General features: G+C 58.5%; 220 protein-coding genes, 5 tRNA genes and 4 pseudogenes (1 of these 229 running past the window's edge). 103 read left to right on the forward strand and 126 right to left on the reverse strand.

Annotation, left to right across the window (positions count from 1 at the left end; translation table 11 throughout):
* The 4 genes in view from ACWKWE_RS07670 to ACWKWE_RS07685 are tightly spaced (at most 47 nt apart) and all read left to right on the forward strand, a layout consistent with a single transcriptional unit that may run on beyond the window.
* Positions 1-624: the 3' end of a sugar ABC transporter substrate-binding protein gene (locus tag ACWKWE_RS07670; RefSeq protein WP_483850168.1), read on the forward strand. 627 nt of this gene lie to the left of the window's left edge; only the last 624 of its 1251 coding nucleotides appear in the window; the start codon falls outside the window, past its left edge; it ends in the stop codon at positions 622-624.
* A gap of 47 nt (positions 625-671) precedes the next feature.
* The gene (locus tag ACWKWE_RS07675) at positions 672-1241 is read left to right on the forward strand and encodes a hypothetical protein (RefSeq protein ID WP_166596365.1); all 570 of its coding nucleotides are present in this window, start codon (positions 672-674) and stop codon (positions 1239-1241) included.
* Positions 1242-1257: 16 nt separating this feature from the next.
* A complete protein-coding gene (locus tag ACWKWE_RS07680; RefSeq protein ID WP_483850169.1) occupies positions 1258-2175 on the forward strand; it encodes an N-acyl homoserine lactonase family protein in 918 nt (305 codons plus the stop codon).
* Positions 2165-3130 (forward strand): 3-hydroxyacyl-CoA dehydrogenase, encoded by a 966-nt coding sequence (locus ACWKWE_RS07685; protein WP_483850170.1) that lies wholly within the window; start codon positions 2165-2167, stop codon positions 3128-3130. Before ACWKWE_RS07680 ends, ACWKWE_RS07685 begins: the two co-directional genes overlap by 11 nt.
* 42 nt (positions 3131-3172) lie before the next feature.
* Here the strand turns inward: ACWKWE_RS07685 and ACWKWE_RS07690 are convergent, their stop codons facing one another.
* Positions 3173-3955 (reverse strand): SDR family NAD(P)-dependent oxidoreductase, encoded by a 783-nt coding sequence (locus tag ACWKWE_RS07690; RefSeq protein ID WP_483850171.1) that lies wholly within the window; start codon positions 3953-3955, stop codon positions 3173-3175.
* 304 nt (positions 3956-4259) lie between these two features.
* Here ACWKWE_RS07690 and ACWKWE_RS07695 point away from each other — a divergent pair, with 304 nt between their 5' ends.
* The 3 genes from ACWKWE_RS07695 to ACWKWE_RS07705 all read left to right on the forward strand — a co-directional run bounded on the left by ACWKWE_RS07695 (position 4260) and on the right by ACWKWE_RS07705 (position 7799).
* Complete coding sequence (locus ACWKWE_RS07695; RefSeq protein ID WP_483850172.1) at positions 4260-5357, forward strand: carboxynorspermidine decarboxylase; 1098 nt, start codon at positions 4260-4262, stop codon at positions 5355-5357.
* A 27-nt stretch (positions 5358-5384) separates the two neighbouring features.
* Positions 5385-6623: a saccharopine dehydrogenase family protein gene (locus ACWKWE_RS07700; RefSeq protein ID WP_483850173.1), complete on the forward strand. Its 1239-nt coding sequence runs from the start codon at positions 5385-5387 to the stop codon at positions 6621-6623.
* A gap of 459 nt (positions 6624-7082) precedes the next feature.
* Complete coding sequence (locus ACWKWE_RS07705; protein ID WP_483850174.1) at positions 7083-7799, forward strand: autoinducer binding domain-containing protein; 717 nt, start codon at positions 7083-7085, stop codon at positions 7797-7799.
* Between the two features lie 186 nt (positions 7800-7985).
* Here ACWKWE_RS07705 and ACWKWE_RS07710 read toward each other — a convergent pair whose 3' ends face one another.
* From ACWKWE_RS07710 to ACWKWE_RS07740, 7 genes are read right to left on the reverse strand one after another with little or no spacing between them, the layout of a single operon-like run.
* Positions 7986-9251 (reverse strand): cupin-like domain-containing protein, encoded by a 1266-nt coding sequence (locus ACWKWE_RS07710; RefSeq protein ID WP_483850175.1) that lies wholly within the window; start codon positions 9249-9251, stop codon positions 7986-7988.
* A gap of 6 nt (positions 9252-9257) precedes the next feature.
* On the reverse strand, positions 9258-10583 hold the full coding sequence (locus ACWKWE_RS07715) for an MFS transporter (protein WP_483850176.1): 1326 nt from the start codon (positions 10581-10583) through the stop codon (positions 9258-9260).
* A complete protein-coding gene (locus ACWKWE_RS07720) occupies positions 10576-11742 on the reverse strand; it encodes a ThiF family adenylyltransferase (protein ID WP_483850177.1) in 1167 nt (388 codons plus the stop codon). The genes ACWKWE_RS07715 and ACWKWE_RS07720 overlap by 8 nt, the downstream gene beginning before the upstream one ends.
* A 1-nt stretch (position 11743) precedes the next feature.
* On the reverse strand, positions 11744-12019 hold the full coding sequence (locus ACWKWE_RS07725) for a hypothetical protein (protein ID WP_483850178.1): 276 nt from the start codon (positions 12017-12019) through the stop codon (positions 11744-11746).
* Between the two features lie 17 nt (positions 12020-12036).
* Entirely contained in the window at positions 12037-12786 is a 750-nt protein-coding gene (locus ACWKWE_RS07730) for an aKG-HExxH-type peptide beta-hydroxylase (RefSeq protein ID WP_483850179.1), read from the reverse strand.
* Between the two features lie 7 nt (positions 12787-12793).
* Positions 12794-13459, reverse strand: coding sequence for a TfuA-like protein (locus tag ACWKWE_RS07735; protein ID WP_483850180.1), 666 nt, complete (start codon positions 13457-13459; stop codon positions 12794-12796).
* Between the two features lie 12 nt (positions 13460-13471).
* Complete coding sequence (locus tag ACWKWE_RS07740) at positions 13472-14761, reverse strand: YcaO-like family protein (RefSeq protein ID WP_483850181.1); 1290 nt, start codon at positions 14759-14761, stop codon at positions 13472-13474.
* An 801-nt stretch (positions 14762-15562) separates the two neighbouring features.
* Here ACWKWE_RS07740 and ACWKWE_RS07745 point away from each other — a divergent pair.
* Positions 15563-15861 (forward strand): annotated as a pseudogene (locus ACWKWE_RS07745) (saccharopine dehydrogenase); the annotation flags it as partial.
* Between the two features lie 63 nt (positions 15862-15924).
* On the opposite strand, the gene hepT reads toward ACWKWE_RS07745, so the two are convergent.
* The 6 genes from hepT to dapA form a co-directional block, all read right to left on the reverse strand.
* Positions 15925-16341 (reverse strand): type VII toxin-antitoxin system HepT family RNase toxin, encoded by a 417-nt coding sequence (hepT, locus tag ACWKWE_RS07750; RefSeq protein WP_483850182.1) that lies wholly within the window; start codon positions 16339-16341, stop codon positions 15925-15927.
* A 62-nt stretch (positions 16342-16403) separates the two neighbouring features.
* Positions 16404-16493 (reverse strand) — tRNA-Ser (locus ACWKWE_RS07755).
* A 90-nt stretch (positions 16494-16583) separates the two neighbouring features.
* Positions 16584-17297, reverse strand: a complete 714-nt coding sequence (gene purC, locus ACWKWE_RS07760) for a phosphoribosylaminoimidazolesuccinocarboxamide synthase (protein WP_166596357.1) — start codon at positions 17295-17297, stop codon at positions 16584-16586.
* A gap of 60 nt (positions 17298-17357) precedes the next feature.
* Complete coding sequence (locus tag ACWKWE_RS07765) at positions 17358-18116, reverse strand: MBL fold metallo-hydrolase (RefSeq protein ID WP_483850183.1); 759 nt, start codon at positions 18114-18116, stop codon at positions 17358-17360.
* Positions 18117-19232 (reverse strand): NlpB/DapX family lipoprotein, encoded by a 1116-nt coding sequence (locus ACWKWE_RS07770; protein WP_483850184.1) that lies wholly within the window; start codon positions 19230-19232, stop codon positions 18117-18119.
* A 17-nt stretch (positions 19233-19249) separates the two neighbouring features.
* Positions 19250-20128: a 4-hydroxy-tetrahydrodipicolinate synthase gene (gene dapA, locus ACWKWE_RS07775; protein WP_166596354.1), complete on the reverse strand. Its 879-nt coding sequence runs from the start codon at positions 20126-20128 to the stop codon at positions 19250-19252.
* A gap of 313 nt (positions 20129-20441) precedes the next feature.
* Here dapA and ACWKWE_RS07780 point away from each other — a divergent pair, with 313 nt between their 5' ends.
* Both ACWKWE_RS07780 and ACWKWE_RS07785 read left to right on the forward strand, forming a co-directional pair.
* Complete coding sequence (locus ACWKWE_RS07780) at positions 20442-21005, forward strand: glycine cleavage system transcriptional repressor (protein ID WP_483850185.1); 564 nt, start codon at positions 20442-20444, stop codon at positions 21003-21005.
* A 10-nt stretch (positions 21006-21015) separates the two neighbouring features.
* On the forward strand, positions 21016-21489 hold the full coding sequence (locus ACWKWE_RS07785; RefSeq protein ID WP_401149262.1) for a peroxiredoxin: 474 nt from the start codon (positions 21016-21018) through the stop codon (positions 21487-21489).
* 171 nt (positions 21490-21660) lie between these two features.
* Here the strand turns inward: ACWKWE_RS07785 and ACWKWE_RS07790 are convergent, their stop codons facing one another.
* Entirely contained in the window at positions 21661-22731 is a 1071-nt protein-coding gene (locus ACWKWE_RS07790) for an AI-2E family transporter (protein ID WP_166596351.1), read from the reverse strand.
* A 49-nt stretch (positions 22732-22780) separates the two neighbouring features.
* Positions 22781-23032, reverse strand: coding sequence for a sulfurtransferase TusA family protein (locus ACWKWE_RS07795; RefSeq protein WP_166596350.1), 252 nt, complete (start codon positions 23030-23032; stop codon positions 22781-22783).
* A gap of 146 nt (positions 23033-23178) precedes the next feature.
* Here ACWKWE_RS07795 and ACWKWE_RS07800 point away from each other — a divergent pair, with 146 nt between their 5' ends.
* Entirely contained in the window at positions 23179-24612 is a 1434-nt protein-coding gene (locus ACWKWE_RS07800; RefSeq protein ID WP_483850186.1) for a M48 family metalloprotease, read from the forward strand.
* A 134-nt stretch (positions 24613-24746) separates the two neighbouring features.
* Here the strand turns inward: ACWKWE_RS07800 and nadA are convergent, their stop codons facing one another.
* Positions 24747-25805 carry a quinolinate synthase NadA gene (gene nadA, locus ACWKWE_RS07805; protein ID WP_483850187.1) on the reverse strand — a complete coding sequence of 353 codons (1059 nt, stop codon included), beginning with the start codon at positions 25803-25805 and terminating at the stop codon, positions 24747-24749.
* Positions 25806-26064: 259 nt separating this feature from the next.
* Positions 26065-26730 (reverse strand): O-methyltransferase, encoded by a 666-nt coding sequence (locus tag ACWKWE_RS07810; protein WP_166596347.1) that lies wholly within the window; start codon positions 26728-26730, stop codon positions 26065-26067.
* A 92-nt stretch (positions 26731-26822) separates the two neighbouring features.
* Between ACWKWE_RS07810 and ACWKWE_RS07815 the strand changes: the two genes are divergently transcribed.
* Positions 26823-27449 carry a TetR/AcrR family transcriptional regulator gene (locus ACWKWE_RS07815; RefSeq protein WP_483850188.1) on the forward strand — a complete coding sequence of 209 codons (627 nt, stop codon included), beginning with the start codon at positions 26823-26825 and terminating at the stop codon, positions 27447-27449.
* A gap of 6 nt (positions 27450-27455) precedes the next feature.
* On the opposite strand, the gene ACWKWE_RS07820 is transcribed toward ACWKWE_RS07815, so the two are convergent.
* The 6 genes from ACWKWE_RS07820 to ACWKWE_RS07845 all read right to left on the reverse strand — a co-directional run bounded on the left by ACWKWE_RS07820 (position 27456) and on the right by ACWKWE_RS07845 (position 32592).
* Positions 27456-28745, reverse strand: a complete 1290-nt coding sequence (locus ACWKWE_RS07820) for a two-component system response regulator (RefSeq protein ID WP_483850189.1) — start codon at positions 28743-28745, stop codon at positions 27456-27458.
* A gap of 123 nt (positions 28746-28868) precedes the next feature.
* Positions 28869-29615, reverse strand: a complete 747-nt coding sequence (locus tag ACWKWE_RS07825; protein ID WP_483850190.1) for a GntR family transcriptional regulator — start codon at positions 29613-29615, stop codon at positions 28869-28871.
* A gap of 141 nt (positions 29616-29756) precedes the next feature.
* Positions 29757-30596 carry an SDR family oxidoreductase gene (locus ACWKWE_RS07830; protein ID WP_483850191.1) on the reverse strand — a complete coding sequence of 280 codons (840 nt, stop codon included), beginning with the start codon at positions 30594-30596 and terminating at the stop codon, positions 29757-29759.
* A gap of 274 nt (positions 30597-30870) precedes the next feature.
* Positions 30871-31212 (reverse strand): antibiotic biosynthesis monooxygenase family protein, encoded by a 342-nt coding sequence (locus tag ACWKWE_RS07835; RefSeq protein WP_166596343.1) that lies wholly within the window; start codon positions 31210-31212, stop codon positions 30871-30873.
* A 38-nt stretch (positions 31213-31250) separates the two neighbouring features.
* On the reverse strand, positions 31251-32225 hold the full coding sequence (locus ACWKWE_RS07840; protein WP_483850192.1) for a zinc-dependent alcohol dehydrogenase family protein: 975 nt from the start codon (positions 32223-32225) through the stop codon (positions 31251-31253).
* A gap of 64 nt (positions 32226-32289) precedes the next feature.
* Complete coding sequence (locus ACWKWE_RS07845) at positions 32290-32592, reverse strand: ArsR/SmtB family transcription factor (RefSeq protein WP_166596341.1); 303 nt, start codon at positions 32590-32592, stop codon at positions 32290-32292.
* A 161-nt stretch (positions 32593-32753) separates the two neighbouring features.
* Between ACWKWE_RS07845 and ACWKWE_RS07850 the strand changes: the two genes are divergently transcribed.
* On the forward strand, positions 32754-33605 hold the full coding sequence (locus tag ACWKWE_RS07850; protein WP_483850193.1) for a helix-turn-helix domain-containing protein: 852 nt from the start codon (positions 32754-32756) through the stop codon (positions 33603-33605).
* 89 nt (positions 33606-33694) lie between these two features.
* The gene (locus ACWKWE_RS07855; RefSeq protein ID WP_483850194.1) at positions 33695-34243 is read left to right on the forward strand and encodes a carboxymuconolactone decarboxylase family protein; all 549 of its coding nucleotides are present in this window, start codon (positions 33695-33697) and stop codon (positions 34241-34243) included.
* A 49-nt stretch (positions 34244-34292) separates the two neighbouring features.
* On the opposite strand, the gene ACWKWE_RS07860 is transcribed toward ACWKWE_RS07855, so the two are convergent.
* A complete protein-coding gene (locus ACWKWE_RS07860; RefSeq protein WP_483850195.1) occupies positions 34293-35084 on the reverse strand; it encodes a substrate-binding periplasmic protein in 792 nt (263 codons plus the stop codon).
* A gap of 390 nt (positions 35085-35474) precedes the next feature.
* Between ACWKWE_RS07860 and ACWKWE_RS07865 the strand changes: the two genes are divergently transcribed.
* The gene (locus tag ACWKWE_RS07865) at positions 35475-36689 is read left to right on the forward strand and encodes a rhomboid family intramembrane serine protease (RefSeq protein WP_483850196.1); all 1215 of its coding nucleotides are present in this window, start codon (positions 35475-35477) and stop codon (positions 36687-36689) included.
* Here ACWKWE_RS07865 and gcvA read toward each other — a convergent pair.
* The gene (gcvA, locus tag ACWKWE_RS07870) at positions 36638-37585 is read right to left on the reverse strand and encodes a transcriptional regulator GcvA (RefSeq protein WP_483850197.1); all 948 of its coding nucleotides are present in this window, start codon (positions 37583-37585) and stop codon (positions 36638-36640) included. The two genes, ACWKWE_RS07865 and gcvA, sit on opposite strands and share 52 nt — an antisense overlap.
* 166 nt (positions 37586-37751) lie before the next feature.
* Between gcvA and ACWKWE_RS07875 the strand changes: the two genes are divergently transcribed.
* Positions 37752-38525: an SDR family NAD(P)-dependent oxidoreductase gene (locus ACWKWE_RS07875; RefSeq protein WP_483850198.1), complete on the forward strand. Its 774-nt coding sequence runs from the start codon at positions 37752-37754 to the stop codon at positions 38523-38525.
* Positions 38526-38729: 204 nt separating this feature from the next.
* Here the strand turns inward: ACWKWE_RS07875 and ACWKWE_RS07880 are convergent, their stop codons facing one another.
* Positions 38730-39164, reverse strand: a complete 435-nt coding sequence (locus ACWKWE_RS07880; RefSeq protein WP_483850199.1) for an Rrf2 family transcriptional regulator — start codon at positions 39162-39164, stop codon at positions 38730-38732.
* Positions 39165-39248: 84 nt separating this feature from the next.
* Between ACWKWE_RS07880 and ACWKWE_RS07885 the strand changes: the two genes are divergently transcribed.
* Entirely contained in the window at positions 39249-40028 is a 780-nt protein-coding gene (locus ACWKWE_RS07885; protein WP_483850200.1) for a class I SAM-dependent methyltransferase, read from the forward strand.
* 203 nt (positions 40029-40231) lie between these two features.
* Here ACWKWE_RS07885 and ACWKWE_RS07890 read toward each other — a convergent pair whose 3' ends face one another.
* The gene (locus ACWKWE_RS07890; RefSeq protein ID WP_483850201.1) at positions 40232-41290 is read right to left on the reverse strand and encodes a Gfo/Idh/MocA family protein; all 1059 of its coding nucleotides are present in this window, start codon (positions 41288-41290) and stop codon (positions 40232-40234) included.
* A gap of 100 nt (positions 41291-41390) precedes the next feature.
* Here ACWKWE_RS07890 and ACWKWE_RS07895 point away from each other — a divergent pair, with 100 nt between their 5' ends.
* Both ACWKWE_RS07895 and glsB read left to right on the forward strand, forming a co-directional pair.
* Positions 41391-42287, forward strand: coding sequence for a LysR family transcriptional regulator (locus tag ACWKWE_RS07895; RefSeq protein WP_483850202.1), 897 nt, complete (start codon positions 41391-41393; stop codon positions 42285-42287).
* 279 nt (positions 42288-42566) lie between these two features.
* Positions 42567-43475, forward strand: coding sequence for a glutaminase B (gene glsB, locus ACWKWE_RS07900; RefSeq protein ID WP_483850203.1), 909 nt, complete (start codon positions 42567-42569; stop codon positions 43473-43475).
* Between the two features lie 163 nt (positions 43476-43638).
* On the opposite strand, the gene ACWKWE_RS07905 is transcribed toward glsB, so the two are convergent.
* Positions 43639-44649 carry a zinc-dependent alcohol dehydrogenase family protein gene (locus tag ACWKWE_RS07905; protein WP_483850204.1) on the reverse strand — a complete coding sequence of 337 codons (1011 nt, stop codon included), beginning with the start codon at positions 44647-44649 and terminating at the stop codon, positions 43639-43641.
* Positions 44650-44737: 88 nt separating this feature from the next.
* Between ACWKWE_RS07905 and ACWKWE_RS07910 the strand changes: the two genes are divergently transcribed.
* Positions 44738-45655: a LysR family transcriptional regulator gene (locus tag ACWKWE_RS07910; protein ID WP_483850205.1), complete on the forward strand. Its 918-nt coding sequence runs from the start codon at positions 44738-44740 to the stop codon at positions 45653-45655.
* 101 nt (positions 45656-45756) lie between these two features.
* Here ACWKWE_RS07910 and ACWKWE_RS07915 read toward each other — a convergent pair whose 3' ends face one another.
* Complete coding sequence (locus ACWKWE_RS07915; RefSeq protein WP_483850206.1) at positions 45757-46491, reverse strand: SDR family NAD(P)-dependent oxidoreductase; 735 nt, start codon at positions 46489-46491, stop codon at positions 45757-45759.
* A 115-nt stretch (positions 46492-46606) separates the two neighbouring features.
* On the opposite strand from ACWKWE_RS07915, the gene ACWKWE_RS07920 reads away from it, so the two are divergent.
* Positions 46607-46969 carry a winged helix-turn-helix transcriptional regulator gene (locus ACWKWE_RS07920; protein WP_483850207.1) on the forward strand — a complete coding sequence of 121 codons (363 nt, stop codon included), beginning with the start codon at positions 46607-46609 and terminating at the stop codon, positions 46967-46969.
* A 516-nt stretch (positions 46970-47485) separates the two neighbouring features.
* Here ACWKWE_RS07920 and ACWKWE_RS07925 read toward each other — a convergent pair.
* Positions 47486-47935 (reverse strand): DUF6196 family protein, encoded by a 450-nt coding sequence (locus tag ACWKWE_RS07925; RefSeq protein WP_256665250.1) that lies wholly within the window; start codon positions 47933-47935, stop codon positions 47486-47488.
* Between the two features lie 118 nt (positions 47936-48053).
* Here ACWKWE_RS07925 and ACWKWE_RS07930 point away from each other — a divergent pair, with 118 nt between their 5' ends.
* Entirely contained in the window at positions 48054-48995 is a 942-nt protein-coding gene (locus ACWKWE_RS07930) for a LysR substrate-binding domain-containing protein (RefSeq protein ID WP_483850208.1), read from the forward strand.
* Between the two features lie 16 nt (positions 48996-49011).
* On the opposite strand, the gene ACWKWE_RS07935 is transcribed toward ACWKWE_RS07930, so the two are convergent.
* Positions 49012-49653, reverse strand: coding sequence for a MarR family winged helix-turn-helix transcriptional regulator (locus ACWKWE_RS07935; protein WP_483850209.1), 642 nt, complete (start codon positions 49651-49653; stop codon positions 49012-49014).
* 1 nt (position 49654) lies between these two features.
* Here ACWKWE_RS07935 and ACWKWE_RS07940 point away from each other — a divergent pair, with 1 nt between their 5' ends.
* Positions 49655-50461 carry an SDR family NAD(P)-dependent oxidoreductase gene (locus ACWKWE_RS07940; RefSeq protein ID WP_483850210.1) on the forward strand — a complete coding sequence of 269 codons (807 nt, stop codon included), beginning with the start codon at positions 49655-49657 and terminating at the stop codon, positions 50459-50461.
* 84 nt (positions 50462-50545) lie between these two features.
* Here the strand turns inward: ACWKWE_RS07940 and ACWKWE_RS07945 are convergent, their stop codons facing one another.
* Positions 50546-51424 (reverse strand): LysR family transcriptional regulator, encoded by an 879-nt coding sequence (locus ACWKWE_RS07945; RefSeq protein WP_483850211.1) that lies wholly within the window; start codon positions 51422-51424, stop codon positions 50546-50548.
* Between the two features lie 106 nt (positions 51425-51530).
* Here ACWKWE_RS07945 and ACWKWE_RS07950 point away from each other — a divergent pair, with 106 nt between their 5' ends.
* Entirely contained in the window at positions 51531-51929 is a 399-nt protein-coding gene (locus tag ACWKWE_RS07950; protein WP_166596308.1) for a tautomerase family protein, read from the forward strand.
* A gap of 74 nt (positions 51930-52003) precedes the next feature.
* Here ACWKWE_RS07950 and ACWKWE_RS07955 read toward each other — a convergent pair whose 3' ends face one another.
* On the reverse strand, positions 52004-52564 hold the full coding sequence (locus ACWKWE_RS07955; protein ID WP_483850212.1) for a carboxymuconolactone decarboxylase family protein: 561 nt from the start codon (positions 52562-52564) through the stop codon (positions 52004-52006).
* Positions 52565-52696: 132 nt separating this feature from the next.
* Entirely contained in the window at positions 52697-53611 is a 915-nt protein-coding gene (locus ACWKWE_RS07960; RefSeq protein WP_166596306.1) for a LysR family transcriptional regulator, read from the reverse strand.
* A gap of 116 nt (positions 53612-53727) precedes the next feature.
* Between ACWKWE_RS07960 and ACWKWE_RS07965 the strand changes: the two genes are divergently transcribed.
* The 7 genes from ACWKWE_RS07965 (at position 53728) to ACWKWE_RS07995 (ending at position 61361) form a co-directional block, all read left to right on the forward strand.
* Positions 53728-54324 carry a flavodoxin family protein gene (locus ACWKWE_RS07965; RefSeq protein WP_483850213.1) on the forward strand — a complete coding sequence of 199 codons (597 nt, stop codon included), beginning with the start codon at positions 53728-53730 and terminating at the stop codon, positions 54322-54324.
* 500 nt (positions 54325-54824) lie between these two features.
* Positions 54825-56240 carry an MFS transporter gene (locus ACWKWE_RS07970; protein WP_166596304.1) on the forward strand — a complete coding sequence of 472 codons (1416 nt, stop codon included), beginning with the start codon at positions 54825-54827 and terminating at the stop codon, positions 56238-56240.
* An 85-nt stretch (positions 56241-56325) separates the two neighbouring features.
* Complete coding sequence (locus tag ACWKWE_RS07975; RefSeq protein WP_166596303.1) at positions 56326-56757, forward strand: nuclear transport factor 2 family protein; 432 nt, start codon at positions 56326-56328, stop codon at positions 56755-56757.
* 306 nt (positions 56758-57063) lie between these two features.
* Positions 57064-57879 carry an alpha/beta fold hydrolase gene (locus tag ACWKWE_RS07980; RefSeq protein ID WP_166596302.1) on the forward strand — a complete coding sequence of 272 codons (816 nt, stop codon included), beginning with the start codon at positions 57064-57066 and terminating at the stop codon, positions 57877-57879.
* Positions 57869-59053: a PAS domain-containing sensor histidine kinase gene (locus tag ACWKWE_RS07985; protein ID WP_483850214.1), complete on the forward strand. Its 1185-nt coding sequence runs from the start codon at positions 57869-57871 to the stop codon at positions 59051-59053. The genes ACWKWE_RS07980 and ACWKWE_RS07985 overlap by 11 nt, the downstream gene beginning before the upstream one ends.
* A 247-nt stretch (positions 59054-59300) precedes the next feature.
* Positions 59301-60029 carry a nuclear transport factor 2 family protein gene (locus ACWKWE_RS07990; RefSeq protein WP_483850215.1) on the forward strand — a complete coding sequence of 243 codons (729 nt, stop codon included), beginning with the start codon at positions 59301-59303 and terminating at the stop codon, positions 60027-60029.
* Positions 60030-60158: 129 nt separating this feature from the next.
* Complete coding sequence (locus ACWKWE_RS07995; protein ID WP_483850216.1) at positions 60159-61361, forward strand: amino acid ABC transporter substrate-binding protein; 1203 nt, start codon at positions 60159-60161, stop codon at positions 61359-61361.
* Here ACWKWE_RS07995 and ACWKWE_RS08000 read toward each other — a convergent pair.
* On the reverse strand, positions 61318-62310 hold the full coding sequence (locus ACWKWE_RS08000) for a LysR family transcriptional regulator (RefSeq protein ID WP_483850217.1): 993 nt from the start codon (positions 62308-62310) through the stop codon (positions 61318-61320). The two genes, ACWKWE_RS07995 and ACWKWE_RS08000, sit on opposite strands and share 44 nt — an antisense overlap.
* Positions 62311-62592: 282 nt before the next feature.
* On the opposite strand from ACWKWE_RS08000, the gene ACWKWE_RS08005 reads away from it, so the two are divergent.
* Positions 62593-63489, forward strand: coding sequence for a LysR family transcriptional regulator (locus ACWKWE_RS08005; protein WP_166596376.1), 897 nt, complete (start codon positions 62593-62595; stop codon positions 63487-63489).
* A gap of 118 nt (positions 63490-63607) precedes the next feature.
* Here ACWKWE_RS08005 and ACWKWE_RS08010 read toward each other — a convergent pair whose 3' ends face one another.
* Complete coding sequence (locus tag ACWKWE_RS08010; RefSeq protein ID WP_166596298.1) at positions 63608-64504, reverse strand: LysR family transcriptional regulator; 897 nt, start codon at positions 64502-64504, stop codon at positions 63608-63610.
* 152 nt (positions 64505-64656) lie between these two features.
* On the opposite strand from ACWKWE_RS08010, the gene ACWKWE_RS08015 reads away from it, so the two are divergent.
* Positions 64657-65310, forward strand: coding sequence for a hydrolase (locus tag ACWKWE_RS08015; protein WP_166596297.1), 654 nt, complete (start codon positions 64657-64659; stop codon positions 65308-65310).
* Between the two features lie 128 nt (positions 65311-65438).
* On the opposite strand, the gene ACWKWE_RS08020 is transcribed toward ACWKWE_RS08015, so the two are convergent.
* Positions 65439-65594 carry a hypothetical protein gene (locus tag ACWKWE_RS08020; RefSeq protein WP_166596296.1) on the reverse strand — a complete coding sequence of 52 codons (156 nt, stop codon included), beginning with the start codon at positions 65592-65594 and terminating at the stop codon, positions 65439-65441.
* Positions 65595-65735: 141 nt separating this feature from the next.
* Positions 65736-66563, reverse strand: coding sequence for a pyruvate kinase (locus ACWKWE_RS08025; RefSeq protein ID WP_483850218.1), 828 nt, complete (start codon positions 66561-66563; stop codon positions 65736-65738).
* 359 nt (positions 66564-66922) lie between these two features.
* On the opposite strand from ACWKWE_RS08025, the gene ACWKWE_RS08030 reads away from it, so the two are divergent.
* From ACWKWE_RS08030 to ACWKWE_RS08050, 5 genes are all read left to right on the forward strand, one after another.
* Complete coding sequence (locus ACWKWE_RS08030; RefSeq protein WP_166596294.1) at positions 66923-67558, forward strand: LysE family translocator; 636 nt, start codon at positions 66923-66925, stop codon at positions 67556-67558.
* A gap of 39 nt (positions 67559-67597) precedes the next feature.
* Entirely contained in the window at positions 67598-68521 is a 924-nt protein-coding gene (locus tag ACWKWE_RS08035) for a DNA-3-methyladenine glycosylase family protein (protein ID WP_483850219.1), read from the forward strand.
* A 100-nt stretch (positions 68522-68621) separates the two neighbouring features.
* Positions 68622-71093, forward strand: coding sequence for a PAS domain-containing protein (locus ACWKWE_RS08040; protein WP_483850220.1), 2472 nt, complete (start codon positions 68622-68624; stop codon positions 71091-71093).
* A 126-nt stretch (positions 71094-71219) separates the two neighbouring features.
* Complete coding sequence (locus tag ACWKWE_RS08045) at positions 71220-72452, forward strand: MFS transporter (RefSeq protein WP_483850221.1); 1233 nt, start codon at positions 71220-71222, stop codon at positions 72450-72452.
* 60 nt (positions 72453-72512) lie between these two features.
* On the forward strand, positions 72513-73355 hold the full coding sequence (locus ACWKWE_RS08050; RefSeq protein WP_483850222.1) for a glycosyltransferase family 2 protein: 843 nt from the start codon (positions 72513-72515) through the stop codon (positions 73353-73355).
* Here the strand turns inward: ACWKWE_RS08050 and ACWKWE_RS08055 are convergent.
* From ACWKWE_RS08055 to ACWKWE_RS08085, 7 genes are all read right to left on the reverse strand, one after another.
* Positions 73336-74376, reverse strand: a complete 1041-nt coding sequence (locus ACWKWE_RS08055; protein ID WP_166596289.1) for a hypothetical protein — start codon at positions 74374-74376, stop codon at positions 73336-73338. The genes ACWKWE_RS08050 and ACWKWE_RS08055 overlap by 20 nt on opposite strands.
* A complete protein-coding gene (locus ACWKWE_RS08060; protein ID WP_483850223.1) occupies positions 74369-75466 on the reverse strand; it encodes a glycosyltransferase family 4 protein in 1098 nt (365 codons plus the stop codon). Before ACWKWE_RS08060 ends, ACWKWE_RS08055 begins: the two co-directional genes overlap by 8 nt.
* A gap of 120 nt (positions 75467-75586) precedes the next feature.
* Entirely contained in the window at positions 75587-76117 is a 531-nt protein-coding gene (locus ACWKWE_RS08065; RefSeq protein ID WP_483850224.1) for a cytochrome b, read from the reverse strand.
* A 116-nt stretch (positions 76118-76233) separates the two neighbouring features.
* A complete protein-coding gene (locus ACWKWE_RS08070; RefSeq protein WP_483850225.1) occupies positions 76234-77118 on the reverse strand; it encodes a hypothetical protein in 885 nt (294 codons plus the stop codon).
* 26 nt (positions 77119-77144) lie between these two features.
* A complete protein-coding gene (locus tag ACWKWE_RS08075) occupies positions 77145-78134 on the reverse strand; it encodes a peptidoglycan-binding protein (protein WP_483850226.1) in 990 nt (329 codons plus the stop codon).
* A gap of 133 nt (positions 78135-78267) precedes the next feature.
* Positions 78268-79773, reverse strand: coding sequence for a hypothetical protein (locus ACWKWE_RS08080; RefSeq protein WP_483850227.1), 1506 nt, complete (start codon positions 79771-79773; stop codon positions 78268-78270).
* 303 nt (positions 79774-80076) lie between these two features.
* Positions 80077-80718: an HD domain-containing protein gene (locus ACWKWE_RS08085; RefSeq protein ID WP_483850228.1), complete on the reverse strand. Its 642-nt coding sequence runs from the start codon at positions 80716-80718 to the stop codon at positions 80077-80079.
* A 191-nt stretch (positions 80719-80909) separates the two neighbouring features.
* On the opposite strand from ACWKWE_RS08085, the gene ACWKWE_RS08090 reads away from it, so the two are divergent.
* On the forward strand, positions 80910-81875 hold the full coding sequence (locus tag ACWKWE_RS08090; RefSeq protein ID WP_483850229.1) for a GlxA family transcriptional regulator: 966 nt from the start codon (positions 80910-80912) through the stop codon (positions 81873-81875).
* Positions 81876-82071: 196 nt separating this feature from the next.
* Here ACWKWE_RS08090 and ACWKWE_RS08095 read toward each other — a convergent pair whose 3' ends face one another.
* Positions 82072-82392 carry a DMT family transporter gene (locus tag ACWKWE_RS08095; RefSeq protein ID WP_483850230.1) on the reverse strand — a complete coding sequence of 107 codons (321 nt, stop codon included), beginning with the start codon at positions 82390-82392 and terminating at the stop codon, positions 82072-82074.
* Between the two features lie 76 nt (positions 82393-82468).
* Complete coding sequence (locus ACWKWE_RS08100; RefSeq protein WP_483850231.1) at positions 82469-82915, reverse strand: carboxymuconolactone decarboxylase family protein; 447 nt, start codon at positions 82913-82915, stop codon at positions 82469-82471.
* 215 nt (positions 82916-83130) lie between these two features.
* On the opposite strand from ACWKWE_RS08100, the gene ACWKWE_RS08105 reads away from it, so the two are divergent.
* Genes ACWKWE_RS08105 through ACWKWE_RS08120 form a run of 4 tightly spaced genes read left to right on the forward strand, consistent with a single transcriptional unit; the run spans position 83131 to position 86379 of the window.
* A complete protein-coding gene (locus ACWKWE_RS08105; protein ID WP_483850232.1) occupies positions 83131-83745 on the forward strand; it encodes an FMN-dependent NADH-azoreductase in 615 nt (204 codons plus the stop codon).
* Between the two features lie 10 nt (positions 83746-83755).
* On the forward strand, positions 83756-85174 hold the full coding sequence (gene pdxR / locus ACWKWE_RS08110; RefSeq protein WP_483850233.1) for a MocR-like pyridoxine biosynthesis transcription factor PdxR: 1419 nt from the start codon (positions 83756-83758) through the stop codon (positions 85172-85174).
* A 56-nt stretch (positions 85175-85230) separates the two neighbouring features.
* On the forward strand, positions 85231-85815 hold the full coding sequence (locus ACWKWE_RS08115) for an LOG family protein (protein WP_483850234.1): 585 nt from the start codon (positions 85231-85233) through the stop codon (positions 85813-85815).
* A 39-nt stretch (positions 85816-85854) separates the two neighbouring features.
* Entirely contained in the window at positions 85855-86379 is a 525-nt protein-coding gene (locus ACWKWE_RS08120; protein ID WP_483850235.1) for a hypothetical protein, read from the forward strand.
* A 261-nt stretch (positions 86380-86640) separates the two neighbouring features.
* Here ACWKWE_RS08120 and ACWKWE_RS08125 read toward each other — a convergent pair whose 3' ends face one another.
* A complete protein-coding gene (locus tag ACWKWE_RS08125) occupies positions 86641-87267 on the reverse strand; it encodes a Gfo/Idh/MocA family protein (protein WP_483850468.1) in 627 nt (208 codons plus the stop codon).
* 95 nt (positions 87268-87362) lie between these two features.
* On the opposite strand from ACWKWE_RS08125, the gene ACWKWE_RS08130 reads away from it, so the two are divergent.
* Both ACWKWE_RS08130 and ACWKWE_RS08135 read left to right on the forward strand, forming a co-directional pair.
* A complete protein-coding gene (locus ACWKWE_RS08130; RefSeq protein WP_166596287.1) occupies positions 87363-87503 on the forward strand; it encodes a hypothetical protein in 141 nt (46 codons plus the stop codon).
* A 106-nt stretch (positions 87504-87609) separates the two neighbouring features.
* A complete protein-coding gene (locus tag ACWKWE_RS08135; protein ID WP_483850236.1) occupies positions 87610-87909 on the forward strand; it encodes an RcnB family protein in 300 nt (99 codons plus the stop codon).
* Between the two features lie 141 nt (positions 87910-88050).
* On the opposite strand, the gene ACWKWE_RS08140 is transcribed toward ACWKWE_RS08135, so the two are convergent.
* From ACWKWE_RS08140 to ACWKWE_RS08150, 3 genes are all read right to left on the reverse strand, one after another.
* A complete protein-coding gene (locus ACWKWE_RS08140; protein ID WP_166596285.1) occupies positions 88051-88227 on the reverse strand; it encodes a hypothetical protein in 177 nt (58 codons plus the stop codon).
* 67 nt (positions 88228-88294) lie between these two features.
* Entirely contained in the window at positions 88295-89197 is a 903-nt protein-coding gene (locus ACWKWE_RS08145; protein WP_341964490.1) for a manganese catalase family protein, read from the reverse strand.
* 263 nt (positions 89198-89460) lie between these two features.
* Positions 89461-89622, reverse strand: coding sequence for a DUF892 family protein (locus tag ACWKWE_RS08150; RefSeq protein ID WP_483850237.1), 162 nt, complete (start codon positions 89620-89622; stop codon positions 89461-89463).
* Positions 89623-89954: 332 nt separating this feature from the next.
* Between ACWKWE_RS08150 and ACWKWE_RS08155 the strand changes: the two genes are divergently transcribed.
* Complete coding sequence (locus tag ACWKWE_RS08155; RefSeq protein WP_166596374.1) at positions 89955-90470, forward strand: DUF4142 domain-containing protein; 516 nt, start codon at positions 89955-89957, stop codon at positions 90468-90470.
* 181 nt (positions 90471-90651) lie between these two features.
* On the opposite strand, the gene ACWKWE_RS08160 is transcribed toward ACWKWE_RS08155, so the two are convergent.
* Entirely contained in the window at positions 90652-91392 is a 741-nt protein-coding gene (locus ACWKWE_RS08160) for a DUF72 domain-containing protein (protein WP_218576270.1), read from the reverse strand.
* 330 nt (positions 91393-91722) lie between these two features.
* Here ACWKWE_RS08160 and ACWKWE_RS08165 point away from each other — a divergent pair, with 330 nt between their 5' ends.
* Positions 91723-92955 (forward strand): zinc-dependent alcohol dehydrogenase, encoded by a 1233-nt coding sequence (locus ACWKWE_RS08165; RefSeq protein WP_483850238.1) that lies wholly within the window; start codon positions 91723-91725, stop codon positions 92953-92955.
* A gap of 19 nt (positions 92956-92974) precedes the next feature.
* Positions 92975-93196, forward strand: coding sequence for a PLD nuclease N-terminal domain-containing protein (locus ACWKWE_RS08170; RefSeq protein ID WP_166596282.1), 222 nt, complete (start codon positions 92975-92977; stop codon positions 93194-93196).
* A 112-nt stretch (positions 93197-93308) separates the two neighbouring features.
* On the opposite strand, the gene ACWKWE_RS08175 is transcribed toward ACWKWE_RS08170, so the two are convergent.
* On the reverse strand, positions 93309-93686 hold the full coding sequence (locus tag ACWKWE_RS08175) for a termination factor Rho (RefSeq protein ID WP_483850469.1): 378 nt from the start codon (positions 93684-93686) through the stop codon (positions 93309-93311).
* 227 nt (positions 93687-93913) lie between these two features.
* Between ACWKWE_RS08175 and ACWKWE_RS08180 the strand changes: the two genes are divergently transcribed.
* The 3 genes from ACWKWE_RS08180 (at position 93914) to ACWKWE_RS08190 (ending at position 96341) form a co-directional block, all read left to right on the forward strand.
* Positions 93914-94228 (forward strand): DUF6021 family protein, encoded by a 315-nt coding sequence (locus tag ACWKWE_RS08180; RefSeq protein ID WP_483850239.1) that lies wholly within the window; start codon positions 93914-93916, stop codon positions 94226-94228.
* Between the two features lie 348 nt (positions 94229-94576).
* A complete protein-coding gene (locus ACWKWE_RS08185; protein WP_166596281.1) occupies positions 94577-95125 on the forward strand; it encodes a carboxymuconolactone decarboxylase family protein in 549 nt (182 codons plus the stop codon).
* A 76-nt stretch (positions 95126-95201) separates the two neighbouring features.
* A complete protein-coding gene (locus ACWKWE_RS08190; protein WP_483850240.1) occupies positions 95202-96341 on the forward strand; it encodes a sensor histidine kinase in 1140 nt (379 codons plus the stop codon).
* A 252-nt stretch (positions 96342-96593) separates the two neighbouring features.
* Here ACWKWE_RS08190 and ACWKWE_RS08195 read toward each other — a convergent pair whose 3' ends face one another.
* The 7 genes and pseudogenes from ACWKWE_RS08195 to ACWKWE_RS08225 form a co-directional block, all read right to left on the reverse strand.
* Complete coding sequence (locus ACWKWE_RS08195) at positions 96594-97268, reverse strand: HAD family hydrolase (protein ID WP_483850241.1); 675 nt, start codon at positions 97266-97268, stop codon at positions 96594-96596.
* 399 nt (positions 97269-97667) lie between these two features.
* Positions 97668-97772 (reverse strand): annotated as a pseudogene (locus ACWKWE_RS08200) (transcriptional regulator); the annotation flags it as partial.
* A gap of 134 nt (positions 97773-97906) precedes the next feature.
* Complete coding sequence (locus tag ACWKWE_RS08205; protein ID WP_341962666.1) at positions 97907-98599, reverse strand: type 1 glutamine amidotransferase domain-containing protein; 693 nt, start codon at positions 98597-98599, stop codon at positions 97907-97909.
* 214 nt (positions 98600-98813) lie between these two features.
* Positions 98814-99572, reverse strand: coding sequence for an amino acid ABC transporter ATP-binding protein (locus ACWKWE_RS08210; protein WP_483850242.1), 759 nt, complete (start codon positions 99570-99572; stop codon positions 98814-98816).
* Positions 99569-100219 carry an amino acid ABC transporter permease gene (locus ACWKWE_RS08215; protein ID WP_401149043.1) on the reverse strand — a complete coding sequence of 217 codons (651 nt, stop codon included), beginning with the start codon at positions 100217-100219 and terminating at the stop codon, positions 99569-99571. The genes ACWKWE_RS08210 and ACWKWE_RS08215 overlap by 4 nt, the downstream gene beginning before the upstream one ends.
* Positions 100220-100222: 3 nt before the next feature.
* Positions 100223-101047: a transporter substrate-binding domain-containing protein gene (locus tag ACWKWE_RS08220; protein ID WP_483850243.1), complete on the reverse strand. Its 825-nt coding sequence runs from the start codon at positions 101045-101047 to the stop codon at positions 100223-100225.
* A gap of 103 nt (positions 101048-101150) precedes the next feature.
* Entirely contained in the window at positions 101151-102302 is a 1152-nt protein-coding gene (locus ACWKWE_RS08225; protein ID WP_166596273.1) for a trans-sulfuration enzyme family protein, read from the reverse strand.
* Positions 102303-102413: 111 nt separating this feature from the next.
* Between ACWKWE_RS08225 and ACWKWE_RS08230 the strand changes: the two genes are divergently transcribed.
* Positions 102414-103328 (forward strand): LysR substrate-binding domain-containing protein, encoded by a 915-nt coding sequence (locus ACWKWE_RS08230; RefSeq protein ID WP_483850244.1) that lies wholly within the window; start codon positions 102414-102416, stop codon positions 103326-103328.
* Positions 103329-103566: 238 nt separating this feature from the next.
* On the opposite strand, the gene ACWKWE_RS08235 is transcribed toward ACWKWE_RS08230, so the two are convergent.
* The 3 genes from ACWKWE_RS08235 to ACWKWE_RS08245 form a co-directional block, all read right to left on the reverse strand.
* Positions 103567-103887: a hypothetical protein gene (locus ACWKWE_RS08235; protein WP_166596271.1), complete on the reverse strand. Its 321-nt coding sequence runs from the start codon at positions 103885-103887 to the stop codon at positions 103567-103569.
* A gap of 592 nt (positions 103888-104479) precedes the next feature.
* Complete coding sequence (locus ACWKWE_RS08240; RefSeq protein WP_166596372.1) at positions 104480-104614, reverse strand: DUF2256 domain-containing protein; 135 nt, start codon at positions 104612-104614, stop codon at positions 104480-104482.
* Between the two features lie 475 nt (positions 104615-105089).
* Entirely contained in the window at positions 105090-106028 is a 939-nt protein-coding gene (locus ACWKWE_RS08245; RefSeq protein WP_166596270.1) for an alpha/beta fold hydrolase, read from the reverse strand.
* A gap of 395 nt (positions 106029-106423) precedes the next feature.
* Here ACWKWE_RS08245 and ACWKWE_RS08250 point away from each other — a divergent pair, with 395 nt between their 5' ends.
* Complete coding sequence (locus ACWKWE_RS08250) at positions 106424-106969, forward strand: hypothetical protein (RefSeq protein WP_483850245.1); 546 nt, start codon at positions 106424-106426, stop codon at positions 106967-106969.
* A 626-nt stretch (positions 106970-107595) separates the two neighbouring features.
* Here ACWKWE_RS08250 and ACWKWE_RS08255 read toward each other — a convergent pair.
* The 17 genes from ACWKWE_RS08255 to ACWKWE_RS08335 form a co-directional block, all read right to left on the reverse strand.
* A tRNA-Lys gene (locus tag ACWKWE_RS08255) sits at positions 107596-107671 on the reverse strand.
* A gap of 63 nt (positions 107672-107734) precedes the next feature.
* Positions 107735-108409 (reverse strand): 7-cyano-7-deazaguanine synthase QueC, encoded by a 675-nt coding sequence (queC, locus tag ACWKWE_RS08260; protein WP_166596268.1) that lies wholly within the window; start codon positions 108407-108409, stop codon positions 107735-107737.
* Positions 108410-108425: 16 nt separating this feature from the next.
* Positions 108426-109073 carry a 7-carboxy-7-deazaguanine synthase QueE gene (queE, locus tag ACWKWE_RS08265; RefSeq protein ID WP_108120958.1) on the reverse strand — a complete coding sequence of 216 codons (648 nt, stop codon included), beginning with the start codon at positions 109071-109073 and terminating at the stop codon, positions 108426-108428.
* 177 nt (positions 109074-109250) lie between these two features.
* A complete protein-coding gene (gene ybgF, locus ACWKWE_RS08270) occupies positions 109251-110081 on the reverse strand; it encodes a tol-pal system protein YbgF (RefSeq protein ID WP_341962550.1) in 831 nt (276 codons plus the stop codon).
* Between the two features lie 6 nt (positions 110082-110087).
* Complete coding sequence (gene pal / locus ACWKWE_RS08275) at positions 110088-110588, reverse strand: peptidoglycan-associated lipoprotein Pal (RefSeq protein ID WP_074752666.1); 501 nt, start codon at positions 110586-110588, stop codon at positions 110088-110090.
* Between the two features lie 52 nt (positions 110589-110640).
* On the reverse strand, positions 110641-111942 hold the full coding sequence (tolB, locus tag ACWKWE_RS08280; protein WP_166596266.1) for a Tol-Pal system beta propeller repeat protein TolB: 1302 nt from the start codon (positions 111940-111942) through the stop codon (positions 110641-110643).
* Complete coding sequence (gene tolA, locus ACWKWE_RS08285; protein WP_166596265.1) at positions 111939-113009, reverse strand: cell envelope integrity protein TolA; 1071 nt, start codon at positions 113007-113009, stop codon at positions 111939-111941. Before tolA ends, tolB begins: the two co-directional genes overlap by 4 nt.
* A complete protein-coding gene (gene tolR / locus ACWKWE_RS08290) occupies positions 113009-113473 on the reverse strand; it encodes a protein TolR (RefSeq protein WP_166596264.1) in 465 nt (154 codons plus the stop codon). Before tolR ends, tolA begins: the two co-directional genes overlap by 1 nt.
* Positions 113474-113487: 14 nt before the next feature.
* A complete protein-coding gene (tolQ, locus tag ACWKWE_RS08295) occupies positions 113488-114183 on the reverse strand; it encodes a protein TolQ (RefSeq protein WP_110947339.1) in 696 nt (231 codons plus the stop codon).
* Positions 114173-114643 (reverse strand): tol-pal system-associated acyl-CoA thioesterase, encoded by a 471-nt coding sequence (gene ybgC / locus ACWKWE_RS08300; protein ID WP_341962545.1) that lies wholly within the window; start codon positions 114641-114643, stop codon positions 114173-114175. The genes tolQ and ybgC overlap by 11 nt, the downstream gene beginning before the upstream one ends.
* Positions 114644-114781: 138 nt before the next feature.
* Positions 114782-115837: a Holliday junction branch migration DNA helicase RuvB gene (ruvB, locus tag ACWKWE_RS08305; protein WP_166596262.1), complete on the reverse strand. Its 1056-nt coding sequence runs from the start codon at positions 115835-115837 to the stop codon at positions 114782-114784.
* Complete coding sequence (gene ruvA / locus ACWKWE_RS08310; protein ID WP_166596261.1) at positions 115838-116446, reverse strand: Holliday junction branch migration protein RuvA; 609 nt, start codon at positions 116444-116446, stop codon at positions 115838-115840.
* 114 nt (positions 116447-116560) lie between these two features.
* Positions 116561-117085 carry a crossover junction endodeoxyribonuclease RuvC gene (gene ruvC / locus ACWKWE_RS08315; protein WP_166596260.1) on the reverse strand — a complete coding sequence of 175 codons (525 nt, stop codon included), beginning with the start codon at positions 117083-117085 and terminating at the stop codon, positions 116561-116563.
* Between the two features lie 126 nt (positions 117086-117211).
* Entirely contained in the window at positions 117212-117958 is a 747-nt protein-coding gene (locus ACWKWE_RS08320) for a YebC/PmpR family DNA-binding transcriptional regulator (protein ID WP_166596259.1), read from the reverse strand.
* Positions 117959-118093: 135 nt separating this feature from the next.
* Positions 118094-119869: an aspartate--tRNA ligase gene (aspS, locus tag ACWKWE_RS08325; RefSeq protein WP_341962539.1), complete on the reverse strand. Its 1776-nt coding sequence runs from the start codon at positions 119867-119869 to the stop codon at positions 118094-118096.
* Between the two features lie 280 nt (positions 119870-120149).
* Positions 120150-120491 (reverse strand): ribbon-helix-helix domain-containing protein, encoded by a 342-nt coding sequence (locus tag ACWKWE_RS08330; RefSeq protein WP_483850246.1) that lies wholly within the window; start codon positions 120489-120491, stop codon positions 120150-120152.
* Positions 120492-120900: 409 nt separating this feature from the next.
* Positions 120901-121374 (reverse strand): Dps family protein, encoded by a 474-nt coding sequence (locus ACWKWE_RS08335; protein ID WP_166596256.1) that lies wholly within the window; start codon positions 121372-121374, stop codon positions 120901-120903.
* A gap of 387 nt (positions 121375-121761) precedes the next feature.
* Between ACWKWE_RS08335 and ACWKWE_RS08340 the strand changes: the two are divergent.
* Positions 121762-122037 (forward strand): annotated as a pseudogene (locus tag ACWKWE_RS08340) (cold shock domain-containing protein membrane protein); the annotation flags it as partial.
* A 132-nt stretch (positions 122038-122169) separates the two neighbouring features.
* Positions 122170-122367 (forward strand): cold shock domain-containing protein, encoded by a 198-nt coding sequence (locus tag ACWKWE_RS08345; protein WP_238591726.1) that lies wholly within the window; start codon positions 122170-122172, stop codon positions 122365-122367.
* 46 nt (positions 122368-122413) lie between these two features.
* On the opposite strand, the gene ACWKWE_RS08350 is transcribed toward ACWKWE_RS08345, so the two are convergent.
* Positions 122414-122620 carry a SlyX family protein gene (locus tag ACWKWE_RS08350; RefSeq protein ID WP_166596254.1) on the reverse strand — a complete coding sequence of 69 codons (207 nt, stop codon included), beginning with the start codon at positions 122618-122620 and terminating at the stop codon, positions 122414-122416.
* Positions 122610-123047, reverse strand: coding sequence for an HIT family protein (locus tag ACWKWE_RS08355; RefSeq protein WP_483850247.1), 438 nt, complete (start codon positions 123045-123047; stop codon positions 122610-122612). The genes ACWKWE_RS08350 and ACWKWE_RS08355 overlap by 11 nt, the downstream gene beginning before the upstream one ends.
* 997 nt (positions 123048-124044) lie before the next feature.
* On the opposite strand from ACWKWE_RS08355, the gene ACWKWE_RS08360 reads away from it, so the two are divergent.
* The 3 genes from ACWKWE_RS08360 (at position 124045) to ACWKWE_RS08370 (ending at position 128316) form a co-directional block, all read left to right on the forward strand.
* A complete protein-coding gene (locus tag ACWKWE_RS08360; protein WP_166596252.1) occupies positions 124045-125370 on the forward strand; it encodes an OprD family porin in 1326 nt (441 codons plus the stop codon).
* Positions 125371-125570: 200 nt separating this feature from the next.
* On the forward strand, positions 125571-127286 hold the full coding sequence (locus ACWKWE_RS08365) for a proline--tRNA ligase (protein ID WP_483850248.1): 1716 nt from the start codon (positions 125571-125573) through the stop codon (positions 127284-127286).
* Positions 127287-127359: 73 nt separating this feature from the next.
* Complete coding sequence (locus ACWKWE_RS08370; protein ID WP_483850249.1) at positions 127360-128316, forward strand: hypothetical protein; 957 nt, start codon at positions 127360-127362, stop codon at positions 128314-128316.
* Positions 128317-128324: 8 nt separating this feature from the next.
* On the opposite strand, the gene dinB is transcribed toward ACWKWE_RS08370, so the two are convergent.
* Complete coding sequence (gene dinB / locus ACWKWE_RS08375) at positions 128325-129383, reverse strand: DNA polymerase IV (RefSeq protein ID WP_483850250.1); 1059 nt, start codon at positions 129381-129383, stop codon at positions 128325-128327.
* Positions 129384-129631: 248 nt separating this feature from the next.
* Between dinB and ACWKWE_RS08380 the strand changes: the two genes are divergently transcribed.
* The 4 genes from ACWKWE_RS08380 (at position 129632) to ACWKWE_RS08395 (ending at position 134298) form a co-directional block, all read left to right on the forward strand.
* A tRNA-Met gene (locus ACWKWE_RS08380) sits at positions 129632-129708 on the forward strand.
* 238 nt (positions 129709-129946) lie between these two features.
* Positions 129947-130023: transfer RNA gene (locus tag ACWKWE_RS08385), tRNA-Met, on the forward strand.
* Positions 130024-130354: 331 nt separating this feature from the next.
* Positions 130355-132997, forward strand: a complete 2643-nt coding sequence (mprF, locus tag ACWKWE_RS08390) for a bifunctional lysylphosphatidylglycerol flippase/synthetase MprF (RefSeq protein WP_166596248.1) — start codon at positions 130355-130357, stop codon at positions 132995-132997.
* A complete protein-coding gene (locus tag ACWKWE_RS08395) occupies positions 132997-134298 on the forward strand; it encodes a virulence factor family protein (RefSeq protein WP_483850251.1) in 1302 nt (433 codons plus the stop codon). Before mprF ends, ACWKWE_RS08395 begins: the two co-directional genes overlap by 1 nt.
* 263 nt (positions 134299-134561) lie before the next feature.
* Here the strand turns inward: ACWKWE_RS08395 and ACWKWE_RS08400 are convergent, their stop codons facing one another.
* Positions 134562-136460, reverse strand: a complete 1899-nt coding sequence (locus tag ACWKWE_RS08400; protein ID WP_483850252.1) for a potassium transporter Kup — start codon at positions 136458-136460, stop codon at positions 134562-134564.
* A gap of 272 nt (positions 136461-136732) precedes the next feature.
* Here ACWKWE_RS08400 and rimO point away from each other — a divergent pair, with 272 nt between their 5' ends.
* A complete protein-coding gene (rimO, locus tag ACWKWE_RS08405; protein ID WP_166596245.1) occupies positions 136733-138070 on the forward strand; it encodes a 30S ribosomal protein S12 methylthiotransferase RimO in 1338 nt (445 codons plus the stop codon).
* A gap of 114 nt (positions 138071-138184) precedes the next feature.
* Positions 138185-138718, forward strand: coding sequence for a GNAT family N-acetyltransferase (locus ACWKWE_RS08410; RefSeq protein ID WP_483850253.1), 534 nt, complete (start codon positions 138185-138187; stop codon positions 138716-138718).
* Here ACWKWE_RS08410 and ACWKWE_RS08415 read toward each other — a convergent pair.
* Entirely contained in the window at positions 138693-138959 is a 267-nt protein-coding gene (locus ACWKWE_RS08415; protein WP_166596243.1) for a type B 50S ribosomal protein L31, read from the reverse strand. The genes ACWKWE_RS08410 and ACWKWE_RS08415 overlap by 26 nt on opposite strands.
* Positions 138960-139159: 200 nt before the next feature.
* Here ACWKWE_RS08415 and ACWKWE_RS08420 point away from each other — a divergent pair, with 200 nt between their 5' ends.
* Positions 139160-139525, forward strand: coding sequence for a hypothetical protein (locus ACWKWE_RS08420; protein ID WP_166596242.1), 366 nt, complete (start codon positions 139160-139162; stop codon positions 139523-139525).
* 95 nt (positions 139526-139620) lie between these two features.
* Here ACWKWE_RS08420 and ACWKWE_RS08425 read toward each other — a convergent pair whose 3' ends face one another.
* Positions 139621-140946 carry an APC family permease gene (locus ACWKWE_RS08425; protein ID WP_483850254.1) on the reverse strand — a complete coding sequence of 442 codons (1326 nt, stop codon included), beginning with the start codon at positions 140944-140946 and terminating at the stop codon, positions 139621-139623.
* A 129-nt stretch (positions 140947-141075) separates the two neighbouring features.
* Positions 141076-141891, reverse strand: a complete 816-nt coding sequence (locus ACWKWE_RS08430; RefSeq protein ID WP_483850255.1) for a carbon-nitrogen hydrolase family protein — start codon at positions 141889-141891, stop codon at positions 141076-141078.
* Between the two features lie 134 nt (positions 141892-142025).
* On the opposite strand from ACWKWE_RS08430, the gene ACWKWE_RS08435 reads away from it, so the two are divergent.
* Positions 142026-142838 (forward strand): helix-turn-helix transcriptional regulator, encoded by an 813-nt coding sequence (locus ACWKWE_RS08435; protein WP_166596239.1) that lies wholly within the window; start codon positions 142026-142028, stop codon positions 142836-142838.
* Positions 142839-142916: 78 nt separating this feature from the next.
* The gene (locus ACWKWE_RS08440; protein ID WP_483850256.1) at positions 142917-144527 is read left to right on the forward strand and encodes an FMN-binding glutamate synthase family protein; all 1611 of its coding nucleotides are present in this window, start codon (positions 142917-142919) and stop codon (positions 144525-144527) included.
* A gap of 26 nt (positions 144528-144553) precedes the next feature.
* On the opposite strand, the gene ACWKWE_RS08445 is transcribed toward ACWKWE_RS08440, so the two are convergent.
* From ACWKWE_RS08445 to ACWKWE_RS08455, 3 genes and pseudogenes are all read right to left on the reverse strand, one after another.
* Positions 144554-146008: a glucosyltransferase domain-containing protein gene (locus ACWKWE_RS08445; RefSeq protein WP_483850257.1), complete on the reverse strand. Its 1455-nt coding sequence runs from the start codon at positions 146006-146008 to the stop codon at positions 144554-144556.
* Positions 146009-146133: 125 nt separating this feature from the next.
* Positions 146134-146547: a glycosyltransferase gene (locus ACWKWE_RS08450; protein WP_483850470.1), complete on the reverse strand. Its 414-nt coding sequence runs from the start codon at positions 146545-146547 to the stop codon at positions 146134-146136.
* A gap of 120 nt (positions 146548-146667) precedes the next feature.
* Positions 146668-146889: pseudogene (locus ACWKWE_RS08455) on the reverse strand (GtrA family protein); the annotation flags it as partial.
* Between the two features lie 313 nt (positions 146890-147202).
* On the opposite strand from ACWKWE_RS08455, the gene opgC reads away from it, so the two are divergent.
* The 4 genes from opgC to ACWKWE_RS08475 all read left to right on the forward strand — a co-directional run bounded on the left by opgC (position 147203) and on the right by ACWKWE_RS08475 (position 153228).
* Entirely contained in the window at positions 147203-148345 is a 1143-nt protein-coding gene (gene opgC, locus ACWKWE_RS08460) for an OpgC domain-containing protein (RefSeq protein WP_483850258.1), read from the forward strand.
* A 138-nt stretch (positions 148346-148483) separates the two neighbouring features.
* A complete protein-coding gene (locus ACWKWE_RS08465; RefSeq protein WP_483850259.1) occupies positions 148484-151606 on the forward strand; it encodes a transglycosylase domain-containing protein in 3123 nt (1040 codons plus the stop codon).
* A gap of 258 nt (positions 151607-151864) precedes the next feature.
* Positions 151865-152458 (forward strand): PadR family transcriptional regulator, encoded by a 594-nt coding sequence (locus tag ACWKWE_RS08470; protein WP_166596233.1) that lies wholly within the window; start codon positions 151865-151867, stop codon positions 152456-152458.
* Positions 152455-153228 (forward strand): siderophore-interacting protein, encoded by a 774-nt coding sequence (locus tag ACWKWE_RS08475; RefSeq protein ID WP_166596232.1) that lies wholly within the window; start codon positions 152455-152457, stop codon positions 153226-153228. Before ACWKWE_RS08470 ends, ACWKWE_RS08475 begins: the two co-directional genes overlap by 4 nt.
* 47 nt (positions 153229-153275) lie before the next feature.
* On the opposite strand, the gene ACWKWE_RS08480 is transcribed toward ACWKWE_RS08475, so the two are convergent.
* Together ACWKWE_RS08480 and ACWKWE_RS08485 are read right to left on the reverse strand one after the other, a co-directional pair.
* Complete coding sequence (locus ACWKWE_RS08480; RefSeq protein WP_166596231.1) at positions 153276-153926, reverse strand: Pr6Pr family membrane protein; 651 nt, start codon at positions 153924-153926, stop codon at positions 153276-153278.
* 34 nt (positions 153927-153960) lie between these two features.
* The gene (locus tag ACWKWE_RS08485) at positions 153961-154188 is read right to left on the reverse strand and encodes a VF530 family protein (protein ID WP_166596230.1); all 228 of its coding nucleotides are present in this window, start codon (positions 154186-154188) and stop codon (positions 153961-153963) included.
* 321 nt (positions 154189-154509) lie between these two features.
* Here ACWKWE_RS08485 and ACWKWE_RS08490 point away from each other — a divergent pair, with 321 nt between their 5' ends.
* The 3 genes from ACWKWE_RS08490 (at position 154510) to ACWKWE_RS08500 (ending at position 160949) form a co-directional block, all read left to right on the forward strand.
* A complete protein-coding gene (locus tag ACWKWE_RS08490; RefSeq protein ID WP_483850260.1) occupies positions 154510-156540 on the forward strand; it encodes a TonB-dependent receptor in 2031 nt (676 codons plus the stop codon).
* Between the two features lie 503 nt (positions 156541-157043).
* On the forward strand, positions 157044-158408 hold the full coding sequence (locus ACWKWE_RS08495; protein ID WP_483850261.1) for a carbohydrate porin: 1365 nt from the start codon (positions 157044-157046) through the stop codon (positions 158406-158408).
* A gap of 120 nt (positions 158409-158528) precedes the next feature.
* Positions 158529-160949: a glucose/quinate/shikimate family membrane-bound PQQ-dependent dehydrogenase gene (locus ACWKWE_RS08500; protein ID WP_483850262.1), complete on the forward strand. Its 2421-nt coding sequence runs from the start codon at positions 158529-158531 to the stop codon at positions 160947-160949.
* Between the two features lie 203 nt (positions 160950-161152).
* Here the strand turns inward: ACWKWE_RS08500 and ACWKWE_RS08505 are convergent, their stop codons facing one another.
* The 4 genes from ACWKWE_RS08505 to ACWKWE_RS08520 all read right to left on the reverse strand — a co-directional run bounded on the left by ACWKWE_RS08505 (position 161153) and on the right by ACWKWE_RS08520 (position 165511).
* Complete coding sequence (locus tag ACWKWE_RS08505) at positions 161153-161584, reverse strand: group I truncated hemoglobin (protein ID WP_483850263.1); 432 nt, start codon at positions 161582-161584, stop codon at positions 161153-161155.
* Positions 161584-162405, reverse strand: coding sequence for a DUF3034 family protein (locus tag ACWKWE_RS08510; RefSeq protein WP_483850471.1), 822 nt, complete (start codon positions 162403-162405; stop codon positions 161584-161586). Before ACWKWE_RS08510 ends, ACWKWE_RS08505 begins: the two co-directional genes overlap by 1 nt.
* Before the next feature lie 83 nt (positions 162406-162488).
* Positions 162489-164843: a putative bifunctional diguanylate cyclase/phosphodiesterase gene (locus tag ACWKWE_RS08515; RefSeq protein WP_166596224.1), complete on the reverse strand. Its 2355-nt coding sequence runs from the start codon at positions 164841-164843 to the stop codon at positions 162489-162491.
* Entirely contained in the window at positions 164840-165511 is a 672-nt protein-coding gene (locus ACWKWE_RS08520; RefSeq protein ID WP_483850264.1) for a methylamine utilization protein, read from the reverse strand. Before ACWKWE_RS08520 ends, ACWKWE_RS08515 begins: the two co-directional genes overlap by 4 nt.
* A gap of 266 nt (positions 165512-165777) precedes the next feature.
* On the opposite strand from ACWKWE_RS08520, the gene lon reads away from it, so the two are divergent.
* The 4 genes from lon to cmoB all read left to right on the forward strand — a co-directional run bounded on the left by lon (position 165778) and on the right by cmoB (position 170602).
* On the forward strand, positions 165778-168192 hold the full coding sequence (gene lon, locus ACWKWE_RS08525; protein WP_483850265.1) for an endopeptidase La: 2415 nt from the start codon (positions 165778-165780) through the stop codon (positions 168190-168192).
* 229 nt (positions 168193-168421) lie between these two features.
* On the forward strand, positions 168422-168814 hold the full coding sequence (locus tag ACWKWE_RS08530; protein WP_166596221.1) for a protease inhibitor I42 family protein: 393 nt from the start codon (positions 168422-168424) through the stop codon (positions 168812-168814).
* A gap of 88 nt (positions 168815-168902) precedes the next feature.
* Entirely contained in the window at positions 168903-169646 is a 744-nt protein-coding gene (gene cmoA / locus ACWKWE_RS08535) for a carboxy-S-adenosyl-L-methionine synthase CmoA (protein ID WP_483850266.1), read from the forward strand.
* The gene (cmoB, locus tag ACWKWE_RS08540) at positions 169643-170602 is read left to right on the forward strand and encodes a tRNA 5-methoxyuridine(34)/uridine 5-oxyacetic acid(34) synthase CmoB (RefSeq protein ID WP_166596219.1); all 960 of its coding nucleotides are present in this window, start codon (positions 169643-169645) and stop codon (positions 170600-170602) included. Before cmoA ends, cmoB begins: the two co-directional genes overlap by 4 nt.
* A gap of 132 nt (positions 170603-170734) precedes the next feature.
* On the opposite strand, the gene pdxJ is transcribed toward cmoB, so the two are convergent.
* From pdxJ to rpoE, 11 genes are all read right to left on the reverse strand, one after another.
* The gene (gene pdxJ / locus ACWKWE_RS08545; protein ID WP_166596218.1) at positions 170735-171484 is read right to left on the reverse strand and encodes a pyridoxine 5'-phosphate synthase; all 750 of its coding nucleotides are present in this window, start codon (positions 171482-171484) and stop codon (positions 170735-170737) included.
* A 64-nt stretch (positions 171485-171548) separates the two neighbouring features.
* Entirely contained in the window at positions 171549-172238 is a 690-nt protein-coding gene (recO, locus tag ACWKWE_RS08550) for a DNA repair protein RecO (RefSeq protein ID WP_483850267.1), read from the reverse strand.
* A 183-nt stretch (positions 172239-172421) separates the two neighbouring features.
* Positions 172422-173324 (reverse strand): GTPase Era, encoded by a 903-nt coding sequence (era, locus tag ACWKWE_RS08555; RefSeq protein ID WP_166596216.1) that lies wholly within the window; start codon positions 173322-173324, stop codon positions 172422-172424.
* Positions 173317-174006, reverse strand: a complete 690-nt coding sequence (rnc, locus tag ACWKWE_RS08560) for a ribonuclease III (RefSeq protein WP_166596215.1) — start codon at positions 174004-174006, stop codon at positions 173317-173319. The genes era and rnc overlap by 8 nt, the downstream gene beginning before the upstream one ends.
* A complete protein-coding gene (locus ACWKWE_RS08565) occupies positions 174003-174380 on the reverse strand; it encodes a DUF4845 domain-containing protein (RefSeq protein ID WP_166596214.1) in 378 nt (125 codons plus the stop codon). Before ACWKWE_RS08565 ends, rnc begins: the two co-directional genes overlap by 4 nt.
* A gap of 105 nt (positions 174381-174485) precedes the next feature.
* The gene (gene lepB / locus ACWKWE_RS08570; RefSeq protein WP_166596213.1) at positions 174486-175340 is read right to left on the reverse strand and encodes a signal peptidase I; all 855 of its coding nucleotides are present in this window, start codon (positions 175338-175340) and stop codon (positions 174486-174488) included.
* Positions 175341-175349: 9 nt separating this feature from the next.
* Positions 175350-177146 carry a translation elongation factor 4 gene (lepA, locus tag ACWKWE_RS08575; protein WP_166596212.1) on the reverse strand — a complete coding sequence of 599 codons (1797 nt, stop codon included), beginning with the start codon at positions 177144-177146 and terminating at the stop codon, positions 175350-175352.
* A 169-nt stretch (positions 177147-177315) separates the two neighbouring features.
* Positions 177316-178752 (reverse strand): DegQ family serine endoprotease, encoded by a 1437-nt coding sequence (locus ACWKWE_RS08580; RefSeq protein ID WP_483850472.1) that lies wholly within the window; start codon positions 178750-178752, stop codon positions 177316-177318.
* Between the two features lie 315 nt (positions 178753-179067).
* Complete coding sequence (locus tag ACWKWE_RS08585) at positions 179068-180060, reverse strand: MucB/RseB C-terminal domain-containing protein (RefSeq protein WP_166596210.1); 993 nt, start codon at positions 180058-180060, stop codon at positions 179068-179070.
* Between the two features lie 8 nt (positions 180061-180068).
* Positions 180069-180659 (reverse strand): anti sigma-E factor RseA C-terminal domain-containing protein, encoded by a 591-nt coding sequence (locus ACWKWE_RS08590; RefSeq protein ID WP_166596209.1) that lies wholly within the window; start codon positions 180657-180659, stop codon positions 180069-180071.
* A gap of 33 nt (positions 180660-180692) precedes the next feature.
* Positions 180693-181274, reverse strand: coding sequence for an RNA polymerase sigma factor RpoE/AlgU (rpoE, locus tag ACWKWE_RS08595; RefSeq protein ID WP_037014368.1), 582 nt, complete (start codon positions 181272-181274; stop codon positions 180693-180695).
* A 499-nt stretch (positions 181275-181773) separates the two neighbouring features.
* Here rpoE and nadB point away from each other — a divergent pair, with 499 nt between their 5' ends.
* The gene (gene nadB / locus ACWKWE_RS08600; RefSeq protein ID WP_483850268.1) at positions 181774-183390 is read left to right on the forward strand and encodes an L-aspartate oxidase; all 1617 of its coding nucleotides are present in this window, start codon (positions 181774-181776) and stop codon (positions 183388-183390) included.
* On the opposite strand, the gene ACWKWE_RS08605 is transcribed toward nadB, so the two are convergent.
* Both ACWKWE_RS08605 and ACWKWE_RS08610 read right to left on the reverse strand, forming a co-directional pair.
* Positions 183359-183826 (reverse strand): protein YgfX, encoded by a 468-nt coding sequence (locus ACWKWE_RS08605; protein ID WP_483850269.1) that lies wholly within the window; start codon positions 183824-183826, stop codon positions 183359-183361. The genes nadB and ACWKWE_RS08605 overlap by 32 nt on opposite strands.
* The gene (locus ACWKWE_RS08610; protein ID WP_110950141.1) at positions 183810-184064 is read right to left on the reverse strand and encodes an FAD assembly factor SdhE; all 255 of its coding nucleotides are present in this window, start codon (positions 184062-184064) and stop codon (positions 183810-183812) included. Before ACWKWE_RS08610 ends, ACWKWE_RS08605 begins: the two co-directional genes overlap by 17 nt.
* 143 nt (positions 184065-184207) lie before the next feature.
* Here ACWKWE_RS08610 and ygfZ point away from each other — a divergent pair, with 143 nt between their 5' ends.
* Together ygfZ and ACWKWE_RS08620 are read left to right on the forward strand one after the other, a co-directional pair.
* Complete coding sequence (gene ygfZ / locus ACWKWE_RS08615; protein ID WP_483850270.1) at positions 184208-185149, forward strand: CAF17-like 4Fe-4S cluster assembly/insertion protein YgfZ; 942 nt, start codon at positions 184208-184210, stop codon at positions 185147-185149.
* Positions 185150-185220: 71 nt separating this feature from the next.
* A complete protein-coding gene (locus tag ACWKWE_RS08620; protein ID WP_483850271.1) occupies positions 185221-186042 on the forward strand; it encodes an HDOD domain-containing protein in 822 nt (273 codons plus the stop codon).
* A gap of 77 nt (positions 186043-186119) precedes the next feature.
* Here the strand turns inward: ACWKWE_RS08620 and ACWKWE_RS08625 are convergent, their stop codons facing one another.
* Both ACWKWE_RS08625 and ACWKWE_RS08630 read right to left on the reverse strand, forming a co-directional pair.
* Positions 186120-187535 (reverse strand): sensor histidine kinase, encoded by a 1416-nt coding sequence (locus ACWKWE_RS08625; RefSeq protein WP_483850272.1) that lies wholly within the window; start codon positions 187533-187535, stop codon positions 186120-186122.
* Complete coding sequence (locus ACWKWE_RS08630; RefSeq protein ID WP_166596203.1) at positions 187528-188199, reverse strand: response regulator; 672 nt, start codon at positions 188197-188199, stop codon at positions 187528-187530. The genes ACWKWE_RS08625 and ACWKWE_RS08630 overlap by 8 nt, the downstream gene beginning before the upstream one ends.
* Before the next feature lie 454 nt (positions 188200-188653).
* Between ACWKWE_RS08630 and ACWKWE_RS08635 the strand changes: the two genes are divergently transcribed.
* The 6 genes from ACWKWE_RS08635 (at position 188654) to ACWKWE_RS08660 (ending at position 195004) form a co-directional block, all read left to right on the forward strand.
* On the forward strand, positions 188654-189640 hold the full coding sequence (locus ACWKWE_RS08635) for a Bug family tripartite tricarboxylate transporter substrate binding protein (protein ID WP_483850473.1): 987 nt from the start codon (positions 188654-188656) through the stop codon (positions 189638-189640).
* A gap of 78 nt (positions 189641-189718) precedes the next feature.
* Entirely contained in the window at positions 189719-190177 is a 459-nt protein-coding gene (locus tag ACWKWE_RS08640) for a tripartite tricarboxylate transporter TctB family protein (protein WP_401148893.1), read from the forward strand.
* A 1-nt stretch (position 190178) separates the two neighbouring features.
* Positions 190179-191693 carry a tripartite tricarboxylate transporter permease gene (locus ACWKWE_RS08645; protein WP_483850273.1) on the forward strand — a complete coding sequence of 505 codons (1515 nt, stop codon included), beginning with the start codon at positions 190179-190181 and terminating at the stop codon, positions 191691-191693.
* A complete protein-coding gene (locus ACWKWE_RS08650; RefSeq protein ID WP_483850274.1) occupies positions 191686-192720 on the forward strand; it encodes an AbrB family transcriptional regulator in 1035 nt (344 codons plus the stop codon). The genes ACWKWE_RS08645 and ACWKWE_RS08650 overlap by 8 nt, the downstream gene beginning before the upstream one ends.
* A gap of 59 nt (positions 192721-192779) precedes the next feature.
* The gene (locus tag ACWKWE_RS08655) at positions 192780-194141 is read left to right on the forward strand and encodes an AAA family ATPase (protein ID WP_483850275.1); all 1362 of its coding nucleotides are present in this window, start codon (positions 192780-192782) and stop codon (positions 194139-194141) included.
* A complete protein-coding gene (locus ACWKWE_RS08660; RefSeq protein ID WP_483850276.1) occupies positions 194138-195004 on the forward strand; it encodes a hypothetical protein in 867 nt (288 codons plus the stop codon). Before ACWKWE_RS08655 ends, ACWKWE_RS08660 begins: the two co-directional genes overlap by 4 nt.
* 8 nt (positions 195005-195012) lie before the next feature.
* On the opposite strand, the gene ung is transcribed toward ACWKWE_RS08660, so the two are convergent.
* Positions 195013-195708, reverse strand: a complete 696-nt coding sequence (gene ung, locus ACWKWE_RS08665) for a uracil-DNA glycosylase (RefSeq protein WP_341962450.1) — start codon at positions 195706-195708, stop codon at positions 195013-195015.
* Between the two features lie 169 nt (positions 195709-195877).
* On the opposite strand from ung, the gene ACWKWE_RS08670 reads away from it, so the two are divergent.
* Positions 195878-196990 carry an enoyl-CoA hydratase/isomerase family protein gene (locus ACWKWE_RS08670; protein WP_483850277.1) on the forward strand — a complete coding sequence of 371 codons (1113 nt, stop codon included), beginning with the start codon at positions 195878-195880 and terminating at the stop codon, positions 196988-196990.
* An 89-nt stretch (positions 196991-197079) separates the two neighbouring features.
* Here ACWKWE_RS08670 and ACWKWE_RS08675 read toward each other — a convergent pair whose 3' ends face one another.
* Positions 197080-197610 carry a hypothetical protein gene (locus ACWKWE_RS08675; RefSeq protein WP_483850278.1) on the reverse strand — a complete coding sequence of 177 codons (531 nt, stop codon included), beginning with the start codon at positions 197608-197610 and terminating at the stop codon, positions 197080-197082.
* A 288-nt stretch (positions 197611-197898) separates the two neighbouring features.
* Here ACWKWE_RS08675 and ACWKWE_RS08680 point away from each other — a divergent pair, with 288 nt between their 5' ends.
* From ACWKWE_RS08680 to ACWKWE_RS08710, 7 genes are all read left to right on the forward strand, one after another.
* On the forward strand, positions 197899-199380 hold the full coding sequence (locus tag ACWKWE_RS08680; protein WP_483850279.1) for a sensor domain-containing diguanylate cyclase: 1482 nt from the start codon (positions 197899-197901) through the stop codon (positions 199378-199380).
* The gene (locus tag ACWKWE_RS08685; RefSeq protein ID WP_166596193.1) at positions 199377-199592 is read left to right on the forward strand and encodes a cysteine-rich CWC family protein; all 216 of its coding nucleotides are present in this window, start codon (positions 199377-199379) and stop codon (positions 199590-199592) included. Before ACWKWE_RS08680 ends, ACWKWE_RS08685 begins: the two co-directional genes overlap by 4 nt.
* Positions 199593-199831: 239 nt before the next feature.
* Positions 199832-200524, forward strand: a complete 693-nt coding sequence (locus tag ACWKWE_RS08690) for a pseudouridine synthase (protein WP_483850280.1) — start codon at positions 199832-199834, stop codon at positions 200522-200524.
* Between the two features lie 309 nt (positions 200525-200833).
* The gene (locus ACWKWE_RS08695) at positions 200834-201718 is read left to right on the forward strand and encodes an alpha/beta fold hydrolase (RefSeq protein WP_483850281.1); all 885 of its coding nucleotides are present in this window, start codon (positions 200834-200836) and stop codon (positions 201716-201718) included.
* Between the two features lie 261 nt (positions 201719-201979).
* Positions 201980-202053: transfer RNA gene (locus tag ACWKWE_RS08700), tRNA-Gly, on the forward strand.
* Positions 202054-202252: 199 nt separating this feature from the next.
* Positions 202253-203431: an MFS transporter gene (locus ACWKWE_RS08705; protein ID WP_483850282.1), complete on the forward strand. Its 1179-nt coding sequence runs from the start codon at positions 202253-202255 to the stop codon at positions 203429-203431.
* Positions 203432-203557: 126 nt separating this feature from the next.
* Positions 203558-204775 carry a YbfB/YjiJ family MFS transporter gene (locus ACWKWE_RS08710; RefSeq protein WP_483850283.1) on the forward strand — a complete coding sequence of 406 codons (1218 nt, stop codon included), beginning with the start codon at positions 203558-203560 and terminating at the stop codon, positions 204773-204775.
* 3 nt (positions 204776-204778) lie between these two features.
* On the opposite strand, the gene ACWKWE_RS08715 is transcribed toward ACWKWE_RS08710, so the two are convergent.
* The 5 genes from ACWKWE_RS08715 to ACWKWE_RS08735 all read right to left on the reverse strand — a co-directional run bounded on the left by ACWKWE_RS08715 (position 204779) and on the right by ACWKWE_RS08735 (position 208874).
* Positions 204779-205678, reverse strand: coding sequence for a LysR family transcriptional regulator (locus tag ACWKWE_RS08715; protein ID WP_166596153.1), 900 nt, complete (start codon positions 205676-205678; stop codon positions 204779-204781).
* Between the two features lie 151 nt (positions 205679-205829).
* Complete coding sequence (locus tag ACWKWE_RS08720; RefSeq protein WP_483850284.1) at positions 205830-207587, reverse strand: TonB-dependent receptor; 1758 nt, start codon at positions 207585-207587, stop codon at positions 205830-205832.
* Positions 207554-208123: a TonB-dependent receptor plug domain-containing protein gene (locus ACWKWE_RS08725; RefSeq protein ID WP_483850285.1), complete on the reverse strand. Its 570-nt coding sequence runs from the start codon at positions 208121-208123 to the stop codon at positions 207554-207556. Before ACWKWE_RS08725 ends, ACWKWE_RS08720 begins: the two co-directional genes overlap by 34 nt.
* 236 nt (positions 208124-208359) lie before the next feature.
* On the reverse strand, positions 208360-208596 hold the full coding sequence (locus ACWKWE_RS08730; protein ID WP_483850286.1) for a DUF2188 domain-containing protein: 237 nt from the start codon (positions 208594-208596) through the stop codon (positions 208360-208362).
* 50 nt (positions 208597-208646) lie between these two features.
* Positions 208647-208874, reverse strand: a complete 228-nt coding sequence (locus ACWKWE_RS08735; RefSeq protein WP_483850486.1) for a hypothetical protein — start codon at positions 208872-208874, stop codon at positions 208647-208649.
* 198 nt (positions 208875-209072) lie between these two features.
* On the opposite strand from ACWKWE_RS08735, the gene ACWKWE_RS08740 reads away from it, so the two are divergent.
* On the forward strand, positions 209073-210104 hold the full coding sequence (locus ACWKWE_RS08740) for a DUF4917 family protein (RefSeq protein ID WP_483850287.1): 1032 nt from the start codon (positions 209073-209075) through the stop codon (positions 210102-210104).
* Positions 210105-210123: 19 nt separating this feature from the next.
* On the opposite strand, the gene ACWKWE_RS08745 is transcribed toward ACWKWE_RS08740, so the two are convergent.
* The 3 genes from ACWKWE_RS08745 to ACWKWE_RS08755 all read right to left on the reverse strand — a co-directional run bounded on the left by ACWKWE_RS08745 (position 210124) and on the right by ACWKWE_RS08755 (position 211422).
* Positions 210124-210516, reverse strand: a complete 393-nt coding sequence (locus ACWKWE_RS08745; protein WP_166596587.1) for a type II toxin-antitoxin system PemK/MazF family toxin — start codon at positions 210514-210516, stop codon at positions 210124-210126.
* Positions 210517-210749: 233 nt separating this feature from the next.
* The gene (locus ACWKWE_RS08750; RefSeq protein WP_483850288.1) at positions 210750-211211 is read right to left on the reverse strand and encodes a DUF2442 domain-containing protein; all 462 of its coding nucleotides are present in this window, start codon (positions 211209-211211) and stop codon (positions 210750-210752) included.
* Complete coding sequence (locus ACWKWE_RS08755; protein WP_166596585.1) at positions 211189-211422, reverse strand: DUF4160 domain-containing protein; 234 nt, start codon at positions 211420-211422, stop codon at positions 211189-211191. The genes ACWKWE_RS08750 and ACWKWE_RS08755 overlap by 23 nt, the downstream gene beginning before the upstream one ends.
* Before the next feature lie 615 nt (positions 211423-212037).
* On the opposite strand from ACWKWE_RS08755, the gene ACWKWE_RS08760 reads away from it, so the two are divergent.
* On the forward strand, positions 212038-212937 hold the full coding sequence (locus ACWKWE_RS08760; RefSeq protein WP_166596584.1) for a DMT family transporter: 900 nt from the start codon (positions 212038-212040) through the stop codon (positions 212935-212937).
* Here the strand turns inward: ACWKWE_RS08760 and ACWKWE_RS08765 are convergent.
* From ACWKWE_RS08765 to ACWKWE_RS08780, 4 genes are all read right to left on the reverse strand, one after another.
* Positions 212934-214151 (reverse strand): class I SAM-dependent methyltransferase, encoded by a 1218-nt coding sequence (locus ACWKWE_RS08765; protein ID WP_483850289.1) that lies wholly within the window; start codon positions 214149-214151, stop codon positions 212934-212936. The genes ACWKWE_RS08760 and ACWKWE_RS08765 overlap by 4 nt on opposite strands.
* A 107-nt stretch (positions 214152-214258) precedes the next feature.
* Positions 214259-214876 carry a TPM domain-containing protein gene (locus ACWKWE_RS08770; RefSeq protein ID WP_483850290.1) on the reverse strand — a complete coding sequence of 206 codons (618 nt, stop codon included), beginning with the start codon at positions 214874-214876 and terminating at the stop codon, positions 214259-214261.
* 27 nt (positions 214877-214903) lie between these two features.
* The gene (locus ACWKWE_RS08775; RefSeq protein WP_166596581.1) at positions 214904-215653 is read right to left on the reverse strand and encodes a TPM domain-containing protein; all 750 of its coding nucleotides are present in this window, start codon (positions 215651-215653) and stop codon (positions 214904-214906) included.
* The gene (locus ACWKWE_RS08780; RefSeq protein ID WP_166596580.1) at positions 215653-216276 is read right to left on the reverse strand and encodes a LemA family protein; all 624 of its coding nucleotides are present in this window, start codon (positions 216274-216276) and stop codon (positions 215653-215655) included. Before ACWKWE_RS08780 ends, ACWKWE_RS08775 begins: the two co-directional genes overlap by 1 nt.
* Before the next feature lie 281 nt (positions 216277-216557).
* Between ACWKWE_RS08780 and bglX the strand changes: the two genes are divergently transcribed.
* From bglX to ACWKWE_RS08810, 6 genes are all read left to right on the forward strand, one after another.
* A complete protein-coding gene (gene bglX / locus ACWKWE_RS08785; RefSeq protein WP_166596579.1) occupies positions 216558-218858 on the forward strand; it encodes a beta-glucosidase BglX in 2301 nt (766 codons plus the stop codon).
* Between the two features lie 156 nt (positions 218859-219014).
* Positions 219015-220772 (forward strand): sensor histidine kinase, encoded by a 1758-nt coding sequence (locus ACWKWE_RS08790; protein WP_483850291.1) that lies wholly within the window; start codon positions 219015-219017, stop codon positions 220770-220772.
* Entirely contained in the window at positions 220766-222112 is a 1347-nt protein-coding gene (locus ACWKWE_RS08795) for a sigma-54-dependent transcriptional regulator (protein ID WP_166596577.1), read from the forward strand. Before ACWKWE_RS08790 ends, ACWKWE_RS08795 begins: the two co-directional genes overlap by 7 nt.
* 205 nt (positions 222113-222317) lie before the next feature.
* The gene (locus ACWKWE_RS08800) at positions 222318-223640 is read left to right on the forward strand and encodes an MFS transporter (protein ID WP_341962424.1); all 1323 of its coding nucleotides are present in this window, start codon (positions 222318-222320) and stop codon (positions 223638-223640) included.
* Positions 223641-223878: 238 nt separating this feature from the next.
* Positions 223879-224265 (forward strand): hypothetical protein, encoded by a 387-nt coding sequence (locus ACWKWE_RS08805; RefSeq protein ID WP_166596575.1) that lies wholly within the window; start codon positions 223879-223881, stop codon positions 224263-224265.
* A 422-nt stretch (positions 224266-224687) separates the two neighbouring features.
* Positions 224688-225170: a hypothetical protein gene (locus ACWKWE_RS08810; protein ID WP_166596574.1), complete on the forward strand. Its 483-nt coding sequence runs from the start codon at positions 224688-224690 to the stop codon at positions 225168-225170.
* The last annotated feature ends 124 nt before the right edge of the window (positions 225171-225294 follow it).

Below are 225294 nucleotides of genomic sequence, written 5' to 3' on the forward strand. Positions count from 1 at the left end.
TGGGACGACCGCACGACCCAACAGGAAACCGCCAAGGCCCTCGCCGCGCACCCTGACGTCGAAGGCATCTGGGCGCAGGCGGGCGAGAACGGCGCGCTCAAGGCCCTGCTCGCGGCCAACCACAAGCTGGTGCCGATGACCGGTGAAAACTCCAACGGCTTCCGCCTGGGCCTGGCCAATCCCGACTATCAGGCCAAAGGGCTGCGCGGCGTGTCGTCCGGTTCGCCACCGGCGGCAGCCGGTCTCGCGTTCAAGCTGATGATGGAGCAGCTGCAAGGCAAGCGTGAGATGAAAGTCCACAACATCGAATACGCACTGCCGTGGGTGCCTGCCGACAAAGTGACCGTGTGCAAGGGGGACAAGGTCACCCTCGAATGCAACGCGCTGGCCGAAGGCAAAGTGCCGGATTCGTTCGTGACTGAAGTGTTCGATCAAACGCTGCTGCCGGAAATTTCCTTGCAGTCCGCCACCGACGGCGTCCCCACGCCGGGCGCGACCATTCAGCCGTTGCCTGAGGACGCCGCCCGCGCCGCCGCCAATGAGCCGGGCATCAACTGCGCCAAATGCGACGCGCCTCAAGGGCTGTATCACCTGACCAAAACCAAGGCGTTCGACGCGCAGTGAACGCACGCGTGCCTGAGCCTTCGGGCTCGGGCCATGGGAGGGAACACATGACATTGACGCTCAACTCGACCCGTTTCGGCCTCGCTCGACACGCCTACAAAGACGCCGAGCGCAGCAACTCGGACGCCATCGGCATCGGCGTTCGGCTGGATGAATGGGTGGCCTACTGCGCGCAGATTCGCCCGTACTTCGACCAGCTCAACGGCATCATCGGCCAGTTGGGCGGGCTGCTGATTCTGGGCCAGGCGCGAAGCTGCTTCGAAGCGTATTACAACCTGGCGTCCACGCCGCTGGAGCAGATCGAGGATTGCCGTTGCAGCCTGCTAACGATTCGCCCACCCGCCATGGCCACCGAACACTACCGGCATCTGTCGAAGGCTGCCGCCCACGTAGACGACATCGCCCGCTCCCTGCGCCGAACCGTCAACAGCCCCGATCAATTGCGCGACGAAATCCCGCGCATGGTCAAAGCGCTGGAAGCGGCATGTTCGATGCTTCGGTGCGCCGCCGACCCGGAAACCCGCCTTCAAACCGTGGACTTCGCAGACGGCTGCGCCTGCTGCATTCCGCTGCAAGCGTTGAGTAACGCTGAGCAACCTCTTCCGTTCACCCCATAAAAACAACAGGTGACTTATGCCAGGCAATGCTTATTCCATCTGGGTGCTCGAATACAGCGCCGTGCAGCTTTATCCGGTCAGCGGTATCATCTTCGGCGCGCACAACCAGGGCACGCGCAAACTGCCCTACTGCTACGTGCTGATCAAAGGCCATGGCCGCACGATCATGATCGACGTCGGCTACAACAGTAAGGATTACGGCGCCTACCTTGAAAAGAAATTCGGCGTCGGCAACTGGCACTCGCCTACTGAAGTCCTCGCTCAATGCGGCGTGACGCCGGAGGAAGTGGACACGGTGATCCTCACCCACGCGCACTTCGACCACCTTGGCAACACCGACGCCTTCCCCAATGCGACCTTCTACATTCAGGAAAAAGAGCTGGCGAAGTGGATCTGGGTGATGTCACTCCCGCAAGGCCATCAGCACTGGATGATGATCGCCACCGATCCGTCTGACGTGCTGCGCGCCGTCACCCTCGCCAAGGACGGGCGCTTGCGCTGCGTGGATGGCGACATGGCCGACTTCCTGCCAGGCATCGACTTGCACGTCGCCTACGACAGCCATACGTTCGCCTCGATGTGGGTGCATGTGCGTAACGACCTGGCCCGTGAATCCCAAGACTCCTACGTGCTGGCCGGTGACCTGGTCTACAGCTACGACAACTTCCTCAAAAACGCTGAAATCGGCAACGGCGAAGTACGCGGCGAGCTGGCGATTACGCCGGTGGGCCTGGCGTCAGGGAGCCAGGAAAATCTGGTGATGGCCACCGTCGCGATGCTCAACGTCGTCGATCAGGACCCCAAACGCTTGATCCCGATCCACGAAGAACGCCTCAAGGATGTCTACCCGTCCCGCCTGACGCCTCAGGGCCTGCAGGTCACGGAGATCTGCCTGGGCGACCAACAGCTGTCAAAGGTGAACAATGAAGCATGAACTTGAAACCCTGACCCAAGGCCGTCCCGTCGCCATCGTCGGGGCCGGTCTGGTCGGTTCCGGCTGGGCACTGGTCTTCGCCCGGGCCGGATTGGCGGTACGGATCTACGACGCCAACCCGGCGATTTCCAACGCTGCCGGGCCATTGATCGAACAGCAGATCGGCGACCTCACGGCCCACGGTCTGTTGAGCGAGCCTGCCGACGCGATCCTGGCGCGGCTGACCGTTTGCGACAGCCTGGCCCACGCCGTTGAAGGCGCGATCTACGTGCAGGAATCGATCCTCGAACGCACCGACGTCAAACGCGCCCTGATGCTCGAACTGGAGGCTGTGGCGGCACCAGATCTGATCATCGGCAGCTCGACGTCAGGCATTCCTGCTTCAGCATTTGCCTTGGGTTTGAACATCACGCCGAGGGTGGTCATTGCACACCCGGTCAACCCGCCGTACCTGGTGCCCGTGGTGGAAATCGTGCCCTCCCCGGAAACCGCGCCCGAGGTCGTCGCGTTCACGGCCGCACTGATGGACGCCGTGGGCCAGAGCGTGGTGCACGTGCGCAAGGAGGTCGACGGCTTTGTACTCAATCGCCTTCAAGCGGTGTTGCTGCGAGAAGCCTGGGCGTTGGTGGAGGATGGCGTCGCGAGTTGCGAAGACATCGACAAGACGGTGCGCGACGGCCTCGGCTGGCGGTGGTCGTTCATGGGCCCATTCGAAACGATTGACCTGAACGCCGTCGGCGGCGTGGCGGATTACGCGCAGCGACTGGGACCGCTCTATCGCGGCATCGCCGATTCGCGTACCCATGAACGGGAATGGAGCCCTGAACTGATCGCGAACATCGAAGCCCAGCGCCGCGAGTTCCTGGCACACGATCAGCTCGAAACGCGACGGGCGTGGCGTGATCGCGCGCTCATGGCGTTCAGTGCCCAGCGGCGGACGTTCGAGCGCGACTGAGGTTATCGCCACCCCTCTTTCAAATGAGGGGTGGCTCATCGGTCATTGCGCTGTCCAGCCGCCGTCCACTTTCAAGGACGTGCCGGTGACCATTCGTGCCGAAGGGCCGGCGAGGTACAGCGCCGCGCCGATCACGTCTTCCATCTTCGCCATGTGCCCCATGGGAATTTTCGAGACCAGAAACGCTTCCTTCTCGGGGGTGTCGACGATCTTGCGCACCATCGGCGTGTCCACGAATGTCGGGCACAGGGTGTTGACCCGAATGCCACGGTCCGCCAGCTCGACGGCCATGGCCTTGGTCAGCCCCTCCACCGCATGCTTGGTCATGCAATACACCGTGCGGTTCGGCGAACCGACATGGCCCATTTGCGAAGAGATGTTGATGATCACGCCGGTGTCCGGCCCGGTGTTTTCCAGCATCTTGCGCACGGCGGCCTGGGCAGTGACGAAGCAGGCACGGACGTTGAGATCAATTACCGTGTCCAGGTGCTCGTCGGTGACGTCGAGCATTGGCTCAGGGAAGTTGGTCCCGGCGTTATTCACCAGAATGTCCAGCTTGGGAAGCGCGTTGATCACCGCGCGAATCGCGGCGCGGTCGGTGACGTCGCACACCACCGTCGTGACCTTCCCACCCCGTTCGCGGATGACCTCAGCCACCTGATCAAGATTGCTCTGGGTCCGGGCCACCAAGACCAGCTCTGCACCCGCAGCGCTGAACGCCAGCGCGGTCCCGGCGCCAATGCCGGTACCCGCGCCGGTGATCAAGGCGACTTTGCCGTCCAGTCGAAAGGAGGGCATGCCCAAGGTTTCGTATTCATTTGCCACAGTCTTGTCTCCGGCAGGATTTGTTTTAGGGCCAATTGCATACGTATTCAGCGCAAATCTTAAAAGAGTTTTCTGCGCTTTGACAGAGACCCATGCCTCAATTGTCATGGTTATCCGGCAGTGTGCGGCAAAGCTGACCGAACGCTAATGACGGCTCAACTGAACACAAAATATTTCAAGAGAGCCGGAATTCGGTCACGAACGTCGCATAAAGCGGCAAAAAAACGGTTTCACCCTTTCGATCCCTTTCGAGTGAAGGCACAATCCCCGTCCTTTTTCGGCTGGCATTGCTGGAGGCCACGAAATGATCAAAACGCCGTACTACCTCATCGACAAAGAAAAGCTGCTGCGCAACATGGAAAAGATCGCGTACATGCGCGAGCAATCCGGTGCGAAAGCCCTGCTGGCACTCAAGTGTTTCGCGACCTGGTCGGTGTTCGACCTGATGCAGCAGTACATGGACGGGACCACCTCTTCTTCTCTTTATGAGCTGAAGCTGGGCCGTCAGAAGTTCGAAGGCGAGACACACGCCTACAGCGTCGCCTGGGCAGATGACGAGATCGAAGAGATGCTCGCCAACTGCGACAAGATCATCTTCAACTCCATCAGCCAGCTGGAGCGCCACGCCTCCGCCTGCGCCGAGAAGGTGCGCGGCCTGCGCGTGAACCCGCAAGTCAGCAGCTCCGATTACCTGCTCGCCGACCCGGCGCGACCGTTCAGCCGTCTGGGCGAATGGGACCCGGAGAAAATCGAAAAAGTCATCGAGCAGATCACCGGTTTCATGTTCCACAACAACTGCGAGAACGGCGACTTCGGCCTGTTCGACCAGATGCTGTCGACCATCGAAGAGCGTTTCGGCCATCTGCTGCACAAAGTGGAATGGGTCAGCCTCGGCGGCGGTATTCATTTCACCGGCGAAGGCTATCCGCTGGACGCGTTCTGCGCACGCCTGAAAGCGTTCTCGCAGAAATACGGCGTGCAGGTGTACCTGGAACCGGGCGAAGCGGCGATCACCCAGAGCGCCTCTCTGGAAGTGACCGTGCTCGACACCCTCTACAACGGCAAGAATCTGGCCGTGGTCGACAGCTCCATCGAAGCGCACATGCTCGATCTGCTGATCTACCGCCTCGACGCCAAGCTGGCCCCGAGCGAAGGCGACCACACCTACATGGTGTGCGGTAAATCCTGCCTGGCCGGCGATATCTTTGGCGAATACCAATTCGATCGTCCGCTGACCATCGGCGATCGGCTGTCCTTCGTGGACGCCGCGGGCTACACCATGGTCAAGAAGAACTGGTTCAACGGCCTGAAAATGCCGTCCATCGCAGTGAAACAACTCGACGGTACAGTCGAGGTGGTTCGTGAGTTTGGTTTTGACGACTACCTGTCCAGCCTCTCGTAACGCTGGCAGAAAGGAGAGAGAAATAAATTGAAGAAGAACGTTCTTATCATTGGTGCGGGAGGTGTCGCCAAGGTGGTGGCCCACAAGTGCGCGCAGCACAACGACGAACTCGGTCGTATTGCTATCGCGTCGCGTAACATCTCCAAGTGCCAGGCCATCATCGACAGCGTCAACGCCAAAGGCAGCCTCAAGCAGCCTGCGGAGATCAAGGCCTACGCCCTGAATGCGCTGGACATCGAAGCGACCAAGTCGCTGATTCTGGAAACCGAATCACAGATCGTGATCAACGTTGGTTCCTCGTTCCTCAACATGTCTGTCCTGCGTGCCTGCATCGACACTGGCGTGGCTTATCTGGACACCGCGATCCACGAAGAGCCGGGCAAAGTGTGCGAAACGCCGCCCTGGTACGGCAACTACGAGTGGAAACACCTCGAAGAGTGCCAACAGAAAAACATCACCGCCATCCTCGGCATCGGCTTCGACCCGGGCGTGGTCAACGCCTACGCAGCCCTGGCGCAGCAAGACTATTTCGACCGCATTGATTCGATCGACATCCTCGACGTCAATGCTGGCTCACATGGCAAATACTTTGCCACCAACTTCGACCCGGAAATCAACTTCCGCGAATTCACCGGACAGGTGTGGAGCTGGCAGAACAGCCAGTGGACCAGCAACACCATGTTCGAAGTCAAACGCACGGACGACCTGCCCGTCGTCGGCGCCCAAGACCTTTACCTCACCGGCCACGATGAAGTGCACTCGATTTCGAAAAATCTCGACGTGCCCAACGTGCGCTTCTGGATGAGCTTCGGCGCCCATTACATCAACGTATTCACCGTCCTGAAAAACCTCGGCCTGTTGTCCGAACAGCCGGTCAAAACCGCTGAAGGCGTCGAAATCGTTCCGCTGAAAGTGGTCAAGGCCGTGCTGCCAGACCCTGCCTCGCTGGCACCGGGTTACACCGGCAAGACCTGCATCGGTGACCTGGTCAAAGGCACCAAGGACGGCAAAGCGCGCGAAGTGTTCATCTACAACGTCGCCGACCACGAAGAAGCCTTCGCCGAAACCGACAGCCAAGGCATCTCCTACACCGCAGGTGTCCCACCCGTCGCCGCCGCCCTCCTCGTCGCCCGTGGCGAGTGGGACGTGAAGCGCATGGTCAACGTCGAAGAACTGCCTGCCAGGGCGTTCCTGAAAGCCCTCGATGTGATGGGTCTGGCGACCCGCGTCAAAGATGAGAACGGCGACCGTCCTTGGGACAAATAAGTTCTCAGATCGATCCCGGACATGAGGTGCGCCCCCCCCCCCCGGGGCGCACCTTTCAATAACGTCCTAGAGACGAATAATCAAAACCGCAAGACTCCCAGCCTTCGCTCCCTTCTACGAGCGATAACTCAAAAATATCCGCCCGCAAATAAGCCATCGTCCTTTAAACCAATACCGTGGTCTATCGAATTGCTCACGCCTTGATTACTCTCTAGAAGGGAAGCAACCGTACCTACCTAAAAGTTCGCAAGTCGGCCAAATAGGGCGCTTGCGAGATTTTCCTGTAAGTTTCTGCCTACAAAAAACAACATATAGCCTGACATGATAGAGCAGCTTGATGGGCTTTTCGCTCATTGATCAACGCTGATAGCATTCAAAACAAGATCAGCGCGAGCAGCATCACGCCTCTCAACAAACACATCAAAGTGGAACCCTGCTTAAAAATAGAGGAATACTTACATGGAGCTGTATTTATCATGGAAAAAACAACTCGATCAGAACACCGCACAAATTAAAAGCACAACCGATTTGGTTGGAGTTTCTATAAAACTCTGCAAAGCACTAGGCTTTGATTTCTTTGCGTATTCGGTCTGCGACACAGTCCCATTTACGCGCCCTAAAATTAAAATACTAAGCAACCTCTCTTCACAGTGGTTACACTGCTATGAAAAAAACAACTACGCGACTGTAGACCCAACAATACGTCACTGCAGGTCTTCATTCGAGACTCTCCGCTGGGATGAAAATCTATTTAAAGACTGCCCTCAGTTGCGGAAAGACGCAAACAAACATCACATGAGTATTGGTATAACACAGCCTTCCTTCAACGTAGGAACCTGTGTTGGCCTGCTTTCTTTGTCTAGAACCGAAAGAGCCATTAGCGATACAGAGCTTCAAAACTTAAAGCCGACAATCAAGGCTTTTACTGAAACCTTCTACAGCTGGGCATCCGAACTTAATAAATCACTTATAACTCCCGCAATTATCGACCTCAGGAAAAAAGAAAAAGAAATTCTAAGATGGGTGGCCGATGGAAAGACGTCTGAAGAAATTGGCCGTATCCTAGACGTTACCGCAGACACAGTAAATTTTCACATACGAAATGTTCAAAAAAAACTGGGCACATGCAATCGAGTCCAAGCGGTTACATATGCAGTCGCGCAAGGGTATATTTAAAGTTGAATTATTCAGCAAAATTCAGATCAAGCATCGAAACGATCATACAAGACATCAACAACAGCAGCGCAGCAAAATTTATTAATAAACGATTGAATAATACACATGGCTAGTCGCTTGTTGCTATGCAATATTCAAGTAGCTACCCCATAGGTGCTACCAGCAGACCACGGGGCATCTAAAATCTCAAGCAGTTACGTCAATGACAGCCTGAGCATACAACCACCGAACTACATCCAATACGCTCTCATCGCTGGGTAGGTCGGATAACAGTCGCGCGACCGTTACATATGTGTTGATCTGAAGCAGCATCACTAAGCTCTGCGTCGATTGAAAATTATCTACGCGCATCATCCCGCCTCCTGCGAAGAGTATCCCCTCCGTAGAGCTCAGCGCCAGCAAATATAAAGGACTGTCTGGTCGCCCCCTGACTCGTGTGCTGGGCCAGTGTAAGGTAGCGCGATGAACAAAATTTCGGTTTCGAATAACGCCATTGGCGGACAGCTTGAGTAGCATCTGAATTTTGCTGTTATTTTTGATCGCTTCGATAAGCTCCACCACCTCATGTGGTAATTGCACTTCCGCCAAAGATCCAAATACCGTACCAGGAAAACGGTTTATGGCGCCCAACTGGGCGTCACCCGCCGCCGAGGCCATGGAGGCCTTGATCGGATTTTCACAAAAAGTCTTCGCAGTGCCATGACTAAACATACCGACAGATACCGTCAAAGTAGTTTCAAGCTCTTCAAGTTTGTTGTAATGCCACCACCCTGCCGGAATGAAAAAAATCTCACCCGCAGCTACCTCATAAACAAAGGCATCGGCCGCATAGGAGCTAACATCAACGTGCCCAAAACACACACCATTTAGCGCACTTTTTCTCTCAAGCGCCATGCTTTCAAAATACTCTGGTGGCCAAATCATTATGCGCTTACGGCCATATACCGGAAATAGAAACGTGTCACAGGAGTCGTTATGCAAACCAATCCAGGTTGAGCTGTACCTACCGCCGATAAAGACTGCGTTGGCCCCAGGATAAGGGACGCCGTAACGCTTGGTATACCCGTCAGCAAATGCTCGCAGCTTGGCAGTCACCGTACTGGAGTGTTTCAAACAATAATCGCGGGTGAAGGTAATTCCATGAGCATTATTTTGCGCCGCAAAACATCTGACAAAGGCTTCGAACCCTTCAAAGTCAACAGGAAATTCTGGCACTGCCGGTTGCTTGAGCATTTCCCCGTCAGCATTGACTGTCATGTCTCGTGACTCGACAATATTTCTAGCCAGCTGAAACACTTCATCCAAAGTAAAGAGCGGCCCTATTGACGTGCTTTGTTGCATCACCACCGGCCGTGATTTATTGTATGAAAGCCTAACAAAATCATCCCAAAAAGTAATAGGAACAATAGGCGCGCTATCTTCGATCATACTTGTAGTTACTATTGATTTCATTACTTATCACCTTCCATCCGGGAACGCATCAGGGTAAAAATCTTTATAGACATTTTTTATCTGACTATCGCTCATGGCAAGAACACGTACTAATTCCGCACTGAACATGTATGGAATAGTTGCCAGGATTATAATCACACCAAGGAGCACCATCGCGTAGCTCACACCAAACATCGCGGCAAATGCTCCACCGAACAAAGTACCAAAAGGAATGATCATCCCGGACACAAATGACGTTGCTGATCCGATCCTGTTTCTAAAATTATCCGGGGTCGCCAACATCCGCACAGTAGACGTGTTGACAGTAACCATCACCAAGCCGATGCCACCGATAAATAGCAGGGGAACTGTCACACTCGCGAACCACCATGGATGGAGGTGAAAAACACGTGTAAATACCCCACAGCCAGATATTGTCAAACCCACCAACAGGAAACCCGCGAACACTACGTTTGATCTACCCCAACGACGGTTGGCGCGTACGACCCATGCCAAACTTCCCGTCAGCAACCCCACGGCAAACGCTCCCTCAGTGACCGCAATCAGCCATAAGTCACTGGGAAAGTAGCGATTGATCAAAATAGGAAACAGCACTGCAAACAGTGGATACAGTGAAAAGTTCACGATAAACGCCAGCACGCTAAGACTCCATTCTGGTTTGACCTTATAGAGCGCTGAAAACCCCTCCCGCGTGCGCTGATACCACCGAACTAGATAGGGCGCCTGCTGCAAATCGCGGCTCAAAGCTCTCGCTGGCACCCTGACCCAAAGAACTGAAAACAGTGCTGCAAGCCCCGCCAACACGTTGAGCCAAAGCGTCCCAAGCACACCTAAGGGCCCAAGTAGGATGCCTGCAGCAAGAGGCCCCATCAGAGCCGAAGAAGATCCAACGATACTTCTCAACCGCACTGCGTCGCTGAGTCTTTCAGGTGTCACCAAGGATGAGGTTAAGCTCATCTGCAGCGGATCACGAATACCAATGCTGACGCCCGAAACCGCTAGGCACAGACCAATCAAAAGTGGTTGGTAGACATCCAGGGTACTAAGCATGGCCAATATCAGTGTCATCGCCGCGCTGGTGCCATAACAGCAGGCAAGAAGACGCTGCCGGTGATATTGATCCCCCAGCCAGCCAAACAGTGCGCGCGACAGCACATCGGCCAAAGTCGCGATGGCCACAAAGGTAGAGAACGCAACGGGATCCCCGGTCTTGCCTAACACCCACCAGGCAATGGCAAACTGTCCGCAGCGGGCGCCTATAGCGTTCAAAAAGGCGGCAATCTGGGTACGATAGAAATCCCAACCCAACCCATTAAGAGACACACTATTCATCGTGCGGTCCAGCCATACTCAAGCGTTCTCGGCAACCGGCAGCGATGTATCCGTCCAGCCCCCCGGTCAAACTGCGGCAGTGATCTTCCCCGACAATAGCCATGATCTTATTCAACGCCTTCAAACTTCGCACGCCAGTTTTGCAGTAAATAACCGTATCGATGGCTTCCACCGGATGTGAAAGACGCAGACGCCCATCAATCAACGGTATGTTGATGCCGCCAAGTGATATTGCTGAATGCTCGTGATGGTCCCGTACATCAATCAACTGCACCGGTTCGCCTGAGCGCAAACGCCGCTCTAACTCATGAGCCGAAATTGAATACTCTGAGCCGATAGCCAACTCACATCGAGCAGTTACAGCTCGGGGCGAGGAGATGGATGGTTGCTTTCCACTGAGAGGATTAGCCTCCCGATGACGCATTAAAATATTGCGCATCTGCAAGCTCAGCGCATCAAACAATGTCATCTTGTCTGCTAATGACTCACCCAGTCCGACTAGAATCCTTATCGTCTGCAAGGCCTGCAGCGAACCTATAATACCCGGCAACACTCCAAGCACACCGGCCTCGCCACAGTTCTCGGACAGCCCAGCGGGAGGCGGCTCGGGAAAAATATCCCGCAGATTGGTTGATCGCCGACCATCGGTATTCGTCACATTGAAAACAGCGGTCTGGCCTTCAAACTGACTGATCGACGCATATACCAGAGGCTTCCCCAAGAGGTAACACGCATCATTGAGAAGGTACTTTGTAATAAAATTGTCAGTACCGTCCAGAACAACATCATATTGCTGCACATAGTCCATGACATTATCTTCGTCAAGACGACCATGAAAATGCTCAATATCGATATATGGATTGTTGCCAAGCAGTTTTTTCCGCGCTACTGCGCCTTTGGCCTCCCCGACGTCATCGATCCCGAACAATAACTGGCGATGCAAGTTGCTGACCTCTACCGTGTCGTCCTCAACAATACCAATATGGCCGACCCCTGCTGCCGCGAGATACATCAGGGCGGGACAGCCCAATCCGCCAGCCCCAACTACTAATACCTTGCCGGCCTTGAGACAGGCTTGGCCTTGGACCCCGAAGTCGTTGACCAAAAAATGCCGGGAATACTGAGCCTGCTCACCTCGGCTGAATAATTCATCATGCATATCAACCTCCCGCCACAGCGCTAATAATTAGAACAATGGAATTAGGCGTTAGAGAAATCTCCTGCCACGGGTCTTCATCTGCGTACGGAATGTTGTCGATGACTAGACTGACAAACGGTTTCAGGCGGTAGCTGCCATCTACAATAGAATTGAACAACAACGGTTCATCATTCCGAAGTTCATCCATCAACTGTTGAGCGTTGGTACACGCCGACATCCAGGATTTGCGGCCATCAGTAAAATTAGAAAACTGACTGGCAATAGTGATATGAGTCATTCGATGATTCCTTCTGGTCACATGGTAAAATCCTGATAGAAGTCATTCAAAGCGCGAGCTACTAGACTTCCCATGGGGGTGAAACTTGGCCTCTGCGATGCAATATCGAGGCATCCGGCCAGGTACTGACGCAGGTAAGCCTGCCGACTGGAAGAGGCCGACTGATTGTTCTGGCGACGATAAAACTTCAGAGCCGCTGCGGCAAAATGCGCGGCCGCCATTACCCCTCTCAATGTCTTACCACTCGTCCCCGACGGCAATACATAGTCCCTCGGGGCATCTTCCGTCTGCAGGTCATAAGCCTCCATCACGAAATTTAGCCAGACATGCGCATGTTCATGTACCAATACCTCCTCAAGAGGAATGTTCGACTCAAATGCACGTTTCCCGAGATAAATTGTCTGCGGGATCAAGGCACTGGTCGAACTGCTCATCGGCTGCACCAGCTTTCGATAGCGAATCGGAATCGCAAAAAAACAGCGCCAACCCTCATTCGTTTGGCAGACATTAGCGGTAGCTGCAGTGATTTTTTGTTGTTCCAGACTCGAGCAGGGAGTCGACTCAAATTCATCGACCTGACTTCTGGCTAAGCGTTTGTACAAGGCCCGAGCATTTTCCGGCAGCAGATAATCAGCCAAGACTTCGTGGGCATCCGGCTCAGAGTTTCGCCGGATACACGCAACAGCAGTCAGCAAGATCGTGGCTTGGGCGTCATCGTTAATGAAAGGCAAGCCGCCTATAGCTTCAAAAAATGCTTGAGCGTTCATTGGCTGTTCAACTCAGACAATTGGTGCGCCAGCACCGGGACAACAGAAAATTGTGCAAGTCTTGGCTTTTGATCCGGAAGGCCTCGAAGCCTGACAGCGCGTCTTCGACGTCGTGAACCGACATATTGCCAGTCTCCAGCAGTAGTCTTTTCAACCTAGCCAGAGTTCGCTCCGCATACCATCGCTCTTTCAAATCGCTTACGATTGCCAAAGCATTTTCCGGGGAAAGAAACTGTTTTTCCCGTAACGTACTGACAAAACTACGAATGTGTATTAGCGGTTCTGACATTGCACGATAAGGCGAGTCAATTTCATGAACCAACGTCACTTCGTCATCATCAAACTCGATGTCGTCGCAATATTGTCTGTAGACGCCCCCGTAACCTCGCATCCCCAACAAACGCATCTCGCATGCCCTAATAGCCCCCATTGACGCTAGGCCCCAAACGGCCCATCCCTTCTGAATTGCACGCCGAATTTCGATATGGCCCACCGAGGGAAAGCTGTGAAAAGTACCATCCACAATCGCGATGGAGCCTGGAAGGGGCGATTCGTCTACCAGCGATTTGATATCACCCCGCCTGGCGGGAGGATGCACAATGATTTCGCACTGTTCGGCTAGAACTTGTCTCAGACCTGATGCCGTAGGCCCTACGAATAGATGCAGCGTCATATTTTCCCCGTCTTAACGTGCGATGTAGCGAAACAGACGACGGCCTGCGCGTTTGAGCGCAGGCTGGAATGACTCCATGCCCGGAATGACAATCTTAACTACAGCCAGCGGTGAATCCTTTTTGCTCAGTACTACTCGCATAACTTGGCTGAAGCCATTGTTTCTCAGCCGTTCGAGCAGGCATCCAAGCGCTGAATCTATGCTTTGGGTTTCGTGGCTAGCATCTTCGATAGAAGAGAAGTCGATAGCCCCAACACTGTCGTTAACGTCGTGCCGCAAGCGAGCAACAGCATCGAGTTCGGCCTGACGGCTATCGGCGCTGAAATAGTTAAACCGCTCGATCAAGTCGTCCCGACCGCCGTGAATGTATGACAGACGCGACTGCGCCGCCTCGGCTAGGCCCCTGACCGCTGCAATATCACGACACAAATGCAAACCGGAGCCACAGGAAATTGCGATAGGCGCATCATTGGAAGGTTCCAGGATGAACCCTTGGAAATAAGGAAGCTTGACGACACTCGGAGTGTATCTGAGCACCGCTATTAACCCTGCCTGCTCGACACGTTCGAACAATGGATCCAGCGTTTCGACCGAACAATCACGCCGAACCAGGCTTGAGCTATTTTTCATGAAGTTCAATGCCTGAACATCGCGCTCGATGATTTCGGCGATGCCATGCACACTGGCCTCATCTACGGTATTCCCAGAGCTCAGGCCATTAGTGCTGGTGCCGAAAATACGCTGGCCCGGATTTTCGCTAAACGGAGAAAACACCAATTCGGCAGGAATTGCGAATAGTTTTCCGGTGGCAATGTCCTGTGCATGGACACACGCCAGTGGGCCATCGATATCTATTGACTTACCAAGGATGGGACAAAAGTCGACAAACCTGTAAGCAAAACCCGCTTGCCCCCCGACTTTTCGAGGCGTTGATAAAAAGACATCGATGTTTCTGTTGCGATACTCTGCGATGGCAAATTCAATTGCCTCCATGTACGCCCCCACCTGTGCCTCTTCGGCACGCATACCTTTACCCGCGCTGACCCACAATGAGCCTTCAACTGCATCTGGGCGAATACTTGCGAAAACCGGGATGCCAATTTTATCTAACCATGTCGTATTCGTGACACGAGTAATGCCAAACTGCAAGGCAAGCTGCCTGGCATGGACCAACGTTTCAGACAGTGATGCTTTACGCAAACTTGAAGTCATGCGATACATGTTAAAGCCTGTGCAAACGTTCAAATTCAGATGCACGCCGCTCAAAAGCTTGAACAGCGTGCGCTCATTACTTACTTGCAACCTTCCTCGATATCGGCGGAGATATTATTATTTGATTCGTGAATCACGAATCCTGCGCGCATCTGGCCTCATCGTTCAGAATATCGGCAAACGCCTCGACTGCAGCGGCGTCGAGTACAAAACCTTCTTGAGCTTCAGTGTTCATTTATATCTCCTTAATTTCTTTATGTGCCTTTATTGGCTACCATTCTCTTTAGAGCAAAACTAGAAATGTCGCTCACAATTCAACTTAACTTTAAGAGAGTGATGAGAACCTTACTCCGTCACTAAAAAGCTCTCAACTACAAGATCTAGTAGGTAAGCCAAGGCTGTTGCATACTGATTTTTCTGCTTTTGAAGCACAGATATTAATTAAAGCGCCTACCGTAGTGATCCTGCCAGTTCATATCGAATATGAGGGTGATCAGTGCTCGTACGATAAGCAAGCTCTAGGACAAGAGTCCTGAACGGGCACGCGCTGCTTTGTCTTGTGCTCCGGCATTACTCGTTAGCAAATCATCAACCGTAATATGTCCACTACTTCAAATGTCTCCTTACAAACCGGCTCGGGCCTCATCCAGCGCTGTCTTGTTACTCAGCACGACAACCTAAAACGGCTCGATGGAGTTAACCTCCGCCCATAGACGCTGAACTTTAGGAGTATCTGGTATAGCAACACCGAAGAGGCTGCGCCTATTTCCACCTGATCTACAGCCCCCCCGCCCGCGATATCGGCTAGTGCGCCTGTCAGGTGCCATAGCGCTCCGGGATCACTTCTCCCGTTGAGGAGAATCGCAATATCACGGTCACCTTCAGGCCCAAAAGACCTGCATCGGTGACCTGGTCAAAGGCACCAAGACGGCAACGCGCGCGAAGTGTTCATCTACAACGTCGCCGACCACGAAGAAGCCTTCGCCGAAACCGACAGCCAAGGCATCTCCTACACCGCAGGTGTCCCACCCGTCGCCGCCGCCCTCCTAGTCGCCCGTGGCGAGTGGGACGTGAAGCGCATGGTCAACGTCGAAGAACTGCCTGCCAGGGCGTTCCTGAAAGCGCTGGACGTAATGGGTCTCCCGACCCGCGTCAAAGATGAGAACGGCGACCGTCCTTGGGATGAGTGAGTCGTAAGAAAAAAGTGCGCCCGGTTGGGCGCATTTTTTTGAGTGTTGTCTCTTCTCAGGTCGTCAGACCGCATCTCGCGTCAATACAAACGAGCTGAAACGGACAAAATCGTCTAGGTGCTGCGTGATGATTGCCACAGTGATGGGCAACTGGAGCGTCTGGTACTCGTGAACGGCGATATTCCGGTAGCCGACCATGTTTTTCATGATCGCCAAGAGAGACGGCTCCAGCCACCCGCCTCTGCACAGCAGTTCGAACACATCCCGAGCGCTTTGAGGAACGCCCAGCGTCTCTCTACGGATAAGGTGATGACCCATATCCAAAGCTGCTGCATATGCCCTCAGGATATTCAGAATCGCTGCATCATGGCGGGAGGGGTCGAGAAGAAATGTCGAGGGGTCCTTGTCGTATTCTTCTCGCGCTCTGGCAACGCAGCGAGTGATTATCGCTGCTTTGCTGGTCAGCACGTCGTCTGTCATGAGTCCATTCCAGAAAAACAAAAAAGCCCCTGAAGCATAACTTCAGGAGCTTTCATTTGTAATGGCGGAGAGATAGGGATTTGAACCCTAGGTACTGTCGCCAGTACAACGGATTTCGAATCCGTCCCGTTCGGCCACTCCGGCATCTCTCCAACGGCGCGCATCATAACAGCTTGTTAAAAAAACGCGAACCTTTTTCTCAAAATTTTCGCGTTTTTTCAGTCGCTTGCGGCGTTTCCGCTTTAAAGCGGGACGCCGAGGCGGTGGGCGACTTCTTCGTAGGCTTCGATGACGTCACCGAGGCCTTGGCGGAAGCGGTCCTTGTCCATTTTCTTCTTGGTGTCTTTGTCCCACAGCCGGCAGCCGTCCGGGCTGAATTCGTCGCCCAGGACGATGGAGCCGTCGCTGAACACGCCGAATTCGAGTTTGAAGTCGACCAGCAGCAGGCCGGCGTCGTCGAACAGTTTGCTCAGGACGTCGTTGACCTTGAGGGACAGTTCTTTCATGCGCGCCAGCTGTTCAGCGGTGCCCCAGCCGAACGCGACGACATGGGATTCGTTGATGAACGGGTCGCCCTTGGCGTCGTCCTTCAAGAACAGTTCGAAGGTGTATGGATTGAGCTTGATGCCCTCTTCGACGCCCAGGCGCTTGACCAGGCTGCCAGCGGCGTAGTTACGCACGACGCATTCGACCGGGATCATGTCGAGCTTCTTGACCAACACTTCGTTGTCGGCCAGCAGTTTGTCGAACTGGGTCGGAATGCCGGCCGCTTCGAGTTTCTGCATGATGAAGGCGTTGAACTTGTTGTTCACCATGCCTTTGCGGTCGAGCTGTTCGATGCGCTTGCCGTCGAACGCCGAGGTGTCGTTGCGAAACAGCAGGATCAAGCGGTCAGCGTCGTCGGTCTTGTAAACCGATTTGGCTTTGCCGCGGTAGAGTTCTTCACGTTTTTCCATGATGGGCTCCGCTTGCGAAATACTTGGGCCAGGTGCCCATTGAGAGTGATGTACGGGACGTCAGGCGATTTCACGCCAGTCGAGCCCTGAATCCTGATCGGCCAATTGTAGCCAGTCCGGGTCGCACCCGAGGGTGTCGACGAAACATTGCCGGGCCAGCTGCGGCAGGTTGTTCTTGCTGCTCAGGTGGGCCAGCACGAGGTGTTGCAGGCCTTGCCATCCCAGCTCGTTCACCAGACCCGCGGCCTGATGGTTGTTCAAATGCCCGTATTCCCCGCCGACCCGCTGTTTCAGGAAGTAGGGGTAGTGCCCGCGTGCGAGCAGGTCGCGACAGTGGTTGGACTCGATCATAAGGGCATCCAGTCCGCGATAGCTGTCGAGCACCGACGGACAGTACGACCCCAGGTCAGTCAGCAGGCCAAATCGCTTGCGCCCGTTGTTGAAGACGAACTGTGTCGGCTCCAGCGCATCATGGGCCACAGAGACCACATCGATGCTCAGGTCGCCAATCTGCACGCCCTGCCCGCCCGTCAGCCGGATACCCGCGTCAACCGGCTTGCGCATGCCGCGCAAGGTGCCGTCGCTGAGGTAGACCGGCACGTCGTAGCGCCGAGACAGCAAACCCACGCCATGCACGTGATCGGCATGTTCGTGGGTCACCATAATGGCGCTCAACTGTTGGCCGCTGATGCCCAGCCTGTCCAGCCGACGCTCTGTTTCCCGCAGGGAGAAACCGCAATCGACCAGCACGTACGTGTCGTTGCTCGCAACCAGCGTGCCGTTACCCCGGCTGCCGCTGCCCAGAACCGCGAAACGCACTTAACCGAGGTTGTCTTGAATGACGCTCAACACGCGGCGGGCGACTTCGACCGGCGCGACGGTGTTGATGTTCTTCTCAACGGTCACTTGGACGTTGTCGCCGACCTTGCTCAGGCGAACCTGATAACGGTCGGCGCGGGCTTCTTTCTGTTCCTTGGTCTCTTCACTGCCGAACATGCGGCCGAAGAAGCCTGGCTTGTTCTCAGGCTTGTCGGCCTTTTCTGCCAGGTTGATGTAGTACAGGCCCAGGCTGCGGTTGATGTCTTCAACGCGCCAGTCACCCTGATTCAAGGCACGGCCCACGCTGGACCATGCACGATCGAGGTCGGCGCCCAGGTTCAGGACCGGGTTGCCGCTGCCGTCTTCGCTCAGGGCGACACGGCTTGGGGTGTCGTAGTCACGTGCAGCCAGCAGCGAGACCGAACCGCCCTTCTCGGCGGTGCGGGTCAGGCTGGCGAGCATGTCGTCGGTCAGGACCGAATCCAGGCCCACGTTGGTGCTGCGCGACGGGAACGCAGAGTCTTCACTGCTGCCGACCGGGCGCTGAACGCTGACGATGTAGACTTCACTGGTGTTGCGCTGCACGCCCGGTTCGATGCGAACGCGCACGCGGGTTTCGGTGTTGGCGCTGTCACCCGTGCCGCCCATGCGCTTGGCCACGGCAGCGGACAGTTCGTCCATGCGCTGCCAGGTGGTGTTGAATTCACCGGTTTGCGGACGATCTTCGGCGATGCGGAAACCGTTGTCTTCGAAGTACTGGTGAGCCACAGGCCAGACTTCGGCCGGGGCACGCTGGGCCAGAATCCAGCGGTTGTCGCCGCTCTTTTGCAGGGTGTAATCACCGGAATCCTGAACAGTGGACAGCGGCTGCGGACGCGGTACGTTGAACTCACCCTTCTGCGTGTCGTCGGCCACGTTACGCGGGATCGGCAGCAGAGGGTCCAGGCGTTTGGCTTCCTGGACGCCTTCCGGCAATTGCATCGGGGGTTTCTGGGTCGCTTCCAGGTAATCGCTGCTGCGATCACGGAAGTACCCGTCCTGGCCAAACAGCCAGCTGCAACCGCTGGTGCTGGAGATAATCAGGGCTAGTGCGGAAAGTCCGGCCAGTCGCTTCATTGCGTAGTGCTTCCTCATTAAACCAATACGCCGGACTGGCGCAGGGCCTGACGTACCGGCTCGTGGCAGGACTCGCTGAGCCAGGTGAGCGGCAGACGGATACCGTCCGGCATCAAACCCATTTCGTGCAGAGCCCATTTCACAGGGATAGGGTTCGATTCGATGAACAGGGTCTTGTTCAGCGGCATCAGTTTTTCGTGGAGCGCGCGGGCGGTGGTGGCGTCACCGGCGATAGCGGCCTTGCACAAGTCGGCCATGTCGCGCGGGGCAACGTTGGCGGTCACGGAGATGTTGCCCTTGCCGCCGAGCAGGATCAGCTCGACTGCGGTGGCGTCGTCGCCCGAGTAGACCAGGAAGTCGCTGTCGACACCGGCGAGGATATCCTTGGCGCGCTGCATGTCGCCCGTGGCTTCCTTGATGGCGATGATGTTCTTGACCTTGGACAGACGGATCACGGTCTCGGCCTTCATGTCGCAGGAAGTGCGACCTGGCACGTTGTAGAGGATCTGCGGGATGTCCACGGCTTCGGCGATGTGCTTGAAGTGCTGGTACAGGCCTTCCTGGGTCGGCTTGTTGTAGTACGGCGTCACCAGCAGGCAGGCGTCGGCGCCAGCGTCCTTGGCGTTCTGGGTCAGCTCGACCGCTTCACGGGTGGAATTGGCGCCCGTGCCAGCGATGACCGGGATACGGCCCGCGACCTGTTTGACGACGTGACGGATCACTTCAATATGCTCGTTGACGTCGAGCGTCGCGGATTCACCTGTCGTGCCGACGGCCACAATGGCGTTGGTGCCCTCTTTCAGGTGAAAGTCCACCAGTTTGCTCAGGCTGTCCCAGTCAAGACGCCCCTGTGCATCCATAGGTGTGACCAGTGCCACCATACTGCCCGCAATCATGCAAACCGCTCCTGCCGGAAAAAGAGAGCGGTAATGGTACTGGCGCCATGATCCTTGCACAAGGCGAGCATTCCCCTGAGCGACGGTTTTCGCTACCCTTCTGTCTTTGATCGGTACTGGTCATCTGCGCAGCTCGTTCGACTGATCGCTTTCGTCGTTACAAAACCTGCTCCAGCCCCGCTCTTGCTCGATGTGACTGGCTCACGTCGGCCGCGAACGGCAACGGCCCGGGTCGATGTTACGAGTGTTTCGTCCGCCGGACCCGCCGCACAAGCCAAGAATGTACCGACCGCTCATCGCTTAGGAATGCTGCATGTCGTCCATCCCCACAGTTCGCGAACAATTCCTTGTCATCAGTGCCCTTGGCGCCAACCCAATGGAGCTGACCAACGTCCTGTGCCGCGCCAGTCATGAAAACCGTTGCTCGGTGGTCAGCTCGCGCCTCACTCGCCACGGCGAATGCAGTGCCCTGATCCTGCAGGTCTCCGGCAGCTGGGACGCACTGGCCCGCCTTGAGACCGGGCTGCCCAACCTGTCGAAGAAACACGACTTCATCGTCAATGTGGTGCGCAGCGCGACCCTGGAGAGCCGTCCGGAAGCCCTGCCCTACGTGGCCTACGTCAGCTCGGCGTACCGTCCGGACATCATCAATGAGCTGTGCCAGTTCTTCATCGACCACAACGTCGAGCTGGAAAACCTGATCTGCGACACCTACCAGGCGCCGCAGACCGGGGGCACGATGCTCAACGCGACGTTCACCGTGACGCTGCCGGCCGGCACGCAGATCAGTTGGCTGCGCGATCAGTTTCTGGATTTCGCCGATGCCCTCAACCTCGACGCGCTGATCGAACCATGGCGCCCGCAAGCACCGATGTAAGGAAACCCCAATGGCTGTAGAACTGGACACCCCCGTTGCCGACTTTCAGGTTCAGGCCACCAGCGATCAGGCCGTCAGCCTGTCGGCGCTAAAGGGTCAGCAAGTGGTCATTTATTTCTACCCCAAAGACAGCACCCCCGGTTGCACCACCGAAGGCCAGGGCTTTCGTGATCAGTACGCCGAGTTCAAGGCTGCCAACACGGTGGTGTTCGGTGTGTCCCGCGACAGCCTGAAATCCCACGAGAACTTCAAGGCCAAGCAGGAATTCCCCTTCGAACTGATTTCGGACAAGGATGAATCGCTGTGCCAGCTGTTCGACGTGATCAAGTTGAAGAAGCTGTACGGCAAGGAATACTTGGGCGTTGATCGCAGCACATTCCTCATCGACAAGAACGGCGTGCTGCGCAAGGAATGGCGTGGCGTGAAAGTGCCGGGGCATGTGGATGCGGTGCTGGAAGCGGCGCAGGTGTTGAATAAAGGCTGACCCTTTCGGATTTCATGCCCCAACGCAGCCCTTCACTGTGGGAGCGAATTCATTCGCGAGAGGGCATTTCAGGCCCTGGGTTTCTGTCGCCTGAGACATCCTTCGTCGGAATGCCGCCCAGAATGAATTCGCTCCTACAGACTCAGCGTCCCGGCTAACCTCAGGCGCCTGCTACAACAACGGCGCCACCGTCGGTTCATTGCGTGGCCATGCATCCAGCACGGCCTTGAACAGCGTCGCCAGCGGGATCGCGAAGAAAATCCCCCAGAACCCCCACAGCCCGCCAAACAACAGCACTGCGCAGATGATCGCCACTGGGTGCAGGCTCACGGTTTGCGAGAACAGCAACGGCACCAGCACGTTGCCGTCCAGGGTCTGAATGATCCCGTAAACCGCCATCAGATAGATGAACTGATCGCTCCAGCCCCACTGAAACAGCGCAATGAACGCCACCGGCACCGTCACCACGACCGCGCCGACATAGGGCACCACGACGGAAATACCCACCAGCATCGCCAGCAGCGCCGAGTAATTGAGGCCCATCGTGACGAAGGCGATGTAAGTCACCGCGCCACAGATGAAGATCTCGATGACTTTTCCTCGGATGTAATTGGCGATCTGCCGGTTCATTTCCTCGGCGACGCGGGTAATCAACGTACGCTCGCGAGGCAGGTACCCTCGGAACCAGCGACCAATCATCCGACGGTCCTTGAGGAAGAAGAACACCAGAATCGGCACCAGCACCAGGTAGATCATCATGTTGACCAGCAACGGCAAACTGGACAGCGAGAACGTCAGCGCCCATTGACCAAACTTGCCGATTTCGCCACGGGCCGCTTCGATCGCCTGCAAGACTTGCTCATCTGAGACCAGATGCGGATAACGCTCCGGCAGCAGCAACAGCAGCGACTGCCATTTGGCGAGCATGCCCGGCAACTCGTTGAACAGGGTGATCAACTGATGCCAGAGCAACGGCACCAGCACCAGCAGAAACAGCGCCAGCGCGCCCATGAATAACGCGAAAACCAGTCCCACCGCGCCGCCTTCCGGCATGCGCAGGCGTTCGAGTTGCACCACCATACCTTGCATCAGAAACGCCAGTACCAGCCCTGCCAGTACAGGTGCCAGCATGCCCCCCAAAGTCAGAACAACCGTGAACGCCAGAACCAACAGCACCGCCAGCACAACGGCCTCTTCATCCGAGAAGTAACGCTGCATCCAGTCGCGAAGCACTTTGAACATCGATGAACCTTTGGGGCAAAAAGGGGAGTAAGCGAAGGGGTAAAAACGGTCAGGCCTTGCGTAACCAGTACCGATAAACGCCGTCAGCGGCCTCTTCATGCAATAGCGCATGGCCAGACAGCTTGGCGAAGGTACGGAAGTCACGCTGCGAACCCGCATCGGTGGCGGTCACTTTGAGGACAGCGCCGCTCGCCAGACGGTTGAGTTCCATCTTGGCCTTGAGCAGTGGCAGCGGGCAATTCAGACCACTGGCGTCCAGCTCGGCATCGCTCGTCGCGGGGCGACCTACAGCGTCAGACATCTTTTCTCTCCGGGTAGACACATCAAATCGCACAGAAAATGGCGCTGGCTGAAGAATCTTCTTACAAGTTTGCAAGAATACCCCACTCTGGTCAGCAAGCCATTGAGCCAGCTACAGTAACGCCTTTCTGTCTCAGAGTTTCGTGCATGAATTTTCTGCGCCCCACACTGCTGACGCTCGCATGCCTGCTGGCGACCCCTGCGTTCGCGGACGACCTGCCCTCACTGGGCGACGCCAGCTCATCCATTGTTTCGCCGCAACAGGAGCACGACCTGGGCCGCGCATGGCTGGGGCTGCTTCGCGCGCAAGTGCCTCAACTGTCCGATCCGCAGTTGAAGGATTTCGTCGAGACGTCGGTCTACCGCCTCGCTGAAACCAGTCAGGTGCAGGATCGCCGGCTTGAATTCATCCTGATCAACACTCCCGAAATCAACGCCTTCGCCGCCCCCGGCGGGATCGTCGGCGTCAACGGCGGTCTGTTCCTGCACGCCGAAACCGAGGGCGAATACGCGGCGGTACTCGCGCACGAGCTGGCTCACTTGTCGCAACGCCACTTCGCCCGTGGCGTTCAGGCGCAACAGCGCATGCAGGTGCCGGTAATGGCCGCCATGCTCGCCGGTATCGTCATGGCCGTGGCAGGTGCCGGTGATGCGGGTATCGCTGCCATTGCCGGGACACAGGCTGCGGCGATTCAGGAACAAGCGCGTTTTTCCCGGCAGAACGAGGCCGAGGCGGACCGCATCGGCATCATGAATTTGGAGAAAGCCGGTTACGACCCGCGCAACATGCCGACCATGTTCGAGCGTCTGGCCCGTCAATACCGCTACGATGCCAAGCCGCCGGAGTTCCTGATGAGTCACCCGGTGACCGAATCCCGTATCGCCGACACCCGCAACCGTGCCGAACAGGCCAAACCGGGGGGCAAGGAGGACAGCCTCACTTACCAGCTGATGCGCGCGCGGGTCGTGCTGATTTATGAAGAAACACCGGGCATGGCCGCCAAGCGCTTCCGTGCGCAAATGGCCGAAAACCCGAAAAACGACGCCGCCCGCTACGGCCTCGCGCTGGCGCAAACCAAAGCCGGTCAGTTGAACGAAGCGAGAGACAGCCTCAAGCCACTGATCGAGAAGGCGCCGGACAACATCACCTACAACCTGGCCTTGATCAACCTGGACATCACCAACAACCGGTTCCCCGACGCGCAGCAGCGGGTGAACCGGATGCTGGACCTGTACCCGGACGATTACCCGCTGAATCAGGCCAAGGTCGATGTGCTGCTCAAACAGTCCAAGGCGCCGGAAGCGCTGAAAGCCCTTGAAACGCTGCTCAAAAATCGATCCGACGACCCGGACATCTGGAGTCAGGTGGCCGATGCCCGTGGTCTCTCGGGCAATACCATCGGTTCGCACCAGGCCCGCGCCGAGTATTTCGCGTTGATGGGTGACTTCAAACAAGCCGTTCAGCAACTGGAATTCGCCAAACGTCGGGCGAACAACAACTTCCAGCTGGCCTCAAGGATCGACGCGCGGCAGCAGGAAATCATCGCGCAAGAAAAGGCCGTCAAAGAACTCATGAACTAGGGGGGAGCAGCGGCGAGTTCCAAGCTTCAAGCTGCAAGAAAAAGCAGATTCGCTGCGGTCTTGCTTCCGGCGAGGAACTCGAACGTTGCGCTGCTTTCTCTTGCAACTTGTAGCTTGTAGCTCGTAGCTGCTTCTTACGCGTTGCCCGAGAGTTTGAGCCGCGCCGCCTGGGTGAAATCCAGCATCCGCTGCAACGGCCGGACGGCCTGGGGGATGATCGCCGGGTCGACGAAGATTTCGTTAGTGCCCTCACGCAGGCATTGCAGGGTGCGCGCCAGGGTGTTCATGGCCATCCACGGGCAGTGCGCGCAGCTGCGGCAGGCCGCGCCGTTTCCGGCGGTGGGGGCTTCGATGAAGATTTTGTCCGGGCACAGCTGCTGCATCTTGTAGAAAATGCCGCGGTCAGTGGCCACGATGAAGGTCTTGTTCGGCAGGGTCTGTGCAGCCTTGATCAATTGGCTGGTGGAGCCCACCGCGTCGGCCAGGTCGATCACCGATTCCGGCGATTCCGGGTGCACCAGAATGGCCGCGTCCGGGTACAGCGCCTTCATGTCTTCCAGCTGACGCGATTTGAATTCTTCATGGACGATGCACGCACCGTCCCACAGCAGCATGTCAGCACCGGTTTCACGCTGGATGTAGCGCCCCAAGTGTTTGTCCGGTCCCCAGACGATCGTCTCGCCGTTGTCCATCAGGCTTTCGACGATTTCCAGCGCGCAGCTTGAGGTCACGACCCAGTCTGCACGGGCTTTGACCGCCGCCGAGGTGTTGGCATAGACCACGACCGTGCGCTCGGGGTGCTTGTCGCAGAACGCCGTGAATTCATCGACGCCACAGCCCAGGTCCAGCGAGCAGGTCGCTTCGAGGGTCGGCATCAGAATGCGTTTTTCAGGGGTCAGGATTTTCGCGGTTTCGCCCATGAAGCGCACGCCGGCCACCAGCACAGTCTTGGCTGGATGGTTCTTGCCAAAGCGGGCCATTTCCAGCGAGTCGGACACACAACCGCCCGTCTCTTCGGCCAGCGCCTGAATCACCGGGTCGCAGTAATAGTGGGCGACCAGTACCGCGTCCTGGGCCTTGAGCTCGGCGGCGATCAGGCGTCGATACTCGGCTCCCTCTTCCGGGGTCAGGGGTTTGGGCTGTTTGGCGTCTAGATGCGCCTGCACCAGAAGGCGTTCGGAAATCTGTGTCATGTTCGCAGGACCTGAATGCGCGTAAGCGCGAACGTCGAGTTTACACCTGAACAACAGGCAACAAAGGGAGCGGAAAACCCTCACGGTCATGAAGTTTCCAGCCCTGTGCACGCGTCGTGGCGCATGCATCGGTGAGATCTCGCCGCGCACTTTCTCAGGCTCGACACCCTCGTCTGGAAGGCCCCGGCAGGAGGTGGCGCAAAGCGGCGGCGAATGTATCACGTAACCTGTTGAGCGTTCACTTACCGACGGCCGCGCCTCAGCCCAGGCGCATCGACAGCTCGACCTCATCGGCGAACGGGATCGACAGATAACCCTGCTCCACCGAGCGCACCCGTGCCAGGTAATCCGGGGCGTAATCGGCGTTGTCAGCGATGATCAGCGCGCCGGGACGCAGGCGGCTTTCCACCAGGCTCAGGATTTCCGGGTAGAGCGCCTTGGCGCCGTCGAGCAGCACCAGGTCGATGGAGTCCGGCAGGTCCTGGCCCAACGTTTTCAGGGCGTCGCCTTCGCGGATTTCCACCAGATCGAGCAAACCGCCTGCAACCAGATTGTCCCGCGCCTGGGCGACCTTGGACGATTCAAACTCGCTGGTGATCAACAGACCGCCGCCGTTATCACGCAGGGCCGCCGCCAGGTGCAGGGTCGAAATGCCAAACGAGGTGCCGAATTCGACCACCGTGCGGGCTTTGCAACTGCGCGCCAGCATGTACAGCAAGGCGCCGGTTTCGCGGGACACGGCCAGTGGGAAATCCTTGAGACGGCCATAGAACTCCAGATAATCGGTCTTGCTGCGCATCAGGCGCGAAAGATCTTCCTGGGACAACGTGGACAATTCCGAGCTGTTCATCGGGGATTGCTCGTCAGCCGCCGCGAACAGACGTTCCAAGAGCGGGGCAACAGGGCGAGTGGTCAATGTATTCATGGGATTCTCCGGTGTGAACGATGCGCAAATCACATCGCCGGAATAGAATGCGAGCAATCACTCACATTTGATAATCGCATTCCGGAGCCGCCGTGACCGATTCCCGCAAACCCGCGATTTCCCTGCGCAAACAGCCCAAACAGGCCCGCTCTGAAGCGTCGGTATCAATCATTCTTCAGGCCGCTGTTCAGGTTTTGGCCAAAGAAGGCGCGACCCGCTTCACCACCGCCCGGGTGGCTGAGAAGGCCGGGGTGAGCATCGGATCGCTTTATCAGTACTTTCCGAACAAGGCCGCGATTCTGTTCCGCCTGCAAAGTGACGAGTGGAAGCAAACCACCGACATGCTCAGCCGCCTGCTGGAGGACAGCGCCACGCCGCCTTTGCAGCGATTGCGAAACCTTGTCCACGCATTCCTCCGCTCGGAATGCGAAGAGGCCGACATGCGTGTGGCCCTCGATGACGCCGCCCCGCTCTATCGTCACGCCCCGGAAGCCCGCGAGACCCGGCAAAAAGGTGAGCAGGCGATTGTCCGATTCATGCAAGAGGTGTTGCCAGACGCGGATGACGCCCATCGACAACGCGTCGGGGAACTGATCACCGCCACGATGAGCAAAGTGGGCAAGGCGTTTTCGCAAACGCCGAGAACCGAGGTGGACATCGAGGATTACGCGACGGCCATGTCCGACATGTTTTGCGCGTATCTGGAACGGTCGGGCTGACGCTCTCTACGCGTCGGGGGCGAATCGGAATTGCCCCTTGCCGCGCCGCTTCGCGTCGTACATCGCCGAGTCCGCCGCGCGCATCAGGTCTTCAATGGTGCTTCCGCTTTCCGGCAGGCAGGCGATGCCGATGCTGGCCCCCAGGCGGAAACGGGTCTGGTCGGCAGACACTTGGGTAATGAGTTTTTCGGCCACCGCCGCCGCGTCCTCGGGGCCATTCACACCTTCGATGATGACCGTGAACTCGTCACCGCCGATCCTCGCCAGTCGGTCGTAGGGGCGCAGGCAGCCTTGCAGTTGCTGGCTGACCCAACGCAGCGCGTCATCCCCCCGGCCGTGGCCAAATTGATCGTTGATCTGTTTGAAGCCATCGAGGTCCAGGTACAGCAACGCGCTCATCTTGCCGGTCCGTTGATTGCGGGAAATGGCAGCCTGCAACGCTTGCACGAACCCACGGCGATTGAGCAATCCCGTGAGTGCATCGGTGATGGTCATGACTTCGAGTTGGTGGTGAAGCTCGCGCACTGCCGACATGTCCAGCGCCAGCAGGGTCATTGCGTCCTGCCCTTGAGACAGGGGCGAACAGGACAGCGCGACCGGGATGCTTTGCCCTTCGCGATTGCGCAAATTCGCGTCGTGCAGCCGAAGCCTTTCGCCGCGCTGGAAATGGTCGAGCCACACCGAGGTCTGCCAGTCTTCGTCGTGGGGTGTCTCGATCCAGTCGAGCAAGGGCGTGCCTCGCAGTTCGTCATCCTGACACCCCAGCATGTGGGTGATCGCCGGATTGGCGAACTGGATGAGGCCGTCGCTGCCCACCACCATGATGCCCTCGGCAGTGTTGTCGAGAATCGAGGCATTGAACGCCCGCTCCCGCTCCAGTTGCCGACTGGTTTGCAGCAATCCTCGACGGTAACGGTCGTGCTCCAGCAGCACCCGCGCCTTGTGGATCAGCATCGTCGGCTGCACCGGTTTGGTCATGAAATCGACCGCACCGGCCGAATAGCCCTGATCGAGCACCTCGTCGGTCTGGCGCATCCCGGAGATGAAAATGATGGGGGTGAAGCGGGTGTTGGGGTCTTCACGCATTCGGCGGGCGACTTCGAAGCCACTCATCCCCGGCATTTGCACGTCCATCAGCACCAGGCCGATCTTGCCGGACGCCATGCAAGCCAGCGCCTTGGCCCCGGAATCGACGCACCGAACGGTTCTGTCGAGCTCTTCAAGCAGCTCCTGCATTTCTTCCAGATTTTCCTCCTGGTCGTCGACCACCAGGATTTCCAGCGCCTCGTCCTGCATCTGCTCACCACCTCCCTGTCACCCAACGTGTGCTGGCCAAATCACTGCTTGGCTAGCATAGCTGGGAGAAACGGGGCAGGCGTCTGTTTCGTACGTTATCTGATGATCGTCGACAGGCGACGGTTACCGATCGATCCGCAACCGATACTGGAAAGCGTCACCCCGGTAATAAAGGTATTCGAAATCCAGCGGCTGTCCTTCAGCGGTATGGGTCAGCCGTTCGATGCGCATGATCGGCGCTTTAGTCTTGAGACCCAGCGCAGCGGCCATGTGCGCAGTGGCTTCAATGGCGTCGATGGCCAGGTCCGCATGGCCGAGGGAGATGTCGAGGTCGTTTTCCAGAATGAGGAAGATGTCCCGAGTCGCAAGGTCGGCCGATGCCAGTCGGCGCCCGACCGTCTCTGGCAGGTAAGTGATTTCCAGCGAGACGGGCTCACGATTGACCAATCGCACCCGTTGAATCTCCAGCACCGTGTCGCCTTCGCTCAACTGCAGTCGCTGGGCCACTGTCGCGTCGGCGGGCACGTAGTCGAAGCCGCACAACTGGTTCACGACTTCGTAGCCCGAATCTGCCAGCGCCTCGGCCAGCCCTTTGAGGGACGTGACGTTCTGAAACGCCTTGGGCTTGGAGACGAAGGTGCCCTTGCCGTGGATTTTGAAGATCAACCCTTCCATCTGCAGATCGCCCAACGCCTGCCGCACCGTGATGCGACTGACGCCAAACGTGGCACCCAGTTCGCTTTCCGATCCCATGCGACTGCCCGGCTGAAAAGTGCCGTCCAATATGCGCGAGCGAAGGTATTCCTTCAGCTGCGTGTAGAGCGGTACGGGCGAGTCGTGGGTCAGTTTTGCGGTCGAGTCGAGGGTCATAGAGGTCTGGCTTAGAGGCGATAACGCGCGGCGGCCAGGTTCGTCGGACAGGGTGTCGGACGAACAGGCGTCAATACAAGCTGCGCTAGCCTACCCCAGCCGGGCAGGCTTTTTCATCCTTGACGCATCTGTCAGCCACATTCAGATCGGCATACCCGGCTTGATATCGAACGCCTTTTGAACCAGCTCGGAACGTTGTCCCAGCCCGTCGGTGCTCTTGCGTGTCCATGCAGAATCGAGCTGCTTACGCTGCTGATCAATGATTTCCTTGGGTTCCACGTTCCGGTAGCTGACGATCTCACCGGTGATCACACCGATCGTGGTTGCATACACTGGCTCGGGGTCGTATTGCTCGTGGGGGAACGCGAGCTTGCTGTAATCGAAGAGGCGCTGCGAAGGGTCATCCTGCCAGTTTTTCCAAGTCTCAAACATCCGGTCATTGAAGCCCGTCAGGAACGGACCGGGATTGACCGTCGCGACCTCGATTCCGAACTCTTTCAGCTCTTGGCTCATGGCCTCGGCAATCGCTTCGACCGCGTGTTTGGAAGAGGCATAGGCGCCAGCGAACGGATCGGTGGTCAGTCCTGCGACCGAGGACATGAACACGATCTTGCCGCGCTTCTTGGCCACCATTTTTTTTACGATCATCTGCGTGAGGATCAAGGGGCCGATGACGTTGACTTCATACTGACGGCGCAGGTTTTCCGCCGGGATGTCCACCGTGGCGCCGCCTTCCGAAATACCCGCATTGTTCAGCAGTACATCGACGTCCCACTCGGCGGCGTTGCGGCGATCCCCTTCATGGGTGACGTCCAGTTTTTCAATTCGAAGCTGCACGCCTCTGCGCTTGGCCTCCTGTTCCAGCGCATGCACCTGCGCCACGATTTCCACACCGGCGATGACGGACAGCCCTTCGGCAGCCAGCCTCAGGGCCACTTCATAGCCAAATCCGGTGCCTGCGCCTGTTACGAGAATGGTCATAACGATTTCCTGTCGTGAGCGTGAGAGAACCGGAGCATCGGCGCCGCAATCAGCAGAATGGAAGCGATGTGCAGCCTTCGACTACTCGTGTTCTCAATGGGTTTGGAGCGGGTCCAAAATAACGCTTGCCAGACAGATGACCGTGAAAGGGCTGAATGGATTCACTGAATATGCGCTTGAGGGATGAATGGACGCGGGGAAAAGCTGATCAGAACAGCAGACAGCAAGGGACGTCACTCACTCGCCCCTTGCTGCCTCAGACACCCGGATCGCCCTAGTTGGCTACGCGGACGGCTCCGTTCGAACCAGCCTGTTCGCCTTCAAAAAAAGCGGTGCCCTCGATGTGGTAGACCGTCGGCTCTTCCGAGAAATACGCCTCCAGCCCCTGCATGAACAGCCGGTGATCTTCACTTTCCTCGAAACCCGGTGTGTGGTCCTGAAGTGATCGCCAACGCACGATCAGGTTGAATCGTTCGGGGGTTTCGATGCCTGGCGCGAGCAGGTGACCTTCATAACCCTGTGCGCGGGTGAGCAAGGGCGTGACCTCGGCAAATGCACGTTTGAACAGCTCCGTGCGCTCTTTATGAACAGGTAGCAACGCGATCTCGTAAATCATGATGGGCCTCGACAATGACGTGAACGTTTACAAGCGGGTTACGGGATAAGCGATGGCTCGACGGCGATCGCGATTTTTCCGAGAACGCCGTTGTTGGGCATCTCCAGCCGGGCATGGGCGAGGGAAATGTCGGCGAGCGAATAGACGGCACCGACATGCGGCCGCAATTGCCCCCGCTCGACCAACGCGCTCAGTTCATCGAGCTTGCCGCGATTCTGTCGTGTGAACACGAAGTGATAACTGGCGTTTTTGCCCCAGGCCTGAATGACGTTTTGGGGTTGAGAGATGTCCACAATCGAGACCACGCGGCCGAGCTGCGCCAGCACATCGGGGCTGCGCGACAAAGTGTTGCCGCCGATGGTGTCGAACACGACATCCACGCCGCGACCTTCCGTTTCGCGTAGGATGGCGTCGACGTAATCTTCCCGTTCGTAGTCGATGACCACATCGGCGCCGACACTGCGGGCGAACTCAGCGTTGGTCTCGCGCACGGTCGTGAACACCTTCGCCCCCACGGCTTTGGCCAGTTGGATTGCCACATGACCGACGCCTCCCGCACCGCCATGGATCAGGATGCTTTCTCCCACTCTGAGCGCGGCACGCACGACCAGCGCTTCCCACGCCGTGCCGCCCACCAGGCTCAGACTGGCCGCTTCGAGGTGACTGAGCGAGGCAGGTTTCTTGCCGATGATGCTTTCGGCAGCGACGTGGTATTCGGCGTAGCTCCCCGGCCCGTCGAAGATTTGTGGGGTGTACCAGACCTCGTCTCCTGGCGCGAAGGCGGTCACACCCGGCCCGACAGCTTCGACGACGCCCGAGACATCGTGTCCGGTGATGGCGGGCCGTGGCACTAGGTCGGCGTAGTCGCCACGGCGGACCTGATAATCCAGCGGATTAATGGACGTCGCGTGTACCCGAACCAGGAGCTGTCCCGCGTTCGGCACAGGCGTGGGCACGTCGCAGAGTTGGAATGAATCGGGTCCGCCAAAGGCGTTAAGGACCATCGCTTTCATTGTAATTCCTCATATCTATAAAAAGGGATATCGAGATATCTCGATATATTGGGGTAAAAAAAACCTACAAGTCTTTCCCTATGATCTCGGCCAGCGCGCTGATGGTTGCTTCATTCCGTTTGTAATACGTCCACTGACCGATGCGCCGGACTTCGACCAGGCCCACCCGTTGCAGCGTGGCGAGATAACCGGACACGGTCGATTGCGAGAGCCCGATACCCTCTTGAATGCTGCTGACACAAACGCCCACCGTGTGAACGTCCCCTTCATCCTGCGGAGGGAAGTTCTTCTCGGGGTCCTTCAAACCTTTCAGGATTTGAAGACGCGTCGTGTTCGAGAGGGCTTTGAATATTTCGATCAGTTCCATGCCGCGAGAATATCGAGATTTATCGATATGTCAATACGTTTCGAAGTCAGCGAGCTGAATCGCGGGAGATTGGGCTCGGACAATTACACCTCATGTCATTGTGGCCACCCGCCCCGCTTCGCTACAGTCCTACCCCCATCACCTGCGCCACAGGTCACGCCATGCCCGCCACCCGCCTCGCTCAAAACGTGTCGAAAGAATTGGGCAGTCTGTTGCGCTATTGGCGGGGGGTGCGCGGCGTGAGCCAGTTGGACCTGTCGCTGGACGCCGGTATTTCGCAACGGCAGATCAGCTTCATCGAAAGCGGGCGCAGCGTGCCCGGTCGGCAGACGCTGCTGGACCTGGCGCAATCCCTTGAAGTGCCTTTGCGTGAACGCAATCTGCTGTTGCTGTCGTCAGGTTACGCGCCGATGTATTCGGAAGCGGGCTGGAGTGCTCAGGAGATGGCGCGGGTCAGCGCGGCGGCGAGTCGCGTGCTGCTGCAACACGAACCTTTCCCGGCGCTGATCATGGACCGCTACTGGAACGTGTTGCAGGTCAGCCCTTCGACGCTGCACTTTTTCAACCGCTTCATCGACATGCAGGCGCGCACCGGACCACGCAACATGCTGCACTTGATCTTCGACCCGAAGGGCCTGCGGCCGCACATTGCGGATTGGGACAATGTGGCGCGCAGCCTGATTCAGCGGGTCCGCCGCGAGTCGCTGGGTCAAGTGATCGACCCTCAGACCCGGCAGTTGCTGGACGCTCTGTTCGGCTATCCCGACGTACGTGCCGAGTGGCTATCCCAAGGCTTCTCGGGAAGCGAATCCGGCTTGCCCGTGGTGCCACTGGGGTTCATTCATGGAGGCGCGGTGCTCAACTACTTTTCGATGGTGAGCACGGTTGGAACCCCGTTGACAGTGGCCTCTCAGGAGCTGCGCATCGAGTGCCTGTTTCCGGCCGACGACGCCACTGAAGCCCTGCATCTGCAGCTCATGAAAACCATGACCAATGAAGACGCGATGTCATGACCTGACAGGTAATTGTTGGCCCTGAGCCCCGTCCCTAAGCTGGCCATGTTGTTTTCCAAACCACTGGCTCGACCTCACAGGACACGCTCATGACGCACTTTCCCGTTTACACCCTCGACACAGCACCCGAACTTTCCCGCCCCGCTTTGAACGGCCTGGCTCAGGCCTTTGGCCGGGTGCCCAACATTGCAGGCGCCATGGCCGGCTCCAGCCAATTGATCAATGGATTGGTAGGCGTCTTCGGGCAGGTGCACGGGGGCAGTTTCACCGAAGCGGAAATCCAGGTGCTGCTCCTGACCAATGCCGTGACCAACGCGTCCGCATGGGCGGTGGCGTTTCATTCGTGTCTGGCGCTCAAGGAAGGTTTGTCGGAGACCGATGTGCAAGCCATTCGTCAGCGCCGGTTGCCACAGGACGCCCGACACGCCGCACTCTCGCGCCTCGCGCGGGCGCTGATCGAAAACCGTGGGCATCTCGATGACGCAGCGAAAACGACCTTCATGTCGGCAGGCTTCAATGCATCGCTGTTGCTCGAAGTCATTCTGGTGGTAGCCGCCTCGACGATGACCAACTACACCGCCAGCGTCGCTCAACTGGCGCTGGACGAGTTCCTCGAACCCTTCGCCTGGAGCGCGTGAGACACGCCCGACAACCGATCGCCTCGACCCTCCCGGTCGAGGCCATCGCTCACGGCTTCACGCTTTCACGTTGCTGCGCATTCCACAGTTCCAGATTCGATGTGACGAGGTCTTGCGGGAGGGAACTGGCGACCATTTTCTGCATTTCCTCCTTGATCCTGTTTCGTAAGGGTTGGGGCAGGCACTGGGAGTTGGGTGACAGCGCCAAGTACAGCCCTTCCCGGCTGATCGGCGGCTCAAGGGCCTCTACGGCATCCTTGACCCCCAGTTTTTTTGCCAAGGCCCAGCCGGGAAACTGTTCGAAAATCACGAAGTCGTTGCGTTTGAGGATGAGCTTCTGGAACGCCTGATTCGCCGTCGGCACTGCTTCAAGGGACAGGTGGGCCTTCGCGTAATCGTCGAACGCCTGTCCGTAGCTGTTGTTGACCAGGGTTCCACCGTTGCGCCCGATCAGATCCGCCCATTCGCGGTAGGGGAACCCGTCGTTGCGCCGGACCCAAATCATGCTGGACGTATACAGAAACGGAGGGTCGACGAAATTCAACGTCCGCGCCCGTTCGGTGGTGAGGAAATACCCGGCCAACATGTCAATGCGGCCCGACCTCACCTCTTCCTGCGCCCGTGACCAGGGGCCTCCGTACAGGACGTCGATGCGCATGCCCAGTTGCGTGCCCAAATGCTGGATCAGGTCGGCGTTGGCGCCAATGAGTCGATGAGGGTTCGCTGGATCGCGCCACAGGTAAGGCGGGTATTCGGCATTGCCGGTGGCGGTCAGGTGATCACAGGCGTCCTCGCTGAACGCCACACTGGGAATCAGCAGCAAGGCGGCTGTGACAGACATGAACCCGCAGATACGACGCCCTATCATCCTGAACCTCTAGAGGGAAAACCCGAAGGCACGCGGTGTGCCGCTGCCGTATGACGCTCTCGAAAAATGTGCCCCCATCGCACTTGCAACTCACGTGCCGCCGCTTTCCAGCGACGGACGTTTCGGGAGGACCTTCGCCTGTCATGGCGGGGGTCCGGACAATCCGTCTGGGAGCTTAGCTCACAAGCGAATCCAAAGCATGAAGCCTTCCTTTGTCGAGAGAAAGGCCACCACGGCACCATCAAGAAATTGTGTGGCCGGTCGATCCATTGATACGCCCAGGAAGGAGCCTTAGGCACCCGTAACGACAAACGTCCGTTACCGGAACGCTTCTTCCATCCCGTGAACTCAAGGACACTCTCGATGGAACGAACAGAGCCGATCACGGCCCCTCTCGATCAGGCCGCAAACGCTGCATACAATGGATACAGTTTCTCCACAAGCACCACCAAGGTCCGGTTTGCGGTCCAGCCCAAGCGCGGAAAGCGCGGTGTCACCCGGTTATCGACACAAACCAATGGTCGACTCGACTTCACCTTTGATGCGGTTGAACTGAGCAAATCGAAACGCAGGCTGTTCCGGCGTCCGGTCGAGACGAAATGGACCTTCGCCCGCAGCCAGATCTTTGATGCCAGGATCACAGGCGTTGAAGTGTTCTTCGATGTACACACCCCGGAAGGCATTCAGCAGGTGATCGTCATTCCCGCCAAGCGTGGTTTGGCGCGCACGATCTTCGAGCAATTGCCGACCCGGATGACGCCTGCCCGAGCCGAGGAACAGGCCGCACTGGACCAACACGCCGAGCGAATCAAAACACTGACTCCGATCACTTGGGTCACTTACGCATTGATCGCGATCAACCTGCTGGTGTACCTGGCGATGTGTGCCGGCGGCGTGGGCGTGATGGCGGAAAATGTCGCCCTGACGGTGGGGTGGGGCACCAATTATGGTCCTCAGACGCTGTCCGGCGAATGGTGGCGCCTGCTCTCGTCGGTTTTCGTCCACTTCGGCCTGTTTCACTTCGCGTTCAACATGGTGTCGCTGTACCTGATGGGTCGATTGGCTGAGCGTCTGTACGGCAGCCCACGCTTTCTGGCGCTTTATCTGTTCGCCGGGCTGACGGGAACTCTGGTTAGCGTCTTGTGGCACCCCATCAACAACAGCGCTGGCGCGTCAGGCGCAATCTTTGGGGTGTTCGGCGCGCTATTGGTGTTTCTGCTCAAATATCGCCGCGAACTACCCACCTCGATTGCCGTGCAACAACGTACCTCGATCCTGGTGCTGATCGGCTACAACCTGTTCTCCGGCTTCACTCATCATGGCATCGACAACGGCGCGCACCTCGGTGGATTGGCCGGTGGCATGCTGATCGGGTTCACGCTGGCGAGATCCCTCAACGAACCTGCCCGCTCGAAAACAGCCTTGCGCAGCCTCATTGTTTCAGGCGTTCTGGCGTTGACGGTGTTGGGCGCATCGCTGTACGTGTTGACGGAGATTCGTGAGGCGATCGGCGTGGAGCTTGCGCGTCAGAAGCAGTCAGCGACACCGACACCCGGATTGCCCGCACCTGACGCCTGAGCCAGCAGCCAGTCGCGAAACGCCTTGATTTTTGCCAGTTCCGCCACTTCGGGGCGATGCACGATGTAGTAGGCAAACGCCAACGGGCGACGGGTTTCGCCGAAGGGACGGACCAGGCGTCCAGCCGTCAGGTCATCGCGCAACATCACACTGCGCCCGAGCGCCAACCCTTGGCCGTCGATGGCCGCTTGAAGTACTGCTGCCGAGTTGTTGATGCGCAGGCCGTGCTCGGCATTCACGTTCGGGTAGCCCGCAGCGTCGAGCCAGGTCCGCCACGTTGGATAAGTGGGATCACCTGCCATCGACAGGTCATGGATCAACGTGGCATCGGCCAGCATTTTCGCCGATAACCGACCTCGTTTGAGCAGCGGATACGTGGGCGCACAGACCGGATACATTTCTTCATCCATCAACTTGATCGCTGTCAGCCCCGGCCAATGACCCGTGCCGTAGCGCACGCCGATGTCCGTGCCTTCGGCGATGAAATCCACGGGCCTGAGATTTGTGTCCAGCAGGACATCGGTCTGCGGATGCGCCCGTTGAAAATCCTCGATGCGCGGCAACAGCCATTTGGCCGCGAACGCCGGGCTGACGGTCACCGTCAATCCGGTGTTGAGCGAGCCTTCCTGCAAGCGCGCCAACCCCATCCGCAAACGCTCGAATCCTTCACGAATGTCCGGTAACGCTTCGCGGGCGACATCGGTCGGGACCAGCCGCGCACTGCCGCTGGACGCTCGGTTGAAGAGCGACACACCGAGCCACGACTCCAGAGAACGCACCTGTTGGCCCACGGCCGCCGACGTGACGTGCAGTTCCGCTGCCGCCGCAGAAAAGCTCTGATGCCGGGCAGCGGCTTCCAACGCTCTCAGGGCGTTGAGGTAGATGGGTGTACTCATGAGTTAAAGATTTTCTTTAATGATCGAAAACGAATTCTGATTTGTGAGGCCTGCGGCCGAGGCAAAGAATAGCAGCCAGGACGCCGCGATCCCTAGTGACCGACGGACGATAACCCGTCCGATCACTGACGCGGCCTTCACTCCCTCACCATCAGGAACGCTCATCATGAAAAGATTTACTTCCAAGATTGCCATCGTCACCGGCGGTGGTTCGGGCATCGGTAAAGAAGTCGCACAGCGGCTGGTCGCCGAAGGTGCAAGCGTGGTCATCACCGGGCGTGACGCTGCCAAGCTGGAAAAGGCCGCCACCCAGATCGACCCTACCGGCCAGCGCGTCCGCACGCTCGCCGCCGACATCGCCAACCCTGCCACTGCCAAGGCCCTCGTGGCGCTGGCCACCTCAGAGTTCGGCGGCGTGGACATCCTGATCAACAACGCTGGTGTGTTTAATCCGAAACCGTTTCTGGAGCTGGATGAGCACGAGTATGACGGCTTCGTCGACATCATCCTCAAAGGCAAATTCTTCATGGCTCAGGCGGCCGCAAAGGCCATGCAACAACGCGGCGGTGGCGTCATCGTCCAGACCGGCTCGCTGTGGGCATTGCAAGCCATTGGCGCCACACCGTCAGCGGCCTACTCGGCAGCTAACGCAGGCGTGCACGCCCTGACGCGTAACCTCGCGATCGAGCTGGCGGCCTTCAACATCCGCATAAACACCGTGGCCCCCGCCGTGGTGGAAACGCCGGTCTACAACACGTTCATGGACGACGATCAGGTCAAGGCCGTACTGCCGACCTTCAACGCCTTCCACCCGCTGGGCCGCAATGGTCAACCGGCGGACGTTGCCGAGGCGATCCTGTTCATGGCGTCCGAGCAGGCGTCATGGATCACCGGGACAGTGCTGCCTGTTGATGGTGGTGTGACAGCTGGGCGTATTTGAAGGGAGGCCCAGTGCCGGAGAGGTGTTGACCGCCAAAACTGAAAACGCCCCATGCCCAACGATGAATCTGGCGATGCGTTGGCGCACATCATCGGGGCATGGGGGGACTGGCTGTGAGCTGCCCCCTGCGTCCGTCATTCGAAAGCGAATCAGTCTCGATAGGCGGCAGCGCGTGTCGAACAGATCAGGCGATGACGGAACAGGCTACTCAATCTCAGCAGCACGACGCGCATCGAACAAACGATTGAGTTCACCCAGGCTAACGCTGCGAAACCGTTCCACCAGCACCGACTCCGCTTCCCGCAATGCTTCATCAACCGCAAGGTTGACCACCTGTTCGATCATGCAATCGGGGTTGGAACGCTCATTGCCGATGGCGAACAGCGAGGGCTCTCCCACCGCGTTATAAATGTCCAACAGCGTGACCTGCTCAAGATCACAGGTGATCACCCAGCCCCCACCATGCCCCTTCTCCGAATGAACGTAACCCGCGTCACGCAGGCCAGACATTGTTCTGCGAACCACCACCGGGTTCGTTCCAAGCATCTCGGCAATCCGGTCTGACGTGACGGGCCCGTTGTGCCGCGCCATGTGCACCAGGATATGTAGCATTCGCGAAAAGCGGCTGTCGTTGCGCATCGTGTGCTCCTTCGTTTCCGATACTTGGCAGAAAGCCTCGACTCATGATACTTGTAAAGTTACATGAATTTCGAGGACCGCGCGATGCGTGAATTTGAGAATCCCGATCACTGGGACGTTGCTGCAAAGCATTATCAGAAAACGGCGCACCCCTTCACTGCGCATTTCGCAGAAGCGGCGCTCGCACGGATTTCGCTGACGCCTGAGAGCCGCGTGCTGGATGTCGCCACGGGCACCGGAGCACTCGCCTTGGCAGCCGCACGAACCGGCGCACAGGTACTGGCCACGGACTTTTCCCCCGCCATGGTGGCGTGTGTGAAAAGCGCCGGGCTGGCCAATGTAGAGGGCCGAGTCATGGACGGTCAGTCCCTCGATTTGCCCGATGCCAGCTTCGACGCGACGTTCTCGATCTTTGGTGTAATCATGTTCCCCGACTGGCGCAAAGGCCTGGCCGAAATGCAACGCGTCACCGCCATCGGCGGATATGGCATCGTCGCCACGTGGCAAGAAAGAGGGGCTGCGACGTTTCTGTTGTTGGGAAATGTCAGGCGAACACTTTTCCCGGATCGCCAAGGCATGGCGATGCCCGAGGCCGTAAAAGCGCTGAGCGATCCACTGGATTTCGCCCGCGAATTGATCGCCGCCGGGTTTCGGGACCCTGTCATCGAAAGCGTGACCCATCCCTATCAGCTGGACGTGAAGTCGCTCGACAACCCCGACACACTGTTTGGAATGTCGCCCGACTGGACGAGCCTGACCGATACAGAGAAGGCCGCAGTGATTGCGCACGTCAGGGAAATGGCGGGCGTTGATCCTGTCCTGCTCATTCCCTCCACCGCATTGATCGCGGTGGCGCAGCGCTGACGATCAGAAAGGGTTGAATGATGGGACGAGAATCGTTGCCCACAATAACGCGTCAGGTGCGACCCACGTGGGGCTGTGGGCAACAACGCCGACCATCAATACCGGTCTGTTCGCGAAGACTGTTCATGACAAGGACGTCCTCGCTGCAGGGAACGGCCCTGGGGCTACTTGCCTTTCAACGGTTGGTGCCATCCCAAGGCTCCTCACGGCAAAGCCGGTTTTGCCAGCACATCTTCCACCAACCGGGTGAGTTGCACCGCGTGATCGAAGCCGACAACTTCGGATGTCCCATCCAGAATGTCATCCCGCAACGCGCTGTACAGACCCGCCACGTTGACGGCACTGTCCGAGAGCGCTGCCAACTGTCCCTCTTCCATGGACTCGCGCCTGCCATCGCGCGACAAGCTGATACGCCCAGCTTGCAGACCCCGAGGTGCCCCGCCATCAAGGCGCAGCGTGCCGCACTCCCCGACGATCTCAAGATAGAAAGGCGTGGCCTGTTGGCGCCCTCCCGACACTTCAACAGAAAAAGGCACCCCAGAAGCCAATCGACCTTGCACCAGCAGATGATCGAATGTACGACGCTCAACCCGCTGAGGCGGTTCGCCCAGTTGAATGAACGGATATTGGCGGGAGGTCAGTGCAGACATGGACGCCAGCGACCCACCCAGCGCCAGTACCAGATCAAGGGTATGGGCGCCTTGAATGGTCACCATGTTGGCGAAATTTGAAGGGTCTTCCAGATAGGCAAATTGCGGCGGCACGTCCGGTCCGAAGCCTGCGGTGGATGAGAATGCCCTCAAGCTCAACACGCGTCCAATCGCGCCCTTCGCCAGCCAATGCTGCGCTTTTTGTACTGCCCGGCTGCCGCGCAGTTGCAGGCCAATCGCATGTTTGACACCAGCCATGCGAGCAGCGTCAGCGATCTCGCGGGCTTCACACACGCTGAGGCCCAGAGGCCACTCACTGTAGACATGCTTGCCAGCTGCAATCGCCGCCAGCAAAAGGTCGCGGTGGTCGGGGACGCGTGTGGCAACCGTGACGATGTCGACGTCGGGATCATTGATCAGCGCCAAGCCATTCGCATAGCCCTTGGAAACTGCCAAGGCACGTGCAGCCTCGTCGGCGGTTTGCTGGTGTGTCGTGGCCACGGCGACCAATCGCATGCCGTCAATCGCATTAATGGCTGGAACATGCGCCTCGTGGGCCCATCCCCCTTTCATGTTGACGCCGATGATCCCGATTTTGAGTTGACGTGACATAGATACCTCCGCTGACTGGGTCTGTCGGATACACGCTACGTCACACCGTTGGTTTGATTAAGATGTCAAAAACACTAATACCTGAAACCAGGAGTTTCGAATGAGCGACCGTCTAACCAGCATGGCGGTGTTCGTGAAGGTCTGTGAAGTTGGCACATTCAGCGCCGCCGCCGTCACACTCGGGCTCTCATCGCAAATGGTGGGTAAGCACATACGAGCGCTTGAGACTCGCCTCGGAGCGCCACTGATTCGACGTTCCACGCGTCGCCAGCATCTCACTGATGTTGGTCAGCGCTTCTACGATCGATGCGTGCTCGTGCTGGCGGAGGTCAAGGCTGCGGAGGCAGTCGCTGAAGAATTGAATGCCTCACCGCGAGGGCGATTACGTGTCAGCGCCCCCGTCGGCTTCGGTGCGTGCGAGCTCGCTCCCGCGCTGATGCACTTCATGGAGCGTCACCCGGAAGTCGAGATCGAATTGGCATTGACCGATCGCTTTGTCGATCTCGTGAAGGAAAACTTTGACGCCGTACTTCGGCTCGGCCCCATCGCCGATAGCGCCCTCACCGTTCGGCAAATAACACGGCATGCGCAAGCCCTGTGCGCGGCCCCTTCGTATGTCGCGCGCAAAGGCGCCCCGTTGACACCTGACGATTTGCATCAGCATGACTGTCTGAGCTTCGTGAATGCCTCAGGCTTACCCTATGCGAATTGGGTATTCAGCAAGAATGGCATCGAGCACGCTATCAAAGTGCACGGCCGTTTCCAGGTGAATGACGGGCGCGTCCTGACGGCGGCAGCGATTGCAGGGCGCGGGATCATTCTTCAGCCCAAGGCAGTGTTGCGAGAACATCTGCAGCGCGGAACCCTGGTATCGCTACTTGATGACTACGCGGCGCCTAGCAGAGACATGGCGCTGCTGTTCTCATCCGCAAGGCCGCAACCTCCCAAAATGCGTGCATTCATAGACTTCATCGTGGCCCACTTCCCATACGATTGATTACGGCGATGAAAGGCGCATAACGCTCAGGTTGACTGAGTAGGCTACTCCGTACGCCGACCACAGCATCGGTCTCAGCGGGACGCGTGAACAACCAACCTCCCAGCGCCCTGTTGCCAGTGTTCAGAGCGCAGATTGACCGGACTTTCTCAAGCGTCCGAAGCCCTGAGCCCGAGTCAATGTCCCACCCTTTCACACTCAATGTGTGATCTCTCCCCCTCACCCTTCGTCAAGAATTCGACCCCGTGCTGTCGTCGGGGACTGATAACAGGGCTTTCCATGCAAACGCTGTTGAACGAGATTCTCGACGAAGTGCGTCCCTTGATCGGCAAGGGCAAAGTGGCTGACTACATTCCCGCGCTGGCCGATGTGCCAGCGCAGCAGTTGGGCATTGCCGTGTATGGCAACGATGGCAGCTATCACTGTGCGGGCGACGCGCTGGTGCCGTTTTCGGTGCAGAGCATTTCCAAGGTGTTCAGCCTGGTTCAGGCCATCGGCCACTCGGGTGAAGCCATTTGGGAGCGGCTGGGTCATGAGCCCTCGGGTCAGCCGTTCAATTCGCTGGTCCAGCTGGAGTTCGAGCGCGGGCGCCCGCGCAATCCGTTCATCAATGCGGGAGCGTTGGTGATTTGCGATATCAACCAGTCGCGCTTCGCCGCGCCGACGTTGTCGATGCGCGATTTCGTACGACGGTTGTCGGGCAATCCTCACGTGCTGATGGATGCCCGTGTGGCCGACTCCGAATACCAGTTCCGCGCACGCAACGCAGCGATGGCGTACCTGATGCAGTCATTCGGCAACTTCCACAACGAAGTCGAGGCCGTGCTGCGCAGTTATTTCAGCTACTGCGCGCTGCGAATGAATTGCCTCGATCTGGCCCGAGCGTTCTGCTTCCTGGCCAACGACGGGTTTTGCAAGCACAGCGGCGAGCGGATTTTGACCCGGCGCCAGACTCAACAAGTGAACTCGATCATGGCCACGAGCGGGCTGTATGACGAAGCCGGAAATTTCGCCTACCGCGTGGGACTGCCCGGCAAGAGTGGCGTGGGTGGTGGGATTGTGGCCATCGTGCCGGGGCAATTTACGGTCTGCGTGTGGTCGCCGGAACTCAACGCCGCGGGCAACTCCCTCGCCGGCATGGCGGCGCTGGAGTTGCTGAGTGCGCGGATCGGGTGGTCAGTGTTCTGAGTGACGGCTGGCCTTTCTCCGGAAAGGGATCAGGCCGGTATCTCGTGGCAGTCCTCCCTCATTTTCTCAGGCTGTCGTCCAGCCAAGGATTGCAGGTGTGGGCACGCTGAAAGGTAAGCCGGTCGGTGGGTGTGTATGGCATCCGCCGAATTGTCCACCCCGTCTACCAGCCGGTGCGAACGGCGATTTTGCCAAAGTGTGCACCCGCCCCCATCCGCTCATAGGCCGCCTTCAACTGGTCCAGTTCGAAGATTTGATCGACCACAGGCCTGATGCGGTGGGCAGAGATAGCCCCAATCGCCGACGCCAGGTCGGCGACAGAGCCGCCATTACTGCCCTGCACGCGAATTTCCTTGAAAATCACAGGCATCAGGTTGGCGGGCTGCGCAGCGCCGTCCAGAAAACCAATGGCCGCCACAGTCCCCCCATGGCGAACAGCGGCTAACGACCGCTCGAAGCCTTGGCCTCCCACCGGGTCGATCACCAGATCCACGCCCTGCCCTCCCGTTCGATCCAAGACAAAACGGTCCCAGTCCGGGCTGTCTCGATAATTGAATGTTTCATCAGCCTTGAGCATTCGGGCGCGTTCCAGCTTCTCGTTGGACGACGAAGTGATGATGACCCGGGCGCCACGAGCCTTGGCCAGTTGCAGGGCAAAGATGGACACGCCCCCGGTGCCCAGCAAGGCCACCGTCGAACCCGGACCTATGTGGGCGGTGTCGAGCGCGCGCCAGGCTGTCATGGCGGCAATGGGCAGCGAAGCCGCATCCTCCCAACTCAAGTGATCCGGAATTTTCACCACGGTTGCGGCATCCAGCTCCGCAACCTCCACCAGCGAGCCACGGACGGTGGCGCCCCTCATCGGACCGGCCAGTTCAGCCGAGGCGCGGCCTGCAATCCAGCGAGGCTTGATGTGGATGACCACACGATCCCCGGCCCTGACCTGCCAGACATCCTCGCCTACCGCCACCACCTCACCGGCGCCATCAGCCAAGGGAATATTGGGATACACCGCACCGGGGTACTGACCATGAACGACCGCGATGTCGGCGAAATTCAAGCTCGCAGCTTTGATGCGGACCAGCACCCTTCCGCGCCCCGGTTGAGCAGGGTCAGCCAGTTCGACGGGCAAGAACGCATCAAGTGACGGGGCAGTTAACTGTATGGCTTTCATAAGGCTCTCCAGAAATGACAGGAGGCCATTATGAAATGCTGCGTTTTGAGACAGAATACGAAGATCCTACCGTTCATAGATGTGAAAAATGCAGGAATCCTTTTTCTCCGATTTGAATGAGCTTTCGGCGTTTGTTGCCTTGGCCGACACCGGATCGTTTTCAGCGGCGGGTCGACAAATAGGTCGGGATGCCACTGCGGTGTCCCGCAGGTTGAGTGCGATGGAAGCCCGCCTGGGCGTGCGTCTCGCCGACCGCAGCACCCGCAAAGTGGCGCTCACTGAAGCCGGTCAACGCTATCTTGCGCGGATCAGGCCATTGCTCGACGGGCTCCAGTCTGCGGGCCGGGAAGCGGCAGAGCAGGTCGACGGCCAAGTACGCGGGCATCTGCGGATCTCGTTGCCTGGCAGTTTTGCCAGGCGCTGGATGACGCCGCTGATCGTGGGGTTCCTGCATGCACATCCATTGGTCACGATCGAAGCCGATACGAGCAACCGCTTCGTTGACCTGATCGGCGAGCACTACGACCTGGCCATCCGCCTGGGCGTATTAGCCGACTCTCGACTGGTTGCACGCAAGGTGGCAGAGCGTCGCCGGGTCATTTGCGCATCACCGGCATTTCTGATGAAACATCCCCACCTTCAGGCGCCTCAAGACCTCGCCGGTATTCCCTGCCTGTGCAACACCCGCAACAGCAATCCCTACCGTTGGGCGTTCACTCAGCCAGGACAGCGTCGCGAAGTCGTATCCGTTCGCGGCCTTCTTGCTTCCGAGGAACCTGAACTGCTGATAGAAGCTGCACTGGAGGGACTGGGTGTTCTGCACTCGACACGCTGGTACGTCGATGCCCACCTCAGGGAAGGCAGCCTCGTGGAGGTCATTCCGGACTGGCAACTGGATGACCGGGGGGCCGTCTATGTGATCACGCCAGCCACCTCAGGCACCCCTAACAAAACGCGGGCGTTTTCGGACTGGGTAGCGCAACACCTGGCGAGCGAGCTGGGATGAGGGCAGTTGTGGCTGCCATGGCGTGAACAGCGCGATATCCCAATTCTCCAAGGCCCGACGGCTTCGACGATCGGATGAGAAATCCCGTCGGGCGCAGTGGATCAGAGTTGGGCGAGGCCGCCGTCGACGCCCACTTCGCTGGCAGTCATGAAACTGCTGTCCGACGAGGCAAGAAACGCTGCGGCCGCTCCGATCTCTGCGGGATCAGCCATGCGCTGGAGCGGGGTCATCGACGCGTAGACCTTCAGGCCTTCCTCCCCCAGCGCAGCCTTGGCGAGTTCAGTGGCCGTCGCACCGGGTGACAAGACATTGACCCGGATGCCGGTGCCTTTAAGATCTTCGGCCCAGGACCGCGCAAGGTTGCGCACGGCCGCTTTGCTGGCGCTGTAGGCGCTCATGGCCGGGGCGCCGGTGGTGCCCGCGCTCGACCCGGTCAGGATAATCGAACCGCCTTCGCCCATCAGCGGCAGCGCTTGCTGGACCGTGAAAATCGTCCCTTTCACATTGGTGTCGAAGGTGTCGTCAATGTGCTCGGCGGTGATACTGCCAAGGGGCAGCGGGCTGCCTGCACCCGCATTGGCGAAGACGATGTCGAGGGTGCCGCGCTCGGCTTTAACGGCGGCGTAAAGCCGGTCAAGGTCGGCAGGATCAGACACCGAGCCTTTCACCGCGCGGGCGTTTGGGCGAAGCTCGGCCACCGCCGCGTCGAGCGCGTCTTGCCGACGACCGAAGATGAACACGAAAGCGCCCTCCTCGATAAAGCGTTTTGCAGCGGCGCGGCCAATGCCGGTTGCGCCACCAGTGATCACTGCGGTTTTGCCATTCAATCGGGTCATGTCGTGCATCCTTCAATGAGTTTCTGCTCAAGCCGAGGAACGGCTCGCTTGGAAATCAGGATGCGGCGCTGATAACCTAACGACAAGTATGCACATTTTGGTAAGTACCTAAAAAATGACGACATCACCTGAAATCTGCGACACCGGATGTGGGCTCAACGCCACGCTGCGCGTCATCTCCGGCAAATGGAAACCGTTGGTCCTTTTTTTCCTGAGGGACGGCGCGAAGCGCTATGGCGAGTTGAAACGGCTGATACCGGGCGTGAGCGACAAAGTGCTGATCCAGTCGCTAAAAGACCTGGAAGCCGATCGCGTGCTGGCGCGAACGGACTATCAGGAGGTGCCTCCACGTGTGGATTACACCTTGACGCCGCTCGGCCGGAGTCTGGCGCAGGCGATCATTCCGCTGTGTATATGGGGGACTGAGAATGCGGTAGAGATGGCGCGGATTTTTGCGGAACAGGATGCCGTGTCGTAGCGAAGTGCTGGGTGTGCGCACTTCGGATAACGCGGCACTCACATGCTCATCCGGCATTGCAGCGCGCAAGGAATCGAGATGAGGGGTGAAAAATGTGTCTCGGTCAAAACCCGATTTGGCTCAGGACGCCAGTGATACTCTTCCTCGCTAATTCTCCTAGATCGTATATGGACATACCGTCCCGCTTCATCATTCATGAGTCACCTCGCTGGATTGTGAACCATCGTATGGACAGTGCATTGCCTCACTATCTGATGCTCAGCGCGAGGCAGATGACAAACTTGCTGGCCGCACTTCCGGCTCAAGCGTTGGCAGCATCAGGGCTCTTACTGGGCCTGAAACGGCTCCATATCTGGACCTATTCCGCGTAGCGGGTTTCGTAGCACGTAGACCGCTTCGCGAATTCCGCTAGGTGGCGCAAGCATCCTGCTCTAAAGGCGATTCTTGAAAACCGACGGATATCGGCCAGCAGCCACATGGGCAAGCGAATACGGTTACCGTATTGCTCTCCTGCATCTACTCGGCCATGCAGCCGTCAACCAATGCCTGGATCTCTGTAAAGACATCCGAAGCCAGACTCGCCGGAACGCCCCAATAATCAAAGATTCCCCCCTCATCCTGGTGCTGGCCGCAAGTCACGAAAACGCCAGTCCCAAAGCGCTGTTTCAGTCGACTGGCCAACCAGCCCACGAACCCGCTGTTGTCGATACCGTGAGGAAAATGGAAACGGAAGACGCCAAAAAGCTCCTGCTCGGAGGCTTCGCAGGGGACCAACTGACTCCACACCTTGTCATCTCGAACGAGTGCCAGTGCGTCGGGATGTACGGCTCCCGGGAAAGATGACAAAGGAAACTCCAAAAACGCATACGTGCCGGTAAAGAATCGGACGCGCGCCTGGGTCATGACGCGTAATAGCCGACGCTCCGCATCCTCAGTCGTTTCATGCGATATGTTCACCATTTCCATATCTCCGCTCTGTGAAGCGCAAGGCGCTTGCATTGATTGACCCGAGCGATGTTAAGCAGGAAGATTTTCAAGATAAATGCCCGACATAGAACAACATTGACAACCAAAGGTTGTAGATATGGATAAGCTGAAAAGCATGGCCGCCTTCGTCGCAGCAGCAGAGGCAAGCTCTTTCTCCGCAGCAGCAGCACTGCTAGGCGTCACTCCGCAGCTGATTGCCAAACAGGTAGGAAACCTGGAATCACAACTAGGTCTCAAACTCATCACCCGGACCACTCGCCGTCAAAGCTTGACCGCCTTGGGTGAAGAATATTATTCGCGCTGCAAGGCAATCCTGAAGGACGTTGAAGATGCTGAAGCGCTGGCACTGGCGGCAAACTCCACGCCGCGTGGGAAGATCAGAATCAGCGCACCGTACAATTACGGCTCACATCGGTTGATCCCGTTCCTCACCCAATACCTGACGCGCTATCCCGAAACGGAAATCGAACTTGAACTGACAGACAGGTTCGTGAATATCGTGGAAGAAGGATACGAAGTCGTTTTCCGGCTGGGTAAACCGCAATTAGCCGACAGCGCTGCGTTAGTGCAGCGCTGTTTGAGACCTTTCAGGATGTTCGCCTGCGCATCGCCTGCTTATCTATCGCGCAAAGGGACCCCGCTCCACCCCGAGCAACTCGTGGACCATGACTGTCTGGGCTATCTATTTTCCGATCGAATGACGGACAAAGTCTGGCGCTTCACCAAAAACATGCAGGCGTTCACAATCCCCATTACCAGCCGACTGAAGGTCAATAACACCCTGGCCAAGGTCAATGCAGCATTGTCGGATTTCGGCATCACGCTCTGTGTAGAAGACGTGCTCATGCCCTATGTGCAACGTGGAGAGCTGGTTGTACTTTTCGAGGACTTCGAAGGACCTACCTACCCCGTCAATCTGATCTACCCCGCCGACCGTCGTCCCTCAGCAAAGGTCAGACGCTTCATCGACGAAGTCGTCGATGCTCTCGGCGTGCCGCAGGGCAAGCGCAGCGAGGGCTGTGAAATTCGCTCCTCATGAATGCCTGCCGGAATAGCTACGATTGATCATCTTCGCGGTAGGCAACAAGAAACTCGTCGGATGCCACGAAGTCTGCCGCCGCTCGTAACGCGGCAGCCGAATCGCTGCCCATGACCGCTTCGACGCGTTCGTTGGCCGTGGCCCAATAAACCAGTGCGCGCTGCCACAGTTCAACGCCGTCCGGCGTCAGAAGAGCACGCTTGGTCCGCTTGTCATGTTCGTCAACCTTTAGCACCACCCAACCGTCCCTGATCAGGGGCTTCAAAGCGTGCGTGAGTGCAGAGATCTGAATGGCGAGTTTGACTGCCAGATCCTGCAATGTCGGAGCTTGCCCATCGTTATCTGCCTCCATCCTCACGATCTCGGTCAACAGAGAGACTTGGGTGGATTTCAGGCCTAGAGGCGCTAAAGCCTCGTCATACAAATTTCCCAGACGCCGAGCAGCAAGCCGCAGCGCTGTGTTCGTACAGACAAGCGATTGATAAAGATTTTCTTCGCCCGTCGCGATTCTGGAGGACCGGGAAATCGCAGGTAGCTTGCTAGAAATTTTCGTCATGTCTGAATAATGGTTGAGCACAACACCATTGACAACCCCTGCCTTTCGAGCAGATGCTTGAGCCCTCAACTTGTTGCTTGAGTACTCAACCTTGGAGTTCACTATGGATTCGTCAAAAAAGACCGCCGTCGTCACTGGCGCTTCATCGGGCATTGGAGCCGTCTACGCTGACCGCCTCGCGGCGCGCGGATTCGATCTGGTTCTCGTGGCTCGTCGGGAAGACCGCCTGAATGCACTCGCCAATGACTTGGCAGAGAAGCACGGTATCAACGTGCGCACTCTGGTTGCCGATCTGGAAAAAGAAGCAGATGTAGCCAGAGTGGAAGAGGTGCTCACCCGTGACGACAGCGTGCAGATGCTCGTGAACAACGCGGGCGTCGCCCGGCTAAGCGCGTTGGCGGACACATCCGTCGATGTGTCTCTGTCGCAAATCGCGTTGAATATCGTCTCGTTGACGCGTTTGACCCACGCGGTTTTGCCCGCCTTCGTTGCACGCAACCACGGCACCATCATCAACATCGCGTCGGTGCTGGCGGTGCATTCGTGGGAGATCAGTTCGGTTTATAGCGGGACAAAATCCTACGTGCTGGCGTTCAGCCGAGGGATACAGGACGAGTTGGCAAAAACCCACTCAAACGTGAAACTGCAAGTCGTGCTGCCCGCCTCAACCGCAACCGAGATCTGGTCTGAAAGCGTGTCGGGTATTCCGCTGTCAGCACTGAGTCAAGACACCATCATGAGTACTGAAAACTGCGTGGACGCCGCGCTCGCAGGTCTGGATCACGGCGAAAACATTACCTTCCCCTCTGTCGACGACGAGAACTTATGGCGTGAATACGACAGCGCTCGCGGTGCACTCTTCGCCGCGACACAAACTGGCAAGCCCGCGTCCCGCTACCGCCTTTCTTGATAGCCAGAGCATGGATCTGATGGACGTCGCCATCAGATCCATGCGCGGAATGCGGGCTGGCGCACTCGCGCGACGTCATCCGGGTTACACCGCCAACGTCGCAGCTATAACCTCGGCAATGGATTGCAATCTTAGGCTGGCCTTCGAGTCGCTTTGCTTCGTTTCCAGCAGCACGAATTCAGCATCAGGTAGCGCAGGCAAAAAGCCTTTGGGCACTTCCACCATGCCCGGTTCGATCAAGGCCGATGCATTGAGGCAGCCAATGCCCAGCCCTGCTCCCACAGCAGCCTGCAGGCCCGCGACGCCTGAGGCGATATGGGCGATGACATGCGGCCGACGGTGCGTGTCGAGTTGCTGACGTACCAGCCGATGCAGCGAACAGGTCTCGGGCAGCAAGGCGAGTTCGATGGGCTTTTGCTCGCAGGCCATCTTTTGTCCGTTGGCCATGACCCAAATCAAACGCTCTGTGCGAAGCACCCTTACGTCGCCGGGTGTTCCGGGTGCAGACCCGACAATCCGCATCACGATCGCCAGGTCAAGCGCACCGTTGCGGTGGGCGGCCATGACCTCATCGCTTTTGCCCACCTGCGTGCGAATCCTTAAGCCCGGATGCTGCTGGGCGATCCGGTTCAGCAATCCCATGAGATGACTCGGTCTGAAGTAATCCGAGATGCCGAGGTTAAGTTCGCCTTCCAGCGGAATGCCGTGCATGTCACGCCATGCCGCATCGGCCAACGCCAGGATTTTGCGCGCGTGATCCACCATGCGCTCGCCCACAGCGGTCGTCTGCACGCCCATTTTGCTGCGAACGAGGAGTTGCCCACCGGCGGCCTCTTCAAGCTTTCGTAATTGCTCGCTCAACGAGGACTGCGAGAGAAACCGGGTGGAGACAGCCGCTGAAATACTGCCCGCATCAACGACCGCCACCAGCGTTCTTAACTGCTCGAAATCAAAACCGCGCATATTCATCCACCCGATAAACCGATGACAACCATCGCATCATACGGCTTTTCCAATGGAACGGGTGCACACAGAATGATCGGCATCCACCCACAGAAAGGACACCGTCATGCCTTCTATCACGCTCCAGCTGTCCGGCCCACGCAATCCCGATCTCGGTCAAAAAGCGATGGTGCTGATTAATCAGCTCACTGCCGAAGTATTGGGCAAACAACCCCAACTCATGGCAACGACCGTCCAATACGTTGCCGATGAAGACTGGTTCATCGCAGGACAACCCTTGTCAGTGACGGGGGGAAGTGCGTTTCACCTCCTCATCAGCATCACCGACGAGACTAATACCAAACAGGAGAAAGCGCTGTTTCTCGCGGAGGTTCATGCCGGGCTGAAGCGGTTGATGCCAGACCTGCACGACGTGTCCTACGTGCATCTCGTCGACGCACGCGCGGCCGCGTACGGCTATGGCGGGCGCACCCAGGAATGGCGCCATCAGCAAGCCGGCGTTTGATTGAGTTCGTTCATGGCGCAGATCGACACCTGCGCCATGAACGAGAACGTTAAGAAGAAAGCACCCACCGAAAGCTATTCATCGAACGGCAGCGGCGCCGCTGAATCACGTCGCACATCAAACACATTGAGCGTCATCGCCACCAACGCGTAATACCCATACACCCCGATCAGCTCGACCATTGCAGACTCGCCAAACAGCGCGACGCCCTGGTCGTAGAGCGCTTTATCGACCCTTCGGGTGTGGTAAAGCGAATGGCCGATGTCGTAGACACATTGCTCATCGGCGCGCGTAAACGTTGGGGAGCGTTGCTCCCTGAGCGCGTCGATCACGCTGTCGGAAACACCTGCACTTCTGGCGATGGGCGCGTGAATCTGCCACTCGGCCTGAGAGCGCCACCAGGCGGCCGTCGTCAGAATGGCGAGTTCGGTGAGCCGCAGTTCCAGGGCCGTGCCATATCGGCAGAACGCCCCGAGACGTTGGGCGTGGTCCGCCAGCGCCGGGCTGTGAATCCAGGCCAGAAACGGGCCATCCAGGTTGCCGCGAGGGCCCTTCAGAATGTCAGCGAGCACGCGCTGCTGATCTTCACTCATCTGATCGGGTTGCAAGGGTGTAAGACGCGATTGAATGCTCATGACTGCAGGTTCGCTCCTTTAGGCGACAGCACGCTGTGCAAGCGTGGGAAACAATTTATCAAGGGGTCGCGGCGACGAAAAACATCTCCCACGCTGGCGAGAAGAAACACCCGCCGGATGGCAAGACGCTCGTCAAACCGGCTCATCGAGATAGGGTTTCAATACCCCTTCAATCCAGCTCATGAAGGCTCGCACCCGCTGGGAAAGATTGCGCCGATGGGCGACAACGAGCGAAGCGGCAAGCGGCTCGGGCCTAAGCTCGGGGAGCACTTCCACCAGATCGCCGCGCTGGATGTGCTGCGCCAGCGCCAGGTAACCGCCTTGAATCAGTCCGATGCCCGCCAGCCCCGCTGCATGGTAGGTCTGCACGCTGTTGACCTGCATCACGCCGGGCAGCGCCAGCGATCCATACCCCTCACCCTCCGGATACTCCCACCCCATCAATCGGGCGCCGAAAGTGGGGGTGTAGTGAATCATTTGGTGCCCCTGCCTCAGCAGATCGTCGAGCGTCTGCGGGGTGCCGTACATCGCCAGGTAGTGAGGGCTCGCCGCGTTCATCATGCGCAAACGGCCCAGTGATCGGGCGATCAGCGTGTCGTCGAGGATCGGCCCGAGCCGGATCACGCAGTCGAACCCTTCCTGTACGAGATCAACCCGCCGATCAGTGCTAGACAACTCCAGCTCCAACTCGGGATTCGCCTTGAGGAACTGCGGCAGCGCGGGGATGACCACGGTCCTCGCCAACTCGGTCGGCATGTCGACACGCAATCGCCCCCTCAAAGGAGCGCCGTTGCTGGCGAACATCGATTGCATGTCCTGCGCATCGGCCAGAAGGTCCCGAGCACGCGAATAGAAAGCGCGCCCGTCCTCGGTCAGTTGCACGCTGCGCGTCGTCCGGTGCAAAAGCGTGGCGCCCACCTCACGCTCCAGTTCGCGAATGACGGTCGAGACTCGCCCCTTCTGAATGCCCAGGCTCTCAGCGGCTCGGGTAAAGCTCATCAGCTCCGCGACGCGGGCAAAAATCAGAAGTGTCTGGAGATGGGGCATTGTTCACCGAAATGAGAACAGAGCGTTCACGAAGGCATGATTTATAGCGTATTTCTGACTCAGTAGAGTAGCGCTCACGTTGCCCATCCTTCCACTCAACGTTAGAGAGCGTCCCTATGAATTCCCCTTCCACACCTGTTAGAACCGCTGTCGTCTATCACTCCGGCTATGGTCACACCGCGCGCATGGCCAGCGCGGTAGCCGAAGGCGCAGGCACTGGCGCTGTGTTGTTGGCCATCGACTCCGAGGGCAACCTTTCCGACGATGCATGGCAGACCCTGGCCAGCGCGGATGCCATCGTTTTTGGCTCGCCGACGTACATGGGCGGCCCAAGCTGGCAGTTCAAAAAATTCGCGGATGCTTCCTCCAAACCCTGGTTCGAAGGCGCCTGGCAGAACAAGATTTTTGGCGGCTTCACCAATAGCGCGAGCCTCAACGGCGACAAGCTCAACACCCTTGAATACTTCGTTCTGCTGTCAGGGCAACACGGCGGGATCTGGGTGGGGCTGGACATCAAACCGGCGAACCTCAAGGCCTCGAAGCGCGACGACCCGAATCGCATGGGCTCGTACATCGCGCCCATGGCGCAGACGCCTGCCGATGCGTCCCCTGAAGATATGTCCTCAGGAGACCTTGAAACAGCACGCCTGTACGGCGCCCGGGTTGCGCTGATTGCCGGGCAATTTCAGCTTGGGAAATCCCGTCTCGCCTGAATCAGCTCATCGTGGCTCAGCTCTTCAATTTCTTCCGGACGTGAGACGCGACCCTGTGGATTCGCTTGAATCGGAATGCCATGCCGCGAACCTTCCGCGACACGGCATTTCGGCCTTTGCAGAGGGCCAATGACCCGGAGCGCCGGATATCGCAGTCATCGCCGTTGCTTGAGCGATTGACAGCCTGACGAAACGCTCGCTATAACTACACCGTTGTACGACGACAGACGAATAATCGTCGAGTCACCTCAAAAAATAAAAATGTCGGTCACCACAATGAATTCGACCTGCTTGCTTATCTCAGCCCAAACCCCGTCTGCGGGTTCTCCCCCGGCCGTTTGCTGCCCTGGAAATCGCCACTCGCTCAAAAAAGATTCACGCGCTCGACTGCGAAGTGGTTAGACCTCTGACCTCCCTATTGCGATTCCGAGACGCCGGTCACCGCGCGCTCGCTGAACCGGTCGCGAGATCATCACCCCTCCAAAAATAATAGTGATGCCATGAATCTGAACGAGTCCACCCATCCGCAAAGCGTCACACGGGCGGCCACACGGTCTGTCGGCAAATACCGCTGGACGATCTGCGCGCTGCTGTTTTTCGCCACCACGGTCAACTACCTGGATCGCCAGGTGCTCAGCCTGCTGGCCCCGGACCTGTCGACTGAATTTGGCTGGAGCAACACTGACTACGCCAACATTGCCTCGGTCTTTCAGTTCGTCTACGCCATCGCGATGATCTTCGCCGGTCGTGTCGTCGACAAGATCGGCACCAAAACCGCCTACGTCGTGGCGATTGGCGTCTGGTCCACCGGCGCCGTGATGCACGCGTTTGCGGTGCCGTTGGGGCAAGGCATTGGAGCGATCACCACGGCACTCGGGTTTGCCGCGATTCCCGTGTCCATCGCCGGGTTCATGCTGTCGCGGGCCGTGCTGGCCATCGGCGAAGCGGGTAACTTCCCGATCGCGATCAAAGCCACGGCCGAATATTTTCCGAAGACCGAGCGCTCGTTCGCCACCGGGATTTTCAACTCCGGCGCCAACGTCGGTGCGATCGCCGCGCCGATCTGCGTGCCGCTGATCGCTGCGGCGTGGGGCTGGGAATCGGCGTTCATCGTGATCGGCCTGCTCGGTTTCGTCTGGCTGGGCATGTGGGTGGCCCTGTATGAAAAACCGGATCAGCAAAAACGCCTGACCGCCGAAGAGCTGGCCTACATTCGCGGCGACGAAGCCGAAGCTGTCCAGGCTGCCCCGGTGCCGGGTGCGCCTGCGAAGAAGGTCTCGTGGTTCAAACTTCTGACCTATCGCCAGACGTGGGCCTTCGCCTTCGGCAAATTCATGACTGACGGCGTGTGGTGGTTCTTCCTGTTCTGGCTCCCGACGTACCTGTCCGCGCAATACAACATGAAAGGCGCGGCCATCGTGATGCCGCTGTTCGTGCTGTACAGCATGACCATGGTCGGTAGCATCGGCGGCGGCTGGTTCCCGAGTTACTTCATGGCACGCGGCGACAAACCGTACGACGGCCGCATGAAAGCCATGCTGATCATCGCGCTGTTCCCGTTGCTGGTGTTGCTGGCGCAACCGTTCGGGTACATCAGTTTCTGGGTGCCCGTGCTGTTGATCGGCATCGGCGCGTCGGCGCATCAGGCGTGGTCGTGCAACATCTTCACCACGGTGTCCGACATGTTCCCCCAGAAAACCGTGGCATCGGTCGTGGGCATTGGCGGCATGGCCGGTGGCCTGGGTGGCGTGGTCATGACCAAGATCGGCGGTTGGGTCTTTGACTATTACAAGTCGATCAACGACATCCACACCGGCTACATGATCATGTTTGCCATCTGCGCCCTGGCCTATCTCGTGGCGTGGAGCGTGATGAAAGCGCTGGTGCCGCGCCACAAGGAAATCACCGATCTCTGATCCCTTAGCCAACAAACCTCACGGTTGCCTCCGTGCCTACACAGGGATGCGTTTCGCATCCCACGACAACAACAAGGAAATATCGATGACCAAGTTCAAAGTGCTGGTGGGTTTTGTGTGTCTGTTTTCGGGTTACGTTGCTGCCGCCCCTTCTGCCGACGAGCAGAACGTGGCCAAAGCAGTCGACAAAATGACGCAGGCGATGCTGCACAAGGACACCAAAACCCTGGCGGCCCTGACCTCCGACAAAGTCACCTATGGCCACTCCAGCGGCAAGGTTCAGAACAAGGATGAATTCATCGCCGACATCGAAACCGGCCGCAGTGGCTTCAAGACCCTGCAGATGCTGAACCAGAAAATCACCATGGACGGCGACGTCGCACTGGTCCGCAACCACTTCTCCGCCCAAGCCGTGAACAGCGGCGTGGAAGTCCCGACCGAAATCGAAAACTTCCAGATCTGGCAGAAGCAGAAAGGCCAGTGGCTGTTGATCGGTCGTCAGGCTTACAAGTTCTAATCCGGTCCCGCACGTCGGCGTGGTGATGATTGATCCCTACGCCGATGTGCCCGCCATCACGGGTGCCCTCCTTAGCAGCGTTTTCGTCCGACCAGCGACCTGCACGCGAACTCGGTTTTCCCGCCTCTTTGATGACGAAGCCGATCTGGCCGTGCCGCCTCTGAATCGGGCTCTCGTGAATCGCTGATTCTTCATCAGAGCATAAAACGAGCCTGCATCGCCCGCAGACGCTTGCTCCCGTTCCGTATGACGAGCACTATTCGCGCTACCGTAGCCAATGTGGCTTTGGCTTAACGGAATCTCGAAATGGGTCTTCGCCAACGCAACAACATCAGAGTGGAAGGCAGCGGCCCTGCGACGCTGATTTTTTCCCACGGTTTTGGCTGCGACCAGACCATGTGGCGTTACCTCTACCGCCACTTCACTGATCACTTTCGAGTGGTGATGTATGATCTCGTCGGCGCTGGCCAGTCTGACCTGGGCGACTATGATTCCGAAAAATACGCGTCGCTGATCGGGTATGCCCAGGATCTGAACGAGATCATCGATGAGTACGGTGTCGGTCCTGTCATTCTCGTGAGCCATTCCGTGAGTTCCATGATCAGTGCGCTGGCAGACCGGCTGCACCCGGGCCGCATCGCCGCCCATGTGATGGTGGGTCCCTCCCCGTGCTACATCGACACCGACGATTATGTCGGCGGCTTCACCCTGAATGACATCCACTCCCTGCTCGAAACCCTCGATAGCAACTACCTTGGCTGGTCCAGCACCATGGCCCCTGTCATCATGGGCGCGCCCGGACAACCCGCGCTCAGCGAAGAACTCACCAACAGCTTCTGCCGGACCGAGCCCGAGATCGCCAAGCAATTCGCCAGGGTCACGTTCATGTCGGACAACCGTACCGATATCGCAGGGCTCGCGACCCCCACGCTGATTCTGCAATCGACCGAAGACCTCATTGCACCGGTTGCCGTGGGCGAGTACCTGCACGCGGTCCTGCCCGAGAGTACGTTGTGCATCGTGCCCAACGTCGGGCACTGCCCGCACATGAGCGCGCCGAGTGCCTGCTCTGAGGCCATGGATATATTCCTGGCGCCGTGGATTGGCGCGCATGCCAGCTGATCGGCCAATGCCACCCGACTTCGAGGCCCTGTTCGAAGGTGCCCCCTGTGGCCTGATCCTCACCACGGAAGACGGCTCGATCCTGCGTACGAACAGAATTTTCTGCGAGTGGACAGGCTTTGATTCGGCTGCGCTGCAAGGGCGTCGCTTCCAGAGTTTGCTCACCATGGGCGGGCGGATTTTTCACCAGACCCACTGGGCGCCGCTGATGCAGATGCAAGGCTCCGTGGCGGAGGTGAAACTGGAGGTGCTGCACCGCGACGGGCATGCCGTGACCATGCTGCTCAATGGTGTTCGGCGAGACCACCCCGACGGGGCCTTTTACGAATTGGCGCTGTTTGGCACCACCGATCGCGACCGGTATGAGCGAGAGCTGCTGAACGCTCGCCGACACGCCGAAGAGTTGTTGAAAGAAAAAACAGCCGCAGAATCGGCGCTCCGACAAGCGAAAGTGGACCTGAGCGTCGCCTACGAAAAAGCTCAGCGTCGCGCCTTGTTTGCAGAACAGATGGTCGCGATTGCCAGTCACGATCTGAAAAACCCGTTGACGGCTATTCGCATGGCCACCGACATGCTGATCCGCGGCGAGCGTACCGCCAAGGAAGCAAAGCTGTTGGAGCACATCGAGAAATCGTCTGACCGCGCCCAGCGCATGATCGCGGACCTGCTGGACCTGGCGTTGGTCCGAGCTGGCAACGGCATTGGCATCAATCGCTCTTCGGTCGCGCTGCACAGGGTCGTCAGCCAGTGTCTGAACGAACTCCAACTGGCCTTTCCGGCCGCGACATTGCGGCATCATCCCTCTGGCGACGGAAACGTTGAACTGGATGCCGACCGCCTTCAACAACTTGTTGGCAATCTGGTCGCCAACAGCGTGGCTTACGGCGATCCCCAACAGCCCATCACTGTCGTATCGACTCTGGCAAACGGCATGGCCGCTGTCTCGGTTCAGAATTGGGGCTCTGTCATTTCCGAGGGCGCACTGGCCAGCCTGTTTGAACCCATGACGCGTCACAGCGCCAAGGACGATGACGTCAGAAGCGTGGGTCTGGGCCTGTTCATCGTCCGGGAAATCGCCCAGGCCCACGGCGGTGACGTAACCGTCAGCTCAAACGCTGAGAGCGGTACGACGTTTACTGCGTGCTTCCTTGACGGAATCGCGCACAGCGGGTGATGTGGCGCAATCGCACCCGACGCTGAACCCTATCTGAAGATCGCCAGCTTGCGGATCCGCAGCATCTCAGCCAGCGCACGATGCGGCTTCGCCGTTCCTCTTTCTGCGACACAGATCTTCAACTGATGCGACTACCGCGCCGGGTCCCGCAATCGCACAGTACGGCGGGCGGTGAGCGTGCCATTTCAACAGCAGCCGAACCCGCTCGACTCACCCGCGCCCCCAATAAAAACGAGGACCCGCACACATGTCGATGGACAATTTCCCGATCGGGCTGCAGATGGATGTCTCCTATCCAGATTTCCAAGTCAGCCTGACTTTGCTTTCAAACACCCAGCTGAGCTTCGAAATCAAGGAAGGGCCTTTCGCAAAGATAGAGCTCGTCTCCATTCATGTCGTGCCACTGGGCAACAGTATGTTCGCCGTAAGCTGGCAGGAAAAAGACGGCGCAACTGTCACGAACGTTCAGGACTATGATCGCGGCCAGGTTCACTCTCATGCCACGCTGGCAACCGGCACGTTTCTGCGGATGACCGGCAAAATGACTGTCACGCGCCCCGCCGACCGGTCCCTCGATAACCGGCCCACACGCAATAAAGCGTTGGTGCTCGAAGCCATGACCTCATTGTTCCAGCATCGTGACGCGTCAGCGGTCCGTCGGCTCTACTCGTCCCATTACATCCAGCACAACCCCACCATCCCTCAAGGTCGCGATGCGTTGGAAGCTCTCGTCAGCAACCTGTCGGACGCGGTTTATTACGAGCCGGGGCTGATGGTGGCGGAAGACAATATGGTGGCCATTCACGGGCGTATCCGTGGTTGGGCAGATGTTCCACAAGTGGTGGTCGATCTGTTCAGAATTGAGGACGGAAAGCTGGCCGAACATTGGGACGTCTTGCAAAACGACGCACCGGCAACGGCAAGGCTCAGCGATATCTCGATGTTCGACCCCCACGAAGCCACCCATCTGGTTTGAGCACAGTCGGGCATCGCGCTCGCCCCATAAAAAGTGAGAGGCGGTGTGGCGAGCGGCCGTAGCGCTGTCCGCGCCACACTTACGATCCTCTTCATTTCCCGATGCAGTACCTGAATCAAGGGACAGAACATGCCACTCAACACCTCAGCAGTTATCCCTCCAGCACTAATACGAATCGGCTACAGCCTGTCGCTGACAGGACCACTCGCGGGCAATAGCAAGTCGGCTCGACTCGCTCATGAGATTTGGCAAGAGGACATCAATCAGCGCGGAGGGTTGCTTGGGCGTCTCGTCGAGCTCGTTTGCCATGACGACGAGGGGATTGCGTCGAACGTTCCTGATATCTATCAGCGGCTGGTCCATGAAGATAAGGTTGATCTGCTCCTCGGCGGCTACGGCACCAATACCCTATTAGCGGCCATGCCATTCATCATGGAACAGCAGCGCTTTTTCGTGGGGTTAATGGGCTTGGGCGTCAATGACACGCTTGCCTATCCGAATTACTTCGCGGTGATTCCCACAGGACCCGATCCGGGCGCGGCGCTCACCGAAGGTTTTTTTGAATTGGCCGCGGCCCAGACGCCGCGCCCCTTGAGTGTGGCGCTCGTTTCCGCCGACGCGGAGTTCTCCCGGAACCCTGTCGTCGGCGCCAAAGCGAACGCCGAGAAATACGGGTTTAAGGTCGTCCACGAAGCGACTTATTCGCTGGCGACCAAAGACTTCAAGACTGTTATTGATGCCGCGGCAGAAAGTCGCTGCGACGTGTTGTTCCTCTGCTCCTACCTCGATGACTCGATCGGGTTGGTGCGCGCCATCCACGCACACGCCTTTCGGCCGAAGATGGTCGGAGGCGCCATGATCGGCCCTCAGAATACGTCGGTGAAGACCACGCTAGGCCCCCTGCTCAATGGCTTCATCAATTACGAATATTGGCAGCCTGTCCCCGGGATGATGTACCCGGGTGTCTCGCAATTTCTTGATCGTTACCAGGCACGTGCAGCCAAGGCAGACACCGATCCTTTGGGGCACTACATGGCGCCGCTGGCCTATGCCCAGTTGCAGGTCGTGGCCCAGGCGATCGAGGCGACCGGCGGGCTGGACGATGCACGACTCTCGGAGTACTCACGCAACGCAACGTTCCAGACCGTCATGGGGCCGGTCAGATTTGGGAAAAGTGGGGAGTGGGTGCAGCCTCGGGTGTTGCAAATCCAATTCCAGGGCATAACGGGTCATGGGGTTCATCAATTCCAGAATGGTTCGAGACAAGTGGTTGTGTCCCCCCACCGCCTTACGTCCGGGCCGCTGTGTTTCCCGTATGTAGAGAGTCTTTAGGGTACCGATCGACGGGGTGGGGAGCGGGAGGACGGAACACACTGCTGTCGCCCAAAAACTCACTGAAGCGCGACCGCAGCCAACGCTCCGCTGGATCATTGTCAGCTACGGCGCGCCACACCAGCGACAGATCGTAGGCGTCCAGTTCCAATGGCACAGGCTCTGCCCGCACCCCACAACAGGCAGACATGGCTTTAGCCACATAGTCCGGCACCACTGCGATCAGATCGCTGCCTGCCAACAACACGGCCAGCGCGCTGAACTGCGGTACACAAAGTACAACTGATCGGGCGCGAGATAGTTGTTTCAACGCGTGCTCAACATCGCTGATCAACGTGTCCATGGATGCAACTGTCGCATGGGGTCGATAGCAGAACTCATCGAGTTCCAGACACTTTGTTTTTGAGTCCGCTCTTAATACCATGGGCGTGATCGAACGTAAGAACTTACGTTTAGACGTCGCGGGTAAATCACAGGTATGGCTGATACCGACTGATATTGCACCGCTCACCAGCAAGCTCGAAATCCGAGTGCAGTCCGTATGATGAATGACCAGTTTTACAGTCGGCGCCTCCCTCCTTAATGTTCGCAGGAACGCCGGCAAGAGCCCATATTCGACATCGTCAGACATTCCAATATGAAACGTCCTCGTACTCTCTGCAGGATTGAAATCGGACACTTGACTGAGTGTGAGGGCAATCGTGTCGAGCATCGGCGTGAACCGCTCAAACAGATCCAGCGCCCGCGCAGTGGGCTCCATGTGGCGTCCATTCCGGATAAACAAAGGGTCTGCAAACATCGCGCGCAGACGCCCCAATGCATTACTCACGGCAGGCTGGCCGAGAAATAGTTTCTGCCCGACACGGCTGACGCTACGTTCAAGCATCATGGCTTCAAAGATCACCAGAAGGTTCATATCAGCCCGGCGCAGGTCATTTCGACTCAGCATTACACTCTCTCGAACAGTAAACGGGAAACTGTCTGAAGCGCTTATTTCTGACAGTAAGAACACTTATTGGCGTATCTGGACATTAATGAGGCTAGACCTTAACTGTATTGTCCCTCATGATCCTTGCCATCGGGCCGTTAGTTAAGTTGGCTGAACCCCTTGGTCTTTGCGGCATACTTCATGGGCAGTGAGGATGCGAAAGAACAGCATTCTGCTGTTCTTCATCTTGAAGCGGTAGCACCGTTTCGAGGATTTCTGTGTCGCAAAACCGGGAACGATGAAGTGGACATTGAAGCACTAGTGACATTTGTGGAAGTGGCTGATGCAGGCGGCGTCTCACCCGCAGCACTCCGCCTGGGACTGTCTAAATCAATCGTCAGCCGTCGGTTGATTCGACTGGAAACTGAACTGGGTATCCAACTCCTTTCTCGCTCAACCCGGGGAGCGTCGCTTACGGAAGCGGGAACGACCTTCCGGGACTACGCAGCCAGAGCCTGCGCCGAGATCGAGACGGCCAAAGACATGATCTTGCCCACAGGAGAGCTGCGTGGCCGTCTTCGCATTGCCGCGCCGCTTTCCTTCGGGCCCACACACCTCGCACCGGTGTTCGCCGAACTGGGAAGGCGCCATCCACGCCTGCACATTCAAAGCTGTTACAGCGACCGGTTGGTCGACATTATTTCGGGGGGATATGACTGTGCCATCCGGCTCGGATACCTTCAGGATTCCAGCCTGATTGCAAGGCGGGTAGGCCCGATCCAAGGGAAGTTGGTCGCCAGCCCTGAGTACGTCGAAGCCCATGGAGCGCCTGAAGACCCTGCGGACATCCAGGCGCATGAGGCCCTTTTGCAGGGGACCGAGTCCTGGCAATTCATGGATGCCGAGAGAATCGTGACGGTCCGCCCCCAAGGGAAATTCAAGGCAGACAACGGCATGGCGCTGGTGGCTGCCGCGTTGGCGGGGCTGGGCATCGCGATGGTGCCTGAGGGTTTGATCGAAGAGCATGTCGCCGCAGGAGCGTTGGTGCCCATCATGCAGCGCTACCCCGTCCGCGAAGCAGGCATCTTCGTGGTCCGGCCACCTGGCCAGCCCCCCACGCGAAAGATGCGGGTGCTCACCGAAATGCTGATCGAATGCTTCAGTGAACGGAGGAAAATCGGAAACCCAAGGCCGACCTGAAATGTGGCAAGCCAGGTTGAGTTTTAAAGGCGCCTTGTGTCTGGCATGGCCTCTTGGGGCCATGTCATGACAGAAGGGCCGCACCTGCACCCCGTCGCGTGCGGCTCACGCCAAAACATCAGGGCACCACAGTGCCCGCGAAGTGCGGCGACGTGCCGAAGTATTCGATCAGCAGCTCGGTAAGAATGCGGATTTTCTGCGCAGGGTGCTGACCCGGTGGACGGACCATGTACGCGCCCGCTGGCGGAGGCGGGAAACGGGTCATGATCGGCACCAATGCGCCGGACATCACGCTGTCATAGGTCAGGCAATCGGGCAGGTAGGCGATCCCCACGCCTGCGACCGCCGCCGCCACCAGCGCCACACCGTTGTCCGCCTTGAACCGTCCTTGCGGGCGAACCGTGACGACTTTATCGCCGTCCATGAAGTGCCAGGTTTCAGTGCCGGTCATCAGGGCCTGGTGATTGATGAGTTGGTCTGGCGTTTCGGGAGCGCCGTGGGCCTGGACGTAACCCGGACTCGCCAGCAGCTTGGCGTTGATCGGGCCGATGCCCCGGGCGATCAAGCTGGAATCCGGCAGGTAGCCGACGCGGATCGCGCAGTCGTAGCCCTCGGCGATGAGGTCGACGAACCGGTCGCTGTAGCAGGTCTGGATATGCAGCTGCGGGTGGCGCCGCGCCATTTCCGCCAGCACCGGCGCGAAGTGAGTAGGACCGAACGACAACGGCGCCGCCACGCGCAACCGGCCGCGCAGGCTGCCCGCGGGCAGGATCGCCTCTCGGGCCACATCCATTTCAGCGCACACCCGCGCAGCGTGTTCACGAAAGGTGGCCCCCGCTTCGGTGAGCACGGCGCCTCGGGTGGAGCGCGTCAGCAATTGCACGCCCAGCTCCGTTTCAAGCCGCATCAGCCGACGACTGACGATGGACTTGGAGACGCCCAGACGACTCGCGGCCGGTGAAACGCCTCCGGCATCAGCGATTTCCACAAAGGTTTGAAGCTCTTCGATGTCCACTTCCGCGTTCCTCTTTCTGCGACACAGCTAATCACCAGACGCGACTACCGGTTCAGGTATTGGAACAGCACAGTACAGGCCCCTGAACAGCGTCGCCACAAGCACGCGTTGACGGGGGATTGATCCCGCTTATAAAGATAAAGGATGCTGCAATGACTTTTCGTAACGGTCTCGCTTCACTTCTCCGTCCGGAAGATTCGGTACTGGTGCTGATCGACCATCAGCCGTACCAACTTACCAATCTCAACAGCCACGAGCCGCAAATGGTGGTCAATAACGCGACAGCACTCGCGAAAGCCGCCAAAGCCTTCGATGTGCCGACCATTCTGACCAGCGTCATCGCTGAGCGTGGCGGCTACATCTTCCCGCAAATCACCGACGTGTTCCCCGGCCAGGAAGTCATCGACCGGACCTTCATCAACACGTGGGAAGACCCGAAAGTGGTGGACGCGGTCAAAGCCACCGGCCGCAAGCAACTGATCATCGCGGGGCTGTGGACTGAAATCTGCGTGGCCATGCCGGTGATTCAGGCGCTCGGCGAAGGCTGGGACGTGACGGTGGTCACGGACGCGTCAGGCGCTGTTTCCGTCGAGGCGCATCAGGTTGCCATTCAACGCATGATCGCGGCGGGCGCGAACATGATGACGTGGCTGGCGGTGGCAGCGGAGTGGCAAAGGGATTGGGCCCGGCTTGAAACCGCCGCAGCCCTGACGGGTGTGCTGCAGCAACACGCGGCGGGCAGCGGCATCGCGTACTTGTGGGAGCAGCAATTGCTCAACACCCCCGTCCCGACTTCCGCCGGCTAAATCGATCCGGGATGAAGGACGAGGGGACGAAAGCCTGGCCAACGGGTTTTCGTGACCAAACCTTCATCCCTTCTCTGAGACGTCTGATCGGCAGGCTGTCATCGCGACGAAGCGATCTGATGCCTTGATCAGTAAACCGGTATGACGTGAGGCGCTTCGATTCTGGCTTTGAGCCGGTCAACGAACGATTGCGCCTCCTCCATGCTGCGGAACTTCACGGCGTAATCGTTGAGCATCACCAGCCAGTCCGGACCACACACAGCCTTTTTGATCGCAATAACCATGCACAGATCTCCTCTAGGTCGTTCATCAGCCCTCGAAGAAAACCGGACAACGCAACGAAGGTCAGTAAGGGGGCAGCTGAGTATGGATGCTCTGTTTCGTTGCGCCAGTGAAGGTTGGGTAAATTCGACAGATGACCGGGCTTACCGAGACCGGCGGGTTGTCAGGTCGATGCGCATGTCGCGCTCAAGTCTGGGACTTCCGGGGGCATAAGTGATCCGCACATGAAGGGCGTCGGGCTCGACCGTTTCAATGACACCGCCCAGGATGCCCTCGCCGAACCCGATCGGATCGCCAGCTTTCACCGTCTCGAAAACCGAGGACGACGTGCAACCAATTGTGGCGGGCGTCTTGATGCTCCCTGATCGGTCCACCACCGCAGGCCGTCCGCTGTGAAGGTCCCGGGTCAGCGTTAGCAGGTCGCCTTCCCTCAGTTTGATGCGCTGTCTGGACTTGCGAGTGACATCCGTAACGCGCACCGATTTCTTGCGGCCGTCACGTTTCTTCAGGTTCAGCGTCACGCCGGGCACCACGTAGGCGGTTTTTTCCAGCGCCGCCCAGCAGCCGGTCTCGGTCACTTCGGTAATGCGCATCCGCCGCTTTGACTCCCGCGCATCGCTGAACCCAATGACGTCGCCCGCCACCAGTTTCGACAGCCATTTGCGGGGCAGCTGGATCGCCTTGATCCCGGCAATGACCGCGTGTTCACCGGCGTGCAGCCACACCCGAGCGGGGATGACCACACGGCCAAACACATCCCGCGTCGGCCGAATGCGCAGAACAGCGGGCGGCGGATCAATCGCGCCGGTTCGCAACATCGGGCCTGGCAGGTCCACAACCACGGTTCCATGCTTGATCATCCGAGGGCCGCGCTCAGGGAGCTGTCCCTTGAACAGAGGCTGAACCTGATCATGCGATGAGTGCTCACGCCTGTCGTCGAAAGTGAAGTCGGCAGACTGAATGGCGGTCATGGTTGGGTGGTCATCTGTTGAGGCGCAGAAAACGCGGTGCGAGAAATACGGCAAACGGCAGGAGGGATGGCTGATTTATCCACGTTTTTGTCTCAGCACGATGGGAGCGTCCACCGTAATCGGCGCAGGTGACAATTTTCTTACCAGTGCCCGAATGGGCGGTCGATAGCTCGCCGATTTAGACCAATGGCGGCCTCTCCTTCAAGCACGGCACGCACCGGCCTCGGAATACAGACCGACGCGTGGCCTCCTCACATCTGTATCTGTTCGCACCCACCCGCCTCGGGCACTCTAGAAGCCGTCGCTTTTGTTTGCCCGATACTCACAGCCCGAGCCGCCCCTTACGTGAAGGAGTACGCATGTCACCCGACGTTCATCACTTCCTGCTGGTGTTCACCGCCTACATCGTCGGCGCCGCCAGCCCTGGACCGAGCAACATGCGCATCATGGGTGTCGCCATGCACCAAGGCAGGCGATCAGCACTGGCGCTCGCGGCTGGCGTGATCAGCGGGTCGTTTTTCTGGGGAACGATGGCGGCCACCGGGATTTCCGCCTTGCTGACCCAATACGCTCAAGCGCTCGTGCTCCTCAAGGTGGCAGGTGGGGCTTACCTGCTGTTTCTGGCGATCAAGGCGGCTCGATCCGCGCTGACCTCCGATGAGCGTATCGCCCGGGTAGCAACAGCGACCCCTTCCCTTTCCGCGTCGAAGCTTTACCAGCGCGGACTGCTCATGCACATCACCAACCCGAAAGCGCTGCTGGGCTGGGTGGCGACGATGACACTGGGGTTGGGTCCAGACGCATCGTCGACAACAGTCGCCATTATCCTCGCCGGTTGCGCGGTGCTGAGCGTCACCATTTTCTGCGGCTATGCCATCGCGTTTTCCACCGGCCCCATGGTGCGCGGCTATCGCAAGGCTCGCCGATGGATCGAAGGTACACTCGCCTTTGTGTATGGCGCGGCGGGGATGAAGCTGCTGTGTTCTCGCGTTTGAGGTCGTGCACTCCGACCTGTTCCCCCACAAGAGCATGTGATGAAGATCGTCGTTGGCACCCCTACTGATGAGCTTGAGCTCGCCTTCATACCGCCCTTCGACTGGACGCGGATGCTTCGCTTTTTTTCCGGTCGAGCCACAGGCGGCGTGGAAACCGTTCAGGACGACATTTATTACCGGACCCTCGACATTGCCGGGGATACCGGCCTGCTGAGCGTGCGTCGCGACCCGCGCCGCAACGTGCTGATCGTACGCATCGACGGCGAAGCCAGCCGCCACTTGGGCACGCTGACGCCCCGCCTCACCCGTCTGTTCGACTTGCACGCAGAGCCGGACGCCATCCGCGGGGGCTTGAGCCAGGACCCGTGGCTCGCCACGCTGCTTGACGCTGCGCCGGGCTTGCGAGTGCCGGGCGCCTGGTCCGGATTCGAATTGGTAGTGCGCACCATCGTCGGCCAGCAGGTGAGCGTGAAGGCCGCGACAACCATTGTCGGACGACTGGTCGAGCGAGCCGGAACCACCGCAACCGCGCCCGTTCACCCTCATACGCCTTGGCATTTCCCCACTCCGCGTGCGCTGGCCGAAGTGAATATGGACAAGATCGGCATGCCCACCAAGCGAGTGGCAACGCTGCAGAACTTCGCCCGGGTGGTGGCCGACGGCGAACTCGACATCGACAACGACGAACCTGATGTCGAGACGCTGCGCAAACAACTGCTCGACTTGCCGGGCATTGGGTCCTGGACGGTCGAGTACGTTGCCATGCGCGCCTGGCGGGATGCAGACGCATGGCCAGCGACTGACCTGGTATTGATGCAAGCCATCACTCGCCGACTGCCGGAGTTGATCCGTAAATCCGATCAACTGAAACACTCCCACGGTTGGCGTCCCTGGCGGGCTTACGTGGCCATGCACGTGTGGAATGAAATCGCCGATCAGGCAGGCATGGCCAAGGGTGGCTAAGCAACCCTTAGGAAGGACAGCACGGCAGCCCTCAGTGACGTAGAATCTTCCCGGACATCTGATATCCAAGACGTTAACCCCACGCCGCGAGCGCTAGACCGTGTCTGACCAACCTGACCCAAAGCCCTCAATCGACCTGAGCCTTCAGGGAGGCACTTACTCGCCTTTTGCGCTGATCGAGCGTGAGCGCAAGGTCCTGGGCCAGATCGCGTCAGGTATCCCGCTCGCCGACGTGCTGAGCAACCTCCTGCTCGCGGTTGAATCACAGAGCACCAGCATGATGGCCTCGGTGCTGTTTCTCAGTGAAGATGGCCAGTACATGCTGCACGGCGCGGCGCCAAGCCTGCCGACCACGTACAACGAAGCGATTCACGGCATTGCCATCGGCGAAGGGATCGGTTCCTGCGGGACTGCCGCAGCACGGGGCACGCCGGTGTATGTCGATGACATCGCCACCAGCCCCCTGTGGGAAGGCTACGCCGACATCGCGGTCTCCCACGGTTTGCGGGCCTGCTGGTCAATGCCCATCAAAGCCGCAGACGGCGTCGTGTTGGGTACGTTTGCGGTCTATTACGCCGAGCCGCGCTCACCGACCCCTAGCGACATCGCGGCCATTTCGGTCATCGCCCAAACGGCGGCGCTGGCCATCGAGCGGCATCGCGCGGATCAACGACTGCGGCTCAGCCAGGACGAACTGCGTGACCTTAATTCCCAGTTGGAAACCAAGGTCAACGAGCGCGTTACCGAACGCAGCCGCACCTGGCTGCTCAGCCCTGACCTGCTGTCCGTGATCAACGCACAGGGCATGATCGAGGCGTCGAACCCCGCGTGGACCATTGCGCTGGGGTGGTCGCCTGAAGAACTGAAGACGGCTTTTCTGTCCTTCGTACACCCGGACGATCTCGGCGCCAGCCAAGCGATTTTTACGCAAGCGATCAAAGGCCGTCCTGTCTCACGCTTTCAAAACCGCTACCGGCACCGCGACGGCAGTTACCGTTGGGTGGCGTGGGTCGCCGTGCTGGAAGACGGGAAGATTTATTGCAGCGGTCGCGACATCACGACAGAAAAGGACCAGGCCGCCAACCTCGCGATGCGGACACGGGAACGCGACCGGGCGTGGGGATTGTCACAAGAATTGCTGGTCATCGCGTCGCCCAACGGCACGCTCGACGAAGTCAACGCACGCTGGACCGAACAACTCGGCTGGTCAGAGCGGGAGCTGGTCGGCACCACGTTCTCCGACTACACCCACCCCGAAGATCTCCTGGCGGCGTTTGCGGCGTTCACCGGGATTTTCGACAAGCCGCTGATCACGCCGTACGAATTTCGATTGCGGCACAAGGATGGCACCTACAAGTGGTTCAGTTGGACAGGCACCTTTCAGGACGGTCGCGTCTACGCGGCTGGCCGACATGTGACCACCGAGAAAGAACAGGCAGAAGCGCTGCGCCAGTCGCAGAAAATGGAAGCCGTTGGGCAACTGACAGGCGGCGTGGCCCATGACTTCAATAACCTGCTGACGGTCATCCGCTCGTCCACTGACCTGCTCATGCGACCGTCGCTTACCGATGAACGAAGAGTGCGCTACGTGACGGCCATTTCGGAAACCGTCGACCGTGCAGCGAAACTGACTGGGCAACTCCTCGCGTTCGCACGTCGGCAGGCGCTCCAGCCCGAAGTGTTCAGTGCGTGTGACAACGTCCGGGCGATCTCGGCCATGATGGACACGCTCACGGGCTCTCGCATCGAGACGCTCATCGAACTCACCGATGCGCCTTGTTTCGTGGATGCCGACCCCAGCCAATTCGACACCGCACTGGTCAACATGGTCGCCAACGCACGGGATGCCATGCAGGGTGAAGGCAAGCTCTCCATCGCCGTGCGCGCCGTTGAATCCATGCCTGCCATCCGGCTCCACCCCGCGTCCAACCAGCCTTTCGTCGCCGTGTCCATCACCGACACCGGCTCCGGCATCCCCGCGACTCAGCTGGAACAGATCTTCGAGCCGTTCTACACCACCAAAGGCGTGGGTGAAGGCACGGGGTTGGGACTCAGTCAGGTGTTCGGGTTCGCCAAACAATCTGGCGGCGAAATCGCAGTCGTCAGCGAACTGGGCAAAGGCACGACATTCACCCTCTACCTGCCCCGCGTCGACGCGCAGGATCGAAACGCCGAGCAAGCGCTGCCCCATGCGGCACTCGAAGACGGGCACGGCACTCGCGTTCTCGTGGTGGAGGACAACGTCGATGTCGGCACCTTTGCGGTCCAGGCCTTATCGGAGCTGGGCTACGTTCCGACGCTGGCTCGCAGTGCTCATGAGGCGCTGACGGCATTGCAGGCGGCTCCCGATGCATTCGATGTCGTGTTTTCTGATGTCGTGATGCCGGGGATGACCGGCATGGAACTGGCTCATCAACTGCGGGAGCAATTCCCGGATGTTCCCGTTGTACTGACTTCCGGCTATAGCCACGTCCTGGCGCAGAACGGGTCGGCGGGTTTTGAACTGCTGCACAAACCGTACTCCATCGATCAGCTGTCCCGCGTGCTCTTGAAGGTGTCGGCCAGAAGCTGAGCAGCGCGCAGACTGAAGAACGTTGGGCTCGACGTCGCCAAGCGCGCCAGCAAGGGTGTTTTGTTGGGCGCTTTTCTACCATGATGGGGCACGTTGCTCTCCCCCATTCCCGTGCCAGGCCCATCGATGACCTCCACAACTCCCGTCTTGACCCCGTTCAGCCGTTATCAAAAATTCGTGGTTGGCCTGCTGGCGACTCTGCAGTTCGCCGTCATCATCGACTTCATGCTCATGGCTCCGCTGGGGGCGATGATTTTGCCCGCACTGAGCATGTCCGCTCGCCAGTTCGGCATGGTGGTCAGCGCCTACGCGTTCAGCGCCGGGCTGGCCGGTCTGGTCACCGCAGGCTTCGCTGACCGCTTCGATCGCAAGAAACTCCTGCTGTTCTTCTACGCCGGATTCGTCATCGGCACGCTCTGGTGCGGCTTGGCCGCCAGCTTCGAAACCCTGCTGCTGGCACGCATCGTCACGGGCATCTTCGCCGGGGTGATCGGCTCGACCGTGTTGGCGATTGCTGCCGATCTGTTTCCCCCCGAATCCCGTGGCCGGGTGATGGGAGTGCTGCAAACCGCGTTCGCCGCCAGCCAGGTCCTCGGTCTGCCAGTTGGCCTGTACCTCGCCAACCACTGGGGCTGGCACGCACCCTTCCTGCTGTTGGCCGCGCTGGGCGCGGCCGGTGGCGTGGTGATTCAACTGGCGATGCGCCCCGTGACCGACCACCTCGCGATCCGCCAGGAACACACCGCCTTTCGTCACCTGTTCAACACCTTGGCCGCGCCCAAGCATTGGGCAGCCTTCGCGGCCACCGCCCTGCTGACCACCGGCGGCTACATGTTGATGCCATTCAGCAGCGCCTTCACGGTCAACAATCTGGGCATCGACATCGCCAGCTTACCCTTCGTGTATCTGTTCACGGGCTTGAGCACCATCGTCACCGGTCCCTTGATCGGTCGCGCCGCCGATGCCTTCGGCAAGTTACGCGTGTTCTACGTCGGCAGCGCACTGACCATCATCATGGTGACGATCTACACGCACCTCTCCAACGTGCCATTGCCGGGGGTGATCGTGGTCAACACCGTGCTGTTCGTGGGTATTTTTTCGAGGCTGATTCCCTTCCAGGCCATGGTCGCTGGCGTGCCCGATCCCGCTCATCGCGGCGCGTTCAACGCCGTGAGCGCTGCCATTCAACAACTGTCGGGAGGCTTTGCCTCGATGCTCGCCGGACACATCGTCCTGATTGGCAGCGACGGCAAATTGCAGCATTTCGACTGGGTCGGCTACATCCTTTCAACGACCACGATCGTGGCCGCGTACCTTGTCTGGCGGGTGCAGCGGGATTTGTCGACACGCAACGCGTGAGGATGACTGAACTGCGCGGGTGAGCGGCGATCAGTATCGTGTCGATCCTGAGAGGTGCGCATGAACGTAATCACGCTGGTGCACGGCCGAAGCACCCATCTGGCCAATCTGATCGAGGGTCTGGAATCGTCCAGCCTCGTCCCGGATGGCCTGTGGATCGTGCACATGAACGAGCCGCTCGGTGCATTCAACAGTCACCGGTTTCCGATCCACACGTTGCAGGTGAATGAACCCGGCGGCCTACCATTGGCCAAGGCGCGCAACAGCGTGATGGCCATTGACCCGGCAGCGTCATGGGTCTTTCTCGACGTGGACTGCATTCCCGCACACGACCTGCTGGCTCAGTACCAGGATGGGCTGGAGCGCGCCCCCGACGCGCTGCACATGGGCCAGGTGCGCTACCTGCCCGAGGGCGCCAATCGCTCCGGTTGGGATGAAGCGGCGCTTTACGCGCGAGGCGTCGAACATCCGCTGGCGCAGTTTCGTGAGGGGCCAGGCAGCGCCCTTCCCTATCACTTGTTCTGGTCGCTGAATTTCGCCTGCCACGGCAGCACGTTCGGGCGCATTGGCGGTTTCGACGCGGGCTATACGGGCTATGGCGGCGAAGACACCGACTTCGCGTTCCGGGCGCGTCAGGAAGGTGTGGCCCTGCTCGACAACCCGGCAACGGCGTTCCATCAATACCACCCCACGTACGACCCGCCGTTGAATCACTTCAAGGATATCGTCACCAATGCGCGGCGCTTCTACAGCCGCTGGGGTGTCTGGCCCATGGAAGGCTGGTTGCGCGCATTTCAGGATCGAGGCCTGCTGCGCTGGGACGATGAACGCGTTGAGATTATTCAGATGCCCTCTGCTGAGCAGGTGGCTCAGGCCCTGAACCCTAAACGCCTCGGCTTCTGATCACCCGTTCCAGTGTGCCCTCAATGAAACGGGCGGCACGTGCCGCAGCGTCTGCATCGGCCCAATCGCGCCAGCGTTCTGGATCAAGCTTGAGCGCTTCATTCAACATGTCGGGCCAATCCGTTGCGGGCGGCCATCCCTGTTCCAGCCCAATTGCCACATTCAATTCATTGAGGCGCCGGGCCTGATGCCGTTGCTCGTCAAACGGACGGTCTTCGGCCACTGCGATGTAACGGCAGCCGAGGGACGCCGCTTCGCCCACCAGACTGTCGCTGGCGCTGCCGATCACGATTTCAGCGCTGCGCATTTCCTCCAGCGGATCAGGCACGGGTCCGAGCCAATGCAGGTTCGGGAGCGGCATGCCAGGCTTCAGACCGCCCGCGACCCGAAACGCTCGCTCGGGACATTGCCGCGCCACGGCCTCGATCAGCGGCGCCGACAAACCGGTGCCGCCGTGTCCGGTGATGATCAGCACCTGGCCGCGTTTTATAGCGGTGGGAAGCTCGCCCGCAAATCGCGAAAGCCAGCCGCTGTAGGTGGTTTTCTCGCGCACCCAATGTGGCGTATCGAGCGCTTCCATCTCTGCGGGATAAGGTGCCAACAATGCGCTCGCGCTTTCATAGGCCAAGCGGTGGGCGGCGTCTTCGCGAGCGCCGTGCTGTCGCACATAAACGACCGGAACCGCACACAGTCGTGCGAACACAGCGATTTCCACCGATACATCGACAACCAGCACGCAGGGCCAATGCGCCGCGAACCACTGGGCGAGCATCGCCATGCGCTCACGCACACCGTCCACCACCAGCGGCGCGTAATGCAGGACATCGAAACGCTCGACCGTCATGCCTTCCGCCGTGTCGCCTGGCAGGTCCAATCGCTGAACGCCAGCGGGCAACTCGACAGGCAATTGTGAGCCGATCAGCGTCACCGGCACGTTCAGCGCCTCTGCGATGCGCGCCGCCCGCACGCCATGACCCGCGCCATGATGGTGGACGTAATAGCCGATTTGGGATTCAGGCATGGTGCGCGGCCATTTCCGTGAGTAAGGCTTCGTAGCGGTCCAGCATCAGGTCGTGATTCCACAAGGCCTCAGCCCGTGTCCGGCAGGCTGATCGCGATTTGCCGCGAGCGACCACCATGGCGTCGGCCAGCGCGGCCACGTCATTGGGCGGCACCAGACAGCCCACTTCGTCGCTGATCAAATCAGCCATCGCGCCACGATTGAACGCAGCGACCGGCGTCCCGCAAGCCAGCGCCTCAGCGACTACCAGCCCGAACGGCTCGTCCCAGCACGGTGTCACCAGCGCCACCGCAGCGCTCGCCAGTTCGAGCGCCAGTTCAGTGCGCTGCAAATGTCCCAGGTACTCGACGCCCGGCCCCAACCGAGGCTCGATCTGCTCCTTGAAATAACGCTCGTCCACTCGCTGCCCCGCCAGTCGCAAAGGGATGCCGGCTTTACGCGCCGCATCAATGGCCAAATGCGCGCCTTTGTCAGGCACCAATCGACCCGACCACAGCGCGTGCTCGCCCACCACGCCCGCAGGCCGCCAGTGTTGCAAATCGATGCCGTTGGGGATCAGCGCGCACTGCGAGACCACATCACGCCAGCTGCGCGCATTCGCCGCCGACATCGTGCTGAAACGACCGGTCTGACGATCACCACTCAATGCATTAATCATTTCGAAAAACGGTGGCGTGTGAAGGACCGTCAGCATCGGCGTGCGAATCAACGACGCCATGGTCACCGGCACGTAATGCAGGCTGTTGTTGAAGATCACGTCGAAGCCGTAATCGTCGATCTTTTGCATCACCTTCAGGTAGGCATGATGCTCGGCGACGTAGGCGCTGCTCAGGCTGGGATGGCGGCACTGCTCCTCATCCGTAACGGCCACTGCCTCCAGCTCAGGCGCACTGCCGCCTTTGGCGAACAGGGTTACGGCGTGGCCCCGTGCACGCAAACCGAGGGTCACGTCGTGGGTGAACGCCTCCAGCCCGCCCGCAAAAGGCTGGCGTATGGGAAATTTGATGTGGGTGAGAATGCCGATGCGCAGAGGCCGATGCCCGCCTGCGGAGGGTACAAGGGGAATCTTTGCCTGATCACTGCGCCACATGCCACGCCTCCTGATGATTATTGATTCAGGCGACGCAGAACGGGATTGGTTCCACGGGAATGCTGCCCGGGATCAGTGCAAGAGCCGCAACCGCCGCTGCTCCGGCTTAAACGTTGGGCATCAAGGGCGACGCTGAGGTGGCAGCATCCGGTTCAGAAGACCATCCCGGCGCACCGCGACATGCCAGACCGTCCCTGCCACGTGCAGGATAATCAGCCCATAGACCGCGAACTGACACCACACATGCACCGTGTCGCCGAACTTGCCCAGCGGCTCGTTATGGGCAAAACCGGGCAGCGAAAGGATTCTGAAAAACGGCACATCCTGCCCGTTGCCCGCCATCAGATAACCCGTGACCGGCATGACCAATAACACGACGTACAGCAAACCGTGGGTGAGCCCCGCGAGCATCCGGGTGACGCGTTGGATGTCATCTGGATAAACGGGCGCGCGATGCCGCCAACGCCAGGTCAGGCGAATCAACACCATGAGAAACACGCTGATGCCCATCGACTCATGGGCCATGTACCAGAACACCCGCACCGGCCCCGGCGGAAAATTCTCCGCGACCCAGACAAATGGCAGCAGGAAACATAAGGCCGCAACAGTCAGCCAGTGCAGGGTCTGAGCGACACCGGTGTATCGGTCCATGAAAAATCTCGACATTCGGGGTGGCAGGAGGGCGGAAGGTTAACTCACGGGGGCTTTTCTGACCGGACTCAGACACCATAATTGCTCATATGCATCAGATAAATGGCCTGCCCTTCCTACGAGGCGTACCACACCTCAAAGTGGTTGAAGCGAACCTTCGTGCACAACTCCGGCCTGAGCTTCACTAGCTTGGGCGCCGGTGAGATCGTTGCATTCACCGTATTGACCAATTGTTCAAGCGCGGAAGGATCGACCTTTCCCTCACAATAGCGAAGGTCGTTCACTGGCGGCGGTTTCGCGACTAACTCAATCCCTGGCGCAATCAAACCTGCTTCGCGGATGGCCTTGGCGGCGCTAACGGCTCTGGGTCGGTCGCTGTTTTTGCCGATTTGCAGGTAAACACGAGCTGGCAGCACCTGCGCGTCAATAGCGGCTGCCAGATTACCTTGGGAAGGGGTCGACGCGGCGGAATCACTGCTGGTATCGCCCCCTCGAATCGCCGATGTACGATCGCTGTCGGCAAAGGCAATGATTGCATTTGCCTGCGCCTGTTCAGCGGGACTTGCGCCCTCCTTGAGCCCGTCCGTAAGCGTGTTGTTGACCAATGAAGTCACTTGAACCGCTATTCGACTGTCCATCGCATCGTCCGCCGTCAATCCGTTGAGCAGAACGATCGCCATCTTGATTTGGGTCGTTTTGTCCGAGGTCAACATGGGGCCAAGCTTGAGCAAAGTGTCCATATCGCGCCGGGCTTTCTCGGCTTTCTCAGCCCGGGCGATCGCCTCTCGATTTGAATAGCGCTGAAATTCAGACAGGGCCGTGGCCGTCGATCCGGCCAGAACAGTGGTGAGCAACCAGAAGCCGGCTTTCGTTTCGAAAAAGGCCGAGATGCTCGCCAAAAAACCCTTCCTGGCAGGCGGGCCCGCAAGCTCCTGGCGAACTTGATGGCGAAAAACCTCTTCCTCTCGAATGGCTTGCAACTGTTCGTCAGTCATCACCATGGTGAGTTCCTTCAGCCGGGGGTGAATTACGGCAGTTGCACCAGGCGCCAAAAGCTCGGGGTGTTGGCACCGGGAGCAACGGCAGGGTCGCCGTCGATCACTGCAAAGAAATCGTTGAAGTACTCCAGGTAGGCGTCGACATGAAAGATGTGCTGATTAACGTCACGCATCGTTTGCACCAACCCCCACGGACTTTCTTGTTTTGGCCGCAACGACCCGGCGTTGTAGGCGATGGCGACGAGGGGTGGGTCGACATTGGTCGGCAACCTGGCGGAAACTCCCTGCTGCTTGATGTAACAGGCCCCCGCCCTGATTGAGGTTTCGGGGTCTAGCAGCGCAGCTCGGTCCAGTGATTTGTCCCCCGTGGCCGCGCGGGCCGTGGATATCAGCGTTTGCATCAGCCCAGGAGAAACCTTGTCGGGCGTAGCGGCATCGCTGACATATTTCGGTTCTTCTCGCACGCGGTCAGCGCGTCCGCCACTTTCAGTGCAAGCCGTTGCGACGAGCAGCTCCACCGGTATGCCATAGGCTGCGGCGCACTTCTCGAAAGAGGCGCGATAGTTCGTCCATGTCTTGGCGACCGTCTTGGGCTCCCCAGCTGTACGTGGCAGCTTTCCATCCACCGCCACCCCAGCTTTTGTGAGTTGCCAGCGCGCATCCCCGTCTCCGATCGGCGCCCCATGAAGCTCCGCCAGTCTTGCTCTGTAGGGTTCGAGCCCCGTTTCCCACGAACTTGAAATAATGCTCGGCGCAGGTACGTTGACGTTAGCGGCCAACACAGTGCCGGCGGCTTTATCCGAGAACAACAAGCTCCAGGTATTGCGGCCAACGATGCCATCTTCCTTGAGCCCATGCGCTTGCTGAAACTGGCGTACAGCGAGTGCAGTGGTCGGACCGAACACACCATCCGCCGGACCACTCAGCAACTTGGCGCGGGCGAGTGACAGCTGCACGGCACGCACGTCAAGACCTCGCATCAGTGGAAAGGCGAATGATAGATCGCTGAAAAGATCCATGTCCTCACTCCTTACAGTTATCAATCACATGACACGTCAGGTCGGCATCGTGCGACACACGCCCCAGGGTCAGGTTTTGCTCACCGTTGATACCGGCTGGTCGCGCCTCGGCCCAAGCATCGCCCGCCAGGCGCTACCGCCAGAGACGTGCGATCAAAGACATAGGGTCCTGCTTTATTTTTCGCATGTAACCCACCCACAGGATGAGGGCCTCCATTGCGATACGCGGCTCATCTTTGGGGCTCAATTGCCCTATTTTTTTGAAGACGTCGTTAACGGTGTCCAGGCTAGGCATCTCACCGGGAGCGAGGGCCGTACCCGCCAGCGGCGCCAGTGCTTTCTGGATCTGTTCGGACGTGAGGTCGTTCGACGATTGCTCCCACAAAAGCATGTTGCGAAGCTCCAGCAATCCATTTTCCAGTTCACCGCGGCTGGCAAAACGATCTGCATCCTTGCCATATTTCGCCCATAGATAATCAGCACCCTCATCGCTCAAAACGTGCGTCAAGAGATCACTGACGAAGTCTGGCTGCGATAGTTGCGCGCTAAATGCGCGTTTAAATATCGGACATTGCTCAAGTGCGATGGCAGCAGACGTCGACGACACTTGTCCCTGACTGATGAGCTGGGGATCGTAAGGCGCGTTCAGCACTCGGGCTACCCAGCGACGGTATGGGTCCGAGCCCAATTGCCAAGCCGTACCCAGCGCCAATGCAACCACGGCAGCGGGTGGCAACCCACTCACCAACGGCATCACGGTGGCCGCAGACTTCATGAGCTCCACCACCGGGGACCTTCCAAATAACCCTTCGGCGGCATCAGACACTTGCTTCAATGTTTCGGGCGTGGCTCCGACGTCACCCAGTCCTTGGACAGCCCCCAAAGTCAGCTTCGCCTTTTGCAACGCCTCGGCTGCGCCTTGAGGAATCAATCCTTTGGGCAACACCGGCCCGAGCGTTTCAATCAGCACTTGTGCGCCGGACACATGTTCCTGAAGTCGCTGCACATCATCGACCAACGTGGCACGCGTTTCCGTTGTCAGCAGTGCGCTTTGAGCATCATCCACTTGACCGCCCAATACGCTGACTTGTGTTTCAAGCTTGCGTTTACTCTCTTCAGCATCACCCAGCAACTTGACTGTCTTGCGAGTGGTCTGGGCATCCGCACCGCTGGTACGCGAGCCGAAGTAATAGGAGAAAACACCGATGATGATGCCATTCACATACCCCGCAATGGCACTGCTTAAGTTCAAGACATCGGTGAACATGAGCAATGGCAGGCCAACGACGCCAACGATCAGTGCGATCACTGCGCGCACCGTTCCTTCGGGCAATGCCATCGGCGTGTCTTTCAAATTGTCGAGTACGGTCGCCGCGTCAGAGGACGACATGCTCCGTATCAAAGCGAAGTGCCGTGAGCACAGCCACCACAGGAATGCTGCAAAGCTCAACCCGACCAAAAACACCAGTGTGGCGATACGTGATTTGCTGTCCGGAAAGGAAAAAAAACCCGCGATCTCGGAAAACAGACCGGTGGTTTTAAGTGCAAAAAAGACGAGAAAAATCGATAGCCCGTAACCGAGTAACTTGAGCGGCCCAGTGAAAATCTTCCACAGCCGATCCGCGGTGTTGTCAGTCATTCCGTTGCCCTCAGCGAGCGCCACTCATGAACAATGGCTTCGCGCGTGTTTCAAGGGTTAAACATCCAGGCAACTGCTGAACAAGAACCGGCCACAGAAAAGGCGCATTCAAAGCATGGATTGTGCTTTCAACCGTCCATTGTAGGTAGTCGCAAAAATGGTGCCTGGGTATTAAATTTCTACAACCGGGATTTTTATAACGAATCAGAATTACCGGGTCTCGGCGGGCCTTGCAGGCAGTCGACAACCTGCGACGGCGTTCTATCGGAAGCGTCGCAGGCGGCGATCATTCAATTATGGGATTCAGGATGCCCACGGTGACTTACGAAGTATCTCGACGAAATTAGTCGGTTTGAATCCAGGGTCCTTCTCCACCAACACATCGCTCATGACATTGGCGAAAGCGGTATCCGGACGATGACGCGTGCCGTCGGCAAAAGCGCAGAGCACGCACTCCTTGAAACCCTCTCCGCGAGGATGCGCATGGACCACTGCTTCGCGTTGCACGTCGGGAAACGTCTCGTAGCCTATGCCCAAGGAGTCCATTTCCACGCCAACTGTCACCAGTGCTACCGTCGGGCTCAGGTGATGCGGGATGCCGGGCGTAGCGTGCAGGGCAATAGAGAGCCACACCTGCTCGATGTCGTAAGCATTAAAACCGTAAGGTTTGAGAAACGCAGCGGCGGCATTAGCGCCGTCCACTTCAAAGCGCTCATTGTCAGTGCGATAACCTTCCACGAGACCGAGGTCATGGAACATTGCACCGATGTAGAGTAATTCTGGGTTGTACGCCCGTTGAGTGCGCTCGCCGCTCAGCGCGCCGAACAGAAACACGCGGCGTGAATGGTGGTACAGCAGATCTGATTCGATGTCGCGGATGTACTCGGTGGCGGCTTTCGCCAAAGCGCTATCAGGAATTTTGATGCCAGCAATGCTAGTGCTCATGGGGACTTCCTCGTGGCGAACGCCGAGGGCGGCGTTGAGGATTCAAGTGTGTTCGCCCCTCAAAAGTTGAACAATCTGCCCGTACCTTCGATCCCGGCCAATCAACAGCGATATCACGCCAGTCTCGCTTGTTGGTGCTCGATTCGTTAGGGTGCACGCAATTTTCACCCCGTTAGAGGCGAGTCCCGGCCATGCAAAAAACCGTCGCCATTGTCGCCTTCACGGGCGTTCGGTCTCTGGATGTCACCGGGCCTATGGATGTGTTCGCAGAAGCTAATCGGTTCCTCCCCCTAGAGGACCATTACCAGCTAGATGTCGTTGGCATCGAGCATGGAGTGTTGACCTGTTCCAATGGCCTCAAGCTGAATGCTCATCGGTATTTCACTGAAGCACTGCAGGCTTATGACCTGCTGTTGGTGGCTGGCGGCCCTCAGGTGCCACTCATGGATTTCGGCCCGACCTTCCACGCCTGGCTACGCGATGCCGCTATGCGTGCGCGTCGGTTTGGCTCGATCTGCAGTGGCGCCTTCGTACTTGGGCGTGCGGGGCTGTTGGACGGGCGCACGGTGACGACCCATTGGGACGACGCGGCGACGCTGGCGACACTGTGTCCGTCGACGCAAGTGGAAGCCGACCGGCTCTACGTTCAAGACGGTGAGCTCTATACCTCTGCCGGGGTCACGGCGGGTATTGATCTGTCGTTGTACATGCTCAGCCGCGATCATGGTCCTGACGTGGCGCTGAGCGTGGCCAAACACTTGGTGGTGTTTACCCAGCGCTCCGGTGGCCAGTCACAATTCAGCCCTTTCCTGACGCCTCACGCCGAACCAACCTCGTCAGTGACCATGGTGAAGAACTACGTCCTCGCTAACCTGACGGGTGACTTGACCATTGCCTACTTGGCCAACGCCGCAAAAATGAGTGTGCGTAACTTCTCAAGAGTCTTCACCAAAGAAGCGAAAATTACCCCGGCGGAATTTGTTGAACGTGCGCGGGTGGATGCAGCCCGGGTGATTCTGCAGAGCACCAGCGTGCCGCTCAAGACCGTCGCGTACCAGTGCGGGTTTCGCGACGCCCAGCATATGCGCAACGTCTTCAATCGCAGGTTGGGGGTGACGCCACAGCAGTTCAGGTCGCATTTTGCGGTGATGATCTGAGCCGGGTGCGGGAGGCTTTTACAGGTACTCGGGCGACCAGTCGCTTAGTCGATCCAGTGCACCTTGGTGAAAGCCATAGAGGGGAGTTGAGAGGGAACTGATGTTCTCAAGCGCGGAGACCACGACCCTCGACACGCCGGGGCATTAGAGGCTCAGGGCGTGTCGGAAAATCACAGGCAGTGCGAAGAAATTTGCTTCATCCAGCAGAAACGAGCTTCAGGCCAATGACGCCAGCCAAAATCAGGACGATGCACAGAACGCGTGCCGGAGCCATGCTATCGCCAAGCAACAGGATGCCAAACACGGCAGTACCGGCAGCGCCAATTCCAGTCCAGACTGCATAACCAGTGCCCACCGGTAAACTGCGCAGCGCCAGCGACAGCAAGACCACACTCGTCAATCCACTGACGATTGTAAACACCGTAGGTCCGATTCGGCTGAAACCTTCGGACAGCTTCATGCTCAGCGCGAACACGATTTCCAGCACCCCCGCAAGGCTCAATAGTACCCATGCCATATTCGATCACCGGTTGACGGATACGCCAGGCTGATGAGCCCAACGTATCGTTGAAGAGGGTTAAACCCGGTTTAGGTCAGGCATTGGCCGGTCGACGCCGAAACGACACACCGAAACGGTTGAAGGCGTTCATCAGCCCGATGGCATAGGTCAGATCAGCAATACCTTTTTCGCCAAACTCGGCGAGGGCTGCCTGATAGTCGGCTTCCGGCACACCCGTTTCGGCGACGCGCGTCACACTCTCCGCCCAAGCCAGGGCCACGCGCTCACGCTGATTGAACAGCTTGCCAGACTCAGGCCAGACCGGGACCAGCAGCAGCTTTTCGGCGCTGACACCCAGCTTCTGCAGATCGCGGGAATGCATGTCGATGCAGAACGCGCATCCATTGATCTGCGACACTCGCAGGTAAACAAGGTCAATCAATTCTTCGGACAACCCGCACTTCTGCAATGTGACGTAGACGCCCCCGAATGCCTTGTAACCTTCGGGCGATGCCAGGGAGTAATCGATACGGTCGCTCATCATGAATCCTCGTCGTGAGCCAAATCAGGGAGGCCCATCGTGGACTCGCTTGGCACAGCTCAGAAGAGCCAAGAAACGTCTTTTACATGAGTCCATGATGATCAATGTCTACCTGTCTATGGACCAGTGCGGATGTCGATTCATGGACCTTCAGAGTGGGTCGAGCACTTCGTACAGTGCGTGCTCTTCCCGTCCCCCACGAGTTCGAATCGACGATGAACATCTTGCATATCAGTTGCAGCTCACGTGGCCCAGCATCGGAGAGCTCCAGGTTAGCTCATGCCATTCTCGATCAATTACTGCTAGACCATCCGGCAGCACGGGTCATTACCCGATTGATAGGCGGCAATACCATTCCTCACGTTGACGCCCATTATGCAGCGTCCCAACAAGCCTCCAGTGACGTGGCGGCAGAAGGGTCGACAGCCCTATCCGATGCCCTGATCAAAGAACTTGAGCAGGCTGACATGCTGGTGATCAGCACGCCTATGCATAATTTTTCCCTGCCCTCGGCACTCAAAGCCTGGATTGATCATATTGCCCGCGTCCGTCGTACCTTCAATATCGGGCCCAACGGAAAAAGCGGGTTATTGACTGACCGGCCAGTGTTCATTGCCATCGCGGCGGGCGGACACTTTTCCGGGGAGCGGGCACGCCAGCCGGATTTCCTGAGGCCTTACTTGCGCTCAGTGCTGAACATGATCGGTCTGCACGACCTGCATTTCTTCGCCGCTGAAGGTACTGCCATGGGGCCAGAGGCGCTCAACGACGCCCGAAACGGCGCAGAAAGAGCGCTGCAGCTACATTTCTTTACGTCTACCCCAGCCTGATACCCCGATCATGAGCCAATCAGCCCAGCGCTTCTCACCACTGGATCCTTCGTCGACCGAACCCATTTATCGGCAGATCTACTGGCGTGTGCGCGCAGCGATTGCCGACGGTGTGTTACAGCCGGGCGAGCGGGTGCCAGCGGCCCGGGCGTTGGCAAAGGAATTGGGCTTGGCAAGGGGAACGGTGGACAGCGCCTATGGATTACTCACCGCTGAAGGTTATCTGCAGTCCCGCGGCCAGGCGGGCACAGTGGTTGCCGAAGGCATCTACCCGACAGGACTTGACGGCGTGGTATCTCACAAGGCGACGCTCGGCGAGTTATCGACGATCAGGAATACGCCGACAGTACTGCCATTCCAGATGGCACTGCCAGCACTGGACGCGTTTCCTCGTAAGCTTTGGGCGCAACTGAGCGCGCGTTGCGTACGCGCTACCCGTGTACAGGATATGGCGAATCCGTCGTTGTACGGATTGCCTTCACTGCGCATGGAAATTGCCCGCTATCTGCAAGTGGCGCGTGGAATCCATTGCACGCCCGACCAAGTATTCATCACCTCTGGCTATCGAAATGCGATGACGTTGATTGCCCACGCCCTCCTCGAACCGGGTGACCGAGTCATTATCGAGGACCCAGGCTATGTCCCGACGCGCCAACTGTTGAAGCATCTGGGTATGCAAAGCGTGCCCGTTCAAGTCGATGGCGAAGGTCTGCATGTCGCGCAGATCTCGCAACTTGCGGCGGGTGCACGGGCGGCGGTGGTCACTCCCGCGCATCAAAGTCCACTGTGTATATCGCTCTCGTTGCCAAGGCGCATGGCCCTACTGGAATGGGCCAATCGCACACAGGCGTGGATCATCGAGGATGACTACGACGGTGAATACCGTTATGTCAGCCGGCCGCTGCCGGCACTCAAGAGTCTGGACCGTGCGGGGCGCGTGATCTATGCGGGCACATTCAGCAAGGTTCTGTTTCCGGGCATCCGTATCGGCTATCTGGTCGTGCCAAATACCCAAGTAAAACGATTCGAACACATTGGCGAGGTCTTTCTCGGGAGCTGCCCTGAACTGACTCAAGCCATCGTCGCGACGTTCATGAGCGAAGGACACTTCTCGCGACATATCCAGCGCATGCGCAGTTTGTACAGCGAACGCCGCAGAGCCACGATTGAAGGCTTGCGCAGGGCTCTCGACCCTCATGTGAATATCGATCAGCAGCCGGGCGGCATGCACCTGATTCTGCGTCTGCCCGAACACCGGGACGACTCGGCGCTCGCGAAGCAACTGAATCATGCTGGCATTTACGCGGAAGCCATGAGCGACTGGTATATCGAACATAACGGCAGTCTGGGTCTTCTGCTGGGTTTCGCGAACATCCCGACCGAGCAAGACGCAGAACTTCTAGGGAGGCGAATACTGCAGTTTTTGTGACGTTGACTTCTTTATCTGCGCGGGTAGAGCGCGGGTTGAATTTATCGAGGGTAGATATGAGCTTCCAGAACATTGCAGTTTTTTCTGGCTCGAACTTTGGCTTTCATCCGGCCTATACCAAAGGCGCCCAGGCATTGGGGCGAGAAATAGCCCGCCGAGGGCTGCGCCTGATCTACGGGGGTAGCGACAAAGGATTGATGGGTGTGGTCGCTGACAGTGTACTCGCCGAGGGTGGTGAGGTGATTGGGATCATTACTCACCTGCTCCACGATTTGGGTCATCTGCATACAGGTCTGACGCATCACGAAGTGACACCGGATATGCGCAGTCGAAAAGCACGCATGAGCGAATACGCTGATGCTTTTATCGCGCTACCGGGAGGTCTGGGCACTTTCGAGGAATTGTTCGAGGTGGCGACCCTGACGCAGCTGGGAGAGCACCGCAAAGGCGTCGGTTGCCTCAACATCAATCGGTTTTTCGAGCCCGTCCGACACCTACTGGACCACGCGGTGGATGAAGGCTTCATGAAAATCGAGCATCGCGACATGCTCCTCTTCGATAAGGGGCCCGCGGAACTCCTTGATGCCCTCCTTCACTGGCAACCGCCGGTCACGGGCAAGTGGATTGCTCCCCAACCTTAAAAGAACCGGCAGCTCACTGATCAGTTATGGGATCGCCAGATGAACATGTCAGTAGGACCGCAGCTCAATGCGGTCACTATTCGTAATGAAAAGAATGCGCCCCCGAAACTCAGCGCTTATTTAACCAATCAAGTGCTGCAGGAGATGGGAGAAAACAAAGACGTTCTGGACACGGAAGCACTCGACAAAGCCGGATTGGGAGCCAGTTTTTCAGCTTTCGACATGACCTCAATTACACCGTCAGAAATGGGGCTCGTGAGCAAAAATCTTTATGCCTTGGGGCTGATCGACAAAACGACCGCCAACTTGCTCATCTCTGCAGGCACCGACCTTGACTCAGTAGGCAATCCGAGTGCGCCAGACTTGAAGATGAATGCACTTGATTATTTCGCGGCACGTATCGCCTTTCTCCGAACAGCAAGCGTAAACAACGATCACTACGGCTTTCAGGTGGTCCCGGATTACATCAAGACGGTGTATGTGCTTCAAAACCTTGACGACTATGCAAAGTCACAGCAAGGCCGAGATGGCACTCATGGGGGTGGGATAGACATTAGAGCCTGATGCCACTGAAGGCATTGATAGATGTGGGCATGTTGGAAAAACCTGACGACGCTAAGGTCCTGGCCGACTCTCTCTATATCGGTACACGCGACACCCTCTCAAGGCCCAGTTACATGTATTAAGCTGCGAGCTGAGAGATTGCCAAGGCTCAAAGCACGTCGGGAGACGTGCCTGAGTCGGGACTGAATGCGTTACATCAGGATGGGTATTTGGTAGAGAGATTGTCGGCCAAGCAGCTTAACGTGCACATCGACCTCGCCGTCACTCAGTAGGCGACTCAGTGTTTACAAACGGCGGTACGTTAGCCAAAGCAAGTTTTCTGCACTGCGTGACGGAGGGCGGACGACGGGCAGCCAGAGGCTCCAGACTCTGCCGCTGCCCTGTTTTGAGAGCCCGCTCGATGGCCATCGCGACTCTGACATCCCGCCATCCTTCTTCACCGTCAGGTTCAGGTGCCTGATCATTGAGAATGCAGCTGGAGAAGTACGCAGTCTCCCCTGCGAACTGGTCGACCACAGGATGTACGTGCTCTTGAGTTTTACCGTCTAGGGTAGCTCGATAGGTTATCGCAACCCCCTCCCCGTAGCCGAAGCATGGTGACGCTTCGATCTCGCCATGGGTGCACACCAATTGAAATCGCTCAGTGTCGGGAAGGCTGTAGCTCACCGTGAAATGTGCAAGCCGGTCTTCCGGGAATCGTAGCGAGACCGTCACAGTGTCCCATGAGTCCAACACTGAACCTGGGGTATTCGCTCCCAGGGCCATCACCTCAATGGGTTCTGAATTGAAGAGCTGGCGCACCATATTTAGCGGATACGGCCCCATATCCAAGACCGGCCCGGCGGCAAAGCCGTGTTGCGAGCGGTGATCTTTTGCTCGGAACGATATCGCGCCGAGTCGATCAACTTTATTGACTGACTGAACACCAGGGCTTCCTGACTACGTTCGAGTATTCCTGCATCCGATCAGGTGGAGCACACCTCATGCAAACCATGGATGACTTTAAAAATTCCAGAGCTGCGGCCAGCTTTATTTCCCGCCCAAGGCTGATGTTGGGAATGGTGATTTTCTGCGTCGGCGTGACCCTGTTGATGGTCGAGGCCGCCTCAACTCTGTACCGCTAACCCCTGCTGTGTGCTGTTGCTCACTTTCAATGTGGGAGCACGGACACTCAGCGCTTACCTCTTCAGAATGCACCCATCTAAGATACATCCACCAAAGGAATCACTTATGCCGTCCAAACGACCCATCGCTGCTTTGGCTCTCACCCTGTTTTGCGCAGTTTCGAGCGTTTCTTACGCGGATGATGATCCTAGCGTTACGCTGAATCGTCCTGGAACCGGGGACAGGGAATACAAAGTTGGCGATCCCGTGCCCGATGAGTACCAGCGTGAAAGTATGGAGGTCAAAGACTGGAAAAGCCGGCACCTGAAAGCGCCATCCGAACACGAGCAATGGGTGCAGATCAAAGGCAAATATGCGTTGATCAGTGTCCCTACGGGCACCATCAAGGAGATGGTGGACAGATGAAGAGATGGTACGCAAGCACGCGTTTCTAACGCGTCTTCGTGTGGCGACTGAGCTGGGTGGGCGGACTTGCAGCGCTTTACAACGAGGCTCGCTCAGCAAAAAAAGCCCGTGCATGACACGGGCAAAAACGCTTGGCTCAGGCTACGACCGGCCAAGCAATCCTCGTTTGAAGCGGTGAACAAATAAAGCGGTGTGCAAGCCACGTACACTGGCGTTGGCCTGAGATTCAAAACTGCGGGCGCAGCGACCCAACTCGCTGGATATGAGCGCTTCGACACCTTGAGCTTTGATGGATGAACTTCCAGATTCAATGGCCATGATTTTTTCCTGATCGAAGCAGTCAAGAGGCCGGCAGCAACCACTGCTGCTGCCGTCTTTTCAGCGCTTATAGCGCTGGGTCGATATCTTTCTCAGATCCCTGACCCAAGCCAGAACCCAGATCTGCACCTGTTACAGGGTCAGAGGCGAGATCGGACTTGGTACGCTCCTTGAGCATGGTCAGGGTCACCGAATCATCTTCACTGAGCTCAACCGTCGCCGTGCCATCCCCACCATCGACCGCTGGATGGGGGTTCTCGACATACTCGAATTCCGCATCGCTGTTCCAGGGCCCGCGCACATTCGGCTCGCCGTTGGACATGCTGAAGTAGGTGCGGCTGAATTCAGGCATGCCGGGGAGCTTGCCCTGCGGAAAGTTCGGCTGAATCGAATGCAGCGCTTTTTCAAACGACAGCTGGTGGGCGATTTCCCTCGTCATCAAAAAGCCCAGCGCTTCTTTGATGCCCGGATCGGTGGTGACGTTGATCAATCGTTCATAGACGATCTTCGCCCGCGCCTCGGCTGCGATGTTGGAGCGAAAGTCTGCGGTGGGTTCACCGATGGTATCGATGTACGCCGCTGTCCAGGGCACCCCTGCGGAGTTCACCAGCGGCGCGCCTCCACCGTACAGCAGGCTGGTGATGTGCGAGTCGTTGCCAGCACCATTGATGTCCCGGTACAGCTCACCCTCAGCCTGGACGCCCTCGGCCAGCTTGCCTTTGCCGCCCTTGTTCAGCATCACAATAATGGAGCCGATGATTTCAAGGTGACTGAGCTCTTCAGTGGCGATGTCCAGCAACAGATCCTTACGGCCTGGATCTTCTTCCGCCAACGCCTGTGTGAAATATCGCGCCGCAGCGGCCAATTCGCCCTGAGCGCCGCCAAATTGCTCCAGCAGCAGGTTGGCCAAACCAGGGTTGGGTTCAGCAACACGTACCGTATATTGAAGTCGTTTGTTATGTAAGAACATGATATTTCTCCCATCCATAGCTTTTTAGCGAAAAAGATCTTTCGATTCAAAATCGCTCACGGTTTTTTTTGTAAATCTACATCGGGCAACGCTTACAACGCATAACGAGGACTCGCATCCCCATTAGCAATCCATCGAAATAACAGTCTCTATCGACCAGCGGCAGTAGGCTCTGCACCTCACTATCGACATCCATCCAAACAGACCGCCATTCACTTAATCAATGTCAATCTGATTGGATAGTTCAGTAAGTTGCAAAGTACTCAGTTGCGGTGGGGCTGTAATAAGATCATTTTTGTCAGGTTGGCGGCTTGATTCCGGCCCTTCTCAGCAATGGCCAAAAACTCTTGGTCGACTGCTTTTTCTTCCGCCAACGTCTCGGTTAAAAGGCCCGCCACCTCAGTCATTCCGAGGTGCTCTGCCATGGCGATCAATGCCGTAGCCTGGTGACCTGCATTTCTGCGCTATAGACGCTGGAAGTTCATGAATAAACAGATCATCCACAGTGGTTTCAGCCATGACTAAGCCCTCTTACTGAATGTCGTTGTGAAAAGGAGCCGCGATGAATCCTGCGCCCTGTTAATTAATCGACCTGACAAAAACGACGGACGTTCTGGAAACTAAAGGTGTTACCGACCAGTGGTTAAAAGTGCCCTATAAACTTACCATTGACGAAATAGGGTGAACGTTGGTGATGGTCATCACTCACAAGCGCAGGGGCGCTCATGCCCATCATGGAATGGTGAGGAAAATAAAAATGGCGAACATACTGAATACTTGCGCACTGACTCTGCTGATCGGATTAGGCACGCAAGGCGCCTTCGCGGCGCAGGACAACGATGATTTTGTGGAAGATGCTTCCGCCAAAGGCGTGGCCGAGGTGGAGGCTGGCAAGCTGGCACAGGAGAAAGGAAGCGCTGCGGATGTAAAAAGCTTTGCGGACATGATGGTCAAAGACCATACCGCCGCGAACGCCAAGCTCAAGTCCATTGCTGACAAGAAAAACCTTGAGGTCTCTGACAGTGCCGAGCTGGTCGACAAAGCAAAGGCGATGATCCTGGAACTGCGTAGCGCCAAGTCGTTCGATCAGGCTTATGCCAATAACCAGGTCAAGGCCCACGAAGCGACGATTGCCCTGTTCGAAGAAGAATCTTCCAACGGCAAGGATGCAGATCTGAAAGCCTTCGCTACTGAAACCCTACCAAAGTTGAAAGCCCATCTGGAGCATGCCAAGGCCTTGGCAAAAGCTCATGGTGGTGATACCGCGAACTGAGACCCGATGCGCCGCCCTCTCAAGCACGGCGCATTTACTCAACGTAGAAAAGTGATTTTGCCATGCTCCCGTCTTGGATCGACTTGGTTAGTCAGGTCACCAAGGGAGGAGCGTGGATGCGCTACCTCGGCACCTGAGGCTCAACCATCATGGTGAATGCTCGCGACAACCTTTGCGGTTCTTACTCATTGCGACCACCGATCTTCAGCAACCGCTGCATGAGCAGCGCGTTGCCAAGTGCGGCATCGCGAGCAGTATTGTCGAAAATACACCAGGTCGGCACGTCCTCCGCCATTGCCTCAATCCTCTTCGCAAGATGTTCAAGCCAAGCCGTCTCATAAGCGCTGTAGTAAATTCTAGGTGCCCCGTGCAGGCGCCAATAGCGAACTCCCGGCCAGCCACCAGGCTGCGCACCATTACTCAACCTGGCAGGATCAGCCGCCACCTGTCCTATGTGTTGCTCGACCAGTAACTGATGGGCGTTCACCCAGGACTCATGACGCGGCTCGATCACGACATACCCGGAAAAGCGAGCTCTCAGCGATTCGAAGAAGCGGCCTGCGACTCGGGCGTCGAATGAGAGCGAAGGTGGGAGCTGGATCAGCAGGCAGCCGAGCGCGCTACCCAGTGCAGCGATCTCCAACAAGAATTTATCAAGCAGCTCCGAGCAGTCCACGAGCCGGTTCTCATGGCTGATCGACTTAGGGATTTTCACTGAGAAGCGGAAATCGCTGCCTACGGATGCTGCCCACTTCGCGTAGGTTGCAGGCCTGTGTGGGCGGTAGAAGGAGCTGTTGATTTCTGCAGCGCCCAGCCGTAATGCATAACGCTCCAGATGCGTACCTTCGCCTTCAAACTCAGGGGCGAATTCCCGTGCCAGCTTCCAGCCAGCGCACCCTACGTAAATGTCTGCGGTTTTCAGAACAGTACCTGTCGCGTGTCACGCATAGATATCTCAACGGCGGTGGGGCCAATGACCGCGAATTCGTTGAGCCTGGACTCAAAACTCAGATCGGTCTTTGCCGGCCTCAAGAACCTTGCGTGCTCGTCCTTTGAGGCCCACCAAATCCTTGACCGACCTTCGGCTGAGCTGTTCTCGTTATATTCATTTGAACCGACGAACAGTCTTAGACGAAGGGTTTCATATCCAGCTGATTTTCTCGCAAGGTCTCGGTTATCCGAAAGTACGAACTTAACCGACGCTTTATAGCTCCGCTCTTTAGAGGCCACACTAAACAGCGGAGAAAACACAATGCGAGCGCTCACCTATCACGGTGCCCATGACGTCAAGGTAGACACTGTCCCCGACCCGATCATCGAGGCGCCAGATGACATCATCCTGCGAGTCACCGCCACGGCGATCTGCGGTTCCGACCTGCACCTGTATCGCGGCAAGATACCGACCGTGGAGCACGGCGATATCTTCGGCCATGAATTCATGGGCATCGTCGAAGAGACAGGCTCAGGCGTGACTGCTGTCCAACCGGGGGATCGCGTTGTAATCCCGTTTGTTATTGCCTGCGGAGACTGCTTCTTCTGCCAGCTGGATCTGTTCGCGGCCTGTGAAACGACTAATACCGGTCGTGGCGCGATCATCAACAAGAAAGCCATCCCGCCGGGCGCGGCGCTGTTTGGCTTCAGCCATATGTATGGAGGGATTCCCGGTGGCCAGGCGGAGTACGTACGCGTGCCGAAAGCCAACACCGGGCCGTTCAAGGTTCCGGGCACATTGGCGGATGAGAAGGTTCTGTTCCTCTCGGACATCCTGCCCACTGCGTATCAGGCGGTCACCAACACCGGCATCGGCCAAGGCTCCAGCATCGCCATCTATGGCGCTGGCCCGGTCGGGCTCCTTTGCGCAGCGGTTGCCCGCATGCTGGGCGCCGAGCGCATCTTCATGGTCGACCATCACGCCTACCGGCTTGCTTACGCGCAGCAGACTTACAACGTGATCCCGGTCAATTTCGATGAAGACGACGACCCGGCTGACACCATCATCCGGCAAACCCCAGGCATGCGCGGAGTCGATGGCGTGGTCGACGCCGTCGGCTTTGAAGCCAAAGGCAGCACCACTGAAACCATCCTCGCCACCCTCAAACTCGAAGGCAGCAGCGGCAAGGCGCTACGCCAATGTATCGCGGCAGTACGGCGTGGGGGCACCGTCAGCGTGCCGGGCGTCTACTCCGGCTTCATTCACGGGTTCCTGTTTGGGGATGCGTTCGATAAGGGGCTGACATTCAAAATGGGGCAGACCCATGTTCAGCGCTTTCTGCCAGAGCTGCTTGAGCATATCGAACTGGGACACATCGCGCCTGAGGCGATCATCACTCACCGAATGTCATTGGAGCAGGCCGCTGAAGGCTACAAGATTTTCGACAAGAAGCAGGAAGATTGCCGCAAGGTCATTCTGACGCCTGGCGGAAACGACATCGTGGTGCCGGAACTTGAAACCGCTACTCCATCAACAACTGTTCCCGCCGTCTGATCGGCATCGGAGGTGTGATATGGAACCAACATTACTGTGGGTCGCCATGGGCGTGATCGTGTTACTGGTTGACCTCTGGGCAATCGCAAGCGTCTGGCGTACGACCAAATCGTCGAGCACAAAACTGGGCTGGGCGGTCGTGATCGTCGCACTACCGGTGATTGGACTGGCGATATGGGGCATTGCGGGTCCACGAGGCGTCGCGCAGCCTCCGACCTCCAAAGAACACAGCAAGGGGTGATTCGCTATGGCGTCCGCTGAGGATCAATCTCAGCGGACAGCCCTACTGACTTGAATCAGGTTCAGCATGAACATCAGGCCTTGTCTTCCTTACGCTTGCGCCGACCAGAGCGTCATTTTTTCCGGAGCGCCTGGATTAACTCGGCTTTGGTCATTTTCGAGCGCCCAGACACATTGCGAGATCGCGCCTCTGTCATGAGGCTCGCTTTACTCTGACTTTCCAGCGATGACTCGGAGTCTCGACCATGGCCGCTCCGAGTTTGCGCAGCCCTCTTACTCGAATCAGACTTGGCTTGGGCCTTGGCAGAGGCAGATGTCTTCTTACCTGAGCCCCCTGCTTTCTCGCCTCCACCAGACTGCTTGTTCACGGTCGCCCAGGCACGGGCCTCCGCTTCGCCTTTGGGCGTGCCCTTAGCCTCGTAGCTTTCTTCAATACGTTTCGCTTTTCGTTTCTGCTCTTCGGTGTACTTATCTTTGCTTCCACGTGGCATCGCTGATCCCTCCGAGTCGAAATATCGAGGACGCGCATTCGCGCCTATACCCATAAGGAAGTCGATTTTTCCAAGAAAGTTCACCGGGCTTTCTTCCGTCCCAACGCGCCGCAAATCATCCTCGAACACCCATCGAGCTCCGCTCGTCGCTACCAGAGCACTTCTGCCACGCACTCCCCCTCTGAACGCTATACGCGGATGAACTGCGTTTAGAACGGAGAATTGCCATGTCAGTTGATAACAACGGGCCAGCCGCTGCGTATCCCGGCCCAGATGAAAAAGCGCCTGATACCGGGGAAGGTCATGACTCAGGCCTGGAAAAAACCACTTCAGAGCCGAAGCAGGGTTCGCAGGAACGGCCAGCGGACTGGAATCCCCCACCGGGAAATCCCGGCTCAGATCAGGATGCCCAGACTCATCGTGGCAACGGTGGTGCGACGGACGCACAGGATCTGGGCTTCGACCCCGATTCACCTGACGTGTCCGATCCCCAGATTGACCCGCCACACCCCGCGCGTACGAGTAACGACCCTGCTCCATGACCCTGTGAATGCCCTCAAGGCTGATGGGCCATTTCTCAATCGACCATCAGCCCTTCAGTTCGAGCCAGCTTTTCCATCAGGGCAAATTTTCTGGTGGTCTGAAACCGGGTCCATCTAATCAGGTCAGGCTTTGCGCCATTCCACGTTTGTGATGCCCTGTTTCTCTGCTGCCGGACCCGGGCAAAGGCTCCTTATGCGCAGAAGCAATGCGCTCGTCCGATACGACCGCCATTACGTATCCACTCGCCATTTAATAACCACTGGGATAGCCTGTGACGCATCGCTCAAGCCTGGTGCAGCAATGCCGTGGTGGCAGGAGCTAAGCCTCCAATAGCAGCAAGGTTATTCATGCCATTCTCGACATTAAAAATACCGCACGAGTTTTCAGCGGAATCCGAGAAAGTTTTCGGAGAGTTCCAGCGTGGCATGGGCTTTCCAATGACGCCCAACTTCATGAAGATGCACGGGCACTCGCTGGCGGCGGCGAAGGGAACATGGGGCTTACTGCAAGGCGCGATGCTAAGCGGAAACCTGCCACGTGCGCTCAAAGAGATGCTTGTCGCGGCGGTCTCACATGACCGCAAGTGCATGTACTGCGAAGCTGCGCATCTAGCGTGTTGCAGAAGCCTTGGAATCGACACCGCCACCCTTCAGGCCTTGGTCGAAAATATCGAGGACCTTACGCCGGAAAAGGTGCGGGACATCATCCTTTTTGCGGTGAAGTGTGCACGCAACCCACAAGGCATGACACAGGAGGATTATTCATCCCTGCACAGTCATGGCCTGAACGACGAAGACATCATGGAATTGATTTCAGTCATCGGCTTGGCCGTGTATTTGAACATCGTTGCGGACGCCACCGGTGTGGCACCCGACGACATGTTTTTCCAAATCTGATATGGAGATCAGGGAAGCCCTCACACGTCAAAGCTTGCTGCTGGAATTCATATCCGAGTGCGTGAGCTTACAGACCGTGCCAGAACTGACCAAGCTGGTCGCGGCGCGGCTGCACTGGATTTGCGATTACGACACCTGCACGACGTTACTCCCCGAGCCAGACGGTTTGTCGCTGTGGTCCCAGGATCGGAAAGTCTGCACCGCCGCGAAGATTGAAGATGAGTCTTGTCTGTCGAGCCACGGGACTGTGCTGAGAGACGCCATGGCCAAAGGCTCACCAACGGTCGCGTACTGCAATGACAGCGACAGGTTTGTGTTAGCCCTGCCTTTGGGATCAAGGACTGCTGTACACGGCGCCTTGTGCGTAGGCAGGGTCGGAAAAGGATTTTCCCAAGAGGATGTTCGCCATCTTCAACATGCGTGCAGCTCAGTCGGCGGGGCCTTGGCGCGTATCGCGGCGCTGGCAGCTGAGCGCACTGCCGAACACGCGATCAAACTGGTGGAATCTGAGCTCCGTGCAGCTGCCGAGGACCGGGTGCTCTTGGCTGAACAGATGGTTGGCATTGTGAGTCATGACTTGCGTAACCCGCTGTCGGCCATCCTCATGGGAACCAGCTTGATGGAAATGGGCGAGGCAATTCCCGCCAAAAAACAACGGGTGCTGCAAAGCGTACAGAACGCCACGCGGCGGGCACAGCGGCTGGTTGAAGACCTACTCGACTTTACTCAGGCCCGCGTTGGCAAAGGACTGGCCGTCCAAATGGCTAACGTAGACCTGGACGAGCTTATGGCGTCGATTGTCGATGAGCTTCGGCTGAGCTTCCCGAACCTGGAGCATCATCTCCCTGATCATCCGTTGGGATCAGCCTGTCTCGACGCGGACCGTATTCATCAACTGCTTGGCAACCTGGTGGCCAACGCCACCCTGTACGGAACGCCGAGAAAGCCTGTCCATCTCAAATGCGAAATCAACGAAGGCGAACTCGTTTTCTCTGTCAGCAATGAAGGTGACCCGATTCCGCCAGCAATGCTCGCAGACATGTTCGAACCCATGATTCGAGGGCATCAAAATCAAAATGAGCAGCATGGTGTCGGGCTAGGCCTCTACATCGTTCGCGCAATCGCGCAAGGACATCAGGGGACCGTTGCTGTGACGTCTTGCGCAGAGAATGGGACCTGTTTTTCAGTGCATCTCTCGATCGGTCGCATGGCTTAAAGTCCGCGAGCGTCCGCTATGGGCTGTGAGCAGTCATTCATGAGCAACAACTTGCCTTTGAAGCCGTCCTATAAATGATCGGCAAGCTACTCAACAAAGCGCACGCTGATCAACCCTTTGTAGAAGCCTGAGAATGCCGGTCCTACCTGCCAAGGTAAGACCGCCGGTGTCGGCTGAAACCGGGGCGACGCATTTAGCCTTCCGCGCTCTGATGATCAATAAGCCAGGTGCGTGTTACGGATACCCCAAAACCTACGGACGTGATGCAACCTCGTCCATATGATGGAGCAAATCCAGCGGGTCTTCGTACACCCTCAATGCCCCTGCCCGCTCCAGCTCACTGATGTCATAGCCACCCGACAGCAGACCGATGCCAGTGGCCTTGCAACGTCTGGCGGCGAGCATATCCCAGATGGCGTCGCCGATGACCAGGCACTCTTCAATGGGGACTTCCAGGCGTAGAGCGCCAGCGATGAACAGGTCGGGGTCAGGCTTGCCGTATTTCACGTCATCGCGAGTGATCAGTGAAACATCGTCCAGCTTCAAACCCAGCGCCTTGAGGTTGATCGCTGCCGTCTCGCTGCCGCCGCTGGTTGCGATGCACCACTTCGATCCGCTCTGGTCAAGTGATTGGAGTAACTCAATGGCGCCCGGCAGCGCTGTGATCTGGTCCTGCAGCTCGCGGTACGCTTTGGCGTGAAGATCGCTGAGTCGTTTGGCCTGCTCGGCGGGAATGTCCAGGCCCGTTTCCCGAGCCAATGACTTGAGCATCAGCCCTCCGCTCATGCCAATTTTTCGATGGATTCGCCACATTGCCAATGGGATTCCCTCGGCGTCCAGCGCTTGTTTCCAGGCTGCCACGTTCTGGTAAACGCTGTCTGTCAACGTGCCATCCAGGTCAAAAATGAAGGAGGTGGTAGGGCTCATGGTCATGCTCCGATGCGGTGGCGTGCGTACGTATTCGAGATCCCATGCATCCCGGCGTTCCGCGTTTCTTTGGCAATGGGAGTCGTCCAGCACAGATTCAACCCGGAGTTTCCCGTACTGGCGTGGGAGCAGAAGGGATCTTGAGGACGGTGACGATAATCGCGCGATTGATGAGGTCATAACACCTAGGTCGACCCGCACCAAACAGCAGGACGCCGAGGCGGTTCAAAAGACCGTTGTCGAGATCGAACGAAAAGTTGCAGACAGCCACCGAGAGGAATGGGCCATTGAGCGTCAGGCTGCCCTAAACGACGCTGGTAGGGTCCATTCAAATGAGCCGCGATGAAAGAAAAAACAGACGGGATCATACTGGCGGCTGTACCACTCGCCGTATGATTTTCAAGCCAACCAGGACTCTACTTCTGCACCACCATACTCACTCTTCCACTGTTTCAGCGTTTTGTGATTTCCCCCCTTGGTTTCAAGGGTCTCGCCATTGTGAGGTTGAGCCTTTTACGGGATATCGTTCCCGCAATCACGCCATCCTGACAGTCGCAAAAAGGGATCAAGATAGTCGCGGATCAGAAGACGAGTAGTGACTACCGCCCGCCCCCGGGGCGCAGGCCGGGCGGCATAAATCACGCAGAGACTTCGCTGGCTAGCCGCTTCAATAGCGCTTGAGCCGCTGCTTGTGATGAAGCGGGATTCTGTCCGGTAATGAGGTGTCCGTCTTCGACCACGTAACTTGCCCAATCAGCAGCCTTCGAGTATTGCCCACCTTTGGCCTTCAGCATGTCCTCGACGAGGAAGGGCACGATCTTAGTGAGCCCTACGGCCTCCTCTTCCGAATTAGTAAAGCCGGTGACGTTTTTGCCCTGCACCACAGGGTGACCATCAGGAGCATTGACGTTCTTCAATACACCCGGCGCGTGGCACACGGCGGCGATCGGTTTGTTGGCCGCATAAAACGCTTCGATCAGGGTAATGGAGTCGGTGTCTTCGGCCAAATCCCACAGCGGGCCATGGCCACCAGGGTAAAACACTGCATCGAAATCATAGGGGTCAACTTCGCCCAAGGGCACGGTATTGGCTAACAACCCCTGAGCCTCGCTATCGGCACGGAAACGTCGAGTGTGCTCGGTCTGGGCGTCCGGTTCATCACTTTTAGGGTCCAGCGGCGGCTGTCCACCCTTGGGAGAAGCCAGGGTAATTTCGGCCCCGGCATCCGCAAATGTGTAATACGGGGCTGCGAATTCCTCCAACCAGAAGCCCGTCTTCTTGCCGGTATCACCCAGCTGGTCGTGAGAAGTGAGGATCATGAGAATGTTCATACGCGCCTGTCTCCTTGCGATATGGGCAGTACTGAATCGCACCGCATAATTGTCAGAGACGTTCACCACGCAGACGTTCACGTCGAATGACCGGAGCTCGTTCGGCCGCGTCTGCTATGGCTCGAGGATATGCAAGGAGGCGACAGGTTCGGTCATGCTGCGCCAGCCACAGCTCCACGTACGTCCCAAGCCTTGGTCCAGATAAAGTTGGCGATCAATACCGGCGCAGGAACTGCTGAATGCGCTCGCCGCTTTCCTCACCGAAGAACGCTTCAGTGGAACAATCCTTGACCACCACACCGTTTTCCATGAACACCACACGGTCCGCTGCCTCTCGAGCGAAACGCAGCTCGTGGGTGACCACCAGCATGGTCATCCCGCTGTTCGCCAGCTTGCGCATGACGCCTAGCACTTCGTCACGCAGCTCAGGGTCCAGGGCAGAAGTTGGCTCATCAAAGAAGATCACTTCAGGGTCCATGGATAACCCTCTTGCGATGGCGACACGCTGCTTCTGGCCACCTGAAAGTTTGGCGGGATAACTGTCCGCTTTGTCCGCGAGACCGACTTGATCCAACAAATGCCGCCCTCGTTCAAGCGCCTGTGCCTTTGAAACCTTTTTCACGCTGAGGAGCCCCTCCATGACGTTCTCAAGGGCCGTCATGTGCGGAAAAAGGTTGAAGGACTGGAAGACCATGGCGGTCTTTTGCCTAAGTAGCGCCACTTGCTTGCGCGTTGCCCGGTCGAATCGACCGCTGCGCGAAATCTCCACACGATACCCGCAGACCTCCAGCGTCCCGGCGTCCGGTTTTTCCAGAAGGTTGAGAGAGCGCAGCAAGGTTGTTTTGCCTGATCCCGACGGACCGAGGATGACCACGACTTGGCCGGCCTGAACCTCAAGGTCAACGTTTTTGAGTACGGCCAGATCCCCAAATGACTTGCTCAGGCCAGTAACGCGTACAGTGCTTGTGTTCATCGCATGTGCCTCGTCCAACGGCCTTCCAGCCAGGTTTGCAGGATGGTCAACACCTGATTGATGAGCCAGTACATCGCGCCCACCATCAGGAACATTTCCATGTACCGGAAGGTGGAAGCACCGATCTGCTCAGCCACTCTGGTCATTTCCATGACCGTGATCGTGGAAGCAAGCGAGGTGTCCTTGATCAACGCGATGAGCCGACTGCCCATGGTGGGTAAGGCGATTCGAAACGCCTGCGGAATGATGATCCGGCGAAGACAGGTCCAGTAGCCCATGCTCATCGAACTGGCGGCCTCCCACTGCCCACTGTCGACCGCGATGATGCCGGCTCGAAAGGTTTCGCTCAGATAGGCCGCCGAGAACAGCGTCAGTGCGAGCAGGGCCGAAGGGATCGGAGTCATCACGATCCCGTAATGCGGCAAACCGAAATAGATCAACAGTATCTGCACCAACAGAGGCGTGCCGCGGAAGATCGAGACATAACTGAAGGCAATCATCCGAAACAGCCGCACCGGAGAAATCCGCATCAGGGCAATCATCAAACCCAAACCAGTACCTAGGACAAAGGCACCCAGGCCTAACCCAAGGGTCGTCACGATCGCCTTTTGCAGTAGGGGCAGCGCCCGTAGAAAGAGATCCCACATTATTTATTCCTCTGCCAGCTCAGCGAGAGCGGCCTTGATTCCACTGGTCATGTGATAATCCGGCCCGATCCACTCCTTGGCGACAGCGTCCACCGTGCCATCTGCAACCATCGACTCGATGGCTTTGCTGACCGCGTCGCGCAGACTGTCTCGACCCTTGGCCATGGCAGGAGCAGACAGCTGGTACGTCAGAGGCTCACCCACTGCCTTGATGGGCAGGTTATTGACCTTTTTGTACTTCTCTCCGCCGAACAATGAAGACAGCACTGCATCAACCCGTCCAATTGCCAGATCGTTGAACACCAGACCGCCGTTCTCATAGGCCCGGATGTCGGACGTGGTCATGTGCTTGCGGGCCCAGGATTCATTGCTGGTCCCCGACGTCACACCGATCGAGTGCGCTGGCATGTCCTTGATGCTATGGATGTCCTGATTGTCGTCGCGCACGAAGATGTAGAACTCTTCCACGCCATACGGGCTCGCGAAGTCGACCTGTTTTCTGCGTTCATCTGTGGGCGTCAGGTCGTTCATGACGAGATCGTATTTGTCGGCCTTCAAGCCTTCGACGAAGCTTTTGAAGCTGTCAGCGATGAACTCCACTTTCGCCACGCCAATGCGCTTGGCAACCTCTTTGGCGATGGCAACGTCGTAGCCTGCTGGCTTGTTGTCCTGCCCCAGATAACTCCAGGGTGGACTGGCTTGGGTGTTAGCGATACGAATAACGCCTCGCTCTCGCAGGGTTTGCAGGGAGTCGTCAGCCATGGCAACCGAGCCAATGCTAAAAGACATGATCATTGCCAATGCGAAACGAATGCCGTTCTGTTTCATTGTTATCCATCCTCATTTGAGTGTGCGGCCGCAGGGGCTCGCGGGAGTAACGGCAGAAAATTCTGGTCTGGCCGCCGCGTCTGAAGCGCAGCGTGCCCGTACGTCAACGTACCCGGGCGTATGCCTCCAAGGCTTCGGCCAGGTCGGCGATCAACATCGACTCGTCTTCAAGACCGATCGAGATGCGCACGATGGGTTGATCTGTTGGTGAAAATTGCCGTGCCTGTTGCTGGGACGCCGGGTAGTAGGCAATCAGGCTGTGGGTACCGCCCCAACTCGCGCCGATGGGGAACCGTTGCAGGGCATTGAAAAATGCGCCGAAGGCACTTTCGTCGGCAGCTGGTTCCAGGATGATCGAGAGCAAGCAGCCGCTGCCTTCGAACTGGTTCTTCCACAGGGTGTGACCCGGATCGCTTTCCAGCGCGGGGAAAAGTACTTGTCGTACTAGAGGCTGAGCCTCCAGCCAACGCGCCACTGCCAATGCCTTTCGGCTTTGCTCACGCAGCCGCAGCTCGAACGTCTGAAGCCCGCGCTGGACCAGGAAACAATCCTCAGGGCTGGTAGCCTGACCAAAGATGCTTTGGGTTTCCCGCAGCACCGCGTAGCGTTCCGGATCGTTGAGACTGACAGTTCCCATCAGCAGATCGGAATGACCGCCGAAGTACTTGGTCGCTGCTTGAACCACGAAATCCACGCCATGCTCGATGGCTTTGAAATAAAGAGGGCTTGCCCAAGTGTTGTCCATCATGGTCAGCACGCCGTGCTTTTTGGCGATGGCGGTGATTGCACCAATGTCCTGCATTTCCATGGTGACGGTGCCCGGAGCTTCCATGCAGATCATGCGGGTGTTCGTGCGGATCAATGCTTCAATTCCGGCGTCGATAGTCGGTGGATAGAACTCCACCTCAACACCAAGATGAGCCAGCCACTGGCGACCGAAAGTCTTGAGCGAGCCATAGCAGGAGTCCGAAATAAGCAGATGGTCGCCTGCACGAACGAAGCCCATGACAGTGGTAATCAGTGCAGACGCACCCGTCGGCATGATCACGCAGTGGCGGGCGTTTTCCAGATCAGCGACTTGACGCTCGAGCGCACGAGTGGTTGGCGTGCCGGTAATTCCATAGCTGTAGCCGTCTGGCTGTCGGCTCTTACGGCTGACGAAGTCCTCGAACGAATCGAACACTACGGTCGAACCGCGCCATACACCTGGAGAGAGGCTGGCATAAGGGCTGCCGGCAGGATCTACAAGTTTCATCTAGGTACGCCTTGTTGGGTCAGGGACAATGAATCCTATTGTTCAATAGACCTAACTGAGTGACTACACCTAGAATTATTAACTCAATAAGTAAAGGTTATAGGTTACTGCATGGGTGTCCGAGAAATTGAAGTCTTTCGAGTGGTCATGAACGCAGGAAGCACCAGCAAGGCTGCCAACATGCTCGGTATCTCCCAACCTGCCGTCAGCCAGGCGATTCGCAAACTCGAAACATCTGCCGGTCTCGCTTTCTTCCACCGGATTCGTGGCCGTCTGGTGCCCACGCAGGAGGCGCACGCGTTAATGGTGGACGTGGACAAACTCTTCATCGGGATGGATGCGATCGAACATCGGATCAAGACCTTGAAGCAGTTCGGCACGGACCGGCTGGCCATTGCCGTGCATCCGGCACTGGGTAATGCATTCATGCCGAGGGCTCTATCATCGTTCGATCTGGCAGGACGAGATATGAGGGTGTCGCTACGGGTCCTTAGCTCGCGGGAGGTGCATCAGGACGTGTCATCCGGTCAATGCGATTTTGGCCTGATGGCCGACGAGATGCCGGTCATGGGGTTGGAGCATTCGCCTTTTCTGGAATCGCCGGGTGTCATGGCCATGCCACCTGATCACCCGCTTGCAAGGCTGCCGGTGATCACTCCGAACGATATCGGCAACCACGACTTCATCGCACTCAATCCAGAAGACAGCAGCCGTCGGCGAATGGAAGCGGCGCTGGCCCCCTATGGCGTGACGCCGAATATCAGGATTGAAACGCCCTATGCCCATACCGTCTGCGAGATGGCGTTGCGCGGTATCGGGTTCGGTTTCGCCAATCCTGTCGCCGTCGTCGACTACATCGACCGTGGCTTGGTCATCCGGCCGTTTTCCCTGAAGGTGAACTTCACGAGCCTCTTGCTTTTCCGACCCGGAAAACCCTTGGCGGACAACGCGCGAAAGTTGATATCCGCGCTACGCATCCAACTGGCAAAGGATTTGAAGCTTGTGGAAAACCATATGAAAAAGTGAGGCTTCGGAGTCAAGGTTTAAGCGTGAGTGATTGCATGGACTTGACGAAACCCGTTGGGATGGCTATCCGAGCCGCTAACACTTTCAAATGGCCCAGGAAGTCGAATCTGGATGCAGCCTGAAAACGCTTCGCAGTGGCCGGTGCACCGCTGGAGCAAGGCTTTTTTCCGGGTGAGTGAGATAGGTCAGACCAGATAACGCTGGGCCCAGACGATCACTGAAGACCATGCGGACATGGCTAGGCGGACGTAATCGAAACGACCTCGATGTACTTGAATTTCTTGCGGGCCGCTTTAATCGCATCGAGCTCCGCCTGCAGCTTACTGAGCGTGTCGGCTTCGAAGACGAACATCTGGGTCTCGCCTTCAAATTCATTTCCGACTCGCAGGGTCACCTTGAGCTTGGGTACGAATGTCTGAGGTGGTTTACGTTTTTTCACCGCTACGGGTGGGGCAATAACGATCGGAGACGGCTCTTCCGGTGCAGCTACGTGGACCGGAGCTTCTGAGGCCCCAAACAAGGCCCTTCGCATCTCTTCTTCAGTCAACTCTGTATTCACGAATCTATGTCCTGTCGATGTGTTTTTAGGTACTCCCGCACCGGGCAGCCCACTTGGTCATTTTGTCTCAGTCACGATGGTGGAGACCTATCGCAGCACGACAGTTTCGCGACTCAATGCTCCCCTGCCTGTATGGCCAACACCCCCGATCCTTCATGCTGGGCGTTTGCCGGACAATCGTCAGCTTGGCCTTCTTTGAAGGTTCCCCTAGGGGCACCTCTCGAACAGTGTCGTGGAAGGTTACGACGTTGTGCGCACCTGTCGGGATAAAGTTTTGATCATTGAATACCGTTTGCCGAGCCTGATTAACGAATGCGCTGCTGTTTGGCGATTGGAGGTCTAACGATGGGCCGGACCGTATGACCGAACCGCTGTTCATCTCACCTGACTCTCGCCCTGAGCGAAGATTTTCAGCCACGTGTAGCGCGCTTCCGCGATCAGGCTCCGTTCGACTCAAGAGGATAAACCCGCTTACGGCGGCGATGCATCCTGCTACTGCATAGGTGGCGAACCTCTGAATGCCACGCTTCTGTTGAGTTCTGAGCATCCGTTCCGGAGCATCACCGAAATCTGCTTTCATCCATGCACCTATCTATTTCTTCCCGGCACGTCGGCAACGCTCCGAACAATACCGGACCTCATCCCAATACCGCGCCCATTTTTTTCGCCAAACGAAAGGAAGTTGGCAGCAGACGCAGGTTTTGACCGGAAGCTCGCTCTTTTTCAACTGCGATCCGTCCTGATTGTGTGCATCTATTTCAGGTTTCAAGACGTAGATGGGATGCCACTTATGAAACCATGAGACGTTCCCTGCACATGAGCAATCTCCTTGTAGCGTTCTGCTTCGCCGGCATGGTTGTTGGCTGGCTGCTTTCATGGACATTCGTGATGCACGTGATCAAATGATCGCTGACCGGCTTTTCCATTGGCTGACTATCGCCGACGATCAGCTGCGTCTTTGAACACGAGATGCAATTGGCTGCACTCGTCTTCCGTAATAACGTTTGCCAGATGCACGCCCTTGGCAAAGCCAAGTCCTTGACCTTCAAAGTAACCGAACTCGTAGTCGCTCTCGCTTGAGCGATCTGTACCAGCTAGGTCGCGGCGTGGTAATCGAACGGCTTTGGCAGCCGCAATGCGCGTAATTCAGTCATGGCCAACTGGGACAAAAAGGAGCTGAAAGGATCATCCGAGGTCCTGACTTATTGAGAAGAATGTCCAAACTTGTTGTTGATTCGTTTGGCAATGTCGAGATGATCTTCCTCCAAAGCAAAATGCCCAGTGTTGTAGTGAACTACTTCTGCGCTCGGCAGGATGTCCTTGACGGCGTCGGCGCCGCGTGGGGCAAAGATCGGGTCACCGTCCCCCCAAACTACCAGCGTCGGTGGATGCGACGCGCGCAGGTAAGCCTGCCACTTTGGATATAGGGCGAGATTGGAGAGGATATCCAGCTGCAAGTCTGTCATGGCACGTCGCTTATCGGGGTCACTCAAAGCGAGCGCGTCGTTGACCCAAGCGTCAGGGTTGAGGGTGCCAGGATCGCGAGCGCCATGACGGTAGAGGAACAGATCCGTTGCAACGCTCACCCTAGCCTGTGCGGCGTCCCGCTTTTCCACTGGTTTCAGAATACTGGCGGCCTGAATGGCTTGAAGCCGTGCAGGCTGCCAGCCGTCCAACGTCATGGGCGTGTTCTGAATGACCAATCCGCGTACCCAATCGGGATGAAGCGTCGCGATGCGCATCCCGACGGGGCCACCGAAATCTTGCATGTAGATCACGGCGCTTCCTATACCCATTCGCCGGACGAATGTATCCACTGTTTCGGCGAGCACATCGAACGTCAGCGGATCTCCTGATGCGGGAGCATCGCTATTGCCCATCCCAGGATAGTCAGGCGCCAGCACGTGAAAGTGCGCGGCCAGCTCCGGAATCAGGTCACGGAACATATGGGATGACGATGGGAATCCGTGAAGCAGCAGAATGGTGGGATTGCGTAGGTCACCAGCCTCCCGGTAGAACATTTTTCCGCCGTCTAAGGTGATGTACCGGTATTCAGTCTGGGCAAAGGCAGCGTCAGGAGAGACTGACAGCGTCAGCAGCAACGTCAGATAGGTTGCCCACGTAAAAAATTCGCTCCGCATCTTTTGCTCCTTCAGGTTTGCCCGGACCGCACCGTCTGGCCTCAGGCTGTGTCAGCCACGCGCTAACGGCGCCTTGCAGGATTAAGAGTATCATGTTACGTTGAAAACACATACCTACTGATAGATAGGGAAAATACTACTAATGGCTGTCAACGACCATAACCCATAGATGGGTGCGGAAGCGGGATAGCGCTGAGGGCATGTGCCACGCTTGGCAACGGCAAATGGGCTGACGTCGAAGCTTGAGCTGTTCTTTATTACAGATGCCCCCATCAACTAGACGCTAATAAGCTCTTGCTGATCCTGAGTCTGTTCCTTATGGATTTAAGAAACGGGTCGAGCACGTTAACCCGACTTTGGGCGATATTTACGCTGCGTCAACATGTGGAGATAATATGAGTATTTCAGTTGGGCAGTCATTAACTTCGGTAACTATCAAGTCGCCTGGGTCCGGTTCAAGTTCAGGCTCAACACCTCGCAACTCTTATTTGACGAATCAACTATTGCAGGAAATTGGAACGAAGCAAGGCGTACTCGATACAGATGCCATGAAAAAAGCAGGCTTGGGATCTAGCTTCGCTGATTTCGACATGACCTCCATCACACCGGCTGAGTTAGGGCTGGTCAGCAAAAACCTGTATGCACTGGGGTTGATCGACAAGACTACCGCCAATCTCATGATCTCTGCAGGCACCAACCTCGATTCGGTGGGCAACCAGATGACACCTGATGTAAAAATGAACGCTCTCGACTACTTTGCAGCGCGCATAAACAGTCTCCGTAGCGCGAGCGTCGACAATAATGAATATGGATTTCAAGTCGTACCTGATTATATAAATACAGTGTATGTCCTACAAAACCTCAACGACTTTGCCAAAGATGCACGCACTGACAGCGGTACCCCGAGTGCGCAGTCTCAAGGCATCAGCATTCATGTGTAGCCTATGCGTCAGCAAAAGCTCCGTTTTCCTATCCGTCCAGACCAGAGAGAATACCCCTGGCATGGCGTTAACTTCGCGCAGCTGTTCTTTATCGTAGTCGTCCAAAAACCACACCCGCGATCCAACTGAGCAGTTGAAACACTACGGAGCTGCAGGCAGCGATGAGTACAAAGTGTTTGACCCAGCGCAATATCAGGTGGGTATCGAACAGAAAAAAACGCACCCGTCGTCCAACGCCAAGGCCTAGACGACCGGCCAAAGCTGCTTCCCTGGATAAAGGCATGACGTGATCCCCCTCTCAGCTCGAGCCGTCGCTCCCCCGGCAGCTGCAATGATTGCGATGCCTGAGCTTGGAACAGTCCCTGTAGTAGTGGACCAAACGCCGATTCAACACGGCCCAACAGCGATCGCGGCTACTGGGGTTGTTGGTTCAGAATCAAAATGACTGACGCATGTAGAAAGTCTTAACTCGGATCGCTACAGCCTTGAACAGGCGCTGCAACCGGCCGGAACGGGTTGAGTCATGAGTTGACGTGGGATGGTCCAGGGAGCTGGTGCCCCACTTTCGTTCAGACGAAAAAAAACCCGAGAATTCACACTTACGTGGACCTCTCGGGTTTCGAAGATGGTGGGTCGTGTGGGATTCGAACCTACGACCAATTGGTTAAAAGCCAACTGCTCTACCAACTGAGCTAACGACCCGCTTCGTGGTGGCGCGTATATTACTGATTTTTCTCAGTAATTCAACACCCTTTTTTAAAAAATTTAAAAATAACGCGTCGGGTCGGTGATTCCGGCCGCTGCGAAGCCTTCTGCGCGCAGGCGGCAGCTGTCGCATTTCCCGCAGGCGCGGCCTTGATCGTCCGCCTGATAGCAGGAAACCGTTAGCCCGTAATCGACGCCCAGACGCGTGCCTGCCTTGACGATGTCGGCTTTGCTCAGCATCTGCAACGGGGCTTGAATGGTAAAACCTTGCCCTTCTACGCCCGCCTTGGTCGCGAGGTTGGCCATGCGCTCGAAGGACTCGACGAATTCAGGGCGGCAATCCGGATAGCCAGAGTAATCGACAGCATTGACGCCAATGAAGATGTCACGTGCGCCAAGGACTTCGGCCCAGCCCAATGCCAATGACAGAAAGACCGTGTTGCGCGCGGGAACGTAGGTGACGGGGATGCCTTCGCCAGGCGTTTCCGGCACGGCGATGCTGCTGTCGGTGAGGGCCGAGCCGCCGATGCCGTTGAGGTTCAGGCCGATCACTTTGTGCTCGATCACACCCAGGTCCTTCGCCACACGCTCAGCTGCTTGCAGCTCGGCACGATGACGCTGGCCATAGTCGAAGCTCATGGTGTAGCAGGTGTAGCCGTCGGCTTTCGCCATTGCGACCACGGTGGCCGAGTCCAGGCCGCCAGACAGCAGGATTACCGCGCGTTTCTCAGTCATCGTGTACTCACTCATCTCAGCGCCCCGGCTCATCGTTCCAGAGGATTTTATGGAGCTGCAGCTGCAGGCGCACCGGCAGGTTGTCGGCAACGATCCAGTCGGCGAGGTCTCGAACGTTCAGATCGCGATGCACCGGAGAAAACAGCACTTCCCCTGCTCGACGGTCCAGACCGTACTGGATGATCTTTGAAACCGCCCAGTCGTAGTCTTCCCGCGAGCAGATGACGAACTTGATCTGGTCGTTCGGGGTCAGGAGTTCGATATTCTCATAGCGATTGCGCGCCACTTCTTTCGAGCCTGGCGTTTTCAGATCGACCACACGGCTGACGCGAGGGTCAACCTTGGAAATGTCCAGTGCGCCACTGGTCTCCAGCGACACTTCGTAGCCGGCATCGCACAACCGCTGAAGCAGCGGAATGGCGTTGGGTTGGGCAAGAGGCTCGCCGCCGGTCACGCAGACGTAACGCGGGCGGTAGCTGGCGACTTGCTCCATGAGCGAATCGAGGGTCTGAATCGTGCCGCCTGTGAACGCGTATTCGCTGTCGCAATAGCCGCAACGCAGGGGGCAACCGGTGAGGCGCACAAATACGGTAGGCAAGCCTGCTGTGCGCGTTTCACCCTGTAACGAGTAAAAAACTTCGGTGATGCGTAATGTGTCTTGCATAGGGGCCACGGGCGTAACGGCTAAACAGGCCATCCGCCTCCGTCAGGCACTTCTGTGCACTCTGCGCTCGCAGAATCCAAAGAAGCGTAATCAATACCGGAATTTCGGGTGCGAGATTCTAACGAAAAAAGCCGCGCAACGCGCGGCTTTCTTGAATCGAGGGTCAATCACCTGGTGTCAGAGGCGTTGAAGATCGCGCTGAGCCAGTTGTGCTGCCGACGTCCCAGGGTACTGGGCAACGACCTGCTGCAGAATGCCTTTGACCTTGTCGGTATGACCCAGGCGGCGCTCCACATCAGCGAGTTTGTACAACGAATCAGGCACCTTTGCATGCTTTGGGTACAACTGACTCACCTTGGCGAAAGCCTGACCGGCACCTTGCAGATCGCCTTTGGCCAGGTTTACTTCACCCAGCCAGTACTGGGCATTGCCCGCGTATTGGCTATTTGGGTACTTACGCAAAAAAGCAGAGAACGCTTGGCTGGCCTTGTCGAAATCCTTGGCCTTGATCAGGTCGAAAGCAGCGTCGTAGTAGAGCTTTTCTTTCGCCGGGTCACCCGGTTCTGTACTGGTCTGAGGCGCCTGTGCGGCAGATGCGCCGCCAGCAGGTGCTACAGGGGCTCCGCCGGCGTTGACGCCACCGTCGGAAGCTGAATTATTGGCAGGTGCGGCAGGTGCGCCACCCGCTCCAATGCGAGAGTCGAGGTCCTTGTAACGATCCAGCGCTTCTTGCTTCATCTGCTGGATATCGTTTTGCTGGACTTCAACGATTCCGCGCAAGCGCGAAATTTCATCCTGCATTTGTTGCAGCTGCATGAACAGCTGACCTTGCGCCGAAGGCTGGGCCGTAGCCCCACCTCCGGCGTAGGCGCCCGCCGTACCATAACCCGATGGCGGATAACTGCTGCCAGCAGAGCCAGAGTTGTCATCGACCACAGGAACCGCACCCATCGCTGCAAGAGGAAGGGTGAGAGCCAAAACGGTTAAAGCACGGCGGCACGTTCGCATGTCAAATTACTTACGCAGTTCGACGCGACGGTTTTGAGCCCAGGATTGCTCGTCGTTGCCGGTAGCAACTGGACGCTCTTCACCGTAGGAAACCAGTTCCAGCTGAGCTGGCGATACGCCTTGCAGAACCAGGTAGCGTTGAACGGCTTTCGCACGACGCTCGCCCAGTGCCAGGTTGTATTCGCGAGTACCGCGTTCGTCAGTGTTACCTTCCAGAACAACGCGAGCGCCGTTAGCTTTCAGGTCCTTGGCGTGAACGTCCAGAGCGCGCATGGCCTCTGGTTTCAGGTCAGAACTGTCGTATTCGAAGTAGAAAGTGGTGATTGCGCGCAGAGCAGCTTCTTCGCTCAGGCTGCCGTCAACAGCACCAGTGTTAGCGCCGTAACCAGCGTTTGGATCTACAGCAGCGCCTTGACCGGCATTGTCGCCGCCTTTGGACGAGCAACCTACAGCTACAGCCATGGCCAGAGCCAGCGCAGCAAATTTACCAAACTTCAGCATTTCCATCGTGAAACTCCTAATGAACCCCAGTGTGTTAAGTAAAACGTAAAGCGCCGCGTCAGTTCAGGTAAGGGGACCAGGAAGGTTCTCTGACTTCGCCTTGAGCGGTAGGAAGCGGGAGCCTTACGCGTCCATTAATGGACACGAGCATCAAGACTCCCCGGCCCTGCTGGCGGGTGGCGTAGATTACCATGGTGCCGTTGGGCGCAACAGTAGGCGACTCATCAAGGTTGCTGTCTGTGAGGATTTTTACGCTACCGCGCTGCAAATCCTGAGCGGCTACCTTGAAGTTGGTGAAGCCATCTTGACGATGGATCATGACCAGCGTCTTTTCATCGGCCGACAATTTAGGGTTGGCGTTGTAGTTACCGATGAAAGTGACGCGTTCAGCGCCGCCACCATTAATGCTCGTTTTATAGATCTGTGGTTTGCCGCCACGATCAGAAGTGAAATAAAGGGTCGAACCGTCTTTACCGAAGAAAGGTTCGGTATCGATGGACGAATCATTCGTGACGCGCGAAAGCTGACGCGACGCCAGGTTCATCACATAAATCTCAGGGTTGCCATCTTTCGACAGGACCATGGCCAGCTTGCTGCCGTCCGGAGACCAGGCCGGTGCGCCGTTTAGGCCTTCGAAGTTGGTGATTTGCTCGCGACGGCCCGTGTCGATGTGCTGAACGAAGATGCGCGGACGCTTCTGCTCGAACGACACGTAGGCGATACGCTTGCCATCCGGCGCGAAACGTGGGGACAGGATCGGCTCACGGGATTGCAGCAGTGTTACTGCGCGAGCCCCGTCGTAGTCCGAACGTTGCAGCGTGTAACGGGTGTTGTTCGTACCGAAACGCTCAGCGGTAACGTAAAGCATGCGAGTCGAGAACGCGCCTTTGATGCCAGTCAGCTTTTCAAACGACTGGTCGGCGATGTAGTGCGCCATGTCGCGCAGTTGATCGGTCGTACCTGAAACGTTACCGGTCAGCACTTGCTGCTCGGTCGCGACGTTGAACAACGCGTACTGGACCTGCAAACGACCGCCCGCAGGCGAAATGCTGCCGACCATCACGTACTGGGCACCCAGCGCTTTCCAGTCGCGGAAGATGACTTCGCTGGCCTGGCTCGGCTGGCTGATCATGTTTTCCTTTGGAATCGGCGTGTAATAGCCCGAATTCAGCATGTCGTTGCTGATGATCTGAGCCATGTCTTCAGGCAGCACGCTACCGCCTTGCAGGCCGAAAGGCACGATTGCAATCGGCGTGGCGCGGTCGCTGCCGCTTGTGACCAGAATGTTCTTTTCGTCGGCAGCGGCGAATCCCGCTGCGCAACAAAGAACGACAAGCAATCCTCGAAGAAGGTTAATCACAAGGCTAGATCCTCAGGTGTGAATGTCATCTTGAATGAACGGTAAGGCGCGAAATCCGAAGGTTTCAGCCCCTGCATCTCTGTCAAACGACCAATGTTCTTGACCGCTGCTACTGCCGAACTGTCGAACGGACCATCGCCGCTGGACTTGGCCACGGTCACGGAACTGATCGTACCGTCCGGCAACATGGCGATCTGCAACACGACTGTCATGCCTTTGCGCGCTGAAGGGGGACGTGCCCAGCCTTCCGCAGCTCGCGAGCGAATCAAGTCATCGAAGCTGCCAGCGACTTCATCACCCTTCTCATCGGCCAGCGCCTGTTGGCGTTCCGGCTTGTCGGAGAGCAGGTCGGCCAGTGCTTGCGCCTTCTTGTCTTCCGCCGATTTACGGGCAGCGTCCTGTGCCTTCTTCTTGGCGTCGTCTGCAGCTTTCTTCTTGGCGTCCTCAGCCGCTTTTTTCTTCGCGTCTTCAGCAGCCTTTTTCTTCGCATCGTCAGCCGCCTGCTTTTTCGCGTCCTCGGCAGCCTGTTTCTTGGCTTCTTCCGCGGCGGCGCGCTTGGCGTCTTCCTCAGCTTTTTTCTTCGCGTCGTCTTCAGCTTTCTTCTTGGCTATATCAGCCAATTGTTTCTCTTCTGCTGCTTTCTTCGCATCGTCTGCTTTTTTGGCTTCAGCTTTCTTCGCGTCGTCGGCCTTTTTGGCTTCTTCCGCTTTCTTCGCTTCCTCAGCCTTTTGCTCTTCGGCCTTTTGAGCGGCATCGGCTTTCTTTTGTTCCGCCGCCTTTATCGCCTCTTGCTCAACTTTTTTCTGCTCCATCTGTTCGACTTCCGTTTGTCGCGCAGCGGATTTCTTTGCCTCGCCAGCAAGCTTCTGGTTGGTCTGGGTCGTCGCCTGACTTTTCGACTTGAGCTGATACAGCGTGGCCTGAACGATAGGTTTCGACTCAGGCAGTTCCGGTGTCATCGCGAAGCTCACGAACAACAGACCAAAAATCAGGACGTGCAGTGCCACAGCCCAGACGGAGGGCCAGAAGTAGCTTTCCGAGGCTGACGGCTCTCGAATCGGCTGCATCAGGGCGCCTCGGTAATCAGACCAACGTTCCCGACTCCGGCCTTCTGCAACCCGCCCATCGTGCCCATGACAGAGCCATAGTCGACGGATTTGTCACCGCGAATGAACACCTGAGTCTGCTTGCCGGCCTCACGACCTGCCGCGATGATTTTGGTCACGGCGCTGGTCAGTTGCGGCAAGGTCATGGCCTTGTCCATCTGCTTGTCGGTGTCGACTTCGCTGCCAAGGTTCCAGTAATAGGATTTGTCAGCCTTGATCGAAATGGTCAGGACCTGATTGTTGTTGTCCTGCGGCAAAGCCTCGCTGGAGACCTTGGGCAGATCGACTTTCACGCCCTGGTTAATCATTGGAGCCGTCACCATGAAAATGACCAGCAGCACCAACATCACGTCGATGTAAGGCACCACGTTCATTTCGGCGACCGGCTTGCGTTTGCTGCGTCGACCGCGAGCGATTAAAGCCATTGGGAAATACCTGCTTAGTCTTCGCTGGTGTGCACTTTACGGTGCAGGATGGCCTGGAACTCGTCGGCGAATGTGTAGTAACGGCCAATCAGGTTCTCGCCACGAGCGGCGAAACGGTTGTAGGCGATTACTGCAGGGATTGCCGCGAACAGGCCGATGGCGGTAGCGATCAGGGCTTCGGCGATACCCGGTGCAACGGTGGCCAGCGTGGCCTGTTGAGCAGTGGCCAGACCACGGAAGGAGTTCATGATCCCCCATACGGTCCCGAACAGACCGACGTACGGGCTTGTGGAACCCACGGTCGCCAGGAAAGGCAGGCTCTGCTCAAGCTTTTCTTCTTCACGGGAGATGGCAACGCGCATGGCACGGGCCACCCCTTCCATGACGGCATCGGGATCGACACCTGGCTGCTGACGCAGGCGCGAGAATTCTTTAAAACCGGCACGGAAGATCTGCTCGACGCCCGAATCCGGGTCAGGGTTGCTGCCCGCTTGACGGTACAGCTTGGACAGGTCGATACCCGACCAGAAACGCTCCTCGAAGCTGTCCAGCGCACGGCGCCCAGCGCGCAGCATCGAGCTGCGCTGAAAAATCATGATCCACGAAGTGACCGATGCGGCCACCAGGATCAGCATTACCAACTGTACGACCACGCTGGCATTGCTGACCAAACTCCACATGGAGGTATGGTCGACGACGTTAGCTTCCACGCTGTATCTCCTGCTCTGAAAGTGTTCCCGCGCCACTCTGACCGGCGAAGGCCGCGCGCAGAGTTTCGGGAATGGCCCGGGGTTTAAAACTATCGGCGCGTACGCACGCCACTAAAAACTGCCCCTCGCAGAGCAGCACATCATCCGCGGCCCGCCTGACATGCTGATGAAAGCGCAGGCTGGCTCGGTTCAATTCGATCACTTCGGCGCTGACCAGGAGTTCGTCGTCCAGCCGAGCCGGTTGGTGATAACGCGCCTCACTGGAGTGCACGACAAACAACAGGTTCTCGTCACCGGCCATTGCGGATTGAGCAAAGCCCAATGCCCGCAGCCGCTCGGTCCGAGCCCGCTCCATGAATTTCAGGTAGTTGACGTAGTAGACGATGCCGCCCGCATCGGTGTCTTCGTAATAAACGCGACAGCGATGTGCGAACGACTGACCCCCGTTTTGCGCGCGCATACTCTAGTGCTTACTCCTTTGGTTGCCAATCCGGCCAGGCAACTGTTTTTCATCGTTTTTCATCGGCAGGCACTAGGCACATTGCCGTGACTGCCCGTCTGACCACCAAACCCCGGAATAAATCGGTGAATCACACATTTATTCGTCGGTATCGTCCGCCAACTCATCCGTGACTGACCGCTCCCCCATTCTGGAGGGGATGTTCAGACCGAAGTGCAGGTACGCATGCCGCGTGACCATGCGACCGCGAGGTGTGCGCATCATATAGCCTTGCTGGATCAAATAGGGCTCCAGCACGTCCTCGATGGTGTGTCTTTCTTCGCTGATGGCGGCAGCGAGGTTGTCGACGCCCACCGGGCCACCATCAAACTTTTCGATCATGGTCAATAACAGACGACGGTCCTGATGATCGAAGCCACGCTCATCGACGTCCAGCAGGTTCAGCGCGAGATCGGCGATGGCCTTGGTGATCTCCCCTTTTGCGCGCACCTCGGCAAAATCCCGCACCCGGCGCAACAACCGGTTCGCGATTCGAGGCGTACCTCGCGCGCGACGGGCGATTTCGAAGGCCCCCTCGTCTTCGATGTGCAAGCCAAGGATGCCCGCCGAACGGGAGACGATGGTCGCGAGGTCTGCGGTGCTATAGAACTCAAGACGCTGGACGATGCCGAAGCGGTCACGCAGCGGATTGGTCAGCATGCCCGCGCGGGTGGTGGCTCCCACGAGGGTGAACGGCGGGAGGTCGAGCTTGATCGAGCGTGCCGCCGGGCCTTCGCCAATCATGATGTCCAGTTGAAAGTCTTCCATCGCGGGGTACAAAACCTCCTCGACGATGGGCGACAGACGGTGGATTTCATCGATGAACAGCACGTCGTGGGGTTCGAGATTGGTGAGGATGGCGGCCAGATCACCCGGCCGTTCGAGCACAGGCCCCGACGTGCTCTTGATGGACACACCCATTTCCTGAGCGATGATGTTGGCCAGCGTGGTTTTACCCAGGCCCGGCGGACCGAAGATCAGCGTGTGATCGAGCGCTTCGCTCCGTCCACGGGCGGCCTGGATGAACAGTTCCATTTGCTCGCGCACGGTGGGCTGACCAATATAATCGGCCAGGCTCAGCGGCCGGATGGCGCGATCCAGTTGCTCGTCACGGTCGCGGCCGGTGGCGGCGATCAGGCGGTCGGCTTCGATCACTTACAACATCCCCTTGAGTGCGCGGCGAATCAGATCTTCACTGCTCAAATTCTTGTCTTTGATGGCGGTAATTGCCTTGCTGGCTTCTTGAGGCTTATAGCCCAACGAAACCAAGGCGCTAATAGCGTCCGACTCTGCTGTAGCGACTTGCAACGGCGCGCCCGGCCCTTCAGACACCAGCGCGAACGTGCCCGGCAACGCATCCCAGGCCTTGAAACGGTCCTTGAGCTCGACAAGCAGACGTTCCGCTGTTTTTTTGCCGACACCCGGCACACGGGTCAACGCCGACGTGTCCTGAGCCTGAACACATCGCACCAGCTCATCGACTTCCAGTGTCGACATCAACGCCAGCGCCAGCTTGGGACCTACCCCGTTCAGTCGGATCAACTCCCGAAACATCTCGCGATCACGCTTCTCGTAGAAGCCGAACAGCAGGTGGGCGTCTTCACGAACGACCAGGTGAGTGTGCAGCGTCACCGTTTCGCCCACATGAGGCAGACGATAAAGGGTTGTCATGGGGACTTCGATCTCGTAGCCCACGCCCCCAACATCGAGTACCAGATGCGGCGGTTGTTTCTCGACCAACGCACCGCGCAAACGTCCAATCACGTATCAGATCCTTTCCAGTAGCCGGTCACTGCGAGGAACAGGGCGAAACCCTGATCGCCATCTTTGCAGGACTCAGAAGAGCTGCAAGTGAACATTTATAAGTGAATGATGCCATCAGAGCCGCAGACGCCCACCCCGGCTCCGTGCCGTATTCAGGCCATGAGGGATCAGACTGGAACGAGTGTGAGCGTGGCACAAGGCGATCGCCAGAGCATCCGAAGCGTCTACCTGTGGCTTTTTGGTCAATTTCAACAAGTGCATGACCATCATCATCACCTGATCCTTGTTCGCCCCACCCGTACCGGCAACGGCCTGCTTGACCTGCGTGGCTGAATATTCGGCGATTTCCAGAGTTTCTTCGGCGGCGGCAACGATGGCGGCCCCTCGGGCCTGACCGAGCTTGAGCGCGGAGTCGGCATTGCGAGCCATAAAAACCTTTTCGATACCCATGGTGACGGGACCATAAGTCTGGATCACCTCGCGCACCCCACGATAGACGATCTGAAGCCGTTCATGCAGCAAGCCGCTGCCCGTACGGATACAGCCCGAGGCCACGTATTCGCATCCCCGTCCAGTGTCGCGCACCACACCGAAGCCGGTGATTCGCGAACCGGGGTCGATACCTAGAATAAGAGTCATAACGCCTGCAGCTTGAGAAGTGACGCGTACGTTTGAACGCAGCATAAAGGCAGAAGCCGGAGGCCGATAGCGATGATCGAGTCAGCGCTTCGTGCCTCCGGCCTCATGACCCGGCCAATGTGAAGATCAGCCAAGCTGCTCCATCACGTCGTCCGGAATTTCTGCGTTGGAATAGACGTTCTGAACGTCATCCAGGTCTTCGAGCATATCGATCAGCTTGAGCACCTTCTCCGCCATTTCAAGATCCAGCACGGCGCTGGTGGTCGGCTGCATCACGATCTCCGCGTCTACTGCCTTGAACCCCGCCGCTTCAAGGGCGTTTCGCACGGCATAAAAGCCGGCAAATGACGTGAATACATCAATGGAGCCGTCTTCATGGGTCACGACGTCATCGGCGTCGGCTTCCATCGCGGCTTCCATCAGCGCATCTTCGTCGATACCCGACGCGAAGGAAATCTGTCCCTTGCGTTCAAACAGGTACGACACCGAACCGTCGGTGCCCAAGTTGCCGCCACACTTACTGAATGCATGACGCACCGCTGCTGCCGTGCGATTGCGGTTGTCTGTCATGGTTTCGACCATAACCGCCACACCGCCGGGGCCGTAGCCTTCATAACCCAGCTCGACCATGTCGTCGGCATCGGCAGCGCCCGCACCGCGAGCGATCGCCCGATCAATGATGTCGCGGCTCATGTTCGCACCCAGCGCCTTGTCCTGAGCCAGACGCAAGCGAGGATTCGATGCCGGATCACCACCACCCTGGCGGGCAGCGACGGTCAGCTCACGAATCCACTTGGTGAAAATCTTGCCTTTCTTGGCGTCCTGACGCTCTTTGCGGTGCTTGATGTTCGCCCACTTGGAATGACCAGCCATAACACGCTCCAAACCTTGAAACACGCACGCTCCCGCTCGATCACACGAACGGCAGCGCTTCACTCGAATCTGTGCCCGAGATGGGCGGGGGACCGAGGCGACTCACCGGGGTGACTCGCCTCCTCCCTTGACGGCTTACTCGGCCTTCGGCGTTTCGCGCAGGCGAATATGCAGCTCGCGCAGGGCCTTGGCATCGACGACGCCTGGCGCCTGAGTCATGACGTCCGCTGCACTCTGGGTTTTCGGGAAGGCAATGACTTCACGAATCGACTGCGCACCTGTCATCAGCATGACCAGACGATCAAGACCGAATGCGAGGCCACCGTGCGGCGGTGCACCGTATTTCAGAGCATCGAGCAGGAAGCCGAACTTCTCTTGCTGCTCGTCTTCGGAAATGCCCAACAGACGGAAGACCGCTTGCTGCATTTCTTTGCGGTGGATACGGATCGAGCCGCCGCCCAGCTCCGTGCCGTTCAATACCATGTCGTAAGCACGCGACAGGGCGGTGGCCGGATTGGCCTCCAGCTCTTCAGGCGAGCATTTCGGCGCGGTGAACGGGTGGTGCAACGCCGTGAAGCTTCCGTCGTCGTTCTCTTCGAACATCGGGAAATCGACGACCCACATCGGGGCCCACTCACAGGTCAGCAGGTTCAGGTCGTGACCCAGCTTGATACGCAGGGCACCCAGCGCTTCGCTGACGACTTTGAACTTGTCGGCGCCGAAGAACACGATGTCGCCGTCGACCGCGCCGACGCGATCCAGGATCACGTTCAGGTTGGCTTCCGGAATGTTCTTCACGATAGGCGACTGCAGCCCTTCAACACCTTTCGCACGCTCGTTGACCTTGATGTACGCCAAGCCTTTCGCGCCGTAGATGCCGACGAACTTGGTGTAGTCATCGATCTTGCTGCGCGGCATGCTCGCGCCACCCGGAACGCGCAACGCGGTCACGCGGCATTTCGGATCGTTGGCAGGACCGCTGAAGACCTTGAATTCGACGTCCTTGAGCTGATCGGCCACGTCCACCAGTTCCAGCGGGTTGCGCAGGTCTGGCTTGTCGGAACCGTAGCGGCGCATGGCTTCTTCGAAGGTCATGTGCGGGAAGTCACCAAACTCCAGGTCCAGCACTTCCTTGAACAGCTTGCGAATCATGCTTTCGGTGAGACCAATGATGTCTTCCTCGTTGAGGAAGCTGGTCTCGATGTCGATCTGAGTGAACTCAGGCTGACGGTCGGCACGCAGGTCTTCATCACGGAAGCATTTTGCGATCTGGTAGTAGCGGTCGAAGCCAGCGACCATCAGCAGTTGCTTGAACAGCTGAGGCGACTGCGGCAGGGCAAAGAAGCTGCCTGCGTGGGTACGGCTAGGCACCAGATAATCACGCGCACCCTCAGGGGTGGCACGTGTCAGGATCGGGGTTTCAACGTCGAGGAAGCCGTTGCCGTCCAGGAAGCCGCGGATGCTGGACGTGATGCGCGAACGCAGACGCAGCTTCTCGGCCATCTCAGGGCGACGCAGATCGATGAAACGATAGCGCAGGCGGGTTTCTTCGCCGACGTCGGAATATTCGTTCAACGGGAACGGCGGGGTTTCCGACTCGTTCAGCACTTCCAGCTCGTAACCCAGCACTTCGATGGCACCGGAGGCCATGTTCGGGTTGACGGCACCCGCTGGACGGGCGCGGACCTTACCGGTCAGCTTGACGACGTATTCGCTGCGGACACGGTCGGCAATGGCGAAGGTGTCGGCGCGATCAGGATCGAAGACCACCTGGGCCAGACCTTCACGATCGCGGATGTCGAGGAAAATCACCCCTCCGTGGTCACGACGACGGTGGACCCATCCGCAAAGGGTAATTTCCTGGCCTTCCAGGCTTTCGTTCAGTTGGCCGCAATAATGGCTGCGCATCATGATCGTGTATTCACTTCTCGTAATTCGGAATTCGGTGGAGCTCTCGCCCGTCGCCAGTGGGCAATGGTGCAGGAGCCTTGGCATGCAGTTCAACCCGACGGTCTGTCCCTGCCTTCCTTAGTAAGGCGGGGGATTATATAGGGTTAATCAAGGCTGTGCAGCCGCGCAGGCGGATAGAGATCAAGATGTCGTCCGGAGCGCGGTATTTTGGCTGCCGGACGACTGTCGCAAGGAGTGCGCCCGCGAAGGACGCACCCACAGAGAATGAGCGCCCTGGAGATCAGGCAGACGATAACTGGAAGCCTTCGGCCTTCAACAGATGCGTCACACACACCACGCGAATCAAACCACTGAAGTTCTTCACCCCGCCATAACGTAGGTGAACTTCCCGATCAACGTAGGACAGTACCGCGTTGATTGAACAACTATTGCAACTGGCTATCTCGGAAAGGACATTCCAGTACACACCCTCCAGCCGCAAACAAGTTGCAAGCCCATTGAGCCTCACCGACCTCGATTGCGGTTGCGCCAGATCCATATTGAAGCCCTTAACGAACGGATCATTCGGAACTCTGAAACATCGATGCACATCCTGTACCTCCCTTGCGGTGTTTTGACTCATGAAATACCCCTTGATGCTATTTCGAACGCAACGATAGAAACATTTGAAATCAAATAATTGACATGCCTATCAAGCCCTATTCATAAGGGGTTCGCCAGCGGAAGCAGCACTTATGAGGTGTAGGACATCACCACAAATTTGGAGCGAAATTTGAGGAGCTTTAATTCAAGGGTGAGCGCCGACAACAGCAGGTATTAGATATATATATATATTTCTGCACTTTTGAAAACTTACCCAGCATCGCAAAAAACCGGCGACTGAAATTCCAGACAGCAAAACTTAATCGATTCAGCGCCCGTTATTCGCGCCGAACTGGTTAAGAAGTTCACGCACCAATCTAAAAAGCTGGCGGAATAAAAGCGAGCCAAGAGGGAAGCGAGTGGTGATTTACACCACTCGCGGACGCGGCTTACTTGACGTCAAGCATCGCGCGCAACATCCACGCGGTTTTTTCGTGAACTTGCATACGCTGGGTCAACAGATCGGCGGTAGGCTCATCGCTCACTTTATCGAGAAGAGGAAAAATCCCACGAGCTGTACGCGTAACGGCCTCTTGGCCACTGACCAATGAGCGAATCATGTCCTCTGCGGACGGAACGCCTTCTTCTTCCTTGATTGAGGAAAGACGCGCATAAGTCGTGTAGGTGCCTGGCGCCGGGAAACCCAGAGCACGAATACGTTCGGCGATCAAATCCACCGCCAGTGCGAGCTCGTTGTACTGCTCTTCGAACATCAGATGGAGCGTACGGAACATCGGCCCGGTGACGTTCCAGTGAAAATTGTGGGTTTTCAAATACAGTACATAAGTGTCTGCCAACAGGCGGGAAAGGCCGTCTACGATGGACTTGCGGTCTTCTTCGCTGATTCCGATGTCAATTGCCATGCTACGTCCTCTTTATATGATGGTCGTTTTAAAAGTCTGTTCGCCACTCTAGCAAGACACACGCAGCCGTGCAGCCACCTTGGCGCACGGCAACTCTGTAGAAACGGAATTCGTGTCCACGACCCAGACAGCTCTGAATCAAGCCTTTGACCAACGGCGACGATTCGAAGACAAATCGCCATCATCTTCTGCGATCAATGGCGCTAAGCGCTTGATTTGAGTAGCTCTGCGCTTTGCTGTTAAATACAGACGTGCCGCTACCGCCCCACCATCAGGTGGTAGCGCACAGGCTGAATCGGCATTCGTGCATCACGCCTCCTTTTTTTCAGAAGCGTACCGGAAGCCGCCAGCCTCATATCGTGATCCTTCTTAATGTGAGTCATCAAAATGTTGAAAATAGTCCACCTGCTAACGGGCGCAGCTGCCCTGCTGCTTTCATTCATACCCAGCCTGCGTAGTGAAGCGTTGTCTTCTTACCTGTCTCAACCCGACGCACTGTATCTAGCCCTTTTTGGCCTGATCAACCTCGTCATTGCTCCGGTGATCCCTTACTGGAACCGAGGCCCGCGTCATCAACTGCAAAATCTGGTCAGCGCTTTGCTGGTGCTGGCGGTCGTGCTCCAAATCCTGACACTGCTCGTTCCACTTGAAACCATCGCAGGCCAACCTGCCGTTCTGGTCAGCTTGCTGGCCCTGGTAGTCGCGGTGGCCATTCACCTGGGGGTCAGCTTCTACAAGTCATCCCCGTCCGCTGCGCAACAGCCGCACGAACCCGGCCAGCGCGATACCGGCACTGTGAAGTGGTTTAACACCTCCAAAGGCTTCGGCTTCATTTCCCGCGATTCCGGCGACGATATTTTCGTGCATTTTCGCGCCATCCGCGGCGAAGGCCATCGCGTATTGGTCGAAGGTCAGCGGGTTGAGTTTTCGGTGATGAACCGGGACAAGGGCCTACAGGCGGAAGACGTCATTGCCGCACTGCCCCGCCGCTAACCACTGGCATAAAAAACCGCGCTCCAGGGCGCGGTTTTTTTTGCTCTTAATAATGAGGGGGAGGCGCTTCTTCCTCAAATGCGCCGAATTGCCCACTCATTTCTTCCTGACGCTTGATCAAGGCCGCCATCTGCAGCTGCATGCGCTCAAGACTGCGCTGCTGAGTCACCAGCACATCGTTCAGCGCCTGAATCGTGTCATCCTGAAACGCCAGGCGGCTTTCCAGATCCATCACCCGGTCTTCAAGCGTCACGGGGCACCTCCACGAAGGAAAGATCATGTGCGAGCGCCGCTTTCAACTGCGCGATCACGCCAGTTGCCTGCTCATGGGTATAAGGTACGCCGGGGTGCTTGCCCCAAACAGGGGCTGGCCAGGCAACATCACTCTTACGGCGTACGATCACGTGCATGTGCAACTGACTGACAACATTTCCCAGCGCAGCGACGTTCATCTTGTCAGCATGGAATAGCTGTTGAAGCATTCTGGACAACGCCGTCGTCTCTTTCCACAGCTGTAATTGTTCGTCATCCGACAACTGAAACACTTCACTTATATCCGCTCTGCGCGGGACCAGGATGAACCAGGGATATTGCGCGTCATTCGACAGCAGCAACCGACACAGGGGAAAGTCCCCTACCGGTAAGGTGTCCTGCAATAAACGTTGATCCAGAACAAACACGCATGAACTCCTGATCGCCGGGTTAGCTTTTAGTGCGCAGGACTTACCCAACCCACCTTTCGATATCGAGCAGGATACTCGGGAATACTGTGCAAATCACGCCAGCATGCTCTTCCCGCCCACTTTGCGGGATTGGTGTTGGTTTTGAATCACCGTTGCCACCCGAAAGCCCCGCACCTGCATTGGTCGCTTTCGCTCCCCGCGCACTGATAAGAGGCACCCTGCTCATCATGCGAAGGTGCCGCCCAACCCAATAAAACCATGGGCTATGCCTTCCAATTCAAGCGCTTGACCAAATGAGCTCACCCGCTACGCTGACTTTCTGGACGAGCCGTCAAAGCATTGAGGACGAACGTACTAAATTCAGGCGAGGGCTCGCGCCAATGCACCAAAACGACTCACTCTGCGGACAGTTCTTGTAAGACTTATCCGCGTTTTACCCACTTCATGACGGTAACAGGTAACGCCAGTGACATTTTCAGGCGGTAACCTCATGTGAACATCGCCCACAAGCGCATTTTTTGGAATTTTTTAAGCCTTTAAAAACAAGAGGTTACAGAGTCAATCGTAAGTATTTGCGTGCCCATGGACATTTTTTCACAGAAAAGGGAACTTTGAGCATGGTTGTTGCTTTGTCACACACAGGATCGAAAAGTCAGGCGGTCAAGACCTGAAGCGTCGGACGAGATGAAAATGGCGAGCATGCTTCTGGGGGCGCTCGACGGGACGGGATGGCTCTGACTGCAGAGGGGGCATTCCGACAGTCGAAAAGTACTGCGGTAGTTGTACGTCTTACAGACAAGGAGCTGTTCAGTAGCGACATGGACAGAGCTGTTTTGCGACATGGCCGTAAAGAATTTGAAAGGATAGGTTTGTAACTATCGCCAATAATGTCAGCGTGATATAAGTTTCGCCGACACCAAAAAGAAAGAGCCGTTCAGATAAAAAAACAGGTGAACGGCGGTACTCTTCTTAAAACCAAAGGAGCAAAGTCACGATGAGAGTGATGAAGTGGAGCGCAATCGCACTGGCAGTTACTGCGGCCAGCACCCAATTGGCATCGGCTGCGGCATTCGTAAGCGACCAGTCCGAAGCCACTGGTTTTGTTGAAGGTAGCAAGCTGGACGTCAAAGCCCGCAACTACTACTACAACCGCAACAAAACAGGCGGCGCCGTAGACGACAAAGACTGGACCCAAGGTTTCTGGGGCAACTTCAGCTCCGGTTACACCCAAGGTCTGATCGGTGTTGGTATCGACGCATTCGGTTACGCTGGCTTCAAGCTGGACGGCTCCGACAAATACTCCGGTTCGGGCAACCTGTCGACTGACGCAGATGGCCACAACCATGACAGCTTCGGCAAAGCCGGTGGCGCTGTTAAGTTCCGCGTTTCGAAAACCGAACTGAAAGTCGGTGACATGCAACCTCAGAACCCAGTGTTCGCAGTAGGCGGTTCCCGTCTGTTGCCACAAACTGCCAGCGGTCTGACCTTGCAGAGCAGCGAAATCAAGGGTCTCGACGTTGAAGCTGGTCGTTTCTACTCCGGCACCAGCCAGGACGAAACCAACCGTGACGGCGAAATCTGGGCAACCTACGCTGGCGTGACCTCCAAGTCCGCTACTTTCGGCGGCGGTAAATACGCGGTTACCGACAACCTGGGTGTTGCGTTCTACTACAACAAACTGGAAGACGTGTGGAACCAGTACTACGGCAACGTGAACTACGCACTGCCGCTGACTGCTGACCAGTCCCTGGCCTTCGACTTCAACTACTACAACACCTCGGATACCGGCAGCAAAAAAGCTGGCGATATCACGAACAACACGTTCTCGCTGTCCGCCGCCTACTCTTTCCTGGCAGCTCACACTGTGACCGTGGCCTTCCAGAAAGTTAACGGCAACACGCCGTTCGACTACATCGGTATCGGCGACAACAACCGCGGTGGCGACTCGATCTTCCTTGCCAACTCCATCCAGTACTCCGACTTTAACGGTCCTGGTGAGAAATCCTGGCAAGCTCGCTACGACCTGAACATGGCTCCGTACGGCGTACCTGGTCTGAGCTTCATGACTCGTTACATCAACGGTAAAGACATCGACGGCACCAAGATCGACGCTGGCAGCCCATACCAGGCTTACGGTTACGGTCCAGATGGCAAACACCACGAGACCAACTTCGAGGCCAAGTACGTTGTTCAGACCGGTCCTGCGAAAGACCTGTCGTTCCGTATCCGTCAAGCATGGCACCGTGCAAACGGCGACCAGGCCGAAGGCAACGTGGACGAGTTCCGTCTGATCGTCGACTACCCGATTTCGGTTCTGTAATTCGCGAAGCGATTCCTTACCGAATCGCGAAGCAAGTTACTACCGAAAATCCGAAAAGCCCGGCCCAGCGCCGGGCTTTTTCATTTTTACGAAAGCATCCATCCGAGCCTCACTGCCGCCCTCTCGCCCTGTACTCGACCGTATCACCCCCGTACAATGCCAGGTCATTTCCCAGTCACAGCAACCGACAACGGCCGACCATGCGTACCAGTCAATATTTGCTCGCCACACAAAAAGAAACGCCAAACGATGCGGTCGTGATCAGCCACCAGCTGATGCTTCGTGCCGGCATGATTCGCAAGCTCGCCTCGGGTCTTTACACCTGGCTGCCCATGGGTCTGCGTGTATTGCGCAAGGTTGAGGCGGTCGTTCGTGAAGAAATGAACGCGGCCGGTGCACTGGAAGTTCTGATGCCCGGTATCCAGCCCGCCGAGTTGTGGCAGGAATCCGGTCGCTGGGAGCAGTACGGCCCTGAGCTGCTGCGCCTTAAAGACCGACACGATCGTGATTTCTGCGCCGGCCCGACCCACGAAGAAGTCATCACCGACCTGGCTCGCAACGAGTTGAGCAGCTATAAACAGCTGCCAATCAACATGTACCAGATCCAGACCAAATTCCGTGACGAAATCCGCCCACGCTTCGGTTTGATGCGCGGCCGTGAATTCATCATGAAAGACGCCTACTCGTTCCATGCGACCCAGGACTCCCTGCAGGAAACCTACGACCGCATGCACCAGGCGTACAGCAACGTGTTCTCTCGCCTGGGTCTGGACTTCCGCCCAGTGGTGGCTGACAACGGCTCGATCGGCGGTGCCGGTTCCCATGAGTTCCACGTTCTCGCCGAATCCGGCGAAGACGACATCGTGTTCAGCGACAGCTCCGATTACGCAGCCAATATCGAGAAGGCGGAAGCGGTTCCACGGGAGAAATCCCGTGCCCCAGCCACTGAAGAGCTGCGCCTGGTGGACACACCGAACGCCAAGACCATCGCTGCGCTGGTCGAGCAGTTCGGCCTGGCCATCGAAAAAACCGTGAAGACACTGGTGGTTCACGCCGCCGAAGAAGGCAAGTTGATTGCACTGATCGTCCGTGGCGACCACGAGCTCAATGAAATCAAGGCGTCGAACCACCCGTTGGTGGCCAGTCCTCTGGTCATGGCCAGCGAAGCTGAGCTGCGTGATGCCATCGGTGCAGGCGCGGGCTCGCTCGGCCCGTTGAACCTGCCACTGCCTATCATCATCGACCGCTCGGTTGAATTGATGAGCGACTTCGGCATCGGCGCGAACATCGACGACAAGCACTATTTCGGCGTGAACTGGGAGCGGGATCTGCCTGTTCCGGAAGTCGCGGACCTGCGCAACGTCGTTGAAGGCGACCCAAGCCCGGATGGCCAGGGGAAGGTGATCATCAAGCGCGGTATCGAAGTGGGTCACATCTTCCAGCTGGGGACCAAATACAGCGACGCGATGAAGTGCCAGGTGCTGGGCGAAAACGGCAAACCGGTCACGCTGGCGATGGGCTGCTACGGCATCGGCGTCTCTCGCGTGGTGGCGGCTGCCATTGAGCAGAACAATGACGAAAACGGCATTATCTGGAGCGACGCACTGGCGCCTTTCCAGATTGCACTGGTTCCGCTGCGTTACGAAACCGAAGCGGTGCGTGAAGCCACCGACAAGCTGTACGCCGAACTGACCGCCGCTGGCTTCGAAGTGCTGCTGGACGACCGTGACAAGAAAACCAGCCCGGGCATCAAATTCGCGGACATGGAGCTGATCGGTATTCCCCATCGCATCGTAGTCAGTGACCGCGGTCTGGCCGAAGGCAATCTGGAATATAAAAGCCGCACCGAGCCTGAAGCTCAGGCCCTGCCAGTTGCTGACGTGCTGTCTTTCATCAAAGGCCGTATCAATCGCTGAGCCGACGGCGCGCCCGCTTTATTGGGGCGCGCTTTCAGCGGCCTGTTCTGCCTCACCTGCACCAAGAGATCTCATGTTCAAGCGAAGTTCCACAAGCCTCGCGGGCGCCGCGTTGTGCGGCAGCCTGCTCGTCAGCGGTTGCGCCAATCATTTGTCTCAACGCAGCGAACACGAAGAGCGCATTGACCGCAAACTGCTCGATCACAGTTTTCAAATCGACGTGGGTGAACCCAAGACCCTTGAGTTGCCGCAACGTCGAATCCGGATTCACGAACTTAAAACTTTCGACATCACTGAATACGACGTGACCCGTCATTACGACCGGTACACGCCGTATCAACCTTGGCGCGAAATTTACGAAATCCCCTTGGGTGCCGTGGCGATCGTCGCTGGCGTCGGGGCGAACGTCGTGAACGTGCTAACGTTCGGCAGCCTGCCGGACAGCGTCACTAAAGACTGGTTGAGTTACGGTATCGCGGGCATCAACCCGTTCATGAACGCCCCCTCCCACGGTCGAGCCCAGCAAAACCTGGCCGGCATCGATGAGGTTCAGCGGGATCACCGGGTCGAGCATACCAGCCTGCCCTGGGGCGAAAGCCCGGTTGAAATCAAGTCTGGAAGGGACACCAACGAGCTGAACACCGACCGTAACGGTGTGCTGCGGATCAACCTGTTAGACAGCCCGTTCGCCGAACAAGACCTGAGCCACGTGACGCAACTGGGCCTGAAGGTTCAGGACGATGCATCCAGCGTGCAAGGCGTTGCAAGCCTGCCGCTGAGTAAATCCTTGCGCGGCAAGTTGATCGAAGCGCACGGTTTGATCTACGACGACCTGGAAGATGACGAAGTGAGCCAGTGGGTCCACCGGGTCAAGCGTCTGTCTGAACTGGGGCTGGAAGAAGAAGCCAGCGATCTGGAACAGTCGCTGATCGAAATGACCCGCAACGATCCGCAGTTGCAGCATGAGTTTTTGCGTTCGTTGGCCAAGGATGCTGGCCGACTGGTCGCCGTACCGGCGGGCCGCGAATAACCCTGAGCTCAGTCGAACAGCTGCAACTGTTCATGGGCGCTTCGCAAGTCGTGCAGGCGCACCCCGAGTCCCAGCAATCGCACCGGTTTATCGCCGCGTGCGAACGCCTGAGTCAGCAGTTGTTCGTAACTTTCCAGATCCCTGCCCGCCCCCGCCTGTTCGAGGGTCGTCTGCGTGAAATCATGAAATTTCACTTTTACAAACGGCTTGCCTGGTCGATACAGAGTCTCGATGCGTGCGATGCGTCCATTAAGGTTTTCCAATAAAGCCGGAAGCTTTTCCAGGCAACTCGCTAAATCGGGCAGATCGGTGTCGTAGGTATTTTCCACACTCACCGATTGGCGACGGCTGTCGTTCTGCACCGGACGCTCATCTATGCCGTGGGCCAGATTCCAAAGCCGTTCACCGAATGAGCCAAACTCGCGCACCAGCGCCAGCTTGCTCCAGCCACGCAGGTCCGCACAACTGATGATCCCTGACCGCCCAAGCTTGTCAGCGGTCACCTTCCCCACCCCGTGCAGCTTGGACACCGGCAACTCCGCGACAAAATCCTCTACCTGATCCGGCGTGATGACGAACAAGCCGTTGGGTTTCCGCCAATCACTGGCAATTTTGGCAAGGAATTTATTGGGCGCCACGCCAGCAGACACCGTGATGTGCAGTTGGTTGGAAACTCGCCGACGAATATCCTGGGCGATTCGGGTCGCGCTGCCACCGAAATGACTGCACTCGGAAACATCCAGATAGGCCTCGTCCAACGACAGCGGTTCGATCAGGTCCGTGTAATCGCGAAAGATCGTGTGAATTTCCTTTGATGCTTCTTTATAGGCGTCCATTCGCGGCTTGACGATGGTTAGGTCGGGGCATAGCGACAGGGCATGCCGCGAAGACATCGCAGACCGTACACCGTAAGCCCGGGCTTCGTAATTACACGTCGCAATGACGCCGCGCCGATCCGCAGAACCGCCAACGGCCAGCGGCTTGCCCGCCAGGTTGGGGTCGTCGCGCATCTCAATGGCGGCATAGAAGCAGTCACAGTCGATATGGATGATTTTGCGCTGCGGCATGACATGCGGTCGTAGGAAAACGGTCCGCCAGTATCTCACTCACGCATCCTTCTGACACTTCTTGCAGCGCAAGCACCTGAGATTCAACCGGTTGAGGTACGACCGCAATCGGGCTGACACGCCCGCCCAGCCTGCCCCAGAGGTACAAAGCCGTTGCATGCCCGGCGCTAAGCTTTTGAAGAAAAAGCACTTTTTTCCGTCATGAGCTTGACACCATGCCGTTCCTCTGTAGAATGCCGCCTCACAGACGCGGGATGGAGCAGTCTGGTAGCTCGTCGGGCTCATAACCCGAAGGTCGTCGGTTCAAATCCGGCTCCCGCAACCAAACATCAAAAAAGCCACTCAACAGAGTGGCTTTTTTGTGCGCGTGAGAAAATTATCTGCGTTCATCTTAGTGAAATATCTTTCATCAATGATGGCGCCCTGCCCTGCGGCGCCGTCGGGATAAAAGCCTTGTCTGACCGCGAGTTACGCATGCCGCGGTGAAATTGTGGTTATTTTGTCGATCCTGGAGTTTAAAGGTTGACACCTCGTCGATCGGCTGTAGAATGCCGCCTCACAGACGCGGGATGGAGCAGTCTGGTAGCTCGTCGGGCTCATAACCCGAAGGTCGTCGGTTCAAATCCGGCTCCCGCAACCAACGTTATAAAGAAGGCTACTCGAAAGAGTGGCCTTTTTTTTGCCCTGACGAAAAGGGCCGAACAGCATAGGTATTTGGCTGTCACATCACATTGTCATAGCCGATTGGTCTTTATCGGTTTGTTACCGTATGTTGCCGGTCGCGACAGAATTTGTGCCTTTTGCCGATACGTTTAGGAACAACCGAAACTAGACTCAAGGGTCACGAGACGTCGCTGCCGTATTCGCCCGTTAGACGTTGAAGCGCTAACATCCTGAATTATTTTTTGCGTAGGGATTGGTAACTTGGCTGTATACCCCCATTCTGTCGCGCACGATCCAAGGAGTGATTGATGCGCGCCAACCCGTCCGACTCAAATGAAGCAGTCCCGGAAACCCCTCCGGCTCCTCCTGCCCGACTGCGTGTTCGCGAACTGGTGAGCAAATATCGTCAACCTATCGGGCTGGCTGTCACCATTATCCTGTTCGCCCTAGCATTGATCGCCTGTCGGCACATGCTGACTGAACTCGACATTTATGCGCTGCAAGATTCGCTCCTTAGCGTGCCAATGCCTTCTCTGGCAGGCGCTGTTCTGGCGACGGTCATCGGTTTCACCATCCTGCTGGGTTACGAATGGTCCGCCAGTAAATACGCCAATGTGGAACTGCCGCCCAAGTCGCTGGTAATGGGCGGGTTTTGTGCCTTCGCCATCGGCAATGCGGTCGGTCTGTCGATGCTTTCCGGCGGCTCTGTGAGGTATCGCCTGTACTCTCGCCTGGGACTCGGCGCAGGCGAAGTGGCGCACATGACGCTATTTGCCAGCCTCTCGCTCGGGTGCGCGCTTCCGCCATTGGCGGCATTGGCAATGTTAAGCGACCTGCCTGCCGCCTCCCTTGCGTTGCATTTGTCAGTCCCGGTACTGGCGACGATCGCCGTCGCTGTCCTCGGGCTGAGCCTGATCATCGGGGTGGCGGTCTATCGTCGCCGTCTCCCGGAACAGACCATCCCACACAACCTGCTGGTGCGCGCGGGCCGTCGCACTCTGCGTCTGCCGGGTCTGCGCCTGACACTGATGCAACTGGTGATTACGGCGCTGGACGTCGCCGCTGCGGCTGCCGTTTTGTATCTGCTGCTACCGTCCGCGCCGCCTTTTGGTGCATTTCTATTGGTGTACCTGCTGGCACTGGCCGCAGGCGTGCTCAGCCATGTTCCCGGTGGCGTGGGCGTGTTCGAAGCGATTCTGCTCGCCGCTTTTGCTGATGAATTGGGCGCGGCTCCCCTCGCGGCAGCTCTGCTCCTGTATCGCCTGATCTACGTGGTCCTGCCGCTGTTGATCGCGTGTCTGGTGCTGCTGTTCAGCGAGGCCAAGCGCTTCCTGTTCGCGCGTCAGGCCATGCGCGTCGCTTCGGGCCTTGGCGCACCGATCCTGGCCTTGTTGGTGTTTCTCTCGGGCGTCGTGCTGCTGTTTTCCGGTGCGACCCCTGAAATCGACACACGTCTGGAGAGCCTTGGCTTTCTGATCCCGCACCGCCTTATCGACGCTTCCCACTTCGGTGCCAGCCTGATCGGCGTGCTCTGCCTGTTGCTCGCGCAAGGCCTGCGTCGGCGACTGTCAGCGGCCTGGATGTTGACCACTATTCTGCTGTTCGTGGGTTCGATCCTGTCGATCCTTAAAGGCTTCGACTGGGCGGAAGCCAGCCTTCTTCTGCTGACGGCATGTCTGCTCGCTATATTCCGTCGCTCGTTCTACCGACCGAGCCGCTTGTTCGAACTGCCGTTCTCGCCCCTGTATCTGGTGGCGAGCATCTGCGTGTTGGGGGCTTCGTTCTGGCTGCTGCTGTTCGCCTATCAAGACGTGCCCTACAGCCATCAGCTGTGGTGGCAATTCACCCTCGACGCCGATGCCCCGCGAGGTCTGCGCTCGGCACTCGGCAGTGCGGTGCTGCTGGTGATCGTTTCGTTGACGTGGCTGCTGCGCACTGCTCGCCCGCAGATCGATCTGCCGGATGAAGCGCAGCTGGCCAAGGCCGCCGAAATCATCAAAGCGTCCAATCAGCCTGACGGCGGGTTGGTGCTGACAGGTGACAAGGCTGTCTTGCTGCACCCGGATGGCAACGCGTTCTTGATGTACGCCCACCGCGGACGCAGCCTGGTGGCGCTGTATGACCCCATCGGCCCGACACAACAACGCGCCGAGCTGATCTGGCAATTCCGTGACCTCTGCGACGTGCACCACGCCCGGCCTGTGTTTTACCAGGTGCGTGCCGAGAACCTGCCGTTCTACATGGACATCGGTCTGACGGCGATCAAGTTAGGCGAAGAGGCCCGGGTCAACCTGCACGCGTTCGACATCGAAGCCAAAGGCAAAGAGATGAAGGACCTGCGCTACACCTGGAATCGGGGTGGTCGCGACGGTCTGTCACTGGAAATCTATGAAGTCGGCCAAGCGCCAATGGATGAGCTGAAAGTGATTTCCGATGCCTGGCTCACGGGCAAGAACGTGCGGGAAAAAGGGTTCTCGCTGGGCCGCTTCAGCCTGGATTACCTCAAGCATTTCCGCATCGCCATCGTTCACTTCCAAGGCAAGCCCGTGGCGTTTTCGAACCTGCTGGAAACATCCCGACAGGATCTCGCCAGTCTGGACTTGATGCGCTCGCATCCCGACGCACCGAAGCTGACCATGGAATTCATGATGGTCGGCCTGATTCTTCATTATAAAAAGGAAGGCTACGCCCGCTTCAGCCTGGGTATGGTGCCGTTGTCAGGTCTGCAACCTCGGCGTGGGGCGCCCTTGACCCAGCGTTTGGGTTCGATGGTGTTCAGTCGCGGCGAGCAACTCTACAACTTCCAGGGCCTGCGTCGTTTCAAAGACAAATTCCAGCCTGACTGGGAACCTCGTTATATGGCCGTGCCCGCAGGACTCGATCCGCTGGTGGCACTGGCAGACACTGCCGCCCTTATCGCGGGCGGCCTGACTGGATTGGTGAAACGCTAATGATTCAACGCTACTGGCGCTTTTTGCTCGCAGCCCTGGTAATTCTGGTGGTGGCATTAGGATTCTGGCTGTGGAACCGCCCGCCCGCTCAGCCCACTCTGGAACGCATCACGCTTGGAGATGGTTCGGCCCTGATCCGTGCAACCCCGTCCACGAAGATCAAGACGCGCGTCGCCTTGGCTGCAACGACCGAGGATTCGCTGACCGATAAGCAAGTCCTCGCCTTGAGCTACGACGCCTCGGCGCAAGTCATTCAAGTCATCTTGCCGAAAGACGATTGCCAGCTGCAGGAGAAGACTTTCACCAGCGCGCTGCAAAACCTCGGTGGCACACCGGACGTGGTGGCAGGGATCAGTGCGGGCGGTTCGGTCGCCTGGAACTGGTTGGCAGGTCAGAACAACGACAAGGCTCAAGCCATCTCGGTGAACTTCGTACTCAATCAGCCGGACTGCAAGATTCCGCCGCCGAAAGCCGCCGCCCATGGCAAATGGACCGTGGCGTGGAATGACGGCCCGGATGACGAGACCGCTGTATTCGTTCGCGATACGCCCAACGCCGAAACCAAAATCAGCGATTACGACATCAAGTACCCGCAGATTTTGAATACCGAAGTCCGCCACCTGCTGATTGCCGACGACGCCAACGGCGGTCTGAACATTCCAGTGGTGGAAGTGCCTTCGAGCCAGCCATCGGACACGGTCACCCTGTTCCTCTCGGGCGATGGTGGCTGGCGCGACCTGGACAAGGATGTCGCTGGCGACATGGCCAAGTCCGGCGGCTATCCGGTGGTCGGCATCGACACACTGCGCTATTACTGGGAACACAAGTCGCCAGAACAAACCGCGACCGACCTGAGCGAACTGATGGCCCACTACCGACAAAAATGGGGTGCCAAGCATTTCGTACTCGCGGGGTATTCGTTCGGCGCTGACGTATTGCCAGCGATCTACAACCGCTTGCCGGAAGACGACAAAGGGCGGGTGGACGGCATCATCCTGCTCGCCTTCGCCCGCAGCGGCAGCTTCGAAATCGCCGTCGAAGGCTGGCTCGGTGCCTCTGGCAAAGAAGCGGCGACCGGTCCGGAAATGGCGAAGCTGCCAGGCGACAAGGTGCTGTGCGTGTACGGCGTGGAAGAGAAGGACGAGAGCGGCTGTACCGAAGCCACTGCCCCCGGCGAGAAGATCCAGCTGCCAGGGGGTCACCACTTCGACGAGAACTACCCGTCCCTGGCTAAACGTCTGATCGCAGTCATCGACAAGTGGAAAGGCAAGGAAGCCCCACCGACGGCTGCCAACGAGTAATCCAGGGCGCAAAAAAATCCCCGCACTCGAAAGACTGCGGGGATTTTTTTATGGCCGCGAAAGACCCCATGGTTCAGCGGCAGGACCCATGAGTCAGGCCCCATGAGTGGCGCTGATCATCTGTAGGAGCGAATTCATTCGCGATTGGCCAGCGCAGCCGATACACCTCTGTCACCTGCCCCATTTTTCGCGAATGAATTCGCTCCCACAGGCGTACAGCGTCGGTTTTTTTGCACCGCAGCGCTGCACTCACGCTTGATAGCTTACATCTCCACCTGCGTACCCAGTTCGATCACACGGTTGTACGGCAGCTTGAAGAAGCGCAGGTTGCCGTTGGCATTCTTCAACATGAACGCGAACAAGCCTTCGCGCCAGCGCGCCATGCCGGCCAGTTTGGTCGAGACCACGGTTTCACGGCTGAGGAAGTAGGTGGTGCGCATCGGGCTGAAGTCCAGATCCGGCAGGTGACACAGCTTCAGCGCGGCAGGCACGTCGGGCTCGTCAATGAAGCCGAAGTGCAGAATGACCCGGAAGAAGCCTTCACCGTACGCCTCGACTTCAAAGCGTTGCGCGGCTGGCACCCTCGGGGTGTCTTCGTAGACGACGGTCAGCAGGACAACCTGCTCATGCAGCACCTGGTTATGCAGCAGGTTGTGCAGCAATGCGTGAGGAACAGCGTCCGGACGTGCGGTCAGGAACACGGCGGTACCCTGCACGCGATGTGGCGGCTGCACACGAATACTGCTGATGAAGATCGGCAGTGGCAGCCCGCCTTCGTCGATACGGTCCACCAGCAGCTGTTTGCCGCGCTTCCAGGTGGTCATCAGGATGAACAGCGCGATACCCGCCAGGAACGGGAACGCCCCACCCTGCACCACTTTCGGCACGTTGGCGGCGAAGAACAGGCCATCGACGAACAAGCAGCCCAACAGAATCGGGATCGCCACCAGCGGCGACCATTTCCACGCCAGCAGCATCACCGACGACACCAGAATGGTCGTGCACAGCATGGTGCCGGTCACAGCCACGCCGTAGGCCGATGCCAGCGCGCCGGACGATTCGAAGCCCAGCACCAGCAGGATCACACCCACCATCAGCGACCAGTTCACCGCGCCGATGTAAATCTGGCCTTGGGCATCGCTGGACGTGTGCTGGATATACATGCGCGGGATGTAACCCAGTTGAATGGCCTGGAGCGTCATGGAGAACGCGCCGGAAATTACCGCCTGCGAGGCGATGATGGTCGCCAGCGTCGACAGACCGATCAATGGCAACAGCGCCCAACTCGGCGCCAACAGATAGAACGGGTTACGCACGGCCTCGGGGTCCTCGATCACGAGGGCACCCTGGCCGAAATAGTTGAGAACCAGCGCTGGCAGCACCAGACCGAACCAGGCGCGGGAAATCGGCTTGCGACCGAAGTGGCCCATGTCCGCGTACAAAGCTTCAGCACCGGTCAGCGCCAACACCACAGCGCCGAGAACGGCCACACCAATGCCGGGATGATCGATAAAGAACCGCACGGCCCAAGCCGGGTTCACCGCGTGCAGCACTTCGGGCTGCTGAACGATGCCGTGAATACCGAGCACGCCAAGGGTGACGAACCACAGGACCATGATCGGGCCGAACATCACGCCGATCCGCGCCGTGCCGTGACGTTGAATGAGAAAGAGAGCCACTAGCACGATCAATGCAATGGGCACGACCCAATGATCCAGCCCGTCGAACGCCAGCTCCATCCCCTCGACCGCTGACAGCACCGAGATGGCCGGAGTGATCATGCTGTCGCCGTAGAACAAAGCAGCGCCAAACAGACCAAACACGATCATCGTCGCTTGCAGCTTCGGGAATTTGGCGGAGGCGCGCCGGGCCAGCGCCGTCAGCGCCATGATGCCGCCCTCGCCGTCGTTATCAGCGCGCAGCACCAAGGCCATGTACTTGAACGAAACGACCCACACCAGCGCCCAGAAAATCAGCGAGAGAATCCCCAACACCGAATCGTGGCCAGCTTGCACGCCATATCCGCCGACGAAGACTTCTTTGATCGTGTACAACGGGCTCGTACCGATATCGCCGTACGCCACCCCCACCGCTCCCACCAGCAGACTCAACGGTTTGACCGACGAATGCCCAACCTCTGCCTGACTCGTTGCGTGACCCATTTACCACTCCTGAAACCATGACCCGAGCACCGCGGCGCCCTGCTGTCAGATTGACCCACAGCGCACCTGTAAATTCCGATTCACCCGGCCGACAAGGGCCACCGGGTTCGACGCCGCGAAGCATAGCGCAGCACTCGTCGTAATTCTCGGTATAACGCTGGTCAATCGCCGGAGTCATCGCTAGAATTGCGCACTTTTTGATCAGAGGCGCACCAAGCGCCCAGTCAATGCCCAGGCCACACGCCGGGGCGTACCTACGCCGAGGTTAGTCAATGTCCACCGTCCCCACGTCTGCCGCCCCCAAGGTCGGCTTTGTCAGCCTTGGTTGCCCGAAGGCTCTGGTCGATTCCGAACGCATCCTTACCCAGCTGCGCATGGAAGGCTATCAGGTCGTGCCGACCTACGAAGACGCCGACGTGGTGGTGGTCAACACCTGCGGTTTCATCGACAGCGCCAAGGCCGAATCCCTGGACACCATTGGTGAGGCCCTCGCGGAAAACGGCAAGGTGATCGTCACCGGTTGCATGGGCGTGGACGAAAGCGTCATCCGCAACGTGCACCCAAGCGTACTGGCCGTGACCGGTCCGCAGCAGTATGAGCAAGTGGTCAACGCGGTGCACGACGCTGCGCCGCCGAAGCTCGACCACAATCCGCTCATTGACCTGGTGCCGCCGCAAGGCATCAAGTTGACGCCGCGCCACTACGCATACCTCAAGATTTCCGAGGGCTGTAACCACAGTTGCAGCTTCTGCATCATCCCGTCGATGCGCGGCAAGCTGGTCAGCCGCCCGGTGGGTGATGTGCTCGATGAAGCGCAGCGTCTGGTCAAGGCAGGCGTGAAAGAACTGCTGGTGATCTCTCAGGACACCAGCGCCTACGGCGTCGACGTCAAATACCGCACCGGCTTCTGGCAGGGCCAGCCGGTCAAGACCCGCATGACCGAACTCTGCCAGGCCCTGAGTTCGCTGGGCGTCTGGGTGCGTCTGCATTACGTCTACCCGTACCCGCACGTCGATGAAATCATCCCGTTGATGGCCGAGGGCAAAATCCTGCCGTACCTGGACATCCCGTTCCAGCACGCCAGCCCGAAAATCCTCAAGCTGATGAAGCGCCCGGCCTTCGAAGACAAGACCCTGGCGCGCATCAAGAAATGGCGCGAGCAATGCCCGGACCTGATCATCCGTTCGACGTTCATCGTCGGCTTCCCGGGCGAGACTGAAGAAGACTTCCAATACCTGCTGGACTGGCTGACCGAAGCGCAGCTGGACCGCGTAGGGTGCTTCCAGTATTCGCCAGTCGAAGGCGCGCCTGCCAACCTGTTGGATGCGCCGATCGTGCCGGACGACGTCAAACAGGATCGCTGGGACCGCTTCATGGCACACCAGCAAGCCATCAGCGCTGCACGGCTGCAAATGAAGATCGGCAAGGAAATCGAAGTGCTGATCGACGAAGTGGACGAACAGGGCTTCGTGGGCCGCTCGTTCTTCGATGCGCCTGAAATCGACGGGAACGTGTTCGTGGAAAGCGACCGCGACCTCAAGCCGGGCGACAAGGTCCTGTGCCGCGTGGTCGATGCCGACGAATACGACCTCTGGGCCGAGCCTGTCTAAGCCCCTCCGCGCTCCCTGCCTCATACACAACCCCGCCCTTCAAACGGCGGGGTTTGTTTTTTCTGGCTATCGTCACCACATCAGGAAAACGACAAGAAGAGGAGAAGAGGCAACATGACCCACCACTCGGTCATTTACCTGCCGAAAAAGCACGACTACGCCGAATTGACCCGTGTCTGGGAAGCTTCGGTTCGCGCCACCCATGATTTTCTGCCGGAAAATTACATCACGCTGCTCAGGAATCTTCTGGAGACCCAGTACTTGGACGCCGTGAACCTGTTCTGCACCCGCGACTCCCAATTGCACATCACTGGCTTTGGCGGCACCACCCCCGGGAAGCTGGAGATGCTGTTCATTGCGCCGGAGTATCGAGGGATGGGGCTGGGCAAAAAGCTGCTGGATTACGCCATCGAGCATTTTCAGGTGACTGAACTCGACGTGAACGAACAGAATCCGCAAGCGTTGGGGTTTTATGAGAAGCAGGGATTCGAGGTCGTGGGACGCTCGGAAGTGGATGGGCTGGGACGCCCGTATCCGATGTTGCGGATGCGCAAGGCAAGCAATCCCGCGTGTCAGGCGTCAGATAATTCTGACGCCCAACGCACGAGAGGTACTACGGTCATCAATCTTTTTTCGCGCCGGAACTGATGGTGCCGAAACGCTTGTTAAAGCCTGCGATACGGCCTTCCGTCGTGGTTTTACGGGTCTGCCCGGTGTACATCGGGTGCGAAGCGCTGGACACGTCCAGAGCGACATATGGGTAAGTGTTGCCGTCGCTGTGCTTCTGCGTGCGGTCAGTGTCGACCGTGGAACCGATCAGGAAAAACACGTCGGCAGCGGTGTCGTGAAACAGGACCTGACGGTACTCGGGGTGAATGTTCGGCTTCATGGTGCTCTCCAAATGTAATTAATCATGTAATACGTTATACAGTAACAATTACCAAAAGTTCAATCGCAACTTTTTTGTAACGGTTACAACTTTCGTCTTTGCTGAGGCCGCCAGTGCCGCTAAGGTTCGCGCCGCTGTCAAAAGCACCGCCCCGATACTGCCTCGGGAATGGAATCGATGAGTTACCAGGAGGTTGTGTAATGCCCATGATTGATCGCTATGAACTGTCCCTTCCCGGCCACATGCGGCTGATCGATGCACGAAGCGCGCTGAATTATCTGGAGCGCTTTATTCATGATGCCGATGGCCCGATCGACAGCAAGGTGCTGGCTGACAAGCTGGAGCCCCTGGTCGAAGCGCTTCACGACGCGTCTGATGAAACACGTCCGGTGGACGGAAGGGATGCGTTCGCTAGAGAAGTCTGCAGGCTGAACTACATCATGCTGTCCCTCCAGGAGCAGGAAGTCTTGCAAGAGATACGCAGCTGCACCGAAGAAGGGAGAGAAGAAATCTACGCGATGATCAGCGAAATTCAGGATCGTATGGCACAGCCTGATCCACAGTAATCGCTGTACGAGCTTATCCCACTCGTCACCCCTATAACCCGCAGAGGAGACATTGAAACCAACGAGGCGCGCCATTGCAGCGCGCCTTGCCTAAATCATGCCGCTTCCTGAAAGTCCATCTCGGGCGGCTGACGGCGGAAACCGCCTGTGAGCCACGCCAGGTAGATGCAACCCAGCGCCAGCCAGCTCAGGCCCAGGATAAGCGCCATCTTATCCAGGCTGACCATCAGCCACAGACACGCCACCGCACCGATGAGTGGAAAAATCAAAAACAGCACGAACTCACGTAAACCACGGTTCTTGGCGCCGATCCAGTAGTGGAAGATCACCGATACGTTGACGAGTGTGAAAGCGAGAAAAGCGCCAAAGTTGATGAAGGAAGTGGATGTCGTTACGTCCAGCTTCAGCGCCATTAGCGCCACTACGCCACACAACACGATGCTGTTGACCGGTGTGCCGAAGCGCTCACTGACGCGGCCAAAGAAAGAAGTCGAGAGCACGCCGTCCCGTCCCATCGCATACAGCAACCGCGATCCGCTCGCCTGAGCAGCCAGGCCCGACGCGAACTGTCCAACGACCATGCCAATCATGAAGAAGCTGACGAAGAGGTCACCGCCGATGTTCTTCGCGATCTCGTAGGCCGCTGAGTCCGAGTTTTCGAACACGACGGAGGGATGCGCCAGTTGTACGAAGTAAGAAACGACGATGAAGATCAAGCCACCGATTAGCGTGATGAGCATGATGGCTCGGGGAATGGTGCGAACCGGGTCTTTGGTTTCTTCGGTGAGCGTACTCACGGCGTCAAATCCCAGGAAGGAGTAACAGGCAATGGCCGATCCGCCCATGATCAGGGGCAACTTCATTTCGCCCGAGATAAATGGGGACAATGTCCAAAGAGGCGTACTCGCGTCTCCGGCGATGTAGTGAATGCACAGCACCACAAACGCTACCAACACCAGCATCTGGATGAGCATCAGCAACGCGCTGACTTTATTGGCCAACTTCAAGCCAACGATGTTGATGACGCTGGTGATGATAATGAAGGCGAGTACCCAAACCGCCTGAGGCACTGACGGAAACGCAGACCCCAGGTAAGCGGCGCCGATGAGCCAAATCGCCATCGGAAGGAAGAGATAATCGAGCAGAACGGCCCAGCCAGCGAGGAAGCCCAGTTTGGGACTGATGGCCTTTCGCACGTAGCTATAGGCTGATCCCGCCACTGGATACGCAGCGGCCATGTGGCCATAGCTCAAGGCGGTAAAAAACATCGGAATCAATGCGGCCAGATAAGCGGCCGGCACCATGCCGTTGGTTGATGTGGCGAGAATGCCGAATGTTGCCAGAACGACGGTAGGGGTCATGTAGGCGATGCCAAAAAGCACCACCGCCCCCAATGAGAGAGTGCGTTGCAGACGAGCCATGAGCTGTTACTCCGGGATTATTGGTTTTATGGCAGAGAAAACTTCGGCGGAACAAAAACGTTATTTTTATCGGTGAATACACATCGCTCTCACCTCAGAGTGAGAGCGATGAACGATTGAAGCCGGGCCTCAGGGGATCAAGAGCTCCCGTAGACCATTGGCATGCTCGATCACTTCGCCAGGGAGGCGTATGCGCTGATCATCCAGGTACCGATAGTCCTGACGCGCCGCCTGTAGTTGGCTGAAGTCGAGTTCAAGACTGAATTGGGATTCTTCACGCCCGGCTTCATGCAGAAGCGTGCCGAAGGGGTTGACCAACGCACTTCCACCCGCGAACACCAGACTGCCCGTACCCGCTTCTACGCGGTTGACCATGATCGCCAGCGTTTGATTCTCCTGCGCCCGCGCCATGATTGCGGTGCGGTGGACAGGACCGTAAGGGTCCATGTTGCCGTTGGTGACGATCAGAAGATCGACGCCCAATTGGGCCAAAGCTCGTGCTGTTTCCGGGAACTCGATGTCGTAGCAAATCAGCAGCCCTACGCGCACACCGTTCCATTCACAGGTGGCGTAACGGTCGCCCGGCAGAAACACGTTTCGCTCCGACGGCCACAGGTGGGTCTTGCGGTAGCGAAGCGCGATTCCCTCGGGCGTGATCAGCAAGGTGGTGTTGTAGAACCGGCCTTCATCGTTTTCGGCAAAGCCAATGGCAACCGCGATATTTCGGGCGCGGGCGGCATTCTGCACCGCTTGCACGGTGGGGCCGCTCACCGGTTCGGCAACGGCAGCCACCGTCTCCACGGTGGGAAAACCCATCAGGTAAGTCTCTGGGAACACCACCAGTTGGGTGTCTGGATCGCAAGCGTCGATCGCCGCAAGGGCACGTTGCAAGTTGTGGGCTGTGTCACTGTCCCGGCCCGACAATTGGGCAAATTCGACCTTCATGGGTTCTCCTTATCGAGTCACGCTGCCGATCCGGCGAAAAATGCTGGCCTGATCATTGGCTCTGCGGGCAGTATGCGCATCAGCATGTGTTACGGGGTATTACGCAGCTGTAGTAACCCAATAGGGGTAGTTCAATGACCATCGCACTTCAGGACATCGCCTGGCATCGCTCGGTCGCGCAGTTGATCGAAGCGCTGGACCGGCCGAACTTCTGGGCGCAACTGGTGCGCCTGCTCGATCAATACGTCAGCTTCGATAGTTGGGTAGTGCTGCAATTCAGCGCTGGCCAACGCCCTCTGGTCTTTGCGGAATCCCCCGGCGAGGACGGCAGCCCCGACCAGTTGTTTCAGGACTACCTCAAAGGTTTGTACCTGCTCGATCCCTTCTACATCGCCAGTCGCGAGCGCTCGCAAAGCGGCCTGTTTCGCCTGGCCGAGGTGGCGCCTGAACACTTCGAATTGACCGAGTATTACCAGCGCTATTTTCGTTTGAACGTCGTGGCCGACGAGATCCAGTTCAATTGCCAGCTCGATGGCGACCGCACCCTCTGCCTGTCTCTCGGTTCGAAGCAACGCTTCAGCGCCGAACAGATCGCCCTGCTGTCGATGATTCAACCGTGGGTCATTGCGCTGCTGCGTCAGCGGCTGCCCTTGGAGTTGGCAGAGCCAGTGTCGGATCACGAACCGCCTGCTGCGCAACTGCCAGTCACTGACTGGCGTACGCAATTGGAAGCGTCGGTGCAACAGAGCCGGGGCGCTCAGTTGACGGCCCGGGAACTGGATGTGGGGCGCCTGATGCTCAGCGGCTGCTCCAGCAAGGAAATTGCGCGCAAATTGGATATATCCGCCGAGACCGTGCGCGTACACAAGAAACATATCTACAGCAAACTGGGGATCAAATCGCAATCCGAGCTGTTTTCGATTTTCCTTCAGGCCCAAAGCGCTTGAAGCAAAGCAAAGTCTTGCCGAACGAAGGCGCGGCACAGCGCTACCCCAATCACCGTGGAAAGACCTAAAGGATCGCCTATGAGCCTGTCCCTTCTAAGCCGTTACGCTTTTTTTGTCGGCTGCGTGCTGTTTACACTTTTGAGTCTCCCGTTCCTGCATCACGAATGGCTGTGGCCCTTCACCCTCGTCACCGCCTTGCTCAGCCTGGTCGGTATTTTTGACCTGATTCAGGTGCCGCACTCGGTCCGTCGCAACTACCCGATCCTGGGCAATATCCGCTATGCCGTTGAAACCATTCGCCCGGAAATTCGCCAGTATCTGCTGGAGTCCGACAGCGACGCCCTGCCCTTTTCCCGCGCACAACGCTCACTGGTTTACGCCCGCGCCAAGAACGAATCGGCCGACAAGCCGTTCGGCACGCTGATCGACGTGTACCAGCCGGGTTTCGAGTTCATCAGCCACTCCATGCGCCCCGCGCCTTTGTCCGACCCCAATCTGTTCCGTGTCACGGTGGGCGGCCCGCAGTGCACGCAGCCGTACTCGGCGTCGATTTTCAACATCTCCGCGATGAGCTTCGGCTCGCTCAGCGCCAACGCCATTCGCGCGCTGAACAAAGGCGCCAAGCTGGGCAACTTCGCCCACGACACAGGCGAGGGCAGCATCAGCCCGTATCACCGTGAAAACCGTGGCGACCTGACGTGGGAGCTGGGCAGCGGCTATTTCGGCTGCCGCACGGAGGATGGTCGCTTCGACCCCGAGAAGTTCGCGAAACAGGCACAGGACCCGCAGGTACGGATGATCGAAATCAAGATGAGCCAGGGCGCGAAACCGGGCCACGGCGGCATCTTGCCGAAACACAAGGTCACCCGAGAAATCGCCGACACACGCGGCATTCCCATGGGCGAAGACTGCATCTCCCCGTCGCGCCACAGCGCGTTTTCCACCCCGTTCGAGATGATGCAATTCATCGGTCAATTGCGTGAGCTGTCAGGCGGCAAACCGGTGGGATTCAAGTTCTGCCTGGGCCATCCGTGGGAGTTCATGGGCATTGCCAAAGCGATGCTGGAAACCGGCATCCTCCCTGACTTCATCGTCGTCGACGGTACGGAAGGCGGGACAGGCGCGGCACCGGTGGAATTCACCGACCACATGGGCGTGCCGATGCGCGAAGGACTGCTGTTCGTGCATAACACGCTGGTGGGCCTGAACCTGCGGGACAAGATCAAGCTCGGCGCCAGCGGCAAGATCGTCAGCGCGTTCGACATCGCCAGCGTGTTGTCCATCGGTGCTGACTGGGCCAACTCGGCGCGGGGCTTCATGTTCGCCATCGGCTGTATTCAGTCCCAAAGCTGCCACACCAACAAGTGCCCAACCGGGGTCGCGACCCAAGACCCGCTGCGCCAGCGTGCCCTCGTCGTGCCCGACAAGGCCCAGCGCGTTTACAACTTCCACCGCAGCACCCTGCACGCTCTCGCAGAGATGATTGCGGCCGCAGGCCTGGATTCGCCATCGCAACTGGAGGCCAGGCACCTGGTTCGCCGCCAGTCCGCCACGGAAGTGAAACTGTTTTCGGAATCCCACGTATTCCTGAAACCGGGCCAGCTGCTTAACGGCATCGTCGACGACAGCTTCTATTCCCGCATGTGGCGCATGGCACGGCCGGACAGCTTTGAGGCGAACGAGATCTGAGTCACCCCCGTGTGATCGGCCGTCATTTAGTCGATCACACGGAACGCCCGGTATTTATAACGCGCGCTGCCTTCGGGGGCTTTCAGCTCGATAAACCCGGCATTACCAACCCGGACGATGTCGTAGAAGCGGTTACTGATCACCTGCTCTGGCGCGACACCGTGAGTCAATGCCGGAAATTCGTGCCATGACGCACTGGCCACGTTGGTAATGCCGGTCATGGCAAGCCGCTCGGCGGTGGTGATCTGTGGCACCGTCAGCATGAACTTGATCCCGGGCATCGCCTCCATGACGGCCGCCGTCGAACCCGGCACCCACAGCTCATAAGGTCTGGACGGCAGCAGGTAAAAATCCTCCACCGTGCGCAGTCGTGGGTCTGAAGCGAGGTCGTGGCTGAGACTGTAAACCACCGACGTTTCGAACGCCTTCTGGGCGACCAACACCCGGCCATAGGCATACGAGAAAGACAGCATGCCCAAGAGCGGGATCATCAACAGCCCGCTCAACAGGGGGTGGGCAAGCCGAAGCACGTTTCGAGCAAGGTAAAACGCCAGCACGATCCCGCACGCAAAAGCGATCAAGGTTCGTGGTCCCAACGCGAAGTCTGCGATGAACAGCAAAGGTCCGGGCACAACGACCGCCATCGTGAACAGGGCCACGAAACACAGCAGCCCCAAAGCCCATCGCTCCCAACGCGGGCGCTTTCCCGAGCGTATCGACCAAAGCAGTTGACCAAGCCCCGCCAGCACCAAGACGCCCATCACGATGAACAGCCACCGATTGCTGTCGTTCACGAACATGCCGAAGACACCGCCAATCTTCTCTGCCCGCCATTGCAGCAAGGCGCCCCACCCCTCATCCATGTGAGCAACCTCACCGCGAAGGCTGGTGTAAAACTGAAATGCCGTGACGCCGTACAGCAGCAGGCCGATCGTTAGTTGGATCATCCGTTCAGCTATTGCACTTACCGTCGCACGGAGGGTGGCGCCGTCGCGAACTGCACGCAAACAGTCGATACAACACAGGCAAACGAATATCTGCACGGTGATTTGATACAAGCCAGTCGCCACGGCGATCAAGAGGCCCGCCACACACACCCTCACCCATCCGCGCTTGTCTGCAAAGGTGATCGCAAACACCACACAACATACCCCGAGCAGCACCATGGGGCCGTCATATTGGTAATTGAGGATGCCCAAAATAAACGGGGCGTAGAGTAGCGGCATGACCACCTGCGTATCCAGCAGGCAAGGTTGCGGGAAGTAATGTCGGCACAAAGATACCAACGCGGCCACCAGTAAGGGCAGCACGAGCAACAACGGCAGCGGGAACACATCGACCGACAACGTGTTGAAGCTCGCGCCGGTTTGGGCGAGCTCCATGAAAAGGCGACCCTGTGACCGCCAGAGGTTTTCCCCCAGAAACAGTGTCCGTGCAGCATCGTCGTAGTAGCTGTAATCCGCTTGAACGATCGGGAACACGAAGAGCGCCACCGAGACCCCGAATACGGTGACCTGCTCCCAAGGTCGGAGGGTTCTGAGGCACCTGTCAGACAGCCGCACCTGATTCTCCCGATGTGTCTTCGATGTGTTCGTCCGAGGCCGACTCATGCTTCAAGACGTTTTTGATCACGTAGCGCGGTCGGTGCTTGCTCTCCAGGTAAATTCTCGAGCACCACTTCCGCGCCGTCACCCCACGCTTCGATCAGTTGAGCGATGACGCTGATCGGATCCTGAAGATCGACGTCTACCGGAATCACTGCGTCGCCCGTGGCGTATTCGATGCCTGCGAACAGCGCCGCCTCTTTGCCGAAGTTGCGCGACAACGTCAGCAGCACGACGAGAGGGTCGCGCTGAACAATGCGCTTCGCGATCCGGCTTGTCTGATCCTGGCTGCCGTCGTCGATGAACACGATCTCGACCGTCCAACGCCGCAGTTGCACACCCTCGCGGACAGCCCGGTAAAACAGGCCGATGGAACGTTTTTCGTTGTAGAGCGGCACCACCAGCGAGACGTTCACAGAATGCGGTCCTGAAACACGACATGCCGGGCGAACGTGTACCCCAGCACCAGGCTCACGGCGCAGAACACGACGAGCGTCACCCAGGGCGCCAACACTCAGACTGACCATCCCCATGAACGCGCCATACAGCCAGTAACGTCGCCAAGAGCGATGACTGTCGAAAGTAAACTGGGCATTGAGCAAGAAGGAGAGCGACACCGCTGCAAGAAATCCGATCAGATTGCTGCTGGTCTGGTTCATCCCCCACAGCAGGTTGCACGCCAAAAAGATCAGAGCGTGAACAGCACTGTTAACTAACCCTACCAGGCAATAGCGGGTGATTCGATGCAGTGTCGTCATGGGCGACAATCCGTGTCCATACCGTCCTGGCCACTGCAGACCCGCACCGGCTGCGAGTCATGAACCTCCGTTTTTTCAAGTGAAGCTTCTCTCGTAACCCACTGCATGACCGATGGTCGGACGCGAGGTCTTGATCGGCCGCTCTGGTCCAGCGATCTCTCCTGTTACTGTAAACATTCTGTAATACCCGTCCTTTGCATTTCATGCCCGAAAGCGCCACCCTGCGCGCCGCCGATCAGCCCCCACTGGCGGTGCGGAACCAAGGCCAGGCATGGCCCTCTTCTTTAAACAGACTTTCAAAGAGCTCACCGTCATGACGAACGGACGCGACCATCGAATCGACTTCTTTCGAGGTCTGGCGCTGATCTTCATTTTTTGGGATCACGTACCGGAAAACCCCTTCGCGCAATTGACCCTGCGCAACTTCGGCTTCAGCGATGCGGCGGAGGTCTTCGTTTTTCTGGCGGGTTACGCCGCTGTGCTGGCCTACGGAAAAGTCGCTCAGCGTGACGGTTACGTGGTCGCATGCATCCGCATCTTGCGCCGAACGTGGGTGTTGTACGTGGCGCATATCTTTCTGCTGACGCTGCTGATGGGGATCGTCTTCGTCGCCAACAACCATGTCGACACCCGTGACATGGTGCGCGAGATGGGTCTTGAGTATTTCGTCAGCAACCCTCAGCAGGCCTTGGCGGACGAATTGCTGCTGCGTTTCAAGCCCAACCTCACCGATCCGCTGCCGCTGTATATCCTGCTAATGGGCACGTTGCCGCTGGTGCTGCCGATCATGCTGCGTAATGCAGCTGTCGCGGTCGGCCTGTCGATTGCCCTGTACATGATGGTGCCGCTGTCCGGGTGGAACCTTCGGGCGTATGAAGGCGGTGGTTACTGGTATTTCAACCCGGTGGCCTGGCAGTTGATCTTCGTTCTCGGCGGCGCGTTCGCGATGTACACGCAACGGCCTTCAACCCCTGCCCTTCAACCGCGCCCACTCTGGCGTCAGCCGCTGTTTCTGATCGCAGGGATTTACCTGCTGATCGCTGGCACCATTACCTTTCTGTGGAAATTTCCCGCGATTCACGACGCCCTGCTGCCCAAGGCCTTTACCGACCTGATCTACCCGATCAGCAAAACCGACCTGTCGCCCCTGCGTTTGCTGCACTTCGTCGCGCTGGTGTACGTCGTGGCGAAAGCGCTGCCGTCCTCACAGGCCTGGCTCAACAACTGGCCCGCCCAACAAACCTGCCGCATGGGCCGCTACTCACTGGAAATCTTCTGCCTGGGCGTACTCCTCGCGCCGTTGGCTGACGGCATCAACGCCCTGGCGGGTGACGTCTGGCAGATGCGCGTGATCACGGCATGGGTCGGTCTGGGCCTGATGTTGCTATTGTCCAATTGGCTCGAACTGAACAAGCGACTCGGCACCCCGAAAGTGCCCCAAGTCGCGGGGGTTTGACCTTGTAGCCGCACGGCTTGCCAAGGGTGACGATTTCTGTGGGAGCGGATTCATTCTGCTCACAAATTTTTCCCCCTCCCCGCCCAGCGTCTAAGCTTGTAGTCAGGTGCGATTAACAGGTTTAACCGGGCCAGCGATATGGGCGCTTTGTGGCATTCCGATGCGAAGAAGGCTGCAGTCACGGCTGACAGTCAGGGGAACGTTCCAGAACCAACACGCCCGAGCCACTGGCGTCATGTGTGGCGAGTGCTGTTGCTTCTGTTGCTGGCGGGATTGGTGATCCTGGGATTTGCCGTCGCTTCGGAAGTGCGCAGTTCGAGGCTTCAGGCGCGAGAGTTCACCCGGTTGGCCCACGACCTCAAATACACAGTCGAGCCTGGCGCCAGCGATGCGATTCTGTACCCCGGCGACGGCCCGTTCGACAAACGCCTAGGCTATTCATCGCTGGGCGAATTCCTGCCCAAACTGCTCAAGCGCGATTACCGCATCACGGAACAATCGCAATTTTCCCCTGATCTGCTCGCCTACGCCAAACGCGGCTTTTTCGTGCCTTACGAAGAAAAAAGCCAATCCGGCCTGACTATCGCCGACTGCCGAGGCGACGCGCTTTATCAGTTCACCTACCCCCAACAGCTGTACCCGACTTTCGCGTCGATCCCACCTGTGGTGGTCAATAGCCTGCTGTTCATCGAAAACCGCGACCTGCTCGACCCTCGGCAGCCCCTCGCCAACCCTGCCGTGGACTGGCCGCGCTTCCTCAAGGCCGCCGTGTCGCAAGTGGCGAAGATGGTCGGATTGCCAGGCCAGTCGGCGGGGGGGAGTACGCTGGCCACGCAACTGGAAAAATACCGCCACTCGCCGGATGGTCTGACCCAGTCGGGCGGCGAAAAGATTCGTCAGATGGTCTCCGCCAGCGTGCGCGCCTATCAGCCAGGTTCGGAAACGCTGGAAGCCCGCCAGCGTGTGGTCCGTGACTACCTCAACAGCGTGCCGCTGTCGGCTGTTCCGGGGCATGGCGAAGTGCATGGCATGGCGGAAGGGCTGCGCGTCTGGTACGACGCCGATTTTGACCGCACCAACACACTGCTGGCGTCTCCCGCCAAAGACGCGAAGACCCTGGCGGCGCAGGGCCTGGCCCTGCGTGAAGTGCTGTCTTTGGTGATCGCGCAACGCAGGCCTTCGCATTATCTGGCCAAGGGTCGCAAGGAATTGGCCGACCTGACCGACAGCCATATCCGTCTGCTGGCGCAGAACAAAGTGATCGACCAGGCCCTCGCTGACGCTGCGCTGAATGCCACCGTGACCTATCGCGATTGGGTGCAGCAGCCGACCGTGCAGCCCATCGAAACCAACAAGGGCATTACCGTGGCGCGCACGCGTCTTTCCAACATGCTCAATCGTCCGCTGTACGATCTGGATCGCCTCGATCTGTCAGCGACGAGCACCCTGCAAAACGACCTGCAAGCCAGCGTCGGCCAATATTTGCGTGACCTTGCCAACCCCGAATACGCCGCAAAATTGGGGTTACTCGGTGAGCATCTGCTGACCCCGGCCAGCACTCAAGCCGTGCGCTACAGCTTCACGCTGTTCGAGCGCGACCTTGATGGCTCGCGGGTGCGAGTGCAGACCGACAGCACCGATCAGCCGTTCGACATCAACGAAGGCAGCAAGCTGGAGCTAGGCTCTACAGCGAAGATGCGCGTGCTGACGACCTATCTGCAAATCATCACCGAACTGCACGACAAGTACGCGGGCATGAGCAACGCCGAGCTTAAGAAAGTGCCGGTCGAAGAACCTGATCGACTAAGCCGCTGGGCCTTGGATTATCTGATGCAGAACCCGGATCGCGACCTGTCGAAAATGCTCGCCGCCGCGCTTGACCGCAAATACTCGGCCAGCCCCGGCGAGAATTTCTTCACGGGCGGCGGCATGCATCACTTCAATAATTTTCGGCGCGAAGACAACGAGCGCAACCCCACCCTGCGCGACGCGCTGCGGGAGTCGATCAACTTGCCGTTCATTCGGCTGATGCGGGACGTGGTGCGCTACGTCACTTATCAAGGGCCGAACAACAGCGCGGTATTGATGAAGGACGACAGCGACCCTCGGCGTCAGGAATACCTGGCAGACTTCGCCGACCGCGAAGGCACGTCTTTTTTGCTGCGGTTCTGGAAACGCTACAAAAACAAAACCACGCAAGACCGCCTCGACACTTTCCTCGACGGCGTGCATCCCTCGGCCAGTCGCATGGCCGCCGTACACCGCTACCTGCTGCCGAACGCCAGCCAGAGCGCGTTCAACGCCTTCGTTCGTGCTCACACCGTCGCAGATAAATCTCAGCCACCCGTCACCGAGAAACGGCTGGACGACCTGTATTTCGCCTACGGACCGGGCAAGTTTGACCTGCCGGATCAGGGCTATATCGCCCGCGTTCACCCACTGGACCTGTGGCTTGTGGGCTACCTGCTGCAAAACCCCGACGCGAAGTTCAAGGATGCGGTCGCCGCCAGCCGGTTCGAGCGCCAAGAGGTGTACAGCTGGCTGTTCAAGAGCCGTCACAAAAGTGCCCGCGACAGCCGTATCCGGACGATGCTGGAGATCGAAGCGTTCCTCGACATTCATCAGCGCTGGCAAAAGCTGGGCTACCCCTTCGACCATTTGGTGCCGTCGCTGGCCACCGCGATTGGCAGCTCGGGGGATCGTCCGGCCGCGCTGGCGGAGCTGATCGGCATCATTCAGAACGACGGCATTCGCCTGCCGGTGTTGCGCATCGACAGCCTGCATTTCGCCGCCGACACGCCTTATGAAACCCTGCTCACCAACAACCCGGAACTGGGCAAACGCGTGTTGCCGTCAGAGGTGGCGACGGCCATGCGCGAGGCGTTGTCGCAGGTGGTGGATGCCGGGACTGCACGGCGCGTGTCCGGCAGCTTCAAGACTGAGAATGGCACGGCACTGGCCATGGGCGGCAAGACCGGGACGGGTGACAACCGCATCGAAAGCTTCGGTTCGGGCGGCCGAATTCTGGCGTCGAAGGCGATCAACCGCACGGCCACGTTCGTGTTCTACATCGGCGACAACCACTTCGGCACCTTGACGGCCTATGTGCCGGGACGCGCCGCCGAAGCCTTCAAATTCACCTCCGCCCTGCCAGTGCAGGTGCTCAAGGGGATGGCGCCGATTCTCAACCGCTACCTTGAACCGGGAACGTATACCCAGTGCAAGGCACCGCCTGCGGCGCAAGTGGCGAGCACCCATTAAGCCCCCCCCCACGGATGGCCCCTGTAGGAGCGAATTTATTCGCGATTGGCCGGTACATCCGATGGAGATGCAGCGGCTGCACAATCGATTCGCGAATGAATTCGCTCCCACAGAGACAACCCGCTTGCAGCGACACATTTCCATGGGTCGCATTCCTCGCATGCCTCCCAGATGAGAACCGTTCGTCTTAACACCTCTTGCAGACAATTTAAGATATATCTTAAGGTATATCTAACACGTAACGAGAGATGACAAACGATGAGAGACCACTCACACCACCACCCCCATCATCATCGCCCTCACTTCGGTGAACACGGCGACGGTCGCGATGGATTCGAACAACGCACAGGCCGGGAACGCGGCGGACGCGGCCCTCGGGTCTTTGCCCCAGGCGATCTGAAATTACTGCTGTTGGCGTTGGTTGCCGATCAGCCCTGCCACGGTTACGACCTGATTCGCCAGATCGAAGGCCTGTTTGACGGCGCCTACAGCCCGAGTCCGGGCGTGATTTATCCGACGCTGACCTTTCTCGAAGAAAGCGAATGGGTCATCGGCGACGCCGAAGGCGGCAAGAAGCGCTACCGGATCACCGAAGCCGGCCAGCAGTTTCTGGTCGAGCAGGCGGTTGCCCTCGACGGCGTGAAGATGCGCATCCAGGTCAGCAAACGTTCGCTGCGTGGGCATGACCGTCCCCCAGAAATTCACGAGGCTGTTCACAACCTGCGTCACGCTCTGCAAATGCACCATGGTCGCTGGACGCCGGAAGAAATCATCCGCGTGCGCGACCTGTTGAACGAAACCGCAAAAGCCGTCGCCGATGGCCCCCACACTGCTTCGGAGAAATCCGTATGAATGCTCCGCAATCGATCCATCGCGTCAGCCACGAAATCAAGCGCCGCAAACTCCAAGTGCTGCGCATCACCGACATCACCCCCCGCATGCGCCGTGTCACGCTGCATGGCCCGGAACTGACCGGTTTCATCAGCCTCGGGACGGACGATCATGTGAAATTGCTGTTCGCGACGACGCCGGAAGAACAGGCGGCGCTGGACAACTTCGTTCCCGGACCAAATGCATCAGACGGCCCACGACCTGCGATGCGCGATTACACGCCTCGTCGTTACGACGCCGAAACGGGCGAGCTGGACATCGATTTCGTGCTGCACGGCGATGGCCCTGCCGCGACCTGGGCCGCGCAGGCTGAGGCGGGACAGTTTCTGTACATCGCGGGTCCACGGGGTTCGATGATTGTGCCGGACATGTTCGACAGCTATCTGCTGATCGGCGACGAAACCGCCCTGCCGGCCATCGCCCGCCGTCTTGAAGAACTGGCGAGCAATCGTCGGGCGCTGGTGGTGGTCGAGATCGAAGACGAGGCTGAGCGGCAGGCGTTGGTGAGCAAGGCGCAGGTCGAGGTGATTTGGGTGGTACGGGGCGAGCAAGACCTGCTTGAGGTCACGCGTCAACTGACCCTGCCCGAGGGTGATCTATACGCCTGGGTCGCAACGGAATCGACGCTGTCACGCAAGGTTCGCCGGGTGTTGCTCGACGAGTTCAAGCTCGATGAAGCGGCGGTGAAAGCTGCGGGTTACTGGCGTATTGCCGGTTCAGAGGAAGAGTAAACACCACACATTTGTGGGAGCCGACTCGCCGGCCCCCACAATGTCCGTCAGTCTGACCTTGCGCGATCGATCAACCAAATCACTAACCCGATCCCCACAAACCCCGCCAAGACACCGAACGCATTGATCAACGCGCGCTCGGTCCCCAACGTGCCGATGTCCAGAAACGGGTAGAGGTAATCACCGAACATGTTTCCGCGAAACAGCAGGTAACCAAAGTACAGCGTCGGGTACAGCATCCACATCAGCACATGCTTCAGGCGTAACTCGCCCCTGCTAACGTACAGCCACCAATAGCCGAGAAACGCGAGGGGCATGACGTCGTGCAACAATTCGTCGGCAAGCTTCTGCCAGCCTTCCGGGCTCCACAAATGCCGCAGCAACACGTTGTAGGCGATGCTCACCAGGAGAATGCTGGTGGTGATGCCCGCGCACACGACAGGCGATCTGAAAAACCGGTGCCCGCTTGAATGCCGGTCCGTGATGGCGCAGGTCAATGCGGTCGCCACCAGCGTGTTTGTCAGCACGGTGAAAAAACTGAAGAACTTCACCAAACCGCCGATCAGACTCGCCTGATCGGTCCATCGCCCCCAAAGAATCAGGTACAGCTGCACCGCCAGCGCGAACCAGCCGAGGAGCGCGGCGACGGTCGCGTAACGACGCTGACCGGGCGTGAGGTGCAACGTGGAGCTGTGCATTTTTTGATCGATCCTGGAAGGTGAAAGCGCTCGATCACCAACGTTTGGTGCGCGCCAGTTTCACGTACAGGGATTCGACCTTCTCCCGCGCCCAAGGTGTCTTGCGCAAAAACGTCAGGCTCGACTTGATGCTCGGATCGCTCTTGAAGCAACGAATGTCGATCCGCTCCGCCAGTCCCGACCATTCGTAATGCTCGACCAGCCGGTTGAGGATTTGCTCCAGCGTCACGCCATGCAGCGGATTGTCGTTGGGTGTGGTCATGGCGGGCCTATGTGTCATCGGTGGGGAGTCATGTTCGCGAGGTGCGCACCTTAGCGGAGGTGCTGTTCAGTGTGAAGCAGAAGCGCGCCTGTCGCTGGACCCCAGGAGCGAATTCACTCGCGAGACGGTGGTACATCCGACATCTCTCTGGGGGTTGTAACTGCCCTTCGCGAATGAATTCACCCCTAGAGAGATTGCGCATCAGCCTGGTGAGCGTAGCCAACCCACACAACCGATTCCAAAATGATTGCATTTTTATTGTTATGTTATAACACTAACAGGCTGAACACTTGAGTCTCACCCTGCCAAGGAAAATGCAGCATGTCCCGCTTCCCCAAATCCTCACTCTGGCGCCTGACGCCGTTGGCCACTTCGCTGCTCATCGCCTCCCCGGTGTACGCCATCGAACTGGAACAACAAACCATCACCGCCAATCCGCTAGGCAGCGACCAGTTGGCATCGCCCAGCACTGTATTGACCGGCGATGAGCTGACGCTGCAACAGAAAGGCAGCCTCGGCGAAACCCTGAACAAGCAGCCAGGCGTGTCGTCGTCGTATTTCGGGCCGGGCGCCAGTCGGCCGATCATTCGCGGGCAGGACGGCGACCGGATTCGTCTGCTGCGTAACGGCGTCGGTGCGCTGGACGCGTCATCGCTGTCCTACGACCACGCGGTGCCGTTTGACCCGGTCAACGTTGACCGTATCGAAATCGTGCGCGGCCCGGCTGCCCTGCTCTATGGCGGCAGTGCCATCGGCGGCGTGGTCAACACCTTTGACAATCGCATCCCCACCGAAGCCATCGAAGGCATTCAGGGCGCGGGCGAATTGCGCTATGGCGGCGCCGACACCACGCGCAGTAGCGCGGGCAAGCTGGAAGCGGGCAACGGCACGTTCGCCTTGCACCTGGATGCCAACGCGCGCGAATTCAACGACCTGAAAATCCCCGGTTACGCCCGCACCGCCGATGAACGTGCTCGTGACCCGGATGGCGGCGACAAGAAGCACCGACTCGGCAACAGCGACGGGCGTCAGGACGGCGGCGCTGTCGGCGGTTCCTACACATGGGAGGACGGTTACGCGGGGCTTTCCTACAGCAATTACGACTCCAACTACGGATCGCCCGCCGAACAAGACGTGCGCATCCGCATGAAGCAGGACCACTACGCGTTCGCTTCCGAGATTCGCAACCTGTCAGGTCCATTCAGCTCGGTGAAGCTCGACGCTGGTTATACCGAATACAAACACATGGAGATCGAGGACGGCGAAGTCGGCACCACGTTCAAGAACAAGGGCTACGAAGCCCGGGTCGAAGCGCGCCATCAGCCGATTGGCCCGCTCAACGGGGTGATAGGTGCCCAAGTAACGCGCACTGAATTCTCGGCGCTGGGCGAAGAAGCTTTCGTACCCCAGACCGATACCGATGCGGGTGCGCTGTTCATTCTCGAAGAGCTGCAAGCCACTGATCGTCTGAAGCTGAGTCTGGGCGGTCGTCTGGAACACACCACTGTCGACCCGGACGGCAAAGGCAACGAACGCTTCGCCAACGCGGATCGCTCCAGCAGCTTCACGGCAGGCAGCCTGTCTTCTGGCGCGGTCTACACCCTGACGCCGATCTGGTCCCTGGCCGCCACCTTGGGCTACACCGAGCGCGCCCCGACGTTCTACGAGCTGTACGCCAACGGCGCCCACGTCGCGACCGGTACTTATGAAGTGGGCGATGCCGGTCTGTCGAAAGAGAAAGCGGTCTCCAGCGACTTGGCGCTGCGCTTCGACAATGGCACGCACAAAGGCAGTGTTGGTGTGTTCTACAGCCACTTCTCCAATTACATCGGCTTGCTGGGAACAGGTCGTACGCTGAACGACGACGGCGAGGAAGATGCCGACGGGATTCCGGAATACACCTATTCCGGCGTGCGGGCGCGCTTTGCAGGATTCGAGGCCCAGGACCACTGGAAACTGGGCGAAAGCCGTTACGGAAAATTCGCCTTGGAGTTGTCAGGCGATTACACCCGCGCCACCAACCTCGACACCGGCGAAGCCCTGCCCCGTATCGCCCCGCTGCGCCTGAACAGCGGCCTGCTGTGGGAACTGGACAAGTGGCAGGCGCGCATTGATGTCGAACACGCGGCGTCTCAAGGTCGCGTGCCGGACAACGAAACTGGCACCGACGGCTACACCACCCTCGGCGCAAGTGCAGGTTATAAGTTCAACGTCGGCGGCAGTCAGTGGCTGGCGTTCGTCAACGGCGAAAACCTGACCAACCAGACCGTGCGTTACGCCAGCTCGATTCTGCGCGACATCGCACCGGCGCAAGGCCGAAGCATTGAAGTGGGGTTGCGCACGACGTTCTGATAGTCGAGCGCTGACATTCAAACGACATAGAACCTGTGGGAGCGAATTTATTCGGGATGGGCCGTTCAGACGACACATAGATATCGCCTGTCCGATCTTTCGCGAATGAATTCGCTCCCACAGTTGGTCTCGCGTCAGGTCCTAAATACGGCGGAATACGCAAAACCCTATGGGTCCTGTATTCAGCACGGCTGCATAAAAATCTCAAAAAACTTATCTGTACGCTCACTGCAAGGGTTGACCACGTTCATCCGATCCGCAAAGTCTGCGCAACCCTCACCCATATAAGAGACAGCGCTACCCCATCTTTTCGGGACTGTTGCGTTAATCGTAACTATTCATGTCGCAAAACCGTCTTTTTAAAAATTCGTTAGCCCCCTATCATTGCGCCACTCATAAAGCTGAAACGTTTAATCCGTCGATCTGTCAATCAATGCCACGCGACGTATCGACGCAGCAACCGCCTGCGCCGAATCCACATCACCAAGAAGAACTCATCGCCCATGCCTGGTCATTCGAAACGTTGCCCCCGTCTTCGCCCCTTTCATCATCACCACGCATTGGGGCTTGCGGCCCTGAGCCTGGCGACGTGCGCTCAAGCGACGCCTGCGTTCGACAGCGAGTCGCCGTGGATGCTGGGGGATTGGGGAGGCAAGCGCACCGAGCTGTCGCAACAGGGTTATGACTTCAAGCTGGACACGGTGGTAGAAGTCGGCTCGAACCTGCACGGCGGCTACGATCACGACAAGGCGACCCGCTACGCCGACCAATTCGCCCTCGGCGCGCACATGGACCTGCAAAAGATCTTCGGCTGGCACGACGCCGAATTCCAGGTCACGCTGACCAACCGCAACGGCGACAACATCAGCAACGACCGCGTCGGCGACCCGCGTGTGGGCACGATCTCGTCGTCCCAGGAAGTCTGGGGCCGAGGCAATATCACGCGCCTCACCGACCTCTGGTATCAGCAGAAATTTCTCGACCAGAAACTGAGCGTCAAAGTCGGCCGTTTCAACGAAGGGGAAGATTTCAACACCTTCCCCTGCGACTTCCAGAACCTGGCGCTGTGCGGCTCGCAGGTCGGTAACTGGGGCGGCGGCATCTGGTACAACTGGCCCGTCAGCCAATGGGCGATGCGGGTCAAATACCAGCTCACCCCCGAACTCTTCGTGCAAGTCGGCGCGTTCGAACAGAACCCGTCGAACCTGGAAAACGACAACGCCTTCAAGCTCAGTGGCAGCGGCACTCGGGGCGCCGTGCTCCCGGTCGAGCTGGTCTGGGCGCCGAAGGTCAACGACTTGCCGGGCGAATACCGCCTCGGTTACTACTACAGCACCGCCGACAGCACCGACGTCTACAAAGACAGCCGTGGTCGCTATGCCGCGCTAAGCGGCGAAAATTACGCCTCGTCGTCGAGCAAACACGGCCTATGGCTGACCCTGCGCCAACAAGTGACAAGCCAGGCTAGCGACAACAGCCGGGGTTTTAGCCTGTTCGCCAACGGCACTCTCCATGACAAAAAGACCAACATGATCGACAACTACGTCGCATTGGGCGCCACCTACACCGGCCCGTTCGACGCGCGTCCCAAGGACGACCTCGGTCTGGCGGTCGGCCGCATCCACGTTAACCCGGCGTACCGCAAGAACACCCGTCTGCTGAATCAGGCCAACGATGTCAGCGACTACAACGACCCGGCCTTCTTGCCTGTGCAAGACACCGAATACAACGCCGAGCTGTATTACGGCGTGCATGTCGCCAACTGGCTGACCGTGCGGCCCAACCTGCAATTCATCCGCCATCCGGGCGGCGTGAATCAGGTGGACGACGCGCTGGTGGCCGGTCTGAAGATCCAATCCTCGTTCTGATCGGCCTCTTTAATCTTTCTGTATCCCTGTTGAGGAACTAGCGTTAAGGCCCTGGCTTCCAAGCCTCAACGCTACAACGGATTTAGCGTCAACCACTTAATCGTTACGGAGTACGACACTATGAGCACTGACGGTGCTTTCGGTAAGGGTCGCCTGCTGCCGAGCTTGCTCGGGCTGGTGATTCTGATCATGGGCCTGGCCTTGCTGGCCGGGGGTATCAAGCTGCTGACACTGGGCGGGTCGCTGTATTACCTGCTGACCGGGATCGGCTTCATCATCACTGGCATTCTGCTGATTCAGGGCCGTCGCTCGGCACTGGGTCTGTTCGCGCTGGTGCTGTTCGCGAGCACGGTCTGGGCCTTGTGGGAAGTTGGCCTGGATTGGTGGCAGCTGGTGCCACGTCTGTCGCTGTGGTTCGTGCTCGGCATCGTGATGCTGCTGCCATGGTTCCGTCGCCCGGTCCTGCGTGGCCAGCCGGGTGGTCTACCGACCGTGGCGCTGAGCATCGCTGTCGTGCTGGCCGGCCTGACCGCCATCGCCAGCCAGTTCACCAGCCCCGGTGAAATCAAAGGCACGCTGGACCGCGATGACGCGGGCGTGGCGTACGACCCGCAGCCGATGCCCGATGGCGACTGGCAGGCGTATGGTCGCTCCGAACACGGCAACCGTTACTCGCCGCTGAAGCAGATCACCCCTGCAAACGTCGGCAAGCTGCAGGAAGCCTGGCGCATTCGCACGGGTGATCTGCCCAGCGCTGAAGACCCGGTCGAGCTGACCAACGAGAACACGCCGCTGAAGGTCAACGGCATGGTCTACGCCTGCACTCCGCACAGCAAAGTGCTGGCGCTGGACCCGGATACCGGCAAGACCATCTGGTCGTACGACCCGCAGATTTCCAAGGAAGGCGCGAAGAACTTCACCGGTTGGGCGCACATGACCTGCCGTGGCGTTTCGTACTATGACGAAGCGGCCTACGCCAAATCCGACGTCGGCGCCCCAGCCGCAGCGCTGTCAGCTGCTGGCACCGCGATTGCTGCGTCCTGCCCGCGCCGTCTGTACCTGCCGACTGCCGACGCTCGCCTGATCGCGCTGAACGCCGACACCGGTAAAGTCTGCGAAGACTTCGCCAACAAAGGTGCCATCGACCTGCGCGCCAACATCGGCCCGTTCACCGCCGGGGGTTACTACTCCACCTCGCCTGCGGCGATCACGCGCAACCTGATCATCATCGGCGGCCACGTGACCGACAACGAGTCGACCAACGAGCCATCGGGTGTGATTCGCGCCTACGACGTGCACGACGGCAAGCTGGTGTGGAACTGGGACCCGAACAACCCGGACGCCACGGCCCCTATCGCGGCCGATCAGTTCTACTCGCGGAACGCCCCGAACATGTGGTCGCTGGCCAGTGTCGACGAGAAATCGGGCCTGGTCTTCCTGCCGCTGGGCAACCAGATGCCTGACCAATACGGGGGTGACCGCACCCCTGGCGCCGAGAAATTCAGCGCCGGTCTGGTCGCGCTGGACGTCAACACCGGCAAAGTGCGCTGGAATTACCAGTTCACCCACCACGACCTGTGGGACATGGACGTACCGAGCCAACCAACGCTGATCAACCTGAAAACCAAGGACGGCGTGAAGCCAGCCGTGATTCAGCCGACCAAGCAAGGCAGCCTGTATGTGCTGGACCGTCGCGACGGCACTCCGATCGTGCCGATCGACGAAGTCCCGGCGCCGACCGGTGCCGCGCAAGGCGACCACACTTCGCCGACCCAGGCCCGTTCGCAACTGAACATGCTGCCGCCTGAGCTGACCGAGAAATCCATGTGGGGCGCCACCGCGTTCGACCAGATGCTTTGCCGCATTCAGTTCAAAGAGCTGCGTTACGAAGGTCAGTACACGCCGCCGTCCGAACAGGGCAGCATCATCTATCCGGGCAACGTGGGCGTGTTCAACTGGGGCGCCGTGTCGGTCGACCCGGTGCGCCAGCTGATGTTCACCAGCCCGAACTACATGGCTTTCGTCTCCAAGCTGGTGCCACGTGCCAAGGTGGAAGCGGGCAGCAAGCGCGAAAGCGAAACCAGCGGCGTGCAGCCGAACACCGGCGCGCCATACGCCGTGATCATGCACCCGTTGATGTCGCAGATCGGCATGCCGTGCCAGGCGCCATCGTGGGGTAACGTCGCTGCAGTGGACCTGACCACCAACCAAGTCGTCTGGAAACACAAAAACGGCACCAGCCGCGACAACACCCCAGTGCCGATTGGCCTGCCAGTGGGTGTGCCTAGCATGGGCGGTTCGATGGTCACGGCGGGCGGCGTCGGCTTCCTGGCCGGTACGCTGGACCAATACCTGCGCGCGTATGACGTCAAAACCGGCAAAGAGCTGTTCGCCGGGCGTCTGCCAGCGGGCGGCCAAGCGACCCCGATGACCTACACCGGCAAGGATGGCAAGCAATACGTGCTGATCGTTGCAGGCGGCCACGGTTCGCTTGGCACCCGAATGGGCGACTACATCATTGCCTACAAGCTGCCGGAGTAATCGGTTAGCGCAGCCATGATGCGAATGAAAAAGGCGGTCATCGAGAGGTGACCGCCTTTTTCATTCGGGTCCCCCACTCAAGCCTCGCGCTGTACCTGTGGGGCGGCCGGAGCGGTGAGACTCCCCGGAACGCGATCAGACGACCGCGGAGTGTCAGGCAACTCAGGTATGGCTGATCCACCACGTTCGCAGCCGGCGCCGCGCTACTTCTCGATCACTTCGCCACGCTGCGGCGCCAATCGGGCGATCAGCCGATTCTGTGTCGGCACCGGGATATGCTGCTCATCCATTGCATCGATCAAATTCTCCACCAGTGCATTGAAATCGCTCCGACTGATGTTCATGCCTTTATGGACTTCAGGCAGCGCATCCCCCGAATAGGTACACGGCCCACCGGCCTCCACACAGAACTTCTCCACCAGTTTGTCCCGCGCGCGAACGATGTCGACCTTCGCGAAATACCTGTAGATCCGATCATCCTGGGCGACATGCAACAGCATCCCCTCGACGATCCTTTGAATCCCGGCACGCTCACCCAACGCGTGATAGAGGCTGTCATCCTTGGGCGGCTGTTGAGCGCACCCAACCAGCAGGGCCAGTCCCCACATCCCCATCCACTGCAAAGGCCGCCTCATCAGAAGCTCCCCTGCACAGACAGATACGTGCCGTTCTGGTTATCCAGCGTGGCGATTTCGCCCAGACGCGCGTAGGCCAACACCACCGACACGTGCTTGTTCGGGAACCAGCCGACAAAGGCGTCGGCCCAATCGCTTTCACCGGCAAACGACAGGTTGTCCGGCTTCTCGCGGTACTCCACGCCCACGGCCCAGCGCGGGTTGAAGAGCATGACCACCGAGCCTTCCTTCAAGACACTGCGGGTGTCGCGACGGTCGCCGCCGAACCCCAGCAGACCGGTTTCATTGGCCCGGCTGTAACGCACGCCACCGTTGACCACCACGTTGTAGCCAAACGCCGCGCCCATGAACAAACGGCTGGCGGTCAAATAGCCTTCCACGTCGGAATCGCGTTTCGCCCCGACCAGGCTGGGGATCAGGAAATCGTTCTGATGCTTGTATTCGAGGCCCAACGAGACTTGCGGCAGTTGGTCGTAGATCAGATCGCCGAACAGGCGCACCTTGACCCCGAAAATGTCTTGGGTGAGGTTGTCTTCCGGCAGGCTGAGTTTGTGAACCAGCGAGCCCAAGTCAAATCGCTGATGGGCGTAGGAGACTTCCACGCGATTGCCGTAGGACGCTGCCATACCCGCGACGTCCAGCGTGTAGTCCGGAAGGTTGATATGGGTGCCGAACAGGTTCGCCCCCCATTCGCCTTTCTCGTCGTAATTGCCAATCACCGCCCACGGGATGATCCCGCCGCCCGCCGCGCCTTCGATGCTGCTCGCACCCCCGGTCGCAATCAGGCGCCCCTGCTCGGCCTCGACCACCGGCGCAATCATGCCACCGGCACCGCCCACCACACTTGCTAACACCACAGGGCTGAAAACAGCCGAGAGACGACGTGTCATAACCTTGAACCCGATCAGTGAATCATCATGCTGGGTGAACTGTGAGCCTTGGCAATCCAGGCCTCGAATGCCACCGCCGTGAGCGGGCGGCTGATCAAATAACCCTGTGCCGTATCGCAGTGCCACCGCTCCAACAGCCGCAGGCTGTGTTCGTATTCGACACCTTCGGCGACCACCTTCAGCCCCAGGTTGTGGCTCATTTCGATGGTGGAACGGACAATCACCGCGTCCTCGCTCGTCTCATCGAGATTGCGCACGAAGGACTGGTCGATCTTCAGTTCCTGCACCGGCAGCCGCTTGAGGTGCGCCAGTGAAGAGTAGCCGGTGCCGAAGTCATCCACCGACAAACTGATGCCGCATTCGCGCAGGCGATTGAGCACCTTCAAGGCATGCTCTGGCTCGCGCATCACGGCGCTTTCGGTGATCTCGAATATCAGTTGTTCGGCGGGTACACGGTACAGCTTGAGCAGATCCGACACACGGTCCGCCAGATCACCACTGAGCAGGTCGTCCGCCGAAATGTTCACCGACAGCTGCACGTGCAGCCCGCGGCGCCCCCATTCTGCCAACTGACGCATCGCTTCCTCGATCACCCAGTTGGTCAGCAGTTGAATGCTGCCGGTGCGTTCGGCCAACACAATGAATTCGGCAGGCGAAACGTTTCCAAACTGCGGATGCTGCCAGCGCAGCAAGGCCTCGGCCTGACGCGTGCGACCGTTGCGGATGTCCAGTTTCGGCTGGTAATGCAGCATCAGCTCGCCGTTGCGCGGGGCATGGCGCAGGTCGCGAATCAGGCTGATCTGACGCTGATGCGCCAGGTCGCGGCCGTCTTCATAGACTTGCAGGCGACCCGGCATCTGGGTGGCGTCCTGGCGGGCAATCGAGGCGCGCCTGACCAGTTCGGAGGGCGAGTCACCGTTGGCGGGATACGCCGCAATACCGATGCAGGCGTCCAGCGAAATATCGTGATCGTGGATGCGTTGTGGTCTCAGCAACAGACGTTGCAAGCGGTCGGCCACGGCAACAGCGCTGTCCACTTCGGCATTGTGGACCAGCAACAGAAATTCATTGCCCGACAAACGCGCCACGGTATCGCCGGGGCGCAGCGGCAGTTGCAATTGCTCGCCCATCACTTGCAGCAACTGCTCAATGCCTTCCGGGCCGATGCTGTCGTTGATCGCACGGAAATTCTCGATCCCCAGGTAGAGCAGAGCCACGGCCCGCTCGGCCGCAATCGCACTGCCCAGACGCTCCATCACCAGCGCCCGGTTGGGCAGGCCGGTCAAGCCGTCGTGCAGCGCGTTGTGCGCCAGTTGCTGCTCGCGTTCGGCGATGCCGCTTTGCATCGAATTGATCGCGCCCGCCAGCAAACCCAGTTCATCACTGCGTTCAAGAGTCACCGGCGTGCCGTAGTCGCCTTCGCCAATGCGCTCGGCGGCCAGGGCAAGGGCACGAACCGGGTGCGACACGCTGCGCGCCAGCAACAACGCGCCAATCAGCGAGCCGGCCAACGCCACGAGGGTGATCCAGAACAGCTTTTCATCCAGCGGCGCGAAGGCTTGCATGGCCTGATCGAGCGGGCTTTGCAGCAGCGCCACGACCTGATCGCCATTACTGTCGCCCGTGTTGCCCAATTCCAGACGTTTGCTGAGAAAGCTTTGGTTGCCGTGTTCGGTCATCACCATCTGGCCGCGATCGGTGCTGAGCATCACCCCGCGAAGGCTATCGTACAAAGGCTGCGGCTGGGTGCTGATGATTTGCCCCGGCAACTGATGCACCACCGACAGAAACGACACTTGCAGACCGCTGAGGGAGCGCAGTTCCTGGGCGAGGTCATCATCCATGCTGAAACCCATGACCACGCGAGCAATGGGCAGCGGCGCCATGACGGTGCTTTCGACCAGCAAGTGCGGTTTGCCCTGCAGCGGCACGATCAGCATCGACTGGTTATGGGACTTCAGGTCGCGCAACGCCTGGGTGTACGGAAACGGTGAGCCTTCGGGAATCTGCTCGACCGTGCTGGAGAGCACCTTGCCGTCCATGCCCAGCAGGAACATGTCATTAGCGTTGATGCGTGCGCCGTGGTTCTGCAGGACCGAGCGAATGGTCGCCGAGTCCGCTGACGCCACCGCATCGCGGAAACCGAAGTCGCTGGACAGCAGTTGCACGGCGTCGCGCAACCGTTTGCCGCGCATCTCCAACAAACCCTCGAACACCCGCGTACCCACGTCCAGTTGAGCCTGGGCCTGTTTGCGCACAGCGTCCTGCGTCGCGGCCCGGACGGCCACGAACACGGCGCTGACCACGATCAACAACAGCAGGATCAGCACGCCAGCAATGCGTGCCTGAAAGCTAATTCGTCGTTTCATTCATGGGCGGCTTTATGAAAGGCATCGCCGAACGCGCTGGGCGGTGGCGTTGCAGGCATGTCATCACCCTTGGGCTGCACGGTAACGCTGAAACGCTTGTGCAGACCCGCGGCCGGAATGTCGATTTCGCCTCCTGGCACAGGCTGCATGTCAGGCGCCTGTGGATGCCACAGCGTCGCCACATAGTGGCCTGCAGGCATTTGGTCGAGAGTCAGCGTGCCTTTGTCATTGCTCACGCCGAACCAGGGATCGTCAGTCACGTAAACATAGCCGAGCATCCAGTCGTGGATGTTGCAGCCCAGTACGACCACGCCAGGCTTGTCGAACAGCACAGGCTCAGACGGTGTGCCGCCATACAGACGCAATTCGAAACGTTTGGCAGGGGAAAAGGAGTACACCTGGTGACGAATGTCGTCGCTGTTGGGGAATTTGATCTGCGTGCCGGTGCGCACTGCCAAGACATGCGGCGCGAAACGCTGGTCGCGTTGGTCCATGTCGGCCTTGGGCGCAGGATCGGGTTTGCCCGCCGGGCCCTGAAGGGTCAGCACCACATCGCTCAGCGATTTGCCCTGCGCGTCGACGAATTCGGCAGTCAGGGTGGCGGCGTAGGCAGCCGAGTCCAAAAAAAGAGAGGCAGCCACCAGCAACGATGAGACAACAGGCTTCATACGCAGAATCCAGAACGCTTGGTCGGTGAAAGAAAAGCGCCGGCCCTGGCAATACATTGCTACGTCCCCACGAGATTAACCGGCGCTTACCGGAAGATCACGCGATAAAAACAGGCACAACGCCATCATACATGGCTAACCGATGAAAGGCATAAATCGCACAGATCTTCCAATCGACCTCCATATTCAATGCTATCGACCATAACTATTGAAACCTGAGCCCGACCGCCCCATCTAAGCCTCATCTCCATTCATGCAGGTGCCCCATGAGCGACCAGCAAGCAGACAGCACTCATTCGTCCGATGACGACCACGAACACGAAGTCATCGGCTCAGATCGCAAAAGCCTCGCCCTGCCCGGCCAGAACCTTCCGGACCAGGTCTACATCATCCCGATTCACAACCGCCCGTTCTTCCCGGCACAAGTCCTGCCTGTCATCGTCAACGAAGAGCCGTGGGCTGAAACCCTGGAGCTGGTGAGCAAATCCGATCACCACTCGCTCGCCCTGTTCTTCATGGACACGCCCCCCGACGACCCGCGCCATTTCGACACCAAGGCCCTGCCCGAATACGGCACGCTGGTGAAGGTGCACCACGCCAGCCGCGAAAACGGCAAGCTGCAATTCGTCGCCCAAGGCCTGAGCCGTGTGCGCATCAAGACCTGGCTCAAGCACCACCGCCCGCCGTTTCTGGTGGAAGTCGAATATCCGCATCAGCCCAACGAGCCGACCGATGAGGTCAAGGCTTACGGCATGGCGCTGATCAACGCGATCAAAGAACTGCTGCCGCTCAACCCGCTGTACAGCGAAGAACTGAAGAATTACCTCAACCGCTTCAGCCCCAACGACCCGTCGCCGCTGACCGACTTCGCCGCTGCTCTGACGTCTGCCAAAGGCAACGAGCTGCAGGAAGTACTGGATTGCGTGCCTGTGCTCAAGCGCATGGAAAAAGTCCTGCCGATGCTGCGCAAGGAAGTCGAAGTCGCGCGCCTGCAGAAAGAAATCTCCGCCGAAGTGAACCGCAAGATCGGCGAGCACCAGCGCGAGTTTTTCCTGAAAGAACAGCTCAAAGTCATTCAGCAAGAGCTGGGCCTGACCAAAGACGACCGCAGCGCCGACATCGAACAGTTCGAGCAGCGCCTGGAAGGCAAGACATTGCCGCCTCAAGCCCGCAAACGCATTGACGAAGAGCTGAACAAACTCTCGGTGCTGGAAACCGGCTCGCCGGAATACGCTGTCACCCGTAACTACCTCGATTGGGCCAGCTCGGTGCCGTGGGGTGTTTTTGGCGAAGACAAGCTGGACCTGAAACACGCGCGCAAAGTGCTGGATCAGCACCACGCCGGGCTTGATGACATTAAAAGCCGCATCCTCGAATTCCTCGCGGTCGGTGCCTACAAGGGTGAGATCGCAGGCTCCATCGTGCTGTTGGTCGGCCCGCCGGGCGTGGGTAAAACCAGCGTCGGCAAGTCGATCGCCGAATCTCTGGGGCGTCCGTTCTACCGTTTCAGCGTCGGCGGCATGCGCGACGAGGCCGAAATCAAGGGCCACCGCCGTACCTACATCGGCGCCCAGCCGGGCAAGCTGGTGCAGGCGCTGAAAGACATGGAAGTGATGAACCCGGTCATCATGCTCGACGAAATCGACAAGATGGGTCAGAGCTATCAGGGCGACCCGGCGTCAGCGCTGCTGGAAACCCTCGACCCGGAACAGAACGTCGAATTCCTTGACCACTATCTGGACCTGCGTCTGGACCTGTCGAAAGTGCTGTTCGTCTGCACCGCCAACACCCTCGACTCGATCCCCGGCCCGCTGCTCGACCGGATGGAAGTGATTCGCCTGTCGGGTTATATCACCGAAGAAAAACTCGCCATCGCCAAGCGCCACTTGTGGCCGAAACAGTTGGATAAGGCTGGCGTATCGAAAACCAGCCTGACCATCAGCGACAGCGCCCTGCGCGCCGTGATTGATGGCTACGCCCGCGAAGCCGGTGTGCGGCAGTTGGAAAAACAGCTGGGCAAACTGGTGCGCAAGGCCGTGGTCAAGCTGCTGGACAACCCGGACACCGTGGTCAAGATCGGCCCGAAAGACCTGGAAGCCTCGCTTGGCATGGCGGTGTTCCGCAACGAGCAAGTGCTGTCGGGCACCGGCGTCATTACCGGGCTGGCCTGGACCAGCATGGGCGGCGCGACCCTGCCGATCGAGGCGACCCGCATCCACACCCTTAATCGCGGCTTCAAGCTGACCGGGCAACTGGGCGATGTGATGAAGGAATCTGCGGAAATCGCCTACAGCTATGTCAGTTCCAATCTGGCGAAATTTGGCGGTGATAAAGGCTTCTTCGATGAAGCGTTCGTTCACCTGCACGTGCCGGAAGGCGCCACGCCAAAAGACGGCCCTAGCGCGGGCGTGACCATGGCCAGTGCCCTGCTCTCGCTGGCTCGCAACCAGGCACCGAAAAAAGGCGTGGCCATGACCGGCGAGCTGACCCTCACTGGGCACGTGTTGCCGATTGGCGGGGTTCGGGAAAAAGTGATCGCGGCGCGTCGGCAGAAGATCTTCGAACTGATCCTGCCCGAAGCCAACCGCGGCAACTTCGAAGAACTCCCCGATTACCTCAAGGAAGGCATCACCGCGCACTTCGCCAAACGCTTCTCGGACGTGGCGAAGGTGTTGTTCTAGGCACTCGCCCCCCCCCCCGCTCTCACAGGCTAGATGCAATGCCTGTGGGAGTGAGCTTGCTCTCGGAAGGACCAGGCCTGTAGGAGTGAGCTTGCTCGCGATGGCGACTGGTCAGTCTCCTCGACAGCGACTGACCTGCCGCCATCGCGAGCAAGCTCACTCCTACAGGGTTTCAGCAATGTCTTCTTCAGTTATGCTCAGCCCCACGTCGCCAACGACCGGAGCCCCCATGACCCCTGCCCGCCTGCTTGTCCCACTCAGCCTGGCCCTGCTGGCCGCCTGCGCCCAGCAACCGAAACAGATCGTCTCCCTTGAAGACCAGAAAGACTGCCCGATCACCCTCACGACCGGCCAGACCCTAATGCTCATGCTCCCCAGCAATCCCACCACCGGCCATCGCTGGTTGATGCAGAACCCAGCCCCCTCGATCCTCAACGCGCTCGGCCCGGAAGTCTTCAACACCCCGGAAGCGGTCAACATGGTCGGCACCTCGGGGCAGTCGGTCTGGCGTTACAAGGCCGCCAATGCGGGGACGGGCCATTTGATGATGGTGTATCAACAGCCCTGGGCGCCGGAAGTACGGCCGGAGCGCACGTTCGATTGCGCGATCACGGTGAAATGACGCTTCAAACCGAACGATGAGTTGAGGTTTCGGCATCGCGACACAATCGCTAAAATGCCGCACTTTTCGTTTTCCCTTCGGAACCGCCGTGAGCCAAGAACCCGACCGCCTATTCGCCCAGCCGCTGGCCCAAGTGCCCGATTTCGCGTTCAACGAAGACGTGGTGCGGGTGTTCCCGGACATGATCAAGCGTTCAGTGCCCGGCTACCCGACCATCGTCGAGAACATCGGTGTGCTCGCGGCGCAGTTCGCGCAACCTCACAGCGTGCTGTACGACCTCGGCAGTTCCCTCGGTGCGGTCACGCAGTCCCTGCGCCGCCACGTGCGCACCGTAGACTGCCGCGTCATCGCCATCGACAACTCTACGGCGATGGTCGAACGCTGCCGCGAATACCTCAACGCCCAGGACTCCATGTTCCAGGAGCTGCTGCCGGTCGACGTGATCGAAGGCGACATCCTCGCCCTTGAGTTCCAGCCCGCCTCGGTCGTGGCGCTGAATTTCACCCTGCAATTCATCGCCCCCGAGCAACGTCTGGAACTGCTGGGTCGCATTCGCCAGGCGCTGGTGCCAGGCGGCGCGCTGATCCTCTCCGAAAAACTGCGTTTCGACGACGGCGAAGAACACGATCTCCTGACCGACCTGCACGTGGCGTTCAAACGCGCCAACGGCTACAGCGAGCTCGAAATCGCCCAAAAACGTAGCGCCATCGAAAACGTGATGAAACCCGACAGCCTCAACCAGCATCGCGAACGCCTGTTGGCCGCCGGTTTCTCCAAAGTCGTGCCGTGGTTCCAGTGCCTTAACTTCGCCTCGTTGATTGCCCTCCCATGATTGATCTCGCACCGCTCGTTCGCCGTCTGGCGGGCACACCTTTGTACGGCTGGGCCCAAGGCCTGCAGGCGCAACTTGACGCGAAAATGGAGAAAGGCCACGGCGATCTGGAACGCTGGCAAGGCGCTCTGAACGCACTGCCCGACCTGATCCCGAACCGCGTCGAGCTCAAGAATGATTTCACCCTGGAAGCCGATTGCGACGACGCCACCCGCGAGCAGACCCGCGCGGCCTTGATGGGCCTGTCGCCGTGGCGCAAAGGGCCGTTCGACGTGTTCGGCGTGCACATCGACACCGAATGGCGCTCGGACTGGAAATGGTCGCGGGTCTCGCCGCATCTGGATCTGGTCGGCAAGCGCGTGCTGGATGTCGGCTGCGGCAACGGCTATTACCAATGGCGCATGCTCGGCGCCGGGGCGGACAGCGTGATCGGCGTTGACCCGAACTGGCTGTTTTTTTGCCAGTTCCAGGCGATGCAGCGCTATTTGCCTGATCTGCCTGCGTGGCACCTGCCGTTCGCGCTGGAAGACTTGCCTGCGCGGCTGGAGGGGTTCGACACGGTGTTTTCCATGGGCGTGCTGTATCACCGCAAATCGCCCATCGATCATCTGCTGGCGCTGAAGGACTGCCTGGTGAAGGGTGGCGAGCTGGTGCTGGAAACCATGGTCGTCGAAGGCGATGTGCACCAGGTGCTGGTCCCGGAAGACCGCTACTCGCAGATGCGCAACGTGTGGTTCCTGCCCTCGGTGCCTGCGCTGGAACTGTGGCTGCGCCGCGCCGGGTTTGTCGATGTGCGCTGTGTGGACGTGAGCACCACCACCGTTGAAGAACAGCGCGGTACCGAATGGATGAAATATCAGTCCCTCAGCGACTTCCTCGACCCCAATGACCCCAGCAAAACCGTGGAAGGTTTGCCTGCGCCACGTCGGGCGGTGATCGTAGGGCGCAAGGCCTGAACAGAAGCCTGCGCAATACCGCTCTTCTGTAGGAGTGAGCTTGCTCGCGATCAGCCGTGTGTCAGACGATGTCTCCATGGTTGACACACCGCTGATCGCGAGCAAGCTCACTCCTACAGGTCTTGCGGTGGGTCAATCCTTGCTGGCAGCCGCCGCCAGAATCAACGCCTTCATCTCCGACACCGCCGACTTGAACCCCACGAACAACGCGTGAGCCACCAGCGCGTGGCCGATGTTCAGCTCGTTGATGCCCTTGATCGCCGCCACCGCTTCCACGTTGTGGTAATGCAGGCCATGGCCCGCATTGACGATCAGGCCCTGCTGGATGCCAAACGCCACGCCGTCCGCAATACGCTGCAACTCTTCCGCCACCTCAGTCGGCGTTTCGGCATCGGCGTAACGACCGGTGTGCAGCTCGATGGCGGGCGCGCCCACGCGGGCGGACGCTTCAATCTGGCGCTCGTCGGCGTCGATGAACAACGACACTTCACTGCCGATGGCCGACAAACGTTCCACCGCCGCCTTGATCCGCGCTTCCTGACCCGCAACGTCGAGACCGCCTTCGGTGGTCAGTTCCTGACGGGTTTCCGGGACTAGGCAAATGTGCGCCGGGCGAATGCGCTCAGCGAACGCCATCATCTCTTCGGTGACGCCCATCTCGAAATTCATGCGGGTCTGCAACACATCCTTGAGCAGCAGCACGTCGCGCTCCTGAATGTGGCGACGGTCTTCACGCAGGTGAACGGTGATGCCATCCGCCCCCGCCTCTTCGGCATCCAGCGCGGCCTTCACCGGGTCGGGATAGCGGGTACCACGGGCCTGACGCAGGGTTGCCACGTGGTCAATGTTCACGCCGAGCAGAATGCGGGTGCTGTGGGTCACTTTGGTCTCCTGAAACGTGATCCGGACAGGCAACAGGCCTGTCGCTGAATAAAAAGTCGTGTTGCTAGGGTTTGCGGAACAGCTCTCGACTCACCAGCGGGCGACCGCCCAGATGCACGGCAAGCGCCTGACGCATCAGCCGTTTGGCAGCGGACAACGCACCCGGCGCGGTCCAGTCTGCTTTGGACATCGCCAACAGCTCGGCGCCCTGAAACAGACCGGGCTGAAACAGATACACCCGCTCAAGCCCTGCGTCCACTTGCAGGCGGTACATGCCGTCAGCGGCCAATGGGTCGCCATTGAGGTCCGCGTCGAGGGCAAAACCGTAACCCAAGTCGTCCAACAGGCGCCACTCGAAAGATCGTAATAAGGGTTCGAGCGCCCGACCCTCCGCCAGTGCCACCAGTGTCGCGGCGTAATGCTCGAATACGCCGGGATGGGGGTCTTCCGCAGGCAACAGGCGAATCAGCAGTTCATTGAGATAAAGGCCGCTAAACAGCGCGTCGCCTTCCAGCCAGGCCGCAATACCCGCGCCTTCCATGCGCCCGACATTCTTCAGCTCGCCACGCCCGCGAAACTCGACTTCCAGCGGCACGAACGGCCGGGCCAGCGAGCCCGCCTTGCCCTTGGCGCTGCGCAACACTGCACGCAAACGCCCCTGCGGCGTAATAAAGTCCACCAGTGCGCTGTTTTCGCGATAGGCCCGGCTGTGCAGCACATAGGCGCGTTGGCCGACGGGTGGGGTTTGGGACATGGGTTTCTCAATCAACGAGCGCGGATGTCAGATCGCCGAATAACACTGTGGGAGCGAATTCATTCGCGAGAGGCCGGTACGGACGACATATCTGCATCGCCTGTACCATTTTTCGCGAATGAATTCGCTCCCACAGAACGGGCATCGGTGCGAGCCCTGATGCCGCGCAGAAGCGTCACCCTATTACAGGTCGCCGTAACCCAACGAGCGCAACGCGCGCTCGTCATCGGACCAGCCGCCTTTGACCTTGACCCACAGGTTGAGCATCACTTTAGAATCGAACAGCACTTCCATATCACGACGGGCATCGGAACCGATGCGCTTGATGCGCTCGCCCTTGTCGCCAATGATGATTTTCTTCTGGCCATCACGCTCGACGAGAATCAACGCGTGGATGTGCAAGGTCTTGCCCTGCTGCTTGAATTCTTCGATCTCGACCGTGATCTGATACGGGAGCTCGGCACCCAGCTGACGCATGATTTTCTCACGCACCAGTTCGGCGGCCAGGAAGCGGCTGCTGCGGTCGGTGATCTGGTCTTCCGGGAAAAAATGATCGTTTTCCGGCAACTGCTCGGCGATGACTTTTTCCAGCGCGTCGAGGTTATGCCCCTGCTGCGCGGAAATCGGGATGATCTGCGCGTTCGGCAGTTGCTCCTGCAACCAGGACAGGTGCGGCATCAGATCAGCCTTGTCCTCGATGCGGTCGGTCTTGTTCAACGCGACGATCAGCGGGCCCGTCACATATTGCACACGCTCCAGCACCATTTGGTCCTCGTCGGTCCACTTAGTGCGGTCCACCACGAAGATCACCACGTCGACGTCTTTCAACGCCGCCGAAGCGGTCTTGTTCATGTAGCGGTTGAGCGCCTTGTCACTGTTCTTGTGCATGCCGGGGGTATCGACGTAGATCGCCTGCACGGCGCCTTCGGTCTTGATGCCCAGCATGTTGTGACGAGTGGTCTGGGGCTTGCGCGAGGTGATCGCCAGTTTCTGGCCAAGGATGTGGTTCAGCAGCGTCGACTTGCCCACGTTTGGCCGGCCAACGATGGCGACATAGCCACAGCGTGTTGCAATTGAATCAGTCATTGCCATTCTCCACACCCAGGGCAATAAGGGCTGCGGCCGCCGCTACCTGTTCGGCAATGCGACGGCTGACCCCTTGTCCCCGGCTTTTTTCGTTCAGTAAGGTGATCTCGCATTCCACGAAAAACGTCCGGCAATGCGGCTCGCCCTGAATATCCACCACTTCGTAGCGCGGCAATTCACAGGCGCGAGACTGGAGGAATTCCTGCAGTCGGGTTTTCGGGTCTTTGTTGGTGTCCACCAGCGTCAGGCTGTCGAACTCGCTGGCCAGCCAGGACAGCACGCGTTCGCGCGCCATGTCCATGCCGGAATCCAGATAGATCGCGCCGATCAACGCTTCGAGGGCGTCGGCCAGAATCGATTCGCGACGAAAACCGCCACTTTTCAACTCCCCGGAGCCCAGTCGCAGGTATTCACCCAGATCGAAACCGCGAGCCAGCAAGGCGAGGGTCTCGCCCTTCACCAGACGTGCGCGCAAACGGGACAACTGACCTTCGCGGGCCTGCGGAAAACGCTCGAACAGCGCCTCACCGGCCACGAAGTTGAGGATGGCATCACCGAGGAACTCCAGACGCTCGTTGTTGCGCCCGGCAAAACTGCGGTGGGTCAATGCCAGGACCATCAATTCCTGGTCCTTGAAGGTATAGCCGAGCTGACGCTCCAGGCGACTCAATGACACGCTCACGGTTTACCCACGCTGAATTCGCGGTCGAACTTGACCACCAGATCGATGTTCTGGATCAGTGGCTCACGCTGTTCGTATTTCAAATGGGCGAGGAACCTGTTGTTCTCCGTCGTCACGCTTAACGCCTTGTTCAAATCCAAATCCCGAATGTTGTTGACCTGCATGCCTTTGGCCACATAGTCATAAAACTCGCTGCTGTTGTTGATATCCGCGGTCTTGTCCGTCCCCGCGGCCTCGATGATCTTTTTCAGCGACATGTAATCGAGGTAATGCGGCACCAGCTTGGCTGCGGTACTCGCGGCAAATGCAACGAGGGCCAGCAACACCAGCCACCCAATGAACGACAAGCCTTTTTGCGAACCGGCAGAAGTCATGTTTGCCCTCAAGAATAGTCCGTCCCTGCTGTCAGCAAGGTGAGCCCTGCAGCATAGCTCGCTGAAATGACATACGGCGCTGTGTCAGACAGCGCCGCATAAGTGTCACTTGATCAAGCCAACCCGTGAGAAATTCGGGAAGTGGCTCAGTTTCGGTTCCGGCCAGCTCATCCAGACGGCAAAGGCCTTACCGACGATGTTCTTGTCGGGCACCATGCCCAGCTCGTCCTTGGGAATATTGGGGTCATCCCAGTAACGGCTGTCGTTGGAGTTGTCGCGGTTGTCACCCATCATGAAGTAGTGACCCGCCGGCACCGTCCACTCATGGTCAGGCGGTGCGCGGTAGCGGCTCATCTCCTGACGGATCTGGTGCTCCACCGCGCCCAGTTTTTCGTCATACAACTCGGCGCTGCCCAGCGTTCCTGGCTCTGAGCCGATGAGTTGCTTGGCGACCAACTGTCCATTGATGAACAACTGCTTGTCGTTGGTGTAGCGAATCACGTCGCCCGGCAAGCCGATGACACGCTTGATGTAGTTGACGTTCGGGTCACTGGGGTAGCGAAACACCATCACATCGCCCCGCTGCGGGTCACTCACCGGGATCACCTTGAGGTCGATCACCGGCAGGCGAATGCCGTAGGAGAACTTGTTGACCAGGATGAAATCGCCCACGTCGAGCGTCGGCTTCATCGAGCCCGACGGGATCTGGAACGGCTCGACCAGAAACGATCGAAGCACCAGCACGATGAACAGCACTGGAAAGAACGATTTACCGTACTCGACGAGCAACGGCTCCTTGTTCAACTGCTCGACGACAGCGACATCCGGCTGGCTCACGCTGCCCTGATAATTCGCTATCGCAGTCCGCCGACGCGGCGCCAGTATGATCAGATCGAACAAGGCCAACAGACCGCAAACGAATACGGCAATGACCAACAACAGCGGGAAATTTAGTGACATAGGGCCTGACTATTCCAACCTGAGCACTGCAAGGAAGGCTTCCTGTGGAATCTCCACGTTACCGACCTGCTTCATGCGTTTCTTACCGGCCTTCTGCTTTTCGAGCAGTTTTTTCTTACGGCTTACGTCACCACCGTAACACTTGGCCAGTACGTTCTTTCTGAGCGCCTTGACGGTTGTACGCGCGATAATCTGGCCACCGATGGCGGCCTGGATTGCCACGTCGAACATCTGACGAGGAATCAGTTCTTTCATCTTTTCAGTCAACGCCCGGCCTTTATAAGCGGCGTTGTCCCGGTGCACGATCAGCGCCAGCGCGTCGACCTTGTCACCGTTGATCAGAACATCCAGCTTCACGAGGCTCGCCGACTGATAACGGTCGAAATGATAGTCCAGCGAGGCATAACCGCGACTGGTGGACTTCAAACGGTCGAAGAAGTCCAATACCACTTCGTTCATTGGCAGATCGTAGGTCACTTGCACCTGTGTGCCGAGGAACAGCATGTCGTGTTGAACGCCACGCTTCTCGATGCACAGCGTAATGACGTTCCCCAGGTGCTCTTGAGGCACAAGGATGTTCGCCCGCACGATAGGCTCACGCATGTCTTCGATCGCGGAAAGATCCGGCAACTTCGACGGGTTATCGACGTAAATGGTTTCACCGGTCTTGAGCAGCAGCTCGAAGATTACGGTCGGCGCAGTGGTGATCAGGTCCAGGTCGTATTCGCGCTCAAGGCGCTCCTGAATGATCTCCATGTGCAGCATGCCGAGGAAGCCGCAGCGGAAGCCGAAGCCCAGTGCGTCGGAGCTTTCCGGGGTGTATTGCAGCGACGAGTCGTTCAGCGTCAGCTTCTGCAACGCTTCACGGAAATCCTCGAAGTCGTCGGAGCTGACCGGGAACAGACCGGCGTAAACCTGTGGCTGAATGCGCTTGAAGCCGGGCAGCACTTCCACGTCCGGCGTCGAGCTCAGGGTCAGCGTGTCACCCACCGGCGCACCGTGAATGTCCTTGATACCGGCAATGATGAAGCCCACTTCACCGGCCTTCAGGTCAGCGGTCGCGGTATGTTTCGGGTTGAACACGCCCACGCTGTCGACCAGGTGCATCTTGCCGGTGGACTTGACGAGGATCTTGTCGCCCTTCTTGACGCGGCCATGACGTACGCGCACCAGGGAGACAACGCCCAGATAGTTGTCGAACCAGGAGTCGATGATCAGCGCTTGCAGCGGGTCTTCGATGTTACCGGTCGGCGCAGGGATGGTCTTGACCAGACGCTCCAGCACTTCGTCGACGCCCATGCCGCTCTTGGCGCTACAGGCCACGGCGTCCGTGGCATCGATGCCGATGATCTTTTCGATTTCGTCCTTGACGCGGTCCGGATCGGCCTGCGGCAAGTCCATTTTGTTCAGGACCGGCATGACTTCCAGGCCCTGTTCGATGGCGGTGTAGCAGTTGGCGACGGACTGCGCTTCCACGCCCTGACCGGCATCGACCACCAGCAGCGCGCCCTCACAGGCGGCCAGCGAACGGCTGACTTCATAGGTGAAGTCGACGTGGCCGGGGGTGTCAATGAAGTTCAGTTGGTAGGTGATGCCGTCCTGCGCCTTGTAATAAAGGGTGACGCTGTGGGCCTTGATCGTGATGCCGCGCTCACGCTCCAGATCCATGGAGTCAAGCACCTGGGCTTCCATCTCACGTTCGGTGAGGCCACCGCACATTTGAATGAAACGATCAGCCAGCGTCGACTTGCCATGGTCAATGTGGGCGATGATGGAGAAATTGCGGATATGACTCAAATCACTCACGGATCAACACTCGAAAAAGGTTGCAGGCAGACTGCCCGCCGAAAAATAGCCGGGAATTGTACCTGAAGGAAGGCTGGGGCGTCACGTTTGCACACGAGGACAGACAGCCTGCCGACAGCGGGATACAAAAAAGGAGCGGCCAGGCCGCTCCTTTTCCCTGCCTGGCTGATTATTCCGCCAGTTTGAATGTGATGAACGTCGCACGGCCCTGACGCAGCACCCGCATCGACACCGAACGATTCTTCGGCAGGTCCTTGGCCACCTCGGTGAACTGCTTGGCCGAGGTGATGGCCTGATTATTCAGGTGAGTGATCACGTCGCCCGTCTGCAGGCCGATGAGCGAAGCAGGACCATCCTGAACATCCTTAATGGCAACGCCGCCTTTCAGGTCCATTGACTTCAGCTGCTCGGCGGTCAGGTCAATGACCGAAACGCCCAGACGGTTGCTGTTGCGTTCGACACTTGACTCGGAAGCGCCCATCTCCTCGCCTTCTGCTGGCAGCGCGCCAACGGTCACGGTCAGTTTCTGACGCTTGCCGTCGCGGATCACTTCCAGTTCGGCTTTGCTGCCGTCTTTCAGGTTGCCGATCAGGTGTGGCAAGTCTGCGGACATGATGATAGGCGTACCGTTGGCGCTGAGAATCACGTCACCGACCTGCAGACCGGCCTTGGCGGCAGGACCGTCATCCAGCACCTGCGCGACCAGGGCACCGGCCGGCTTGTCCAGACCGAACGACTCGGCCAGGTCCTTGTTCACCTCCTGAATCACAACGCCCAGCCAGCCGCGATTTACCTTGCCGTTAGCCTTGAGCTGGTTGGCAACGTCCATGGCCACGTCGATCGGGATCGCGAAGGACAGGCCCATGAAGCCGCCGGAACGGGTGAAAATCTGCGAGTTGATCCCCACGACCTCACCGGCCATGTTGAACAGCGGGCCACCCGAGTTGCCGGGGTTGATCGCTACGTCCGTCTGAATGAACGGCACATAGGTGTCGTTCGGCAGGCTGCGGCCCTTGGCGCTGACAATGCCTTTGGTGACCGAGTGGTCGAAACCGAACGGCGAGCCAATGGCCAGCACCCACTCGCCCACTTTCAGCTTGTCCGAGTTACCGAGCTTGACGGTCGGCAAGTCTTTGCCGTCGATTTTCAGGACGGCCACGTCGGTACGTGGGTCAGTGCCGATCAGCTTGGCCTTCATTTCGCTGCGATCAGAGAGGCGCACCAGAATTTCGTCGGCACCGTCGATCACGTGGTTGTTGGTCAGGATGAAGCCGTCAGCGGAGATGATGAAGCCCGAACCCAGGGACTGCGCTTCACGTTGACGATCGCCTTTGCCCGAGCCTGATCCTGGCGGACGCGATCCCGGCGGCATGCTGCGCTCCAGGAATTCACGGAGCATCGGCGGCAGGCCTTCCAGATCAGGCATCTGACCCTTGGCCACGGAGCGGTCCGGCAGTTTCTGGCGGGTACTGATGTTGACGACGGCAGGCGAAGCCTGCTCCACCAAAGATGTAAAGTCCGGCAGGGCTTCGGCCTGCGCAGTGAGGACCTGACCGAGCATCAGCACGGCGGCCATCCAGGACAGATAAGTTTTCAAGCGTGGTATCGACATACGGCTCCCGTTCACAACGAGCATGGTTAAGCGGTACGAACCCAACAGGTTCGAGGAGCATCTGCATCTGGCAGTGTTGCTCAGAGCATCACTCTCAGCCAGTTTTACGCTCTTTCAGCTTTCTGAAAGCTGAAACAACAAAAGGCCAGAGCCAAGAGGCTGTGACCTATAGAAAAAAAAGAGTGGGATTGCAACCTGCAAAGCTGACCAAACATTTCAGCGTCTCGATCAAAGCCCGCGTTTGCGTGGCTGGCGGATGATAACGCCCTGCATGAAACCTTTTTCATGCAGGGCATACACCGGTTGGGGTCAGTTCTTGCTGGTCGCCCCGGACGCCTTGCTGCCAGCAGAGGAGGTGGCAGCATCATTGCGCATCGACAGGGCAATACGCTCGGCCGTACCGATCGGGATTTCGCCCACTACAGTCACCATTGCGTCACCCTTGGGGGTGGTCAAGCGACGGGAGACAGCGACAGTCGGGCCTAATTGGGTGCGAATGTCAGTCACCGCCGCGCCACTCACGGGCTCGATGAATACAGAGAAGCGGGCCAGGCCGTCGTCATACATGAGACTGGTGACCAGCGTCTTGGAGTCCGGATCTTTACGCGCAGCGGCGTTGCTGAGCTCAAAGCCGGGCGGCAACCAGTCGGAATGCCATGCGACTTGCTGCTTTTGCGGCTCCGGTTTGGTCTTCGCCACCGTAACGGCTTTGCAATCAGCGCTAGGTTGAAGCATCTGGTCGGTCAACGGGTCTGCCGAATTGAGCTCGGTAAACTGGAAACGCTCCAGCAACTGCCCTTTGTCGCTCAACAACAGCGATTTGAGAGGCAATCCGGTCTGGTTATCCAGATGAAGCTCGATGCCATAGCGATGCTGATCGCGGGGCGTCAACGTGACGACTGTAGCTGGACGTCCCGCGACACGGGAGCTTCCAGCCACTTTCATGTCATACCACGCCGACAGCTTCGCAGCATCGAAGGCGTGAGCAGGAGAATCCGGGAGGTTCGACACACCCGCTTCAAGGGTACCGCTGACGCATTGGGTTACCCCATCAACGCGCAGCACCTCTTGAGCGGAACCATCGAGCTGAAGCAAATGCTCACTGACCTTGCCATCGGCAACGCGATGCCAAATCCGGTGAGTGGAGAAACTTCCATTGCGTTCGTAAACGAAGGTGCCTTGAAAGCTTTGCTGCTGTTCTGCCTGCGCAAGACGCTTGAGCTGGTCTTGCGCATCATCGGCATGAACGGGAAGGACCAGCCATCCACCAAGCAGAAGCGGCACTAGAGGGATGGCGCGCATGATCCTCCTTAACGGTTTTCCAGGCTGGCGGCGCGTGCGTATGGCAGTGCGCTTTCAGTGCCTTTCAACGCAGCTTGCTGAGCATGTTGACGCAGATACCCAGGCAGGCGCTGATCGTGCCAGCCCGCCTGATTCTGCAACACTCCGCTGGCCATCGGGCCCGGGGCTTGCTCGCTTTCGGTGTAACCCGCCAGCACCGCAGGGCCTTTTACTTGAGGCATTGCGATGTTGGTCGGCTGTGCCGATTGCTGCGCCAGTTGTGCACCAGCGATCTCGTCTTGGTTGTAAAGACGCACGCCAGCCAGCACGGCGACAGTGACCGAAGCGGCTACCGCCAGGCGTCCAAGCGTACGCCAAGGACCACGTCCGGCCTTCAGCGGGCTGACTTCATCGGCAATCGCGGCGGAAACAGCAGCCGAGATGTCCAGATGAGGCATCAGCAGTTCTTTATGCATTGCTGCACGAGCAATTTGATAACGCGACCATGTGGCACGTGTATCCGCATCATCGATTGCGTTGAGCACCCGACGTAATTCCAATTCGTCCGCTTCGTTATCCATCACCGCGGACAGCGATTCCTGCAGGGCTTCACGACTCATGGCGGTTCCTCTCATATGGCTATCGCCGCTGTCTCAGGTTTCCTGCAACAAAGGCTGCAGGGCTTTATCAATGGCTTCCCGAGCGCGGAAAATGCGAGAGCGCACGGTACCAACCGGACATTGCATCACGCTCGCAATGTCTTCGTAACTCAGACCGTCAAACTCACGCAAAGTTAGAGCTGTACGCAAATCTTCTGGCAGTAGCTGGATGGTCCGATGGACGGTGCCTTCGATCTCATCCCTTAACAATGCACGTTCCGGCGACTCGATGTCCTTGAGGCCATGATCGCCGTCGTAGAACTCCGCGTCTTCAGATCTGACATCGCTGTCCGGCGGTCGCCGACCTCGCGACACCAGATAATTCTTCGCCGTGTTAATGGCGATGCGGTACAGCCACGTATAAAACGCACTGTCGCCGCGGAAGTTCCCAAGCGCACGGTAAGCCTTGATAAAAGCCTCTTGCGCGACATCCTGGGCTTCGTGGGTGTCGTGAACGAACCTCACGATCAACCCAAGAATCTTGTGCTGATATTTCACCACTAGCAGATCAAAGGCTCGCTTGTCGCCGCGCTGTACGCGTTCGACCAGTTGCTGATCCTCTTCCTGGGTTAGCATGAACACTCCTCATAGAGCTCAAAGGAGTGTCGCAGAGGCTGCTTCACAGGCTTGCAAACATAGACTCGGGCTTTTCGCAAAAGTTCTCCCCCCTTCAAGCAAGTTTCCGGCGAGCGTCGGTAGCCCGCACGAAAAACGCAGCTCGAACCAGGTCGGCTGCGTGAATAATCTTGTCGTCGAAAGCGCTTGCGCGGAGGGATGAACCCTCTTTGCGCTACGCCGACGCTGTCCCTTTATCGGCAACCCTCTATTGAACGTGGGGCTTCATGAAAAGTTCCCATATTTCGTTGAGGGCTGTAAGACACGCACCGCGGGTTTGTAGGATCCAATTCGAACGCAACGCTGACATCGAATTCGCCCTCCAAACGGTATGCACGATGCTGCGGAGTAGCGCACAATCCGCCCCCGCTGTGATTCACAATTGCCATAAAATCCCAGCCATTGTGCCGTTACCACTCCTTACATACTAGTGGCCATATAGAAGCCGAGATAAGAAGAAATGAGCCGACACTTTCAGCACGACGTTTTGGTGATCGGCAGCGGTGCCGCCGGATTGAGCCTGGCGCTGACCCTGCCCAATCATTTGCGCATCGCGGTCTTGAGCAAAGGCAATCTGGCCAATGGCTCGACCTTCTGGGCGCAAGGCGGCGTGGCGGCGGTGCTGGACAACACAGACACCGTTCAATCCCACGTTGAAGACACTCTTAATGCCGGGGGCGGCCTGTGCAATGAGGAAGCGGTGCGATTCACCGTTGAACACAGCCGTGAGGCCATTCAATGGCTGATCGACATGGGCGTACCCTTCACCCGCGACGATCAGTCGGCCGTCGTGGATGGCGGTTTCGAATTTCACCTGACCCGGGAAGGCGGCCACAGCCATCGCCGGATCATTCACGCCGCTGACGCGACCGGCGCCGCTATTTTTCGTACCCTCCTGGCACAAGCACAGGCGCGCCCGAACATTGAATTGCTGGAACAGCGGGTCGCCGTCGATCTGATCACCGAGCGTCGATTGGGGCTGGATGGCGAGCGCTGCCTGGGCGCCTACGTGCTGGATCGCGCCACTGGCGAAGTCGATACGCACAGCGCGCGCTTCACGATTCTGGCATCAGGCGGTGCGGCTAAGGTTTATCTCTACACCAGCAACCCTGACGGCGCCTGCGGTGACGGCATCGCCATGGCGTGGCGTTCGGGTTGCCGGGTTGGCAATCTGGAATTCAATCAGTTTCACCCGACCTGCCTTTATCACCCGCAGGCCAAGAGTTTTCTGGTAACCGAGGCCCTGCGTGGCGAAGGGGCGTATTTAAAGTTGCCGAATGGCGAACGCTTCATGCAGCGGTTCGACGAGCGCGCCGAGCTGGCCCCACGGGACATCGTCGCACGGGCGATTGACCATGAAATGAAACGTCTGGGGGTAGACTGCGTTTATCTCGACATCAGCCACAAGCCCGAAGATTTCATTAAATCTCACTTCCCGACTGTTTATGAACGGTGTCTGGAATTCGGTATCGACATCACCCGCGAACCCATTCCGGTGGTGCCGGCCGCGCATTACACCTGCGGCGGCGTCGTGGTTGACCAGCACGGCCGCACCGACGTGCCGGGTTTATATGCCATCGGCGAAACCAGCTTCACCGGTCTGCACGGCGCCAACCGAATGGCCAGCAATTCGCTGCTGGAATGCTTCGTCTACGCCCGCTCGGCGGCGAACGACATCATCACGCAGCTCGGGGCTATCAAGCAGCCAGCGGACTTGCCGTTCTGGGACGCGAGTCAGGTGACGGACTCGGACGAGGACGTGATCATCGCCCACAACTGGGATGAGCTGCGCCGCTTCATGTGGGACTACGTCGGTATCGTGCGCACCAACAAGCGCTTACAGCGCGCCCAGCACCGGGTGCGGTTGCTGTTGGACGAAATCGACGAGTTCTACAGCAATTACAAAGTCAGTCGAGACCTGATCGAGCTTCGCAACCTGGCTCAAGTCGCCGAACTGATGATTGCCTCGGCCATGGCGCGCAAGGAAAGCCGCGGGCTGCATTACACGCTGGATTACCCGGACATGCTGCCCGAGGCCGTGGACACTATTCTGGTGCCGCCCACCTTCGCCGACTGAATTTCAAGCGCAAACGAAGGCGTCGGTGGGTGTCCGGCGCCAGACTGTCGCTGGGAATGCACAGGCTCTTGACCCACAAACGACTCAGCCAACCACCACCCGGCAGGCGAAACCTCAGCACGATTATGTGAGGTAACGCGAGACTGTCCGGACGCAACTGAACTGGCTGCCACCCTGCCCGTTCGTTCCATAAATGCCACCCGGTATCGTCCCGACGCAGCCCGGTGAACGCTCGGGCACCGCTCAACAGAATCGACGTGGGCACGCAATGAAAGCCATGAATCACGCACAGCAATACGCCGAGCGAAATGGCCCAAACGGGAAGACTCAGGAGAAAGAGGCAGATCAATGCGAGCGCCTGAGCGCCGAGGTATGCCGTCAGCAAGGCCCGAGAGCGTTGCCAACGGCATTCGAAACAATCACTTCGGCTGGACACGGTCCAGAATCATGCGAACCATGCGCTGCAACTCCGGATCTTCCGATTCCCCGCGCTGCATGAACCAGACGAACATGTCCTGGTCCTCGCACGTCAGCAACCGGACATAGAGAGCACGGTCAACGTCGTTGAGCGATGGATAGACTTCTCTGACAAACGGAACCAGCAGCACATCCAGCTCGAGCATGCCGCGGCGGCTGTGCCAAAAGAGGCGGTTGAGTTCAATTTCTTCGACCATGGGGCGCTCCTCGAATTTGGCGGCGAGTATACAGGGGAGCCCGCGAGCGGCGAACCCGCGTTTAGTCGCAATGCATTGCATATACCCATAAACGAGACAGGGCACTATGATGGTGCCCCAGACTTTTACCCCTGCGATGAACCATGGCCGATTCAGCTTTTTTCTGCCCACTCTCCCACGAAGGTGTACTGGCCGTTCGCGGCGTGGACGCCAGCAAATTCCTGCAGGGCCAATTGACCTGCAACATGGACTATCAGAGCGAGGCGACTGCCACGCTGGGTGCCCGCTGCACGCAAAAAGGGCGTATGCAGTCCAGCTTCCGCATTCTGTTGGAGGGTGATGGCGTGCTGCTGGCCATGGCCAGCGAGCTGATCGAGCCGCAGCTGCTCGACCTGAGAAAATACGCCGTTTTCTCCAAATCCAAGTTAAATGACGAAAGCGCCGCCTGGGTTCGTTTCGGCCTGAGCCATGCCGACAACACGCTGGTCAGCCTGGGCCTGGATTTGCCTGAGACGACCGATTCGGTGGCGCGCGCCAATGACCTGATCGCTATTCGCGTCTCCCCCGCCCGCGCCGAACTCTGGGTTCGTGCTGATCAGGCGTCGGATGTACGCGGTCGTCTGGCAGAACAACTGTCCGAAGGTTCGCTCAATGACTGGCTGCTGGGTCAGATTCGCGCCGGTATCGGGCAAGTGTTCGCGCAGACTCGAGAAGAATTCATCCCGCAGATGATCAACCTGCAGGCCGTGGGTGGCGTCAGCTTCAAGAAAGGTTGCTACACCGGCCAGGAAATCGTGGCGCGGATGCAGTACCTGGGCAAACTCAAGCGACGCCAATATCACCTGTCGCTTGAGGGCAGCGAAGTGCCTGAGCCAGGCGTTGCGCTGTTTTCTCCGGTTCACGCCAGCGCAGTCGGTAACGTGGTCATGGCGGCCCGATCAGCCTCGGGCATCGAGCTGCTGGCCGTCTTGCAGGCGGACGCCGTGGAAGACGGCAATATCCGTCTTGGCACAGCGGACGGTATTGCGTTGCAACTCGGCGAACTCCCGTACACTTTGGATGCCAAACTGGAGACACAGCGTTGAGCCGTCGTTGTCTGCCCCTTGCCGTCGTGTTTACGGGGTGCTGACCGGAATGCCTTATCCAGAGATCCAATATGAGTAGTATGGCTGACGAGGTGCAGAGGGACCTGATCCGGGCGATCGACAAGGACGCCCTGTTTCTGCCGACGCTTCCTGAAGTTGCGCTGAAGATTCGTCTGGCTGCCGAAGATTCGGAAATCAGCATCATTGCCTTGAGCAAGGTCATCGGTAGCGATACCGCCCTTTCCGCTCGCCTGATCAAGGTCGTCAACAGTCCATTGCTGCGCCCGAGCTTCGAGGTCAGCGACGTGCTGACCGCGGTTCGCCGGCTGGGGGTCAACTACAGTTGCAACCTGGCGATCGGCCTTGTGGTGGAGCAGATGTTTCACGCCAAGTCCGAAGTGGTTGAAACCAAAATGCGTGACATCTGGAAACTGAGCCTGCAAGTTGCCGGGGTCAGCAACCTCTTGAGCCATCAGCGAGGTCATTTGAAGGCTGACAAGGCCACCCTTGCCGGCTTGATTCACCTCATCGGCGTATTGCCGATCCTGACTTATGCCGAAGACAACTTCGAGCTGCTGGCCGACGCCGTGAGCCTCAATCATGTGATTGAACGCATTCACCCGATCATTGGCGAGCGACTGCTGCGGTCATGGGACTTTCCAGAGGCGTTGGCCATCGTGCCGCGACAGTTCCAGAATTTCGGCCGGATGTCAGAACAGGCCGATTACGTGGATTTGGTCCAGGTCGCGACCGTGCACGTGCATGAAGCCACCAGCCGTCCCTACCCCAATCTGGATGTGCAAAACATGCCAGCCGTCAAACAGCTGGGGCTGAACATGGCCGATGGCGGGTTGATCGGGCAAATGAACGACGCCATGACGCTGCTTTACTAGCCGCTGATCGACCTGCGGGATAAAGACTTGTGGGAGCGAATTTATTCGCCCCCACAGAGCCGTATCGATTCAGACCTTCAGCGTGTTTCAAGCTCTGACGTCGCGAACGTCACTCGCACTTTCAAGCCCCGCTCTGCCCCGTCATGCAACGTGATCTGCGCCAGGTGCGCTCGACAGATCTCGCCGACAATCGCCAACCCCAAGCCTGATCCCGCGCTTTGCTGATTGCGCCGATAAAAGCGCTCGAATACCCGGTCACGCTCGTGCAGCGGTATGCCGGGGCCATCGTCTTCGACCTCCAGCACGCACCGCGAATGCACGCGAAGCACCACATTGCCTCCCGGCGGCGTATGCGCGAGCGCGTTATCGACCAGGTTGCTCAACAGCTCGTTAAGCAACGTGGGCTCACCTTTCATCCACACCGGCTCGTCGGCTTCCAGCGCCAGCGCAACACCTCGCTTGTGTGCCAGCGGTGCCATCGCCATGCCCAGCTCCCGAGCCAATTGGCTGAGGTCGAGCAACTGCGCTCCACCTTCTGCAATGGCCCGGGCACCGTTTTCGATCCGCGCCAGCGATAACAATTGATTCGCCAGATGGGTCAGCTTGTCAGTGCCGGACGCGGCGCTTTCCAGTGTGCTGCGCCAGGCAGCAGGTTCCTGATCTCGTAGCCCCAACTCAACCCGGGCCTTGAGCGCGGCCAGCGGGGTTCGCAACTCATGCGCGGCATCGGCGATGAACTGCGCCTGACGCTCGAACTGCATGCGCAAGCGCTCGGTGAAGTGATTGAGCGAACTCACCAACGGGCGCAGTTCATGCTGCACCTGCACCATTGGCAAGGAACGCAAGTCGTCGGGCTGACGCTCTTCCACGGCCGTGCGCAGCCGGTCCAGCGGGCGTAACGCCGCGCTGACGGTAAACCACACCAGCAGCAGCGCGCCGCTACCAAGCATGCCGAGACGCAGCAAGGTGTCGGCCATCAAGCCTCGGGCCATGTTGACCCGCTGCTCTTCGGTTTCGGCTACGCGGATTTCGGCAATGCCGTTCATGTTCGGCTCACTGACCGCCTTGAGGAGGCTCACCACGCGCACATCTTGCCCCTGATAACGCGCGCTGTAGAACTTGGCGAGAGCGGGATAATCGTCGGTACGCGGCGTGCCGGGGGGCGGTGCAGGCAGGTTTTCGTAGCCGGAAATCAGCTTTTGGTTGATGTCGTTGACCTGATAGTAAATGCGTCCCGCACTGTCATAGGCGAAGGTGTCGAGGGCAACGTACGGCACGTCGGCACTGAGGGAGCCGTCGCGCTCGGACAACCCCGCCGCGATGGTCCGCGCCGAGGCCAGCAACGTCCGGTCGTAGGCCGTGTCAGCCGCTTCGCGCCCGTTCCAGTAAGCGCTCATGCCACTGGCGATCATTAGCACCACCAGCAGCAAACCCAGGTTCCACAGCAGGCGCCAGCGCAGGCTGTTTTCCGCTGAAGGAAACGGGTTAAGCATCGCGGCTTTCCAGCAGGTAGCCCAAGCCACGGAACGTCACGATGGCGATGGGGTGTCCGTCGAGCTTCTTGCGCAGGCGGTGAACGTAAATCTCGATGGCGTCGGCGCTCGCTTCTTCGTCCAGTCCGAAAACCTGCGCGGCGAGTTGCTCTTTGCTCATGACCCGGCCGGGTCGGGCGATCAGCGCTTCGAGCACTGATTGCTCGCGGGAAGTCAGGGTCATGGCGTCGTTACCCAGAGTGAAACGCCGCGTGTCGAGATCGTAGACCAGTACCCCGCAACGCTGCTGACGTTCGCCGCCCAGGACGCTGCGCCGCAGCAGGGCTTTTACCCGCGCTTCGAGCTCAGACAATTCGAAAGGTTTAGCGAGGTAATCGTCGGCCCCCAGGTTCAGACCGTGCACGCGATCCTTGACGTCGCTGCGGGCGGTGAGCATCAGCACCGGGGTGTTTTTGCCCCGCGCGCGAAGTTTGGCCAACACCTCGAAACCGTCCATGCGCGGCAGGCCGACGTCGAGAATCGCCACGGCGTATTCCTCGCTGCTCAGCGCCAGGTCAGCGGCCACGCCGTCATGCAATACGTCCACGGTGAGCCCGCTGCCCTTGAGCGCCAGCGCGACGCTTTCAGCCAGTTGCAAATGGTCTTCGACAAGCAGGACACGCATGGATGTCTTCCCTTGGGGCGTTGAATGGTGGCGGAGTTTACAGGCGCAGCACCCGGTGTGGAGATGCGAAATGTCTGAAAATCCACCGATGAAAATGGAAACACAATCATCGAAAGTTTCATGAAAGGTAGTTGAAAGGTTGCTGAAAGCTTCGCTGATTAGGATTCGCTCACGCCTCGTTACGATTGCACCTCGCGCTGCCTTCGTAACGCTGGGTCGTGACGAAAAACGCCTCGATGCGTTTTCAACAATAAAAACAATATCGGAGTCATCGGTGATGCCATCACTGCACATCCCGGCCATTGCGCCGCCTGAACCCCGTCCTGTTTTGAGTACACTTCGCCGCTTGGCGCTGTGCATCGTCACGTCCCCGTTTTTGCTGTTCGCAGGCTCGTCACGCTGCGAAACGATTGCCTGATCGACTCATACCCAAAAACAACAACTCCGCCGGAGACTGACCATGAACCTTTCACTGCGCCGTATCAGCGTCGCCGCCAGCTGCATGCTGGTGGCCACTCAATTGTGGGCTGCCGAGCCTAACCGCCCTGAATGCATCGCCCCGGCTTCGCCCGGCGGCGGCTTTGACCTGACCTGCAAACTGGCGCAAAGCGCGCTGGTCAACGAGAAGCTGCTGAGCAAACCGATGCGCGTGACCTACATGCCGGGCGGCGTGGGCGCAGTGGCGTATAACGCGGTAGTCGCTCAGCGCCCCGCCGACGCGGGCACGCTGGTGGCGTGGTCCAGCGGCTCATTGCTGAACCTGGCGCAAGGCAAGTTTGGTCGTTTCGATGAAAACGCCGTGCGCTGGCTCGCGGCCGTCGGCACCAGCTACGGCGCCATCGCCGTGAAAGCTGATTCGCCTTACAAGAGCCTCGACGATCTGGTCAAAGCGCTGAAAGCCGACCCGAGCAAAGTGGTGATCGGCTCTGGCGGCACCGTCGGCAGCCAGGACTGGATGCAAACTGCGCTGATCGCCAAGGCCGCAGGTATCAACCCGCGTGACCTGCGCTACGTGGCCCTGGAAGGCGGCGGTGAAATCGCCACGGCCCTGCTCGGCGGCCACATCCAGGTCGGCTCCACCGACATTTCCGACTCCATGCCGCACATCCTCAGCGGCGACATGCGCCTGCTGGCGGTGTTCTCCGAGCAGCGCCTGGACGAGCCGGAGATGAAGAACATCCCGACCGCCAAAGAGCAAGGCTACGACATCGTCTGGCCCGTGGTGCGCGGCTTCTACCTCGGGCCGAAAGTGACCGACGAGGAATACAACTGGTGGAAAGCTTCCTTCGACAAGCTGCTGGCTTCCGAAGATTTCGCCAAGCTGCGCGATCAGCGTGAACTGTTCCCCTTCGCCATGACCGGCCCCGAGCTGGACACCTACGTGAAGAAGCAGGTCGCCGACTACAAAATGCTGGCCAAGGAATTCGGCCTGATTCAGTGATTGAACCCCCACGACTGGTTCTCCATTGACTGACTACGTGTCGCGCCGCCTGCGCGGTGGCGCGACCAGGAGCTTCCTATGGTCTTGCAACGACTGTTTGCCTTCGTGCTGCTGTTGGCCTGTATTGGCCTGGCGCTGATGGCCTGGCCTTATCAGGCCCCGTTTTCCTACGAGCCCGTTGGCCCGCGAGCGTTTCCGCTGCTCATGTTAGGGCTGATGGGCCTCTCGCTGCTGTACATGTTGATTCGCCCAACCCCGATCAAGCACTCAGAAGATGAGCCACCGCTGGATCGCCCGACCCTGATCAAGATTTCGATCTGCACGGTGCTGTTGCTGGTGTTCGCCGGTCTGTTCGAGCCGCTGGGTTTCGTGCTCAGCAGCATCCTGATTGGCATCCCCATGGCCCGGCTGTACGGCGGTCGCTGGCTGCCGAGCATCGTCATCACCACGTTGATGAGCATTCTGCTGTACGTGCTCTTCGACAAAGTGATGGATGTGCCTCTGCCCCTCGGCCTGCTCGACGTTCTGGAGAACTGATATGGACACTCTCGGTTACCTCGGCCAGGGCTTCGGCGTCGCATTGACCCCGTACAACCTGGTCACCGCCCTTTCCGGCACCCTGATCGGCACCATCGTTGGCCTGCTGCCGGGCCTTGGCCCGATCAACGGCGTGGCGCTGTTGATTCCCATCGCGTTCGCCCTCGGCCTGCCGCCTGAGTCGGCATTGATCCTGCTAGCAGCGGTTTATCTGGGCTGCGAATACGGCGGGCGGATCAGCTCGATTTTGCTGAACATCCCTGGTGAAGCGTCTACCGTGATGACCGCGCTGGACGGCTACCCGATGGCGCGTCAGGGCCTGGCCGGCGTGGCGTTGTCGCTGTCGGCGTGGAGCTCGTTCATTGGCGCCTTCATTGCCACCTGCGGCATGGTGATGTTCGCCCCGCTGCTGGCGAAATGGGCGATTGCCTTTGGGCCTGCGGAATATTTCGTGCTGATGGTCTTCGCCATCGTCTGCCTCGGCGGCATGGCCGGTGATCGACCGCTGAAGACCTTCGTCGCCGCGCTGATCGGCCTGTTTCTGTCGAGCATCGGCATCGACGCTAACAGCGGTGTTTACCGTTTTACCGGCGACAACATCCACCTGGCTGACGGCATTCAGTTCGTCGTGCTGGTGCTGGGCCTGTTCTCGATCAGCGAAATCCTGCTGTTGCTGGAGAAAACCCATCGCGGCCAGGAAGCGGTGAAAGCCACCGGGCGCATGATGTTCAACTTCAAGGAAGCGGCGTCGGTGTTCACCGTCAACATCCGCTGCGGCCTGATGGGCTTCATCATGGGCGTGTTGCCGGGTGCCGGTGCGACGCTGGCCAGCGCCGTGACCTACATGACCGAGAAACGCATCGCAGGCGCGAGCGGAAAATTCGGACAAGGCGACATGCGCGGTCTGGCAGCCCCTGAAACTGCCATCGGCGCAACTGCCTGCGGCGCGTTGGTGCCGATGCTGACCCTGGGCGTTCCAGGTTCGGGCACCACCGCCGTGATGATCGGCGCGCTGTCGCTGTACAACATCACGCCGGGCCCGCTGCTGTTCCAACAGCAACCGGACATCGTCTGGGGCCTGATCGCGTCGTTGTTCATCGCCAACATCATGCTGGTGATCCTTAACATCCCGATGATCCGCATCCTCACCCGCATCCTGGCCGTGCCGAACTGGGCGCTGGTGCCGGTCATCGCGATCATCACCGGGATCGGTGTCTACGCCGTTCACGCCACCACGTTCGACCTGTTCCTGATGGTCGGCATCGGCATCTTCGGTTACATCCTGCGCAAGCTGGACTTTCCGCTGTCGCCGATTCTGCTGGGCTTCATTCTCGGCGGTTTGATGGAGCAGAACCTGCGTCGTGCGCTGTCGATCTCCAACGGCTCGCTGGAGATTCTGTGGTCCAGCCCGATCACCCTCGGCGTGTGGGTCGTGACCGCCTTCATGCTGGTGCTGCCGCTGATCCGCATCTGGCGCAAGCGCAGCGTTCAGCGTCGCGCACTGGCCGATGTCTGACCGGCCGTTCAAAACGTGGTGGGGTACGCCGCTGGTCGGCCTGCTGGGGGGCTACCTCGCCAGTCAGGTCGGCTGGCCGTTGCCCTGGATGGTCGGCTCATTGTTGGCGATCATCCTGGTCCGCTGCCTCACCCCGTGGCAGCTGGCTGAAATCCCCGGCGGCCGAAAATGCGGCCAATGGGTGGTCGGCATCGGCATCGGCCTTCACTTCACTCCTGTCGTCATCGAACAAGTCCTCTCGCATTTCGGCCTGATCTTCATCGGCGCACTGGTGACCAGCGTTTCCAGCGTGGTCGGCGTGTGGCTGATGTTGCGCACCGGCGAAGACCGCGCCACAGCGTTCTTTTCCAGCATGCCGGGGGGGTCGGGCGAGATGGTCAACCTCGGCGCGCGCAATGGCGCAACCCTCAGCAACGTCGCGGCGGGGCAGAGCCTGCGGGTCCTGGCGGTCGTGCTGTGCGTACCGGCGATCTTCAAATACCTGATGGGTAACGGCGGACCGCCCGCGCACGCAACGGTGGTGGACTGGACCTGGCTGGCGCTGCTGTTTCCGCTCGGCGCATTGGTCGCGTGGGGCTGGCAACGCTTGAAGCAGCCCAACCCGTGGCTATTCGGCCCGTTGCTGGTGAGTGCGATTATCAGCGTCAGTTTCGACTTGCACATCGGGTTGCCCAATGGTGGCAGTCAGGTCGGCCAATGGCTGATCGGCAGCGGCCTGGGTTGCCATTTCAACCGGGCCTTCTTCCGTCGTGCGCCCTCCTTCATGGGACGCACCCTGATCGGCACGGCGCTGACCATGAGCATTGCGGCACTGTGCGCATGGATACTGAGTGCCGCGACGCACCTTGATCTGCGTTCGCTGACCTTGGGCATGATGCCCGGCGGGATTGCGGAAATGAGCCTGACAGCCGAAGTGCTGCAACTGTCGGTGCCGCTGGTGACGGCGATGCAGGTGATGCGATTGTTGTTTGTGCTGTTTCTGGCGGAGCCGTTGTATCGATATTGGAATCGGCAGGCTGCCCCGTAGCCTCACATGCCCACTGGGACAGAGTTTGTTAACATCCGGACCTTCGCCAGAGGTGACCCATGCACATTCAAAAACTCCAGATAGAGAACCTTCGCTCGTTCAAAGAAGCCGAGATCGAATTCAATCTGCCTGAGACGAAGGGCGTGCAGTTTCCAAATATGAACGTGTTGCTGGGCGACAACGGACTGGGCAAGACCAGCGTCTTGCGAGCGGTAGCACTGGCAACGCTGGGGCCTTTGCTCAGCGGCTCCTCTGGTTTCGTTTCTGAAGGCCTCGTACGGCGTCCACCTGCCAGTAAGGCTGGCAAGGTCAATCTGGACCGTCCGGAACCGGCAGAGCTAACGGCAACCGTCCGTTCGACCGAGAGCGAACTGTCGAACGCGGGCGACTGGCCAATGCCCAGCCATTTTTCGATGACGACACACATTCGCACGCTGAGCTCTACCGAAAAGCTCGACTGGTCGGTCTCTCCCAATTCCACGGCGGAATCAGCCGAGAACCTTCAATTTGATGAGGCTAGCCCAGCATTTTTCGTCGTGGGCTATGGCGCCACGCGCCGGGTTGAAGCCTCGTCTCAAGTCGATGGCAGTGCGCGGATGAAGTCTAGGCTGCGGCGTTATGAACGGGTCGCGGGCTTGTTCGAAGAGCACATGTCGCTGATGCCGCTTTCCTATTGGCTGCCTGCTTTTGCCGAGCAGAACAAAGGGCGTTACAAGCAAGTGATCACCCTGATCAACAAGCTGTTGCCCGACCATTGCCAGATTCAGCCTGCGGCATCGCGGACCCGAGACGGGTTTGAGCATTTGTTTGAAATGAACGGCATCGCCCTGCCGTTCCGTGCGCTGTCGGACGGATTCCGTGGGTACATAGGCTGGATCGGCGACATGCTGTTTCACATCTGCCAGGGCGTCAGGTCCGGTGAACGGTTGAATCAGACACGAGGGGTGGTAATGGTCGATGAAATCGACCTGCATTTGCACCCCGAGTGGCAACGCACGGTGGTGCCTACGCTTGCCGCAGCGCTGCCCAACATCCAGTTCATTCTGACGACCCACAGCCCGCTGGTCGTGGGGTCGCTGTCGTCGAACAATCTTTATGTACTGGAATACGATCAAGAGGAAGCGGCGAGCGTGATCAAACGCCTGCCGGAAATCGTTCAGGGCAAAAACTCTGATCAGATCTTGCTTTCCCCTTATTTCGGGCTGGACACCACGCGCTCAGCCCTGGCCGCCGAAACCCTCAGTGAGTTGGCCAGACGCGCGGAGGCAGGAGACCCGGACGCGGCGCTCAATTATCTGAAAGTGATGTCCCGCGGGATCGCCGCGCAACGAGGAGATACCCGTTCAGCCTCAAAAACCAGTGGGTTGCCTGCTGCGGCCATCAACCGCGCGCTCAAAAAAGCGACGGAATCCAAAGAGTGATCCGCTACCCCATCTCCGAACAGGAACTGATAGCACGCATCAACCTGCTCTCCCCCAAATGGATGGGCGCGGCGGCGGAACGGACTCAAGCATTTGTCGACGCGGGTCAGTACCTGGACGGCAATGACTTCTGGGGCACGATCAAGCAGGTCTACATCGAGTTGCAACATGAAAAATGTGCGTACTGCGAAACCAGGCTTCAAGGCTCTGCACTGGCGAGCAAGGTGCATGAAGTCGAGCATTATCGCCCCAAGTCGAGCGTCAAGGCATGGCCAAACCGAGCGATTGCCCGCTGGAAAGACTTTACACATGACTGGCCAACCGGAGCGGCCAGTGCCATAGGGTATTTCCGCCTCGCCTACCATCACCTGAATTACGCGATCGCCTGTACCCGCTGCAATTCGACGCTGAAGGCCAACTACTTTCCGGTTCGTGGCCCCCGTGACTTCAACAGCCAGTCACCCCAAACCATGCAGGGTGAGGCTGCGCTGCTGCTTTACCCGATATCGTCGGTAGACCCCGATGATCCCGAGGACATCATCACCTTCGACGGGGTACTCGCCATACCGGCGCACCCACAAGGCCCCGCCTATGAGCGCGCGATAACCAACATTGAGTTCTTTCAGCTCAACAGCCAGGATTTGACGTCCAGACGCGCCGATTGCCTACGCGGGCTCTGTCTTGCACTTGACCCCAGCGGTTCTGACGCCTATCAACGCAAAAAAATGAAAGTCGCGGAGGCCCTGTGCAGCCCGAAAAGCGCATTTAGTGCCTGTTCCAGAGCCTTCCGTACACTGTGGTCGGCGGATCCTGCAAGGGCCCAAAGGATCGCAGAACTCTTATTCGAAGACCTCGACGACTGACAAAGGCCTTACACAACCGCGGGTAATCGCCATTCAATGGGTGTGAGGCCATTCTGCTGCAGATACTTGTTGGCCATGCCGAAATGCCCGCAACCGAGGAAGCCTTTGTAGGCCGACAGCGGCGACGGGTGGACGGAGGTCAGAATCAGGTGCTTCGACGCGTCGATCAGCTTCTTCTTGCTCTGGGCGTGAGACCCCCACAGCAGAAACACTAAATGTGGCTGATGGGCGCTGACGGTTTCGATGATCTTGTCAGTGAAGTGCTGCCAGCCTTTACCCGCGTGTGATGCTGCGTTGGCCCGTTCGACAGTCAAGGTGGTGTTGAGCATCAGCACGCCTTGATCCGCCCACGACTGCAAGTAGCCGTGGTTGGGGATATCGATGTTCAGGTCGCGTTTCAGCTCTTTATAGATGTTGACCAGCGACGGCGGCGCAGGCACACCCGGTTGCACCGAGAAGCACAAACCGTGGGCCTGATTCGGCCCGTGGTAAGGGTCTTGACCGAGGATGACCACTTTCACGGTGTCCAGCGGCGTCGAATTCAGGGCATTGAAGATCAGCGGGCCTGGCGGATAAATCTCTTTACCTGCCGCGTGCTCCTGGCGCAGAAACTCGCGCAGTTCGCCCATGTAGGGCTTTTCGAATTCTTCGCGCAGAGCCTGTTTCCAACTGGGCTCCAGCTTGATGCGATCGTCGTCAGTCATGTTCATATCCGGAAAATCAATGCGCGGACTTTAGGGGCTGTGGCCAATTATTTCCAGCGCAGCGCATCGGGGGTTTCCTACACTCCACTGCATCGACCCTGTGCAACTTCCCGTCAGCCGGGAGACTCACAGCCTTGATGGACACCTGTCCCACGAACATGAGGTCACGATGAATCTGCAATTCGAAGAGCTGACCGGAACCGACGGCGCCCGTTTGGGCATTGCCACGCTGGACGCTGAAAAATCACTGAATGCGCTGTCGCTGCCAATGATTCTGGCACTGCAAGATCGGCTCGACGTCTGGGCCAGCGACCCGCAAGTCGTCTGTGTATTGCTGCGCGGCAACGGCGCGAAAGCCTTTTGTGCGGGCGGTGACGTCCGGGCGTTGGTCGAGGCGGCTCACGGCAAACCGGGAAAAGTCCCACCCTTGGCAGCGCAATTCTTTGCCGCTGAATACCGACTGGACTACGCGCTGCACACGTATCCGAAGCCGGTGATCTGCTGGGGCCACGGTTACGTATTGGGCGGAGGCATGGGTTTGCTGCAAGGCGCCAGCATCCGGGTGGTCACGCCGAGCAGTCGACTCGCCATGCCGGAGATCAACATTGGCCTGTACCCGGATGTCGGCGCCAGTTGGTTTCTGTCGCGGCTGCCCGGAAAACTGGGGCTGTTTCTGGGGCTGACGGGGTCGCACATCAATGGCCGCGACGCGCTGGACCTGGACCTTGCGGACCGTTTTCTGCTGGACGATCAGCAGGAAGAAATGATTGATCGCCTGTTGCAACTGAACTGGCAGGAACAGACCGCCGTTCAGCTCAACAGCTTGTTCAAGGCGCTCCAGCAGGAGGCGACAGAGCAATTGCCTCCCGCGCAATGGCTACCCCGTCGGCAGCAAATCGACGAATGGCTGGATGTAGGCGACGCGATCTGTGCGTGGAATGCGCTCAAGCATCAATTGCATTCGCAGGACGCGCTGCTGGCGAAGGCTGCGAAGACGCTGACCGAAGGCTGTCCGATGACGGCGTTGTTGGTGTGGGAACAGATCCAGCGTGCGCGGCACATGTCGCTGGCTGAAGTCTTTCAGATGGAATACAGCATGAGCCTCAATTGCTGTCGTCATCCCGAGTTTGCCGAAGGCGTGCGCGCGCGATTGATCGACAAGGATCACACGCCCCACTGGCACTGGCAGGACATCGCCAGCATTCCGCTGGCGGTGGTGGATGCGCACTTCGAAAAGGCATGGGAAGGACGGCATCCGCTGGCGGATTTGTCAGCTTACTGAAGGCAACAGCGGCAAGCTGTGAGGATCAAGCTGCAATAAAAAGCACGGCCACCTCGACCGTGCTTGAAGCTTAAGGCTCGTGGCTGCTTCTACCGGATGCCACCGCTCTGGCTGTCGTGTCCACCCCGACCAAACCCGCCGTCGCGATGGAAGTTGCCACCGCCGCCCGGTCTGCCAGGGCCGGGGCCGCCGCCGGGGTTGCCATGCCAGCCTCCTCCGCCAGGTCTTGGGCCGGGAGGTGGGGGTGGTGGGCGATAACCTGAACCACCGCCATGGTAGCCTCCGCCGCCACCATTCCAATGCCCGCCGCCGTAACCCGGGCGTCCGCCGTAACCCGGGCGTCCGCCGTAACCGGGACGCCCGCCATAACCAGGACCTGGGCCGTAGTAACGCGGTGGCGGCGCGTAATAGCGAGGCGCCGAGTAATAACGCGGGGAGTAATAGATAGAGGGGCCGTAGCCTCCCGAGTAGCCACTCGGGCCTACCGCCCGATAGCCGTCATACACGTATCCGCTGCTGTAAACGGGCTGCGTGTAGGTTTCCTGTTCGTAATAGCCTCCTCCGTAACAACCTGCGAGAGACAACGTCATCAACACGGTAAGCAAGCTTCGTCGATACATAGCGGCCTCCTGGACCGCGATAGAGCTCAAACCAGCGGCGCTGGTCGGCGTTCCCGAAACTGCCGAGAACGCAATATCAGACTGCAATATCCCCATCGAGTGCCCTGTTCCTCTTTTCAACTGCCAGACGGTGCCCTGCAACGGTGCGTGACGAAGCCAATGAAAAAACGGCCTTCGAGTGCGTTCCGTGAATCGCCAATCGCAAACCGCCGACGCCCCATGGCGCAACGGCATGGCATCAGGCTAGCATGTCTCGCTTAATGGATTCCTTATTCAATCGGATTGGTCATGCCCCTTCGTTCCACGCTCCATTCACAACGCTCCCTGCTGTTGACGTTGGTGATTCTTCTGGGGAGCGGCTTTCTGGCGACGTCGCTGCTCAGCTATATCGCCTCGCGCAATGCCATCCGCGACAGCATCGTCAATACCGAGCTGCCGCTGACGTCCGACACGGTTTATTCCGAGATTCAGAAAGACCTCGTCCGCCCGGTGTTGATCTCGTCGATGATGGCGCGCGACACGTTTGTGCGCGACTGGGTGGTGGCTGGGGAAAAAGACCCGCAGCAAATGACCCGCTATCTGAAAGAGGTGATGGACCACTACGGCGCCTACACCTCGTTTTTCGTCTCAAATCACAGCCTGACTTATTACCAGGCCAAAGGCGTGTTGAAAAAAATCCGCCCGGATGAGCCCCGCGATGCGTGGTATTACCGGGTGCGCGACATGGCTGATCCGTACGAAATCAACGTCGATCCAGACCTTGCGAACAAGGACAACCTGACCTTTTTCATCAATTACAAGGTGTTCGATTACAGCGATAACTTCATCGGGGCCACAGGGGTCGGTCTGACGGTGGACGCCGTGATCAAGCTGATGGATCGCTATCAGGAGCGTTACCAGCGCAGCGTGTATTTCGTCGATGCGTTCGGGCGACTGGTGCTGACAGGGGCAGGGGGCGGGCCGCAGGGTGCGAAGATTGGTCAGGTGCTGCGCGACCTTCCAGACCTCAAGGACCTGCTGAATCAGATGCCCAAACCGGTGAGCGGCAGCTATCAATATGACTCGCTGGGCGACGCACATTTTCTCAACGTGCGTTACATCCCGGAGCTGAACTGGTACCTGTTCGTCGACAAGCGTGAAGACGGCGCTTTGACCGACATCCGCCAATCCCTTTATCTCAATCTGCTGATCTGTCTGGCCGTGATGCTGCTGGTCTTGGTACTGCTTAACCGAGTGGTTCAACGCTTTCAAATGCGCATCGAGACGCAAGCCATGGTCGACAGCCTGACAGGCCTGCCCAATCGCCGGGGCTTCGATCGGATCGCGATGAATGCCATTGCCGAATGCCGCCGCGATCAGAAGGCGCTGTCAGCGATGCTGCTGGACCTGGATCATTTCAAGCGGCTGAACGACACCCACGGCCATCTCGCAGGCGACGAAGTGTTGTCTGGCTTTGCCGACGATGTCAGGCGCTGCTTGCGAGACAGTGACATCATTTGCCGATGGGGTGGCGAGGAGTTCATCATCCTGCTCAAGGACACCAGCAGCAGCGGTGCCCAACGCGTCGCCGAGAAAATTCGTTTGCTGGCGGAGCAGCACACCTACGTGTTCACAGGTTCCGCCCTGCAAGTCACGGTGAGTTTGGGCCTGACCGAGCTGCATCCCGACGACACCCTGCAAAGCCTGATTGCCCGTGCCGACCAGGCGCTTTACAGCGCCAAGCAGAGCGGACGCAATCGGGTCTGTACCGAAGAGGCCGAACCGGCATGAACCCTGTGTTGAACGGCGCTGACATCTGCCCAGTGTGCGGCCAGAGCAACCGCTGCACCCTGGCCGACCCCCGGACGGCGGGTTTGGCCTGCTGGTGTTTCACCGAAACGATCGATCCTACGGTGCTGGCGGCGTTGCCTGACGACATCAGGAACAAGGCCTGCCTGTGCCCGCGCTGCGCCGGGCTGGTGGAAGAGGTCATGACCACGTAACGCTGATCGCCTGATAACCCCTTCGCGAATGAATTCGCTCCCACAGGAGTCCAACGGCGCCGCGATAGTTGCGGTCTGATACGGACCTCAATGTGGGAGCGAATTCTTTCGCGAAAGATGGATCAGGCGACACAGATGCGTCGGCTGTACCGCCCCTTCGCGAATGAATTTGTTGCCTCAGGTTCAGCGTCAGGCCCGACTGACATAACATGCCCTCCTCTCCTGCACACTGACTCGCCATGCGCCTCGACCGCTTCCTCAGCAACCTCCCCCGCTTTAGCCGCAAGGACGTGCGCCTGGCCCTGCTCGCGGGTCGGGTCAGGGTCGACGGGGTGATCACCAAAGACCCGTTGCATGAGGTACGTGAATTCAGCGAGGTAAAAGTCGATGACGAAACCCTGCAAATCGGCAAACCTGCGCGCTATTTCATGCTGCACAAGCCGCCCGGCTGCGTCAGCGCCACGACCGATCCGCAGCACCCCACCGTTCTGGACCTTCTGCATGAACCCGACAAGCATGACCTGCACATTGCCGGGCGTCTGGACTTCAATACCTCGGGCCTCATGCTGATCACCAACGACGGGCAATGGTCACGCCGCCTGACCCAGCCCACCACCAAACTGCCCAAGGTCTATTACGTGGAAACCGAACAGGCGATCGGCGCGCATTACGTCGAGAAATTCACCGAGGGCTTTTATTTCGCGTTCGAAGACCTGACGACCCTTCCAGCGGATCTGGTCATCCTCGACGCTCATCACGCGCGACTGAGCATCATGGAAGGCCGCTACCATCAGGTGAAGCGCATGTTCGGTTTTTTCGACAACAAGGTCGTGGGCTTGCATCGCGAGAGCATGGGGCCGCTCGTGCTCGATCCCCTGTTACTACCCGGCGAATACCGCCCCCTGACAGCTGAAGAGATTCAGCTCATCTGACGTCTTTCGACCGCCCGGCAGATCGTGTAGGACAATTCCCGAACGGCACTTGCGGGTTGCGGGATCGGCTGCTTGAATCCAACCGTCGGTCCGCATGTGACCGGAGAGTCACGCACGTATTCCAAGAAACCTTTTGTCGGCTCCAGGCGCCTCAGGCACCGGGTCGGCAAACCGCCCGCCAATAACAACACCTGTCGGCCAGACCGTTCCGGACTGACATGGGCCCCCTTTCAAGGCATTGCCTACCTGTCACGAAACTCGTGCAACGTGGTTGCGCGCACACCTGTTTTAACGTCAGGAGACATGGATATGAGGCCAGAAATCGCTGTGCTTGATATACAGGGCCAGTTTCGGGTTTACACGGAGTTCTATCGCGCAGATGCCGCCGAAAAGACCATTGTCATGGTCAACGGCTCACTGGCCACGACAGCATCTTTCGCTCAAACCGTCCGCAATCTGCATCCGCAATTCAACGTCGTGCTCTACGACCAACCTTATGCGGGAAAATCCAAGCCTCACAACGTGCACGAAAAACCGCTGACCAAGGAAGTCGAAGGCCAGATCCTGCTGGAGCTGATCGACCACTTCAATGCCGAACACGTCATGTCGTTTTCTTGGGGTGGCGCAGCGGCCTTGGTGGCATTGGCGCACCGGCCCAAGCGTATCGAGAAGGCCGTCATCAGCTCGTTCTCGCCGGTCATCAACGAGCACATGCACGACTACCTCACGCGGGGTCAGCAGCATTTGGGCGCGTTCGACCGATACGAAGTCGGGACGCTGATCAACAGCACCATCGGCAAGCACCTGCCGTCGCTGTTCAAGCGCTTCAACTATCGGCACGTCAGCTCGCTGGACCTGCATGAGTATGCGCAGATGCACCACCACATCAACCATGTGTTGGACACCACCACCCACGGCCAGATCAAAGCCGCCAAGCGCATCAATGTGCCGGTGCTGTTCATGAACGGCGAGTGGGACGAATACACCGCAGCGCCTGACGCCCGGCTGTTCGCGAACCACATCCGCGACTGCCACTTCACCACGATCAACAACGCGGGGCATTTTCTGGACATGGAAAACAAAGCGGCATGCCTGGAATCCCAGAACGCGCTGATGAGCTTTCTCACTCCGGCCCCAGAACCCGCCCTCCTACGTTACCGACAGGTGCAGTCGAACCATGCATTTGCCATCTGACCGTGAAGGTCTCCGGGATCGGATTCATTCGCCATTCACCGTTCTGCACGACTGGCGAATGAATCCCGAACCTTTGCGCAATGCCCGTCTATTTCCGCTACAAGGCATTTAACGCTTCAATTCAATGCCCGCTTCTGGTACAAAGTCAGCCGCTGAAAGCGTCGGTAGCGGATGTCGTCAAACGGCATGACTCCCGTGAAAGCCCACATGAAGGTTCGACACAGTGGCCTCCTCCCGTGAGCGAAAAGACGTACTAAAAAAGCGGGTATAGTTTAGTGGCAAAACGAAAGCTTCCCAAGCTTTAGTTGAGGGTTCGATTCCCTCTACCCGCTCCATTTTTTTGCGCCTCTTCTTCCCACGTTCACACTTTCCCAGCCCTCTTCGCCTTGCTTGGCTCAATGTCCGGGTGGCTGAAACGACGCCTCCACTACTCGCTAATGACCCTGTTTGGCATGACCGTATGCCCAAGGGGTATTTGACCGCGAAGGCTCTATTCCCTAGGGTGAGCGGCCATATTCTGCCGATGGAAGTCTAATGTCCCGCCCCTCCAAACTGCCTCCAACCGTCTACCTGTTAGGGCTCACGATCTTTTCCCTCGTCACTGCCGAATTCATGGTAGCAGGCATGATGCCCTCGCTCGCCGATGCCTTCTCGGTGAGCCTCGCGCAAGTTGGCAACCTCATCGCGTTCTATGCCTTGGGGATGGCGTTGGGCGGCCCGCCTGTAACGGTTATTCTGCTGTCACGAAACATCGGCAACAAACGGGCGTTGATCACGTTGCTGGCCTGTTATGTGGCAGCGGGCGCGCTCGCGGCGGCCGCACCGAGCTACTTCGTGCTGGCCGTCGCGCGAGTGGTAATGGGGGTGTCGAGCGCCGTCTGCATCGGGCTGTGCATGACGGTCTGCGCGGGTCTGGTGGCACCCGAGCGACGGGGCAAAGCGGTCTCGGTCGTACTGGCGGGGCTGATGTTATCCCCCGTCGTCGGCGTGCCGATGACCACGTGGGTCGAGCAGCATGTCGGCTGGCGGGCGAGCTCATGGCTGGTGGTCGCCCTTGCGCTGCTCTGCACGGCCCTCGCCGCCAATCGCTTGCCTTCCAGTGTCAAAGGCAGTGAACCCACACTAAGCCAGCAGTGGGCTGAATTGAAGAACAGCCATCTGTGGGCGGCCTATCTCACCAGCGGCCTGATCATCGGTGCAACGTTCGCTGCGTTCAGCTATTGCACGCCCATCCTGATCCAGGAAGTCGGGGTCGCGCCGCGCTTTGTGGCGCCTCTGCTGGCGTTGTACGGCATCGCCAACCTGATCGGCAACATGATCGTGGGCCGTCTTGCGGACCGGCACACTTTGCCGGTCACGGGTTGGGGGCTTGGGCTGATGGTCTTGACCCTGACGGGCTTCGCGCTCGCAGGTGATCACCAGTGGCTGAACCTGATCTGCTTCGTTGCGCTCGGGCTGACCGGTGTCGCGCTGAACCCCGCCATGGTGGCGCGCGTGATGAATGCCGCAGAGCCCGCTGCGCTGGTGAACATCCTTCACACCTCGGTGATCACCGCTGGACTGGCATTTGGCAGTTGGGCGGGCGGCGCAGCCATTGATGCCGGGTTTGGATTGCGGGCCCCCCTCTGGGTCGGCGCAGCCATGGCCAGTTTGGGACTCATCAGCCTGGTTCGGCCGCTTGTGACCACACGAGCGGAGCCACGTTGCGTGTGAGCACACGGCCGTACCCGGCACTTGCTGATATCTCTTAGAGAGATAGCCGCGATCCATTATTTTCGCTTCTTCAGATATCGACGTCGCGCGTAGGGTGGGCTCATCTGAACTCAACAGGCGACGAAGATGGAAAAGGCTCACGCTCCCTCCCAAGCTGAAACGGCTCAAGATCGTTCCCATAACACCGGATGGAAGATCGCGGCGGGGTTTCTCGCGACGCTGGTCGGGATCGGTCTGGCGCGCTTCGCCTATACACCTCTGTTGCCCGCCATCATTGATGCGGGCTGGTTCGATGCGTCCAAGGCCGCCTATCTGGGCGCCGCCAATCTTGCGGGTTATTTGATCGGCGCGCTGACAGGTCGGGTAATGGCAGACAAATCGTCCACAACCTTCACGCTCAGGGCCATGATGCTACTCGCCAGTGTTGCGTTTCTGGCCTGTGCTTTTCCGGTTTCCTACGTGTGGTTCTTTGTTTGGCGTCTGCTGTCGGGGATTTCCGGCGGGGCGCTGATGGTGTTGGCCGCGCCCGCCGTCTTGGCCCATGTTTCACCCGCCAAGAGAGGGCTGGCGGGTGGGATCATCTTCATGGGCGTCGGTGTCGGTATTGCAGCGACGGGCACACTCGTGCCGCTCTTGCTGCAGCAAGGCTTGAAGCAGACGTGGCTGGGGCTGGGCCTGATTTGTCTGGTGTTCACGGCGCTCGCCTGGAAAGGTTGGCCGACGCACGAAGTGACGCCCGCCAACGCCACTCATCACCCTGGCCAATCGAAGAACACCACACTCAAAGCCTTGTACGCCGAATACGCGCTGAACGCGGCGGGCTGGGTGCCGCACATGATTTTTCTGGTGGCATTCATTGCCCATGGCCTGAACAAAGGGCTCGAAGTGGGCGCGCAATATTGGGTGCTGTTCGGCATTGGCGCGACCCTCGGGCCTTTGCTCGCCGGCGTGTTGGCGGACCGGGTAGGCTTCGGTCTGGCGCTGCGCCTGTCGTTCATTCTGGAAGGCGTGTGCGTGTGCATTCCCGCGCTGGGGCTCGGCACACCCTGGCTGATGGCGTCGAGTGTCGTGGTCGGCGCTTTCGTCACCGGGACGGTGCCATTGGTATTGGGCCGCGTGCACGAATTGCTCGCACACCATCCGGCTCAGCAAGCTGCAGCGTGGCGCACTGCAACGGTGGGGTTTGCCCTGTTTCAGGCTGTCGCGGCGTACGGTTTTTCGTACCTGTTCACCTACAGCGGCAGCAACTACGCGTTGCTGTTCGTGATCGGTACAGGGGCCATAGCACTGGCGTTCCTGATCGACATCGTGACAGCGCGCAGCCCGGTTGAAACCGCTCGTTAAGCATCACGCGAGCTGCCGAATGTTCGACCCTCGCGCCTGCCCTTCTGTGTGCACGCTGTCGAGAAAGGTCGCCAGCGCGCTGGAAAAGTGGCCATCGAGACGTCGCACAAACACAGTCTCGACCTGCGCAAAGGCGGGCGGGATTTCGTGAACCGCGACCAGACCTTCCTGCCATGCGTGGGCGACCACCCCTCTTGGAAGCAGCGTGATCCCTACCCCCGCTGACACGCAGGCGATGATCGCATCGATCGATCCGAACTCCAGCGGCTCCGGCGCGACCATGCCCAGGCTCGCCAACAGCCCATCCAACCGTTGGCGATAAGAGCACCCCACGCGGAACACCACCGTTTTCAAATGCGAGATAGCGGCGACGCCCTCAAGCGTGCGAACCGCGCGGGAGGTCACCAGTACCAGTTCCTCATTGAACACAGTGTCGGCCTGCAATTCGGGGTGGCTGACCGGCCCGGCCACGAACGCGCCTTCGAGCTTGCAGTCGACAACGTCCTGAATCAGGCTGCTGGTCGTTCCGGTGCGCACCACAGGGCGAACGTCAGGCCAGGCCTTGGCGAAGCGCGCGATGAGCAATGGCAGACGAAGTGCAAGGGTGGTTTCCAGCGTGCCGATTTCCAACACGCCGGTGGGCTTTCCGTCGTCCCGGGCGGCGGCCGACGCGTCGGACAGCAACTTGGCAAGCCTGGCGGCATAGGGCAAAACACGGCGCCCTGCCGGGGTGATCTGAACGCCCTTGGCGCTGCGCTGAAACAGCGAAACGCCGAGTTCGTCTTCCAGCGAGCGTATTCTCGACGAGACATTCGATTGCACCGTGTTCAACTCCACCGCCGCCTTGTTCATGCTGCCATGCCGGGCGACGGCGTCGACGACCTTCAGATCAATCACGTCCACATGCTCACCTGCTATCTCGATTAGTACGAACCTGGCCGCTGGGCCATTTGTTTTCGAGATTATGCGGGATGAACCTCGCTGACAAGAAAACGCGGACGTTTGACCCATCGGGGAGTACCGGTCAAACGCCCGCGCCGTTGCCTCGCCGTGATCAGAACGAGTAATCGGCGCTCACCATCAGCCCGCGTCCCGCGCCCGGCACGCCGTAGCCGCGGCCGTTGTAGGTGGACCAGTAGTGTTTGTCGAACAGGTTGTTGACGTTCATCCGCACATCGAGATCGCGGGTGGCCTGCCAACTGACCATCGCGTCGTGCACCACGTAGTCCGGCACAGTTGTCTCGCCGTTGCGGGTCAGCACAGCGCCTTGGCCACGGTAGATTTTTACCTCATCGACATAGCGCACGCCGTAGCTGACCGACAGGTCCAGCGGCAGTTTGTACGTCGTCCAGAGGTTGAGCGCGTTTTGCGGGGTGTTGGCCAGTTCCAGCCCTTCTTCCGAACCGTTGTAGCCTTTGACCAGCTTGCTGTTCTCGTGAATGTAGCCGCCGTACACCGACCAGTTGCGGGTGATGTTGCCGGTGCCGGACAGCTCCAGACCGCGCACCCGTTCTTCGCCGCCAGTGAACGCAGTACCCTCATCGTCATCGATGAACGTCAGTTGACGCTTGGTCTCAAACACGTCGCCCGTCAGTTCCAGCGCGCCGTCGTACAGCTCCCACTTGGTACCCAGTTCGTAGGTCTTGCCGCGATCGCCCTTGGTCGACGCGATGCTGCCAGTCTGCGCCACGGCCAGCACGCCGGAGGGTTGTTTGGCGTTGGCGTAGCTGATGTAGAAGCTGCCGTTGTGCACCGGTTTGTAGACCAGCGCCGTGTGCACGCTGGTGAGTTTTTCCGACTGATCGGAATGGCCCAGGTCGGTGAATGCTGCGGTCTGGCTGGCGCGGCTTTCGTTGTCCGTCACGCGGGTGTCGAAGTGATCCTGACGTGCCGCCAGATGCAGTTGCCAGTTGTCGTTGAACTTGAGCGTGTCGAGGACATAGAACGCCTTGTCCGTTTGCTCCACTGACTGCTTGGCCGAGGTGTAGGTATTGGCGCTGAACGGATAACGCGACCAGTCGTTGCTGGCCACCGGCAGACTGCCCATACGGGCGCGGTCGGCCGCCGTCAGAGCGCCGGTTTTCGAATCCAGCGTCTGCTTGCTCAGGTCGAACCCGCCGACCAGCGTGTGGCCGATGCCAAAGGTGTCGACCTTCCAGGTCAGATTGGTCTGATTGCTGTAGGTCTCGTTGGTCTGACTGCGACCCGGCGTGTTGACGTTACGACGGAAGATGCCATTGCCTGCCTGTATGCCAGGCGCGCCCGCAGTCGTGTCACCACCCGGCGTGGTGATGAAATAATCGTGGTCCAGGTGGAAATAGGTGAACTGAGTGTCCACGCTCAGCGCATCGTTGAAGTCATGGGCGAACTTCATGTTCAGGCGATGGGACTCGTTGTCTTCGTAGTTCAGATTGCGCCAGCCCCAGTAACTGTTCCAGCTCGCGCCCCCGGCACGGCTCGGACTGCTGCCGTTGGTGCCGTTGACGGTGGGAATGCCGTAGTCCGGGTTGCTGTTGTCGTGGATGTATTCGTAACCGACGGTGAACCGCGTGTCGGTGCCCAGTCCCAACGCCAACGAGGGCGCAAAGCCGTAACGCTCGTCGCTGACCCAGTCACGGCCATCGACGCCGGAATTGTTGCCCATGATGTTCAGGCGAAACGCAGCCCCTTCGCCCAGGCCGTCCAGAGTGTGATTGACATCCAACGAGCCGCGACGGTAATCCGCCGTGCCGACGCCTGCGCTGACGTGGTTGAAGTCGTCAAGTACGGGCGTCTTGGTCACCAGATTGACCGCCCCGCCTGTCGCGCCCACGCCCCATCCTGCCGAGCTGGAGCCTTTGAGGACTTCCACGGATTCAGTGTTGAAGAAACGTTACGCGAATATTTGGCCGGGTCGCGCACGCCGTCGCGGTAGATGTTGCCGTCGGCATTGAAACCGCGAATGGTCAGGCTGTCCCCCACCCCGCCGCCGCCTTCACCGGAGTTGAACGTAATCCCCGGCACATTGCGCAGCGCGTCTTTCAGGCTCTGGGCGTTCTGCTCTTTAAGCACCTGTGACGAGACCACCGTGACGCTTTGCGGCGTGTCCAGCAACGGCTCGGTCGACTTGGACGAACTGAGTTTCGCGGCGTTATACGGCGCATCGGACTGGCTGTCGATGCGGGTCGCCGGCAGAGTCAAATCCCCCGCTGTCGGGCTGGCGGCCTGATCCTGCCCCGCCGCCCAGCTCGACATCGGCAACGCCATGAACGTCGCCAGGCCCATCAAGGGCGCCAAGGTGGGAGAACGGGAAGACGCAAGCGACAGGCTGACGCTACGCTGGAGATTGAGTTTTGTTGGGGAGGACATCGGTCGGCCTTCATGAAAGATAATAAATCGTATTCACAACAGCGAAAGTCTATCAACCGAGGCTCGGCGGATTTTCAGGGATTTGTAATGGAGATGCGTGGGATGGGGGGGTTGATACAAAGCATTACATTTCGTCTATGGGCTATCGTCTCCATTGAAAGCCTGTTTGCAGGCTTTGCGTGAAAGCCTCAAAGGTGGAGCCCGACTGTCGAGGGGCTCCCGATGTGCAGGCCGACTTAGTGCTTCGTCTCTCCCTCCGCTCCCGCCCCTTTCTTCTCGGTCATGTCATCCGCGTCGGGACTCGGCGCAGACCTTTCTTTGTACACAGGCAACGAGGCCGCGTAGGCCATGGCCTCCTCGCGCGTATCGAATGAGCCAAGCCGATCGTGATGGGTGCAAACCCGCCACGGCCCGTTGTTGACGTTGATGACGTCGTAACCGTTGAGATGCGTTTTGAGTACCGTGCTTTGCATGGGAACCTCCCTCTCGTTCAGAGAGTGTTGTTGAGTGATCAACCAGCGATTCAGGGTTTCAACGGGATTTCTTCGTCTTTTTCAGACAGGCTTTTCCCGTCGTCCGGATGTTTCCAGGTTTGGGGTGGAGGGGTATCGCGCTTTTTATCGTCTGTGTTTTCAACCCGCTCGAACTCGTGCGCCTGTCGTTCGGCCTCGCTGCCACGGGCCTTTTCCATAGGATTGGGGTTGGGGCCGGGGCTTTGCGCGGCGGGGGTATTCACTGGATCGGTTGTCATGTGCACCTCTCAGCGAACCGGATGTGGGGTTCATGGGGTTAGAGACGCCGAGGTTGGGCGGGTTCGAACTTTCTGCCGAGCGGTGGGTTGAGGGAAGGTCGGAGGGATGCGCCGTTGACAAGCCCGGCCTGTGTTCCTATAAGTCCACTCCGTTCTGACCCCGGTCAGCACCTGCTCACCTGACAGCGAAGCGAGACGATGGAATTCACCGATTTTGATGCCGAACTGGCCGACTGGAGCCAGCTGCAGACAGACCATCCCTGCACAGGATTGCTGCTGGGCAACGGCGCCAGTCTGGCCGTGTGGAAAAACTTCGCCTATGACTCGTTGTTCGAACTGGCCCAGACGACCCGGAACAAGCCCCTGAGTCCCACCGAACTGGCGCTGTTCAAATCGATGGAGACCGACAACTTCGAACCGGTGCTCAGTGGTCTCAAGGTCGCAATGCGGGTGAACGCGGCCCTGACCATTGGCTCGTCATCACCTCGCAATCGCTATTTCGCGATCAAGGAAGCGCTGATCCACGGCATCCGCTCGGCGCACATCCCGTGGCGTTTGATGGAGCCCTCTACCATCGCTCACATCAGCCAGACCCTGAGCCAGTACACCACCGTCTACTCGACCAACTACGATCTATTGGCCTACTGGGCGGTGATGCACGGCGCCCAGCCGTTCGACGACCTGTTCGACGAAGACGCCGAATTCAACCTTCACCGAACCGACAGCCACGCCACCCGCATCCTCTACCTGCACGGCGGGATGCATCTGGTGAAAAACTTCGATGGCACCGCGCGGAAATTGCAGTCCTCGGAAAGCACGCTGCTGGGCAGTTTCGCCGTCAACGCGCTGGACGATGTGCCCCTGTTCGTCTGCGAAGGCCGTAGCGAAGACAAGATGAAGATCATCCGCGGCTCGGATTACCTGTCCTACTGCCACGCGCAACTGGCGCAACATCAGGGAGCCCTGTGCATCTTCGGCCATTCGCTGGGCAAACAGGATCGGCACATCCTCAATGCCATCCTGCAAGCGAGACCGAAAACCCTCGCCATCTCCGTGCTGCCCCGCAGTGAAGCGTTCATTCAGCACCGCAAGCGGCATTACAGCGCGCTGTTCGAAGGGCAGAACATTGAATTGAAGTTTTTTGATGCAACGAGCCATCCACTGGGGAAACCGGAATTGTCGGTGCCGGTGGCTCGGTTGAAGGGAACGGTGGAGTTGAAGAAGGGGTGATCCATTTGGCTGGCCTCCCTCATAACGGAAGATAGGCCTTGACCCCGCCGATGACTGCTTCCAGATCATTTCGACTCAATCGTGGGACGTAATACTCTCTTCCTCTACGTGTCTTCCGGTGGACCTTATCAAGCCGATCAAAGCTGACGGTGTAAATCATGTCGCACTTCACCCATAACCGCTTGGTGCCGTCCGAAACAATCGGATTCTCTCGCAGGAGATGGTGCCAATCGAACTCTGTCTCCGGAGATGTCGCAGATATGGGAACAACCGTGCAAAGCCGACGACGATGCCTATTCGCCTGAGAGACCACAACGACCTTTCGGACTTTGACCATTTCAGGGGGCACAAACCCCCTCGTAAAATCGCACACCAGCACGTCGCCCTGTTTGGGCAGGTAATACAGAGGCATCCTTTTCTCCAGTTAAAGCAAAGCCGCCCGTAGGCGGCTTTTATCGACACGCAGCAGAACTTGCATCGCCCTAGCTGCGCCGCTGGATCAATCTCCGTAGAGAGATCCAGACTCCTTTCAGCTTTCGCTGATGACGAACGAATTATGAGCAGCTGAATGCAGCGTTTCAAGGCTCGGGCAAAAACTCAGAATCATCCCACTCGCGTCGGTAGCTATCTCTTACATCGCCACCTTCAGCGATGCTCGTATTCCCATCCTCTGCATGCCAATGCAACGTGCTTGGGAATCAGTGCCGCACCGCTGCTGTAAGCGGTAATGGTTCGGCGGGTAAAGCCCAGCTCGACCGCTGCTGCGGAGAGCGACAGGTTGTTCTTTGCCATCCAATGCTTGAAATCGCGGGTGGGCATCACTTCACCGGATTGTTCGAGCGCCAGGCGATGCAGCGTCGATGCAGCCAGTTCAAGGTCATCTCCCCATGTGACATCAAATCCCCACTCACCCACTGCGACCTGGTCGAATCGCTCGGGGTTCTTCAGCGCTGCCATAGCAGGAAACTGATCCAGGAACGCCGACAAGTCGATGGTGTGACGCTTACCGTTGTTCCAGTCGACGGTAAGTAATTGTTTGCCTGTAACAGGTCGGACGGCAGCAATACGTAATTTGCTTGGCATATCAGGTTCTCCGGTTTTGCTCATACCAGACTCGCCATAACTCGGCGGTATGACTCCGAGCCCACATCAATGCAGCTTTCAGCGCTTTGGGTTCGGCACCTTTACCGAGCACTCTCAAGCCATCGATCTGTACTAGCGACTCGCCATCCGGCGTCTGCACGTGAAAATGCGGCGGGGCGTGGTCGTCCGGATAAATCTTGATCTTCCAGTTACGGTCGGTTTGTACAGTAGCCATGACGGCGGATACTAGAGAAATTTTTTCCCTATCGCAAACGCGAGATTGCTTCGCAAACAAAAACCGGACCTTAAAAGGTCCGGTCATTCACCGCTCAAATCACTCCGCTCCCAATCTTCCCAAACGCGCACGCTTACTCGTTACTTTCCGACAACGTCCCCACGACGACGGCATTACCATGAGCCTTCCTCCCAACGCTGGCGGCCACTGATTCGGTCGATAACCGAACACTGCTGAGCGCCGCAAGGCGGTCGCTACTCGTCGATTTGACGATGCTACCTGACCATTGAGCCGCTACGGTCGCCATCCATGCGAACACGAACACTACGACACCTTGCAACGCCCACTTTCCGATGACCGACACGATGGCTCTCCTGGCTGGTTTTCTATGGCAGCAATTTGACCCTCAAACTGTTGCAGGAAGATGGCATTCAATTTCTGCACCAAGATTCATGCTCGGAAGCGGGCCGTTGAAAAAATCCCCACAAACGGCGCTTCCCCCCTGAAATCAAAGTGTACGGTTGATTCTGTCGCCAGCTGTTAAGGGGAAAAACGTGCGATCTGTGGCTGAATGAATGCCTTCTTTTCACTTATAACAACAAGGCACGATTCAGCATGTCTTCTCGCGAAAACACCGGCATGATCCTCGGATTGGTCGGGGTGGTGATTTTCAGCCTTACCCTGCCCATGACCCGCATCGTCGTTCAGGAAATCCACCCACTGCTCAACGGCCTGGGCCGAGCGCTCGTCGCGGCGATCCCGGCAGCCGCCCTTTTGCTGTGGCGGCGGGAAAAGCTGCCGACCTTCGCGCAATTCAAGGCACTGCTGGTCGTCGCGCTGGGTGTGATCATCGGCTTCCCGGTCCTGTCGGCATGGGCGATGAAGACGTTGCCAGCTTCCCACGGCGCGTTGGTCAACGGGCTGCAACCGTTGCTGGTCGCCATCTACGCAGCGTGGCTGTCCCATGAACGCCCTTCCCGTGCATTCTGGATCTGTGCGGCGATGGGCAGCGTGTTGGTGTTGGGCTACGCGCTGATCAGCGGCGCCGGGAATCTGCAAGCCGGGGATCTGTTGATGGTCGGCGCTGTGGCAGTGGGGGGACTGGGTTATGCCGAGGGCGGTCGACTGGCCAAGCAGATGGGCGGATGGCAGGTCATCTGCTGGGCGCTGGTGATTTCAATCCCGGTGCTGATCATCCCTGTCGGCTACCTGGCGTCTCAGCACCAAGGGGCCATTTCCATGGGCACCTGGTGGGCATTCGGTTACGTATCGCTGTTCTCGCAGTTCATCGGTTTCTTCGCCTGGTATGCCGGGTTGGCAATGGGCGGGATTGCACGGGTGAGTCAGATCCAGCTGGTGCAGCTGTTCTTCACCATGGCCTTTTCAGCGCTGTTTTTCGGTGAGCACATCGACCCGATAACATGGTTCTTTGCCGCTGGCGTCGTCGTGACATTGGCCATCGGACGCAAGACCGCCGTCATCGCGCCAAAACCCGTGGTCGCCACTCGGGTCTAGTCGAGCAGGCCATCTGCCTGGAGCAACGTCTCCAGGCACTGCTCCTGAATGTTGTAGAACGCCTTCAATTCCTGAATCTTCGCCAGCAACTCGACAGGGTCCGCTGGCGTCGCGCGTTTAACCGCCAGAATCATCTTGTTCTTGTTGGTGTGTTCCAGCGAAATGAACTCGAATACCTTGGTCTCATAGCCGCAGGCTTCCAGCAACAGCGCCCGTAAGGCGTCGGTCACCATTTCCGCCTGCTGGCCCATGTGCAAACCGTATTGCAGCATCGGCTTGAGCAGGCTTGGGCTCTGGATCTGCAGCCGGATCTGTTTGTGGCAACACGGCGAACACATGATGATCGACGCACCGGAGCGAATACCCGTATGAATCGCATAATCGGTGGCGATATCGCAGGCATGCAGCGCGATCATCACGTCCAGCTTTCCGGGCACGACCGAACGCACGTCACCGCATTTGAAGACCAGCCCTGGATGCTCAAGGCGTGCGGCGGCGTTGTTGCACAAGGTGACCATGTCTTCACGCAGTTCGACGCCAGTCACCTCGCCTTGCGATTGCAAGGTATTGCGCAGGTAATCGTGAATGGCGAACGTCAGATAGCCCTTCCCTGAACCGAAGTCAGCCACCGTCACCGGCTTGTCGAGTGAGATGGGCGACGTCGTCAGGGCGTGGGAAAACACCTCGATGAATTTGTTGATCTGCTTCCATTTGCGCGACATGGCCGGAATCAGCTCATGCTGTTTATTGGTGACACCCAAGTCGGTGAGGAACGGACGGCTCAACTCCAGATAGCGCTTCTTCTCGCGATCGTGCTCGGCGGAGGGCGCTTCACGCTGCTGCCGGGACGTGTTGCGAAACAGCGTACTTTTGCCTTTCTTGCTGAATTCCAGCTGCACTTCGTCAGTCAGCGACAGCAAATGCGCGTTCTTGAAGGCCTCGGGCAGCAGATTGGCGATCAGTGCCTGGGCTTCAGTCAGAGGGTGATTCTTGGTGATGTCGCGGGTCTTGTATCGATAGACGAAGGACAGGCATGGCTGATCCTTGATCGTGGTCGGCTTGATGATGATCCGCTGCAGATCGGCCTCGCTGCCGACATACTTGGCCAGCACCAGCTTGATCAGCGAGTTCTGCGTCAGGCAGGTGTCGAGCAGGCTCAGGAACTGGGCGCGGTGATCCTGCGCAGACAAGACGGCGGGGGCAGTAGCGGACATCGGGTGAAGCCTCGGGAAGCGAAAAATGCAAGGCCGTCATTTTAGGCGGGTACGGGGTTGAGGTGGATATAAATATTTACCACCTCATGCCCGCAGATCGGATCAGGCTACTCCAGCACCACTAACCGATTCGGCAATTCATTGCGCGCCTGCGTCACCGGCACCTGATCGCTCAACACCTCACCGCAGGACCGTATGCACCCCAAAAACCCGTCGAGAATCCGGCCCTCGCTGACTTGCCGCGTAAACACGTCGACCATCGACCGCCAGACCATGTCGTCCACGTGCCGGGCGATCCCGTCGTCCACAATGATCTCGACGTAGCGCTCGGCCTCGCTGACGAAGATCAAGACCCCGGTGCCGTTGAGCGTCGCATGAAGGTTCTGCTCCAGAAACTGCCGCCGGGCCAGGCTGCCCGCACGCCAATGCCGAACCGACACCGGGACCAGTCGCGTGCTGATAGCGGGCAATCGGCACAGCAATGCGACCACGATGAAGGTAGCAATCTGGGTCAACAGCAGCTCGTTGGCGTTAAGCCAGCTTGGATAAAAATTGATCAAACCTGGCAGCAATAACGCGACCAGCCCCGCCCAAATCAACGGGGCATACGCGTAATCGTCAGCACTGGCCGCCAGCACCGTTACCAGTTCAGCATCCGTGTCGCGCTCGACCGCCTCAATCGCCTTGGCGACTTGCCGTTGCTCGTCTTCCGTCAGTAATGCCATGGGTCATGCCTTATAAAGAGCCATCGACTACCAGCCACCGGAGGCGCCGCCCCCACCAAAACTGCCACCACCTCCGCTCATGCCGCCGGAGCCCGAGCCACGAGAACTTGAGCCCCCCGATCCGAAGCCGCCTGAACCGCCCGAACCGATGAATCCAATGCCCCCGCCCCAACGGATGCTGATATACGCCGCCGCCACGAACAGCACGAAGAACAGCAGGCTCATGCGCCAGTCGGTCACGTCATCCCCGCCCGTCGCGCCCACCACCGGCTCAGCGAGCGGATCACCGCCCAGCACCTGAACGATGGCCTCCGTGCCTTTGTTGATGCCGCCGACAAAATCACCCTGCTTGAATGCCGGCGTGATGATCTGATTGATGATCACCGACGACTGCGCATCGGTCAGACGATCTTCCAGGCCGTACCCGACCTCGATCCGCACCTTGCGCTCTTCCTTGGCGACGATCAGCAGCGCGCCGTTGTCCTTGCCCTGCTGGCCGATGCCCCAGTAGCGGCCGAGCTGATAGCCATAGTCCTCGATCGTGCTGCCTTGGAGATTGGGCACCGTGACCACCACGACCTGCTCGGTGGTCAACTCTTCGTGCGCCCGCAGCATCTGGGACAGATGCTCTCTGCCGGGGTTGTCGATCATGTCCGCCGTGTCGACCACGCGGCCGCTCAACGGTGGAAACTTGATCTCGGCGACGCTCTGCTGGGCGAACACACCCACCAGCATTGCCAGTAATGCGACCGCGACGCCCCGCCGCACCCACTGCATCAGAATTTCACTTGCGGGGCCTTGTCGGCGTCCGCGGCAGTGGCTTCGAAGTTGGGACGAATCGGCAAATCGCTGTACATCACCGAATGCCAGATGCGACCGGGGAAGGTGCGAATTTCCGTGTTGTATTTCTCGACGGCAGCGATGAAATCACGACGGGCCACAGCAATGCGGTTTTCCGTGCCTTCGAGCTGCGACTGCAATGAGAGGAAGTTCTGGTTGGATTTCAGGTCCGGATAGCGCTCGGAGACCACCATCAACCGGCTTAACGCGCCGGTGAGCTGACCTTGGGCGTCCTGGAACTGCTTGAGTTTGGCCGGATCATTCAACGTGCTGGCATCCACCTGAATCGACGTCGCCTTGGCCCGTGCCTCGATCACCGCGGTCAGGGTGTCCTGCTCCTGCTTGGCGTAGCCCTTCACGGTCTCCACCAGGTTGGGAATCAGATCAGCTCGACGCTGGTACTGGTTCTGCACTTGCGCCCAGGCCGATTTGACCTGTTCGTCGTAGGTCGGAATGTTGTTGATGCCACACCCCGCCAGCAGGGTGCTCAGCAGCATCAGCAATGCCAGTGACAAATTGTAACGACTGCCCCTAATGTGCCCATAACGCTCGATTTGCATGGCCTGCGCGCTCCTTGGTATGCCTTCATTGGTCGTCCCGTCAGACATGACTTTAGCCAAATCAGACGATCCCCGGCATAATCTTGGCCCATTACGTCGTCAGGCTCTGGATTGCCGGGCTGCAATCGGATAAAACTCGCTGCGCTACTGATGCCCTGATGCGCCAGGAGTTCAGCGACCGCCTCGTCCTGATGACAATAAAAACCAAAGGTTTCACTCCAAAACAAAGGCCACCCGGTATTTCGCGCGAGTTGCCGGTCCACGCCTTGAGAAAATCATTCATGAATAAGCTGTGTTTACTGAGTCTTGTCATCGGTCTGGCCAGTCAGTCCGCCTGGGCTGAAACCGCCGTCAAACCCGCCAGTAATGCCTCCACGCTGCAAGCCAAGAATGCGTTCATCGCCAACCTGATGAAGCAGATGACGCTGGACGAGAAGATCGGCCAATTGCGCCTCATCAGCATCGGGCCGGAAATGCCGAAGTCGGAAATCGTCAAGGAAATCGCGGCGGGCCGGATCGGCGGGACGTTCAACTCCGTGGTACTGCCAGACAACCGCGCGATGCAAGATGCCGCAGTGATTCACAGCCGCACGAAAATCCCGATGTTCTTCGCCTTCGACGTGGTCCACGGCCAGCGCACCATTTTCCCGATCAGCCTGGGATTGGCATCGACCTGGGACATGGACGCCGTGACCCGAGCCGGTCGCGTTTCGGCTATTGAAGCCGCCGCCGATGGCGTGGACATGACCTTCGCGCCCATGGTCGACATCACCCGTGACGCCCGTTGGGGCCGCAGTTCAGAAGGCTTCGGCGAAGACACCTATCTGGTCTCGCGCCTCTCGGCCACCATGACCCGCGCCTTCCAGGGCACCAGCACCCAGGCGCCGAACAGCATCATGGCGGCGGTCAAACACTTCGCGTTGTACGGCGCGGTCGAAGGCGGCCGCGACTACAACACCGTGGACATGAGCCCGGTGCGCATGCAACAAGACTACCTGCCGCCGTACCGCGCCGCGATTGATGCGGGCGCCGGTGGCGTGATGGTCGCGCTGAACTCGATCAACGGCGTGCCCTCCACCGCCAACGCATGGCTGCTGCAAGACGTGCTGCGCAAGGACTGGGGTTTCAAAGGTGTGACCGTCAGCGACCACGGCGCCATCAAGGAACTGATCGATCACGGCGTCGCCAAGGATTTCCGCGAAGCCGCGAAGCTGGCGATCAAGGCTGGCGTCGACCTGAGCATGAACGACAAGGCGTACGGCGAAGAATTGCCCGCGCTGGTGAAGAGCGGCGAAGTGTCGGTTCAGGAAGTCGACAACGCCGTGCGTGAAGTCCTCGGCGCGAAATGGGAAATGGGCCTGTTCGCCAACCCGTACCTGCGCATTGGCGCCGCAGTCGACGACCCGGCCGACCGCGATGCCGAAAACCGCCTGCATCGCGCCGAGGCTCGTGACGTTGCGCGCCGCAGCGTGGTCCTGCTGAAGAACGACAACGGCACCCTGCCCCTCAAGAAACAAGGCACGATCGCCGTGGTCGGCCCACTGGCGAAAAGCTCGCTGGACATGCTCGGCAGCTGGTCGGCTGCGGGCCTGGCCCGTCAGACCGTCAGCGCTTACGACGGTCTGGCCAATGCCGTCGGCGACAAGGCCAAGCTGCTTTACGCACCGGGTACCAATGTCACGGACAATCAGGAAGCCATCGCTTACCTGGACAAAATGGACGACCAGATTCACATCGACGGCCGTCCCGAGCAGGACATGATCGATGAAGCGGTCAAGGTCGCTCAGCAGTCAGATGTGGTGGTTGCCATGGTCGGTGAGTCCCGCAACATGTCCCACGAGGCCGCCAGCCGTGTCGATCTGGTGCTCCCGGGCCGTCAACGCGACCTGATCAAAGCGCTCAAGGCTACCGGCAAACCGCTGGTTATCGTGCTGATGAATGGCCGTCCACTGGCGCTGGGTGAAGAAAACAAACAGGCTGATGCGATGGTCGAGAGCTGGTTCCTCGGCACCGAAGGCGGTAACGCGCTGGCAGACGTGCTGTTCGGCGATTACAACCCGTCGGGCAAACTGCCGATGACGTTCCCGCGTTCCGTGGGTCAGGTCCCTGCGTACTACAACCACCTGAACACCGGCCGTCCGTATCGCCCGAACGATTCGAACTACACGTCGAACTACTTCGAAGAGCCGACCAGCCCGCTGTTCCCGTTCGGTTACGGTCTGAGCTACACCCAGTTCAGCGTTTCGGACATCGTGCTGTCGATCAACAAGATGACCCGCAAAGACAAGCTGACCGCCACGGTTCAGGTGAAGAATACCGGCAAGGTCGCGGGCGAAACCGTGGTTCAGCTGTACCTGCGTGACGTGGCAGCGTCGTTGAGCCGTCCGGTGAAAGAGCTGAAGAACTTCCAGAAGATCATGCTGAAGCCGGGCGAAGAAAAAGCCGTGAGCTTCACGCTGACCGAGGAAGACTTGAAGTTCTTCAACCCGTCGCTGAAATACGCGGCTGAGGCAGGTGACTTCAAGCTAATGATCGGTCTTGACTCCGAAGACGTGAAAGAGACCACTTTCACCCTGCAATAGACCCGTTCTGTAGGAGCGAATTTATTTGCGATTGTGTGTTTCAGACGATGCAGCAGCATTGCTTGAAACTGAGCTTCGCGAATGAATTCGCTCCCACAGGGTCCGGCGTTAACAGCCCCGACGCGTCAACCCATTCAGGTAGACAGGCCCTTCGCTATGCCTCGCTCCGCCCGTCTTCTCTTATCGACCATCCTGATTCTCGCAGGCGCAGTCATTGCCGCGACGCTGGCCATGCATCAGGCGCAACGCCACTCACTGGAAGACGACGCCGCACGGGCGCAAGGCCAGCTGTCGCTTTACGCCAACACCCTGCAAACCCTGATCGAACGCTATCGCGCCCTGCCCGCCGTTCTGGCGCTGGACCCGCAACTGCGTGATGCGCTCAAAGGCCCGGTCAGCCCTGAAACCACTCAGACCCTCAACCTCAAGCTGGAACAGATCAACGGCGCGGCACAATCCTCCACGCTGGAGCTGCTCGACCGCAACGGCTTGGCCATCGGCGCCAGTAACTGGCGGCTACCCAGCAGCTACGTCGGCCACAATTATGGCTTTCGTCCCTACTTCACCCAGACCAAAGCCAATGGCGTCGGGCGTTTCTACGCCGTGGGTGTGACCAGCGGCATTCCAGGTTATTTCTTGTCGAGTGCCGTCTACGACGATGAAGGGCAGTTCATCGGTGCAATGGTCGTCAAACTTGAGTTCCCGGACCTTGAACACACCTGGGCGCAAGGCGACGATCTGCTGTTGGTCAGCGACGCCAAAGGCATCGTGTTTATCGCCAATCAGCCAGGCTGGCGCTATCGCGCGCTTCGACCGCTGTCCGAGCGGGACCGCGCCGAATTGACCCGCACGCGCCAGTACGACAAACAGCCGCTGTCGCCCCTTATCCATGAGCCCCTGCGTGAGTTCAACGACAACAGCCACTTAAGCCGGATCGTCGGCCCCCATGGCGCGGAGGATTTCCTCTGGCAATCCCTGCCGCTGCAGCCCGAAGGCTGGACTCTGCACCTGCTGCGCAAACCCCAACCCGCGACCGAAGACGTCCGCAACGCTGCGCTGGCCGCTGCGGGCATCTGGCTGACGTTGGTGTTCCTTGGGCTGTTCCTCTATCAACGCTGGCGCCTTGCCCGTCTTCGGCAACGCAGCCGCGAAGAGCTGGAGCAACTGGTGGACGAACGCACCCGCGACCTGCACACCGCGCAGGACGGTCTGGTGCAATCGACCAAACTGGCGGCGCTGGGCCAGATGTCGGCCGCGCTGGCTCACGAAATCAATCAGCCCCTCACCGCGCAACGCATGCAGCTGGCGACGCTGCGTCTGTTGCTCGACCACGGCAGGGTCGATGACGCTTACAAGGCGCTCGCCCCGCTCGACCAGCAATTGATGCGCATGGCCGCCCTCACGGGCCATCTCAAGACCTTCGCCCGCAAAAGTCCCAGCGGACTGCGCGAACGGGTGGACTTGGCGTGCGTGGTTGATCAGGCGATGCTGTTGCTGGATGCGCGCATTCGTGAGGAACGCGTCAGTTGCGTACTGGACATGACCCGCCCGGCCTGGGTGCGCGGCGACGCGATCCGCCTGGAACAGGTGCTGATCAATCTGCTGCGCAACGCGCTGGACGCCATGAGCGATAAACCGCTCAAGCGTCTGGAAATCCGCATCGAAGGCGACAATGGCCATTGGCATCTGTCCGTTTCCGACAGCGGCGGCGGGATTGCCGATGAGCATCTGGCGAACATTTTCGACCCGTTCTTCACCACCAAACCGGTCGGCGATGGCCTTGGTCTGGGCCTGGCTGTGTCATACGCCATCGTGCACGAGCTCGGCGGTCGCCTGTGCGCCGAAAACCGCGACAATGGCGCACAGTTCTCCTTTTCCCTCACGCAGGCCCCGGAGGCCGAACCCGCATGTTGAACTCGGTGATTGTGGTCGATGACGAGGCGCCCATCCGCGAGGCCGTCGAACAATGGTTGTCGTTGTCCGGATTCGACGTGCAGCTGTTCAGCCGCGCCGAAGATTGCCTCGCCACGTTGCCCGCGCATTTTCCAGGCGTGATTCTGAGCGACGTGCGGATGCCCGGCATGGGGGGTCTGCAATTGCTCGCTGAATTGCAGACCCGTGATGCCGACCTGCCCGTGATTCTGCTGACCGGTCATGGCGACGTGCCGATGGCGGTCGAGGCCATGCGCGATGGCGCGTACGACTTTCTGGAAAAGCCCTTCACCCCCGAAACGCTGCTGAGCAGCCTGCGTCGTGCATTGGAGAAACGCGCCCTGGTCCTGGAAAACCGCCGCCTGCATGAACAGGCTGACACCCGAACGCGGCTCGACGCTACGCTGCTGGGCCTGTCACCCACGATGCAGACCTTACGACGGCAGGTGCAGGATCTGGCCCAGCTCCCGGTCAACGTGTTGATCCGCGGCGAAACCGGCAGTGGCAAGGAAATGGTCGCTCGCTGCCTGCATGATTTCGGGCCCCGGGCGAAGAAACCGTTCGTGGCGGTCAATTGCGCGGCTATTCCCGAGCAGTTGTTCGAAGCCGAGCTGTTCGGTCACGAAAGCGGCGCCTTCACAGGTGCTCAGGGCAAGCGCATCGGCAAGCTGGAATACGCCGACGGCGGCACGCTGTTCCTCGACGAAATCGAAAGCATGCCCCTCGCTCAACAGGTGAAATTGCTGCGGGTGATTCAGGACCGGCGTCTTGAGCGGCTCGGTTCGAACCAGAGCATCGAGGTTGATTTGCGGATCATTGCGGCGACCAAACCGGACCTGTTGGACGAGGCGCGTGCCGGGCGTTTTCGCGAAGACCTGGCGTATCGCCTGAACATTGCCGAACTCCGTCTGCCGCCGCTGCGCGAAAGACGCGAGGACATTCCGCTGCTATTCGGCCATTTCTCTCGGCAATCGGCAGAAAGACTGAGCCGCCCCGTGCCGACCTTGAGTGGTGGCCAGTTGAGCCATCTGCTGAGCCACGACTGGCCGGGCAACGTGCGTGAGCTTGCCAACGCGGCGGAGCGGCAGGTGCTGGGGCTGGAGAATCCGGCGTCCGTTGATTTGCCAGTGGGTCAGTCGCTGGTGGACCAACAAGAAGCGTTTGAAGCCCATTGTTTGCGCTCGGCCTTGAGTCGGCACAAAGGCGATATCAAGGCCGTGCTGAATGAACTGCAACTGCCCCGCCGCACCCTGAACGAAAAGATGCAGCGCCATGGGTTGGTGCGGGAGGATTTCCTCACCGACAACGCCTCCCCTCTGTAGCAGTCCGGCTTGCCGTGCAGCTACGGCCTCTCTATCGGCAAGTTTCCGCGCATGTCCGGATAAGCAATAAGCGGATTTCCGCTCACCGCAACCCTGCCTCCCCCTCTAAACCGGGCCTTCAGAGCCTTGGCACACCTCCTGCTATCACTGTCGCCAGACCGCATCACTGCGCTCCCTCTAAAAACAATGACTTGCAGGAAAACCCATGGCTATCCCCAACACTGCCTCAAACGGCGCCACCGCCGCACCTGCTGCCGAAAAAACCACCGGAAGTCGCCTGAAATCCATTTTCAGCGGTTCGGTCGGCAACATGGTCGAGTGGTATGACTGGTACGTCTACGCTGCTTTTTCCCTTTATTTCGCCAAAGTCTTCTTCCCCAAGGGCGACACCACCGCGCAATTGCTCAACACGGCTGCGATCTTCGCCGTCGGCTTCTTGATGCGACCGATCGGCGGCTGGCTGATGGGCCTCTACGCAGACCGCAAAGGCCGCAAAGCAGCGCTAATGGCCTCGGTGCTGCTGATGTGCTTCGGCTCGCTGATCATTGCCTTGACGCCCGGCTATGAAACCATCGGCGTCGGCGCCCCCATCCTTCTGGTGCTCGCCCGATTGCTGCAAGGCCTCTCGGTCGGCGGCGAATACGGCACTTCGGCCACCTATCTCAGCGAGATGGCAACCAAGAAAAGCCGCGGCTTCTACTCCAGCTTCCAGTACGTGACGCTGATCTCCGGTCAGCTCATCGCGCTGGGCGTGCTGATCGTGCTGCAACAGACCCTCACCACCGAGCAGTTGAACGCATGGGGCTGGCGTATTCCGTTCGCCATCGGCGCGCTGTGTGCCGTGGTCGCGCTGTTCCTGCGTCGCGGCATGGAAGAAACCGAGTCCTTCACTCAGAAGAAGGAAGCGCCAAAAGAGAGCCTGATGCGCACGCTGATGCGTCATCCGAAAGAGCTGATGACCGTGGTCGGCCTGACCATGGGCGGCACGCTCGCCTTCTACACCTACACCACCTACATGCAGAAATACCTGGTGAACACGGTCGGTATGAGTATCACCGATTCGACCACCATCTCGGCGGCCACGCTGTTCCTGTTCATGGTGCTGCAACCGGTGATCGGCGCGCTGTCTGACAAGATAGGCCGTCGCCCGATCCTCATCGCCTTCGGTGTGCTCGGCACACTGTGCACCGTGCCGATCCTCAGCACCCTGCACACCATTCAGACCTGGTGGGGCGCGTTCTTCCTGATCATGGCGGCGCTGATCATTGTCAGCGGCTACACCTCGATCAACGCCGTGGTGAAAGCCGAGCTGTTCCCCACCGAGATCCGGGCGCTGGGCGTGGGCCTGCCTTACGCGCTGACCGTGTCGATCTTTGGCGGCACTGCCGAATACATCGCGCTATGGTTCAAGAGCATCGGCATGGAGACCGGTTACTACTGGTACGTCACAGCCTGTATCGCCTGCTCGCTGCTGGTGTACGTGTTCATGAAAGACACCCGCAAACACTCGCGGATCGAGACGGACTGACGGGCTGAGGTCCGCAATCTGCCCAGTCAAGCAGAAAAATCAGGGGCGACTACGCGAGTGGTCGCCCCTTTTTTTCACTGCCAAGGCAGCTAAGTGGCTGAAACATCAACGGCTTTTTCCAATATCAATTTCAGCGATGATCGGTACTAACGCTATTAACTTTTTATTAATCCTGAGCCGAGTAAAGTTAGCTCCATACCGAGTTACCACTGCATTGAATCGATCTGGAGCAACTACCATGAAAACTAATAAACTGATCTTCGGCCTCGCTTTCTCTCTTCTGGCTTCAAGCGCTTTTGCACTTCCAACTGTGGATGCACACCAACAAGTGAACGCACCTGTTGTCGCTGAAAACGGTTCTTCTCACACTAACATCGGCCGCGTTGCCTCCGACGGTGCTGACCGCGTAGGCGCCAACCGCGTTGCCTCCGACGGTGCTGACCGTGTAGGTGCCAACCGCGTTGCCTCCGACGGTGCTGACCGTGTAGGTGCCAACCGCGTTGCGACCGATGGCGCGGACCATGTTGGTGCCAACCGCGTTGCTGCTGACGGCGCTGACCATGTTGGTGCAAATCGTCTGGCCGCTGATGGCGCTGATCACGTAGGTGCAAATCGCCTGAGCTGATCAAAAGGCAGTTCCCTACCAGCCCGGCTCTCGCCGGGCTTGATTTTTTCAGCTCGCTCAATTTCCCTCAAACCCGCGTAGTCAGGGCCTTCTTCTTCGGCTGAGGTCATTTCTTGTTGCGGCCCGCGTGCTGCAGACATAAACCTCGTGAATGTCGACGAATAACGCAAGCCCACCTACGGAAAAAACCGACTCACGAAAACCAATATCAGTCAAGAGTCAAATCTGTCTGTTTCGACAGAAATTGCCCCATCACGGATCAGAAACCGCTGGAGCGCTTTAAAACCGGGCGCTGCGCCCTACTATCATTTTTGGCGATGGTCGTTAGCAAGCTTGTTAACTTCTACTTAATGCAGGCGCGCGTAGAATTGACTCCATACCCAAGTTAAAGAAAATTTGAACTTACATCTGGAGTCAACATCATGAAAACTTCGAACCTTATTTTTGGCCTTAGTCTTTCCATTCTGGCATCGAGCGCATTTGCTCTGCCTGTTTCTTCTGATCAACACGCAATTGTCAGCGGTACTGTTGTGGCTGAAGGCGGCTCTTCTCACACTAATGCGTCGCACACCGGTACTTATCGCCAAGCGTCCGATGGTGCTGACCATATCGGCGCAAATCGTCTGGCCTCCGACGGTGCTGACCGCGTAGGCAACAATCGCCAGGCTGCCGACGGTTCCGACCACGTGGGTGCCAACCGCCTCGCTTCTGACGGTGCTGACCGCGTCGGCAATAACCGCCAGGCTGCCGACGGTTCCGACCACGTAGGTGCCAACCGCCTCGCCTCTGATGGCGCTGACCGCGTCGGCAATAACCGTCAGGCTGCCGATGGTTCGGACCACGTGGGTGCCAACCGCCTGGCCTCTGATGGTGCCGACCGCGTAGGCGCCAACCGCGTCAGCTGATACCGGATTCACGTTTACGTTCCACCTCCCGAACTCCCTTTGTAGCCCGACTGATGTCGGGCTTTTTTTTGCCTGCGATCCGCCTGGGGATGGCGTCCCGATTCAATGCCTTGCACTATGACGC

The sequence above is a fragment of the Pseudomonas salicis genome, from assembly GCF_057128705.1.

Bases quoted from the DNA above. Each gene is read 5' to 3' on its own strand.
- ACWKWE_RS08155 (WP_166596374.1), top strand. From the start codon at position 89,955: ATGGCGAACATACTGAATACTTGCGCACTGACTCTGCTGATCGGATTA.
- ACWKWE_RS07880 (WP_483850199.1), bottom strand. From the start codon at position 39,164: ATGCGCAACGACAGCCGCTTTTCGCGAATGCTACATATCCTGGTGCAC.
- nadB (WP_483850268.1), top strand. From the start codon at position 181,774: ATGAGCCGACACTTTCAGCACGACGTTTTGGTGATCGGCAGCGGTGCC.
- ACWKWE_RS08465 (WP_483850259.1), top strand. From the start codon at position 148,484: ATGGGCGCTTTGTGGCATTCCGATGCGAAGAAGGCTGCAGTCACGGCT.
- ACWKWE_RS08095 (WP_483850230.1), bottom strand. From the start codon at position 82,392: ATGGCATGGGTACTATTGAGCCTTGCGGGGGTGCTGGAAATCGTGTTC.
- ACWKWE_RS08060 (WP_483850223.1), bottom strand. From the start codon at position 75,466: ATGTGGCGCAGTGATCAGGCAAAGATTCCCCTTGTACCCTCCGCAGGC.
- ACWKWE_RS08225 (WP_166596273.1), bottom strand. From the start codon at position 102,302: ATGAAACTTGTAGATCCTGCCGGCAGCCCTTATGCCAGCCTCTCTCCA.
- ACWKWE_RS08725 (WP_483850285.1), bottom strand. From the start codon at position 208,123: ATGTCCTCCCCAACAAAACTCAATCTCCAGCGTAGCGTCAGCCTGTCG.
- ACWKWE_RS07820 (WP_483850189.1), bottom strand. From the start codon at position 28,745: ATGCAGGACGAGGCGCTGGAAATCCTGGTGGTCGACGACCAGGAGGAA.
- ACWKWE_RS08205 (WP_341962666.1), bottom strand. From the start codon at position 98,599: ATGAACATTCTCATGATCCTCACTTCTCACGACCAGCTGGGTGATACC.
- ACWKWE_RS08470 (WP_166596233.1), top strand. From the start codon at position 151,865: ATGAGAGACCACTCACACCACCACCCCCATCATCATCGCCCTCACTTC.
- rpoE (WP_037014368.1), bottom strand. From the start codon at position 181,274: ATGCTAACCCAGGAAGAGGATCAGCAACTGGTCGAACGCGTACAGCGC.
- ACWKWE_RS08745 (WP_166596587.1), bottom strand. From the start codon at position 210,516: ATGCCTCTGTATTACCTGCCCAAACAGGGCGACGTGCTGGTGTGCGAT.
- era (WP_166596216.1), bottom strand. From the start codon at position 173,324: ATGACTGATTCAATTGCAACACGCTGTGGCTATGTCGCCATCGTTGGC.
- ACWKWE_RS08565 (WP_166596214.1), bottom strand. From the start codon at position 174,380: ATGACTTCTGCCGGTTCGCAAAAAGGCTTGTCGTTCATTGGGTGGCTG.
- tolA (WP_166596265.1), bottom strand. From the start codon at position 113,009: ATGCAGCCGATTCGAGAGCCGTCAGCCTCGGAAAGCTACTTCTGGCCC.
- ACWKWE_RS07975 (WP_166596303.1), top strand. From the start codon at position 56,326: ATGACCAAGTTCAAAGTGCTGGTGGGTTTTGTGTGTCTGTTTTCGGGT.
- ACWKWE_RS08810 (WP_166596574.1), top strand. From the start codon at position 224,688: ATGAAAACTTCGAACCTTATTTTTGGCCTTAGTCTTTCCATTCTGGCA.
- ACWKWE_RS08365 (WP_483850248.1), top strand. From the start codon at position 125,571: ATGCGTACCAGTCAATATTTGCTCGCCACACAAAAAGAAACGCCAAAC.
- ACWKWE_RS08735 (WP_483850486.1), bottom strand. From the start codon at position 208,874: ATGACAACCGATCCAGTGAATACCCCCGCCGCGCAAAGCCCCGGCCCC.
- ACWKWE_RS08425 (WP_483850254.1), bottom strand. From the start codon at position 140,946: ATGGCTCGTCTGCAACGCACTCTCTCATTGGGGGCGGTGGTGCTTTTT.
- ACWKWE_RS08230 (WP_483850244.1), top strand. From the start codon at position 102,414: ATGGGTGTCCGAGAAATTGAAGTCTTTCGAGTGGTCATGAACGCAGGA.
- bglX (WP_166596579.1), top strand. From the start codon at position 216,558: ATGAATAAGCTGTGTTTACTGAGTCTTGTCATCGGTCTGGCCAGTCAG.
- ACWKWE_RS08750 (WP_483850288.1), bottom strand. From the start codon at position 211,211: ATGAGCAAAACCGGAGAACCTGATATGCCAAGCAAATTACGTATTGCT.
- ACWKWE_RS07970 (WP_166596304.1), top strand. From the start codon at position 54,825: ATGAATCTGAACGAGTCCACCCATCCGCAAAGCGTCACACGGGCGGCC.
- ung (WP_341962450.1), bottom strand. From the start codon at position 195,708: ATGACTGACGACGATCGCATCAAGCTGGAGCCCAGTTGGAAACAGGCT.
- ACWKWE_RS08100 (WP_483850231.1), bottom strand. From the start codon at position 82,915: ATGAGCGACCGTATCGATTACTCCCTGGCATCGCCCGAAGGTTACAAG.
- ACWKWE_RS07695 (WP_483850172.1), top strand. From the start codon at position 4,260: ATGATCAAAACGCCGTACTACCTCATCGACAAAGAAAAGCTGCTGCGC.
- ACWKWE_RS07905 (WP_483850204.1), bottom strand. From the start codon at position 44,649: ATGAAAGCCATACAGTTAACTGCCCCGTCACTTGATGCGTTCTTGCCC.
- ACWKWE_RS08435 (WP_166596239.1), top strand. From the start codon at position 142,026: ATGACCATCGCACTTCAGGACATCGCCTGGCATCGCTCGGTCGCGCAG.
- ACWKWE_RS07980 (WP_166596302.1), top strand. From the start codon at position 57,064: ATGGGTCTTCGCCAACGCAACAACATCAGAGTGGAAGGCAGCGGCCCT.
- ACWKWE_RS08675 (WP_483850278.1), bottom strand. From the start codon at position 197,610: ATGTATCGACGAAGCTTGCTTACCGTGTTGATGACGTTGTCTCTCGCA.
- ACWKWE_RS08730 (WP_483850286.1), bottom strand. From the start codon at position 208,596: ATGCAAAGCACGGTACTCAAAACGCATCTCAACGGTTACGACGTCATC.
- rimO (WP_166596245.1), top strand. From the start codon at position 136,733: ATGTCCACCGTCCCCACGTCTGCCGCCCCCAAGGTCGGCTTTGTCAGC.
- ACWKWE_RS07960 (WP_166596306.1), bottom strand. From the start codon at position 53,611: ATGCCCCATCTCCAGACACTTCTGATTTTTGCCCGCGTCGCGGAGCTG.
- gcvA (WP_483850197.1), bottom strand. From the start codon at position 37,585: ATGAGTACACCCATCTACCTCAACGCCCTGAGAGCGTTGGAAGCCGCT.
- ACWKWE_RS08145 (WP_341964490.1), bottom strand. From the start codon at position 89,197: ATGTTCTTACATAACAAACGACTTCAATATACGGTACGTGTTGCTGAA.
- ACWKWE_RS08115 (WP_483850234.1), top strand. From the start codon at position 85,231: ATGAGCTTCCAGAACATTGCAGTTTTTTCTGGCTCGAACTTTGGCTTT.
- ACWKWE_RS07785 (WP_401149262.1), top strand. From the start codon at position 21,016: ATGGCTGTAGAACTGGACACCCCCGTTGCCGACTTTCAGGTTCAGGCC.
- ACWKWE_RS07945 (WP_483850211.1), bottom strand. From the start codon at position 51,424: ATGCGCGGTTTTGATTTCGAGCAGTTAAGAACGCTGGTGGCGGTCGTT.
- ACWKWE_RS08795 (WP_166596577.1), top strand. From the start codon at position 220,766: ATGTTGAACTCGGTGATTGTGGTCGATGACGAGGCGCCCATCCGCGAG.
- ACWKWE_RS07830 (WP_483850191.1), bottom strand. From the start codon at position 30,596: ATGACCATTCTCGTAACAGGCGCAGGCACCGGATTTGGCTATGAAGTG.
- ACWKWE_RS07845 (WP_166596341.1), bottom strand. From the start codon at position 32,592: ATGGAACTGATCGAAATATTCAAAGCCCTCTCGAACACGACGCGTCTT.
- ACWKWE_RS08620 (WP_483850271.1), top strand. From the start codon at position 185,221: ATGAGTAGTATGGCTGACGAGGTGCAGAGGGACCTGATCCGGGCGATC.
- lepB (WP_166596213.1), bottom strand. From the start codon at position 175,340: ATGTCACTAAATTTCCCGCTGTTGTTGGTCATTGCCGTATTCGTTTGC.
- ACWKWE_RS07675 (WP_166596365.1), top strand. From the start codon at position 672: ATGACATTGACGCTCAACTCGACCCGTTTCGGCCTCGCTCGACACGCC.
- ACWKWE_RS08630 (WP_166596203.1), bottom strand. From the start codon at position 188,199: ATGCGTGTCCTGCTTGTCGAAGACCATTTGCAACTGGCTGAAAGCGTC.
- pdxR (WP_483850233.1), top strand. From the start codon at position 83,756: ATGAGCCAATCAGCCCAGCGCTTCTCACCACTGGATCCTTCGTCGACC.
- ACWKWE_RS07825 (WP_483850190.1), bottom strand. From the start codon at position 29,615: ATGACCCTCGACTCGACCGCAAAACTGACCCACGACTCGCCCGTACCG.
- ybgF (WP_341962550.1), bottom strand. From the start codon at position 110,081: ATGCGAACGTGCCGCCGTGCTTTAACCGTTTTGGCTCTCACCCTTCCT.
- ACWKWE_RS08165 (WP_483850238.1), top strand. From the start codon at position 91,723: ATGCGAGCGCTCACCTATCACGGTGCCCATGACGTCAAGGTAGACACT.
- ACWKWE_RS08520 (WP_483850264.1), bottom strand. From the start codon at position 165,511: ATGAAGCCTGTTGTCTCATCGTTGCTGGTGGCTGCCTCTCTTTTTTTG.
- queE (WP_108120958.1), bottom strand. From the start codon at position 109,073: ATGCAAGACACATTACGCATCACCGAAGTTTTTTACTCGTTACAGGGT.
- ACWKWE_RS08055 (WP_166596289.1), bottom strand. From the start codon at position 74,376: ATGCCTGAATCCCAAATCGGCTATTACGTCCACCATCATGGCGCGGGT.
- ACWKWE_RS08650 (WP_483850274.1), top strand. From the start codon at position 191,686: ATGTCTGACCGGCCGTTCAAAACGTGGTGGGGTACGCCGCTGGTCGGC.
- ACWKWE_RS08760 (WP_166596584.1), top strand. From the start codon at position 212,038: ATGTCTTCTCGCGAAAACACCGGCATGATCCTCGGATTGGTCGGGGTG.
- ACWKWE_RS08775 (WP_166596581.1), bottom strand. From the start codon at position 215,653: ATGCAGTGGGTGCGGCGGGGCGTCGCGGTCGCATTACTGGCAATGCTG.
- ACWKWE_RS07705 (WP_483850174.1), top strand. From the start codon at position 7,083: ATGGAGCTGTATTTATCATGGAAAAAACAACTCGATCAGAACACCGCA.
- ACWKWE_RS07770 (WP_483850184.1), bottom strand. From the start codon at position 19,232: ATGAAGCGACTGGCCGGACTTTCCGCACTAGCCCTGATTATCTCCAGC.
- ACWKWE_RS07950 (WP_166596308.1), top strand. From the start codon at position 51,531: ATGCCTTCTATCACGCTCCAGCTGTCCGGCCCACGCAATCCCGATCTC.
- ACWKWE_RS08490 (WP_483850260.1), top strand. From the start codon at position 154,510: ATGTCCCGCTTCCCCAAATCCTCACTCTGGCGCCTGACGCCGTTGGCC.
- recO (WP_483850267.1), bottom strand. From the start codon at position 172,238: ATGTCCCAAACCCCACCCGTCGGCCAACGCGCCTATGTGCTGCACAGC.
- ACWKWE_RS08045 (WP_483850221.1), top strand. From the start codon at position 71,220: ATGACCTCCACAACTCCCGTCTTGACCCCGTTCAGCCGTTATCAAAAA.
- ACWKWE_RS08210 (WP_483850242.1), bottom strand. From the start codon at position 99,572: ATGAACACAAGCACTGTACGCGTTACTGGCCTGAGCAAGTCATTTGGG.
- ACWKWE_RS07800 (WP_483850186.1), top strand. From the start codon at position 23,179: ATGAATTTTCTGCGCCCCACACTGCTGACGCTCGCATGCCTGCTGGCG.
- ACWKWE_RS08105 (WP_483850232.1), top strand. From the start codon at position 83,131: ATGAACATCTTGCATATCAGTTGCAGCTCACGTGGCCCAGCATCGGAG.
- ACWKWE_RS07850 (WP_483850193.1), top strand. From the start codon at position 32,754: ATGCCCGCCACCCGCCTCGCTCAAAACGTGTCGAAAGAATTGGGCAGT.
- opgC (WP_483850258.1), top strand. From the start codon at position 147,203: ATGACGAACGGACGCGACCATCGAATCGACTTCTTTCGAGGTCTGGCG.
- ACWKWE_RS08150 (WP_483850237.1), bottom strand. From the start codon at position 89,622: ATGGCAGAGCACCTCGGAATGACTGAGGTGGCGGGCCTTTTAACCGAG.
- ACWKWE_RS07795 (WP_166596350.1), bottom strand. From the start codon at position 23,032: ATGTCTGACGCTGTAGGTCGCCCCGCGACGAGCGATGCCGAGCTGGAC.
- ACWKWE_RS08430 (WP_483850255.1), bottom strand. From the start codon at position 141,891: ATGAAGGTCGAATTTGCCCAATTGTCGGGCCGGGACAGTGACACAGCC.
- ACWKWE_RS08440 (WP_483850256.1), top strand. From the start codon at position 142,917: ATGAGCCTGTCCCTTCTAAGCCGTTACGCTTTTTTTGTCGGCTGCGTG.
- purC (WP_166596357.1), bottom strand. From the start codon at position 17,297: ATGGAAAAACGTGAAGAACTCTACCGCGGCAAAGCCAAATCGGTTTAC.
- ACWKWE_RS08680 (WP_483850279.1), top strand. From the start codon at position 197,899: ATGCCCCTTCGTTCCACGCTCCATTCACAACGCTCCCTGCTGTTGACG.
- ybgC (WP_341962545.1), bottom strand. From the start codon at position 114,643: ATGCGCGCGCAAAACGGGGGTCAGTCGTTCGCACATCGCTGTCGCGTT.
- ACWKWE_RS08025 (WP_483850218.1), bottom strand. From the start codon at position 66,563: ATGACCGCCATTCAGTCTGCCGACTTCACTTTCGACGACAGGCGTGAG.
- ACWKWE_RS08320 (WP_166596259.1), bottom strand. From the start codon at position 117,958: ATGGCTGGTCATTCCAAGTGGGCGAACATCAAGCACCGCAAAGAGCGT.
- ACWKWE_RS07780 (WP_483850185.1), top strand. From the start codon at position 20,442: ATGTCGTCCATCCCCACAGTTCGCGAACAATTCCTTGTCATCAGTGCC.
- ACWKWE_RS07925 (WP_256665250.1), bottom strand. From the start codon at position 47,935: ATGGAAATGGTGAACATATCGCATGAAACGACTGAGGATGCGGAGCGT.
- ACWKWE_RS08135 (WP_483850236.1), top strand. From the start codon at position 87,610: ATGCCGTCCAAACGACCCATCGCTGCTTTGGCTCTCACCCTGTTTTGC.
- ACWKWE_RS08645 (WP_483850273.1), top strand. From the start codon at position 190,179: ATGGACACTCTCGGTTACCTCGGCCAGGGCTTCGGCGTCGCATTGACC.
- ACWKWE_RS08215 (WP_401149043.1), bottom strand. From the start codon at position 100,219: ATGTGGGATCTCTTTCTACGGGCGCTGCCCCTACTGCAAAAGGCGATC.
- dapA (WP_166596354.1), bottom strand. From the start codon at position 20,128: ATGATTGCGGGCAGTATGGTGGCACTGGTCACACCTATGGATGCACAG.
- ACWKWE_RS07875 (WP_483850198.1), top strand. From the start codon at position 37,752: ATGAAAAGATTTACTTCCAAGATTGCCATCGTCACCGGCGGTGGTTCG.
- ACWKWE_RS08740 (WP_483850287.1), top strand. From the start codon at position 209,073: ATGGAATTCACCGATTTTGATGCCGAACTGGCCGACTGGAGCCAGCTG.
- ACWKWE_RS07865 (WP_483850196.1), top strand. From the start codon at position 35,475: ATGGAACGAACAGAGCCGATCACGGCCCCTCTCGATCAGGCCGCAAAC.
- ACWKWE_RS08655 (WP_483850275.1), top strand. From the start codon at position 192,780: ATGCACATTCAAAAACTCCAGATAGAGAACCTTCGCTCGTTCAAAGAA.
- ACWKWE_RS08195 (WP_483850241.1), bottom strand. From the start codon at position 97,268: ATGAGCCCTACCACCTCCTTCATTTTTGACCTGGATGGCACGTTGACA.
- ACWKWE_RS07710 (WP_483850175.1), bottom strand. From the start codon at position 9,251: ATGAAATCAATAGTAACTACAAGTATGATCGAAGATAGCGCGCCTATT.
- ACWKWE_RS08475 (WP_166596232.1), top strand. From the start codon at position 152,455: ATGAATGCTCCGCAATCGATCCATCGCGTCAGCCACGAAATCAAGCGC.
- ACWKWE_RS07720 (WP_483850177.1), bottom strand. From the start codon at position 11,742: ATGCATGATGAATTATTCAGCCGAGGTGAGCAGGCTCAGTATTCCCGG.
- ACWKWE_RS08395 (WP_483850251.1), top strand. From the start codon at position 132,997: ATGATTCAACGCTACTGGCGCTTTTTGCTCGCAGCCCTGGTAATTCTG.
- ACWKWE_RS08505 (WP_483850263.1), bottom strand. From the start codon at position 161,584: ATGAGGCGGCCTTTGCAGTGGATGGGGATGTGGGGACTGGCCCTGCTG.
- ACWKWE_RS08000 (WP_483850217.1), bottom strand. From the start codon at position 62,310: ATGCTGAGTCGAAATGACCTGCGCCGGGCTGATATGAACCTTCTGGTG.
- ACWKWE_RS08075 (WP_483850226.1), bottom strand. From the start codon at position 78,134: ATGGATCTTTTCAGCGATCTATCATTCGCCTTTCCACTGATGCGAGGT.
- ACWKWE_RS08330 (WP_483850246.1), bottom strand. From the start codon at position 120,491: ATGAGTCAAAACACCGCAAGGGAGGTACAGGATGTGCATCGATGTTTC.
- ACWKWE_RS08080 (WP_483850227.1), bottom strand. From the start codon at position 79,773: ATGACTGACAACACCGCGGATCGGCTGTGGAAGATTTTCACTGGGCCG.
- ACWKWE_RS08370 (WP_483850249.1), top strand. From the start codon at position 127,360: ATGTTCAAGCGAAGTTCCACAAGCCTCGCGGGCGCCGCGTTGTGCGGC.
- ACWKWE_RS08030 (WP_166596294.1), top strand. From the start codon at position 66,923: ATGTCACCCGACGTTCATCACTTCCTGCTGGTGTTCACCGCCTACATC.
- hepT (WP_483850182.1), bottom strand. From the start codon at position 16,341: ATGACAGACGACGTGCTGACCAGCAAAGCAGCGATAATCACTCGCTGC.
- ACWKWE_RS08250 (WP_483850245.1), top strand. From the start codon at position 106,424: ATGAGTATTTCAGTTGGGCAGTCATTAACTTCGGTAACTATCAAGTCG.
- ACWKWE_RS08020 (WP_166596296.1), bottom strand. From the start codon at position 65,594: ATGGTTATTGCGATCAAAAAGGCTGTGTGTGGTCCGGACTGGCTGGTG.
- lon (WP_483850265.1), top strand. From the start codon at position 165,778: ATGAGCGACCAGCAAGCAGACAGCACTCATTCGTCCGATGACGACCAC.
- ACWKWE_RS08690 (WP_483850280.1), top strand. From the start codon at position 199,832: ATGCGCCTCGACCGCTTCCTCAGCAACCTCCCCCGCTTTAGCCGCAAG.
- glsB (WP_483850203.1), top strand. From the start codon at position 42,567: ATGCAAACGCTGTTGAACGAGATTCTCGACGAAGTGCGTCCCTTGATC.
- ACWKWE_RS08170 (WP_166596282.1), top strand. From the start codon at position 92,975: ATGGAACCAACATTACTGTGGGTCGCCATGGGCGTGATCGTGTTACTG.
- ACWKWE_RS08790 (WP_483850291.1), top strand. From the start codon at position 219,015: ATGCCTCGCTCCGCCCGTCTTCTCTTATCGACCATCCTGATTCTCGCA.
- ACWKWE_RS07725 (WP_483850178.1), bottom strand. From the start codon at position 12,019: ATGACTCATATCACTATTGCCAGTCAGTTTTCTAATTTTACTGATGGC.
- ACWKWE_RS08085 (WP_483850228.1), bottom strand. From the start codon at position 80,718: ATGAGCACTAGCATTGCTGGCATCAAAATTCCTGATAGCGCTTTGGCG.
- ACWKWE_RS07680 (WP_483850169.1), top strand. From the start codon at position 1,258: ATGCCAGGCAATGCTTATTCCATCTGGGTGCTCGAATACAGCGCCGTG.
- ACWKWE_RS08780 (WP_166596580.1), bottom strand. From the start codon at position 216,276: ATGCAAATCGAGCGTTATGGGCACATTAGGGGCAGTCGTTACAATTTG.
- ACWKWE_RS07910 (WP_483850205.1), top strand. From the start codon at position 44,738: ATGCAGGAATCCTTTTTCTCCGATTTGAATGAGCTTTCGGCGTTTGTT.
- ACWKWE_RS08015 (WP_166596297.1), top strand. From the start codon at position 64,657: ATGACTTTTCGTAACGGTCTCGCTTCACTTCTCCGTCCGGAAGATTCG.
- ACWKWE_RS08640 (WP_401148893.1), top strand. From the start codon at position 189,719: ATGGTCTTGCAACGACTGTTTGCCTTCGTGCTGCTGTTGGCCTGTATT.
- ACWKWE_RS07855 (WP_483850194.1), top strand. From the start codon at position 33,695: ATGACGCACTTTCCCGTTTACACCCTCGACACAGCACCCGAACTTTCC.
- ACWKWE_RS07995 (WP_483850216.1), top strand. From the start codon at position 60,159: ATGCCACTCAACACCTCAGCAGTTATCCCTCCAGCACTAATACGAATC.
- ACWKWE_RS07920 (WP_483850207.1), top strand. From the start codon at position 46,607: ATGACGACATCACCTGAAATCTGCGACACCGGATGTGGGCTCAACGCC.
- ACWKWE_RS08410 (WP_483850253.1), top strand. From the start codon at position 138,185: ATGACCCACCACTCGGTCATTTACCTGCCGAAAAAGCACGACTACGCC.
- dinB (WP_483850250.1), bottom strand. From the start codon at position 129,383: ATGCCGCAGCGCAAAATCATCCATATCGACTGTGACTGCTTCTATGCC.
- ACWKWE_RS07715 (WP_483850176.1), bottom strand. From the start codon at position 10,583: ATGAATAGTGTGTCTCTTAATGGGTTGGGTTGGGATTTCTATCGTACC.
- ACWKWE_RS08185 (WP_166596281.1), top strand. From the start codon at position 94,577: ATGCCATTCTCGACATTAAAAATACCGCACGAGTTTTCAGCGGAATCC.
- ACWKWE_RS08500 (WP_483850262.1), top strand. From the start codon at position 158,529: ATGAGCACTGACGGTGCTTTCGGTAAGGGTCGCCTGCTGCCGAGCTTG.
- queC (WP_166596268.1), bottom strand. From the start codon at position 108,409: ATGACTGAGAAACGCGCGGTAATCCTGCTGTCTGGCGGCCTGGACTCG.
- ACWKWE_RS08515 (WP_166596224.1), bottom strand. From the start codon at position 164,843: ATGAAACGACGAATTAGCTTTCAGGCACGCATTGCTGGCGTGCTGATC.
- ACWKWE_RS08685 (WP_166596193.1), top strand. From the start codon at position 199,377: ATGAACCCTGTGTTGAACGGCGCTGACATCTGCCCAGTGTGCGGCCAG.
- nadA (WP_483850187.1), bottom strand. From the start codon at position 25,805: ATGACACAGATTTCCGAACGCCTTCTGGTGCAGGCGCATCTAGACGCC.
- ACWKWE_RS08415 (WP_166596243.1), bottom strand. From the start codon at position 138,959: ATGAAGCCGAACATTCACCCCGAGTACCGTCAGGTCCTGTTTCACGAC.
- ACWKWE_RS07790 (WP_166596351.1), bottom strand. From the start codon at position 22,731: ATGTTCAAAGTGCTTCGCGACTGGATGCAGCGTTACTTCTCGGATGAA.
- ruvC (WP_166596260.1), bottom strand. From the start codon at position 117,085: ATGACTCTTATTCTAGGTATCGACCCCGGTTCGCGAATCACCGGCTTC.
- ACWKWE_RS08590 (WP_166596209.1), bottom strand. From the start codon at position 180,659: ATGAGTCGTGAAGCCCTGCAGGAATCGCTGTCCGCGGTGATGGATAAC.
- ACWKWE_RS08245 (WP_166596270.1), bottom strand. From the start codon at position 106,028: ATGCGGAGCGAATTTTTTACGTGGGCAACCTATCTGACGTTGCTGCTG.
- ACWKWE_RS07955 (WP_483850212.1), bottom strand. From the start codon at position 52,564: ATGAGCATTCAATCGCGTCTTACACCCTTGCAACCCGATCAGATGAGT.
- ACWKWE_RS08420 (WP_166596242.1), top strand. From the start codon at position 139,160: ATGCCCATGATTGATCGCTATGAACTGTCCCTTCCCGGCCACATGCGG.
- ACWKWE_RS07895 (WP_483850202.1), top strand. From the start codon at position 41,391: ATGAGCGACCGTCTAACCAGCATGGCGGTGTTCGTGAAGGTCTGTGAA.
- ygfZ (WP_483850270.1), top strand. From the start codon at position 184,208: ATGGCCGATTCAGCTTTTTTCTGCCCACTCTCCCACGAAGGTGTACTG.
- ACWKWE_RS08480 (WP_166596231.1), bottom strand. From the start codon at position 153,926: ATGCACAGCTCCACGTTGCACCTCACGCCCGGTCAGCGTCGTTACGCG.
- ACWKWE_RS08220 (WP_483850243.1), bottom strand. From the start codon at position 101,047: ATGAAACAGAACGGCATTCGTTTCGCATTGGCAATGATCATGTCTTTT.
- ACWKWE_RS08765 (WP_483850289.1), bottom strand. From the start codon at position 214,151: ATGTCCGCTACTGCCCCCGCCGTCTTGTCTGCGCAGGATCACCGCGCC.
- ACWKWE_RS08585 (WP_166596210.1), bottom strand. From the start codon at position 180,060: ATGCGCGCCATCCCTCTAGTGCCGCTTCTGCTTGGTGGATGGCTGGTC.
- cmoB (WP_166596219.1), top strand. From the start codon at position 169,643: ATGATTGATCTCGCACCGCTCGTTCGCCGTCTGGCGGGCACACCTTTG.
- ACWKWE_RS08035 (WP_483850219.1), top strand. From the start codon at position 67,598: ATGAAGATCGTCGTTGGCACCCCTACTGATGAGCTTGAGCTCGCCTTC.
- ACWKWE_RS08625 (WP_483850272.1), bottom strand. From the start codon at position 187,535: ATGCTTAACCCGTTTCCTTCAGCGGAAAACAGCCTGCGCTGGCGCCTG.
- ACWKWE_RS08130 (WP_166596287.1), top strand. From the start codon at position 87,363: ATGCAAACCATGGATGACTTTAAAAATTCCAGAGCTGCGGCCAGCTTT.
- ACWKWE_RS07990 (WP_483850215.1), top strand. From the start codon at position 59,301: ATGTCGATGGACAATTTCCCGATCGGGCTGCAGATGGATGTCTCCTAT.
- ACWKWE_RS08070 (WP_483850225.1), bottom strand. From the start codon at position 77,118: ATGGTGATGACTGACGAACAGTTGCAAGCCATTCGAGAGGAAGAGGTT.
- ACWKWE_RS08770 (WP_483850290.1), bottom strand. From the start codon at position 214,876: ATGGCATTACTGACGGAAGACGAGCAACGGCAAGTCGCCAAGGCGATT.
- ACWKWE_RS07915 (WP_483850206.1), bottom strand. From the start codon at position 46,491: ATGACCCGATTGAATGGCAAAACCGCAGTGATCACTGGTGGCGCAACC.
- ACWKWE_RS08610 (WP_110950141.1), bottom strand. From the start codon at position 184,064: ATGGTCGAAGAAATTGAACTCAACCGCCTCTTTTGGCACAGCCGCCGC.
- ACWKWE_RS08510 (WP_483850471.1), bottom strand. From the start codon at position 162,405: ATGATTGCGCCGGTGGTCGAGGCCGAGCAGGGGCGCCTGATTGCGACC.
- ACWKWE_RS08800 (WP_341962424.1), top strand. From the start codon at position 222,318: ATGGCTATCCCCAACACTGCCTCAAACGGCGCCACCGCCGCACCTGCT.
- ACWKWE_RS07940 (WP_483850210.1), top strand. From the start codon at position 49,655: ATGGATTCGTCAAAAAAGACCGCCGTCGTCACTGGCGCTTCATCGGGC.
- ACWKWE_RS08090 (WP_483850229.1), top strand. From the start codon at position 80,910: ATGCAAAAAACCGTCGCCATTGTCGCCTTCACGGGCGTTCGGTCTCTG.
- ACWKWE_RS08400 (WP_483850252.1), bottom strand. From the start codon at position 136,460: ATGGGTCACGCAACGAGTCAGGCAGAGGTTGGGCATTCGTCGGTCAAA.
- pal (WP_074752666.1), bottom strand. From the start codon at position 110,588: ATGGAAATGCTGAAGTTTGGTAAATTTGCTGCGCTGGCTCTGGCCATG.
- ACWKWE_RS08065 (WP_483850224.1), bottom strand. From the start codon at position 76,117: ATGGACCGATACACCGGTGTCGCTCAGACCCTGCACTGGCTGACTGTT.
- ACWKWE_RS08670 (WP_483850277.1), top strand. From the start codon at position 195,878: ATGAATCTGCAATTCGAAGAGCTGACCGGAACCGACGGCGCCCGTTTG.
- aspS (WP_341962539.1), bottom strand. From the start codon at position 119,869: ATGATGCGCAGCCATTATTGCGGCCAACTGAACGAAAGCCTGGAAGGC.
- ACWKWE_RS08710 (WP_483850283.1), top strand. From the start codon at position 203,558: ATGGAAAAGGCTCACGCTCCCTCCCAAGCTGAAACGGCTCAAGATCGT.
- ACWKWE_RS07985 (WP_483850214.1), top strand. From the start codon at position 57,869: ATGCCAGCTGATCGGCCAATGCCACCCGACTTCGAGGCCCTGTTCGAA.
- ACWKWE_RS07930 (WP_483850208.1), top strand. From the start codon at position 48,054: ATGGATAAGCTGAAAAGCATGGCCGCCTTCGTCGCAGCAGCAGAGGCA.
- ACWKWE_RS08050 (WP_483850222.1), top strand. From the start codon at position 72,513: ATGAACGTAATCACGCTGGTGCACGGCCGAAGCACCCATCTGGCCAAT.
- ACWKWE_RS08755 (WP_166596585.1), bottom strand. From the start codon at position 211,422: ATGGCTACTGTACAAACCGACCGTAACTGGAAGATCAAGATTTATCCG.
- ACWKWE_RS07840 (WP_483850192.1), bottom strand. From the start codon at position 32,225: ATGAAAGCGATGGTCCTTAACGCCTTTGGCGGACCCGATTCATTCCAA.
- ACWKWE_RS08180 (WP_483850239.1), top strand. From the start codon at position 93,914: ATGTCAGTTGATAACAACGGGCCAGCCGCTGCGTATCCCGGCCCAGAT.
- ACWKWE_RS08530 (WP_166596221.1), top strand. From the start codon at position 168,422: ATGACCCCTGCCCGCCTGCTTGTCCCACTCAGCCTGGCCCTGCTGGCC.
- ACWKWE_RS07890 (WP_483850201.1), bottom strand. From the start codon at position 41,290: ATGTCACGTCAACTCAAAATCGGGATCATCGGCGTCAACATGAAAGGG.
- ACWKWE_RS08805 (WP_166596575.1), top strand. From the start codon at position 223,879: ATGAAAACTAATAAACTGATCTTCGGCCTCGCTTTCTCTCTTCTGGCT.
- ACWKWE_RS07685 (WP_483850170.1), top strand. From the start codon at position 2,165: ATGAAGCATGAACTTGAAACCCTGACCCAAGGCCGTCCCGTCGCCATC.
- ACWKWE_RS07965 (WP_483850213.1), top strand. From the start codon at position 53,728: ATGAATTCCCCTTCCACACCTGTTAGAACCGCTGTCGTCTATCACTCC.
- ACWKWE_RS08120 (WP_483850235.1), top strand. From the start codon at position 85,855: ATGAACATGTCAGTAGGACCGCAGCTCAATGCGGTCACTATTCGTAAT.
- ACWKWE_RS08335 (WP_166596256.1), bottom strand. From the start codon at position 121,374: ATGGCAATTGACATCGGAATCAGCGAAGAAGACCGCAAGTCCATCGTA.
- ACWKWE_RS08495 (WP_483850261.1), top strand. From the start codon at position 157,044: ATGCCTGGTCATTCGAAACGTTGCCCCCGTCTTCGCCCCTTTCATCAT.
- ACWKWE_RS07810 (WP_166596347.1), bottom strand. From the start codon at position 26,730: ATGAATACATTGACCACTCGCCCTGTTGCCCCGCTCTTGGAACGTCTG.
- ACWKWE_RS07730 (WP_483850179.1), bottom strand. From the start codon at position 12,786: ATGAACGCTCAAGCATTTTTTGAAGCTATAGGCGGCTTGCCTTTCATT.
- ACWKWE_RS07885 (WP_483850200.1), top strand. From the start codon at position 39,249: ATGCGTGAATTTGAGAATCCCGATCACTGGGACGTTGCTGCAAAGCAT.
- ACWKWE_RS07735 (WP_483850180.1), bottom strand. From the start codon at position 13,459: ATGACGCTGCATCTATTCGTAGGGCCTACGGCATCAGGTCTGAGACAA.
- ACWKWE_RS08140 (WP_166596285.1), bottom strand. From the start codon at position 88,227: ATGGCCATTGAATCTGGAAGTTCATCCATCAAAGCTCAAGGTGTCGAA.
- mprF (WP_166596248.1), top strand. From the start codon at position 130,355: ATGCGCGCCAACCCGTCCGACTCAAATGAAGCAGTCCCGGAAACCCCT.
- ACWKWE_RS07860 (WP_483850195.1), bottom strand. From the start codon at position 35,084: ATGTCTGTCACAGCCGCCTTGCTGCTGATTCCCAGTGTGGCGTTCAGC.
- ACWKWE_RS08360 (WP_166596252.1), top strand. From the start codon at position 124,045: ATGAGAGTGATGAAGTGGAGCGCAATCGCACTGGCAGTTACTGCGGCC.
- ACWKWE_RS08485 (WP_166596230.1), bottom strand. From the start codon at position 154,188: ATGACCACACCCAACGACAATCCGCTGCATGGCGTGACGCTGGAGCAA.
- ACWKWE_RS07835 (WP_166596343.1), bottom strand. From the start codon at position 31,212: ATGATTTACGAGATCGCGTTGCTACCTGTTCATAAAGAGCGCACGGAG.
- ACWKWE_RS08695 (WP_483850281.1), top strand. From the start codon at position 200,834: ATGAGGCCAGAAATCGCTGTGCTTGATATACAGGGCCAGTTTCGGGTT.
- tolR (WP_166596264.1), bottom strand. From the start codon at position 113,473: ATGGCTTTAATCGCTCGCGGTCGACGCAGCAAACGCAAGCCGGTCGCC.
- ACWKWE_RS08705 (WP_483850282.1), top strand. From the start codon at position 202,253: ATGTCCCGCCCCTCCAAACTGCCTCCAACCGTCTACCTGTTAGGGCTC.
- ACWKWE_RS08175 (WP_483850469.1), bottom strand. From the start codon at position 93,686: ATGCCACGTGGAAGCAAAGATAAGTACACCGAAGAGCAGAAACGAAAA.